At 62.1% G+C, this 225301-nt stretch carries 219 protein-coding genes, 5 tRNA genes, 1 pseudogene and 1 riboswitch (2 of these 226 cut by a window edge); of the genes and pseudogenes, 88 read left to right on the forward strand and 137 right to left on the reverse strand.

Translation table 11 applies throughout. From position 1 onward, the window contains the following. Together C4K27_RS23055 and C4K27_RS31310 are read right to left on the reverse strand one after the other, a co-directional pair. Positions 1 to 65: the start of a winged helix-turn-helix domain-containing protein gene (locus C4K27_RS23055; protein ID WP_053262275.1), read on the reverse strand. 661 nt of this gene lie to the left of the window's left edge; 65 of the gene's 726 nt are visible here — the first part of the coding sequence; its start codon is at positions 63 to 65; its stop codon lies off the left edge, out of view. A gap of 364 nt (positions 66 to 429) precedes the next feature. After that, complete coding sequence (locus tag C4K27_RS31310; RefSeq protein ID WP_155274260.1) at positions 430 to 597, reverse strand: hypothetical protein; 168 nt, start codon at positions 595 to 597, stop codon at positions 430 to 432. 199 nt (positions 598 to 796) lie between these two features. On the opposite strand from C4K27_RS31310, the gene C4K27_RS23060 reads away from it, so the two are divergent. Beyond that, a complete protein-coding gene (locus C4K27_RS23060) occupies positions 797 to 3688 on the forward strand; it encodes a ribonucleoside-diphosphate reductase subunit alpha (protein ID WP_007921632.1) in 2892 nt (963 codons plus the stop codon). A 256-nt stretch (positions 3689 to 3944) separates the two neighbouring features. Here the strand turns inward: C4K27_RS23060 and flgE are convergent, their stop codons facing one another. From flgE to C4K27_RS23095, 7 genes are read right to left on the reverse strand one after another with little or no spacing between them, the layout of a single operon-like run. Then, positions 3945 to 5270: a flagellar hook protein FlgE gene (gene flgE / locus C4K27_RS23065; protein WP_053262276.1), complete on the reverse strand. Its 1326-nt coding sequence runs from the start codon at positions 5268 to 5270 to the stop codon at positions 3945 to 3947. A 30-nt stretch (positions 5271 to 5300) separates the two neighbouring features. Continuing rightward, on the reverse strand, positions 5301 to 6029 hold the full coding sequence (gene flgD, locus C4K27_RS23070; protein WP_053262277.1) for a flagellar hook assembly protein FlgD: 729 nt from the start codon (positions 6027 to 6029) through the stop codon (positions 5301 to 5303). 15 nt (positions 6030 to 6044) lie between these two features. Then, positions 6045 to 6488 (reverse strand): flagellar basal body rod protein FlgC, encoded by a 444-nt coding sequence (flgC, locus tag C4K27_RS23075; RefSeq protein ID WP_007921629.1) that lies wholly within the window; start codon positions 6486 to 6488, stop codon positions 6045 to 6047. A 3-nt stretch (positions 6489 to 6491) separates the two neighbouring features. Continuing rightward, complete coding sequence (flgB, locus tag C4K27_RS23080; protein WP_007921628.1) at positions 6492 to 6899, reverse strand: flagellar basal body rod protein FlgB; 408 nt, start codon at positions 6897 to 6899, stop codon at positions 6492 to 6494. After that, on the reverse strand, positions 6880 to 7140 hold the full coding sequence (locus C4K27_RS23085; RefSeq protein ID WP_125738103.1) for a hypothetical protein: 261 nt from the start codon (positions 7138 to 7140) through the stop codon (positions 6880 to 6882). The genes flgB and C4K27_RS23085 overlap by 20 nt, the downstream gene beginning before the upstream one ends. 2 nt (positions 7141 to 7142) lie before the next feature. Then, complete coding sequence (gene cheR, locus C4K27_RS23090) at positions 7143 to 7970, reverse strand: protein-glutamate O-methyltransferase CheR (protein WP_007921627.1); 828 nt, start codon at positions 7968 to 7970, stop codon at positions 7143 to 7145. 44 nt (positions 7971 to 8014) lie between these two features. After that, a complete protein-coding gene (locus C4K27_RS23095; protein ID WP_007921626.1) occupies positions 8015 to 8947 on the reverse strand; it encodes a chemotaxis protein CheV in 933 nt (310 codons plus the stop codon). A 74-nt stretch (positions 8948 to 9021) separates the two neighbouring features. On the opposite strand from C4K27_RS23095, the gene flgA reads away from it, so the two are divergent. From flgA to C4K27_RS23115, 4 genes are all read left to right on the forward strand, one after another. Further along, positions 9022 to 9783, forward strand: coding sequence for a flagellar basal body P-ring formation chaperone FlgA (flgA, locus tag C4K27_RS23100; RefSeq protein WP_009050304.1), 762 nt, complete (start codon positions 9022 to 9024; stop codon positions 9781 to 9783). Positions 9784 to 9933: 150 nt separating this feature from the next. Continuing rightward, complete coding sequence (gene flgM / locus C4K27_RS23105; RefSeq protein ID WP_053262278.1) at positions 9934 to 10254, forward strand: flagellar biosynthesis anti-sigma factor FlgM; 321 nt, start codon at positions 9934 to 9936, stop codon at positions 10252 to 10254. Between the two features lie 50 nt (positions 10255 to 10304). Next, entirely contained in the window at positions 10305 to 10772 is a 468-nt protein-coding gene (locus tag C4K27_RS23110) for a flagella synthesis protein FlgN (RefSeq protein ID WP_007921623.1), read from the forward strand. A gap of 95 nt (positions 10773 to 10867) precedes the next feature. Next, complete coding sequence (locus C4K27_RS23115) at positions 10868 to 11614, forward strand: flagellar brake protein (protein WP_053262279.1); 747 nt, start codon at positions 10868 to 10870, stop codon at positions 11612 to 11614. A gap of 56 nt (positions 11615 to 11670) precedes the next feature. On the opposite strand, the gene C4K27_RS23120 is transcribed toward C4K27_RS23115, so the two are convergent. After that, positions 11671 to 13053 carry an MFS transporter gene (locus C4K27_RS23120; protein WP_053262280.1) on the reverse strand — a complete coding sequence of 461 codons (1383 nt, stop codon included), beginning with the start codon at positions 13051 to 13053 and terminating at the stop codon, positions 11671 to 11673. A 70-nt stretch (positions 13054 to 13123) separates the two neighbouring features. Beyond that, positions 13124 to 14365 (reverse strand): glutamine synthetase family protein, encoded by a 1242-nt coding sequence (locus C4K27_RS23125; RefSeq protein ID WP_173613360.1) that lies wholly within the window; start codon positions 14363 to 14365, stop codon positions 13124 to 13126. A gap of 479 nt (positions 14366 to 14844) precedes the next feature. Here C4K27_RS23125 and speB point away from each other — a divergent pair, with 479 nt between their 5' ends. After that, positions 14845 to 15801, forward strand: a complete 957-nt coding sequence (gene speB / locus C4K27_RS23130; RefSeq protein WP_007921619.1) for an agmatinase — start codon at positions 14845 to 14847, stop codon at positions 15799 to 15801. 50 nt (positions 15802 to 15851) lie between these two features. Further along, positions 15852 to 16781, forward strand: a complete 930-nt coding sequence (locus tag C4K27_RS23135) for a LysR family transcriptional regulator (RefSeq protein WP_219735409.1) — start codon at positions 15852 to 15854, stop codon at positions 16779 to 16781. Here the strand turns inward: C4K27_RS23135 and C4K27_RS23140 are convergent. Further along, positions 16769 to 17461 carry a sensor histidine kinase gene (locus C4K27_RS23140; RefSeq protein WP_053262282.1) on the reverse strand — a complete coding sequence of 231 codons (693 nt, stop codon included), beginning with the start codon at positions 17459 to 17461 and terminating at the stop codon, positions 16769 to 16771. The genes C4K27_RS23135 and C4K27_RS23140 overlap by 13 nt on opposite strands. Then, positions 17458 to 19062, reverse strand: coding sequence for a tetratricopeptide repeat-containing response regulator (locus C4K27_RS23145; protein ID WP_053262283.1), 1605 nt, complete (start codon positions 19060 to 19062; stop codon positions 17458 to 17460). The genes C4K27_RS23140 and C4K27_RS23145 overlap by 4 nt, the downstream gene beginning before the upstream one ends. A 387-nt stretch (positions 19063 to 19449) precedes the next feature. Between C4K27_RS23145 and C4K27_RS23150 the strand changes: the two genes are divergently transcribed. The 4 genes from C4K27_RS23150 to C4K27_RS23165 all read left to right on the forward strand — a co-directional run bounded on the left by C4K27_RS23150 (position 19450) and on the right by C4K27_RS23165 (position 23541). Then, positions 19450 to 20382: a phytanoyl-CoA dioxygenase family protein gene (locus tag C4K27_RS23150; RefSeq protein WP_053262284.1), complete on the forward strand. Its 933-nt coding sequence runs from the start codon at positions 19450 to 19452 to the stop codon at positions 20380 to 20382. 77 nt (positions 20383 to 20459) lie between these two features. Then, complete coding sequence (locus tag C4K27_RS23155) at positions 20460 to 22028, forward strand: glycosyltransferase family 61 protein (RefSeq protein ID WP_053262670.1); 1569 nt, start codon at positions 20460 to 20462, stop codon at positions 22026 to 22028. Next, positions 22025 to 22423, forward strand: coding sequence for a sugar 3,4-ketoisomerase (locus C4K27_RS23160; protein WP_007921600.1), 399 nt, complete (start codon positions 22025 to 22027; stop codon positions 22421 to 22423). Before C4K27_RS23155 ends, C4K27_RS23160 begins: the two co-directional genes overlap by 4 nt. Further along, the gene (locus C4K27_RS23165; RefSeq protein ID WP_053262285.1) at positions 22420 to 23541 is read left to right on the forward strand and encodes a DegT/DnrJ/EryC1/StrS family aminotransferase; all 1122 of its coding nucleotides are present in this window, start codon (positions 22420 to 22422) and stop codon (positions 23539 to 23541) included. Before C4K27_RS23160 ends, C4K27_RS23165 begins: the two co-directional genes overlap by 4 nt. 19 nt (positions 23542 to 23560) lie before the next feature. Here C4K27_RS23165 and C4K27_RS23170 read toward each other — a convergent pair whose 3' ends face one another. Continuing rightward, entirely contained in the window at positions 23561 to 24739 is a 1179-nt protein-coding gene (locus C4K27_RS23170) for an ankyrin repeat domain-containing protein (protein ID WP_053262286.1), read from the reverse strand. 98 nt (positions 24740 to 24837) lie between these two features. Next, positions 24838 to 24914 (reverse strand) — tRNA-Arg (locus C4K27_RS23175). A 297-nt stretch (positions 24915 to 25211) separates the two neighbouring features. On the opposite strand from C4K27_RS23175, the gene C4K27_RS23180 reads away from it, so the two are divergent. Beyond that, entirely contained in the window at positions 25212 to 25454 is a 243-nt protein-coding gene (locus C4K27_RS23180) for a hypothetical protein (RefSeq protein ID WP_053262287.1), read from the forward strand. 25 nt (positions 25455 to 25479) lie between these two features. Next, a complete protein-coding gene (locus C4K27_RS23185) occupies positions 25480 to 25659 on the forward strand; it encodes a PA3371 family protein (protein ID WP_081002337.1) in 180 nt (59 codons plus the stop codon). On the opposite strand, the gene phnN is transcribed toward C4K27_RS23185, so the two are convergent. After that, the gene (gene phnN, locus C4K27_RS23190; RefSeq protein ID WP_053262288.1) at positions 25634 to 26218 is read right to left on the reverse strand and encodes a phosphonate metabolism protein/1,5-bisphosphokinase (PRPP-forming) PhnN; all 585 of its coding nucleotides are present in this window, start codon (positions 26216 to 26218) and stop codon (positions 25634 to 25636) included. The two genes, C4K27_RS23185 and phnN, sit on opposite strands and share 26 nt — an antisense overlap. A gap of 381 nt (positions 26219 to 26599) precedes the next feature. Between phnN and C4K27_RS23195 the strand changes: the two genes are divergently transcribed. Next, positions 26600 to 26926 (forward strand): Arc family DNA-binding protein, encoded by a 327-nt coding sequence (locus tag C4K27_RS23195; RefSeq protein ID WP_003178899.1) that lies wholly within the window; start codon positions 26600 to 26602, stop codon positions 26924 to 26926. Between the two features lie 142 nt (positions 26927 to 27068). On the opposite strand, the gene mgtE is transcribed toward C4K27_RS23195, so the two are convergent. From mgtE to ltaE, 8 genes are all read right to left on the reverse strand, one after another. Continuing rightward, positions 27069 to 28511: a magnesium transporter gene (gene mgtE, locus C4K27_RS23200; protein ID WP_007921578.1), complete on the reverse strand. Its 1443-nt coding sequence runs from the start codon at positions 28509 to 28511 to the stop codon at positions 27069 to 27071. Positions 28512 to 28985: 474 nt separating this feature from the next. Next, positions 28986 to 29062 (reverse strand) — tRNA-Arg (locus tag C4K27_RS23205). A 72-nt stretch (positions 29063 to 29134) separates the two neighbouring features. Then, positions 29135 to 29211: transfer RNA gene (locus C4K27_RS23210), tRNA-Arg, on the reverse strand. 107 nt (positions 29212 to 29318) lie between these two features. After that, positions 29319 to 29409: transfer RNA gene (locus C4K27_RS23215), tRNA-Ser, on the reverse strand. A gap of 62 nt (positions 29410 to 29471) precedes the next feature. Next, positions 29472 to 29660, reverse strand: a complete 189-nt coding sequence (gene csrA, locus C4K27_RS23220; RefSeq protein ID WP_002554426.1) for a carbon storage regulator CsrA — start codon at positions 29658 to 29660, stop codon at positions 29472 to 29474. A 185-nt stretch (positions 29661 to 29845) separates the two neighbouring features. Next, positions 29846 to 31087 (reverse strand): aspartate kinase, encoded by a 1242-nt coding sequence (locus C4K27_RS23225; protein ID WP_007921569.1) that lies wholly within the window; start codon positions 31085 to 31087, stop codon positions 29846 to 29848. A gap of 96 nt (positions 31088 to 31183) precedes the next feature. Further along, positions 31184 to 33808: an alanine--tRNA ligase gene (gene alaS / locus C4K27_RS23230; protein ID WP_053262290.1), complete on the reverse strand. Its 2625-nt coding sequence runs from the start codon at positions 33806 to 33808 to the stop codon at positions 31184 to 31186. A gap of 146 nt (positions 33809 to 33954) precedes the next feature. After that, entirely contained in the window at positions 33955 to 34959 is a 1005-nt protein-coding gene (ltaE, locus tag C4K27_RS23235) for a low-specificity L-threonine aldolase (protein WP_053262291.1), read from the reverse strand. 211 nt (positions 34960 to 35170) lie between these two features. Beyond that, a riboswitch (FMN riboswitch) is annotated at positions 35171 to 35342 on the forward strand. A gap of 122 nt (positions 35343 to 35464) precedes the next feature. Here ltaE and C4K27_RS23240 point away from each other — a divergent pair. Then, on the forward strand, positions 35465 to 35971 hold the full coding sequence (locus C4K27_RS23240; RefSeq protein ID WP_053262292.1) for a 6,7-dimethyl-8-ribityllumazine synthase: 507 nt from the start codon (positions 35465 to 35467) through the stop codon (positions 35969 to 35971). Between the two features lie 186 nt (positions 35972 to 36157). On the opposite strand, the gene astE is transcribed toward C4K27_RS23240, so the two are convergent. From astE to acs, 14 genes are all read right to left on the reverse strand, one after another. Further along, a complete protein-coding gene (astE, locus tag C4K27_RS23245; protein WP_053262293.1) occupies positions 36158 to 37168 on the reverse strand; it encodes a succinylglutamate desuccinylase in 1011 nt (336 codons plus the stop codon). Positions 37169 to 37181: 13 nt separating this feature from the next. Beyond that, the gene (locus tag C4K27_RS23250; RefSeq protein WP_007921560.1) at positions 37182 to 37469 is read right to left on the reverse strand and encodes a hypothetical protein; all 288 of its coding nucleotides are present in this window, start codon (positions 37467 to 37469) and stop codon (positions 37182 to 37184) included. A gap of 63 nt (positions 37470 to 37532) precedes the next feature. Further along, positions 37533 to 38879: an N-succinylarginine dihydrolase gene (gene astB / locus C4K27_RS23255; RefSeq protein ID WP_053262294.1), complete on the reverse strand. Its 1347-nt coding sequence runs from the start codon at positions 38877 to 38879 to the stop codon at positions 37533 to 37535. 207 nt (positions 38880 to 39086) lie between these two features. Then, on the reverse strand, positions 39087 to 40556 hold the full coding sequence (astD, locus tag C4K27_RS23260) for a succinylglutamate-semialdehyde dehydrogenase (protein WP_164523782.1): 1470 nt from the start codon (positions 40554 to 40556) through the stop codon (positions 39087 to 39089). After that, complete coding sequence (gene astA, locus C4K27_RS23265; protein WP_007921553.1) at positions 40553 to 41578, reverse strand: arginine N-succinyltransferase; 1026 nt, start codon at positions 41576 to 41578, stop codon at positions 40553 to 40555. The genes astD and astA overlap by 4 nt, the downstream gene beginning before the upstream one ends. Before the next feature lie 82 nt (positions 41579 to 41660). Beyond that, positions 41661 to 42680, reverse strand: coding sequence for an arginine/ornithine succinyltransferase subunit alpha (gene aruF, locus C4K27_RS23270; RefSeq protein WP_007921551.1), 1020 nt, complete (start codon positions 42678 to 42680; stop codon positions 41661 to 41663). Between the two features lie 133 nt (positions 42681 to 42813). Further along, positions 42814 to 44034 (reverse strand): aspartate aminotransferase family protein, encoded by a 1221-nt coding sequence (locus C4K27_RS23275; RefSeq protein WP_053262296.1) that lies wholly within the window; start codon positions 44032 to 44034, stop codon positions 42814 to 42816. Positions 44035 to 44360: 326 nt separating this feature from the next. Continuing rightward, on the reverse strand, positions 44361 to 45341 hold the full coding sequence (argR, locus tag C4K27_RS23280; RefSeq protein ID WP_009045160.1) for a transcriptional regulator ArgR: 981 nt from the start codon (positions 45339 to 45341) through the stop codon (positions 44361 to 44363). A gap of 114 nt (positions 45342 to 45455) precedes the next feature. Next, the gene (locus tag C4K27_RS23285) at positions 45456 to 46220 is read right to left on the reverse strand and encodes an ABC transporter ATP-binding protein (protein WP_007921545.1); all 765 of its coding nucleotides are present in this window, start codon (positions 46218 to 46220) and stop codon (positions 45456 to 45458) included. A gap of 23 nt (positions 46221 to 46243) precedes the next feature. Next, complete coding sequence (locus tag C4K27_RS23290; protein WP_053262297.1) at positions 46244 to 47356, reverse strand: succinylglutamate desuccinylase/aspartoacylase family protein; 1113 nt, start codon at positions 47354 to 47356, stop codon at positions 46244 to 46246. Between the two features lies 1 nt (position 47357). Next, entirely contained in the window at positions 47358 to 48056 is a 699-nt protein-coding gene (locus C4K27_RS23295) for an ABC transporter permease (RefSeq protein WP_007921542.1), read from the reverse strand. Continuing rightward, entirely contained in the window at positions 48053 to 48742 is a 690-nt protein-coding gene (locus C4K27_RS23300; RefSeq protein ID WP_007921541.1) for an ABC transporter permease, read from the reverse strand. Before C4K27_RS23300 ends, C4K27_RS23295 begins: the two co-directional genes overlap by 4 nt. Before the next feature lie 91 nt (positions 48743 to 48833). Beyond that, complete coding sequence (locus C4K27_RS23305) at positions 48834 to 49610, reverse strand: ABC transporter substrate-binding protein (protein ID WP_007921537.1); 777 nt, start codon at positions 49608 to 49610, stop codon at positions 48834 to 48836. Positions 49611 to 50293: 683 nt separating this feature from the next. Continuing rightward, a complete protein-coding gene (gene acs, locus C4K27_RS23310) occupies positions 50294 to 52249 on the reverse strand; it encodes an acetate--CoA ligase (protein ID WP_053262298.1) in 1956 nt (651 codons plus the stop codon). A gap of 412 nt (positions 52250 to 52661) precedes the next feature. Between acs and C4K27_RS23315 the strand changes: the two genes are divergently transcribed. Both C4K27_RS23315 and C4K27_RS23320 read left to right on the forward strand, forming a co-directional pair. Next, positions 52662 to 52925 (forward strand): DUF2790 domain-containing protein, encoded by a 264-nt coding sequence (locus C4K27_RS23315; RefSeq protein WP_081002338.1) that lies wholly within the window; start codon positions 52662 to 52664, stop codon positions 52923 to 52925. Positions 52926 to 53797: 872 nt separating this feature from the next. Further along, positions 53798 to 55045, forward strand: a complete 1248-nt coding sequence (locus C4K27_RS23320) for a ribonucleotide-diphosphate reductase subunit beta (RefSeq protein ID WP_007925192.1) — start codon at positions 53798 to 53800, stop codon at positions 55043 to 55045. A 125-nt stretch (positions 55046 to 55170) separates the two neighbouring features. Here the strand turns inward: C4K27_RS23320 and C4K27_RS23325 are convergent, their stop codons facing one another. Together C4K27_RS23325 and C4K27_RS23330 are read right to left on the reverse strand one after the other, a co-directional pair. Then, on the reverse strand, positions 55171 to 55884 hold the full coding sequence (locus C4K27_RS23325) for an acid phosphatase (protein WP_053262299.1): 714 nt from the start codon (positions 55882 to 55884) through the stop codon (positions 55171 to 55173). A 384-nt stretch (positions 55885 to 56268) separates the two neighbouring features. Beyond that, positions 56269 to 56880, reverse strand: a complete 612-nt coding sequence (locus C4K27_RS23330) for a phage holin family protein (RefSeq protein WP_053262300.1) — start codon at positions 56878 to 56880, stop codon at positions 56269 to 56271. 144 nt (positions 56881 to 57024) lie between these two features. Between C4K27_RS23330 and C4K27_RS23335 the strand changes: the two genes are divergently transcribed. After that, the gene (locus C4K27_RS23335) at positions 57025 to 58008 is read left to right on the forward strand and encodes a hypothetical protein (protein WP_053262301.1); all 984 of its coding nucleotides are present in this window, start codon (positions 57025 to 57027) and stop codon (positions 58006 to 58008) included. 3 nt (positions 58009 to 58011) lie between these two features. On the opposite strand, the gene C4K27_RS23340 is transcribed toward C4K27_RS23335, so the two are convergent. Continuing rightward, a complete protein-coding gene (locus tag C4K27_RS23340) occupies positions 58012 to 58824 on the reverse strand; it encodes a sulfite exporter TauE/SafE family protein (RefSeq protein WP_053262302.1) in 813 nt (270 codons plus the stop codon). Positions 58825 to 58937: 113 nt separating this feature from the next. Here C4K27_RS23340 and C4K27_RS23345 point away from each other — a divergent pair, with 113 nt between their 5' ends. Further along, positions 58938 to 59708, forward strand: coding sequence for an AraC family transcriptional regulator (locus C4K27_RS23345; protein ID WP_053262303.1), 771 nt, complete (start codon positions 58938 to 58940; stop codon positions 59706 to 59708). A gap of 128 nt (positions 59709 to 59836) precedes the next feature. Continuing rightward, a complete protein-coding gene (locus tag C4K27_RS23350; RefSeq protein WP_007925185.1) occupies positions 59837 to 60154 on the forward strand; it encodes a helix-turn-helix transcriptional regulator in 318 nt (105 codons plus the stop codon). On the opposite strand, the gene C4K27_RS23355 is transcribed toward C4K27_RS23350, so the two are convergent. Together C4K27_RS23355 and C4K27_RS23360 are read right to left on the reverse strand one after the other, a co-directional pair. Further along, positions 60136 to 60693 (reverse strand): AAA family ATPase, encoded by a 558-nt coding sequence (locus C4K27_RS23355; protein WP_053262304.1) that lies wholly within the window; start codon positions 60691 to 60693, stop codon positions 60136 to 60138. The two genes, C4K27_RS23350 and C4K27_RS23355, sit on opposite strands and share 19 nt — an antisense overlap. 102 nt (positions 60694 to 60795) lie before the next feature. Then, on the reverse strand, positions 60796 to 61854 hold the full coding sequence (locus tag C4K27_RS23360; RefSeq protein WP_053262305.1) for an MBL fold metallo-hydrolase: 1059 nt from the start codon (positions 61852 to 61854) through the stop codon (positions 60796 to 60798). Between the two features lie 203 nt (positions 61855 to 62057). Here C4K27_RS23360 and C4K27_RS23365 point away from each other — a divergent pair, with 203 nt between their 5' ends. The 4 genes from C4K27_RS23365 to C4K27_RS23380 all read left to right on the forward strand — a co-directional run bounded on the left by C4K27_RS23365 (position 62058) and on the right by C4K27_RS23380 (position 66263). Beyond that, a complete protein-coding gene (locus C4K27_RS23365) occupies positions 62058 to 62666 on the forward strand; it encodes a TetR/AcrR family transcriptional regulator (protein ID WP_053262306.1) in 609 nt (202 codons plus the stop codon). A gap of 227 nt (positions 62667 to 62893) precedes the next feature. Continuing rightward, positions 62894 to 63970: a diguanylate cyclase gene (locus tag C4K27_RS23370; protein ID WP_053262307.1), complete on the forward strand. Its 1077-nt coding sequence runs from the start codon at positions 62894 to 62896 to the stop codon at positions 63968 to 63970. 342 nt (positions 63971 to 64312) lie between these two features. Beyond that, the gene (locus tag C4K27_RS23375) at positions 64313 to 65632 is read left to right on the forward strand and encodes a methyl-accepting chemotaxis protein (RefSeq protein WP_053262308.1); all 1320 of its coding nucleotides are present in this window, start codon (positions 64313 to 64315) and stop codon (positions 65630 to 65632) included. Between the two features lie 91 nt (positions 65633 to 65723). Beyond that, entirely contained in the window at positions 65724 to 66263 is a 540-nt protein-coding gene (locus C4K27_RS23380) for a DUF1003 domain-containing protein (RefSeq protein ID WP_007925179.1), read from the forward strand. A 1-nt stretch (position 66264) separates the two neighbouring features. Here C4K27_RS23380 and C4K27_RS23385 read toward each other — a convergent pair whose 3' ends face one another. Then, positions 66265 to 67179, reverse strand: a complete 915-nt coding sequence (locus tag C4K27_RS23385) for a LysR family transcriptional regulator (RefSeq protein ID WP_238437393.1) — start codon at positions 67177 to 67179, stop codon at positions 66265 to 66267. Between the two features lie 61 nt (positions 67180 to 67240). On the opposite strand from C4K27_RS23385, the gene C4K27_RS23390 reads away from it, so the two are divergent. Continuing rightward, on the forward strand, positions 67241 to 67960 hold the full coding sequence (locus C4K27_RS23390) for a CTP synthase C-terminal region-related (seleno)protein (RefSeq protein WP_053262309.1): 720 nt from the start codon (positions 67241 to 67243) through the stop codon (positions 67958 to 67960). After that, entirely contained in the window at positions 67957 to 68286 is a 330-nt protein-coding gene (locus C4K27_RS23395; protein ID WP_053262310.1) for an antibiotic biosynthesis monooxygenase family protein, read from the forward strand. Before C4K27_RS23390 ends, C4K27_RS23395 begins: the two co-directional genes overlap by 4 nt. A gap of 27 nt (positions 68287 to 68313) precedes the next feature. On the opposite strand, the gene C4K27_RS23400 is transcribed toward C4K27_RS23395, so the two are convergent. Next, on the reverse strand, positions 68314 to 68646 hold the full coding sequence (locus tag C4K27_RS23400) for a DUF2025 family protein (RefSeq protein WP_007925175.1): 333 nt from the start codon (positions 68644 to 68646) through the stop codon (positions 68314 to 68316). Between the two features lie 250 nt (positions 68647 to 68896). On the opposite strand from C4K27_RS23400, the gene C4K27_RS23405 reads away from it, so the two are divergent. Beyond that, a complete protein-coding gene (locus C4K27_RS23405) occupies positions 68897 to 70021 on the forward strand; it encodes a glycerophosphodiester phosphodiesterase (protein ID WP_053262311.1) in 1125 nt (374 codons plus the stop codon). 10 nt (positions 70022 to 70031) lie between these two features. Then, on the forward strand, positions 70032 to 70712 hold the full coding sequence (locus C4K27_RS23410) for a helix-turn-helix domain-containing protein (protein ID WP_053262312.1): 681 nt from the start codon (positions 70032 to 70034) through the stop codon (positions 70710 to 70712). A gap of 1 nt (position 70713) precedes the next feature. Here C4K27_RS23410 and C4K27_RS23415 read toward each other — a convergent pair whose 3' ends face one another. Then, positions 70714 to 71601 (reverse strand): sterol desaturase family protein, encoded by an 888-nt coding sequence (locus C4K27_RS23415; RefSeq protein WP_053262313.1) that lies wholly within the window; start codon positions 71599 to 71601, stop codon positions 70714 to 70716. Between the two features lie 152 nt (positions 71602 to 71753). Here C4K27_RS23415 and C4K27_RS23420 point away from each other — a divergent pair, with 152 nt between their 5' ends. Beyond that, positions 71754 to 72071 carry a PepSY domain-containing protein gene (locus C4K27_RS23420; RefSeq protein ID WP_053262314.1) on the forward strand — a complete coding sequence of 106 codons (318 nt, stop codon included), beginning with the start codon at positions 71754 to 71756 and terminating at the stop codon, positions 72069 to 72071. Between the two features lie 63 nt (positions 72072 to 72134). Here C4K27_RS23420 and C4K27_RS23425 read toward each other — a convergent pair whose 3' ends face one another. Beyond that, positions 72135 to 73760 (reverse strand): methyl-accepting chemotaxis protein, encoded by a 1626-nt coding sequence (locus C4K27_RS23425; protein WP_053262315.1) that lies wholly within the window; start codon positions 73758 to 73760, stop codon positions 72135 to 72137. A 274-nt stretch (positions 73761 to 74034) separates the two neighbouring features. Between C4K27_RS23425 and C4K27_RS23430 the strand changes: the two genes are divergently transcribed. Beyond that, positions 74035 to 75057, forward strand: a complete 1023-nt coding sequence (locus C4K27_RS23430) for a transporter (protein ID WP_009045186.1) — start codon at positions 74035 to 74037, stop codon at positions 75055 to 75057. A 149-nt stretch (positions 75058 to 75206) separates the two neighbouring features. Next, positions 75207 to 76823 (forward strand): inorganic phosphate transporter, encoded by a 1617-nt coding sequence (locus tag C4K27_RS23435; protein ID WP_053262316.1) that lies wholly within the window; start codon positions 75207 to 75209, stop codon positions 76821 to 76823. 144 nt (positions 76824 to 76967) lie between these two features. Here C4K27_RS23435 and C4K27_RS23440 read toward each other — a convergent pair whose 3' ends face one another. From C4K27_RS23440 to C4K27_RS23465, 6 genes are all read right to left on the reverse strand, one after another. Next, entirely contained in the window at positions 76968 to 78290 is a 1323-nt protein-coding gene (locus tag C4K27_RS23440) for a purine-cytosine permease family protein (protein WP_053262317.1), read from the reverse strand. A gap of 112 nt (positions 78291 to 78402) precedes the next feature. Beyond that, the gene (locus C4K27_RS23445) at positions 78403 to 79377 is read right to left on the reverse strand and encodes a 5-oxoprolinase subunit C family protein (RefSeq protein ID WP_053262318.1); all 975 of its coding nucleotides are present in this window, start codon (positions 79375 to 79377) and stop codon (positions 78403 to 78405) included. After that, entirely contained in the window at positions 79374 to 80246 is an 873-nt protein-coding gene (locus tag C4K27_RS23450) for a 5-oxoprolinase subunit B family protein (RefSeq protein WP_053262319.1), read from the reverse strand. Before C4K27_RS23450 ends, C4K27_RS23445 begins: the two co-directional genes overlap by 4 nt. Further along, a complete protein-coding gene (locus C4K27_RS23455; protein WP_053262320.1) occupies positions 80243 to 81631 on the reverse strand; it encodes an acetyl-CoA carboxylase biotin carboxylase subunit in 1389 nt (462 codons plus the stop codon). The genes C4K27_RS23450 and C4K27_RS23455 overlap by 4 nt, the downstream gene beginning before the upstream one ends. 10 nt (positions 81632 to 81641) lie before the next feature. Next, positions 81642 to 81887: an acetyl-CoA carboxylase gene (locus C4K27_RS23460; protein ID WP_053262321.1), complete on the reverse strand. Its 246-nt coding sequence runs from the start codon at positions 81885 to 81887 to the stop codon at positions 81642 to 81644. Between the two features lie 102 nt (positions 81888 to 81989). After that, on the reverse strand, positions 81990 to 82748 hold the full coding sequence (locus C4K27_RS23465; RefSeq protein ID WP_053262322.1) for a 5-oxoprolinase subunit PxpA: 759 nt from the start codon (positions 82746 to 82748) through the stop codon (positions 81990 to 81992). A gap of 140 nt (positions 82749 to 82888) precedes the next feature. On the opposite strand from C4K27_RS23465, the gene C4K27_RS23470 reads away from it, so the two are divergent. Beyond that, a complete protein-coding gene (locus C4K27_RS23470; RefSeq protein ID WP_053262323.1) occupies positions 82889 to 83806 on the forward strand; it encodes a LysR family transcriptional regulator in 918 nt (305 codons plus the stop codon). A 103-nt stretch (positions 83807 to 83909) separates the two neighbouring features. On the opposite strand, the gene C4K27_RS23475 is transcribed toward C4K27_RS23470, so the two are convergent. From C4K27_RS23475 to C4K27_RS23490, 4 genes are read right to left on the reverse strand one after another with little or no spacing between them, the layout of a single operon-like run. Continuing rightward, positions 83910 to 84515 (reverse strand): PqiC family protein, encoded by a 606-nt coding sequence (locus C4K27_RS23475; protein ID WP_053262324.1) that lies wholly within the window; start codon positions 84513 to 84515, stop codon positions 83910 to 83912. Beyond that, positions 84512 to 86200: a PqiB family protein gene (locus C4K27_RS23480; protein ID WP_053262325.1), complete on the reverse strand. Its 1689-nt coding sequence runs from the start codon at positions 86198 to 86200 to the stop codon at positions 84512 to 84514. The genes C4K27_RS23475 and C4K27_RS23480 overlap by 4 nt, the downstream gene beginning before the upstream one ends. Beyond that, entirely contained in the window at positions 86193 to 86807 is a 615-nt protein-coding gene (locus C4K27_RS23485; protein ID WP_053262326.1) for a paraquat-inducible protein A, read from the reverse strand. The genes C4K27_RS23480 and C4K27_RS23485 overlap by 8 nt, the downstream gene beginning before the upstream one ends. After that, entirely contained in the window at positions 86807 to 87415 is a 609-nt protein-coding gene (locus C4K27_RS23490; protein ID WP_007925154.1) for a paraquat-inducible protein A, read from the reverse strand. Before C4K27_RS23490 ends, C4K27_RS23485 begins: the two co-directional genes overlap by 1 nt. A 144-nt stretch (positions 87416 to 87559) precedes the next feature. Between C4K27_RS23490 and C4K27_RS23495 the strand changes: the two genes are divergently transcribed. Continuing rightward, a complete protein-coding gene (locus C4K27_RS23495) occupies positions 87560 to 88276 on the forward strand; it encodes a TetR/AcrR family transcriptional regulator (protein WP_307668567.1) in 717 nt (238 codons plus the stop codon). Here C4K27_RS23495 and C4K27_RS23500 read toward each other — a convergent pair. Next, the gene (locus tag C4K27_RS23500; protein ID WP_007925152.1) at positions 88219 to 88662 is read right to left on the reverse strand and encodes a multidrug/biocide efflux PACE transporter; all 444 of its coding nucleotides are present in this window, start codon (positions 88660 to 88662) and stop codon (positions 88219 to 88221) included. The genes C4K27_RS23495 and C4K27_RS23500 overlap by 58 nt on opposite strands. 90 nt (positions 88663 to 88752) lie before the next feature. Between C4K27_RS23500 and C4K27_RS23505 the strand changes: the two genes are divergently transcribed. Further along, the gene (locus C4K27_RS23505; RefSeq protein WP_053262327.1) at positions 88753 to 89607 is read left to right on the forward strand and encodes a LysR family transcriptional regulator; all 855 of its coding nucleotides are present in this window, start codon (positions 88753 to 88755) and stop codon (positions 89605 to 89607) included. A 252-nt stretch (positions 89608 to 89859) separates the two neighbouring features. On the opposite strand, the gene C4K27_RS23510 is transcribed toward C4K27_RS23505, so the two are convergent. The 4 genes from C4K27_RS23510 to C4K27_RS23525 form a co-directional block, all read right to left on the reverse strand. Next, positions 89860 to 91110 (reverse strand): RNA polymerase sigma factor, encoded by a 1251-nt coding sequence (locus C4K27_RS23510; protein WP_053262328.1) that lies wholly within the window; start codon positions 91108 to 91110, stop codon positions 89860 to 89862. Beyond that, positions 91110 to 91601, reverse strand: coding sequence for an SRPBCC family protein (locus C4K27_RS23515; protein ID WP_053262329.1), 492 nt, complete (start codon positions 91599 to 91601; stop codon positions 91110 to 91112). Before C4K27_RS23515 ends, C4K27_RS23510 begins: the two co-directional genes overlap by 1 nt. A gap of 55 nt (positions 91602 to 91656) precedes the next feature. After that, a complete protein-coding gene (locus C4K27_RS23520; protein ID WP_053262330.1) occupies positions 91657 to 92001 on the reverse strand; it encodes a YciI family protein in 345 nt (114 codons plus the stop codon). A gap of 67 nt (positions 92002 to 92068) precedes the next feature. After that, entirely contained in the window at positions 92069 to 92503 is a 435-nt protein-coding gene (locus tag C4K27_RS23525; protein ID WP_007925144.1) for a YybH family protein, read from the reverse strand. A 196-nt stretch (positions 92504 to 92699) separates the two neighbouring features. Between C4K27_RS23525 and C4K27_RS23530 the strand changes: the two genes are divergently transcribed. Further along, positions 92700 to 93185 carry a GNAT family N-acetyltransferase gene (locus C4K27_RS23530; protein WP_173613357.1) on the forward strand — a complete coding sequence of 162 codons (486 nt, stop codon included), beginning with the start codon at positions 92700 to 92702 and terminating at the stop codon, positions 93183 to 93185. Between the two features lie 20 nt (positions 93186 to 93205). Continuing rightward, entirely contained in the window at positions 93206 to 93811 is a 606-nt protein-coding gene (locus C4K27_RS23535; protein ID WP_053262332.1) for a pyridoxamine 5'-phosphate oxidase family protein, read from the forward strand. Positions 93812 to 93936: 125 nt separating this feature from the next. Here C4K27_RS23535 and C4K27_RS23540 read toward each other — a convergent pair whose 3' ends face one another. From C4K27_RS23540 to C4K27_RS23550, 3 genes are all read right to left on the reverse strand, one after another. Further along, positions 93937 to 94434 carry a GNAT family N-acetyltransferase gene (locus C4K27_RS23540; protein ID WP_053262333.1) on the reverse strand — a complete coding sequence of 166 codons (498 nt, stop codon included), beginning with the start codon at positions 94432 to 94434 and terminating at the stop codon, positions 93937 to 93939. 320 nt (positions 94435 to 94754) lie between these two features. Continuing rightward, complete coding sequence (locus C4K27_RS23545) at positions 94755 to 95243, reverse strand: GyrI-like domain-containing protein (protein ID WP_053262334.1); 489 nt, start codon at positions 95241 to 95243, stop codon at positions 94755 to 94757. Positions 95244 to 95308: 65 nt separating this feature from the next. Beyond that, the gene (locus tag C4K27_RS23550; protein ID WP_007925134.1) at positions 95309 to 95971 is read right to left on the reverse strand and encodes a LysE family translocator; all 663 of its coding nucleotides are present in this window, start codon (positions 95969 to 95971) and stop codon (positions 95309 to 95311) included. A gap of 254 nt (positions 95972 to 96225) precedes the next feature. Between C4K27_RS23550 and alaC the strand changes: the two genes are divergently transcribed. Beyond that, positions 96226 to 97437: an alanine transaminase gene (gene alaC / locus C4K27_RS23555; protein ID WP_007925133.1), complete on the forward strand. Its 1212-nt coding sequence runs from the start codon at positions 96226 to 96228 to the stop codon at positions 97435 to 97437. A gap of 182 nt (positions 97438 to 97619) precedes the next feature. Here alaC and C4K27_RS23560 read toward each other — a convergent pair whose 3' ends face one another. Then, on the reverse strand, positions 97620 to 98972 hold the full coding sequence (locus C4K27_RS23560; protein ID WP_007925132.1) for a GntP family permease: 1353 nt from the start codon (positions 98970 to 98972) through the stop codon (positions 97620 to 97622). Between the two features lie 83 nt (positions 98973 to 99055). Beyond that, complete coding sequence (locus tag C4K27_RS23565; protein WP_009045204.1) at positions 99056 to 99589, reverse strand: gluconokinase; 534 nt, start codon at positions 99587 to 99589, stop codon at positions 99056 to 99058. Between the two features lie 215 nt (positions 99590 to 99804). Here C4K27_RS23565 and gntR point away from each other — a divergent pair, with 215 nt between their 5' ends. Further along, complete coding sequence (gene gntR, locus C4K27_RS23570; RefSeq protein ID WP_007925129.1) at positions 99805 to 100836, forward strand: HTH-type transcriptional regulator GntR; 1032 nt, start codon at positions 99805 to 99807, stop codon at positions 100834 to 100836. Between the two features lie 7 nt (positions 100837 to 100843). Here the strand turns inward: gntR and C4K27_RS23575 are convergent, their stop codons facing one another. Further along, positions 100844 to 101461: a LysE family transporter gene (locus tag C4K27_RS23575; protein WP_053262335.1), complete on the reverse strand. Its 618-nt coding sequence runs from the start codon at positions 101459 to 101461 to the stop codon at positions 100844 to 100846. 66 nt (positions 101462 to 101527) lie between these two features. Between C4K27_RS23575 and C4K27_RS23580 the strand changes: the two genes are divergently transcribed. Beyond that, positions 101528 to 102487 (forward strand): LysR family transcriptional regulator, encoded by a 960-nt coding sequence (locus C4K27_RS23580; protein WP_053262336.1) that lies wholly within the window; start codon positions 101528 to 101530, stop codon positions 102485 to 102487. Between the two features lie 10 nt (positions 102488 to 102497). Here C4K27_RS23580 and C4K27_RS23585 read toward each other — a convergent pair whose 3' ends face one another. Next, on the reverse strand, positions 102498 to 103421 hold the full coding sequence (locus tag C4K27_RS23585) for a LysR family transcriptional regulator (RefSeq protein ID WP_053262337.1): 924 nt from the start codon (positions 103419 to 103421) through the stop codon (positions 102498 to 102500). 150 nt (positions 103422 to 103571) lie between these two features. Between C4K27_RS23585 and C4K27_RS23590 the strand changes: the two genes are divergently transcribed. From C4K27_RS23590 to C4K27_RS23605, 4 genes are all read left to right on the forward strand, one after another. Then, the gene (locus C4K27_RS23590) at positions 103572 to 104003 is read left to right on the forward strand and encodes a PACE efflux transporter (protein ID WP_053262338.1); all 432 of its coding nucleotides are present in this window, start codon (positions 103572 to 103574) and stop codon (positions 104001 to 104003) included. Between the two features lie 82 nt (positions 104004 to 104085). Continuing rightward, the gene (locus tag C4K27_RS23595) at positions 104086 to 104715 is read left to right on the forward strand and encodes a glutathione S-transferase family protein (RefSeq protein WP_053262339.1); all 630 of its coding nucleotides are present in this window, start codon (positions 104086 to 104088) and stop codon (positions 104713 to 104715) included. Positions 104716 to 104898: 183 nt separating this feature from the next. Continuing rightward, entirely contained in the window at positions 104899 to 106320 is a 1422-nt protein-coding gene (locus C4K27_RS23600) for an MFS transporter (protein WP_053262340.1), read from the forward strand. A gap of 169 nt (positions 106321 to 106489) precedes the next feature. Further along, positions 106490 to 106999: a hypothetical protein gene (locus C4K27_RS23605; RefSeq protein ID WP_053262341.1), complete on the forward strand. Its 510-nt coding sequence runs from the start codon at positions 106490 to 106492 to the stop codon at positions 106997 to 106999. Positions 107000 to 107066: 67 nt separating this feature from the next. Here the strand turns inward: C4K27_RS23605 and C4K27_RS23610 are convergent, their stop codons facing one another. Continuing rightward, entirely contained in the window at positions 107067 to 107939 is an 873-nt protein-coding gene (locus C4K27_RS23610; protein WP_053262342.1) for a LysR family transcriptional regulator, read from the reverse strand. Between the two features lie 96 nt (positions 107940 to 108035). On the opposite strand from C4K27_RS23610, the gene gstA reads away from it, so the two are divergent. Then, on the forward strand, positions 108036 to 108638 hold the full coding sequence (gstA, locus tag C4K27_RS23615) for a glutathione transferase GstA (protein WP_053262343.1): 603 nt from the start codon (positions 108036 to 108038) through the stop codon (positions 108636 to 108638). Positions 108639 to 108944: 306 nt separating this feature from the next. After that, positions 108945 to 109382: a GNAT family N-acetyltransferase gene (locus C4K27_RS23620; RefSeq protein ID WP_053262344.1), complete on the forward strand. Its 438-nt coding sequence runs from the start codon at positions 108945 to 108947 to the stop codon at positions 109380 to 109382. A gap of 84 nt (positions 109383 to 109466) precedes the next feature. Here the strand turns inward: C4K27_RS23620 and def are convergent, their stop codons facing one another. The 3 genes from def to C4K27_RS23635 all read right to left on the reverse strand — a co-directional run bounded on the left by def (position 109467) and on the right by C4K27_RS23635 (position 111321). Next, on the reverse strand, positions 109467 to 110006 hold the full coding sequence (gene def / locus C4K27_RS23625; RefSeq protein WP_053262345.1) for a peptide deformylase: 540 nt from the start codon (positions 110004 to 110006) through the stop codon (positions 109467 to 109469). 2 nt (positions 110007 to 110008) lie between these two features. Then, positions 110009 to 110956, reverse strand: coding sequence for a YihY/virulence factor BrkB family protein (locus C4K27_RS23630; protein ID WP_053262346.1), 948 nt, complete (start codon positions 110954 to 110956; stop codon positions 110009 to 110011). A gap of 173 nt (positions 110957 to 111129) precedes the next feature. Continuing rightward, positions 111130 to 111321: a CsbD family protein gene (locus tag C4K27_RS23635; protein ID WP_053262347.1), complete on the reverse strand. Its 192-nt coding sequence runs from the start codon at positions 111319 to 111321 to the stop codon at positions 111130 to 111132. Between the two features lie 227 nt (positions 111322 to 111548). On the opposite strand from C4K27_RS23635, the gene C4K27_RS23640 reads away from it, so the two are divergent. Then, positions 111549 to 111926: a hypothetical protein gene (locus C4K27_RS23640; RefSeq protein ID WP_007925090.1), complete on the forward strand. Its 378-nt coding sequence runs from the start codon at positions 111549 to 111551 to the stop codon at positions 111924 to 111926. Positions 111927 to 112087: 161 nt separating this feature from the next. Here the strand turns inward: C4K27_RS23640 and fadD1 are convergent, their stop codons facing one another. Beyond that, entirely contained in the window at positions 112088 to 113776 is a 1689-nt protein-coding gene (gene fadD1 / locus C4K27_RS23645; RefSeq protein ID WP_009045218.1) for a long-chain-fatty-acid--CoA ligase FadD1, read from the reverse strand. Positions 113777 to 114165: 389 nt separating this feature from the next. Next, positions 114166 to 115854, reverse strand: a complete 1689-nt coding sequence (gene fadD2, locus C4K27_RS23650; RefSeq protein WP_053262348.1) for a long-chain-fatty-acid--CoA ligase FadD2 — start codon at positions 115852 to 115854, stop codon at positions 114166 to 114168. A gap of 224 nt (positions 115855 to 116078) precedes the next feature. Here fadD2 and C4K27_RS23655 point away from each other — a divergent pair, with 224 nt between their 5' ends. Together C4K27_RS23655 and C4K27_RS23660 are read left to right on the forward strand one after the other, a co-directional pair. After that, the gene (locus C4K27_RS23655; RefSeq protein WP_053262349.1) at positions 116079 to 117023 is read left to right on the forward strand and encodes an alpha/beta hydrolase; all 945 of its coding nucleotides are present in this window, start codon (positions 116079 to 116081) and stop codon (positions 117021 to 117023) included. A gap of 52 nt (positions 117024 to 117075) precedes the next feature. Further along, positions 117076 to 117546, forward strand: coding sequence for a MaoC family dehydratase (locus C4K27_RS23660; RefSeq protein WP_007925083.1), 471 nt, complete (start codon positions 117076 to 117078; stop codon positions 117544 to 117546). A 56-nt stretch (positions 117547 to 117602) separates the two neighbouring features. Here C4K27_RS23660 and C4K27_RS23665 read toward each other — a convergent pair whose 3' ends face one another. The 4 genes from C4K27_RS23665 to C4K27_RS23680 form a co-directional block, all read right to left on the reverse strand. Further along, positions 117603 to 118466 (reverse strand): efflux RND transporter periplasmic adaptor subunit, encoded by an 864-nt coding sequence (locus tag C4K27_RS23665; RefSeq protein WP_053262350.1) that lies wholly within the window; start codon positions 118464 to 118466, stop codon positions 117603 to 117605. Between the two features lie 10 nt (positions 118467 to 118476). Then, entirely contained in the window at positions 118477 to 118683 is a 207-nt protein-coding gene (locus tag C4K27_RS23670; RefSeq protein WP_007925079.1) for a DUF1656 domain-containing protein, read from the reverse strand. Continuing rightward, the gene (locus C4K27_RS23675; protein WP_053262351.1) at positions 118670 to 120658 is read right to left on the reverse strand and encodes an FUSC family protein; all 1989 of its coding nucleotides are present in this window, start codon (positions 120656 to 120658) and stop codon (positions 118670 to 118672) included. The genes C4K27_RS23670 and C4K27_RS23675 overlap by 14 nt, the downstream gene beginning before the upstream one ends. A 156-nt stretch (positions 120659 to 120814) precedes the next feature. Further along, positions 120815 to 121282: a ferritin-like domain-containing protein gene (locus C4K27_RS23680; RefSeq protein ID WP_053262352.1), complete on the reverse strand. Its 468-nt coding sequence runs from the start codon at positions 121280 to 121282 to the stop codon at positions 120815 to 120817. A 204-nt stretch (positions 121283 to 121486) separates the two neighbouring features. Between C4K27_RS23680 and C4K27_RS23685 the strand changes: the two genes are divergently transcribed. Beyond that, the gene (locus C4K27_RS23685) at positions 121487 to 121723 is read left to right on the forward strand and encodes a DUF3820 family protein (protein ID WP_007925076.1); all 237 of its coding nucleotides are present in this window, start codon (positions 121487 to 121489) and stop codon (positions 121721 to 121723) included. A 10-nt stretch (positions 121724 to 121733) separates the two neighbouring features. Beyond that, positions 121734 to 122921 carry an aminotransferase class V-fold PLP-dependent enzyme gene (locus tag C4K27_RS23690; protein WP_053262353.1) on the forward strand — a complete coding sequence of 396 codons (1188 nt, stop codon included), beginning with the start codon at positions 121734 to 121736 and terminating at the stop codon, positions 122919 to 122921. Positions 122922 to 123207: 286 nt separating this feature from the next. On the opposite strand, the gene C4K27_RS23695 is transcribed toward C4K27_RS23690, so the two are convergent. The 3 genes from C4K27_RS23695 to zwf are packed head-to-tail and all read right to left on the reverse strand — an operon-like array spanning position 123208 to position 126060. Then, the gene (locus tag C4K27_RS23695; RefSeq protein WP_007921959.1) at positions 123208 to 123873 is read right to left on the reverse strand and encodes a bifunctional 4-hydroxy-2-oxoglutarate aldolase/2-dehydro-3-deoxy-phosphogluconate aldolase; all 666 of its coding nucleotides are present in this window, start codon (positions 123871 to 123873) and stop codon (positions 123208 to 123210) included. 17 nt (positions 123874 to 123890) lie between these two features. Then, a complete protein-coding gene (gene pgl, locus C4K27_RS23700; protein ID WP_053262354.1) occupies positions 123891 to 124604 on the reverse strand; it encodes a 6-phosphogluconolactonase in 714 nt (237 codons plus the stop codon). Next, positions 124591 to 126060, reverse strand: a complete 1470-nt coding sequence (gene zwf, locus C4K27_RS23705) for a glucose-6-phosphate dehydrogenase (RefSeq protein ID WP_007921955.1) — start codon at positions 126058 to 126060, stop codon at positions 124591 to 124593. The genes pgl and zwf overlap by 14 nt, the downstream gene beginning before the upstream one ends. A gap of 209 nt (positions 126061 to 126269) precedes the next feature. On the opposite strand from zwf, the gene C4K27_RS23710 reads away from it, so the two are divergent. Further along, the gene (locus C4K27_RS23710; protein ID WP_173613361.1) at positions 126270 to 127130 is read left to right on the forward strand and encodes a MurR/RpiR family transcriptional regulator; all 861 of its coding nucleotides are present in this window, start codon (positions 126270 to 126272) and stop codon (positions 127128 to 127130) included. Positions 127131 to 127271: 141 nt separating this feature from the next. On the opposite strand, the gene C4K27_RS23715 is transcribed toward C4K27_RS23710, so the two are convergent. The 11 genes from C4K27_RS23715 to edd all read right to left on the reverse strand — a co-directional run bounded on the left by C4K27_RS23715 (position 127272) and on the right by edd (position 141034). After that, positions 127272 to 128126 carry a D-hexose-6-phosphate mutarotase gene (locus tag C4K27_RS23715; protein WP_007921951.1) on the reverse strand — a complete coding sequence of 285 codons (855 nt, stop codon included), beginning with the start codon at positions 128124 to 128126 and terminating at the stop codon, positions 127272 to 127274. 244 nt (positions 128127 to 128370) lie between these two features. Beyond that, the gene (locus C4K27_RS23720; protein WP_053262356.1) at positions 128371 to 129720 is read right to left on the reverse strand and encodes a carbohydrate porin; all 1350 of its coding nucleotides are present in this window, start codon (positions 129718 to 129720) and stop codon (positions 128371 to 128373) included. A 121-nt stretch (positions 129721 to 129841) separates the two neighbouring features. After that, positions 129842 to 131002 carry an ABC transporter ATP-binding protein gene (locus tag C4K27_RS23725; protein ID WP_053262357.1) on the reverse strand — a complete coding sequence of 387 codons (1161 nt, stop codon included), beginning with the start codon at positions 131000 to 131002 and terminating at the stop codon, positions 129842 to 129844. Between the two features lie 3 nt (positions 131003 to 131005). Next, the gene (locus C4K27_RS23730) at positions 131006 to 131851 is read right to left on the reverse strand and encodes a carbohydrate ABC transporter permease (protein WP_007926331.1); all 846 of its coding nucleotides are present in this window, start codon (positions 131849 to 131851) and stop codon (positions 131006 to 131008) included. After that, positions 131844 to 132752 (reverse strand): carbohydrate ABC transporter permease, encoded by a 909-nt coding sequence (locus tag C4K27_RS23735; RefSeq protein WP_007926330.1) that lies wholly within the window; start codon positions 132750 to 132752, stop codon positions 131844 to 131846. Before C4K27_RS23735 ends, C4K27_RS23730 begins: the two co-directional genes overlap by 8 nt. Before the next feature lie 163 nt (positions 132753 to 132915). Further along, positions 132916 to 134223 carry an ABC transporter substrate-binding protein gene (locus tag C4K27_RS23740; protein WP_007926323.1) on the reverse strand — a complete coding sequence of 436 codons (1308 nt, stop codon included), beginning with the start codon at positions 134221 to 134223 and terminating at the stop codon, positions 132916 to 132918. 118 nt (positions 134224 to 134341) lie between these two features. Beyond that, a complete protein-coding gene (locus C4K27_RS23745; RefSeq protein WP_053262358.1) occupies positions 134342 to 135601 on the reverse strand; it encodes a D-mannose isomerase in 1260 nt (419 codons plus the stop codon). A 243-nt stretch (positions 135602 to 135844) separates the two neighbouring features. Further along, positions 135845 to 137272 carry an ATP-binding protein gene (locus C4K27_RS23750; RefSeq protein ID WP_202949040.1) on the reverse strand — a complete coding sequence of 476 codons (1428 nt, stop codon included), beginning with the start codon at positions 137270 to 137272 and terminating at the stop codon, positions 135845 to 135847. Positions 137273 to 137303: 31 nt separating this feature from the next. After that, positions 137304 to 138035 carry a response regulator gene (locus C4K27_RS23755; RefSeq protein WP_053262360.1) on the reverse strand — a complete coding sequence of 244 codons (732 nt, stop codon included), beginning with the start codon at positions 138033 to 138035 and terminating at the stop codon, positions 137304 to 137306. Positions 138036 to 138254: 219 nt separating this feature from the next. Beyond that, positions 138255 to 139211 carry a glucokinase gene (locus tag C4K27_RS23760; protein WP_053262361.1) on the reverse strand — a complete coding sequence of 319 codons (957 nt, stop codon included), beginning with the start codon at positions 139209 to 139211 and terminating at the stop codon, positions 138255 to 138257. Next, positions 139208 to 141034 (reverse strand): phosphogluconate dehydratase, encoded by a 1827-nt coding sequence (gene edd, locus C4K27_RS23765; RefSeq protein WP_053262362.1) that lies wholly within the window; start codon positions 141032 to 141034, stop codon positions 139208 to 139210. The genes C4K27_RS23760 and edd overlap by 4 nt, the downstream gene beginning before the upstream one ends. Before the next feature lie 222 nt (positions 141035 to 141256). Here edd and gap point away from each other — a divergent pair, with 222 nt between their 5' ends. From gap to C4K27_RS23810, 9 genes are all read left to right on the forward strand, one after another. Continuing rightward, on the forward strand, positions 141257 to 142261 hold the full coding sequence (gene gap / locus C4K27_RS23770) for a type I glyceraldehyde-3-phosphate dehydrogenase (RefSeq protein WP_007926310.1): 1005 nt from the start codon (positions 141257 to 141259) through the stop codon (positions 142259 to 142261). A 129-nt stretch (positions 142262 to 142390) separates the two neighbouring features. Beyond that, on the forward strand, positions 142391 to 142855 hold the full coding sequence (locus C4K27_RS23775) for a methylglyoxal synthase (protein WP_053262363.1): 465 nt from the start codon (positions 142391 to 142393) through the stop codon (positions 142853 to 142855). A 73-nt stretch (positions 142856 to 142928) separates the two neighbouring features. After that, complete coding sequence (locus C4K27_RS23780; RefSeq protein ID WP_053262364.1) at positions 142929 to 143447, forward strand: RNA polymerase sigma factor; 519 nt, start codon at positions 142929 to 142931, stop codon at positions 143445 to 143447. Between the two features lie 103 nt (positions 143448 to 143550). Then, entirely contained in the window at positions 143551 to 144534 is a 984-nt protein-coding gene (locus tag C4K27_RS23785) for a FecR family protein (protein ID WP_053262365.1), read from the forward strand. Positions 144535 to 144656: 122 nt separating this feature from the next. Continuing rightward, entirely contained in the window at positions 144657 to 147254 is a 2598-nt protein-coding gene (locus C4K27_RS23790; protein ID WP_053262366.1) for a TonB-dependent receptor, read from the forward strand. Between the two features lie 151 nt (positions 147255 to 147405). Next, positions 147406 to 148014: a biliverdin-producing heme oxygenase gene (locus C4K27_RS23795; RefSeq protein WP_053262367.1), complete on the forward strand. Its 609-nt coding sequence runs from the start codon at positions 147406 to 147408 to the stop codon at positions 148012 to 148014. A 136-nt stretch (positions 148015 to 148150) separates the two neighbouring features. Next, a complete protein-coding gene (locus tag C4K27_RS23800) occupies positions 148151 to 148552 on the forward strand; it encodes a YbaN family protein (RefSeq protein ID WP_007926296.1) in 402 nt (133 codons plus the stop codon). Between the two features lie 218 nt (positions 148553 to 148770). Next, entirely contained in the window at positions 148771 to 150909 is a 2139-nt protein-coding gene (locus tag C4K27_RS23805) for a methyl-accepting chemotaxis protein (RefSeq protein WP_053262368.1), read from the forward strand. Positions 150910 to 151081: 172 nt separating this feature from the next. Further along, positions 151082 to 152431, forward strand: coding sequence for a CoA transferase (locus C4K27_RS23810; RefSeq protein ID WP_053262369.1), 1350 nt, complete (start codon positions 151082 to 151084; stop codon positions 152429 to 152431). A gap of 172 nt (positions 152432 to 152603) precedes the next feature. On the opposite strand, the gene C4K27_RS23815 is transcribed toward C4K27_RS23810, so the two are convergent. Both C4K27_RS23815 and arcD (C4K27_RS23820) read right to left on the reverse strand, forming a co-directional pair. Beyond that, positions 152604 to 153461 carry a DNA-3-methyladenine glycosylase family protein gene (locus tag C4K27_RS23815; protein ID WP_053262370.1) on the reverse strand — a complete coding sequence of 286 codons (858 nt, stop codon included), beginning with the start codon at positions 153459 to 153461 and terminating at the stop codon, positions 152604 to 152606. Then, positions 153458 to 154885: an arginine-ornithine antiporter gene (gene arcD / locus C4K27_RS23820; RefSeq protein ID WP_053262371.1), complete on the reverse strand. Its 1428-nt coding sequence runs from the start codon at positions 154883 to 154885 to the stop codon at positions 153458 to 153460. Before arcD (C4K27_RS23820) ends, C4K27_RS23815 begins: the two co-directional genes overlap by 4 nt. Positions 154886 to 155333: 448 nt before the next feature. On the opposite strand from arcD (C4K27_RS23820), the gene arcD (C4K27_RS23825) reads away from it, so the two are divergent. From arcD (C4K27_RS23825) to C4K27_RS23880, 12 genes are all read left to right on the forward strand, one after another. Then, entirely contained in the window at positions 155334 to 156761 is a 1428-nt protein-coding gene (gene arcD / locus C4K27_RS23825; RefSeq protein WP_007926272.1) for an arginine-ornithine antiporter, read from the forward strand. Positions 156762 to 156797: 36 nt separating this feature from the next. Next, positions 156798 to 158054 carry an arginine deiminase gene (gene arcA, locus C4K27_RS23830; RefSeq protein ID WP_007926270.1) on the forward strand — a complete coding sequence of 419 codons (1257 nt, stop codon included), beginning with the start codon at positions 156798 to 156800 and terminating at the stop codon, positions 158052 to 158054. Positions 158055 to 158120: 66 nt separating this feature from the next. Continuing rightward, on the forward strand, positions 158121 to 159131 hold the full coding sequence (locus C4K27_RS23835) for an ornithine carbamoyltransferase (RefSeq protein ID WP_007926269.1): 1011 nt from the start codon (positions 158121 to 158123) through the stop codon (positions 159129 to 159131). A 145-nt stretch (positions 159132 to 159276) separates the two neighbouring features. Further along, a complete protein-coding gene (gene arcC / locus C4K27_RS23840; RefSeq protein WP_053262372.1) occupies positions 159277 to 160206 on the forward strand; it encodes a carbamate kinase in 930 nt (309 codons plus the stop codon). Positions 160207 to 160269: 63 nt separating this feature from the next. After that, a complete protein-coding gene (locus C4K27_RS23845; RefSeq protein WP_053262373.1) occupies positions 160270 to 160632 on the forward strand; it encodes a DUF5064 family protein in 363 nt (120 codons plus the stop codon). A gap of 235 nt (positions 160633 to 160867) precedes the next feature. Beyond that, positions 160868 to 162376 carry a transcriptional regulator GcsR gene (locus C4K27_RS23850; protein ID WP_009045250.1) on the forward strand — a complete coding sequence of 503 codons (1509 nt, stop codon included), beginning with the start codon at positions 160868 to 160870 and terminating at the stop codon, positions 162374 to 162376. A gap of 435 nt (positions 162377 to 162811) precedes the next feature. Beyond that, positions 162812 to 163195 (forward strand): glycine cleavage system protein GcvH, encoded by a 384-nt coding sequence (gene gcvH, locus C4K27_RS23855; protein ID WP_007931060.1) that lies wholly within the window; start codon positions 162812 to 162814, stop codon positions 163193 to 163195. Positions 163196 to 163204: 9 nt separating this feature from the next. After that, positions 163205 to 166063 carry an aminomethyl-transferring glycine dehydrogenase gene (gene gcvP, locus C4K27_RS23860; protein ID WP_053262374.1) on the forward strand — a complete coding sequence of 953 codons (2859 nt, stop codon included), beginning with the start codon at positions 163205 to 163207 and terminating at the stop codon, positions 166061 to 166063. A 159-nt stretch (positions 166064 to 166222) separates the two neighbouring features. Continuing rightward, the gene (locus tag C4K27_RS23865; RefSeq protein ID WP_007931066.1) at positions 166223 to 167599 is read left to right on the forward strand and encodes an L-serine ammonia-lyase; all 1377 of its coding nucleotides are present in this window, start codon (positions 166223 to 166225) and stop codon (positions 167597 to 167599) included. 41 nt (positions 167600 to 167640) lie between these two features. Next, a complete protein-coding gene (gene gcvT, locus C4K27_RS23870; RefSeq protein ID WP_053262375.1) occupies positions 167641 to 168765 on the forward strand; it encodes a glycine cleavage system aminomethyltransferase GcvT in 1125 nt (374 codons plus the stop codon). A 393-nt stretch (positions 168766 to 169158) separates the two neighbouring features. Beyond that, positions 169159 to 169371: a cold-shock protein gene (locus C4K27_RS23875; protein ID WP_007931076.1), complete on the forward strand. Its 213-nt coding sequence runs from the start codon at positions 169159 to 169161 to the stop codon at positions 169369 to 169371. Between the two features lie 98 nt (positions 169372 to 169469). Further along, positions 169470 to 169958 (forward strand): RDD family protein, encoded by a 489-nt coding sequence (locus tag C4K27_RS23880; protein WP_007931077.1) that lies wholly within the window; start codon positions 169470 to 169472, stop codon positions 169956 to 169958. Positions 169959 to 170020: 62 nt separating this feature from the next. On the opposite strand, the gene nadA is transcribed toward C4K27_RS23880, so the two are convergent. Further along, positions 170021 to 171079 carry a quinolinate synthase NadA gene (gene nadA, locus C4K27_RS23885; protein ID WP_053262376.1) on the reverse strand — a complete coding sequence of 353 codons (1059 nt, stop codon included), beginning with the start codon at positions 171077 to 171079 and terminating at the stop codon, positions 170021 to 170023. Between the two features lie 514 nt (positions 171080 to 171593). Here nadA and C4K27_RS23890 point away from each other — a divergent pair. From C4K27_RS23890 to C4K27_RS23900, 3 genes are all read left to right on the forward strand, one after another. Beyond that, entirely contained in the window at positions 171594 to 172838 is a 1245-nt protein-coding gene (locus C4K27_RS23890; protein WP_053262377.1) for a type II and III secretion system protein family protein, read from the forward strand. 107 nt (positions 172839 to 172945) lie between these two features. Continuing rightward, complete coding sequence (locus tag C4K27_RS23895) at positions 172946 to 173668, forward strand: tetratricopeptide repeat protein (RefSeq protein WP_053262378.1); 723 nt, start codon at positions 172946 to 172948, stop codon at positions 173666 to 173668. A 2-nt stretch (positions 173669 to 173670) separates the two neighbouring features. Beyond that, on the forward strand, positions 173671 to 173943 hold the full coding sequence (locus C4K27_RS23900) for a DUF3613 domain-containing protein (protein ID WP_053262379.1): 273 nt from the start codon (positions 173671 to 173673) through the stop codon (positions 173941 to 173943). A 74-nt stretch (positions 173944 to 174017) separates the two neighbouring features. On the opposite strand, the gene C4K27_RS23905 is transcribed toward C4K27_RS23900, so the two are convergent. From C4K27_RS23905 to C4K27_RS23960, 12 genes are all read right to left on the reverse strand, one after another. Then, positions 174018 to 174989: a type II secretion system F family protein gene (locus C4K27_RS23905; RefSeq protein ID WP_053262380.1), complete on the reverse strand. Its 972-nt coding sequence runs from the start codon at positions 174987 to 174989 to the stop codon at positions 174018 to 174020. A 27-nt stretch (positions 174990 to 175016) separates the two neighbouring features. Further along, complete coding sequence (locus C4K27_RS23910) at positions 175017 to 176003, reverse strand: type II secretion system F family protein (RefSeq protein WP_053262381.1); 987 nt, start codon at positions 176001 to 176003, stop codon at positions 175017 to 175019. Between the two features lie 2 nt (positions 176004 to 176005). After that, entirely contained in the window at positions 176006 to 177439 is a 1434-nt protein-coding gene (locus C4K27_RS23915) for a TadA family conjugal transfer-associated ATPase (RefSeq protein WP_053262382.1), read from the reverse strand. 3 nt (positions 177440 to 177442) lie between these two features. Further along, positions 177443 to 178660 carry an AAA family ATPase gene (locus C4K27_RS23920; RefSeq protein WP_053262383.1) on the reverse strand — a complete coding sequence of 406 codons (1218 nt, stop codon included), beginning with the start codon at positions 178658 to 178660 and terminating at the stop codon, positions 177443 to 177445. Further along, entirely contained in the window at positions 178654 to 179157 is a 504-nt protein-coding gene (locus tag C4K27_RS23925) for a TadE/TadG family type IV pilus assembly protein (protein WP_053262384.1), read from the reverse strand. The genes C4K27_RS23920 and C4K27_RS23925 overlap by 7 nt, the downstream gene beginning before the upstream one ends. Beyond that, the gene (locus C4K27_RS23930; protein ID WP_009045264.1) at positions 179157 to 179627 is read right to left on the reverse strand and encodes a TadE/TadG family type IV pilus assembly protein; all 471 of its coding nucleotides are present in this window, start codon (positions 179625 to 179627) and stop codon (positions 179157 to 179159) included. Before C4K27_RS23930 ends, C4K27_RS23925 begins: the two co-directional genes overlap by 1 nt. Positions 179628 to 179635: 8 nt before the next feature. After that, positions 179636 to 180973: a TadE/TadG family type IV pilus assembly protein gene (locus tag C4K27_RS23935; protein ID WP_053262385.1), complete on the reverse strand. Its 1338-nt coding sequence runs from the start codon at positions 180971 to 180973 to the stop codon at positions 179636 to 179638. A gap of 37 nt (positions 180974 to 181010) precedes the next feature. Further along, the gene (gene cpaB, locus C4K27_RS23940) at positions 181011 to 181817 is read right to left on the reverse strand and encodes a Flp pilus assembly protein CpaB (RefSeq protein ID WP_053262386.1); all 807 of its coding nucleotides are present in this window, start codon (positions 181815 to 181817) and stop codon (positions 181011 to 181013) included. A 16-nt stretch (positions 181818 to 181833) separates the two neighbouring features. Further along, positions 181834 to 183153 carry a DUF8689 domain-containing protein gene (locus tag C4K27_RS23945; RefSeq protein ID WP_053262387.1) on the reverse strand — a complete coding sequence of 440 codons (1320 nt, stop codon included), beginning with the start codon at positions 183151 to 183153 and terminating at the stop codon, positions 181834 to 181836. Positions 183154 to 183167: 14 nt separating this feature from the next. After that, complete coding sequence (locus C4K27_RS23950) at positions 183168 to 183686, reverse strand: A24 family peptidase (RefSeq protein WP_053262388.1); 519 nt, start codon at positions 183684 to 183686, stop codon at positions 183168 to 183170. A 27-nt stretch (positions 183687 to 183713) separates the two neighbouring features. Further along, positions 183714 to 183905, reverse strand: coding sequence for a Flp family type IVb pilin (locus tag C4K27_RS23955; protein ID WP_053262389.1), 192 nt, complete (start codon positions 183903 to 183905; stop codon positions 183714 to 183716). 693 nt (positions 183906 to 184598) lie between these two features. Further along, on the reverse strand, positions 184599 to 184790 hold the full coding sequence (locus C4K27_RS23960; protein ID WP_053262390.1) for a Flp family type IVb pilin: 192 nt from the start codon (positions 184788 to 184790) through the stop codon (positions 184599 to 184601). Positions 184791 to 185211: 421 nt separating this feature from the next. Between C4K27_RS23960 and C4K27_RS23965 the strand changes: the two genes are divergently transcribed. Continuing rightward, positions 185212 to 186096 (forward strand): helix-turn-helix domain-containing protein, encoded by an 885-nt coding sequence (locus C4K27_RS23965; RefSeq protein ID WP_053262391.1) that lies wholly within the window; start codon positions 185212 to 185214, stop codon positions 186094 to 186096. Between the two features lie 100 nt (positions 186097 to 186196). Here C4K27_RS23965 and C4K27_RS23970 read toward each other — a convergent pair. The 17 genes from C4K27_RS23970 to C4K27_RS24050 all read right to left on the reverse strand — a co-directional run bounded on the left by C4K27_RS23970 (position 186197) and on the right by C4K27_RS24050 (position 199514). Further along, a tRNA-Lys gene (locus C4K27_RS23970) sits at positions 186197 to 186272 on the reverse strand. A gap of 63 nt (positions 186273 to 186335) precedes the next feature. Further along, positions 186336 to 187025 carry a 7-cyano-7-deazaguanine synthase QueC gene (gene queC / locus C4K27_RS23975; RefSeq protein WP_053262392.1) on the reverse strand — a complete coding sequence of 230 codons (690 nt, stop codon included), beginning with the start codon at positions 187023 to 187025 and terminating at the stop codon, positions 186336 to 186338. A 1-nt stretch (position 187026) separates the two neighbouring features. Further along, complete coding sequence (queE, locus tag C4K27_RS23980; protein WP_007931105.1) at positions 187027 to 187674, reverse strand: 7-carboxy-7-deazaguanine synthase QueE; 648 nt, start codon at positions 187672 to 187674, stop codon at positions 187027 to 187029. 166 nt (positions 187675 to 187840) lie between these two features. Next, positions 187841 to 188665, reverse strand: a complete 825-nt coding sequence (gene ybgF / locus C4K27_RS23985) for a tol-pal system protein YbgF (RefSeq protein ID WP_007931106.1) — start codon at positions 188663 to 188665, stop codon at positions 187841 to 187843. A gap of 6 nt (positions 188666 to 188671) precedes the next feature. Further along, entirely contained in the window at positions 188672 to 189169 is a 498-nt protein-coding gene (pal, locus tag C4K27_RS23990; protein WP_003178634.1) for a peptidoglycan-associated lipoprotein Pal, read from the reverse strand. 52 nt (positions 189170 to 189221) lie between these two features. Then, on the reverse strand, positions 189222 to 190481 hold the full coding sequence (gene tolB, locus C4K27_RS23995; RefSeq protein WP_007931107.1) for a Tol-Pal system beta propeller repeat protein TolB: 1260 nt from the start codon (positions 190479 to 190481) through the stop codon (positions 189222 to 189224). A gap of 38 nt (positions 190482 to 190519) precedes the next feature. Then, the gene (gene tolA / locus C4K27_RS24000) at positions 190520 to 191599 is read right to left on the reverse strand and encodes a cell envelope integrity protein TolA (RefSeq protein ID WP_007931108.1); all 1080 of its coding nucleotides are present in this window, start codon (positions 191597 to 191599) and stop codon (positions 190520 to 190522) included. Continuing rightward, positions 191599 to 192051 (reverse strand): protein TolR, encoded by a 453-nt coding sequence (gene tolR, locus C4K27_RS24005; RefSeq protein WP_007931110.1) that lies wholly within the window; start codon positions 192049 to 192051, stop codon positions 191599 to 191601. Before tolR ends, tolA begins: the two co-directional genes overlap by 1 nt. 14 nt (positions 192052 to 192065) lie before the next feature. Next, entirely contained in the window at positions 192066 to 192761 is a 696-nt protein-coding gene (tolQ, locus tag C4K27_RS24010; RefSeq protein WP_007931111.1) for a protein TolQ, read from the reverse strand. After that, positions 192751 to 193218 (reverse strand): tol-pal system-associated acyl-CoA thioesterase, encoded by a 468-nt coding sequence (gene ybgC, locus C4K27_RS24015; protein ID WP_025805902.1) that lies wholly within the window; start codon positions 193216 to 193218, stop codon positions 192751 to 192753. The genes tolQ and ybgC overlap by 11 nt, the downstream gene beginning before the upstream one ends. Positions 193219 to 193357: 139 nt before the next feature. Beyond that, complete coding sequence (gene ruvB, locus C4K27_RS24020; RefSeq protein ID WP_009045286.1) at positions 193358 to 194416, reverse strand: Holliday junction branch migration DNA helicase RuvB; 1059 nt, start codon at positions 194414 to 194416, stop codon at positions 193358 to 193360. Next, positions 194417 to 195025, reverse strand: coding sequence for a Holliday junction branch migration protein RuvA (gene ruvA, locus C4K27_RS24025; RefSeq protein WP_007931117.1), 609 nt, complete (start codon positions 195023 to 195025; stop codon positions 194417 to 194419). A gap of 114 nt (positions 195026 to 195139) precedes the next feature. After that, a complete protein-coding gene (gene ruvC / locus C4K27_RS24030) occupies positions 195140 to 195664 on the reverse strand; it encodes a crossover junction endodeoxyribonuclease RuvC (protein WP_007931118.1) in 525 nt (174 codons plus the stop codon). Between the two features lie 156 nt (positions 195665 to 195820). Then, positions 195821 to 196567 carry a YebC/PmpR family DNA-binding transcriptional regulator gene (locus C4K27_RS24035; RefSeq protein ID WP_007931120.1) on the reverse strand — a complete coding sequence of 249 codons (747 nt, stop codon included), beginning with the start codon at positions 196565 to 196567 and terminating at the stop codon, positions 195821 to 195823. 117 nt (positions 196568 to 196684) lie between these two features. Beyond that, positions 196685 to 198460, reverse strand: a complete 1776-nt coding sequence (gene aspS, locus C4K27_RS24040) for an aspartate--tRNA ligase (RefSeq protein ID WP_007931129.1) — start codon at positions 198458 to 198460, stop codon at positions 196685 to 196687. Positions 198461 to 198556: 96 nt separating this feature from the next. Further along, positions 198557 to 198778 carry an FmdB family zinc ribbon protein gene (locus C4K27_RS24045; protein ID WP_007931131.1) on the reverse strand — a complete coding sequence of 74 codons (222 nt, stop codon included), beginning with the start codon at positions 198776 to 198778 and terminating at the stop codon, positions 198557 to 198559. A gap of 262 nt (positions 198779 to 199040) precedes the next feature. Next, on the reverse strand, positions 199041 to 199514 hold the full coding sequence (locus tag C4K27_RS24050) for a Dps family protein (protein ID WP_053262393.1): 474 nt from the start codon (positions 199512 to 199514) through the stop codon (positions 199041 to 199043). A 457-nt stretch (positions 199515 to 199971) separates the two neighbouring features. Between C4K27_RS24050 and C4K27_RS31630 the strand changes: the two genes are divergently transcribed. After that, entirely contained in the window at positions 199972 to 200577 is a 606-nt protein-coding gene (locus C4K27_RS31630; protein ID WP_007931134.1) for a cold-shock protein, read from the forward strand. Positions 200578 to 200655: 78 nt separating this feature from the next. Here the strand turns inward: C4K27_RS31630 and C4K27_RS24060 are convergent, their stop codons facing one another. Together C4K27_RS24060 and C4K27_RS24065 are read right to left on the reverse strand one after the other, a co-directional pair. Beyond that, entirely contained in the window at positions 200656 to 200862 is a 207-nt protein-coding gene (locus tag C4K27_RS24060) for a SlyX family protein (protein WP_009050472.1), read from the reverse strand. A 3-nt stretch (positions 200863 to 200865) separates the two neighbouring features. Beyond that, positions 200866 to 201291, reverse strand: coding sequence for an HIT family protein (locus C4K27_RS24065; protein ID WP_009045292.1), 426 nt, complete (start codon positions 201289 to 201291; stop codon positions 200866 to 200868). A gap of 924 nt (positions 201292 to 202215) precedes the next feature. Here C4K27_RS24065 and C4K27_RS24075 point away from each other — a divergent pair. After that, positions 202216 to 203580 carry an OprD family porin gene (locus C4K27_RS24075; RefSeq protein WP_053262394.1) on the forward strand — a complete coding sequence of 455 codons (1365 nt, stop codon included), beginning with the start codon at positions 202216 to 202218 and terminating at the stop codon, positions 203578 to 203580. A 191-nt stretch (positions 203581 to 203771) separates the two neighbouring features. Here C4K27_RS24075 and C4K27_RS24080 read toward each other — a convergent pair whose 3' ends face one another. Continuing rightward, complete coding sequence (locus tag C4K27_RS24080) at positions 203772 to 204611, reverse strand: mechanosensitive ion channel family protein (protein WP_053262395.1); 840 nt, start codon at positions 204609 to 204611, stop codon at positions 203772 to 203774. 137 nt (positions 204612 to 204748) lie between these two features. Further along, positions 204749 to 205234, reverse strand: coding sequence for a YajQ family cyclic di-GMP-binding protein (locus C4K27_RS24085; protein ID WP_007931144.1), 486 nt, complete (start codon positions 205232 to 205234; stop codon positions 204749 to 204751). Between the two features lie 146 nt (positions 205235 to 205380). Here C4K27_RS24085 and C4K27_RS24090 point away from each other — a divergent pair, with 146 nt between their 5' ends. From C4K27_RS24090 to C4K27_RS24100, 3 genes are read left to right on the forward strand one after another with little or no spacing between them, the layout of a single operon-like run. Continuing rightward, on the forward strand, positions 205381 to 206298 hold the full coding sequence (locus tag C4K27_RS24090; RefSeq protein ID WP_053262396.1) for a putative 2-dehydropantoate 2-reductase: 918 nt from the start codon (positions 205381 to 205383) through the stop codon (positions 206296 to 206298). Between the two features lie 45 nt (positions 206299 to 206343). Continuing rightward, positions 206344 to 208380 carry a sensor histidine kinase gene (locus tag C4K27_RS24095; protein ID WP_053262397.1) on the forward strand — a complete coding sequence of 679 codons (2037 nt, stop codon included), beginning with the start codon at positions 206344 to 206346 and terminating at the stop codon, positions 208378 to 208380. A 2-nt stretch (positions 208381 to 208382) separates the two neighbouring features. Continuing rightward, complete coding sequence (locus C4K27_RS24100; protein ID WP_053262398.1) at positions 208383 to 208961, forward strand: cob(I)yrinic acid a,c-diamide adenosyltransferase; 579 nt, start codon at positions 208383 to 208385, stop codon at positions 208959 to 208961. A gap of 77 nt (positions 208962 to 209038) precedes the next feature. Here C4K27_RS24100 and C4K27_RS24105 read toward each other — a convergent pair whose 3' ends face one another. From C4K27_RS24105 to secA, 4 genes are all read right to left on the reverse strand, one after another. Then, the gene (locus tag C4K27_RS24105; protein WP_053262399.1) at positions 209039 to 209977 is read right to left on the reverse strand and encodes a Nudix family hydrolase; all 939 of its coding nucleotides are present in this window, start codon (positions 209975 to 209977) and stop codon (positions 209039 to 209041) included. After that, on the reverse strand, positions 209974 to 210606 hold the full coding sequence (locus C4K27_RS24110; RefSeq protein ID WP_053262400.1) for a glutathione S-transferase: 633 nt from the start codon (positions 210604 to 210606) through the stop codon (positions 209974 to 209976). The genes C4K27_RS24105 and C4K27_RS24110 overlap by 4 nt, the downstream gene beginning before the upstream one ends. Positions 210607 to 210710: 104 nt before the next feature. Continuing rightward, complete coding sequence (gene argJ / locus C4K27_RS24115) at positions 210711 to 211928, reverse strand: bifunctional glutamate N-acetyltransferase/amino-acid acetyltransferase ArgJ (protein ID WP_053262401.1); 1218 nt, start codon at positions 211926 to 211928, stop codon at positions 210711 to 210713. A gap of 123 nt (positions 211929 to 212051) precedes the next feature. Continuing rightward, a complete protein-coding gene (secA, locus tag C4K27_RS24120) occupies positions 212052 to 214793 on the reverse strand; it encodes a preprotein translocase subunit SecA (protein WP_053262402.1) in 2742 nt (913 codons plus the stop codon). A 306-nt stretch (positions 214794 to 215099) separates the two neighbouring features. Between secA and C4K27_RS24125 the strand changes: the two genes are divergently transcribed. After that, a complete protein-coding gene (locus C4K27_RS24125) occupies positions 215100 to 215555 on the forward strand; it encodes a DUF721 domain-containing protein (protein WP_007931160.1) in 456 nt (151 codons plus the stop codon). A gap of 15 nt (positions 215556 to 215570) precedes the next feature. Here C4K27_RS24125 and C4K27_RS24130 read toward each other — a convergent pair whose 3' ends face one another. Continuing rightward, the gene (locus tag C4K27_RS24130) at positions 215571 to 217058 is read right to left on the reverse strand and encodes a helicase HerA-like domain-containing protein (RefSeq protein ID WP_053262672.1); all 1488 of its coding nucleotides are present in this window, start codon (positions 217056 to 217058) and stop codon (positions 215571 to 215573) included. Between the two features lie 180 nt (positions 217059 to 217238). On the opposite strand from C4K27_RS24130, the pseudogene C4K27_RS31790 reads away from it, so the two are divergent. From C4K27_RS31790 to C4K27_RS24150, 5 genes and pseudogenes are all read left to right on the forward strand, one after another. Further along, positions 217239 to 218270: pseudogene (locus tag C4K27_RS31790) on the forward strand (HAMP domain-containing protein); the annotation flags it as partial. Between the two features lie 93 nt (positions 218271 to 218363). Continuing rightward, the gene (locus tag C4K27_RS31795; RefSeq protein ID WP_370686811.1) at positions 218364 to 219128 is read left to right on the forward strand and encodes a methyl-accepting chemotaxis protein; all 765 of its coding nucleotides are present in this window, start codon (positions 218364 to 218366) and stop codon (positions 219126 to 219128) included. Between the two features lie 171 nt (positions 219129 to 219299). After that, entirely contained in the window at positions 219300 to 220421 is a 1122-nt protein-coding gene (locus tag C4K27_RS24140; RefSeq protein ID WP_053262404.1) for an N-acetylglucosaminyl phosphatidylglycerol synthase, read from the forward strand. A gap of 10 nt (positions 220422 to 220431) precedes the next feature. Next, the gene (locus C4K27_RS24145) at positions 220432 to 221190 is read left to right on the forward strand and encodes an N-acetylglucosaminyl phosphatidylglycerol deacetylase (protein WP_053262405.1); all 759 of its coding nucleotides are present in this window, start codon (positions 220432 to 220434) and stop codon (positions 221188 to 221190) included. Beyond that, entirely contained in the window at positions 221187 to 222182 is a 996-nt protein-coding gene (locus C4K27_RS24150) for a glucosaminyl phosphatidylglycerol flippase (RefSeq protein WP_053262406.1), read from the forward strand. The genes C4K27_RS24145 and C4K27_RS24150 overlap by 4 nt, the downstream gene beginning before the upstream one ends. Here C4K27_RS24150 and C4K27_RS24155 read toward each other — a convergent pair. Together C4K27_RS24155 and purU are read right to left on the reverse strand one after the other, a co-directional pair. Continuing rightward, the gene (locus C4K27_RS24155; RefSeq protein ID WP_053262407.1) at positions 222169 to 222351 is read right to left on the reverse strand and encodes a hypothetical protein; all 183 of its coding nucleotides are present in this window, start codon (positions 222349 to 222351) and stop codon (positions 222169 to 222171) included. The genes C4K27_RS24150 and C4K27_RS24155 overlap by 14 nt on opposite strands. Positions 222352 to 222429: 78 nt before the next feature. Further along, entirely contained in the window at positions 222430 to 223278 is an 849-nt protein-coding gene (gene purU, locus C4K27_RS24160) for a formyltetrahydrofolate deformylase (protein WP_007931173.1), read from the reverse strand. A 338-nt stretch (positions 223279 to 223616) separates the two neighbouring features. Between purU and mvaT the strand changes: the two genes are divergently transcribed. Then, a complete protein-coding gene (mvaT, locus tag C4K27_RS24165; RefSeq protein WP_007931174.1) occupies positions 223617 to 223991 on the forward strand; it encodes a histone-like nucleoid-structuring protein MvaT in 375 nt (124 codons plus the stop codon). Between the two features lie 104 nt (positions 223992 to 224095). Here mvaT and sbcB read toward each other — a convergent pair whose 3' ends face one another. After that, a protein-coding gene (gene sbcB / locus C4K27_RS24170) for an exodeoxyribonuclease I (protein ID WP_053262408.1) crosses the window boundary here: on the reverse strand, positions 224096 to 225301 show its 3' portion. Its footprint extends 225 nt past the window's final position; the window shows 1206 of its 1431 coding nt (coding positions 226-1431); its start codon lies beyond the right edge, outside the window — the gene reads right to left on this strand; its stop codon occupies positions 224096 to 224098.

The following is a 225301-nucleotide window of genomic DNA, read 5'->3' on the forward strand; positions in this document are numbered from 1 at the left end:
CAGGTCAACTCGGCCAGTCGCTGATCGTCCTCGACGATCAATATCTGCCACGCTTCTTGCTCCACGGTGACCTCTGCTTGCCAGATACGGGCTCAGGAAGAATCCGCCCGTCTTTTTGTAATGTGAGATGGATAAAACAATGTCTGGAAGGCCCGATTGTAGCAACGGCAAAGGCCGTGAACACAAGGCGCTGAATGCGCTCGGTAAAGGCGTTTTTTTGTGATAGGGTTCGCGCCCGCAAAAATCCGCCCCGGGCAGTTTTACAGGGTAAAAAACAGTGACAAACGGTAGGATCCAGCCCTGCTGCGGCCTGCGTGAGGCTTACCTGCTTCATACACAATTTACGCACAACCTTATCCACAGGCTGTACGTTGCAATCACCCCCAAAAACGCATTATCTTGTAGCTCGGCCGCAAAAAAACCCTACATCTAGGGTTTCAGGCCAAAAACCAAACACAAATCAGACAAGAAACTCAAGCGCTTTTCTTGCACTCGTTTGGTGGAACCAATCGGATTTTCAGAAGCCAAACCGCGCGTGCGGATGGCTGCGGTTTTCCAGCCCACGGCGAGGAAAACGGTACGGGTGTTGCAGTACATGACTGTCACCCACCAGGAATACGGTCACGAGCCACTGGCTCGCGACCTATGACTTCGGCATGGAAGCGGCGCCAACAGCCCCCCTTCCTGAACTGTCCCGAAGTCGTTATGCCCGGCGTGCGCCGGTTGTAGTGCTTCAGGACGGAACGGTGGGCACCCAAAGGGTGCCCAAACAAACATAGAGAACGTGGAGACACCCATGCAAACCGACACAACTCGCGAGAACCCGCAGGCCAAAGCGCCGCAGGCTGCCGATTCCAACCTGGATCTGTCTGCCACCGCGCCTGGCCAACTGCGAGTGATCAAGCGTAACGGCACTGTCGTTCCTTACACCGATGACAAAATCACCGTCGCCATCACCAAAGCGTTTCTCGCAGTTGAAGGCGGCACCGCTGCCGCTTCGTCGCGAATCCACGACACCGTCGCTCGCCTGACCGAGCAGGTCACCGCCACCTTCAAGCGTCGCATGCCTTCGGGCGGCACCATCCATATCGAAGAGATCCAGGACCAGGTCGAACTGGCCCTGATGCGCGCCGGCGAGCAGAAAGTTGCCCGCGACTACGTGATCTACCGTGACTCGCGCGCCAAAGAGCGCGCCACCCGCACCCCAGGCGAAGAGCCGGTGCAGGCTCACCCGTCGATCCGCATCACCCGTACCGACGGCAGCTTCGCGCCTCTGGACATGGGCCGCCTGAACACCATCGTCACCGAAGCCTGCGAAGGCCTGGAAGAAGTCGACGGCGACCTGATCCAGCGCGAAACCCTGAAGAACCTCTACGACGGCGTAGCGCTCAAGGACGTCAACACCGCCCTGGTGATGACCGCGCGCACCCTGGTTGAGCGCGAGCCGAACTACTCGTTCGTGACCGCCCGCCTGCTGATGGACACCCTGCGCGCCGAAGGCCTGAGCTTCCTGGAAGTGGCCGAGAGCGCCACTCACCACGAAATGGCCGACCTGTACGCCAAGGCACTGCCGGCCTATGTCGCCAAAGGTATCGAGTTCGAACTGCTGAACCCTGTGCTGGCCGAATTCGACCTGGAGAAACTCGGCAAGGCGATCAACCACGAGCGCGACCAGCAGTTCACCTACCTGGGCCTGCAGACCCTGTACGACCGTTACTTTATCCACAAGGATGGCGTGCGCTTCGAACTGCCACAGGTCTTCTTCATGCGCGTGGCCATGGGCCTGGCAATCGAAGAAAAACAACGCGAAGACCGTGCCATCGAGTTCTACAACCTGTTGTCGTCCTTCGACTACATGGCTTCGACTCCGACCCTGTTCAACGCCGGCACCCTACGTCCACAGCTGTCGAGCTGCTACCTGACCACCGTGCCGGACGACCTGTCGGGCATCTACGGCGCCATCCACGACAACGCCATGCTGTCGAAATTCGCCGGCGGCCTGGGCAACGACTGGACTCCGGTGCGTGCGCTGGGCTCCTACATCAAGGGCACCAACGGCAAGTCCCAGGGCGTCGTGCCGTTCCTGAAAGTGGTGAACGACACCGCGGTAGCCGTGAACCAGGGTGGCAAGCGCAAAGGCGCTGTGTGTGCCTACCTGGAAACCTGGCACATGGACATCGAAGAGTTCATCGAGCTGCGCAAGAACACCGGTGACGATCGTCGTCGTACCCACGACATGAACACCGCCAACTGGATTCCCGACCTGTTCATGAAGCGCGTCTTCGACGACGGCAAGTGGACCCTGTTCTCGCCATCGGAAGTGCCGGACCTGCACGACCTGACCGGCAAGGCCTTCGAAGAGCGCTACGAGTACTACGAAGCCCTGTGCGAATACGGCAAGATCAAGCTGTTCAAGACCATCCAGGCCAAAGACCTGTGGCGCAAGATGCTGTCCATGCTGTTCGAAACCGGCCACCCTTGGCTGACCTTCAAGGACCCGTGCAACCTGCGCAGCCCGCAGCAGCACGTGGGCGTGGTCCACAGCTCGAACCTGTGCACCGAGATCACCTTGAACACCAACAAGGACGAGATCGCCGTTTGCAACCTCGGCTCGATCAACCTGCCGAACCACATCGTCGACGGCAAGCTGGACACCGCCAAGCTGCAACGCACCGTGAACACCGCTGTACGCATGCTCGATAACGTGATCGACATCAACTACTACTCGGTACCGCAGGCGAAGAACTCCAACTTCAAGCACCGTCCGGTCGGCCTGGGGATCATGGGCTTCCAGGACGCGCTGTACCTGCAGCACATCCCTTACGGTTCCGATGCCGCTGTCGACTTCGCCGACAAGTCCATGGAAGCGGTGAGTTTCTACGCGATCCAGGCTTCCTGCGACCTGGCCGACGAGCGTGGCGCCTACGAGACGTTCCAGGGTTCGCTGTGGTCCAAAGGCATCCTGCCGCTGGATTCGCAACAGATCCTGATCGAGTCCCGTGGCCAGAAGTACATCGATGTCGACCTGAACGAAACCCTGGACTGGGCACCAGTGCGCGCCCGTGTACAGAAAGGTATTCGCAACTCCAACATCATGGCCATCGCACCGACCGCAACCATCGCCAACATCACCGGCGTGTCGCAGTCGATCGAACCGACCTACCAGAACCTGTATGTGAAATCGAACCTGTCGGGCGAATTCACTGTGATCAACCCGTACCTAGTTCGCGACCTCAAGGCTCGTGGCCTGTGGGACTCGGTCATGATCAACGACCTGAAGTACTACGACGGTTCCGTGCAGCAGATCGAGCGCATCCCGCAAGAACTCAAGGAGCTCTACGCGACTGCCTTCGAAGTGGAAACCAAGTGGATCGTCGACGCCGCCAGCCGTCGCCAGAAGTGGATCGACCAGGCTCAGTCGCTGAACCTGTACATCGCCGGCGCTTCGGGCAAGAAGCTCGACGTGACCTACCGCATGGCTTGGTACCGTGGTCTGAAAACCACTTACTACCTCCGTGCCCTGGCCGCGACCAGCACCGAGAAGTCGACCATCAACACCGGCAAGCTGAACGCTGTTTCCAGCGGCGGCAACCACGGTGACGACTCGGTCCTGGCGGCTCCAGCCGGTCCTGCTCCAGTGCCGAAGGCTTGCGCCATCGACGAGCCGGATTGCGAAGCTTGCCAATAAGCTGAGCCGATAGGCGCCTCCCGGCGCTTATCCGAACCCCCGACAGGCCCTGCCTGCCGGGGGTTTTCTTTGGCCTGGGGAAAAGCCGCCCTATCCGTCCTCCGCAGCCGCTACCGGCTGCCCCCACCTGAGCGTCATGACTCATCGCGAGCAAGCTTCGCCCCTACAGAAGCAGATTGCGGTGAATGAATCTTGCGGGTACAAAAAAGCCCCTGCAGTGAGGGGCTTTTTTTCGAGCGCTGTCAGCCAGCCATTATCAGGTCATCTGAATAATGGTCTGCATGATGGTGCTCTGGGTGGAGATGGTCTTGGCGTTCGCCTGGTAGTTGCTCTGGGCCTTGATCAGGTCCACCAGCTCGTTGGTCAGGTTGACGTTCGACTCTTCCAGGGAGTTGGACACGATCGAACCCAGGGTGCCGGTTTGTGGAGCATCGTAACCCGGTACGCCCGAAGCGTAGGTTTCTCTCCAGCTGGTGCCGCCTACCGGCTGCAAACCTTGTTCATTGGTGAAGCTGGCCAGGGAGATCTGGCCGATGGCCTTGTTCTGGCTGTTGCTGAAGTTGGCGAACAGGGTACCGGTGCCGTCGATGGTCAGGTTGGTGATCTGGCCAGTGGCGTAGCCGTCCTGCACCGGCAGCGAACGCGCGGTATCGGCGTTGAACTGCGTGGTGCTGGTCATGGAGATGGTTACGCCGCCAGCATTGGCGCTGGCACCGTTGGCCTTCCACGTACCGTTGGTCACAGTGCCAGGCACCCAACCCGCCAGGGTCAGGTTGTTGCCCGGATTAGGTGTAGTAGCAGGCGGAGTGATGACCGAAACCAGTTTGCCGGCGGAGTCGAAATTCATGGTCGATGCGACTGGAGCCGTAGCGCCGGTGGTGGTCGGAGCGGAGCCATCGAGGTTACGACCATCGACCAGGGTGTAGGTCTTCCAGGTGTTGGCACCGGTTTTCACCATGTACTGGTCCAGCTTGTGCTCGTTGCCCTGGCTGTCATAGATCGGTGTGCTGAACTGCTTGGTGTAGGTTTCCACCTTGGTCGGATCGAAGGCAAAACCTGTCACACTCTGGTCAATGACCGGCGCGGTGGAGTTCAGGTTGATGGTCGAGGACACCGAACTGGTGGCCTTCGGCGACAGGTTCGAGGTGTCGATACGCAGGTCGGTCAGCACGCCGTTGACGATCTTGCCATTGGCATCGACCGCATAGCCTTGCAGGCGGGCAGTGCCATCGGTGTTGGTGATGTAGCCGTCCTTGTCAGTCTTGAAGGTACCGGCGCGGGTGTAGGTCAGCGAGCCGTTGTCGCTCAGCACGAAGAAACCCGAACCCTGGATACCCATGTCCAGTACGTTGCCGGTGTTGTTCACGTCGCCCTGGCCGAACTGCTGGGAAACGTTGGCCAGGCGCACGCCATTACCTATGGTCTTGCTACCGGTGCCCAATTTGGTGGCCGAGTAGACGTCGGCGAACTCGGCACGGGACGATTTGAAGCCGGTGGTTGCCACGTTGGCGATGTTGTTGCCGGTCACGTCCAGTTGCTTGTTGGCAGCATAGAGACCGCTAAGGCCGATATTAAAAGACATATTCCACTCCTTGTGCCGCGTTAGTCGGCTCTAGATACCAATGGTTTGAACTTTGGAGAGCGCCACGGGGCTGCTCAGTCCCGCGAGGTTCAACATCAGCTCACCGCCGGTCTGGCTGATGGTGACGCTGTTGACCGTCGCCGGCAGGTAGGTGACCAGGTCGGTCGCCTTGCCATCGATCTTTGTGCTGGCCTTGAAGGTGTAATTGCCCGGATCGGCCTTGGTGCCGTCGGTCTTGGTACCGTCCCAGACAAAGCTGGTACTGCCGGCCTTCTGGCTTCCCAGGTCGAGGGTCTTGACCGTCTTGCCATCCTTGTCGGTGATGGTCACGGTGACGCCGCTGACTCCGGTAGGCACTGTCACCGAACCGGTCATGCTCTTGGTGGTGTCGACCTGAGTGGTACCGGTCTGGACGATCACCGAACGACCCACCAGGGACGAAGCCTGCAGGGCCTGGGACGACTTGTAGTTGCCAGTGATGGAGTTCACCGAGGTATTGAGGGTGGTGATCCCTTCCAGGGTGGAGAACTGCGCCAACTGGGCAACGAACGCGCTGTTGTCCTGTGGGTCCAGCGGGTTCTGGTTTTTCAGCTGGGTCACCAGCAACTTCAGGAACGCGTCCTTGCCCAGCTCATTTTTGCCCTTGACGCTATTGGTGGCCGCGGCCAAGCCGTCATTGCTGGTGGTCGGGGTTTTCTTCGAGGAGTTCGCAAGGATCTCCTTGAGCGTCAGGCCACTGGTGGTATCGGTAACACTCATCTGAGTCGCCCCTTATCACTGACCGAGGGTCAGGACCTTCTGCATCATGGTTTTGGCGGTGTTCATCATTTCCGCGTTGGTCTGGAACGAGCGGCTGGCGGAAATCATGTCGGCCATTTCTTCCACCACGTTGACGTTGGGGTAGTAGACATACCCCTTGGCGTCGGCGGCCGGATGGTTAGGCTCGTAACGCGCCTCGAGGTTGCTCTGGTCCTCGACCACACCCAGCACCTGAACGCCCTGACCGGCCGCGTCCTGATTCTGGAACAGCGACTCGCTGCCGCCGCTTTGCGCGCCCTGGAACATGGTGGCGAACACCGGGTGGCGCGCACGGTAGGTCTGGTCGATGCTCGAGGAGACTGTCTCGGCGTTGGCGATGTTACTGGCGACGGTGTTCAAGCGAGTGGTCTGGGCACTCATGCCACTACCGGCAATATTGAAAACACTGGCGAGGGACATGGATTACTCTCCGCGCAGGGCTGACACCAGCCCTTTGAATTTGCTGTTGAGCAGCGTGAAGCTGGCCTGGAAGTTCACCGAGTTCTCGGCGTAGTTCGACTGTTCCAGTTGGGCATCCACGGTGTTCTGGTCGATCGACGGCTGCATCGGTGTGCGGTACAGCAGCGATTCGTCGCCGCTGCCCAGGCCTTCAGCTTCGATATGCCGGCTGTTGGTCATGTTCAGGGCAAAGGTGCCATTCTTGGCTTTCTCGTTCTGCTCGGCGAGCACGGCAGAGAAGTCCAGATCCCGAGCCTTGTAGTTCGGGGTGTCGGCGTTGGCGATGTTGTTGGCCAGCACCTCGGCACGCTTGGCGCGAAAACCAAGAGCCTGCTCATGAATGCCGAGCGCTTTATCGAAGCTGATGCTCATGTCGGGAAACCTTCGACCAGATTTTTCGTAAACGGGATAAAGCAAGCCGCGTGCCAAGTGCTAAAAGCCCGTAAATCAAGGCTTTGCCGGCAGCGGCAAAGCGGCAATGCCAGAAAAGCGGCAAGGCATTTCCGCGAAACGTCAGCAAAGCGGCAATGCAGCGGTTGCCGCCTCTTCTGCGCTGGCAAAATCGCAGGCACAAAAAAAGAGGCCCGAAGGCCTCTTTTTTCAACAACGACAATCTTACTTCGCCTGGTAAATGATCCCAGGGCTGCACTGGACCATCTGGTAGTGGTCGGGCAATCCATTGAGCGCCTCGGAAGCCCCGAGAAACAGGTAACCACCCGGCTTCAGGGTGCTGTGAATGCGCATCAGGATGTCCTTCTTCACCTCGGCGGAGAAGTAGATCAGCACATTGCGGCAGAACACGACATCGAATTTGCCCAGGCTGGCATAGCTGTCCAGCAGGTTGAACGAGCGGAACTCGACCCGGCTCTTGATCGGCGCCTTGACCACCCAGCGCCCCGGCCCCTTGGGATCGAAATAGCGCTGCAGGCGATCGGCCGACAAACCGCGACCGATCGCCAGGCTGTCGTACTCGCCGGTCTTGCAGTTGTTCAGCATGGTCCCGGACAGGTCGGTGGCAACGATCTGCACCCCCATCTTCAGTTGCCCCATGTTGGTCTTCTCGAACTCGTCGATCGACATGGACAACGAATAGGGTTCCTGCCCCGAGGAACAGGCCGCCGACCAGATGCGCAAGCGCTGGTTGGGGCTGGCCTTGATCGCCTCCGGCAAGACCTTGTTCTTCAACACCTCGAATGGATAGGTATCGCGAAACCACAGGGTTTCGTTGGTGGTCATGGCGTCGACCACCATCTCTCGCAAACCGCTGCGCGGCTGGGACTGAATGCGCTGAACCAGCTCCCCGAGGGACTTGATGCCTTGCTGTTCCATCAGTTTGTTGAGACGGCTCGACACCAGATATTGCTTGTTCTCACCCAGCAAGATCCCACAGGCTTTTTCCAGGAACACCCGGAACTGTTCGAAATCCAAATTACCCGTAGACAATGATGCCGCCTCTTAAATCGTGTGACCGCCAGGGATGGATATCCCTAGCTGTTATCTGCTGCTTTGATCCGGTCGACAACCCGGGATGCCAGGTCATCAGGACGAAACTTGGCAAGGAAGTCATCGGCACCGACCTTCTTCACCATCGCCTGATTGAATACACCTGACAACGAAGTATGCAGGATGATATGCAGCTTTTGCATGCGTGGATCGTTGCGTATTTCGGCCGTGAGGGTGTAGCCGTCCATCTCCGGCATCTCGATGTCGGAGATCATCATCAGAAACTCTTCTTCAGGTTTCTTGCCCTCGTCGACCAGCTTGCGCAGGTAATCCAGCGCCTGTCGGCCGTCGTTCAAGGCCACCACCTCGACCCCCACGGTCTGCAAGCAACGCGTGACCTGCTTGCGCGCCACCGACGAGTCATCGACCGTCAGTACCCGCAGTGAAACAGCCTTGTGCTGAGTCTCGACATCCACCACACCGACCGAAATGGTCTCGGGCGTCGGCGCGACCTCGGCCAGCACCTTCTCGACGTCGATGATTTCCACCAACTGATTGTCGACCCGCGTCACCGCCGTCAGGTAGTGATCGCGCCCCGTCCCCTTGGGTGGCGGATGGATCTCCTCCCAGTTCATGTTGACGATGCGCTCGACCGACCGCACCAGAAACCCCTGGGTCTTGGTGTTGTACTCAGTGATGATGACAAAGGGGTTGCTCAGATCCTGCAACCCGCCTGAACCGGTGGCCATCGCCAGGTCCAGGATCGGAATGGTCGCCCCACGAATATTCGCGACACCGCACACCACAGGACTGGATTTGGGCATCAACGTCAGTTTGGGGCATTGCAGCACCTCCCGAACCTTGAACACGTTGATCCCATAGAGCTGCTGCCCGTCGAGACGGAACAACAACAGCTCAAGGCGATTCTGCCCTACCAGTTGCGTGCGCTGGTTCACCGAATCCATTACACCAGCCATGCCCAGACTCCCCAAAGCTTAAGTTCCGACGCGCGCTCATCGCTAAACGGCACGGCGCTTGCTTTTTAACTGTTATGAACGCCAAAACGACATTTTCCCGACGCCTGACATCAAACTACCGCAGATTGCTGTACGGGCTGTCGGCTTTGTTTTTTTTAAACCCTGGCCATCCTGCCGTTGCTGACTCGGTAACCCTGCCTGATCTACTTATCGGCGTCACTCAGGGGTTTCTTGAATTCACCGTAGAAGACTATTTAGCCACCAGTCAAACGCCTGGGCGCTACGAGATCCAAGTCAATCAACTCGACCCGCGGCTGCGCATGCCGCACTGCGACAAGGAATTGACAGCGACCCTGGAAAGCCCGGCGCAACCGCTGGGACGCGTGACCGTTCGCGTCCGTTGCGACGGCGCCTCGCCCTGGACCGTATTCGTGCCCGCCCAGGTCAAGCTGTTCCGCGAGGTGGTGACCACCACGCGGCCACTCAAGCGCGCCGGCATCATCAGCCCCGAAGACGTGATGCTGCGCGAGCGCGATATCGGCCAGATCAACCAGGGCTATCTGACTTCAGTGGACCAGGCCATTGGGCAGAAGCTTGTCCGACCAATGGTCGCCGACCAGCTCGTCACCCTGGTTCACCTGGAACAGGCGGAAGTGGTACGCAAGGGCGATCAGGTGGTGATCTCTGCTCGTAGCGGCACGCTGAACGTGAAAATGCCCGGCGAAGCCTTGTCCAATGGCGGCATGAGCGAGCAGATACGGGTCAAGAACCTCAATTCACAACGGGTCATCAAAGCGCGGATCACCGCGCCGGGACAGGTGGAAGTCGCCATGTAGACGACTGGCGCTGTGCACTGTTGCCCCCTAAACTGTGGCCCATGCAGGGCAACAGCGGCGCGTGCGGGCTTATCGATATTTGAGCCTAAAGTTTTCCGGCGTATTGCCGAAAACAAGTCAAGCGTCCAAATACCCAGAGGTTTTTTTACCATGGTCATCGATTTCAGCCGTTTAAACAGCTCTCCCTCACTCACCGGCAGCACGCGCACCAGCGCCAGCAAGGAAACCGGCGACGCCGACAAATCCGCGCCGCTGAACACTCCGGCCGAACAGGCCAGCACCAGCGGGGAGTCGGTACACCTCAGTAATGAGGCTCAACAGTTGCAGAAGATCACTGACAAGCTGCGCGACCAGCCTGCCGTCGACAACGCCCGCGTGGCCGAGTTGAAGCAAGCGATTGCCGATGGCAGCTATAAAGTCGACAGCAACCGTGTAGCCAGCAAACTGCTTAATTTCGAAGCCCAGCGCTAGCCAATAAGGCCTGCGCCAGTTTTTTGGACGCTTAAAACCCAAGGCCATACATGCACGACACTAATTTGCTGCAACTGATCACCGACGACTTTGCTCCAGCTCAACAATTGCTGGAATTGCTGCGCACCGAATCCCTAGCCCTGCACGGTCGCGACATGCCGCTGCTGGAAGAGATTCTCGCGCAGAAGCAAGCCCTGATCATTTTGCTCGAGCAGCATGGCCGCAAACGCAGCGAACTCCTCGCCAGCCTGAACCTTCCTGCCAGCCGCGCCGGCCTGGAACAGTTGGCCAGCCACTCCTCGATCGGCGACCAGTTACTGGCCCAGAGTGACGTGCTGACCCAAATGCTTGCCGATTGCCAGGCGGCGAACGAACTCAACGGTCGCTCGATCCAGGTTCAACAGGCCACCACCGCCAATCAATTGAAAATCCTCACCGGTGGCGAGCCTCCAGCCCTCTATGATGCCCGTGGCTCAACCGCCAAGCTTGCCAAGCCTCGCCCGCTTAGCCAGGCTTGACCCCAGAGATGAGCGCGCCCTATCAAGTCGCGGAACATGCTGGCAAAATGCTGGCTCTTGCGTGTAGTCGTATTTTGTCTGGAGATTGATGAACCGTGTTCAATGCCGTAAACGCAGAAGATGCGCCGCAGCCACCCAAGGTGCTGACCACCCCCTTGGAAATCAACTCCACGCTGCGCTTGCTGCAAGACAGCCATGACCCGCTGATCATCACTTTCCATGAACGCAGCCAGCGCTTTCAAAGCTATCTGGTCGAGATCGATCGTGACAGCAACATGATTGCCCTGGACGAAATGATCCCCCGCGATGGCGAACGCTTCATGCTCGCCGGCGAACCGTTTCGCGTCGAAGGCTTTCACGAAGGCGTGCGCATCGCCTGGGAAAGCAATGGTATCCCGACTATCGACGAATCCAATGGTGGGCGATGCTACCGCGGCACCCTGCCAGACGAAGTGGTCTATCACCAGCGCCGCAATGCCTTTCGCGCAGCCCTGAAGCTGGCCCAGCTGGTCAACATCGAACTGGGCGGCGAAAAACTCAAGGCGCCGATCGCCGGCAAGCTGCTGGATATCTCCGCCACCGGCTGCAAGCTGCGCTTCGAGGGCGACATCTCCAGCCGCCTGCAACTGGGCCAGGTCTACGAGCGCTTTATCGCCGCCCTGCCCTTCGGCAGCATGACTGCGCCAGTGGAACTGCGTTACCTGCACCACGAAGAGAAGATCGACACAACTTTCGCCGGTGTGCGCTTTCACAACATGAGCGGCCTGGTTCAACGCCAGGTCGAGCGCTTTGTCTATCAGCTGCAACGCGAAGCCCGGCGCTTCGACAAAGACGACCTCTGAGATTCGAGCGTCGATAAAAACGGGCAGTCCCTTGCGGGGCTGCCCGTTTTGCGTTTCTAGGGCCTGGCCCCACTGAACTGATCCGGCCCTGGTTCATCCGGCTTCACTAGCGGCTCCTCAGCCTCAACCTCATCCGTGGCCGGCGTCTCGACCGGAGGCTCGGCTTCCGGTGCGCTGGTCTGTTGCATCTGATCTTGCACCACTTGCTCATCGACCCGCGGATCGAGCGCGGCCACCAATGGCGAACTGGACATGCTGTCCGGCATCGCCACGTGGTGCAGCGGCGCATCATCGACCTGATGCAGGTTAGTCACAGCTTTCGGCCGGATACGCCAGACCAGTACCAGGGCAAAGAAACTGAAGAACGCATAGAGCATCTGGCTGCCGAACAACTTCATCAGCACCCCCGCCACCAAAGGCCCGACACTGGCCCCGACGCCATAGGTCACCAACAGCATCGCGGTCAGCGAGACCCGCCGATCGCCTTCGACATGGTCGTTGGAGAACGCCACCGCCAGCGGATACAGACAGAACTGCACCAGCGAACAAAGGAACCCCAGGGCGAACAGCACCTCCAGTGGTACCTGGGGCAGAATCGCCAACGGCAAGGCCACGACCGCCAGGAAGCAGGCAAAGCAGCGAATCAGCAGGGCCCGGTCATAACGGTCGGACAGCCATCCCAATGGCCACTGCACCACCAGCCCGGCAAAAATGCAGCTCCCCATGAACAGGCCGACCTGTTCGGTACTCAAGCCCTGCTGGGAGGCATACAGCGGTGCCAGGCCATAGAACGAACCGACAATCAGCCCCGACCCGAGCACCGTGCTCAACGACTGCGGAACGCGCTTGATAAAAAATCGCGGTTCCATGGGCGCCGGATGCAAAGGCGCCGGGTGAATACGCCGGGTCATGGCCACCGGTACCAGGCACAGGGCAAAACACAGGGCCACCAGCATCAGCAACTCAAGCCCGAGGGCCGGATGCATGACCAGAATCAACTGCCCCAGGACCAGCCCCAGATACGAGGCGATCATGTAGCCGCTGAACACCAGCCCGCGCTGCTTGGCATCGGCCTGCTCGTTGAGCCAGCTTTCGATGACCATGTACTGGCACATCATGCCCAGCCCGACGATCATCCGCAGCACCAGCCAGGCCGGCAACCAGTCCACCAGGCCATGCCCCAGCACCGCCGCACCGACGATCCCGGCACAGGTGGCGTAGGCACGGATATGGCCGACCCGGGCAATCAGGCGGTGACCGATTTTCCCGCCCAGCACCAGGCCGAAATAGTTGGCCGCCATCAAGGCCCCCACCCATAACCCGTCGACATGATCGGCGGCCAGGCGCAACGCCAGGTAGGTACTGAGTAAGCCCGAGCCGATCAACATCATCAGCGAGGCGAAATAAAGCGCTCGAAAGGATTTCCAGATTTGGCGCATCGGCGTTCCGAGCGGCTCCTTGAATTGAGTGTCGGGCCATCTGGACGATAGCCCGACTGCGACGGTTCGGTTAAGCCTGGGCCGCTAAGACGCGCCGCTCCCAGGGAGTTATTTCATCAAAGAAACTGGTCAACTCCATGGTCTTCGAAGCGACGTAACCTTCGACGAACTCATTGCCGAACAATTCCTTGGCCAACTGGCTACGTTTCAGACGCTCAAGAGCGGCATGCAAGGTACAAGGCAGAGATAAACTGTCCGGCACGGCAAACTCACCCTGAATCGCCGACGTCGGTTCCAGCTCGTTTTCGATACCGTGCAAACCTGCCGCCAGGCTCGCGGCGATCGCCAGATACGGGTTGGCATCGGCGCCCGGCAAGCGGTTCTCGACCCGCCGCGCCACCGGCGAACTGGCCGGAATGCGCAGGCCTGCCGCCCGATTGTCATGGGACCAGCAGGCATTGTTCGGCGACGCGTAAGGATGGCACAGGCGCTGGTAGGAATTGACGTTCGGTGCGAACAGCGCAGTGAAATCCGCCATCCCCGCCTGCAGCCCGCCAATGAAGTGGCGGAACATCGCGGTCGGCTCTCCGGCCTCATCACTGAACACGTTACGCCCGCTGGCCGAGTCCACCAGGCTCTGGTGAATATGCATCGAACTGCCCGGCGTGCGCGCCAGCGGCTTGGCCATGCACACCACGGTCAGGCCATGCTTGAGCGCCACTTCCTTGAGCAGGTGCTTGAACAGGAATGTCTGGTCGGCCAGCAACAGCGGATCACCGTGCAGCAGATTGATCTCGAACTGGCTGACGCCCATTTCATGCATGAAGGTATCGCGCGGCAAGCCCAATGCCGCCATGCAGGCATAGACCTCACTGAAGAACGGCCGCAAACCGTTGTTGGAACTGACGCTGAACGCCGAATGCCCATCCTCGCGACGACCGTCCAGGCCAAGGGGCGGCTGGAAGGGTTGGGTCGGGTCGGTATTGGGAGCAAACACGAAAAATTCCAGCTCGGTCGCCACCACCGGCGCCAGGCCGCGAGCGGCGTACCGCGCGATGACCTCTTTGAGCTGGCCCCGGGTGGAAAGACGCGAGCTTTCACCGCTCAACTCGTCCGCATCGCAAATCGCCAGCGCACGTGGCTGCGAACTCCAGGGCAGGCGATGAATCTGTTGCGGGTCGGCAGTGAGCGCCAGGTCGCCGTCGTCACTGCCGTAAAAACGCGCGGGAGGATACCCCCCCATGATGCATTGCAACAGCACCCCACGGGCCATCTGCAGACGCCGCCCTTCGAGGAAACCCTCGGCGGTCATCACCTTGCCCCGTGGCACGCCGTTCAGATCCGGAGTGACACATTCAATCTCGTCAATGCCCGTCAATCGCTGAGCGAGTGAACTGCGGCCATCGGTTGTCATGACTCAATCCTTGTTGTTGTACGAGCCGAGAACGGCGACCCGTACAAAATAGGCTCCGGCTGTTCGGAATATCAAGCTGGGACACTCGAAATACCCGGATAAACAACCATCATCCGGCATGCCTTCGCAAGGAGCGTTCTCAAGGAACTTGTCACAAAACACAAGCCAGCTTGCCGAGCTGATGATTTATCGGCCTGCCACGCCCGCCCTATGATTTTTTCGCCCCCGCCAACTCGCTTGGCTGGGCTCGGCTGGTGAGCCATGCGTAAGGCCCCCTGCTGACCAGCCCGGCCGCCGTGCCGTCCATCGAAACCCATTGACAGCGCTTACCCAGGGAGCAGCCACATGCCGCTCCCATTCGCCACAGGAGCTCCACCATGCCCAATGATTTTCCCCAACCCGTGGACGCAGCGCTGGTGCCACGCTTCGCCGGGATTCCGAGCTTCATGCGCCTGCCGGTCTTTGATGACCCGGCCCAGGTGCAGATCGCCCTGGTCGGAGTGCCCTGGGACGGCGGCACCACCAACCGCGCCGGCGCCAGGCATGGCCCGCGAGAAGTGCGCAACCTCTCCAGCCTGATGCGCAAGGTGCACCATGTCAGCCGTATCGCCCCCTATGACCTGGTGCGCATCGGCGATCTCGGCGACGCTCCCGTCAACCCCATCGACCTGCTGGACTCGCTGTCGCGCATAGAAGCCTTTTTCCGCGACTTGCACGAGGCCGGTGCCGTGCCGCTGGCCGTTGGCGGCGACCACCTGGTGACCTTGCCGATCTTTCGCGCCCTGGCCCGCCAGCGGCCAATCGGCATGGTGCATTTCGACGCTCATTCCGATACCAACGACCGCTATTTCGGCAACAATCCCTACACCCACGGCACACCGTTCCGTCGTGCCGTGGAGGAAGGCCTGCTGGACCCGCGACGCACCGTGCAGATCGGTATCCGTGGCTCGGTCTATTCGGCCGATGACGAGGCCTTCGCTGCCGAGACCGGCATCCGCGTGATCCATATGGAAGAGTTTGCCGAGATCGGCGTCGCCGCCACCCTGGCCGAGGTCCGACGCGTGGTCGGTGACGGCCCGACCTATGTCAGCTTCGATGTCGACGTGCTGGATCCGGCCTTCGCCCCCGGCACCGGTACCCCGGAAATCGGCGGCATGACCACCCTGGAGGCCCAGCAGTTGATCCGTGGCCTGCGCGGCCTGAACCTGATCGGAGCCGATGTGGTGGAAGTGTCGCCGCCCTTCGACGTCGGCGGCGCCACGGCGCTGGTGGGGGCGACCATGATGTTCGAGCTGATGTGCCTGCTGGCCGAATCCATCGCCTCTCGCCGCTGACTCGCAGATCCGCACCGGTGTAGGCTTTGCCCATCCCCTTGCCGCGCCTGATGGAGGCCAATGTGCTGGGCAGCCTATCCGATATCGACCTGCGCATGCTGCGGGTCTTTTGCACCATAGTCGACGCCGGTGGTTTCACCGCGGCCCAGGCCAGGCTCAATACCAGCCTGTCGCGCCTGAGCGTGGTGGTACGCGATCTCGAGGAACGCCTGGGCTGCTCACTGTGCCGACGCGGTAGCAGTGGCTTCCAATTGACCGAGGAAGGCCTGGAACTGTTCGATGCTGCGCAGTTGCTGTTTCGCGACATCGAGCGCTTTCGGCAGCAGGCCAACCAACTCGGCGGGCCGGCACGCGACCATCTGCAGATCGGCAATGTCGACAGCATGCTCAGCCTGTCCTATGCGCCATTGCCCCTGGCCATCAACCTGTTCCGCCAGCGGCTGCCGGAAGTCCGCCTGGGCCTGCACATACTGCGTCCCGACGAGCTTGAACAGGCCGTGCTCGACGAGCGCCTGCACCTGGCCATCGGAGCCTTCCACCACCAGCTCTCCGGGCTGCGCTACCAGCCGCTGTTCGAGGAGGAACAAAACCTCTATTGCGCTGCTGGGCACCCGCTGTTTCAACGCAGCGACACTGACCTGACCCTGGAAGAAATATGCAACACACCCTATGTCGGCCGTGGCTACATGGCTGAGAACCAACGCCCCCATGGCCTGTATTTTTTGCAGAGCGCCACCGTCTACACCATGGAAGCGATTGCCACCCTGGTGTTTTCCGACAGCTATCTGGGTTACCTGCCCAGCCACTATGCCGCCAACTGGGTGGCCAGGGGCCAAATGCGCGCCCTGTTACCGCAGCGCCTGGCCTATCGTTCGACCTTTCACTGCATCACCCGTCAGGGCCAGGAGCCGAAAGCCGCCCTGACCTGCTTTCTACAGGCCCTGGAGCAAGCGCAACAGCAGCTGGCTCAGGGCAGGTAGAGGCTGAACACACCGCCGCCCAAAGGCCCGCCGTTGCGAATCTCGGTACGTCCGCAGACACCGTTGCGCTGATGCAGCGCGGCAATGCGCCCGGCGAAGTACAACCCCAGGCCGGTGCTGCCGCTGCTGTGATTGATGCCTTGCACGTAGTCGGCCTGGTTATCGATCATCGGCTGCGGATAACCCTCGCCATCGTCATTGATCGTCAGCACCGTCTGCCCGCCTTCATCGTGCACGCTGACCAGCAACGCATGGCGCGCATAACGAATGGCGTTGTTGATGCAGTTGTCCAGCACCGAGGCGATCAATTCCCGATCGAAGAACCCCAGGGGGGTCAAGGGATCGACTTCATAGGTCGCGGCAATGCCACGACTGGCGAACACATCCTGATGGCTGACCAGTTGCGCCTCGATGAAGTCATCCAGTTCGTGGTAACCCGGCTGCACCGGCAACTGGTTGACCCCCAGTTTGTAGAGCCCCAGCAGTTGCACCAGCATGCCGTTGAGATGGGCAAACTCGAACTCCATCACGCCCTGCTCCGGCGTGCCCTGGTGCGCCTGCGGCAGTGCCGCCAGCCACTGGGCATGGGCCTGCATGAGCAGGGTCAGGGAGTTCTTCATGTCGTGCACGGTAGAGGCGATCACCGTGGAAAAGTCGAGAGCCTGTTCGTGGGTATTCATTCGCCAAACGCCTTGCTTCGCAGCTTCTGATAACGCGGATAACGCGCGTCGGTATCGGGCATCAGGCCGACCATTTTCAGGCAGGTCCGGCACTCATCCAGCAGTGCCGTGTCCTGGGTGATGTCGGTGCCGTGCAATAGCGACTGCGCCATGTTCAGGGCAATACTGATGTTCTTCGGTTGCATGGCCAGGGCCCGACGGAACAGATCCCGGGCTTCACCCAACGCGCCGGCCTTGTAGCTGCGCACGCCTTGACGGTTCATGTCCGCCGCCGCGTTGGCAGAGTTGAGAATCGCCGGGTCATCGGTGAGCTTGGCAATGCCTTCCATCACCTTCGGGTCGTCGCCGTAGATTTCCGCACAGTTTTTCAGCATCGATGCACCGGCATCGGCCTGTCCCAGCATCTGCAGTTGCTTGGCCACCAGCAACGCCGCTTCCGGGCTCATGAACTGCTCCATCCCGTCCAGACGCAGCATCGCCTGCTCGGTGAGTTTTTCCGCCGTTTCAGCATCGTTGAGCAACAGGCTGGTGGCCTTCATCAGGCGCGCGCGAATCTGCAGCCCCGGATCGCTGGGGTTTTCCTTGGCCACCGCACTCAGGGTGCTGTTGATTTCCAGGCGCGTGCGGGTATCCAGGCCCCTCTCGCTGCCCTTGCTGATCAACGCATGGGCCAGGCCAAGGTTGCTTTCCGGATCCTTGAAACGCGATTGCGCGCCTTGCGATACCGCCTGGCGATAGGCCTTGGATGCGGTCTCGAAGTCTTCGTTGGTCATCGCCAGCTTGCCCAGCAGCGCTTGCCGGCGCACGGCCAGTGGCGACAGGCGCACCGCCTCCTCCAGCACACTCTGGGCGCGCTTGGAATCACCCTCGGCGAGCAACACATCGGCCATGCCATCGTAGAGCGCCGGCATCATCGGAAACGCCTTCAAGGCCTTTTCATAGATGGCCTTGGCCTGGGTCACCTGGCCACGCTTGAACAGCAGACGCCCCAGGCCGACATAGGCCCACGGCAACGGGCGATCCGCCAGGATGCTCTCGTACAACCGCTCCAGCGCCTCGTTCTGATTCATGTCACGCAAGGCATCGGCCCGGTAACGCAGGCACAACGGCGCATAACGCGGATCCTGCTTGCACAGGGCGATGCAGGCATTGAGCACCTCGAGCGGCTTGCCGCGATCGAGCGCCTGCAGGATCGGCTTGAGCAACGACTTGCGCTGCTGCAGCCGCTCCAGTCGCTGAGCCAGGCTGGAGCGGTTGAAAGGCTTGGTCAGATAGGCGTCCGGCTCGTGCTCGAGGGCGCTGAGCACCATCGACTGGCTGGTCTCGGCGGTGACCATGAGAAACACGCTTTCATGGCTGATCAGCTTGTCGGTCATCAGGTCTTCGAGCACCTGCTGACCATTCTTCTTGCCGTCGCCCAGGTGGTAATCCTGCAGGATGAAGTCATAACGCTTTTGCGCGCACATGCGCAGCGCCTGCTCGCCTGTATCGGCAGTGTCTACGTCCTTGACGCCCAGCTCACGCAGCATGGACCGGATAGAACTGCGGAAATCCGAGAAATCATCGACGATCAAAAAGCTTTTTTGGTGGTACGCCAGCATCGAAGATTCCAGACCCGTAAAAAAGATGAAGTCCGAGGCAACAGCAGGACACGCTCAAGGTCGTCACCCTTGTTGCCCCCGGACAACGATAATGGCCACAGGCCATCAATGCATTCTACATCAACCCACAATGGCGCCCGCCCGCTCTCGCCGGACACTCGGTCCATGGCCCCGCCATTTGACCTGCAACAACATCCATGGGGTTATCGGCCGATTCTGGCGTTCCCTTATAGATAGTTGCCAAAAGCATTCGATATCCTTGCTCGCGCCGCCCGCCAGCTCCGGTTGCGGCAAACTCCATCGGGAATATCAGCCGCGCGGCATCAACTTTAAGCCAGCCACGCCGATACCTTGCAGACAGACAGCAACAGTCAAAACGAGCGCAACATGCAAACCTGTATCCAAAACCTCATCGACCAGGGCGCCCATATCTTCGGCGAGATCCTGGACGCTGACCGCACGCAGGCGCTGTACCGCGAAATGATCGCCGCACGGGCCTTCGGGGCCGGGCTGTTCATGGACGAGGCTGAATACCTGGCCCAGGAAAACCACCTCAACGCCAACCCGAACAAGACCTTCAACTTCCTCAATGGCTTCGAGTCGCAGTTGCAGTTCATCGAGCAGGACCCGCGCCTCACTGCGGTCCTCGATGAAGTGCTCGGCGCCGACTATGAGGTGGTGATCAAGAAAGCGGTGTGCGGCGTACCGGATTCGTGGCTGCCGGACTGGGTGCGGGAAAAGATCCGCGATGTGAATGTGGCGAACCTGGGGCCCTATATCAAAAAACCCTTTCGCGACATCACCTACTTTCGCGGGATCGACTTCCACCAGGACATCATCGATTGGCCCCAGGGCCGGGTGGAACTCGACCCCTCGACCTTTCTGACCCTATATGTTTACCTGCACGACGTCACCGAAAACGACTCGCCCCTGCACCTGATGCCCGGCACTCACCGCTTTGGCGCCACGCTGTTCCCGCATCGACTGGAACATCAGGAGCACGACCAGTGGACCTACGCCGACGATCATGGACAGCAGATGCCCTGCCAGGATTACCGGCTGACCGGCGGGCCGGGTTACGTTGGGCTCTGGCATAACTGCACCTTGCATGGCACACGGCCGGTGGCCAACGAGTCGGAGCAGTTCCGCCTGTCGCTGCGTTATCTGCTGGGCAAGTCCCGAGGCAATACCGGCAAGACCGCGATCGACACCATCAACGGTGCGATCCAGGGTGAGTTGCAACCGGTAAGGACCCGACGCGACCTGAACGCCAAGGGTATCGCCCAGATCAAGGGCAACATCATCAATAACAATGGCTAGCGTCACCGCCTTTACCGAGCGGGCGAACCGCTCGGGTGACGATCTACCACCGGCAGCACCAGCAAGACGAGGTCAATGTGTCGACAGGGTTTGGACAAAAAGCGCGGGTGCTGATATTCGGCACCGGCGCCGGCGGCATCAATTTCTACAAGTACAACCGCCGCCGCTACCGGGTGATCGGCTTCGTCGATAACAACCAGCAGAAGCAGGGCCAGCATCTGTTCGGCAAGTTGATCCACGCCCCTCAGCAACTGAGCGCGCTGGTTTTCGACAAGATCATCATCGCCAGCGATTACTATAGCGAGATCTACCCGCAGCTCACCGACATGCTGGCGATCGATGAACAACGGATCGAAGTGTTCCATGGCGCACAGATCAGCTCGCAACTCCCATGGTTCCAGCGCATAGGCAAACGCCTGGAGCAACTGGGCTATGAACGCATGTGCAAGCAGCCGGGACTGATCAGCGACCTGCTGTATCGCCTGCTTTTTCGACGCCAGGATACCCGGCGCCTGGCCTTGCGCTGGCTGGATGAAAGCGCCGAGCACAAGGTCCATGTGTTTCGCCCGAGCCAACCGGGAAGCAGCCAGCCGCCACGGTTCGTCCATCAATCGACACCGGCGATCACCCTGGAATTACCCGAGGTCGCCCTCTACCACTTGCGCCAGGGGCAGGTCTGTTCGGTGTCCCGTTCGGTGATACTGCCAAATGGGCAATTGGTGGTGGAGCGAGTGCCCACGACAAAATCCTCGCAGGCCGACTATAGTGCTGCGCACCTGCTCTACCACGGCCAGCGCCTGGCCCTGGTTAGGACCGGCAAACCCATCGAGCTGGAAAAAGGCCTGCTGATCAGCGGCTGTAACGAGCAGAACTATTACCACTGGACGGTAGAAGTCTTGTCTCAACTGCAATTCGTGGCCGAACTGCCGCCGCAATATGCGGACTATCCACTGCTGATCTCCAAGAGCAGCCAGAACATTCCCTCGATCAAGGCCCTGATCGAGGCGATTGGCGTTGACCGCCCGCTGGTACTCTTGGACAACATCACCAGCTATCAGGTGGCCGACCTGCTGCTGATCAGCGCGCCCAACAACATGATCCCGAACTTCAAAGGCGTGGCACAGAACAGTGCCAGCAGCGGCTTCGCACGCCCGGAATCGATCCACTTCCTGCGGGAAAAAGCCCTGCGTCTGGCCCATGACATCCCCACCGGCGAACTCCCCAAGCGAGTATTCCTGGCCCGCAAAGGTTTTCTCCGGCACTACAACCAGGCCGAAATCCTCAAGCTGCTGGAACCCTATGGGTTTACCTGCGTGTACATGGAGGAACAGGACATCAGCCATCAGGTGGCGATCATGGCCAATGCCGAAGTCATAGTCGGCCCCACCGGCGCGGCCTGGACCAATCTGATTTTCGCCTCGAAAAACACCCGCGCGCTGTGCTGGATGGCCGAGGAATATGGGCAGCTGTCGTGTTTTTCCAACCTGGCGGCGATCGTCGGCGTGGAAATGGACTACATCGCTTACCGGGTAGGCTCGACCGACTCCCGAGAACTGTATTACCGGAATTATCGGGTCGACGCCAAGAGCGTTGAAAACTGGCTGCAACAGCATTTGTCGAAACGGCTCGAAGGGGAGACGCGATGAAGATTCACATTCTGCCGCTGCAGACCCACGGCGATGACCGTGGTTCGCTGATCGCCCTGGAAGAAGGGAAAAACATCCCCTTCCCGGTGAAGCGGGTGTACTACATGTTCAATACCGGTGAAGGGGTTCGCCGCGGCTACCACGCCCATAAGACCCTCAAGCAGGTGGCCATCGCCGTACGCGGCTCGTGCCGTTTCCTGCTGGACGACGGTCGGGAAAAAATCGACATCACCCTGGACAATCCTTGCCAGGGCCTGCTGATCGAATCCTTTATCTGGCGTGAAATGTATGACTTCTCCCCAGACTGTGTGCTGATGGTCCTGGCCGATCAACTCTACGAAGAAGGCGACTATGTTCGAGACTATGCCCAGTTCATGGACATGCTCGGACAATGACTCAAATGATGAATATTCCGTTTCTGGATTTGAAAGGCATCAATCACGAATATGCCGATCAGCTCAAAGCCGCTTGCAGCCGTGTTATCGACTCCGGCTGGTACCTGATGGGGCGTGAGCTTGAGCAATTCGAGGCCGCGTTCGCCGATTACTGCGGCAGCCGGCATGCCATCGGCGTCGCTAACGGCCTGGATGCCCTGACCCTGATCCTGCGCGCCTGGAAAGAGCAAGGCCGGCTGCAGGCCGGTGATGAAGTGATAGTGCAGAGCAACACCTTTATCGCCACCATCTCGGCCATTCTGGAAAACGATCTGGCGCCGATCCTGGTGGATGTGGACCCGACTACCCACAATCTGGAGATCGAAGCCGTCGAACGGGCCATCTCGGAAAAAACCCGGGTGATCCTGCCGGTGCATCTTTATGGGCAGCTGTCGCCGATGCCGCAGATCATGGCGCTGGCCCACAAGCATGGCCTGCTGGTGCTCGAAGATGCCGCCCAGGCCCATGGCGCCGAGCTGGCCGGGCGCAAGGCCGGCAACTGGGGCAATGCCGCAGCGTTCAGCTTCTACCCCGGCAAGAACCTCGGAGCCCTGGGCGACGGCGGAGCCATCACTACCAACGATGCAGAGCTGGCAACCCTGGTCCGGGCGCTGGGCAACTACGGTTCGCGCGTCAAATACCAGCACGATCATCAGGGGGTGAACAGCCGCCTCGATGAAATCCAGGCCGCGATGCTGGGAGTGAAGCTGGCGCACCTGGACAGCGATACTGCCCGTCGACGCAGCATCGCCCGCTACTACAGCGAACACATCCGGCACCCGGGAATCACCCTGCCCTCGGTGACGACTGCGAGCGCCCATGTCTGGCACCTGTATGTCATTACCTGCCCATGGCGCGATCAATTGAAAGCGCATCTGGCCGAGCGAGGCATCCAATGCCTGGTTCACTACCCACTGGCGATCACCGAGCAGCGGGCCTACCGCGATCTGGCCAGGACCTCCCAGGCATCCCGGGCGCCGCTGCATGACTCGATCCTGTCATTGCCGATCTATCCGACATTGGGCCAGGAACAGCAGCAACGCATTGTCACCGTCATCAACCAGTTCACCGCCCACTGATGCGCCTGTTGCGAGGTGCCTAGAAAGCACCTCGCAACTGAGCGAACTGCTCGTCAGTCACATAGTCGGCGAGTGCCCGACCGCAATGGTCGGCAGCCTCCAGCCTCGCCCCCTTGCGCAGCAACAACTGAAAGGTTTTACGACAACGCCCGGCGAGGTAAGCATCCTTGGCATACATCAAGGGCGTCGTGCCTTTGTTGTTGGGCCGCTCCGGGTCGGCACCTTGCTGCAACAGCCAGTCAACCACCTCATAGGCACCCGCATAACTGGCGACGATCAGCGGCGTCCAGCCTTGCGGGTTGGCATCGTTGTAACCGGCAATATTGGCCTGCAGTGCCACCACCGCCTCCAGATCGCCTCGTTCACAAGCCTTGAGCATCTCCGGCAACCGATCAAAATTCAGCCGGACGTCATAATCGATGGTGCAGAGCTCGACATAATCGTCAGTTGTGCTGATCAGGGTCCCGGCCTTGAATTGCGAACGCCCAGGCAGAATCGTCGCCGAGACCACCGGTTTCCCATCCCAGCACAAGAATTGATATTCACGAAAGGCGAACGCCCTGATCTGGTTGCGTAGCGCCCAGGCCGTCGACAGCGGATCGATCTTCAACGCCCCATAGTCGATGGCGTCCTTTGAAAAGTAGCTGGAGCCCACCGCACTCTGTGGCTGCGCTCTGACGCCATCATCGACCAACCTGGCAAACCACTGCTCCAGCAACTGGCCGGCATGCTGGTTAAAGGCGAAATAGAGATCGCGGCAGGTCCACCAGGACGGGATCGGGAATACCTGTTGCGCGACGATGTCCCCGGTATCGATACCCCGGTCAATGAAATGCAGGGTCACGCCCGCCTCGGCCCTGGACTCCAGCAACGGCCAGACCGAGGTAAACATACCCTTGTATTCGGGCAGCCTTGAGAAGTGAATGTTGAACACACGACTGATGGAGAAGCGCCCAGGCACGACGATCCGGTCGAACTCCAGGGAAATGAACGCGATGGACGCCACTTCATAAGCCGCCTCCAGGCTGATCTCACGCACACCATACTTTTGCGCGGCCGCCCGCAACGAACGTTGCCAACCATCGACGCCCGTATCGTTACGGTTGCAGACCACGGCAATTTCGTCGGACGAAAATTGTCGCAGAGCCCGTTCCAGGCCAAATACCGAAATATTGTTTTTTCCAGCAATGACAATCATGGGTGACTCCACAGCATCGAGAACTGCGTGTACCAAACGTAGCCGTTACCAGGAAATAAAGACGAAAACCACGTTTGGCCTGAAAGCCCGGAAATAGATGGTGTCCCAGGGCAGGTTCGAACTGCCAACCTTCCCCTTAGGAGGGGGATGCTCTATCCAATTGAGCTACTGGGACAAATTGACCACCGCGTGTACTGCCGCGGCGCAAAGGACGGCGTGCATGTTAACGGTCAGCCCTGCTTTTGTCATGTTGTGAGTAGGGCTTTTTAACCGGTGGCGGCCTCTGATCATCAGGCAACTTGCCAGAGCCGCCGTGCAAATTGCATCACTGCAAAAAGCCATCATTGCAGAATGCAATCCGTCTTCGTCTAAAAACCCTATTAAATCATTGTTTTTAAAGGGTTTATTAGAGGTTAGACTCTTGGCATGAGCGCTGCTTCCTCTCTATGAAAGAACAGTGGAGATCAAGCCTATGAACAGCGCCCTTCTTCTATCGAATGCCATTGCCATCGCCGTACTGGTGGTCTTCCACTTTCAGCCTGATGGCAGCGCGGATCAGAGCCCCCAGTACAGGGCCCACTACGTGCAACACCAGGCCCCGCAATTGGCTGTGATGAGCAGCGCATCGGAGAATCCTGGCATGGCACAGGTCGCCGATGCCCCAGAAGCCGTTGTTCTACCTGCCAATCCAAGACCCGAAAGCTGGGTATTTTGAATATCACCCCATCAGGAGCCTGTTAATGTCCCGACTTGCCAAAGGCCTTCTCATCCTGGCAATACTCAGTGCCACACTGGGTTGCTTCACCACTGAAAATACTCTGGGTGATGCGCCCCGGGTTGCCTGTGGTGTTTTTTCCGGCCTGTTCCTGCTGGCGCTAGTGTTGGGACGTAAAATCAAGTTCGACCCTGTATTGCGCTGATCCCCTGCGACCTCAATAGCTTCAGAAAACGCTCAAGCGTCACGGACAGCTCGCTCGAGTTATCCAGAAAAAACACGGACTCTCCCAGCACAGGCCCGCCCTCAGCGGAAAAAAGAGCGCTTCTCTTGAGTCTCGCCTCGATCTGCGCCGCACTTTCGCGACCGCGGTTCATCAGCCTTTGCCGCAGCACGTCGATGTCCACCGTTAACAGAATCGCCAAAAGATCCGGATAACGCTGGCGAGCCTGATCCAGGTGAGCCCTGGAGCCATTGATCAGGACATGACGCCCACTGACCAGCCATTCGTCGATCTGCACGGGAATTCCGTAGGCCAGGCCATTGGCCCGCCAGCACAAGGCAAAGGCGCCCTGCCGCTCAAGACGCTCGAACTCGTCAGCACTTACCCCATGAGCCGCCTCCCCCACGGATTCCGCAGAACGGGTGATCACCCGCCGCACCACATCACAGCCGAGTTGCGCCAGAGGACGGCGCGCAGCCTCGATCAGGCTGTCCTTTCCCGATCCGGAAGGCCCCATCAAATAAATCAATCTGCCTGGCATTCGAAGACTCCATGGCACTCGCAGCCTAGTAAATCGGCAATTTGCCACTATCCTGTACAAGGTAGGAAACAATGATCGGATCCGCATGCATGCCCGTCTGGCGACGCACAAGCGCACCACCATCGGACATCAGGACGCGGGCAGATAGGCGGACCAGGCAATCTTTTCAAACCAGTCCGCATTTCTGATAATTGGTGCTGGCATAACGCCTTTACCCAGTTCAATATTTGTCACAGAATTGACGCCAAGGATCTGGCTATTTTGAGGCATGATGCGGGCCTCTTAACAATTCAGGTTGAACATTTGGCAGCAACGCTTGTCCTAACTGACATCCCGCGGCCAATTCCGAGAACCGCTCCCCTGAACTAACCGGTTAAATATATGCGCCCATTGAAACAGGCAATTTATTCCAGCCGTACGGCTGACAAGTTCGTCGTACGTCTACCCGACGGGATGCGTGAACGCATTGCCGAGGTGGCTCGCAATCATCACCGCAGCATGAACTCCGAAATCATCGCGCGCCTGGAACAGAGTCTTATTCAGGAAGGAGCCTTGGGTGAAGAGTTGAGCATGCGCCTGGACAGCCCAGAACTCTCCTTGCATGAACGCGAACTGCTTCAACGTTTCCGTCAACTTTCCCACCGCCAGCAGAACGCTCTTGTTTCGCTGATCGCCCATGACGCCGAAATGGCCGCAGACGCTTCCTGATTCGACCTCGAAAGCTAGAGCCAGCCTTGTGCTGGCTTTTTTTTGCGCGAAATTTGCTGCTCGAACGCTACAAACACAGAAGCCTGGATGGCAAGGGGATGGAGAAAACGATACAGCCCCATTAGAGGGGCTGCATGCGGGATCAAAGCAGGAAGATGGTGGCCAGCCCAAGGAAGATAAAGAAGCCGCCACTGTCGGTCATGGCCGTGATCATGACGCTGGCCCCCATGGCCGGGTCGCGCCCCAGGCGCGCCAGCGTCATCGGAATCAGAACCCCCATCAGCGCCGCCAGCAACAGGTTGAGCGTCATGGCCGCCGTCATCACCACACCCAACGACCAGCTGCCGTAGAGCAGATAAGCCACCACGCCGATGACTCCGCCCCAGACCAGGCCGTTGATCAACGCCACCGCCAGCTCCTTGCGCATCAGACGCGAGGTATTGCCGGTGCTGACCTGGTCCAGCGCCATGGCGCGAACGATCATGGTGATGGTCTGGTTACCCGAGTTGCCGCCAATACCCGCCACGATCGGCATCAGGGCCGCCAGGGCCACCAGCTTTTCGATGGAGCCCTCAAACAGACCGATCACTCGCGAAGCGACAAATGCGGTGATCAGGTTGATTGCCAGCCAGGCCCAGCGGTTGCGCAGGGAACGCCAGACCGAGGCAAAAATATCTTCTTCTTCACGCAGACCAGCCATGTTGAGGACTTCGGTCTCGCTCTCCTCACGAATCAGGTCGACCATTTCATCGATGGTCAGACGGCCGATCAATTTGCCGTTCTTGTCGACCACCGGTGCCGAAATCAAGTCGTAGCGCTCGAATGCCTGCGCAGCGTCGTAGGCATCTTCGTCCGGATGGAAACTTACCGGGTCGCTGGCCATGACTTCCGAAACCTGTTTCTCCGGATCATTCACCAGCAACCGCTTGATGGGCAGCACACCTTTGAGCACGCCGTCATAGTCGACGACGAACAGCTTGTCAGTATGGCCTGGCAACTCTTTGAGGCGACGCAGATAACGCAGAACCACTTCAAGGCTGACATCCTCACGGATGGTCACCATCTCGAAGTCCATCAACGCACCGACCTGCTCCTCGTCATACGACAATGCGGAGCGAACGCGCTCGCGCTGCTGGCCGTCCAACGCTTCCATCAGCTCATGGACAACGTCTCGCGGCAGCTCGGGGGCCAGGTCAGCAAGTTCGTCGGCGTCCATCTCCTTGGCAGCAGCCAGGAGCTCATGATCGTCCATGTCGGCGATCAGGGTTTCACGTACGGAATCGGATACTTCGAGCAGGATGTCGCCGTCACGCTCGGCCTTGACCAACTGCCAGACAGTCAGACGCTCGTCGAGCGGCAAGGCTTCAAGGATATAGGCAACGTCGGCAGAGTGCAGATCGTCGAGCTTGCGTTGCAGCTCGACAAGGTTTTGCCGGTGGACCAAGTTCTCGACCCGATCCTGATGATGACCTTCCTGACGATGAGTCAGGTCTTCGACCACCCGCTGGCGCTGCAGCAGCTCAACGACTTGAGCGAGGCGATCCTGCAGGCTGTCTTGTGTTTTCTTTACTTCTACTTCGGTCATAGGCGAACTCCACTCCCAGCAGAGGAGCACGCCGGAAGGATCAATCAGTCAATTCATGATTGTAAAAACGGGATACTGAGTAACTACTGGGTAAGTCCATGGAGGTATTCCACAAGCCCCGGCGGGGCTGACGGGCGCAATCATACACCGCTTGACGGCTTTAAACGTTAAAAAATCATGGCAAGAACAAGCGCTTGCGGCGCAAAGCTGAAGAAGCGCTGAATCTATAAAGCTGCGACGCACCATCCGAAAAAGAAAACACACCCCAGACGAAAAAACTGCGCCCGGAACTCACTCTCGCTATCGATTCACAGTTGCCGGGAGCTTTCGAAAGGCCACATCAAAAGGACAGGCACACGCAGAATACGACGCGAGAATGATCGCGACGTTCAAACAGAGGAACCAATAAAGAAGGGAGAAAACCCAAACGGCAGAAAGCAAAAAGCCCGCAATAAATGCGGGCTTCTTGGTATATGGTGCACTCGACAGGATTCGAACCTGTGACCGCTCGGTTCGTAGCCGAGTACTCTATCCAGCTGAGCTACGAGTGCAATTTGTGTTTTTAGACCAGACCACAACTGGCTGAAGCCAAGTTATTCACATTACTGCAAACAACTCTTAAATGGTGCACTCGACAGGATTCGAACCTGTGACCGCTCGGTTCGTAGCCGAGTACTCTATCCAGCTGAGCTACGAGTGCATTTGTTGCCGCGCATTATAGGCCGTTAAATCTTTTTGTAAAGCACTTTTTCTAGTAATTTCAACAACTTACAGAAGAAGCCAGATTACAACGAACTAAGCAAATAATGGCGGAGAACGGGGGATTCGAACCCCCGACACCCTTTTGAGGTGTACTCCCTTAGCAGGGGAGCGCCTTCGGCCACTCGGCCAGCTCTCCGCAACACGGGGCGTATATTAACCAGCTTTCTCCCCGTTTGCAAACAAAAAAAACGATAAAAATTAATGGCTTGGTTCTTCGTCCTTCTCTTTCTTTATCCGCAGGTAAATTTCTTCCCGGTGCACCGCTACCTCTTTAGGGGCGTTGACACCGATACGCACTTGATTTCCTTTGACGCCAAGCACGGTCACGGTGATTTCGCCATCACCAATAATCAGGCTTTCTGCGCACCGACGAGTCAGAATCAGCATACCTTTCTCCTCACGCATTTCATTTCAGGGACAACAGTCTGCAAAAAAAAGGGTATCGACCTACAACCAGGACGGCCGTAGCCCTACACGCCTAAGTATTGACTAGCGCGAGCAAAAGAACAGTTTTCTGTCACGCCGATCAAAAAAACAAAGGGCGCGGTAAACCGCGCCCTTCGGGCAACGCATCACTCGCCCTGTCGGGCCGGAGCGTCCAGTTCGAAAGCCGTGTGCAGAGCGCGCACAGCCAGTTCCAGGTACTTCTCTTCGATCACCACGGAAACCTTGATTTCCGAGGTCGAGATCATCTGGATGTTGATGCTTTCCTTGGCCAGTGCTTCGAACATGCGGCTGGCAACACCCGCGTGGGAACGCATGCCGACGCCAACGATCGAGACCTTGGCGATCTTGGTATCGCCTACCACTTCCCGGGCGCCGATTTCACGGGCAGTGTTTTCCAGCACTTGCTGGGCTGCCAGGTAATCGTTGCGGTGCACAGTGAAGGTGAAGTCGGTGGTGTTATCGTGCGAAACGTTCTGCACGATCATGTCGACTTCAATATTCGCGGCACTGATCGGGCCGAGAATCTTGAAGGCCACGCCGGGAGTGTCTGGCACGCCACGGATGGTCAGCTTGGCTTCATCGCGGTTAAAAGCGATGCCGGAAATGATCGGCTGTTCCATGGATTCCTCTTCATCAATAGTAATGAGGGTACCCGGACCCTCCTTGAAGCTGTGCAGTACGCGCAGCGGAACGTTGTACTTGCCGGCGAACTCGACCGCGCGGATCTGCAGCACCTTGGAACCCAGGCTGGCCATTTCCAGCATTTCTTCGAAGGTGATCTTGTCCAGGCGCTGGGCCACGGACACCACGCGCGGATCGGTGGTGTAGACGCCGTCGACATCGGTGTAGATCTGGCATTCGTCAGCCTTCAGGGCTGCCGCCAGTGCCACGCCGGTGGTGTCGGAACCGCCACGACCGAGGGTAGTGATGTTGCCGTGCTCGTCGACGCCCTGGAAACCTGCGACCACAACCACGCGACCAGCCTTCAGGTCACCGCGAATTTTCTGATCGTCGATCTGCAAAATGCGTGCTTTATTGTGCGCGCTATCGGTCAGAATCCGCACCTGGTTGCCGGTATAGGAGACTGCCGGCACGCCGCGCTTGATCAGCGCCATGGCCAGCAGTGCGATCGTCACCTGCTCACCGGTGGAAACGATCACGTCCAGCTCGCGAGGAACCGGCTGACCGTCGCCGCTGATTTGCTTGGCAAGGTCGATCAGACGGTTGGTTTCGCCGCTCATGGCCGACAGCACAACCACCAGGTCGTCACCGGCTTCGCGGAATTTTTTCACCTTGTCGGCGACCTGCTCGATTCTTTCGACGGAACCGACCGAGGTACCTCCAAATTTCTGTACGATCAAAGCCATTTCTAAGCCGCCTCAGCCCGTAAAGGGGCGCCCATTAATCAATCAAACTGCGCAGCTCCAAAGCCCGCCACTAGACGACGGGCTCGGCTTGGAACCTTAAATCCCCTGCTCGACAAACGGAACGGTCAGGGCCAGCGCGGCATCCAGCGCAGCGGCATCGACACCGCCGCCCTGCGCCATGTCCGGACGACCACCGCCCTTCCCGCCCACTGCCGCAGCGGCTTGCTTCATCAAATCACCGGCTTTGAGTTGGCCAGTCAGGTCCTTGGTTACGCCCGCAACCAGTACGACCTTTTCCTCATGGACACTGCCGAGCAGGATCACTGCGCGACCGAGTTTGTTTTTCAACTGATCGACCAGCGCCAACAGCGCCTTGCCGTCCTGACCGTCCAGGCGCGCCGCCAGCACTTTCGCGCCTTTGACATCCAGCGCCTGCGCCGACAGGTCGTCGCCAGCGGCACTGGCGGCCTTGGCCTGCAGCTGCTCGAGCTGTTTTTCCAGCAGACGGTTGCGCTCCAGCACGGCCGACAGCTTGTCGATCAGGTTGTCACGGCTGCCCTTGACCAGGGTCGCCGCTTCCTTGAGTTGCTCTTCCGCAGCGTTCAGGTACGCCAGTGCCGCGGCACCAGTGACGGCTTCGATACGGCGTACACCCGAAGCGACGCCACCTTCGCTGATGATTTTCAAAAGGCCGATATCACCGGTGCGGTTGGCGTGGATACCGCCACACAGTTCAACGGAGAAATCGCCGCCCATGCTCAGGACACGCACGCTGTCGCCGTACTTCTCGCCGAACAGCGCCATGGCGCCTTTCTGCTTGGCGGTGTCGATATCGGTTTCTTCGGTTTCCACCGCGGTGTTCTTGCGAATCTCGGCGTTGACGATATCTTCCAGGGCCTTGATCTGCTCAGGCTTGATCGCTTCGAAATGGCTGAAGTCGAAACGCAGGCGCTGACTGTCGACCAGCGAACCCTTCTGCTGTACATGCTCGCCCAGCACCTGGCGCAGAGCGGCGTGCAGCAAATGGGTGGCCGAGTGGTTCAACGAAGTGGCGTGACGCACCTCGGCATCCACCTGGGTTTGCACCGGTGCACCAACGGTCAGGCTGCCGCTGGCCAAGACGCCGTGGTGCAGGAAAGCACCGCCGGTCTTGGTGGTATCGCGCACGTCGAAACGCGCGTTACCCGCTTGCAGGTAACCGCAGTCGCCGATCTGGCCGCCCGACTCGGCGTAGAAAGGCGTCTGGTCGAGAACAACCACGCCCTCTTCGCCTTCACTCAGCACGTCGACCGATTGCCCTTCCTTATAAAGAGCAACCACCTTGGCCGAACCACTGGTGGCGTGATAACCGGTGAATTCGGTGGCCACATCGACCTTGACCAGGCTGTTGTAGTCCATGCCGAAGGAGCTGGCGGAACGGGCACGTACGCGCTGGGCTTCCATCTCGCGCTCGAAACCTTCCTCGTCGAGGGTCAGTTCGCGCTCACGGGCGATGTCGCCAGTCAGGTCCATAGGGAAACCGTAGGTGTCATACAGCTTGAACACCACGTCGCCCGGTACCACCGTGCCTTTGAGTTCGGCCAGGTCCTGCTCGAGGATCTTCAGGCCCTGCTCCAGGGTCTTGGCGAACTGCTCTTCTTCGGCTTTCAGCACGCGCTCGATGTGCGCCTGCTGGGATTTCAGTTCCGGGAAGGCTTCGCCCATCTCGGCGACCAGCGCGGCCACGATCTGATAGAAGAAGCTGCCCTTGGCGCCCAGCTTGTTGCCGTGACGGCAAGCGCGGCGAATGATGCGACGCAGGACATAACCGCGGCCTTCGTTGGAAGGCAGCACGCCGTCGGCGATCAGGAAGCCGCAGGAACGGATGTGGTCGGCCACGACTTTCAAAGACGCCTGGGCATCGTTGGTGCAACCGATGGCCTTGGCCGCCGCGTTCAGCAGGCTCTGGAACAGGTCGATTTCATAGTTCGAGTGAACGTGCTGCAGGACCGCACTGATCCGTTCCAGGCCCATGCCGGTGTCCACCGACGGCGCTGGCAACGGATGCAACACACCATCGGCGGTGCGGTTGAACTGCATGAATACGTTGTTCCAGATCTCGATATAACGGTCGCCGTCCTCTTCCGGCGAGCCCGGTGGGCCACCCCAGATGTCGGCGCCGTGATCGTAGAAAATCTCGGTGCAAGGACCGCACGGGCCGGTATCGCCCATGGTCCAGAAGTTGTCGGAGGCGTATGGCGCGCCCTTGTTGTCGCCGATACGGACCATGCGCTCGGCCGGAACCCCGACTTCCTTGGTCCAGATGTCATAGGCCTCGTCATCGCTGGCGTAGACGGTGACCCAGAGCTTTTCTTTCGGCAGGTTCAGCCACTTGTCGGAGGTCAGGAACGTCCAGGCGAAAGTGATGGCGTCACGCTTGAAGTAATCGCCGAAACTGAAGTTGCCCAGCATTTCGAAGAACGTGTGGTGACGGGCGGTGTAACCGACGTTTTCCAGGTCGTTGTGCTTGCCGCCGGCGCGTACGCATTTCTGGCTGCTTACGGCGCGGGTATAGGCGCGCTTTTCCTGGCCCAGGAAGCAGTCCTTGAACTGGTTCATCCCCGCGTTGGTGAACAGCAGGGTTGGGTCGTTGCCCGGAATCAAAGAGCTGGAGGCTACACGGGTGTGGCCTTGCTCTTCGAAGAAGCGAAGGAAGGCTTCACGGATTTCTGCGCTTTTCATTAGGTTCTTCCACGGAGACTGCGGCCAAAGGCCTGTGCGAAACGTCATCAGACGAAACGACGGCAAAGGGCCGCATTATATCGGCCCTGAGCTTGGGGTACAGCGTGTTTATACGATAGAGACGGTCAATTGGACGGCTAACACTGTCAGTTGCGGGAAAAATCGATAAAAGTCCCGACGACCTGCTCGATTTGTGCACGACTGACGTCCATATGGGTGACCATCCGCAGCCGCGACGCGGCGCTCAGCCTGATCCCGCGTTCGCCGGCGAAGGCCTTGAGCGCTTCTGCCCTGTCCCCCATCGCGACATAGACCATGTTGGTCTGCACCGGCTCGACGTCATAGCCCGCCTCACGCAGCCCCTCCGCCAGCAACTGGGCATTGGCGTGGTCATCGGCCAGGCGCGCTACGTGATGATCGAGCGCATACAGGCCCGCCGCAGCCAGGATTCCGGCCTGGCGCATGCCACCGCCGACCATCTTGCGCAGGCGCCTGGCCTTGCCGATCAGCTGCGCCGAACCGCACAGCACCGAGCCCACCGGCGCACCCAGGCCCTTGGACAGGCACACCGAAACCGAATCGAAGTGCTGGGTGATCTGCCGCGCATCGACACCCAGCTTGACCGCCGCGTTGTACAGCCGCGCGCCGTCCAGGTGCAGGGCCAGGCCATGCTCACGGGTGAAGGCCCGGGCCTGCGCCAGATAGCTCAATGGCAGCACCTTGCCCTGCATGGTGTTTTCCAGCGCCAGCAGGCGGGTACGGGCAAAGTGGAAATCATCCGGCTTGATCGCCGCGGCCACTTGGGCCAGATCCAGCGAGCCGTCGGCCTGGACTTCCAGCGGCTGTGGCTGGATCGAACCCAGCACCGCCGCGCCGCCACCCTCGTACTTATAGGTATGCGCCTGCTGGCCGACGATGTATTCGTCGCCACGCTCACAATGGGCCATCAAGCCCAGCAGGTTGCTCATGGTGCCGGTCGGCACGAACAGCGCTTCGGCGAACCCCAGGCGCTGCGCCAGTTCAGCTTCCAGGCGGTTGACCGTTGGATCTTCGCCGTAGACATCATCGCCCGTGGCCGCCGTGGCCATAGCTTCCAGCATGCCTGCCGTGGGTTGGGTAACGGTGTCACTACGAAGATCGATAACGCTCATGAATCAGGCCTCGGCAAGGGGACGCGAACGTCGCTGCGGATAGGGAAATTCTTTCGAACTGAATTACTACGGGCACAACCGAGATTTATCAAGGCCCGCCCGGGAAAAGCCCAGCGTTGGACATGAAAAACCGATGTTTATCATCCAAACGCCGCAATGCACCGCCGAAAAATATGTGTTACAAACTCACCGCCGCCGCAAAGCCCGGTGGCAACGTTCTCAGGGCGGGGTGCAATTCCCCACCGGCGGTAATTGCGCGCAATGCGCATAGCCCGCGAGCGCTTGGCGACAGGCACCGCTTCGGCGGCCAATGACGGCAAGGTCAGCAGACCCGGTGTGATCCCGGGGCCGACGGTCATAGTCCGGATGAAGAGAGAACGGGATTGGTGCCAAAGGGCCGTCCACAGACCTGCGCATGGCTGCTTGTGCGCCAGGCCTGTACGTACCCTTAAATCCCTTTCGATTCATAACGCCCTGTTTTTCATACAAACAGGAGTCAGAACAGATGCAACCCACCGCAATCGATAGCAAAAGCAAACAGCATCACGGCGAACGCGTGGCGTTTATCCAGGCCTGCTGGCACAAGGAAATCGTCGACCAGAGCCGCAAAGGGTTCGTCAGCGAAATGCTCGCCCAGGGTTATCAGGAAAGTGATATCGACTTCTTCGAAGTCGGCGGCGCCTTTGAAATTCCACTGCACGCCAAGCTGCTGGCCAAGTCCGGTCGTTATGCCGGCATCGTCGCCGCGGGCCTGGTGGTGGACGGCGGTATCTACCGCCACGAATTCGTCGCCCAGTCGGTGATCAGCGGCCTGATGCAGGTCCAGCTGGAAACCGAAGTGCCGGTGTTCTCGGTGGTCTTGACCCCGCACCACTTCCACGCTGGTGAAGAACATCAGAAGTTCTTCTTCGAGCATTTCGTGCACAAGGGCCAGGAAGCCGCGAAGACCTGCGCCGACACCCTGCACAAGACTCGCGCCCTGCGTCGTCACGAGCAGCGGGTAGCGGTGTAAGCGCCAGACGCTGAAAGCAAAATCGCGAGCCAGCTCGCTCCTACAGGGATCGAGCTGGCTCGCGATGCTTTTTGTGGCCGCTACTGCAGGCTGCGATAAGGCCCGCAGGGCCTTCTAATCAACCTCAAAAGCGGCGCCCGCTACGCGGTCGATCGCAGCCTTCGGCAGCGGCTACAGATTGCCGTATCAGGCCAGGCCGTCAGCCGTGGTCGGCACGATCAGGATCCCGGCACGCAGGCCGTTCTTCACCTTGGGGTTGGGGAAAATGATCCGCGCACCCTCCTCCTCGACTATCCAGCGGGTCTGGGCGATGTCGTCGGCCAGCAGGTAACCCACTTCCAATTCGGAGAAGTTCTCGATGTCCGCCGGCAGATGCAGGTGGAAGGTATCGCTGTGCTTGATGATTTCCCGAGCGACGCTGAACAGCTGCAAGCCATCCAGCTTCTCCTCCGTCATGGGCGGTTCGCGGCCTTCGATGATCTGCTTGAGACGGGTTTCCAGACGCTCGACATTCACCCCCTGGTTCTGCCCGAACGGCCGGGCCTTGCCCAGCTCCAGGGTGAAAGACTCGGCGTCCAGCTTGTCGTAGGTATAGGAGCTGAACACGATGGACGGTTTGTTCTGCAGCAGCACCGCCTGCATGCCCGCGGCCCGCAGGCGCGCCAGTTCCCGGCGCGAGTGCTGGCGACCTTCCTTCCACGGATACAGGGCGAACTGTTCGATCTTCGAACCGCGGATCGCCGTGTGCAGGTCGTAGTGCAGGCGGGTACGCTCCGGCAGGCTGAAGAAACTCGCCGCCAGGCGCTCCAGCTCGCAGGCGCGCAAGGCTTCGTTGCCGCTGCTTTGTTCATGACGGCCATTGAACAGCCGGTTGATGTCCTGCTCGATAAAACGCTCGCCGCGGCGCATGGCCTCGGGGTTGCCGAACAGGAACAGAATGCGTGCGCACGGCTTGAGGTCGCCGCGGGCGATGTCGTGCAACAGACGGTCGAGCAACTCGATCGGTGCCGTCTCGTTGCCGTGGATGCCGGCCGACAACAGCACATCCATGCCATTGTCCCGCGCCTGGGGTGGCCGGACTTCCAGCGCACCTTCGCTCAGCCAGCGCATCCGCACGCCGTCGACAGTCAGTTGAGTCTTCTCCGCCGGTTCACGACCGGCGAGGGTCAGTTCAAGCAGTTTGCCGAGGGCGAGCATAGAACGTTATTCCTTAATGGTCGTGCTGGCAGTCAGGGCCGTGCACGTGATCGTCGTCACCAGCGTCGGCCGGTTCCATTTCCAGTTGCAGACTTACCAGATTAGTCGCCAATGGGCGCAGCAGCAGGTTGGCGTATTCTTCGTCGCCTTCCTCGACGTCCACGCCGATCAGCAGCTGGCCACGGCCGTCCTGCTGGATCCACAGTTCCTTGCCTTGCCACATCACGGCAACGCGGGTGCAGGAAGTTTCCAGTTGAGTGCCGTCGGTGTCTTCAAGGATCAGCTGCAGGGTATCGCTCATTTATTACGCTCTCATCTGGAGGTAAAGCGGCGCGCCTGGATCAGCAGAAGCAGGCGCGGGCTTTTAATTGATCTGGAATGGATAAACCGCGCCCAGTTTAAGGATTTGCGTCAGTTCATCCAGTGCCGTCCGGCACTCAAGCAGCAATTGCGGGTCCGCCAGATCGTTTTCGCTCAGGCGGTCGCGGTAGTGCCTGTCGACCCATTGGGTCAGCGTGCCGTACAACGGCGCAGTCATGATAACCCCTGGGTTGACCGCCGCCAGCTCGGTTTGATTGAGCGCGACCCGTAGCCGCAGGCACGCCGGGCCACCGCCGTTCTGCATGCTCTGCTTGAGGTCGAAGACTTTCACTTCGCGGATCAGGCCGCCGGAGCTGGTCAGGCTTTGCAGGTACTGCCAGACACGCTCGTTGCCGCGGCACTCTTCCGGCACGATCAGCAGCATCGAGCCATCGGCGCGGGACAGCAACTGGCTGTTGAACAGGTAGGAACGCACCGCGTCTTCCACCGTGACCTGCGAGCGCGGCACACAGATCGACTGGAAGTTGCCGCCACACTTGCCCAGCTTGGCCTGCAGCTCGGCGAGCATCTTGTCGGTCTCGAGGAATGCGTCCTCGTGATAGAACAGCACTTCGCCGTTACCCACCGCGATCACATCGTTGTGGAACACACCCTGGTCGATCACCGACGGGTTCTGCTGGGCATACACCACACCGTCGTTGCTCAGGCCGTGCAGCCGGGCGACGGCCAGCGAGGCTTCCAGGGTCTGGCGCGCCGGGTACTTCTGCGGTGCCGGGTAGCGGGTATCGAAGGCGCTGCGCCCGAAGACGAAGAACTCGACACCGGCCTGGCCATAGTCGCGGCAGAAACGGGTATGGTTGGCCGCGCCTTCATCGCCGAACTGCGCCACCGCCGGCAACGCCGCGTGATGGGCGAAGTGTTTCTGGTCGGCGAACATCGCCCCCAGCACGCGACTGGTGGTCGGGTGCTCGATGCTGCGGTGATATTTGCAGTTCAGGTTGGCGGCGGTGAAATGCACGCGACCGTCAGCGGTGTCGGCGCTCGGGCTGACCGTGGCGGCGTTGGCCACCCACATGCTCGACGCCGAGCAACTGGCGACCAGCAGCGGCATCGCATCCTTGGCGGCGCGCTCGATGACCTGCGCATCGCTGCCGGCAAAACCCAGCCGACGCAGGGCGGCCACGTCCGGGCGTTCCTGGGGTGCCAGCACGCCTTGTTGGAAACCCATTTCCATCAGCGCTTTCATTTTCGCCAGGCCCTGCAGCGCGGCCTCCCTGGGGTTGGAAGACTGCTGGCTGTTGCTCTGGGACGCGACGTTGCCGTAGGACAGGCCGCCGTAGTTATGGGTAGGCCCCACTAGACCGTCGAAATTGACTTCATAGGATTTCATCAGCGAGGCTCCACGAGAATCTGTTGTTATAGGCATCGGTATCAGTACATGTCTTGAGGCCGTCGGCGCCCGCTTCGCGGGACGATCGCAGCCTGCGGCAGCGGCTACAGGGTTACCACAACCACCGACGCCCCGCCGCTCTCTGTAGCCGCTTCGCAGGCTGCGATAAGGTCCACAAGACCTTCCAGCAATCTGCGGCGCAACCCATCACCCCAGGCGTACACCCGGCGTCAGCGCGCTCGGCAAGGTCAGGCTCGAGGCTTCCAGCGACGCCACCGGGTACGCGCAGTAATCCGCCGCGTAATAGGCACTGGCGCGATGGTTGCCCGAGGCACCCACACCGCCGAACGGCGCGCTGCTCGCGGCACCGGTCAGCTGCTTGTTCCAGTTGACGATACCGGCCCGGCTTTCCAGCCAGAACTGCTGGTAACGCACCTCGGAATCCGACAGCAGACCCGCCGCCAGACCGTATTGGGTGTCGTTGGCCTCGGCGATCGCCGCTGCGAAATCGGCGTAGCGAATCACTTGCAGCAAGGGGCCGAACAGTTCTTCGTCCGGGCGCTCGGCCACGGCGGTCACGTCGAGAATGCCCGGGGTCAACAGCGCGGCCTGGGCCTGCGGCTGGGTCATTTCCAGCAGCGCCACGGCGCCATTGGCCAACAGGTTTTCCTGGGCCTGCATCAGCGCGCGGGCCGCGCCAAGGGAAATCACCGAGCCCATGAACGGTGCCGGCTGCTGGTCAAACGCACCGACCTCGATGGTCGAGCTGACCGCCACCAGGCGCTCCAGCAACTGATCGCCCCAGGCGCCTTGCGGCACCAGCAGGCGGCGTGCGCAGGTGCAACGCTGGCCGGCGGAAATGAAGGCCGACTGGATGATGGTGTAGACCGCCGCGTCCAGGTCCGCGACCTGGTCCACCACCAGCGGATTGTTACCGCCCATCTCCAGCGCGAGGATCTTGTCCGGGCGGCCGGCGAACTGCTGGTGCAGGTGATTGCCGGTACGACTGGAACCGGTGAAGAACAGACCGTCGATCCCCGGGTTGGCAGCCAGGGCGATGCCGGTTTCCCGCGCACCTTGCAGCAGGTTCAGAACGCCCACCGGCAGGCCGGCTTCGATCCAGCACTTGACGGTCAGCTCGGCGACTTTCGGGGTCAGCTCGCTGGGCTTGAACAGCACGCTGTTACCCGCCAGCAGCGCAGGAACGATATGCCCGTTAGGCAGATGGCCTGGAAAGTTGTAAGGGCCGAACACCGCCACCACGCCATGGGGCTTGTGGCGCAATACCGCGGTGGCGTCGCCCAGCGGGCCGCTCTTCTCACCGGTGCGTTCACGGTAGCTCTGCACCGAAATCGCGATCTTGTTGACCATGCTGGTCACTTCGGTGGCGGCTTCCCACAGCGGCTTGCCGGTTTCCTCGCCGATGCAGCGGGCCAGTTCGTCGGCATGGCTTTTCAGGCTGGCGGCAAAGGCTTCCAGCACCGCGATCCGCTCGTCCAGCGACCGCTTGGCCCAGGCCGGGAATGCCTGGCGCGCGGCCTGCACCGCACTTTCAACCTGGGCGACGGTGGCGCCGTTGCCCGACCACAGCACCTGCTGGGTCACCGGATTCAAGGATTCAAAGGCTTCGCCCTGGCCTGGCAGCCATTGGCCTGCGATGTACAGCGTGTTCATTATTTCGACTCCCGGGAAGCAGACAGCGCAACGGCACGGACCTGATCGCCCGCATTGAGTTGCAGGCGTTTGGCGGTCAGTGCATCAACCACCAGGGTGCCCGACGCGAAGCGCGCGGGTGCGGCGGTGATCCGGCAATCCTCGCGCTTGCGGTTATGAATCAGGAAAGGCGTGGCGTCGTCGCCCGGCGTGCCGATGGCCAACACCAGCGCCTGGCTGTCGCGCACCGCGCGGATCTTGGCGGTTTCGCACTCCACCGCCGGGCCGGCGTCGAAGATGTCGACGTAACCCTGGTAGCTGAAGCCCTCGCTCTTGAGCATGGCCAGCGCCGGCTCGGTATCGGTGTGCACCTTGCCGATCACGTTGCGCGCGCCTTCGGAGAGGAAGCAGGTGTACAGAGGGAACTTCGGCATCAGTTCGGCGATGAACGCCTTGTTGCCCACGCCAGTCAGGTAGTCGGCCTGGCTGAATTCCATCTTGAAGAAGTGCCGGCCCAGGCTTTCCCAGAATGGCGAGCGCCCGGCTTCATCGGACATGCCGCGCATCTCGGCGATGATCTTGTTGCCGAACAACTGCGGGAATTCGGCGATGAACAGCATGCGTGCCTTGGCCAGCATGCGGCCGTTGAGGCCGGTGCGGTAATCGGCATGCAGGAACAGCGAGCACAGCTCGGAATTGCCGGTCAGGTCGTTGGCCAGGAACAGCGTCGGAATCTCGCGGTAGATGTTCAGCTCCTGGGAGGCGCTGACGGTCAGGCCGACCCGGAAGTTGTACCAGGGCTCGCGCAGGCCAACGGCGCCGGCGATCGCGGAAATCCCCACCACGCGGCCGTTGTCGTCCTCGAGCACGAACAGGTAATCCGCATCGCCCCGCTCGGCTTCGCCACGGAAGGTCTTTTCCGCCCAGCCCACGCGGTGTTTCAGGCGTTCTTCGTTGGCCGGCAAGGTGGTAAGGCCAGTGCCGGTGCTGCGGGCCAGGTCGATCAGAGCGGGTAAGTCGCTGCTGCGTACGGGACGAACGATCATGCTATCTCCTCAGACGGGCGCCGCTGACGGCCCCCGCGAAACTCGCTGCTTTCCAGGATTCTTCCGGCATTTGCCGCAGCCGTTAAACCGCCACCAGGCGCACGCTGGCACCTTCGCCGACGCCCAGGGCTTCGGCCGCTTGCAGATCCAGGGTCACCGGTTTGCCCGGCGCGTAATCCAGCTCCAGCATCACCGCGCGGTAATCCTGCAACTGCGCATTGGCGACCAGGTACTGGCGTCCGCCGCCCTTGGCGACCTCGCCGATCTTCACCGGCACCACGCGGCTCTGGGCGATCGAGCGGATCCCCGAGACCCGGGCGTGCAGGGTCGGGCCACCGTCGAAGATGTCGATGTAATGGTCGGTCTCGAAGCCTTCGCGCATCAGGATGTCGAAGGTGATCTGCGCCCGCGGGTGCACCTGGCCCATGGCTTCCTGCGCGGCATCCGGCAGCAGCGGCACATAGATCGGGTAATGCGGCATCAGCTCGGCGAGGAAGGTGCGGCTTTTCAGCCCGCACAGACGCTCGGCGGCGGCGTAGTTGAGGTCGAAGAAGTTGCGACCGATGGCATCCCAGAACGGCGAGTCGCCATTCTCATCGCTGTAGCCAACGATCTCGGTCACCACCGAATCGGCGAAACGCTCCGGGTGGCTGGCGACGAACAGCAGGCGACCGCGAGAATTGAGTTCCGACCACGGCGAACCCACCAGTTCCGGGACCACATAGAAGCTGGTCAGCAGGCTGTTGCCAGTCAGGTCGTGGCACTGGGAGAGCACGTGGATCTTGTTGTGGATCTTCAGCTCGCGGGAGGCGTGCACGAAAGTCTCGTTACGGAAGCTGTAGAACGGCTCGGAATAACCGGCCGAGGCGACGATGGCCGAGCAACCGACCAGCTTGCCGGTTTCGGTGTCCTCAAGGACGAAGAAATAGCTCTCCTCGCCATTGAAGCTCACCTCGGCGGCGAACGAAGCCTCGCTTGCGGCGATCTTGTCGCTCAGGCGTTCCACGTCATCCGGCAAGGAAGTGACACCAATCGGGCTGTCCGCAGCCAGACGCTGTACCTCGCCCAGATCAGCCATTTGCGCGGGGCGCATCACCAGCATGGTGTCACTCCTTACTCGAAACAGGCCGGCCAGGAGGCCGACTCAGGGAAAAAAATGCCGGGACAGCCCGGCACCGAAAATGAGGCTCGACGCTTGCCCTGCAGACAAGCGCCGAGAAGTACCGCGGCCCGAATCAGGCCTGGGTCAGCTTGGCGACCGCGCGCTCGAAGCGCTGCAGGCCTTCTTCGATGTCCGCTTCCTCAACCACCAGGCTCGGGGCGAAACGCACCACGTCCGGGCCGGCCTGGAGGATCATCAGGTTTTCTTTTTCAGCGGCGTTGAACACGTCCTTGGCCTTGCCTTTCCAGACATCGCTGAGCACGCAACCGAGCAGCAGGCCCAGGCCACGCACTTCGGTGAACAGGCCGTACTTCTCGCCGATCTGCAGCAGGCGGGTCTTGAAGCGATCGTGCTTGGCCTTCACACCGTTCAGCACTTCGGGCGTGTTGATCACGTCGATCACCGCGCCGGCCACCGCGCATGCCAGCGGGTTGCCGCCGTAGGTGGTGCCGTGGGTACCGACCACCAGGTGCTTGGCCAGCGCCTCGGTGGTCAGCATCGCAGCAATCGGGAAACCGCCGCCCAGGCTCTTGGCGCTGGTCAGGATGTCCGGGGTCACGCCGTAGTGCATATAGGCGAACAGCTCGCCGCTGCGGCCCATGCCGGTCTGCACTTCGTCGAACACCAGCAGCGCGTTGTGCGCGTCGCACAGCTCGCGGGCGCCTTGCAGGTAAGCCTGCTCGGCCGGCAACACGCCGCCTTCGCCCTGGATCGGCTCCAGTACCACCGCGCAGGTCTTGTCCGAAATCGCCGCTTTCAATGCCGCCAGATCGTTGTAAGGAACGTGGGTGATACCGGTGATTTTAGGACCGAAGCCATCGGAGTATTTCGACTGGCCGCCGACGTTCACGGTGAACAGGGTGCGACCGTGGAAGCTGTTGAGGGCCGCGATGATTTCGTATTTTTCCGCGCCGAAACGGTCGAAAGCGACACGACGGGCCAGCTTGAAGGCGGCCTCGTTGGCCTCGGCCCCGGAGTTGCAGAAGAACGCGCGCTCGGCAAAGGTGGCATCGACCAGCTTGTGGGCCAGGCGCAGGGCCGGCTCGTTGGTAAAGACGTTGGATACATGCCACAGCTTGTTGGCCTGCTCGGTCAGCGCCGCGACCAGCGCCGGATGGGCGTGGCCCAGTACGTTGACCGCGATCCCGCCGGCAAAGTCGATCAGCTCTCGGCCCGACTGATCCCAGACTCGGGAGCCCGCGCCACGCACAGGAATGAAAGCCGCAGGTGCATAGTTGGGAACCATGACCTGATCGAAATCGGCGCGTTGCACCGGAGCTTGCTCAACGGACATCGGAGTCTCCTGAAGAGGAACGCCTGCCTGAAACTGGCGAGCGATGGGGGGATTGTAAGGACAGTTTTCTGCCCGGCCTTGTCGCCAAGCGACAACTTCTTATAGCGCCAACCCCGGTTTTACGCGGGTTTACGGCAATGCGACAAATAGCGTCGCAAAGGCGCAGTTTAAACTGCTGGAGGCTTTAACGGCAGGATTGTCCAACGATTTGCGCCACACAATACGGCGCCATCGCGAGCAAGCTTCGCTCCTACAGAAGAATGCATTCCGTGTAGGAGCGAAGCTTGCTCGCGATAGCAATTTGACAGGTAAAACGAAGAGGTGGATCAACCGCGCTCGGAAGGCACCGAAGACAGTTCGAACGGGCTGCTACTACGCCGCTGGTTGCGGTCCTCCCGCGGCGTGGCGCCGAAGAAGTTGCGGTAGGCGCTGGAGAAATGCGGCCCCGAGGAGAAACCGCAGGACAGGCCGATCTGGATGATCGATTTGCTGGTCTGCATCAACATCTGCCGCGCCTTGTTCAGGCGCAATTCCAGGTAGTACTGGCTCGGCACACGATTGAGGTATTGCTTGAAAATCCGCTCCAACTGCCGACGCGAGACGCACACATGCTGGGCGATTTCGTCGGTGGTCAGCGGCTCCTCGATATTGGCCTCCATCAGCAGCACCGCCTGGGTCAGCTTCGGGTGACTGGAACCCAGGCGGTTCTGCAACGGAATGCGTTGGCGCTCGCCGCCTTCGCGGATCCGCTCGACCACCAGTTCTTCCGAGACCGCGCCGGCCAGTTCCGCGCCGTGGTCACGGGCCAGCACCGCCAGCAACAGATCCAGCACCGACATCCCGCCGCAGGCCGTCAAGCGATCGCGATCCCAATCGAACAGATGGCTGGTGGCGATGACCTTGGGGAAGCGCTCGGCGAAATCATCCTGCCAGCGCCAATGCACCGCCGCCCGATAACCGTCGAGGAGCCCCAGTTGCGCCAGGGGATACACACCGGCGGACAAGCCGCCGATCACACACCCGGCACGCACCAGTTGCTTGAGCGCGCTGCTCAGGGCGGGCGCCAGGGTGGCAGGCGGCTCATCGGCCAGCAGGAACAGTTTCTGACAGCCTTCGAGCTTGCCCGACCAGGGTTCACCGGGCAGTTGCCAGGCGCCGTCGGCCGGCGCTTCGGCCTGCAGGAAGGCCAGTTCGTAGACCACTTCCGGATGCACGCGCTGAGCGACACGCAAGGCCTCCTCGGCCAGCGCCAGCGTCAAGGCTTTAGTGCTGGGCCAAATCAGGAAACCAATTCGATGGGCAGTCATGGCGGGCAATCCGAAACGAAAACAGTGTTAGAGGCCAAAGGCGGCTGCAACCAAATTAGACCATCTGGCGCGCGGTGCGCAGCATGACCTAATTTGGTGCATTACGGGAGCGATTTACTTCAGGCTGCCCGAGAGGAATTGTTGCAAACGTTCCGATTGCGGATTGACCAGCACTTCGCGCGGGTTGCCACTCTCTTCCACCAAACCCTTGTGCAGAAATATCAGCTGGTTCGAGACTTCACGGGCAAAGCCCATTTCGTGGGTCACCACCACCATGGTCCGGCCTTCCTGGGCCAGGGCCTGCATCACTTTCAGCACGTCGCCCACCAGCTCGGGGTCGAGCGCCGAAGTCGGCTCGTCGAACAGCATGACCTCAGGCTCCATCGCCAGCGCCCGGGCGATCGCCACGCGCTGCTGCTCACCGCCGGACATGTGGCCCGGGTAGGCATCCTTGCGATGCGCCACACCAACCTTGGCCAGGTAGTGCTCGGCCTTTTCACGGGCTTCGGCCTTGGGTACGCCGAGCACATGCACCGGCGCTTCCATGATGTTTTCGATGGCGGTCATGTGCGACCACAGGTTGAAGTGCTGGAAAACCATCGACAGGCGCGAACGCATGCGCTGCAACTGTTTTGGATCGGCCGCCTTCAGGGCGCCGTCCTTGTTCGCCACCAGCTTCAACTCTTCGTTGTTCAGCAGGATCTTGCCGGCGTGCGGCTGCTCCAGCAGGTTGATGCAACGCAGGAAGGTGGATTTGCCGGAGCCACTGGAGCCGATGATGCTGATCACATCGCCAGCCGCCGCTTTCAGGGACACGCCCTTGAGCACTTCGTGACTGCCATAGCGTTTATGCAGGTCTTGGACTTCAAGTTTGTACATGCTGTCGGTTCTCACAAAAGCAGTCAGTCGTTGAGCAAGCGCCCGTGCCGCAGCGCTTCGCGCCCCGCCACCTTGGCCAGCCAGAAACCGGGTTGGGCGTAACGCAGCCGCTCAACGGCGAACAACACGCCGCTGGTGCCAGCACACAGGGTGCTGACCCGATCGGATAAGGGATCAATCACTTCAAAAATCGGCTCGCCCTTCTCCACCCAGCTACCGGCCGGACGCAGAAAACTCACCACGCCGGGATGCGGCGCAAACAACAATTCGGTGCCTTCGAAAGGCATGGCCTCACACGCTTCATGCTGCGGCGCCGGCCATTCGCCCGCGATCAGCCCCTGCTCGGCGAGAAACGCCAGGATGCCCTCGGCGTGCGCCTCGGCTTGCGGGCGACCGGTGTCGGCCTGACCGCCCAGCTCGAGGGTGGTCGCCAGGCAGGCCAGCGGAATCTGCGCCTGCGGGAACTGGCGCGACAGGCGCAGCCAGGGCAGCGAACAGGCCTCGTCAAACGAACTGCCGCCAGAGTCTTCCGCCAGCAAGCCGACACGCACGTTCAGATGGGCCGCCAGCGAACGCCACTGCGGCCAATGCTGCGGCAAGGCGTACATATGCAGCGCCGCTTCCGCATCACAGTGCAGGTCCAGCACCACATCCGCGGTGCAGGCATGACTCAGGAGAATACGCTGCATGCCTTGCAGCTGGCTCGATGGCGCCGGCAGTTCGGCCAGCACATCACTCATGGCCTGGCGAATCATCTGGATATTGGCGTGCGGGTCATCCCCCAGGCACCCTTCCAGGCGAGCCGCGACCGGCACACTCAGCTCGACGAAATCGCGATTGAAGTTCTTGCCGCTGCCAGCCTCGAACCGCCCCTGGTGATTGCCCTGCAACAGCTGCCCCAGGCCCATCGGGTTGGCCACCGGCACCAGTTCGATCACGCCGTTCAGCGCGCCCTGGGCTTCCAGTTCGGCCAGGCGCTTTTTCAGCTCCCAGGCGGTGCGCATCCCGGGCAGTTCGTCCGCATGCAGGCTGGCCTGGATATAGGCCTTGCGCTCGCCGCGGCCGAAACGGAACACCGAGATCTGCCGCTCGCTGCCCAGGTGGTTCCATGGCAATGCGTGGTCAATGCGTTCCATATCAGTGCTTCCGCGGCGCCAGGTAGCGCAGCCAGCGGCCTTCGGCCAGCTTGAACAGGCGCACCAGGATAAAGGTCAGGCACAGGTAGAACACGCCGGCGGTGATGTAGGCCTCGAACGGCAGGTAGTACTGCGCGTTGACCGTACGGGCCGCACCGGTGATGTCGATCAGGGTCACGATGGAGGCCAGGCTGGTGGTCTGCAGCATCATGATCACTTCATTACTGTACTGCGGCAGTGCCCGGCGCAAAGCCGACGGCAGCAGGATGCGGGCATACATTTTGTAGCGCGACATGCCCATGGCCTTGGCCGCTTCAATCTCGCCGTTCGGCGTGGCCTTGAGGCTGCCGGCGATGATTTCGGCGGTGTAGGCGCTGGTGTTGATGGCAAATGCCAGGCACGCACAGAAGGTCGCACTGGACAGCCAAGGCCAGAGAAAGCTCTGACGCACCACGTCGAACTGCGCCAGGCCGTAGTAGATCAGGAACAATTGAACCAGCATCGGCGTGCCGCGGATCACATAGGTGTAGAGCCAGGCGCTGAGGTTGACGATCGGCTGCTTGGACACCCGCATCAGCCCCAGGGGCAGCGCCGCCAGCAGGCCGAAGAACAGCGACAGGGCCAAGAGTTTCAGGGTGGTCAGCAGGCCGCTGAAATACAGCGGCAAGGCCTCATAGATGACGTTGTAGTCGAAGATCATAGATCAGCCGCCCTTACGCCTACCGAGTAGCGCTTCTCAAGGTGACGCAATGCCAGCAACGAGACACTGGTAATAACCAGGTACATCGCCGCCACCGCGAGGAAGAAGGTGAAAGGCTCGCGAGTGGCATCAGCCGCCTGCTTGGCCTTGAACATCATGTCTTGCAGGCCTACCACCGAAATCAGCGCGGTGGCCTTGGTCAGTACCAACCAGTTGTTGGTAAAGCCCGGAATCGCCAAACGGATCATCTGCGGCACCAGCACCCGGAAGAACACCTGGAAGCTGTTCATGCCATAGGCCATGCCCGCTTCCGCCTGCCCCTTGGGAATCGCCATGAAGGCACCGCGGAAGGTTTCCGACAGGTAGGCACCGAAGATGAAGCCCAGGGTGCCGATACCGGCAGCCAGCGGGTTCAGGTCGATGTAGTCGTCGTAACCCAGCATTGGCGCGACACGGTTGAGCAGGTCCTGGCCGCCGTAGAAGATCAGCAGGATCAGCACCAGGTCGGGAATCCCGCGGATCACCGTGGAATACAGGTCGCCCAGCCACGCCAGCCAGCGCACCGGCGAGAGACGCAGTGCGACCCCGATCAGACCCAGAACGATGGCCAGGGCCATGGACGACAAGGCAAGCTGAAGCGTCAGCCAAGCGCCATCGAGGATGACAGCCCCGTAGCCTTTCAACATGATTCAGGTCCTCGAAAATTAGGATGAAAAAATGGCGCAAACTTCAGAGATTCTGCTGCTTGCGCCATCTCGGACTTGCTGATTCGACGATTTACTGGCCGTAAATGTCGAAGTCGAAGTACTTGTCCTGGATTTGCTTGTACTTGCCGTTCTCGCGAATGGCGGCGATCGCACCGGTGATCTTGTCTTTCAGCGCATCGCCTTTGCGTACGGCGATACCCACGCCGTCGCCGAAGTATTTGCTGTCGGTGAACGCCGGGCCGACGAACGCGAAGCCTTTGCCGGCGTCGGTTTTCAGGAAGCCGTCATTCAGCAGGGTAGCGTCTGCCACGGTGCCGTCGAGGCGACCGGCCGCCACGTCCAGGTAGATCTCGTTCTGCGAGCCATATGGCTTGATCTCGGCACCCAGCGGAGCCAGCACTTCACGGGCGAAACGCTCGTGGATCGAACCACGCTGCACGCCGATGTTCTTGCCCTTGAGCTCGGTCAGGCCATCGCTGACCTGGGTACCGGCCTTCATGACCAGGCGCGCAGGGGTGTTGTAGTACTTGCCGGTGAAGTCCACGGACTTCTTGCGGTCGTCGGTGATCGACATGGACGACAGGATCGCATCGATCTTGCGTACCTTGAGCGCAGGGATCAGGCCGTCGAACTCCTGCTCGACCCACACGCACTTGACCTTCATTTCTTCGCACAGGGCGTTGCCGATGTCGTAGTCAAAACCGACGATGCTGCCGTCCGGAGCCTTGGAGGCGAATGGAGGGTAAGCCGCTTCGATACCAATTTTCAGAGGCTTTTCATCGGCGAACGTCGGCAGGGAAAGCACGGAGGACAGTGCCAGGGCGCCAAGAAGCACGAGTTTCTTCATCTTAGGACTCCATCGGTAAAGGGCGAAAACGGCAGAGTGAGCGACAGCCCAATATGCGAATGGGTGGAACCTGATAGCGGTGCTGCGTCCTTGAGGACCTGGCCACGAACCCCATGCGGGTTCCCAGGCAGGCAACGACGAGCGAGTGATCGGCATTCTAACGACAGGCCCGAAGCCGATATTTCCTCAATGCGACAACAAATTACAGAAGCACCGAGAAACCAGGCCGAGCACATTGACAGCTCTTCAGATTTATGCAAGAGCAAAAGACGGTAAACCAATCTGTGTTGCAAATTGCGGGCCTATTATTCGCAAAGCCTTCTATTCCGGCAAGCGCAGCGTTATGACTTATTTTTTACCGACCCGCAAAGGCCCTGAAACAGGGCTTGGCGTTTCTCATTGCCCCGAATCCGGGCAGCGGGTTACACATTCCCTCCCGCCGGTAACATTCAGATACGCCTGATGGACATACCGATATTTATTCGATCGAAAAGCCGCTGTCTGTAACCGCTGCTTCAGGCTGCGATAAGGCCCGAAGGGCCTTTCAGGGCCTTCAAGAGCGCGTCTCCTGCGGAGCCGATCGCAGCCTTCGGCAGCGGCTACAGAAGCCCCCCCGATAGCGCTCACAAAAAAGCCCCGCCCGGCACAAGGCCGGGCGGGGCTTTCGCTGACACAGGTCCGTCTCAGGCGACGTTCATGGTCTTGTGGGTATCGACCAGATGCTGCACCACACCCGGGTCCGCCAGGGTGGAGATATCCCCCAGGCTGTCGTACTCCGCCGTGGCGATCTTGCGCAGGATACGGCGCATGATCTTCCCGGAACGGGTCTTCGGCAGGCCTGGCGCCCACTGGATGACATCCGGCGAGGCGATCGGACCGATCTCCTTGCGCACCCAGTTCTTCAGCTCCAGGCGCAATGCTTCGCTCGGTTCTTCGCCACCGTTGAGGGTGACGTAGACATAGATGCCCTGCCCCTTGATGTCGTGGGGCACACCGACCACCGCCGCTTCGGCGACTTTCGGGTGAGCGACCATCGCGCTTTCGATCTCGGCGGTCCCCATGCGGTGGCCGGATACGTTGAGCACATCGTCCACACGCCCGGTGATCCACCAGTAGCCGTCTTCATCGCGACGGGCACCGTCACCGGTGAAGTACATGCCACGGAACGTCTTGAAGTAGGTATCGACGAAACGATCGTGGTCGCCATACAGGGTGCGCGCCTGGCCTGGCCACGAATCGAGGATCACCAGGTTGCCTTCGGCGGCGCCCTCGATAATGTTGCCCAGGTTGTCCACCAGCGCCGGCACCACGCCAAAGAACGGACGTGCCGCCGAACCCGGTTTGAGGGCATGGGCGCCCGGCAGCGGGCTCATCAGGGTCGCGCCGGTCTCGGTCTGCCACCAGGTATCGACGATCGGGCAACGGGATTGACCGACATTCTTGTAGTACCACTCCCAGGCTTCCGGGTTGATCGGTTCACCCACCGAGCCCAGCAGGCGCAGGCTGCTGCCATCGGCGCCTGCGCAGGCGGCGTTACCCGAGGCCATCATGGCGCGGATCGCGGTCGGCGCGGTGTAGAGGATATTGACCTTGTGCTTGTCGACGATCTTCGCCACGCGGGTCACGTCCGGGTAGTTCGGTACGCCCTCGAACAGCACGGTGGTCGCGCCATTGGCCAGCGGGCCATAGACGATATAGGTGTGGCCGGTGACCCAGCCGACGTCGGCGGTGCACCAGTAGATTTCCCCCGGACGGTAATCGAATACGCGCTCGTGGGTCAGGGACGCGTACAGCAGGTAGCCGCCAGTGGTGTGTTGCACGCCTTTGGGCTTACCGGTGGAGCCGGAGGTATAAAGGATGAACAGCGCTTCCTCGGCGCCCATTTCTTTTGGCGCACAGACGGTACCGGCCACTTTCATCAAGTCTTCGTACCAGATGTCGCGATGCTGGTTCCACTTGATCTGGCCATTAGTGCGCTTGCACACGATGACCTTCTGGATGCTGCTGGTTTCCGGGTTGGTCAGCGCATCGTCGACATTGGCCTTGAGCGGAATCTTCTTGCCCGCGCGAATGCCTTCGTCGGCGGTGATCACCACCTTGGATTTGCAGTCGATGATCCGCCCGGCCAGCGCTTCCGGCGAAAAGCCGCCGAACACCACCGAATGAATCGCGCCGATCCGGGTACAGGCCAGCATGGCGACCACGGCTTCGGGAATCATCGGCATATAGATAGTCACCACGTCGCCGCGGTGCACGTCCTGGCCACGCAGGGCGTTGGCGAACTTGCAGACTTGTTCGTGCAGCTCGCGGTAGGTGATGTTGCGGCTTTCGGAAGGATCGTCGCCTTCCCAGATGATCGCGATCTGATCGCCGCGCTCGGCCAGATGGCGATCCAGGCAGTTGTAGGAAACGTTGAGGGTGCCGTCGGCAAACCATTTGATATCGACATGGTGATCGTCGAAGGAGGTCTGCTTCACCGTGGTGAAAGGCTTGATCCAGTCGAGGCGCTTGGCTTGCTCGCGCCAGAAGCCGTCCGGGTTGACGACCGACTGCTGGTACATGGCCTTGTAGGTCGCCTCGTCAGTCAGCGTGTTGGCCGCAACCTCGGGACGAACGGGATACAGAGAAGCCGCACTCATCTTTCTTACCTCGGTGACATAGTTGTTGTTGTATGGCCCCGTTGTAGCCGGGGCGGGCCTATAGAACCATTCGACGATGGTAGTAACAACCCCCAGCCGATCCCCCTGAAAAGTGCTTTACCCCCTCTATTACGAGACTTGCGGTAGTTTCTGCGGTAAGTAGAAGACCGCTGCCAGGCCGCTGGGGGTCGTTTTTACCGGGATTGTTACAAAAACCGTCAATAGTGTTTATCAAAAGCACGCCTGTATAGCGCCTACTCAGGCGCCTAAAATCAACCTCGCCAACAAGGCAATGTGATTAACCAAGTTACAGCCCCCACGAAGGCAGTTAATCCAGACTTCTACTCAAGTTCCACACGCAGCCCCACAAAGGCTGCGTGACCCCACACGACCTTAGAAAGGTGAAATCAAAATGAAAGCTTTATTAGTTCTGGCCCTCAGCAGTCTTTGCGTTACAGCAATGGCCGACGAGATCCCTACTGATGTCGCAAGCCAGCAACCAGCAGTAGAGGAATACTCTTACTCGTCCGACCTGGATATCGCCAAAGTTATATCCATGAGCGAAGTTCCAAATGTATGCGAGGTTGTACCTGCGCGTATGGAATATGAAGACTCGAAAGGTCTGCGGCACATTCTGCAATACCGTGTCATGGGTAACGGCTGCTCTAACGGCTGATACTCAAGTTGCTCTTCAAGTTCCAACAATTGCCGGCCGCAGAGATCTTTCTTGCGGCAAAGATGGCCAGATGCACAACTGAATCCAGACTGGTTGCAAGCCATCGCCCAATGCAGTGCGACCACGGCTTTCGCACTCCCCTTTTTCATCTGTCGAGCCACCTTGCAGGGAGCGTTTCCGTATCGCCCCAAGGGGCTTGATGATGGTCCGAAAATGCCTTCTCGAGCATCAAGAACGACTTCGGGTGGCAACCCGGGACAGTAGTGTTTCAAAGGTCAAAAATTGATCATCCAACACAAGATGTAGTGGCAAAAGCGTTTTTTTGCTTATTTTTTGAGCAAAATATACGACTGACAATTTGCACCATGAATTGAACACAATCCTGTCTACCAAAGCCCACGACCTTCCCTGTAAGCCATGTACTACGGGGCTTGCAGAGCATTGCGCGAAAAAGCCAAGGTCTCGGATCGCTTCCAGGCGGCAAAAAACCGCAAAACCGGGTGAAAAAAAATCTTTGCCGGCCAAAGCCTTGTAAACCCTCGCTCCGCCGCGATCACGCCCCTCGCCAACCGAATCGTGAGCCACTTCGTCGCACCACAGCGGCAAAAAAATCCCTATAATGCGGCCTTAAAACGGGCCTGCAATATTCCCTTACAGGGATAAACAGCCAATCCGAAGCCAGCGCAGGAGTCGACTCGGTCCTCTGTGCCCATAACCGCCTCGGAACTCCCGTACATATTTTTGTTTATTGCCTGCGTTAGCTGCCGCAACAAACGATTCCTTAAGATCCAACGCGGCCAGTTCGGCCGTGTGAAAAGCCAACCATCAGTTTTCACACGGGCATCTGGCCCTCACGCAGGAGACGACACGTCATGCTGAGCTGGGACGAATTCGACAAAGAAGAAGGCGAAGTCGCCGTTAAAGGCGCCAACGCCGGCCACGCTGCCGAAGCTGCCATGGACAAACTCGACAGCGCCGGTGGTGCCGCCGCTCTCGAAGCCCGCGCCGTAACCGCCAGTGACTCCGCTGCCGTTGCTCGTGCCAAGGCATCCCTGGACCAGCTCGACATCGCCGAAGGCCTGGCTGAGTTGGAAGGTGCTTCCGCCCGTGTCGCCGTCGATGAAAAGCGCATGATCAACTGCCGCGCCGACCTCAACCAGCTCGTGCCATTCAAATACGACTGGGCCTGGCAGAAGTACCTGGACGGTTGCGCAAACCACTGGATGCCGCAAGAAGTCAACATGACCGCCGACATCGCCCTCTGGAAAAACCCGGAAGGCCTGACCGACGACGAGCGCCGCATCGTGATGCGCAACCTGGGCTTCTTCTCCACCGCCGACTCCCTGGTTGCCAACAACCTGGTACTGGCCGTGTACCGCCTGATCACCAACCCGGAATGCCGCCAGTACATCCTGCGCCAAGCGTTCGAAGAGGCGATCCACACCCACGCCTACCAGTACTGCATCGAATCGTTGGCCATGGATGAAGGCGAGATCTTCAACATGTACCACGAGATTCCATCGGTCGCCAAGAAAGCGGCCTGGGGCCTGAAGTACACCCGTTCGATCTCCGATCCGAAGTTCGAAACCGGCACCGTCGACACCGACAAGGAGCTGCTGCGCAACCTGATCGCCTACTACTGCGTTCTGGAAGGCATCTTCTTCTACTGCGGCTTCACCCAGATCCTGTCCATGGGTCGCCGCAACAAAATGACCGGTGTCGCCGAGCAGTTCCAGTACATCCTGCGCGACGAATCCATGCACCTGAACTTCGGTATCGACGTGATCAACCAGATCAAGATCGAAAACCCGCACCTGTGGGATGCCGAGATGAAGGAAGAAGCCACCCAGATGATCCTCCAGGGTACCCAACTGGAAATCGAATACGCTCGCGACACCATGCCGCGCGGCGTACTGGGCATGAACGCGGCGATGATGGAGGACTACCTCAAGTTCATCGCCAACCGTCGCCTGTCGCAGATCGGCCTGAAAGAAGAATACCCGGGCACCACCAACCCGTTCCCATGGATGAGCGAAATCATGGACTTGAAGAAAGAGAAGAACTTCTTCGAGACTCGCGTGATCGAGTATCAGACTGGCGGCGCGCTGAGCTGGGATTGATTCCAGTCCTGTGCCGATCTCGATCTGAATCGGCACAACGAAAGATCAAAAAAGCCCTGACTTGCTCAGGGCTTTTTATTGGGACCTGGTATCCCCGACTCCAGGCAAATCATCCAACCCGGAACTCAATCGGCGGAGGCCAGGGCACCACGAATCTCCTGTTTCACCGCCTCGAAATCCGCCGCCGCGCGGGGATCGTCCAGCAGCCGGGCCGCCAACACCGCGGCACTTATCTTTCCGCCCTCCAGGTCGCTGGGGAAATGCACGCCGGCGATGACCCGGCTGTCGGCATTGATCTGTGCGCGGCTGAACAACTCGCTGCGTTTCTCCGGCAGCGCCATGCTCAGCAAGGTGGCATTGAGATAACCATTCATCGAGTGACCGCTGGGGTAGGAATCGCCCTCCGGTGGCGGCAATACCGGCTTCACCAGTGCCGAGGTTTCGTAAGGGCGCGGCCGACCATAGCTGTGCTTGGCCGGCATCAGGAATTGCACCAGGTCTTCCTGGGCCCGCCGGAAGAAGGCCCGGGTCAGGGGCAGGCGCTCAATGCTGAAACCGGCGCCGAGGGATTCCCTGGCGAAGTGGAACACGCTGTCTTCCCATTCATCATCCTGCTGGACCCGGCTCACCTGAGCGCTACTGCGTGCTGCCTGGGCCGCCAGCACGGCTGTCAAATCGCTTTGTTGCAACGATGAATCAACAGTTGGAGGCGGTGGCAGGTAGTCAGCCAGCCGGAACTGATTGGCCGGCAGATAAGGCAAGGCTGCCTGCTCCGCCAGGACGGCCCCGGTGCCGGACAGGGCCAGACAAAACAACAATGAACGCGCAAGAACAGGCATATGGAGGTCCTCGTTATTGTGAGGGGAAAAGCCGTCTGGCTGGTTCCCACCGGGCCTTCATTCATGAGGCCGGCGCCTTCTTATCGGCCATTTGTTCGAGGCTTACTTGTCCCTCCTTGCCAAAGGTGTGACATTCTCTGCCAGGACTATTAAAGACACCTAAGCTTTTGTTTTTACAAGCTTTAACGCGTAGGACTCGTCTCTATATGGTGAGAGTTTTGTTAATTAGAACTGTAGGAAATTTCGTGGCCCCGCCCCGCCAAAAACGTTGAAATGCAGCCGCGATGACCTGGCAAGACTCAGGAAGGCTGTCAGTTTGATTGGTCCCGACGGGGGATTTTTCGTGAGCACGCCCACCCTACCAAGGGCGTGGTTGGAACGGGGTCATGGCTTGTTCTGTTCCTGCGGACGCCAGTCGAAATGCTGCCGTTCGCCGACGCCATTGAAGTCGACGCGATAGGTGTGTTGCTTGCCGCCGATATCGCAGACGCCGATCAGATCGTGGTTATGCTGTTCGCGCGGCGGTGGCGTCTGGATACGCACGGTACCGTGGCAGTTTTCGTAATTGCAGGGCGCGGTATTGCGATACAGCAGGTAATCGCCACTTTCATCACGCTCGACCCAACGCCCATCGATGAATCGGGCCTGGTCGGGCGCAATGCTGGCGGTGGCCATCTTGCGCTTGCCGTTGCACAGCATCACCCCGCCCATGGCGGCGGCCATGATGAGGTAGGCCAGGATCCGCGACTCCACATTGAAGTAGGAAAGGATGCCCAACGCGTCGGCCAGGATCGACATGACCGAAAGCGCCAGCGCCGGCAGCGATAGAAAAAACGCCACCGCGCCTTTGATGACGCTGCCCCGGCTAACCCGCTCGACACTCCTGGGATCGATGACGAACTGAATGCTGGTGCGTTCAGGCGCCTGATTCTGGGCAATGTTGATGTGGTTGGCATCACCAATGGAGCCGATATTGATGCGATTACCGTCAGACATGAACCTGAGCCTTTTCCGGTGATGAGTGGAACGTGCTACCTACAAGGTTATGCCGAGATCAGCGCCCATGCTTGAAAAGATCAGTGCACTGCCCTGCGCCACCCGCTATTAATAGCCTTCTTCACTCAAGGACCCGAGCCCCCCATGAAATTCGACACCGCCTACTGCATCAGCCTCGACGACAAGCTGTCGATCTATGACGTGCGCGATCTGAATTTCGACGAGACCATGGCCTTCGACTCGGCCAAGGAACAATTCCAGTGCCCCAACGATGCCTGTCGCGCCACCTTTGCCGCTGACAATCATTTGGGGACCTTCAATGCCAAGAACGTCAATTACATCCGCACCCCGCATTTCAAGAACCTGCCTGGCACCCGGCATATCGAAGGCTGCCCGTATGGCACCAGCAGGACGCTGGCAGCCGGGGTAGAGGGTACGCCGGACGAGGATGATCGGGAGGAGCACTTCCCATCGGAATTGCTGCTGGCCCGCCGCGAATATGTGCGCAAGCCCGCCAGCCCGGCAGCGGATGGCGATACGCCAGGAACTGCCACGCCAGCCCCCTCCTCCAGCCTGCGCACGCCGGCCCCGGCTCAGGCCGGCACCCCAGACAAGACCAGTGTCTTCGCTCATCCGGTGGAGTGTTTTGTGTCGAATATCGACGACAAGGAACTGCTCAAGCGCATGCCGCTGAAGATCGGCGAACACACGGCGTCCTATGCCTCGTTCTTCAAGAAGATCGAATACCTGCTGGACAACAAGGGGTTGATCTACTGGGGCAAGATCAAGGAGATCAAGGACTACACCCAGAGCTTTCGCATCGACTTCGAACAGAAGGTCTGGTTCAAACAGGCGGACGAGACGAAAAAGAAGCCCTACTCGGTCAACGTCTACCTGAGCAAAAAACTGATCGAGAGCTACCGCAAGCGCAAAGCCTTCCTCGAAGAGATCAAGCATGCGATCGACAGCGAACAAGAGCTGTATTGCTTCTTTTATGGCGTGACCCCGGAGCTGAAACAGGTGCCAAGCAAAAAACACCCCGAACAGACGTTCGGGGTATTCAGCGCCAACATCGAGAACCTCGACCACTTCATCATTCGTGAAGCGCCGGGGTTGGCACTGGGCTAACCCTTAGCGGACCAGCATGCCGAGCATTACCAGCACCAGCAGGCCGATATACACCCGCGCATGCAGCCGGTCGGGAATGCGCCCGATCCACGGTGAGGCCAGGCGCATGCCCAGCAATGAGCCGAGGGTCAGCACGGCAAACGCCAGCAGGTCGATATAGCCGATAAACCAGGGGCCCAGATCGAAGCGACTGAAGCCGGCCATGGCCATATAGGTCAAGGTCCCGGCCAGGGCTACCGGCACGCTCAGCGGGTTGGCCATGGAGGTGGCCTGGGTCATGCTCAAGCCACAACGGCGCAGCAGGGGCACGGTCATCACACTGCCGCCGACACCCAGGAAGGTAGCAATGGCCCCGATACCCAGGCCTCCGGTGTTTTCCAGTCGCCCCAGGCAGCGCGGCGCAAGGGTGTCGCCCTGTTCAAGAAAGCTACGACGCATCAGGCAATCGGCAATGGTCAGCGCCAGGTAGGCGATAAAGGCGTAGCGCATCGCCTCACCACTCACCGCCATTGCCAGGACCGCCCCCGCTATCGCTCCCAGCCCGATGTAGCCACCCAGCGGCCACAGATAATGTCGAATCAGGTTGCCCGCGCGGCGGTGTTTGCCGGTGGCCATCAGCGCGTTGACGATCATCACGCAGGTCGAGGTGGCGACCGCTATATGCATGGCCGACTGAGCGACGGCATCGTCAGCGCCATGGCTGCTCAGCAACATGCGATACAGCAGCGGCACCACCACAAAGCCGCCGCCAAAACCGAACAGCACCGCGCTGATCCCGCTCATGCAGCCGAACACCGCCAGCCATAGATAAAACATCGAAGGGTTCTCCGTTAGCAGAAGACCTCGACGATAGAGCGCCAGGGCTTGGCCGGCTTTAGCAAGTCAGCCAATACTGTTTGCATTCACGCCACCCCGCGGACGCCGACGCCATGCGTAACACTTCGATCGACCTGCTGGATCACACCCCACGCGCCGTGGTGGCGATCGGCACCGATTACCCCCTGGGCCACCTGTTGCCGAGCCACAGCCATCGTCGCGCGCAACTGTTGTATGGCGCCACCGGGGCGATGCAGGTCAGCACCACGAATGGCCGCTGGGTGGTGCCGCCACAGCGTGCGGTATGGATTCCGCCCCGGGTGGCCCATGAGGTGCTGATGCTCGGGGTCAGTACCCGCAGCCTGTACATCGAACCGGCGGCCATGCCGGCCTTGGGCGATGAGTGCCAGGTGATCAGCGTGTCGCCACTGATGCGCCAGTTGCTAATGGAGGCGGTGGATCTGCCGCTGGCGTACGACGAGAACGGACGCGACGGTGTGCTGGTCAGCCTGTTGTTGCATGAACTGAGCCGTACCACCCGCCTGCCCCTGCACATTCCCCTGCCCGAAATGCCACGCCTGCTCACCCTGTGCCAGGCCTTCCTGCAACAACCCGATGCCCACCAGTCTCCCGAGCAATGGGCGCAACAGCTGCACATCAGCCTGCGCACCTTCAACCGCCTGTTCCGCGAGCAGACCGGCATGAGCTTCGTCCAGTGGCGCCAGCGCGCCTGCGTGGTCAGGGCCTTGCCCCGACTGGCCGCAGGCGAGTCGGTGACGCGAATCGCCCTCGATTTCGGTTATGACAGCCCCGCCGCCTTTTCCACCATGTTTCGCCGGGTAGCGGGGCAACCGCCCAGCGCCTACCTGGAAACCGGGGCGTAGCGCCGAGACAAGACTTGTCACGAAGACGTTGAGGCGATCAGCAGAATGAGTTTGATCCGGGAGCAAAACAACTGTACAAATAAACAGTACTTTATTGACTCATTTTCACCCGCTTCCGGAGAAATCCCATGGCCTCACTCGCGATGAAAGTCACCCTGGAACGTATCGCCCTCTTCCAGTTCACCCCAGAACACTGCATTCAGGCCCGCGCCATGCTGGGGTGGAGCCAGGAACAGCTGTCACAGGAATCCGGCGTCTCGATAGCCGCCATTCACCGCTTCGAGGCGGGCGGCGAATTGCTCGACGTGACCCGACTGGCCCTGGCCTTTCGCCTGGAAGCAGAAGGCCTGGTGTTCTTCCCCGGTTTCGCTCCGGGGCGTGGCATGAACATCAAGGGTGCGACGCCCAACCCGATGGAACGGCCCGACTACGCCATGATCGAGTGATCCAGGGCGCTCAATACCTCTTCCTGTAATGCCTGCACCGAGCGGTGAGTGACATCGAGGCGGATTACCGGGCAGCTCAGCCCGGTGATCCAGCTCTCATGCCGGCGCAGGCTGCGCGTACCTTGGCCACCCGTGTCGTAGCCAGCCGCCCAGGCAAGGAAGGTTTGAGTCGCGAGATGGCGTTCGCCGCCCTCATGGATCTGCTCGCCGTAACGCTGAAACTCGCGCACCCGCAAACGCTGCAGGCGGACCTCGGGGTCCAGGCGGAGGAAAATGGCATGGGTGAAAGCCTCAATCATCGGGTCACCCCAACCGCACAAGGAGCCGGACAACACCCAGCTGTCCAACCCGGCCACCTGCTGCTGCAACAGCTGGATGCGCTCGTCCCGGGGGCGGCGCAGGCTGAAAGGCTGTGCACTGGAGCGCCAGAAGAAGTTATCGGAATCGAAGTGTGCGATCCCCAAACGCTGGGCCAGCGCCTGGCCCAAGGTCGTGGTACCGGAACCGGACGCGCCAAACAGATGAAGCCGATAAGCCATTACCAGGTCCGTCGGGGCATTGGGGGAGTTCTCTAGATACTCCCCAGGCCCGGACACGGCAACCTGGCGATAGCCGGGCTCGGGGAGTCGCCGATGAAGGGTCTACAGATCGCTTGCCGTTACCTGCTCGGCCACGGGGTCGACCTCCATCCACCAGGCGTGCCCCCGCTGCGGGTGCGACAGATTGAAGGCCTCGCCCATCTGCGGCGTGGTAATAGCGATACTGCGTTCCCAGGCCAACGAGAGGATGCGGTCGAACGGTTCGTACCAGGCATGCATCGACAGGTCGAACGTGCCGTTGTGGATGGGTAACAACCAGCGGCCCTTCAAGTCGATGTGCGCCTGCAGGGTCTGCTCCGGCTGCATGTGCACGCCCGGCCACTCGACGTTGTAGGCGCCGGTTTCCATCAGGGTCAGGTCGAAAGGGCCGTAACGCTCGCCAATCCGCTTGAAGCCGTCGAAGTAACCGGTGTCACCGCTGAAGAAGATCCGGCTGTCGCCATCGATCATCACCCAGGAGGCCCACAGCGTGCTGTTGCCATCGAACAGGCCACGGCCGGAGAAATGCTGGGACGGCGTGGCGATAAAACGAATGCCATCGACTTCCGTGCCTTCCCACCAGTCCAGCTGACGCACTTTGTCGGCCGGCACGCCCCACTTCACCAGGGTATCGCCCACGCCTAGGGGGGTGAGGAAATGGCGGGTCTTGTCCGCCAGCTTGAGCACGGTCTGGTGGTCCAGGTGATCGTAGTGATCATGGGACAGGATCACCGCTTCGATCGGTGGCAATTGCTCCAGGCTGATAGGCGGCTGGTGGAAACGTTTGGGACCGGCCCATTGCACCGGCGATGCGCGTTCGGCGAATACCGGATCCGTGATCCAGAACTTGTCGTGCAGCTTCAACAGCACCGTCGAATGCCCCAGGCGGTAGACGCTCTGGTTCGGCGCCGCCAGCAGCTGTTCGTGGGTCAATGGCTGCACCGGAATGGCCCCGGTGGGGCGAGTGTTGCGCGGTTTGTGGAACAGCATGCGCCAGAAAATGCCCAGCGTCTTGCCCAGCCCCGCACGCCGGACCGGCGTGTGATTACGGAACGCACCTTGTTCCTGCAGGGACGTTTCGGGACGTGAGGCGCTGTCTGCACGGGAAGAGAGAGTGGCCATGAATCAGTGACTCCAAGGAACCCGAAAAGGCTCCGGTGATTCTCTGCGGAACGACAAAGGCCAATGCACGCAAGCGTCAGCCGACCATCATTTTTTCTGCCATGAACTACACTGCACAGTGTAGTTTTTCTAGATTGCAACAAACCCGGGACTAAGTAAACTGCCCCCGGATAACTGCCAACGACCGCCATCGAACCCAACTTATGACAGCTCCGAAGCGCCTGACCGACCTCAAACGCGAAGCCATCATCCAGGCGGCGATCACCGAATTCCATGCCAGCGGGTTCGATATCACCAGCATGGACAAGATCGCGGCAACCGCCGGAGTGTCCAAGCGCACGGTGTACAACCACTTCCCCAGCAAGGAGGAGTTGTTCACCGAGATCATGCATAAGTTATGGGCAAGCATCAGGGCGCGGGCGGACATTCTTTACCACCCCGGATTAACCCTGCGTGAACAGTTGCGGGACTTGTTGATGGCCAAGCTGCAACTGCTGGCCGATGACAACTTCCTCAACCTGGCGCGGGTCGCCATTGCCGCGACCCTGCATTCCCCCGAGCGCGCCCAGTACATGGTGGCGCGCATGGGCGAGCGTGAAGAAAGCCTGATGGTGTGGATTCGCTCGGCCCGGGCGGACGGCCGACTCAAGCCCCTGGACCCGGACTTCGCCGCCCAGCAGCTCCACGGCATGCTCAAGGCGTTTGCTTTCTGGCCACAGATCACCATGAACCGGCCGCCCCTCAAGGAAGACGAACAGCAGCGCGTCGTCGAGTCCACGCTGGACATGTTCCTGGCCTGCTATCAAGCCTGATTCCCTTCTCCCTCGATTTGCTCCGACAGCGGATCTGCCGACCGCAATGACTTGCACCGAGTGCTCTGCAATGGGCATTTGCGTACGCTCGTTCCACTAAATGGCCTGCAAGGACACTGATTATTCTTGTTGGAATAAATGACAATATTCTCCGCCTTGCCCAATGAAGGGTGACGGCCAATAAAAACACCACAAAGTGTTTCAAACCCGGGCTCGCGCAGAACTTTATGGATAACCAACAAGGCAAAGGGCTGTCGTTTGCCAAACGTATTTACCTGCCCAGGATCGTCGGGCTGGGGATTGGCAGCCTCAGCGTATTCGCCGGCTTGTACCCGGTGCCGCAACCGACCTGGGTTTGGCTGTTCCTGCTGTTTAACGGTTTTATCTGGCCGCACCTGGCGTACCTGATCTCGAGCCGCGCGGCCTTCCCCTACCAGGCCGAACGCCGCAACCTGCTGTGCGACTCGCTCTTCGGTGGTTTCTGGGCGGCGGCGATGCAGTTCAATCCGCTGCCCACGGTGACCATTCTGGCCATGATGGCGATGAACAACGTCGCGGCCGGTGGCCTGCGCCTGTTCATCCATGGCTCCATGGCACAACTGAGCGGGATACTGCTGTCGTGGTTGCTGCTCGGTCCTGCCTTCACCGGGGATGCCACCCAACTGCAGATCTACGCCTGCTTGCCGATGCTGACCCTCTACCCGATGGCGGTGGGTATGGTCTGCTACCGGCTGGCGATCAAGCTCTCCGAGCACAAACGCACCCTCAGCGCGCTGAGCCGCACCGACAGCCTTACCGGCCTGCTCAACCACGGCGCGTGGAAAGACCTGCTGCACCTCAAGTTCACCAAGTGCCAGCAGCAACGCTGTCACGGCACCATTGCCTTGATCGACATCGATCACTTCAAACACATCAACGACAGCTACGGCCATATCCTCGGCGATGCCGTGCTGCATCAATTGAGCCGGGACCTCAAGCTCAACCTGCGCCAGGACGACCTGGCCGGGCGCTATGGCGGCGACGAGTTCTGCGTGATCCTGCCGACAACCTCGATCCAGCAGGCCCACGAAGTGATGGAACGACTGCGGCAAGTCTTCAGCAACTATCGCCATCCGGGCGTGCCGCCACTCCGGGTCAGCCTGAGTATCGGCCTGGCCGCCTGGCACCCGGGGCTGCGCGATGCCGCAATGTGGCTCATGGAGGCCGACAAGGCCCTGTATGCCGCGAAAAACACCGGGCGCAACAAAGTCACTGCCGCCACCCCGATCAACGACGCGCTCCTCGCGGTGTCCAGCGACTCCTGAAAAGTTGTACAGAAATGTAAAAAACTGCAGTTTTGTACAATTTTCACCCGCATCGCTCCACACCAAGCCGGCATAATGCCGCCATGCGGTTACCCAAAAAGCCGAACGGCACATTCGCCGCCGTGCAACATAACTTCCCTAAATTGACTCGCAGGCCCAGCGTCTCACCTCAGGCGTTGAGCAAGGGTACGCGCCGGACAGGGGCGTGCCCTTCCAAGGGGTATCTGTCAGTCATGGAATGCTGGCATTGAGCAGACAAGGCCGAGGCCCAGGGGGCTTTCGGCATGCAGGCGCACACCAAAGGGACTGACTCCAGGTTTTTCCCACTGAGCACCAGCCATCATGTTATTCAACCGCCATAACAAAACCATCGACGCCTTGCACCACACCATCGCCCAGCAAGCCAGCCTGCTCGAGGCCATCGACCGTTCGATGGCGGTGATCGAGTTCGACCTGGAGGGCACGGTCCTGCAGGCCAACGACAACTTCCTCAAGACCATGGGCTATCGCGCGGAGCAGGTCATCGGCCACCCCCATCGGCAGTTCTGCAGTGCCGAATTCGCCCGCGGCAATCAATACCGCGAGCTCTGGACGCGCCTGAAAAACGGCCAGTTCCAATCGGGGACCTTCGAGCGCGTCAATGCCCAAGGCCAGCCGGTATGGCTGGAAGCCAGCTATAACCCGATCAGGGATGCCGACGGCAAGGTCTTCAAGGTGGTCAAGTACGCTCTCGACGTCACCGAAAAGGTCCAACAGGAAAGCGAGTCCAGGGGCAAGCTGCACGCCATCGATCGCGCCATGGCGGTGATCGAGTTCAACCTCGACGGCAGCGTCATCACGGCCAACCAGAACTTCCTCGATCGCCTCGGCTACAGCCTCGCCGAACTCAAGGGCAAGCATCACCGGATCTTCTGCAAGCCCGAGCTGGCCAACAGCAGCGCCTACCAGGACTTCTGGCAGCGTCTCAACCAGGGCGAGTTCTTCAGCGGGCAGTTCGAGCGTGTCGACAAACGCGGGCAATCGCTGTGGCTGGAGGCCAATTACAACCCGGTGTACGACGCCGCCGGGCGCCTGTGCAAGGTGGTGAAGTTCGCCTCCGACGTGACCGCGAGGGTGGAGAAACACGCCCAGGACGCCCAGAGCGCGACCCAGGCCTATCACATCTCGGTGGAAACCCGGCAAGTCGCCGAACAGGGCACCGCGGTGATCCAGCAGGCGGCCAGCGAGATGCGCCAGATCGCCGCCAACATCGAAGACTCCTCGACCCTGATCGCCAAGCTCGGCGAGCGCTCCGAGCAGATCACCGCCATCGTCAACACCATCCGCGCGATCGCCGAGCAGACCAACCTGCTGGCGCTCAATGCCGCGATCGAAGCCGCGCGTGCCGGCGAGCAGGGCCGGGGTTTTGCCGTGGTCGCCGACGAAGTCCGGCAACTGGCCGCCCGTACCAGCGGCTCGACCGCGGAAATCTCGGGGATGATCGACATGATCCAGCAAGAAACCCAGCAGGCCATCAAAAGCATGGACGGGACCCGGGACCGGGCGGCCAAGGGCGTGGACCTGGCGGATCAGGCCGGCACGGTGATCCTGCAGATTCGCGACGGTGCCGGCGAGGCGGTACAGGCGGTGAGCATGTTCGCCAACGAGCGTACCGCGCTCTGAACCGGCGCCTCTGACTCAACGGTGGCGACGCCAGGGAAGGCGTCGGGCAACGGGCTATAGTGAGCGACAGTCCCATCGCCCCGAGCCCGCCATGAACCCGACTCCATCCGAAACCGCCTCAGCCGCCCCTGTCGACCACCTGCGTTTCCACCGTCCCCACGCCCATCTGGCCCCGACCTTCGGCACCGACCGCTTTGCCCTGAAGGCCGAAGCCTTCGCCCGCTTTTTCGGCACCCCGACCTTTCTCGGCGCGCAAACCCTGATCGTACTGATCTGGATCGGGCTCAACCTGAGCGGGGTGACGCACTTCGACGTCTACCCCTTCATCCTTCTCAACCTGGCTTTCAGCCTGCAAGCGGCCTATGCCGCGCCACTGATCCTGCTGGCCCAGACTCGCCAGGCCGCGCGCGACAAAGCCCAGACCGACGCCGATGCCCAGCACCGCGAAGCCATCGCTATCGCCAACAGCGAACGCCAGGCGCAAGCCGCGCAACACAGCGCGCAACTGCTCGAACTGCTGGAGCAGAACACCCGCCTGACCGAGATGACCAAACAGCTGAGCGAACGCATCGAGGGCCTGACCTCGGAAATGCACCGGCACGTCCTGCACAAGGACCCGCCCCAGGCATGACTCACTGCGGCGCGCGCAGACGCTGGCTCAATTCGTCGAACAGCGTCACCACCGCGCGCAACGCCCGGCAGTCGGCCCGGGTCAGCAACCAGAGCGCGGTGTCGCACCCCGGCAGCGGATCGCTCAGGGGTTGCAGGGCGGAGGTGTCGTCGAGCAGGAAATCCGGCAACACCGCCACCCCCAGCCCGGCCTTCACCAGCTCGCTGACCGCCAGCATGCTGTTGCAGCGATAGCCCGGCACCACACCGGGCAACGCCTGCCGGCGCCAGGCGACCGTGGCGTGGTCCGGGAGAAAATCGTCCGGGGCGATCCAGGTCAGCCCGGCCAGATCCGTCGAGGCGACCGACTGCCTGTAGGCCGGGCTGGCACAGACCCGGTAAGACACCGCCCGCAACTGCCGGCCCACCAGGTGCTCGGGCGGTGTGCGTGTCAGGCGCAGGGCCAGGTCGGCGTCGCGCCGGCTGAGGTTGGCGAAATCATTGGAGGTACTGAGCTCCAGGGCCAGTGCCGGATAGCGCGGCATGAAGTGCGCCAGCGCTGGTAACAACAGGCCCTGCAGCACCGAGTCGGTACAGGTCAGGCGCACCGTGCCGCTGACCACCGCGCCGCCCTGCTCCACCCCGACCCGTGCCGCGTCCAGTGCCTGTTCCGCGCGTTCGGCCTGCTCGGCCAGGGTGCGGGCCAGGCCGGTGGGCAGGTAGCCAGCGCGGCTCTTGTCGAACAGCTGCTGGCCCAGCGCGGCCTCGAGGCGGCGCACCGCACGAAACACCGTGGACACATCGACTTTCAACAACGCCGCCGCGCGGGCCAGGGAGCCGCCGCGCACCAGGGCGAGGATCAGCGACAGGTCGGGGTAGTCGAGCCGATAGTGCGTGGATGCATTGATCACTTGGATAAACGCCAATATTGAGTGCATGAGCGCCAATCTATAGTGGCGTCCAGCAACCGACAAGCGTTGGCCCTACCAGGAGAAGTCCATGCCGCACATCGCACATCCGCCGACCCTGCACATCGCCCTGGTGGGCGACTACGACCCTCAGGTCACAGCGCACCAGGCCATTCCCCTGGCCCTGGAAATGGCCGCCGAGGAAACCAGCCTCAAGGTGCACTACCGCTGGCTGGCCACCGACAGCCTCACCAGCGACGCGCTACTGCAAGCGGCCGACGGCATCTGGTGTGTGCCCGCCAGCCCCTACCGCTCGATGGACGGTGCCCTGCGGGCGATCCGCTTTGCCCGCGAACAGCACCGCCCCTTCCTCGGCACCTGCGGCGGTTTTCAGCACGCGGTGCTGGAGTACGCGCGCAACGTGCTGGGCTGGACCGATGCCGAACACGGCGAAACCCATCCCGAGGCCGAGCGCGCCTTGCTCACGCCGCTGACCTGCGCCCTGGTGGAAGCCACCGACAGCATTCACCTGTGCGCAGGCAGCCGCATCGCCGAAGCCTATGGCGAGCACCAGATCAGTGAAGGTTATCGCTGTCGCTACGGGGTCAATCCGCAGTTCGCGGCGCAACTGCTCAAGCACGACCTGCGCCCCAGCGGCTACGACTCGGCCGGCGACCTGCGGGCGCTGGAACTGCGCGACCAGCGGTTTTTCATCGCCACCCTGTTCCAGCCGGAACGGGCAGCGCTCAAAGGCGTCGTGCCGCCCCTGGTCAGCGCCCTGCTCGCCGCTTGCCTGGAGCGTCACGCATGATCGCCCGCACACCCGAGGCGCCCTATTACGCGGTGATTTTCAGCGCCCAGCGCCGCGAACCAGACCCGGCCTACGAGCAGACCGCCGAACGCATGGTCGAACTGGCGCGGCAGCAACCGGGGTTTCTCGGCCTGGAGTTCGCGCGTAACGAGGAGGGCTTCGGCATCACGGTCTCCTATTGGCGGGACCAGGCCTCGATCCTCGCCTGGAAGCAGCAGGCCGAACACCGCATCGCCCGCGAACGCGGGCGCAGCGACTGGTACGCGGCCTGTCACACCCGGGTGTGCAAGGTCGAACGCGCCTACCTGTTCGAACGCTCGCGATAGCACCAGCCCGGCCACCGCGCATCCCGGTTATTGCGCCGCCGGCAGCAGATTGCGCACCGCCGAAATCTCCGGCAGGTCGGTGCGGCGCATGTACACGCGCAAGGGTTCGCTGATGTTGATGCGGTCGTCGATGTTCTGTTCCAGCAGCAGCTGGATCAGCTCGCGCTTGAGCACCATGACCTGGCCCTCGGCGCTGGCCCAGACGAATTCGCTGGCGGGGGTGATGGCGTCGTCGGCGACGTCCATGCCGAAGGAGTCTTCGCTGAAGCGCACGATGTGCTGGCCGCTCTTGCGGTTGAAACCGACAAACCCCTTGAGCTGGTCGGCGGCCTGGCAGATGAGTTCGGATGTGATGCGCATGGTAAACCTCACTGAGTGCCCCGAAGGACAGGTGATCGATGGTTTACACGCCAGGCAAGAGTGGAAATGTTTTCGCGCTTCCCTCTGACGGGGAAACTTCAGGGCGCAAGCGTACTGCAAAGCACCCCACAAAAGCGTTGGAAAATTTGCCGCAGGTGCAGATTTATGTCGGTTTCGCGATAGCACAACGGCCATTCAATTGTTAAAAGGTAGTCCTTTGAAAATCGCCCTCCACGAAAGGACCTCGACCATGCCTGCCACCTTCACCAAAAGCGCCCTGATGCTGAGCCTGATGCTTGGCCTGGGCCAGGCACAGGCCGCCAGCCCAAGCCCCACCGCACTGGCTGTCAGCCAAGGCATTCCACATCCCGCGGTGATCGCTCACCGGGGCGCGTCCTTCGATGCACCGGAGTCCACCGCCGCCGCCTACAAACTGGCCCGCGACCTGGGCGCCGACTACCTGGAAATGGACCTGCAACGCAGCAAGGACGGCGTGCTGTTCGCCCTGCACGACAACAACCTGCAACGCACCACCGACGTTGCCAGCAAGTTTCCCGAGCGCAAGGACAGCCCGGCCAACGCCTTCACCATGGCCGAGCTGAAAACCCTCGACGCCGGCAGCTGGTTCAACCAGGCCTATCCCGACCGTGCCCGTGCGAGCTACGTCGGCCTGAAGATCCTGACCCTCGACGAAATCATCGACATCGCCCAGAGCAACCCGCATCACAAACCCGGCCTGTACATCGAGACCAAGGAGCCCAAGCAGTTCCCCGGCATCGAGCACGACCTCAAGGAAAAACTCCAGGACCGCGGCTGGCTCAGCCCGGCCGGCTCCAAGCTGGCGAAAAGCGACCTGGCGGTAGGCCAGGGCAAAGGCAAGGTGGTGTTGCAGACCTTCGAGAAGAGCAGCCTGGAACTGCTGCAGAAAGAAATGCCGAAAGTGCCGAAGATCCTCCTGCTGTGGATCGGTGAAGGCGGCATGCAGCCCAAGTCCGACGTGTCCTTCGCCAACAGCGGCGAGAAGGACAAGGCGGCCTACTACGCCAAGCAGGAGCCCAAGGACAAGGCCGAGTTCGAGCAGTGGGTCAGCTACGCCAAGGCCCAGGGCGCCATCGGCACCGGCCCGTCGGCGGCACTGGCCAACGGTGGCGACCAGAGCTATTTCGACCTGGTGCAACCCTGGATGAACCAGTTCACCCACGACCAGGGCCTGCTGGTGCACGTCTACACCATCGACGAGCCGGTGGACTTCAAGAAGGTCCTGGACTCCGGTGTCGACGGCATCTTCACCAACCGCGCCGCGGAACTGCTCAAGTACGCCAAGCGTCCGGCCAGCGGCAGCGTCAGCCAGTTGCTCGAGGCCAACGGCTACTGAGCCGGTCGCCGTGCGCACGCCCGAGTGGACAGGCCAGCTGTGGCTCGGGCGTGACTACGGACTGATCCAGGGCGAGCTGGGGCGTACCGCGCCCCACGCCCACTACGCCCATCAACTGATCCTCGCCCCCGCCGCACCGGTCACCGTCAGCCTCGACGACCAACCCTGCCCCGCAAAGCATGTGTTCATCCCGGCCATGCAACGGCATGCGATCCTCGACGCGCCCGGGACCCTGTTCACCCTCTACGCCGAACCGCTGACGATTGACGCCCAGGCCCTGCAAGACAGCCTGCTGGGTGTCGAACTGACGCTGCCGGCGCTGGCCGAGGCGCTGCGGCGTTGCCCGCGCCGAATCTTGCAGGACCGGCGGATCGAAAAGGCCCTGACCGCTCTCGACCGACAATTGGCCGGCAAGGTCTCGGCCAGCGCCCTGGCGGCCCATGCGCACCTGTCCCTGAGCCAGCTCGAGCGGCTGTTCAGCGGCCAGCTCGGGTTGCCGGTGCGGCGCCTGGTGCTGTGGCGGCGCCTGCGCCTGGCGATGGGCCTGGTGCTGGCGGGCCAGGCCATCACCGAGGCGGCTCATGGCGCCGGGTTTGCCGATTCCGCGCACTTCTCCCGCACCCTGAAAACCCTGTTCGGCGTCACCGCGCGCCAAGCCCTGCAACACATCGAGCTGCGCCTGCTGGACTGACTCAACGGCGCAACGGCAAGGGCACCGGCGGTTCCTCATACACGGCTTGCCTGCTGAAGGGTGCGAGCAACTGTCGCCAATACGCCTGCGGATAATCCGGCTGGCTGCCGATGCCCAGGTCGCCCTGGCGGATCGGGTAGGCCGAGGAATAAAACGCCGTGCCCAGCAGCCAGTCCCAGACATTCAGGAACAGGCCGAAATTCACATTGCCGGCGGTGCCGTACTTCATGTGGTGAAAGCGGTGCATCGGCGCCCAGGCAAACACCCAGCCCAGGGGACCGGGGCGCATGTCGACATTGGAGTGCTGCAACAGCAGCTGGATGGCAATGGCAAACGCCAGCAGTTGCGCCACCGGCAAGGGGACTCCCAAAAACAGCAGCGGCAACAGCCCGGCGCTGGCTTCAACGGCTTGATGCAGCGGATGCTTCATCAAGCCGTTGAAGCCATACAAACGCTGCACGCTGTGATGCACCGCGTGCAGACGCCACAGCCAGGGCAACCGATGGCTGAAGTAATGCGCCAGGGTCAGGCCGCAGTCGGCGACGACCATCGCCAGCGCCAACTGCGCCCACAGCGACCAGCCGCGCGGCCACAGGCCATCGAACGCCAGCAGGCTCACCAGCCCCGGCAACAGCAGCAACCCCAGGGCATTCAGGCTTTCATTGACCAGTGCGTGCAACACGTCACGCAAGCGATCCTGTTGCGGGCGGTTCCAGTCCACCTCATAGGGCAACCACCACTCCGCCAGAAAGGACACCCCCAGCGCCCCGGCGAACACCAGCAGCAACCAGCCCGGGGCCAGCCCCGGTGTGCCCATCACCCACACGCCAGCGCCGATGAAGCCGGCGAAAAACGCGGGACCGTACAAGCCTTTGATCATTGCTTTCATCACTGCCTCTCCTGTTCGAGAGCACAGCTTGAAAGACCCGAGGGCCACGGCGATTGAACAAACGGCGCAAAGCTTGCGCTGAATTAAGGGTGAATTAAGTTGTACCGGCTAACCTGAACCCACTTAAACGAATCACCCCAAGGAAAGACCCTATGAAAACGTTGACTGCCCTGTTCGCCGCTACCGCCCTGACCCTGACCGCCGGCCTGGCCCAGGCCGACGTGCGCCCGGACCTGATCTCGGGCCTGCTCAAGGCCGGCACCATCATGGACCTGGAAAAACTCAACCAGGCAGCACTGGCCGAACACCCTGGCACCACCGCCGCCAACATCACCGACACCGAGCTTGAGCAAACAGCGGCCGGCGCCTACGTCTACCAGGTGGAACTGCGTGACGCCAAGGGCGTCGAGTGGGACGTCGACCTGGATGCCAAGACCGGCAAGGTCCTGAGCAACAAGCAAGACAAGTAATTCTTCAGGACAAAAAAAGCCGCGCGGCCGAAAGGCCACGCGGCTTTTTCATGCGCTGGCGCATCAGGCACTCAGGCGTGCCGTCACCTCGTTCAACTGCCCCGACAGCTCGTGCAGGTTCTGGCTGGCGCGCTCGGTGCGCTGCACGTTATCCAGGTTGGTGCTGGCGATCGTGGTGATCTCGGTCAGGTTGCGCGAGATGTCCTCGGCCACCGAGGTCTGCTCTTCCGCCGCCGTGGCGATCTGCCGGTTCATGTCGCGGATCGCCTCGACCGCCTCGGTGATCCGCTCCAGCATGGCGCCGGCCTGGGTCACCTGCTCGACGCTGGCATCGCTGCGCGCCTGGCCACTCTCGATCGCATGGGCAGCGTCCAGCGCGCCGGTCTGCACGCTCTGGATAATCTGGTTGATCTCGATGATCGACGCCGCGGTGCGCTGCGCCAGGCTGCGTACCTCGTCGGCGACCACGGCGAAGCCACGCCCGGCCTCGCCGGCCCGGGCCGCCTCGATGGCCGCGTTGAGCGCCAGCAGGTTGGTCTGCTCGGCGATGCCACGGATCACCTCCAGCACCTTGCCGATACGCCCGCTGTCGGCCTCCAGGCGGCGGATCACCTCGGCGGTGTTGGCGATTTCGCCACGCATCAGGGTGATGGTGTGGATGGTGCCCTGCATCACCTGCTCGCCCTGCTGGGCCGACTGATCGGCGTCATCGGCGGCGCGCGCCGCATCCGCCGCATGGCGCGCCACTTCCTGGGCGGTGGCGGACATTTCATTCATCGCCGTGGCGACCTGGTCGGTGCGATTGAACTGATCGTTGGTGCCCTGGGACATCAGGGTGGCAATCGCATTCAGTTCGCCGCTGGAGCTGTCCAGGTCGGTGGCGCTGCGCTGCAGGCGGCTGAAGGTGTCAGCGAGGAAATCCCGCAAGGTATTGGCGGCCACCGCCAGCTTGCCCAACTCGTCCTGGCGGCTGCTGGCCACGCGTTCGGCAATCCGCCCACGGCTGAGTTGCGCCACGTAGTCGATCAACTGACGGATCGGTTCCACCAGGCTGCGGTTGACCAGCCACAGGCTCAGCAGGCCGATCAGCAAGCCCGAGGCCAGCATCACCAGCAGGCCGATCCACACCGTGCGCTGGGCGGCGGCGCTGATGTCGCGCGACCGCTCGCTGCCCTGCTTGCGCAGCTCGCTCACCAGTGCGCTCATCTGCTCGCTGGCGGCGCGGTCCACGCCCTTGACCGCGGCATCGCCGGCGGCCGGGTCGGCACCGGCGGCGACAAAGGCATCGCGGCCTTTCTGGTACGCCGTGCCCAGCACCCGATGTTCTTCACGCAAGCGCTCGATACGGCCCTTGAGCGCCGCATCGATGCCGGGCTCGGCCGCCAGCTGGCCAAGAATGCCCTGCACATCGCGCTGGCGATCCTCGAACTGCTGCCAGTATTTGCTCAGGTCGGCGCTCTGCTTGCCACGCAGCAACACGTTTTTCCATTCCTGCACCTGGACCTTGAATTGCAGGTTGGCTTCATCGATCAACTGCGAGGTGCGCAACGGCCCCTCGATCAGCTCGCGATAACCTTGCACGCCGTTGGACAGGAAGTGAAAACACGCCAGCGCGATCAACAGCACCGCCAGCAGGCTGCCGCTCAACAAAGCCAGAACTTGCGCTCTCAGGGATTTTTGCAAGGACATCGAATGAGATCTCTCAACAGGGATAGAGCACGCCCGAGGCGGGCATGGGTAGCGTGCGAACATCCCTGTCAGGCAAACCGGGGCAAGCCGATCGTGCAGTCGTCGTAGGCGTGATCGGCCTGAAACAGGCTTTCTTGAGCGCCTCCGACAGCCGGTTATAACCGCCGAATGTCGCACTTCGAATCGTCACAAAATAGTCATGAAGCCTTGCGATGATCGGGCTCAAGTGAACCTGTAAAACCGCCTACAGGTGCCTTCCCTCCTGCGAGCCTCCATGAACCACAGCATCGACCATGCCCATCGCGATTCGGATCTGTTCGGCCTGCTCTACGGCTTTGCGTTCCGCCCCGGCGAGCGGGGTCGCGAACTGGATTCGGCCAAGGCCCTGCAAGCCCTGCAACAGCCGGACGATGGCGAGGCGTTTCTCTGGCTGCACCTGAACCTGGCCCATGCCGCCTGCGAACGCTGGATGCAAACGCACCTGGCCCTGCCCGAGGAATTCTTCGAGGCCTTGCACGAAGGCTCGCGCTCGACCCGTATCGAGCATGTGGATTCGGCCCTGCTGGCGGTGGTCAACGACGTGGTGTTCAACTTCGGCAGCATGGTTTCCTCGGACATCTCCACCCTGTGGGTCTGTGTGCGCAGCCGGCTGATCGTCAGCGCACGCCTGCAACCCTTGCACTCGGTGGACAAGCTGCGCTCCTCGGTCAAGGCCGGCGAACGTTTTCGCTCGCCCCTGGAACTGCTGGTGCACCTGCTGCGCGACCAGGGCGAAGTACTGACCCAGATCGTGCGCAAGACCAGCCTCAACGTCGACCAGATCGAAGACCAGTTGCTGGCCGCGCGGATCTCCACCAACCGTGCCGAGCTGGGGGCCATGCGCCGGGTGCTGGTGCGCCTGCAACGCCTGCTGGCGCTGGAGCCGGGCTCGCTGCTGCGGCTGCTCAACCGTCCGCCGCAGTGGCTGCAGAAGGAGGACGTCAAGGAGCTGCGCAAGTCCACCGAGGAGTTCGCCCTGATCATCAACGACCTCACCGCCCTCGGCGAACGGATCAAGCTGCTGCAGGAAGAAATCGCCGCCAATATCAACGAACAGACCAACCGCACCCTGTTCACCCTGACCGTGGTCACGGTGCTGGCGCTGCCGATCAACATCATCGCCGGCTTCTTCGGCATGAACGTCGGCGGCATCCCCTTCTCCGAGGACCCGGAGGGCTTCTGGATCCTCGTCGCGCTGGTCGCCACCTTCACCGTCATCGCCGGCCGCTGGGCGTTTCGCAAGCGCCAGGATATGTAGGCCGCCGCCCGCTCGCTCCTACATAAAATGGCGCGGCTTCTTGATCAGTGGTTAAAGGATTCACCCAAACACTGACCTGAGGCAGCCTCTCTGTAATATTTGGCAACGATCATGGGCGACACTCCTCCCTGCCACAGGATTGTCCGGCAATGGCCACCCCTTCCCTGACCGCCACCTCCCCTTCCCCCGCCCTCGAAGCCAGACCGCAGCTGGACAAAAAAGCCAGCCCCTTCACCCTGGTGGTGTTCTTCGCGGTCCTCGCCATGGGCCTGTTGTTCACCGCCTACAGCCTGATGCACGACGTGCACGAGCTGGGCACCACGGTCACCACCTGGACCCCGTTCCTGCTGCTCGGCGTGGCGCTGCTGATCGCCCTGGGCTTCGAGTTCGTCAATGGCTTCCACGACACCGCCAACGCCGTGGCCACGGTGATCTATACCCACTCGCTGCCGCCGCATTTCGCGGTGGTCTGGTCGGGTTTCTTCAATTTCCTCGGCGTGCTGCTGTCCAGCGGCGCGGTGGCCTTCGGCATCATCGCCCTGCTGCCGGTGGAGCTGATCCTGCAGGTCGGTTCGTCGGCCGGCTTCGCCATGATCTTCGCCCTGCTGATCGCCGCCATCCTATGGAACCTCGGCACCTGGTGGCTGGGCCTGCCAGCCTCGTCGTCCCACACCCTGATCGGCTCGATCATCGGCGTCGGCGTGGCCAACGCCCTGATGCACGGCCGCGACGGCACCAGCGGTGTGGACTGGAGCCAGGCCACCAAGGTCGGCTACGCCCTGCTGTTCTCGCCGCTGATCGGCTTCGCCTTCGCCGCCCTGCTGCTCCTGGCCCTGCGCCTGTTCGTGAAGAACCGCGCGCTGTACAAGGCGCCCAAGGGCAATACCCCGCCGCCGTGGTGGATTCGCGGCATGCTGATCGTCACCTGCACCGGCGTGTCCTTCGCCCATGGTTCCAACGACGGCCAGAAAGGCATGGGCCTGATCATGCTGATCCTGGTCGGCACCCTGCCCATGGCCTACGCGCTGAACCGCACCATGCCGGCCGACCAGGCCCTGCAATTCGCCGCGGTGGCCGAGGTCACCCAGCAAGCCCTGGTGAAAAACGCCCCGCAACCGGCCCCGGCCGACCCGCGCGCGGTGCTTTCCGACTACGTGCGCAGCAAGGAAGCCACGCCGCAGCTGGTCCCGGCCCTGGCCGCCCTGACCGGTCATATCGGTGACGAAGTGAAGGGCTACGGCTCGTTGGCCAAGGTGCCGGCCGAAGCCATGGGCAACGTGCGCAACGACATGTACCTGAGCAGCGAAACCATCCGCCTGATGGACAAGTACCAGGTCGGCGATTTCGATGCCGACACCCAGGGCAAGCTGCAACTGTTCAAGCAGCAGATCGACAACGCCACGCGCTTCATTCCGCTGTGGGTGAAGATCGCCGTGGCCATCGCCCTCGGCCTGGGCACCATGGTCGGCTGGAAACGCATCGTGGTCACCGTCGGCGAGAAGATCGGCAAGACCCACCTGACCTACGCCCAGGGTGCCTCGGCGGAAACCGTGGCGATGCTGACCATCGGCGCCGCCGATCTGTTCGGCCTGCCGGTGTCCACCACCCACGTGCTGTCCTCGGGCGTGGCCGGGACCATGGTCGCCAACGGCGGCGGCCTGCAGATGCAGACCATCCGCAACCTGCTGATGGCCTGGGTACTGACCCTGCCGGCGGCGATCCTGCTGTCCGGCAGCCTGTACTGGCTGTTCACCCAATTGTTCTGAACACCGCCTTTTCTGTAGGAGCGGCCGGTCGACGCTCGATTGCCCGCGATAGCATCAGTGGTCACACCACCGGTTCAGAGACCTGACCCTGTGGTGCTTGCCATGGCCTCTTCGCGGGCAAGCCTCGCTCCTACAGATCGGATCTCAACTGATGGCAGGCAATCTGCCGCGGCTGCGGCTGGACAGCCCCACTTGCAAGACAAACGCCAGCCCCCCGGTCAGCGGTGCGGAAAAACTCGCCAGCCCACCGCCGGCCCACATCAGCAACAGCCCCAGGGCGGTCCCGCCGAACCAGGCGCTCAGCCCCGCACCGTTGAACGCTGCGACACGCTCGATGGCCGCCACCTCGGTGCGCCCGAACAGGATCTGCGCCAGCGCCACGCCAACCCAGGCGACGACGAAGATACCCTGGTAGGCCAGCGCCTTGAGCAGATAGGCGAACACGTCCGCCAGCATCAGGACGTAGACGATCCCCCCTACCGCCAGCGCCCACATCAGGTATGAACCGCGCACGCCGAAGCGGCCGAAGAACGCCTGCATGTTCAGGGTCGCCAGGTAGTAATTGGCAGTGTTGATCCGGGTTTGCGTGGCCCAGACGAACAGCAGCCCCCACAGCCCCATGAGTTGCAGGATCGCCATCACCACCGAGACTTCGTTGAGCGCGCCTTCGTGGGGAATGCTGCTGACCAGGTAGATGCCCGCCGCGCCGTTGAGCAGGAAAGTCACCGCGTAGAACGGCATGCCGAAGTTCCAGCGCCCGTGGTAGCCGGCGTCTTCAGGCTTGCCGAAGCGCGCGTAGTCGAAGGTGAACAGCATCAGGATCCACACCCCCATGTACGCCACGAAACAGTCCCACCAGGCAAAGGCGCCGGGGCTGGCCGGGCCGAAATCCAGCCACTGCGGTTGGTAGCCATAACGCGCGATTGACAGCCCCACCGCCACCAGCAGCCCGCCCAGGTACACCGGCAGCAGCACGCCGTTGAGCTTGTCCAGCCAGTGCTGCACGCTGCCCAGAATCAGCGGCACGCTGTACAGCACCACCAGCAGGGCCGCCAGCGGATACACCAACTGCGGGTACAGATAATTGAGCGCCACCGCGATCACCGAGCCTTCGAACACTGCGTAGTAGATCGCCGTGGAGAAGAAAATCAGCGTCGCCAGGCAGGCCCCGCTGCTGCCGAACAGCAGCCGGGAAAACAGCGCCACCGACAACCCGCTGCGCATGGCAAAACGGCTGAGCACGCTGTTGACCAGGCCATAGCAAAGCACCGACAGCAGCATGCCGATCAGCGCATTGCGGGAGCCGTGGGCCAACGCCAGGGACGCACCGACCACGATGTAGAACATGGCGCTGCACACGGCCCACCAGGCCATGGTCAGCGACAGCTTGCCCATGCGCGCATCCGCGGCGACAGGGAGATTGGCCGGGTCCTGCCCGGTTTGATTCGCTTGCGATAAAGCAGCCATATGCGTGAACTCCAGGACCAGTCAAAGGTTGAAGCGCGGGCAGCCGCCACCGCACCGAAGCGCAGTGGCGACCAACCTTTTGGCATTTACCCGCGCCAGGCGGCGGGCAGAATCAGGAAGGGAACAGCTTGCTCAGACAGGCGAGCTTTTTCTTGTAGGAGCGCCGGGCCTCCAGCGCTTCGTCCAGGGTCACCGCGACGAAACGGGCCTTCTGGTTGGGTTGCATCTGGCCGATCAGGTCGAGGTCGGCGCTGATCACCGTGCCGATCATGGCGTAGCCGCCACCGGACACCGCATCGCGGTGCAGCACTATGGGTTCGAGCCCGGCGGGGACCTGGATCGAACCTATGGGGTAACAGCTGTCGACGATATTCGACGGATCGGAACCGGCGCCGAACGGCTGCTCTCGTGGCTGGAAGCCCAGGGCGCTGCCGCCCTTGAAGCGATAGCCGATGCGGTCGGCTTCCGAACCCACGGTCCAGGGCTCGGCAAAGAAGCTGGCCTTGGCCGCGTCGGTCAGGCGCTCGTAGTACAGACCAGGCACCACCCGCAGGCTGATCTCGCCGCCCAGCGCCTGGCGCAGGGCCATGGGCAGGCTGGCGCCCGGCCGGCTCTTGGCGCTGTCGACACCCACCGGCAACTCGTCCCCCGCCACCAGCCGCCGCCCCTGGAAACCACCGAGGCCGCCCAGGGCATAGGTCGAGCGACTGCCCAGCACCAGCGGCACATCGATGCCACCGGCGACCGCCAGGTAGGCCCGGGCGCCGGCCTTGGGAAAATCGAAGCGCAACACTTGCCCGGCCTTGACCGCAAAGGCAGTGTCCAGGTGCATGTCCACGCCATCGACCTTGGGTGTCATGTGGGCGCCACAGACCGCCACCAGCGCATCGCGGGTGAATGCCAGTTCCGGGCCGAGCAATGTGCACTCCAGCCCCGCCGCGCCAGCCGGGTTGCCCACCAACTGGTTGGCCGCGCTCAGGGCGTACTGGTCCAGGGCTCCGGATGGTGGAATGCCCAGGTGGTAATAACCTTCGCGGCCCAGGTCCTGCACCGAGGTGGCCAGGCCGGGTTTGATGACCTTGATCATGCCAGCACCTCCTGCAACGACTTGGGATAACCGACCGGGTCGGCGAGGAACGCATCCAGGGAGAACTCCACCGGACGGATGCACAGGTCGAACCGCCCGGCCTCGACCTCGGCCACCGCCCGGTCATAGGCCTCGCGGTCCATGGGCTTGAACTGCACGATGTCGCCCGGGCGGAAGAACACCATGTGTTCCTTGAGGTACGCCAGGTTCTGCTGCGGGTCGTAGATCGGCGCCGGGGTGACGCCAAACATCTGGTAGCCGCCGGCGCCGCGCACCGAGTAGATGCAGCCGAAACAGCCACCGTGGCCGAGGGTCAGCTTTGGCGTGTCGGTGCGCGGCCGCAGGTACTTGGGCACCTGCAACTGGCGCTCGCGCTCGACCATCTGGAACATGAACGGCAGGCCGGCGACGAAACCCACCATCGACACGAACCAGGGCGCGCCACTGTGGGCGGCGATAAACGCCTCGACGTCCGCCAAGCCATTGATCCGCGCCGCGTACTCCAGGTCGGTGGCGCTCGGGTCCTGGTGCCGGTCGCGAAAACGCATCAGGGTTTCATGGGTCCAGGGGTCGTTGTACAGCACCGGGATCTCGATGATCCGGGTGTGCAGGGTGCGCTCGGCCACCGCCTCGGCCTCGGCCCCTTGCACGGCTTCGAGCAGCGCACGGGGGGCAATGCGGTCGGGGTCGAAACGGATCTGGAACGAGGCATTGGCCAGGCACACATCGAGTACGCCATCGAGTTCCAGGCGCTCCACGGCGCGGGTCACCGCCATGCCCTTGAAGAAGGCTTCCAGGGACATGCTGTCGCTGACCTCGGCGAACAGGTGCTCGTCGGCGCCGAAGCTGTAGCGGATCGAGGTGTTCATGCGGCACCTCCCATACGGCGCGCGGCCAGCCAGGTTTCCAGGGTGCCGGTATGGAAGTCGGCGTGGTGCAGCCAGGGCTCGGCGAGCAATTCCCGGTGCAGGTCCAGGGTGCTGGCCATGCCGCTCAATGTGCAGTGTTCCAGGGCGATCCGCGCCCGGGCCAAGGCCTCGCCACGGTCGCGACCATGGACAATCAGCTTGGCCAGCAGCGAGTCATAGTACGGCGGCACACGGTATCCCGGGTACAGATGGCTGTCGACCCGTACACCCGCCTCCTGCGGCCAGATCAACTCTTGCACCACACCGGGGCTGGGGAAGAAGTCCCGGGCCGGGTCTTCGGCGTTGATGCGCATCTGCAAGGCCGCGCCATTGAGTCGGATATCGCTTTGCCGCAACCCCAGCGGTTCGCCGCCGGCAATGCGCAACTGGGCCTGGACCAGGTCGATGCCGGTCACCAGCTCGCTGACCGGATGCTCGACCTGGATCCGCGTGTTCATCTCGATGAAAAAGAACTCGCCGCTGGTCTCGTCATACAGGTATTCCAGGGTACCCGCGCCCCTGTAGCCGAGGGCTTCGCTGAGGCGCACGGCGCTGGCGCACAGGGTTTCCCGCTGCAGGTTGTTGAGGACCGGCGATGGCGCTTCCTCGAAGATTTTCTGCCGCCGCCGTTGCAGCGAACACTCACGCTCGAACAGGTGCACCGCGTGCTTGCCATCGCCCAGCACCTGCACTTCGATATGCCGGGCCTTGCCGATAAAACGCTCCAGATACAGCGCGCCATTACCGAAGGCGGTCTGCGCCTCGCGCTGGGCACGGGGGAATTCTTCCGCCAGTTGGCTGGCGTTTTCCGCCAGGCGAATACCCCGTCCGCCGCCACCGGCCGAGGCCTTGATCAGCAGCGGAAAACCCACGGCCTCGGCGGCTTGCAGGGCCATGTCGAGTTCGAACAGTTCCCCGGGCGAACCCGGCACCACCGGCACCCCGGCGGCCTGGGCAGTGCGCCGGGCTTCAGCCTTGTCGCCCATGCGGCGAATGGTGTCCGGGCTGGGCCCGACGAAGATCGCCCCCGTCGCTTCCACAGCTGCGGCGAACTCGGCGTTCTCCGAGAGAAACCCGTAGCCGGGGTGCACCGCATTGGCGCCGCTGGCCTGCAAGGCGCCCAGCAACGCCTGCACGTTCAGGTAGCTCTGGTCGGCGCGGGCGGGGCCCAGCACCTGCACCTCATCGGCCAGGCGCGCGGCCATGGAGTCGACGTCCGCTTCGCTGCACGCGGCCACGGTGGGGATACCCAGGGCCTTGGCCGCGCGAATGATGCGCACGGCGATTTCGCCACGGTTGGCCACCAGCAGTTTGCTGATGGCTTGAGTACTGATGGTTCGAGTCATGGGCCTGCCCTCACTGGTCATCGAGCGTGGCAACGACCTGACCCGGTTCCACCGGATCGCCGTCCTCTACCGCGAAGGCCTTGAGGCGACCGGCCGTCCCGGCGGTCAGTTCGGAAAACTGCTTCATGACTTCGATCAGGCCGATCACGGTGGCGGCGTCGACGCGCTCGCCAACCTCGACGAAGGGCGCCGACTCGGGCGTGGCCTTGCGATAGAAGGTGCCCGGCAAGGGGGTGATAACGGAATGTTCGGCCATGTCTGTTCCTCTTGGAATAGTTGTAGAAAGGCAGGCAAAAAATCTTCGGCGAACCCCGGCGTCTTCGCGCCTGGTGTTGTGGCTGGGGGGTTGCGGATCGGCTCAGCGCGGCGCACGCACCTCGATTCCGGCCTGGTCCAGGGCGGCGCGGGTGGCCTCCACCAGACACAGGGCGCCAGGGGTGTCGCTGTGCAGGCAGATGGAGTCGAACTCGATCTCCAGGTCCTCACCCTCCACGGTGCGCACCAGGCCTTGCTGGCAAGCGCGCACCACACGGGCGGCGACCGTGGTCGGATCGAGGGCGCGAACATTGCGGGTGAAGACGATGGAGCCGCTGAGGTCGTACTCGCGGTCGGCGTAGAACTCGCGGATCACTGGCTGGCCCAGCTCCCTGGCCACCCGCCAGATCACCGAACCGGGCATGCAATACAACAGCAGCCCGGGCTCCAGGACTTGCAGGTGTTCAACCAACAAGCGGGCGGCTTCTTCATTCCGCGCCAGGTGCATGTAGAGCGCGCCATGGGGCTTGATGTGTTGCAGCGCCGCGCCCTGGACCCGCGCCAGTTCGCGCAGGGCGCCGAGCTGATAGAGCATGTCGTCCACCAGTTCCTGGGCCGGGGCATTGATGTGCCGGCGGCCGAACCCCACCAGGTCGCGGAACCCCGGATGGGCACCGATGGCCACGCCCAGGTGCTTGGCCTGCTCGACGGTACGCCGCATGGTACCGGGGTCGCCGGCATGAAAGCCGGTGGCGATGTTGGCTGAGCTGATGAAGCCCATCAGCTCGTTATCGACGCCATCGCCGATGGTCCAGGGGCCAAAGCTCTCGCCCATGTCCGAATTGAAATCCACTGCCTGCATCACTGTTGCTCCAACTTCTCGTGACTTCGTGCAGTGGAAATTACGGCCGCCCTTGACCCCTTGGGAAGATCTATTATCAGATACGGCATCTTCTGAAAAACAGATATCTATTCCCCTGTAGAAGCCTTGAGGAGTTCGTGATGTCCCTCACCTTGCGCCAGGTCCGCTACTTCGTCGCCACCGCCGAGATCGGACAGATTTCCCAGGCGGCGATCCACCTGAACATCTCCCAGTCGGCGGTGACCACGGCGATCAAGGAACTGGAAGCCATGCTCGGCGTGCAGCTGTTCTTGCGTTCGGCCCAGGGCATGAACCTGACCGACGCCGGACGGCACTTTCTCAACCGCGCCTATGTGATCCTGCGCAGCGTCGATGACGCGCTGAACAGCCCGCTGCCGGACTACCGCGCCAGCGGCGTGCTACACCTGGCGGCCAGCTACACGGTGATCGGCTACTTCCTGCCGCACCACCTGCAACGCCTGGAACACTGGCATCCGGACGTGACCATCGAGGTCCACGAACAGGAACGCCAGGCCATCGAACAGGGCCTGCTGGAAGGTCGCTTCGACATGGCCGTGGTGCTGACCGCCAACCTCACCCACCCGGACATCGTCTCCGAAACCCTGTTCAACTCCGAACGCCGCCTGTGGCTACCCAGCCATCACCCGCTGTGCGAGCGCGCCACCGTCAGCCTCGCCGACGTGGCGCAGGAACCCTACATCCTGCTGACCGTCGACGAAGCCGAACAGAGCGCCATGCGCTATTGGGAAAACGCCCGGCAGAAACCCCGGGTGCGGGTGCGCACCAGTTCGGTGGAGGCGGTGCGCAGCATGGTGGCCAACGGTAGCGGCGTGGCGATCCTTTCGGACCTGGTGCACCGCCCCTGGTCGCTGGAAGGTAAACGCATCGAAACCCTGACCGTGAGCGACCCGGTGACGCCCATGAGCGTCGGCCTGGCCTGGCATCGCGAACGGGTGTTCACCCCGGCGATGCAGGCGTTTCGCGACTACTTCCACGACGCGTTCCTCGCGCCGCAGCAGCTGTCGGCACGGCGTTAAGTCTCGCCAGAACGCCAGGAGCGAGCTGGCTCGCGATGAGGTACGCGGTGCATCCGATCGACCGCGTTACGTGCATCGCGAACCCGCTCGCTCCTACAGGGTGTCAGGAACAGCGCGTGGCGGGGTTTTGCACCCAGCGTTTGGCGGTGTCGGCAATGCGCTTGGCCAGCTCGTCGATGGCCCGCTGATGGGCCTGGACCAGGCTCGACAGCTCGATGCTGGCCGGCTGGCTGATGCGGCTGCTGCAGGTCAGGCTGCGGCGCTCGACGCCATCACCGCGCAGGCGCAGGTTCCACACCACGTCGATCAACGCATAACGTCCCGGCACCGATTCGAAGCGGCGCACATCGGTCTGCAACGACAGGATCGGCTGCCCCGCGGACTTGGGCAGGCCTTCCAGGTTGCGCGTACCCAATTGCTGCTCCATCTGGCTGGCCAGGGCATCGTGGAACTCGTCCACCAGCGGCGCGCTCCAGCGCGCGGTTTCCAGGATCGCCAGGGTGCCGCCGTCCTGGCGTACCACGACTTGCGGCTGGTCGACCTGCATCGGAATGCGCACCCCGGCCATCTCGAACTGCAGGCCCGACGCTGCGCCGCCAGCAGCCGCCGGCTCGGGCGCCGGCGGCATCAGGGTGTAGTAATGGGTCGGCGCCGAGCTGCAGGCCGCCAGGCCCAGGGACGCGATCAGCAACGCTAGAGTTTTTTTCATGGCTGGACTTCCGATTCAGGCTCACGAGAAGACGAGGTCGAGGATTTGTAGGCGTCCGGCTGATTGTCCTTGAGCCGCCCACGGATCAGTGCTTCGGGATGACGACTGAGGAAGTCGGTGAGCACCCGCACCGAACGGGCGGTGCGCTGCACTTCGTCCATCGCCTGGCCCAGTTGCAGACGCTGCGGCGAGTCCTCGGCGAAGCTGTCGTTGGCCGTGGTCAGGGTTTTCTTGGTCTGCTCCAGGGTGTCGCGCATCTCCGGCAATACCTTGCCGTTGACGTTCTGCAAGGTCTTCTGCATCTCGGTCAGGCTGCCATTGAGGTTGTTGGCGATAGCATCGATCGGCAACTTGCTGATCTTCTCCACCACTCGCTGCAACTGCTCCTGCAACTTGTCGAGGCCGCCCGGCACGGTGGGAATTTCCAGCGGCCGCGCGGTCGCATCGAAAGCCACCGGCTTGGCGTTGGGGATGAAGTCCATGGAGATATACAGCTGGCCGGTCAGCAGGTTGCCGCTGCGCGCCTGGGCCCGCAGGCCGTGCTGGACGAAGGCACCGATCAGGTAGCCCGCGCGACTTTCGTCGGCGCCGCTGAGCTTCTCCAGTTGCTGATGGACCTTGCCCAGGCGTGCCGGGTAGATCACCACGCCGACCACGGTGGAGAAGGTCTTTTTCTGCTCGTCGTAATCCAGGTCCATCGACACCACCCGGCCGATGTTCACCCCCAGGAACTCCACCGGCGCATTGAGCGCCAGCCCGCGCAGGGTCTGGTCGAAACGCATGCGCATGTAGTACGGGTCGCCATCGGGCGGCGCCAGCGCGGTGTCCTGGTCGGCGAACAGTTGGTAGCTGGCGTTTTCCTCGGCCGGCTTGGCGTTGGGGCTGTACTTGGGTTCGACGAAGGCGATGCCGCCGGCGAGGATCGACGACATGGATTCGGTGTTGACCTTCAGGCCGTTGGCGCCCAGGGTCACGTCCACGCCGCTGGCGTTCCAGAAACGCGAGTCGGTGGTGACGAACTGGTCGTTGGGCGCGTTGACGAAGATCCGCACGTCCACGCCCTTGCCGTTTTCCGACAGTTTGTAGGAAATCACCTGGCCCACCTCGATGCGCCGGTAATAGACCGGCGAACCGACGTCCAGCGAGCCCAGGTCATCGGTGCGCAGGGTGAAGCGCTTGCCCTTTTGCCCGTAAGTCACCGGGGGCGGCGTTTCCAGGCCGACGAAGCTCTTCTTGCGTTTTTCTTCCTGGCCGGCGTCGGCGCCGATAAAGGCCCCCGACAGCAGGGTGTCGACCCCGGACACACCGCCCGCGCCAATGCGCGGGCGCACCACCCAGAACATCGAGTCGGCGGCGGTGAAGGACTCCGCCGACTGGTCCAGCTCGACCTTGGCGATCACCTTGCTGCGGTTCTTGCTCAAGGCGATGGAGGTGACCTTGCCGATCACCACGTTCTTGTATTTGACCTGGGTCTTGTTGGCTTCCAGGCCTTCGGCGGTCTGGAAGCTGATGGAGATCTCGGGCCCGGCCGACAGCGACTTGTGCACCAGCATCGACAGGCCGACCAGGGCCGCGACTATGGGCACGATCCACACCAGCGAGATATTGAACCGGCGCGTCCTGACCGCGGGGGTACCCGGCCTCGCTGGCGCGCTTGAAGCGTTGGAACCTGGATGATCAGACATCTTCAACCTCTACATCCCAGATAAGCCGGGGATCGAAACTCATGGCCGCGAACATCGTCAGGACCACGACCAAACCAAAAAACAGGATGCCCATGCGCGGCTCGATCGAGCTCAGGGCGTGGAATTGCACCAGCGCCGCCACCAGGGCGACCACCAGCACGTCGAGCATCGACCAGTAGCCGATCACCTCGATAAAGCGGTACAGCTTGGCGCGCTCGCGCATCGCCCAATGGCTGCGGCGCTGGCAGGTGATCAGCAGCATCCCCAGGACCAGGAACTTGCTGCACGGCACCACCACGCTGGCGATGAAGATCAACAGGGCAATGTCCCAGGAGCCGTGCTGCCAGAACTCCAGCACGCCGCTGAGAATGGTGTTTTCGCTGCCGCTGCCGAAGATCTGGGTATACATCACCGGCAGCACGTTGGCCGGAATGTAGAGAATCAGGCTGGCCACGAGAAAGGCCCAGGTACGGCTCAGGCTGTTGGGTTTGCGCGCATGCACCACAGCCTCGCAGCGCGGGCAGTAGTGAACGTCCTGGGGGCAGGTCTGGCCGCAGGTGTGGCACAGCATCAGGCCCAGGTCGCGGGCGTAGGGAGGCTGGTTCATCAGTAGCGGCCCTCCAAGTCGTCCCAGAGGCGGCGGATGCCCTTGCCGGAAATCAGGATGATCAGCACCGTCAGCATCGCCAGCGACCACAGCCCCAGGCCCGGGTGCACGTCGAGCATGCCGGCCAGCTTGACAATGGCCACCAGGATGCCCAGCAGGCACACCTCCAGCATGCTCCACGGCCGCAGGTGTTCCAGGGCCCGCATGCAGGCCTTGAAGCCCGGCGCCGCGCGCCCGATGTTGGCAAAGCCCAGCACCCAGCACAGCAGGGCAATCTGCAGGCCGGGGGCAAGGATGATGGCCAGGCCGGTGACGGCGGCGATCAGGCTGATGCGGCCCTGGGCCAGGGCTTCGACCGACTGCCAGAGGGTGGCTTCGTTGCTCAGGCCTTCGAGGCTGATGCCGATCACCGGAAAGGCGTTGGCGAACACGAACAGCAGCGCCGCGGTGATCGACAGGGCAAGCAGCTGCTGCACGTTCAGGTGCCGGGCGCGCTCCAGCACCGCCCCGCAGCGCGAGCACTGGGAGGTCTGGCCTTTTGCAAGCGGCACGGACTCGTACAACGAATCGCAATGCTCGCAGATGATCCAGTTGGGAGAGAGTGTCATGGTCTTCGAGTCAGGTGGGACAGCGGAGGGCGCTGATCCATGGCGCGTATTCTCTGCAAAAGTAGAGGGTGGTGTCTAGTTTTACCTGAGGACTGCAAACGCCCTGGTGCGCCATAATGTATGCCCCTTGCTGCCTCTCAGACCATGAACGATTCAAAAATGCTCCCGGCCAAAAACCCGCGCTCGCCGAAACAGACTCGTGGCCATGAACGGGTCACGGCGATTCTCGATGCCTGCGCCCACCTGCTGGTCAGCCAGGGAGTGGCCAGCCTGACCATGCATGGCCTCGCGCGCGAAGCCGGCACCTCCATCGGTTCGCTGTACCACTTCTTCAGCGACAAGCAGAGCGTGCTCGACGCCCTGGGCCAGCGCCATATCGACGCCTTCGAACAGATCACCGCCAACCTCCTGGCCATCGACCCGGCCACCTGGGTCGAGTCGAGCAGCCAGGAGGTGATCGACCGGATGATCATGCCGATCATGGAATACCTCGAGACCCATCCCGACCTGCTGCAGATGATCAGCCCCACCTTCACGCCCTGCCAGCTCCAGGCCCCGACCATCCAGGCGCGAATCCAGGAAACCTACGACCGCATGCTCGCCCTGCGCCTGCCCACCGCCAGCGCCGCGGAGCGCGACGCCTACGTGACGGCCATGCGCGGATTGCCCATCGGCCTGTTCCAGGTTGCTCTGGAGAATAGTCAGCTCAAGAGCATTCTGCTGTTGCAGGAAGTCCCCCGGGCGATGAAGGCCTACCTCGAAGCCATCGAGCGGCACCACGCCGCCGCTGACCCCTGCGGTGTTCAACTGGCGCGATCGAGCGGGCGACGCAGCATCAAGCGTTCCCGCACCAGGTCGTAACCCCAGTGATAGACATAGGTGTACGGCAGGAAGAACAGCAGCACGCCGATGTCGAGAATCAACGCTTGCATCAGGCTGACCTGCAGCCACCAGGCGATCAGCGGCACGCTTACCGCCACCAGGCCACCTTCGAACAGCAGCGCATGGGCGACCCGGGTCCAGCCGCTGGGCGCCAGGGCCAGGCGCTTGAGCAGACGGTCGAACAGGCCATTGAAGACCACGTTCCAGGCCAGGGCGATCAGGCCGATGGCGATAGTCGCCACGCCCATGTCGACAAAGGGCTTGTCCATGATCCAGGCCAGCAGCGGCGTACACAGCGCGAACGCCAGCAGCTCGAAGCCCACGGCCTGGAAAACCCGTTCGGTCAAGGATTTAGTGTTGCTCATGGTCCGGCTCCCGCCAGTGAATGTGGTTGCCATGATCACCTTACCTGTCGATACTTCATAATCATTAACCATCGAGCAAGACGATACTTTATGGCCTCACACGAAGTACTGCTGGCCTTTGTCCAGGCGGCCACCCAAGGCTCGTTTTCCGCGGCCGCGCGCAAGCTCGGCAAGAGCCAGTCGACCATCAGCGCGGCGGTGGCAAGCCTGGAGATCGACCTCGACCTGCAGCTGTTCGACCGCAGCAGCCGCAAGCCCGCCCTCACCCCGCAAGGCCACGTCATGCTGCAACGGGCCGAAGACATCCTGGCCGCCACCAGCCGCCTGGAAATGGCCGCCAGCCAGCTGGCCCAGGGCGTGGAAGCCAAGCTCACGGTGGCCCTGTCCGACACCTATCAGTCGGATCGTTTCGAGACCTCGCTGAGCGCCTTCGAACAACGCTACCCGGACCTGGAGCTGGAATGCCTGATCGCCGAATGCGACGACCTGATCGAGCTGGTCCAGCGCGGTCGGGCGCAGATCGCCTTTGCCGAGATGCAGCCCGAATACCCGGCGGACCTCGACCATTCGACGGTGGACGAGCGCACCGAAATCGCCCTGTTCGTGTCGCGCAACCACCCCTTGGCGGCGCTGAAAAATATCGATCAGGCACGCCTGCAACAGCACCGCGAGCTGCGCCTGGCAACCATCGTCAACCCCTACGACAGCCGGGCCCGGGGCCGGGTGTGGTCGGCGCCGAGCTACCTGATGCTGCTGGAAATGGCCCAGGGCGGCTTTGGCTGGGCGCCCCTGCCGCGCTGGCTGGTGGAACGTTTCGGCGCCGACAGCCTGGTGGAACTCGATGCCCGTGGCTGGCCGCGCAACGTGGCGGTCGATGCCCTGTGGTCGCGCCTGCATCCGCCAGGCCCGGCGGGCAGCTGGTTGCTGGGGCGGATGCTGGAATAAGCGCTTTTTTGCAGAGGCTCGCCCCGCTGGCGGCCGCTCCGCGCCCGATCGCAGCCTGCGGCAGCGGCTACAGGGTTCGGCTGATCTGGAGCAAAGCACATCCTTGCGACGTTTCCGAGCTCGCTCCCGGCCCCTGCTCGCGCCACCCTCCCTGTAGCCGCTGCCGTAGGCTGCGATAAGGCCGCAGGCCTTCAACGATCGTCAATAGACCACGACCGCTCGGCCGACCACAGTCTTCGGATCGGCAGGAGTTCAGAGGGTTTTCAGGGCCTCGAGCTTGTTCTCGATAAAACGCCGCTCCGGTTCCTGGCGGGTCAGTTCCAGGGCGCGCAGATAGGCTTCCCGCGCCGGCTCGATCCGGCCCAATTGCCGACAGAACTCGGCCCGCGCCGAATGGGCCAGATGGTAATCCTGCAATTCGCCCCGGGCGAGGATCGCCTCGACCCGCTCCAGGCCGGCCAGCGGCCCGTCCCGCTGGGCGATGGCGACCGCACGGTTCAGTTCGATCACCGGCGAGGGCATGGCGCGCAACAGCACGTCATACAGGCCGACGATCTGCTGCCAGTCGGTTTCCCCGGCCGTCGCCGCCTCGGCATGCACCGCGGCGATCGCCGCCTGCAGGCAGTACGGGCCGAAACGGCGGGTGCCCAGGGCGTGCTCCACCAGGGCGCAACCTTCGGTGATCAGTTCGCGGTCCCACAGCGAGCGGTCCTGCTCGTCCAGCAGCACCAGCTCCCCGGTGGCCGAGGTTCGCGCCAGGCGCCGCGACTCATGCAGCAGCATCAAGGCCAGCAGGCCCATCACTTCGGGTTCCGGCAGCAGTTCCAGCAACAGACGGCCGAGGCGGATCGCCTCATGGGTCAGGTCTTCGCGAGTCAGCTCGGTGCCCATCGACGCCGAATAGCCTTCGTTGAATACCAGGTAAATCACCCGCAACACGCTGTCCAGGCGCTCGGGCAGTTCACTCAGGGACGGTACCTGATAAGGGATGTGCGCATCGCGGATCTTGGCCTTGGCGCGCACGATGCGCTGGGCGATGGTGGCCGGCGTCGAGAGAAAGGCCCGGGCGATTTCCTCGGTGGTCAGGTCGCAGATCTCCCGCAACGTCAGCGGCACCTGGGCGTCCGCCGCCAGCGCCGGGTGGCAGCAGGTGAAGATCAGGCGCAGGCGGTCGTCTTCCAGGTCCTCCTCGCTCCAGTCAGCCTGCTCCAGCTCTTCGAGCTGGCTGACCAGCGCCGCCTGGGACGCGGCGAAACGCGCCCGCCGACGCAAACCGTCGATGGCCTTGAAACGCCCGGCCGACACCAGCCAGGCCCGCGGGTTGTCCGGTACGCCGTCGCGCTGCCAGCGCTCGACCGCGACGAAGAACGCCTCGTGCAAGGCCTCTTCGGCAAGGTCGAAATCCCCCAGCAGGCGAATCAGGGTCGCCAGGATCCGCCGCGACTCGTTGCGATAGACCGTCTCCACCAGCGCCTTGACGCTGTCTTGCGTTGCCGTCGGCATCAGTCCGGCATGCCTCGGGTCACCAGGCTTTCCAGGCGATCCAGGCTCTGCCCCCAGCCCTCGTGAAAGCCCATGGCTTCGTGGGCCTGGCGATCCTCTTCGCTCCAGTGCATGGCGCGGGCGGTGTAGAGGGTCTTGCCGTCCAGGTCGTCGAAGGTCACCTCGGCGCTCATGAAGGCCTTGCCCGAAGGAATCCAGCCCGGCAGGAAGGCATCGGTGAACACCAGCCGCCGCGGCGCGACGATCTCCAGGAACACGCCCATGGTCGGGTATTCGTTGCCGTCCGGGGCGCGCATCAGGGTGCGAAACTGGCCGCCGACCCACAGGTCCATTTCGCACTCCGGGGTGGTCATGCCGTGGGGGCCCCACCATTGCACCAACAACTGCGGTTCGGTCCAGGCACGGAACAGCTTGCCGGGCGGCGCATCGATCAGGCGGCTGATGGACAACTCATATTGGGCGGGCGCACGGCCCACGCTGTGCTCGGTCATGGCGAAACTCCTGCTTATGCTTGTTTTTTCAGGGCTCGTTTTTCCAGGGTGGCGATCAGAGATTCAACTCGCGCACCGGGCGTACCTCGACGCTGCCGACCCGGGCCGCCGGAATGTTGCCGGCGACCTGGATGGCTTCGTTGAGGTCCTTGGCATCGATCAGGTAGAACCCGGCCAACTGTTCCTTGGTTTCGGCGAACGGGCCGTCGGTGATCGACAGCCGGCCGCCGCGCATACGCACCGTGGTCGCGGTCTGCACCGACTCCAGGGCCTCGGCGGCGAGCATCCGGCCGCTGCCTTGCACCGACTCGGCGTACGCCATGCACTCGGCGTCCTTCGGGCTCTCCGGCAGGCTGTGCAACAGCTGTTCGTCGCTGTAGACCAGGCATAGGTATTTCATGGGGCTCTCCTCGATCGGGCTGATCAACTATGGCTGCAGTTTCAGGCTTTGGCGAAAAACCCGACGATCAGGGTTGCAGGTCAAACAAGGCGGTGCCGCTCTGCATGTCGAAGGGCGCCGACCAGTGTTCGTGCACCACTTTCCACTGGCCGCCCAGGCGCTGGTAACCGGCGGTCACGCGCATCCAGCAAGCCTTGGTCTCGCCCTTGTCGTCGGTGCCGCCGCAGTGGGCCAGCCAGTGGGCGAAGGCGCTGTCGCTGGCGCCGACTATGTGCAGTTGTTCGAAGTCGAAGATGCCAGGGCCGGGGCAGAACTCCATGCAGGCCTTCCAGTGCTCGCGGTAGGCTTGCTTGCCCTTGAATTGCAACGCGGCCACGGCGTCGAACGCGGTGATGTCGTCGGCGTAATAGCTGACGATGCGCTCGATGTCCTTGGCCATCACGGCCTGGCGCCAGGCGTCGATCAGGCTGCGGATTTCGCTTTCGGTGGTTTGGGCGTTCATGGCGATTCTCCCTGCGATTGAGTGATATGGGCTCAAGGTGGCCGCCACAGGCGACCGTTAAATCGTGAAGACACCCTTAGTCGTCTGGCCGCCCGGTAAATCGACAGGGCCCGGAAAAAAAACCGGGACCCTGGGCAAAATCGCTAGAATCGCCACTCATGCAACCCACCCTCAGTGCCCGGATATGGACAGCCCAGTGACCACCCGACTCGTCCCCTACGAACAGCTCGACGCCAGGCAATTGCAGCAGCTCGACGCGCTCGAAGTGCACCCGCGGCAGAAGAATTATTCCGGCGATATCTACACCGCGCTGCATACCCTGCTCAAGGCGCCGGAGCCCGGGATCAAGGGCTTCGCCCTGCTGGCCGACGAGGTCCCGGTGGCGTTCCTGCTGCTCAAGCGCCCGCCGTTCCTGCCCTATTGGGCCGACCCCGACACCGCCACCCTGCATGCCTTGCAGGTCGATCAGCGGGTCCAGGGCCAGGGCTACGGCCGGGCCTGCCTGCAAGCCCTGCCCGCCGCCGCGCGCCAGGCGTGGCCAGAGATCAAGGGGCTGATGCTGTCGGTGGACGCGGACAACGCCGCGGCCTTCAGCCTCTATCTGAAGCAAGGCTGGGTCGACAGTGGCGAGGCCTACAGGGGCCGCATCGGCTATGAACGCCGTCTGGTCCTGATGTTCTGACATTACCCAGGAGAAGCATGATGCTGACCACCCTCGAGCAACTGGAAGCAATCTACGGCCAGCCCATTGAGCGGGCCGTGCGCAAGGAAATCCCCTTCCTCAACCCGGACTACCAGGCCATGGTGCGCGCCTCGCCGCTGGTGATCCTGAGCACCGTCGGCCCAGGCGGGATGGACGGCTCGCCTCGCGGCGATACCCCGGGTTTCGTACGGATCATCGACGAGCGCACCCTGGCCCTGCCCGACCGCCCGGGCAACAACCGCATCGACAGCCTGCGCAATATCGTCAGCGACCCGCGGGTGGCCCTGCTGTTCATCATTCCAGGCATCGGCGAGACCCTGCGGGTCAATGGCCGGGCGCGGATCTCGGCCGAGCCGGCGCTGCTGGACAGCTTCGCGGTGAATGGCAAGCCGGCGCGCACAGTGATCCTGGTGGACGTCGAGGCGGCCTACTTCCACTGCTCCAAGGCCATCGTGCGTTCCGACCTGTGGAACCCCGAGCACTACCTGGAACGCTCGGCCCTGCCCTCGGCCGGCGCCATCCTCAAGCACCTCTGCGACGGCCAGTTCGACGCCGACCGCTACGACCGGGAAATGCCGGAGCGGGTGCGCAACAGCCTGTATTGAATGCTTCTGCAGGAGCGAAGCTTGCTCGCGATGAAGGCTGACGCGGTACATCAGCCAGACCGCGGCGCCCTTTTCGCGGGCAAGCCTCGCTCCTACGCCGTGGCGTTACGACCTGCGTTACGACCTCACAACTCCAGAGCCATCTCGTGCCAGGCCATGCCGCCATGGTCCGACGCCGAAGCCTTGAGGTAGACGAAGCCGAAGCGCTCGTACAAGGGCACATGCCGCTCCTTGCACATCAGGTTGATGCTGGCCTTGCCCAGGCCGCGCATGCGCTCGATGAAGGCCTCCAGCAGACACCGGGAAACACCCTGGCCCTGATAGTCCGGATGCACCACCACCGACATGATCACCACATGGGGCCCGGCCGGGTCGTGGCCGATCAGTTCCTTGAAGGCCTCGTCGGCCATCTCGACCTCGAAGGCCGCCCCGGAATTGATGAAGCCGGCCACTACGCCCTCCACTTCGGCGACGATGAAGCCCTCGGGCCAGGTGGCGATACGGGTGGCGATCTTTTCCCGGGTGGCGGCTTCGTCGCCCTCGTAGGCCAGGGTTTCGATGGCAAAGCAACGGTCCAGGTCAGCGGCGGCGACCTGACGGATCAACAGGCTGGATAAGGTCATGGGGAACAGATCGGCTATGGGAAATGCCGCCGATCATAAAGTAATAAGGCTTGCATATCGAATGACGGCAAGCCCGTAAAAGCTGCGTAGAGTCGCTGTCATCCGCGCGCCGACCGGGTTATTTATCAGGGCTCAATCAATCCCATCCTGGTCGAGTACGGAAGTCGCCATGAGCAATGTTCAGATCGGTTTGCTGGTGCTGTTCGGTATCAGTGCGTTCGGTTTTGTCACCCTGTCCATCGACCTGTGGCGCGCCCGCCGGCCGAACAAAGGCAAATGACCGGGCCCACCGCGGGCCCGGCCGGTGCTCGCGGCGCGGCTCACTGCTCCTTGAGCGGCAGCCAGATTTCCAGCACGCCCTGGCCGGTGTCAGGGTTGAAGTCGGCGCTGTAGCGTTCGAATTCCGGCGCATCGGCGGCTTCGCGCCCGGACTGTGGCAGCCAGGTTTTCCAGATGTACTGGAAGGTCTGCGGCAGGCTCGCAAGCGGCCCCTGGTGCTCGAACACCGCGTAGTGCTGCGGCGGCACCTCGACCCAGCGGTACAGCTCGGGCAAATCGTCGAGTTTGCTGATTTCGACCCCGGCGATGTATTCGAACCCGCCCTTGCCGTCGGGGTTGCAGCAGAGGCCGTAGGTCTGCTCCCCGACCTGGCCGGGAACCTTGCCGATATGGGGAATGAAGTGTTCCCAGAGCTCAGGAATGCCCTGCGTCGTCTCGGGAGTGAAACGCCCGCCCAGACCGGCGATCAGCAGAAAGCGCCCCTTCTCGAAACGCGGTACCGGCCCGCCGACCTGTTTTTGCTCATCCATGATGCGACTCCTGCCTGAAAAATGGGTTCGGCAGGGAGTATAGAGGCCAAACCCGAATCGCTGGGTCAGAGCGCGGGAAGCTCCGCGACCGCCGCGCCGACGATGAACTCCTGGTAACCGGACAGGATCACGTAGACCGCGAAATAGCAGAAGATCGCCGCAGATGCCAGGTAGGAGTAGCGCAACAATTTGTCGCCCAGCAGCTTGCCGCCCTGGGTCGCGGCAAAGCATAGGCCCACGACCCAGGCCAGCCCGGCGCAGAAGAAGCCGCTGAGGAACAGCCCGGAACTGAGCAGGTCACCGCCGCCGGAACGGGCAATCAGGGTACCGCCCACCGCGGCGAACCAGAGGATCGCGCTGGGAGACGACATGGCCAGGAAAATGCCGCGGAAAAACTCCTTGCGCGGCGAACCGTTGTCCACCTCCCCGGCCTCGGCCAGCACCGCGCTGTGGTGGATCGCCGAATAGATCATCTTCGCCGCGAAGTACACCAGCAGCGCCGATCCGCCGATCCACAGCACCCAGCGCACCGCTTCGTACTGCAGCAGCACGGTCATGCCGGCCAGCGCCAGCACGGCGTAGACCAGGTCACCGACACAGGTGCCCAGGCCCAGGCAGAAACCCTGGAAATAACCACGCTGCATGGCCAGGGTAATCATCGCGATATTGGCCACGCCTATGTCCAGGCACAGCGAAAGGCTCAGCAGAAAGCCGCTGGTAAACTCCATCATTCATCCTGTTCGATGCGGTTGTTCGAGTGGGGGGTATTTAACGCGGGAGGGCCCGGCAAACACAATGCGCGGGCTGCGAATCCAGCCTGCATGATGCAAATCCCTGTCCAGGCAACGCCGCTGCCGGCAAAAAATAGTTGCCGCGCCCCTCTGGACAGCCTGGCGCCACAGCCCTTATCGTCTGCCCCCAGGCCACCGCAGTGGCCGACGTCGCTCGGACGGTTCCGGGCGCTCACGTACTCGAGGCAACAATGGCCGAACAAGGTTCGCCGCGCCGCTTTGCGCGCATAGATCGACTCCCCCCCTACGTATTCAATATCACTGCCGAGCTGAAGATGGCTGCGCGTCGGCGCGGCGAAGACATCATCGACTTGAGCATGGGTAACCCCGACGGTGCGACTCCGCCGCACATCGTCGAGAAACTGGTCACCGTCGCCCAGCGCGAAGACACCCACGGCTACTCCACCTCCAAGGGTATTCCGCGTCTGCGCCGGGCCATTTCGCGCTGGTACAAGGATCGCTACGAGGTCGATATCGACCCGGAAAGCGAAGCCATCGTCACCATCGGTTCCAAGGAAGGCCTGGCGCACCTGATGCTCGCCACCCTGGACCAGGGCGACACCGTGCTGGTGCCCAACCCGAGCTACCCGATTCACATTTACGGCGCGGTGATCGCCGGCGCCCAGGTGCGTTCGGTGCCGCTGGTGCCGGGCGTGGACTTCTTCGACGAGCTGGAGCGGGCCATCCGCGGCTCGATCCCGAAACCGAAGATGATGATCCTCGGCTTCCCGTCCAACCCTACCGCGCAGTGCGTCGAGCTGGACTTCTTCGAACGGGTGATCGCCCTGGCCAAGCAGTACGACGTGCTGGTGATCCACGACCTGGCCTACGCCGACATCGTCTACGACGGCTGGAAAGCCCCGTCGATCATGCAGGTGCCGGGCGCCAAGGACATCGCGGTGGAGTTTTTCACCCTGTCCAAGAGCTACAACATGGCCGGCTGGCGCATCGGCTTCATGGTCGGCAACCCGGAGTTGGTCAGCGCCCTGGCGCGGATCAAGAGCTACCACGACTACGGCACTTTCACCCCGCTGCAGGTGGCGGCCATCGCTGCGCTGGAAGGCGACCAGCAGTGCGTGAAAGACATCGCCGAGCAGTACCGCCAGCGCCGCAATGTGTTGGTCAAGGGCCTGCATGAGCTGGGCTGGATGGTCGAGAACCCTAAGGCCTCGATGTACGTCTGGGCGAAGATTCCCGAGGCCTACGCGCACCTGGGCTCGCTGGAGTTCGCCAAGAAGCTGCTGGCCGAGGCCAAGGTCTGCGTTTCGCCAGGGGTGGGTTTCGGTGAGTACGGCGACGACCATGTGCGCTTCGCCCTGATCGAAAACCAGGACCGCATCCGCCAGGCCGTGCGCGGCATCCGCGGCATGTTCCGTGCCGATGGCCTGGTGCAGAAAGGCTGATCCGCGTCGCCCTATAAGCAGGCACAAAAAAACCGCAGCGATGCGGTTTTTTTGTGCCTGTCTGTCGCCCCTGTAGCCGCTGCCGCAGGCTGCGATCGGCCGGCACGGCCGTAGCGATCTTGCAATCGCTGAAGGCTCTTCGAGCCTTATCGCAGCCTTCGGCAGCGGCTACAGGGTTCGGGTCACACCACCAGCGACAGCAGCAGGATGAAGATCAGGCCCACCACCGAGAGGATGGTTTCCATCGCGGTCCAGGTCTTGAAGGTTTCCGCCACGGTCATGTTGAAGTACTGCTTCACCAGCCAGAAACCGGCGTCGTTGACGTGGGACAGGATCAGCGAGCCGGCGCCGGTGGCCAGCACCAGCAACTCGCGGTTGACCCCAGGGATCATGCCGACCACCGGTACCACGATGCCCGCGCCGGTGATGGTCGCCACGGTCGCCGAACCGGTGGCGATCCGGATCACCGCCGCCACCAGCCACGCCAACAGGATCGGCGAGATCTGCGCGTTGACCGCCATGTGGCCGATCACGTCACCCACGCCGCTGGTCACCAGCATCTGCTTGAAGCCACCGCCGGCACCGATAATCAGGATGATCGCCGCGGTCGGCGCCAGGCTGGCGTCGAGCAGCTTGAGGATCTGCTTGGAGCCGATGCCCTGGCGCGAACCGAAGGTATAGAGCGACAGCAGCAAGGCCAGCAGCAGCGCGCTGATCGGGTGACCGATCATGTCCATCCAGATGCGGAAGAAATGCCCGTCCGGGAAGGCCACGTCGGCGAAGGTCTTGAGCAGCATCAGGAACACCGGCAGCAGCACGGTCAGCAGGGTCACGCTGAAGCTCGGCAGGTTGGCCGAGGTGTTTTCGCGCGCCAGCTGGTCCACCAGTTCCTGGTTCGGATGACCCGGGATGTGCTTGGCGATGAAGGTGCCGTAGATCGGACCGGCGATGATCGCGGTCGGCAGGGCCACGATCAGGCCGTAGAGAATGGTCTTGCCGATGTCGGCGCCGAACACGCCGATGGCCAGCAGCGGGCCCGGATGCGGCGGCACCAGGCCGTGCACCGCGGACAGGCCGGCCAGCAGCGGGATACCGATCTTGATGATCGACACGCCGGTGCGCCGGGCGACGATGAACACCAGCGGGATCAGCAGCACGAAGCCGATCTCGAAGAACAGCGGGATGCCCACCAGGAAGGCGGCGAACATCATCGCCCACTGCACCCGCTCCTTGCCGAACGAGCGGATCAGGGTCTGGGCGATCTGATCCGCGCCGCCGGATTCGGCCATCATTTTGCCGAGCATGGTGCCCAGCGCGAGGATGATCCCGACGAAACCGAGTACCCCACCGAAGCCGTCCTGGAACGCCTTGATGATCTTGTCCACCGGCATGCCCGACGTCAGGCCGAGGAAACCCGCGGCGATGGTCAGGGCGATGAAGGGATGCAGCTTGAATCGAGTGATCAGCACGATCAGCCCGATAATGGTGACCACTGCGTCTACCAGCAGATAGGTCTCTTGGGACATGCCAAACATGGGGTTGCCTCCGGTTTGTTGTTTTTATTCAAGCGTTAAAAACGTGAGCCGAGTGGGATAGCGCTATCTAGGTGAACCGAAGCTTATCGGGGTGAGTCCAGCCCGTGCTCCAGCCACCAGCCATGGGCCTGTTCGGCCAGCCGGTCAACGCTGTGGATGGTGGCGTCCAATGCCAGGGTCAGGGGTTCGCCCACGGGAGATTCGAGGGTGGCGAACTGACTGTCGATCAGGGTCGAAGGCATGAAATGCCCCGGACGGTGGGCCACGCGATCGGCGGCCACTTGTGGTGTCAATTGCAGGAAAACGAAGCCTAGGCCGGGCGTGGCGCTGCGCAGGCGGTCGCGGTACTTGCGCTTGAGCGCCGAGCAGGTCAGCACCGGACGTTGTCCGGCGGCCAGAGCGCGACGCAACTCGTCGCACAGGCTGTCGAGCCAGCCGGCACGGTCGTCGTCGTTCAGGGGAATACCGGCACTCATCTTGGCGATATTGGCGGCAGGGTGGAACGTATCGCCTTCAATGGCCGTGGCGCCGCTGCGCTGGCACAGCGCTTCACTGACGCTGGACTTGCCGCAGCCGGCAACGCCCATGATGACCAGGGCGGTGATGGGTTGACTCATGAAACACCTCAGCGCGCAGACAGCGCTACCTTCGCTCTTCGAAACTCTAGTGCAAAAATAGTTTCTGCCGACGCCTTCTTGTCATTTTTGTGGGTTGCCGCGTATATAGGCCGCGAAACCAAAGAGTGCGGGTCAGGCCGACCGCGCTCACGCATTGCAGCTGTTTCGAGACAGCGCTACCTTAGTGACTTGAATTTTGTTTGGCAAGCCGTCTGATGACCTCCTCCAAGAACGATAAAAATACCCGCACCACGGGGCGCCCGACCCTCAACGAAGTCGCGCGCCTGGCCGGCGTCAGCCCGATCACCGCCTCGCGAGCCCTGCGCGGCATCGACACGGTGGCCACCGAACTGGTGGAAAAGGTGCAGAAGGCCGCCCGCGAACTCAACTACGTGGTCAACCCGGCCGCCCGCGCCCTGGCCTCGGCCCAGAGCCATTCGGTGGTGGTGCTGGTGCCGTCGCTGTCCAACCTGCTGTTCATCGATACCCTGGAAGCCATTCATCAGGTTTTGCGGCCCAAGGGCTTCGAAGTGCTGATCGGCAACTTCCACTATTCCCCCGACGAAGAAGAAAACCTGCTGCGCAACTACATGGCCTACCAGCCCCGCGGCCTGCTGCTGACCGGCTTCGACCGGACCGAAAGCGCCCGACGGATGGTCGAAGCCAGCAACGTTCCCTGCGTCTACATGATGGACCTCAACCCCGAGGCCGGCCTGAACTGCGTGGGTTTCTCCCAGCACAACGCCGGGGAAACCGCCGCCGAGCACCTGATCTCCCGCGGCCGCAAGCGCCTGGCCTATATCGGTGCCCAGCTCGACCAGCGCACCCTGATGCGCGGCGAAGGTTTCCGCCGCGGCCTGGAGAAAGCCGGCCTCTACGACCCGAAACTGGAAGTCCTCACCCCGCGCCCCTCGTCGGTGGGCCTGGGCGGCGAACTCTTCCTGCAGTTGATGCACAGCCACCCGGACGTGGACGCGATCTTCTTCGGCAACGACGACCTGGCCCACGGCGCCCTGCTGGAAGCCATGCGTTGCGGCATCAGGATCCCCGAGCAAGTGGCGGTGATGGGCTTCAACGACCTGCCCGCCTCGGCGCACATGGTGCCGCGCCTGAGCAGCATCAGCACCCCGCGCGAAGCCATCGGCCGCCGCGCCGCGGAACAACTGCTGACCCTGATGGCCGGCAACAGCGTGGCCAAGCCGGTGGTGGACATGGGCTTCGAGCTGATGGTGCGCGAGAGCACCTGAGCCGCGTTCAGGAACGCAGGCTCAGGGCGCTGAGCAGCACGCCGAAGCCCACCAGCAGAACGCCGAACAACTGGTCGATACGCCGTTTGTAAGCCATGAGCCGGGCCCGGATGCCCGGCGCCGAAAAGAACAGCGCCACCGCCACGAACCACAGCACATGGGCCAGGACAATGATCGCGCCATAGCCGATCTGCACACCCGGCGCGGTACCTGGCTGCATCACCTGCATGAACAGGCTGACCACGAAAATCATAGTCTTGGGGTTCAGCGCATTGGTCAAAAACCCCGTACGCAATGCCACCCACGCCGAGACCCGCGGCGCATCGACCGCTATCTCTTCCTCGACCGCGCGGCTGCGCAGCATGCCGATACCGAGATAAACCAGGTACAGCGCCCCGGCGATTTTCAGCACGCTGAACAGCAGCAGCGATTCCTTGACCAGCAGGCCGACGCCCAACAGCGTGTAGCCGATATGCAGCATCACTCCGAGCCCGATCCCCAGCGCCGTGAACACCCCATGCCGACGCGACAGCACCAGGCTGTTGCGCGTGACCATGGCGAAATCCGGCCCCGGGCTGAGCACCGCCAGGATGGTAATGGTGATTACTACTAACAGTTCAGTCATTTTCAAGCGCCTTCACTATAGAATCCGGCCCATACTTTATGGGCACGAACCGTCACAGAGCGAACGATGAAAACTGACATTCCCGGTGATAAAAACTCACAGACAATTCATCGCCGCCTGCCGCCCCTGAGCGCCCTGCGCTGTTTCGAGGCCGCCGCTCGCCTGGAAAGCTTCACCCGCGCCGGCGAAGCCCTGCACCTGACCCACGGCGCCATCAGCCGTGCCGTCCGCACCCTGGAAGAAGACCTCGGCACACGGCTGTTCGAGCGTCGCAGCCATCGGGTCTTTCTCACCGAGGCTGGCCGCGAATTGCTGCACAGCGTGGAGCATGCCTTCGACCTGATCGAAGCCACCGCCCGCAAACTGCGAACGCCGGACAAGGCCGCGGCCCTGGTGCTGTCCTGCGAACCGACCCTGCTGATGCGCTGGCTGATTCCACGGATCCCGGCCTTCTTCGCCGCTCACCCGGATATCCCCCTGCAACTGGTGGCCGGCGGCGGGCCCTTCGCCTTTGCTCAAGGCATCGATCTGGCGATCCGCCGCAACGACTTTCCCTGGCCGCCCCACACCCATGCGCAGTGGCTGTTCGATGAAGCCATCGGCCCGGTGTGTCGCCCGGACCAGGCCGTCGGCTGGACCCGCGATGCAAGCGGCAGAGTACGGCTATCGGATACGGCGCCACGCCTGCACAGCGCGACCCGGGCAGCGGCCTGGGAGCAATGGTTGACCCTCAAGAGAATGCAACAGGCGCCGGGTACGGAGCAGGTCTTCGAGCATTTCTACTTCAGCCTGCAAGCGGCGGTGGCGGGGTTGGGGCTAGCCATCGCGCCCTGGCAACTGGTGCGCGACGACCTGGAGTCGGGCCTGCTGGTCGCGCCTTTCGGTTTTATCGCCGACGGCAGCGCCTACTACCTGTTGTCGCCCGAGGCCGTCGACCCGGACTCGCCCGTCGCCCGCTTGCTCGACTGGCTGCGTCACCAGGCGCTGGGCAGCGAGCAGCACGACGCCACCCGCCCAGCCCCATAAGCGGACAGGCTTACGGCCTCACCTCTGCGGCAACCTCCGAAGCCAGCGCCGGGTCCTGCCCACCCAGCAACTGCACGAACGCCTGGGCGGCCTTTTGCAGGGGCTGGTTCTTCAGCCATACCGCGTGCACCGGCAGCAGCAGGCCGTTGTCGATGTTCTTGAAGGTCAGGCGCTTGAGCCTTCCGGCCTGGAGCAAGGGCGCGATCACCGATAGCGGGAAATTGCCCCAGCCAATGCCGGACTCGACCATGTCCAGGGCCATGGCCAGGCTGTCGGTGCGCCAGTAGGACTCGGCGATCAGCGGCCGGGTGTCGCGGATCGGCAGGTCGCGGCTGGCAACCACCACCTGACGCACGTTGACCAGCTCTTCCAGATAGAGGGTGGCGTCCGGCGCCTCGGGCAAGGGATGGCGCGCGGAAATGCAGGCGATCATCCGCTCGCTGCCGACGTACTGGAAATACTCCAGCACGTTCAGGCTGAGCCCGGCGAAGGCCACGCCGACCGCGATCCGGCCAGTGTGCAGCAGTTGCAACAGATCGTCCTGGGGCGCGCTCAGCACCTCGATGTCGAGCAACGGATGACGCTCGGCGATCAGCTTGATCGCCGCCAGCACCCGGGACTTGTCGATGTCCTCGACCACGCCGATGGACAGCCGGCTTTCCAGCCCCAGGGACAACTCCACCGCATGCACCTGCAGGTGCTTGAGCTGCTCGGCGATCAGCCGCGCGTGGGGCGCCAGGGCATTGGCCATGGCGGTGGGCACCGGCTCGCGATGGCTGCGGTCGAACAGGGGGTAGCCCAGCTCCGCCTCAAGGTTGGCGATACCCATGCTCACCGCCGAAGGCACCTTGCCCAGGGCCCGGGCCGCCGCGGAAAACGAACCGCGCTCGAGCACGGCGAGAAACAACTGGATGCTGTCGCTGGAGAAATTCATGCAGACGCCTGTCTAGAATGTCGACCTATCAGTAAACCTGAAAGCTACTGACTTTTTCTGTCAGACACATTGAAGCTATCTTGCGCCGCATTCGCCAGCCCTTCCTGCAAAAGGAGCGGCCCGGGCCAACGAACGCGGAGGAAAAAAAGCATGCAAGGCATCAAGCGCAAACTGGTTTACGTGTCACTGTTCGAGGTGTTCGGCATGACCTTCTCGGCCCTGGGCCTGGCCTTGCTGTCCGGCACCTCGCCGAGCAACACCGGCCCGCTGGCGGTGGTGATCACCAGCATCGCGGTGACCTGGAACTTCATCTACACCAGCCTGTTCGAGCGTTGGGAAAGCCGCCAGGTCTCGCGGACCCGCACGGTCAAGCGGCGGATCGCCCATGCCGTGGGTTTCCAGCTGACGCTGATCCTGTTCCTGATTCCGTTGATCGCCTGGTGGATGCACATCAGCCTGGTGCAGGCCTTCCTGCTGGACCTGGCGCTGATCCTGTTCATCCCCTGCTACACCTTCGTCTTCAACTGGCTGTTCGACCGGGTCTTTGGCCTACCAGCGTCGGCACTGCCGGACCCGGTCTGAGACCAGAGTACAAATCGGTATCGCCCAAGAGCGACGCCGCTGTTAGATTTCCAGGGCTCTTCACCCGCCAAGGAAAGCGTGCATGGGAACCCTGAGAATTCTCGGTAAAGCCTCGTCGATCAACGTCCGAAAAGTGCTGTGGACCTGCGAGGAACTGGGCCTGCCCTACGAACGCGAGGATTGGGGCAGCGGCTTCCAATCGACCCACACACCGGAGTTTCTCCGGCTCAACCCCAACGCCCAGGTGCCGGTGCTGGTCGATGACGCTGGCGCGCTCTGGGAGTCCAACAGCATCTGCCGGTACCTGACCGGCAAGGTCGCCGGGCAACGGCTGCTGCCCGGCGCCCCCCGGGCCCGGGCGCTGGTGGAGCAGTGGATGGACTGGCAGGCCACGGAGCTCAATCCGGCATGGAGCTACGCCTTCGTCGCCCTGGTCCGGCAGAACCCGGACTTTCAGGATCCGCAGCGGATCGCCGCCGGCCTTCGCGGCTGGAACGCCAAGATGGCCCTGCTCGAGCAGCAACTGGCGAGCAGCGGCGACTATGTGCCCGGCGAGCAGTTCAGCCTGGCCGATATCGTCCTCGGGCTGTCGGTGCATCGCTGGATGATGACGCCCATGGAGCGCCCCGACTTCCCCGCCATCGCCGCCTATTACGCACGGCTCAGCGAACGCCCGGCCTTCCTGCTGCATGGACGCAATGGCATTCCCTGAGTCGTCTCTCTCTTCTGTAGGGGCTGGATGCCGTTTTGGTTGATGCTGCGGCATAAACCGCCAAAATGTAACGAAATACGACAATAAATCAGCGCACAGCCCGGCTTCCGACCCCGCATTCACAATCATTGATTTCCGTTAGCCAGCTAAGATTCCTCTTCACCGAAACCTGGAATCCCGCCCATGTCGTCCCTCGCCCCTACTGTCGCTATCGACGGCCTCGACCCGGTCCGCGCCGCCAATATCTCCGCCCGCATCGATCGCTTGCCCGCCGTCGCCACCGTCTGGCGCCTGGTGGCGCTGCTGTCGATTGGCGGTTTCTTCGAGCTGTATGACCTGTTCCAGACTGCCTATATCAGCCCCGGCCTGATCCGCGACGGGATCTTCGCCACCGGCAGCCAGGGCGTGTTCGGTTTTTCCGACCAGGCGGCCTTCGCCTCGGCGACCTTTCTCGGCCTGTTCCTCGGCGCCAGCCTGCTGAGCCCGATCGCCGACCGCTTCGGGCGCCGGGCGATCTTCACCTTCGCCCTGATCTGGTACACCGTGGCCACGGTGCTGATGGGCGTGCAGACCTCGGCCCTGGGGATCATCGGCATGCGTTTCCTGGTGGGCATCGGCCTGGGCATCGAACTGGTGACCATCGACGCCTACCTCTCCGAGCTGGTGCCCAAGCACATGCGCAGCTCAGCCTTCGCCTTTGCCTTTTTCGTGCAGTTTCTCTCGGTACCGGCGGTGGCGCTGATGTCCTGGTGGCTGGTGCCGCAGGACCCGTTCGGCATCGCCGGCTGGCGCTGGGTGGTGTTGGCCAGCGCGGTGTTCGCGCTGTTTATCTGGTGGTTGCGTTCACGCCTGCCCGAGTCGCCGCGCTGGCTGGCCCAGCATGGGCGCTTCGCCGAGGCCGAGCGGATCATGGACAACATCGAGGCGCGCTGCGCCAAGGACCACGGCAAGCCGCTGGACACTCCGCAGCCCGAGGCCCTCGGCGTCCAGGGCTCGGGGCGTTTCGCCGATATCTGGCAACCGCCCTATCGGCGCCGGGCACTGATGCTGATCGTGTTCCATGTGTTCCAGGCCATCGGTTTCTTCGGTTTCGGCAACTGGCTGCCGGCGCTGCTCTCGGGCCAGGGCGTGAGCGTCACCCACAGCCTGATGTACGCCTTTATCATCACCCTCGCCTATCCGCTGGGGCCGCTGCTGTTCGTCAAGTTCGCCAACCGCTTCGAGAACAAGTGGCAGATCGTCGGCTCGGCCCTCGGCGCCATGACCTTCGGCACCCTGTTCGCCTGGCAGAGCACGGCCCTGGGGCTGATCGTCTGCGGGGTGCTGATCACCTTCTGCAACGCCTGGCTGAGCTTTAGTTACCACTCCTACCAGAGCGAGTTGTTCCCCACCAATATCCGCGCCCGGGCGGTGGGTTTCTGCTACTCGTTCAGCCGCCTGTCGACGGTGTTCAGCAGCCTGCTGATCGGCTTTTTCCTCGACCGCTTCGGCACGCCCGGGGTCCTGGCGTTCATTGTCGGCAGCATGCTGATCGTGATGTTCACCATCGGCCGTTTCGGCCCGCGTACCCGCAACCTGGCCCTGGAGAACATCGCCCAGCGTTGACCGGTCGCCGCTGGCCGCAAGCGGCAAGGCTTGTCCGCCGCGTGCCGCCAGCCTTGCCGGGCAATCGGCGCAAAGCCCTGGCAAAGAGCCCCGTCCCAGGATCCTCCAGCGCGGCGGCATGCAAATTGCTGCGCAGCCTTCGACAGCCCTTACACACAGGTACCCAATCATGTTGGTCAGTGCCCAGAAAACCACGGCGATCCAGCCCACCCAGCGGTCCGACATGGACCCGAGCACCGCGGCCGCCAGCGCGCTGTACAGCGGTTTGATGCAGAACGTGCAGAACACCGCGACCCTGCAAGCGTCCCAGGCCGTGCAGCAGGCCAGCAACACGGTCAGCGACAATGTCGCCGCGGCCTTCGCCAAGACCCGCGTGCTGTTGCAGGCCACCCCGCCGACCGCCAGTACCGCGCAGGCCAACAGCGCCACCCAAAGCTCGGCCCTGGATGAGTTCAAGGACTACATGAGCAAGTCCCCTGAGCAGCGCATGCGCGACCGCATCCTCGAAGAGATGGGCATTACCGAGGAAGACCTGAAAAACATGCCGCCGGAGAAACAGCAGGCGGTGGCTCAGGAAATTGCCCAGCGGGTCCAGGACAAACTGAAACTGGCGCAAGTCGAGAAGGACGCCAGCGGCATCGAGAAGCAAGTCACCGACAAGTTCCTCGCGGCGCTTTAAAAGCGGCCAGCCGAAACAGGGTTCCCCACGGGAACCCTTTTTTATGAGTCGACTTGAGCGGCTGCGCTCAGCCCTGGGCCAGCATATCGAGCAAGGCCCGCAGCGCCGGCGACGGTTCGCTGCCCTCGGCCAGCACCAGGGCAAAGGTGCGCGGGATCGGCTCGCTCAATGGCAGTACGCACAAACCGTGGCGTTGCTCCGGCAAGGTCATCTGCGGCACCAGGGTCACCCCCACTTGCTCGCGAACCAGGGTGAAGGCGCTGCTCCACTCCCGCACCTCGACCCGCACGTCCGCCAGCTCCAGGCCGGCATCCGCCGCCAGGCTGCGGGCATTCACCGAACAGCCGCCGGTGGCCAGCACGAAGGGTTGGTTCACCAGTTCCTGCAAGGTCACCCCCTGCTCCTGACCGCGGCGCGCCAGGGCATGCCCTGCCGGCAGCACCGCCACCCAGGCATCGCGCCCCAGCAGGCCGACGCTACGCTCGGGCGCAGGGTTGAGCAGCACCCCGACATCGATCAAGCGCGCCTCGAGCAAGGCCTCGACCTCGTCGTCGCTGACCTCCAGCGCCACTACCTGGATGCCCGGATACAACTGCTTGAAACGGCGCAGCAGCGGCGGCAGGAAAGTCGCCAGCACCATGGGGAAACTCGCCAGGCGAATGGTGCCGCGCTGAATGTCCCGGCAGGCGTCCGCGGTGTCGCGGATGTTCTGCAACGCCGCGAGCATCAGCCGCGCCTGTTCGATCACCTGTTCGCCAATGGCGGTGGGCAGGGCCTGGCGGTTCTCCCGGGTGAACAGCTGCACGCCCAGGTTGTCTTCGAGCAGCGCCAGGGCCTGGCTGGCGCCGGACTGGGTCATGCCGACCCGCTCGGCGGCGCGGGTGATGTTGCCGGTATCCGCCACGGCCACCAGCATGCGCCAGTGCATCAGGTTCATCATGGCAGTAGCTGTCCTTATGGGCGTTTTCTGAAAGATTAATTTTACTGAGAGCAGCGCGGACTATGACACTGATCTCCCCCTTCTGGAGAGCCCTCGATGAACCTGTATTTCTCGCCCCACGCCTGCTCGCTGGCCCCGCACATCGTGCTGCGCGAACTGGCCCTGCCGTTCACCCTGGTCCGGGTCGACAACCGCAACAAGACCACGGCCGACGGTGGCGACTTCCTGGCGATCAACCCCAAGGGTTATGTGGCGGCGCTGGAACTGGACGACGGCCAGGTGCTGACCGAAGGCCCGGCGATCCTGCAATACCTGGCCGACCTCAAGCCGCAGGCGGGCCTGGCGCCGGCCAATGGCAGCTGGCAACGGGTGAGGTTGCAGGAGATGCTCAACTTCGTCTCCAGCGAGATCCATGGCGGCCTCGGCTGGCTGTTCAACCCTGAGTTTTCCGAAGCGACCCAGGCGCTGATCCGGCAGAAACTGTTCAAGCGCCTGGCGCTGCTGGACCGCACGCTGGAGCAGCAGAGTTACCTGCTGGGCGAATCCTTCGGTGTCGCCGACGCCTACCTGTTCACCGTGCTGCGCTGGACCGCCGACTTCGCCATCGACCTGGAACAGTGGCCGGCGCTGGCGCGCTTCCAGGCGCGAATCGCCCAGCGCGAAGCGGTGCAAGCGGCACTCGCAGCCGAAGCGGCATAAGGCTCGAGGCAGGATGCTGCAGCAGCTCCGCCGGTTATTTACTTACAAGCAAAAACAAGGAAGCCCGCGGGGCGGGCTTCGCAGGGGATCAATGACCGAAAATATTGTGCTCGATCTTCTTGGCTTTCTTGTCCGCGCGCTTTTCATCGGCGGTCCGGCTGGGTTTTTTCTTCGCCGTCTTTTTGGCATTCATACCTTTGGACATGATGCACACTCCACTCGCAGGGGATCGTTCATCTGGTATACACCTATCCCGCGCACTTCGTACTTTTATAATCACCGCCCCGGCCCACCCTGCGAAAACCCATGCCCGACACCCAATACCTGCTGCTTGCCAACACCTTGCGACCGCTGCTGAACAAGTTCTATCGCGCCCACAACTCGCCAATGCGCGCAGCCGGGGAAGGGCAATCATGGGTGGCGAAACGGGGAGCGATCATTGCCGGGCTGAACCTCACGCCCATCGCCCAGGGCCACTGGCTGACCGGGCTGTTCGTCGACCCGGCCCATCGCGGCCAGGGCATTGCCGCGATGCTGGTCGAACGGGCACGCGCGCAGCTGCCGGGGCCGCTGTGGCTGTTTTGTCATCCGGACCTGCAAGGCCTGTACGAACGCATGGGCTTTGCCACCGCCCCCGCCCTGCCCCAGGCCCTGGCGGATCGCCTGGAGCGTTATCGCAGGAGCAAGAGCCTGATCGCCATGGGCATCGATCCTTTAGTCAGTTCGACCCGCGACAAGGTGTGATCGCGGGCCCTGGAGCGCGTGCCCGCCTCGGCGGCAAACCGGCCTCCGGCAGGTCCATGAAACCGGCGCTTCTGGCTGTCTGTTTCAATCGTCGGCGTGGGGATCGAGGTCGGGGAACATCACCTCGGTAAAACCGAATTTGCTGAAGTCGCGGATCCGCGACGGGTACAGGCGGCCGATCAGGTGATCGCATTCATGCTGCACCACCCGCGCATGGAAACCCGAGGCTACCCGCACGATCGGCTCGCCCTTGGGGTCGACACCTTCGTAGCGAATGTGCTGATAACGCTCGACCGCGCCGCGCAGCCCCGGCACCGACAGGCAGCCTTCCCAGCCTTCTTCCAGCGCCGGGCTCAAGGGCGTGATCAGCGGATTGATCAGGATGGTCTGCGGCACGGCCTCGGCTTGCGGGTAACGCTCGCTGTGCTCGAAACCGAAGATCACCAGTTGCAGGTCGACGCCGATCTGCGGCGCGGCCAGGCCGACCCCGCCGACGCTTTCCATGGTCTGGAACATGTCGTCGATCAGTTGCCACAGCTCGGGGCTGTCGAACATCTCGGGCGGCACCAGTGGCGCGATGCGCAGCAGGCGCTCGTCGCCCATTTTGAGGATTTCACGGATCATGATCAGACTTCGTCAGTGGTCGGCTTGAGCGAGTGGTCCCGGCCCAGTCCCGATACGTGTTGTTTGGGTTCGTCGTGCTCGCCGGGCGCCCTTTCTCCAGGGTTCTTGCCGTCGGACGACATGTGCTCGATCGCCGCATTCATCTCGGCCCCCAGCAACAGCACTGCCGAGGAAATATAGAAGTACAGCAGCAGGACGATGATCGCTCCGATACTGCCATACATGGCGTTGTAGTTGGCAAAGGTCTTCACGTAGAAGGCGAAGCCCAACGAGGCGATGATCCACACCACCACCGCCAGCACCGAGCCCGGGGTGATGAAGCGGAACTCCTGCTTCACGTCGGGCATCACGTAGTAGATCAGCGCCACGGCGACCATCATCAGGATCACGATCACCGGCCAGCGCAGGATGGTCCAGACCGTGACGATGAAGTCTTCCAGGCCGACCTGCGCGGCGATCCAACCCATCACCTGCGGCCCGAGCACCATCAAGGCCGCGGCCACCAGGAGCATGCCGGCGATGCCGATGGTGTAGAAAATCGACAGCGGAAAACGTTTCCACAACGGGCGTTTTTCCACCACGTCATAAGCGGCGTTCATCGCGCTCATCATCAGCCGCACGCCGGCCGAGGCGGTATACAGGGCAATCACGATACCCACCGACAGCAGGCCGCCCTTGGATTGCTGCAACTGGTCGATCACCGGGTTGACCTGCTCCAGCGCCTGGGGCGGCAACACCAGTTCCGATTGCAGACGCAACCAGGAGAAGAAGTCCGGCAGGTGCAGGAAACCGATCAAGGCGATCAGGAACAGGATGAAGGGGAACAACGAAAACAGCATCTGATAGGCCAGTGCCGAGGCGTAGGTCGACATTTCATCGTCGATGAACTCAGTGACCGTGCGCACCAGCACACGATGCAAGGGCAGGCCTTTCAAATTCGGCAAGAACATAGCGTCTCCTTTCGCCGCAAGAATTCAGGGTCGCTGGCGACTCAGGGGCCGTTTTGTACAACAAACTAGCCTAGTTTGGCGATTTTGAACCGTTTCGTCCTGTTTTGATGCCATGGCCGATGTAAAAACGGCCATCCGCGGATGGCCGTCGTGTCGCAGTGCGAGCCAGTGAATCAGGCCTTGTCGATGGTCTTTTTCAACGCATCCTTGGCCTTGCCGAGGGCTTGCTGCGCTTCGCCTTTCTTTTCCTGAATCTTGCCTTCGGTTTCCAACCGATCGTTATCAGTCGCTTTGCCGACACCTTGCTTGATATGACCAACGGCCTCGTTGGCCAGGCCTTTTGCCTTGTCCGCTGTGCTGCCCATGGTGTTTCTCCGTAGATCCATAGATCCGTAGAACAATCGAGGGTTTGGGGTCCTGCCCTGAGGTTGACCCAAGGCCCTTGCGCGGAGTTTCAATTATTTTCAGCGGGGCATTTCATCGCCTTATTTGCCCGCCGCACGCAGGTTGCGCTTTATGTTTGGCGACCAACCCACGAGAATGCGCAACGTATTCAGGCACTGCGCTGAAGATCCAATCCCGTAGGAATGTTATGAAACTCGATAAAAAGCTGGCCATCGCCCGCCGGAACCAGGAACTGGGCGGTGCGGTGCTGGGCGTCAACAACTGCCACTTCGCGGAACTGAGCCGCAGCCGCAATATCTGGTGGTTCGATCTGCCGGTCGGCCGCCTGGCCATCGGGCAGTACGAATGGGTCCACCTGCTGCTGTACACCCCAAGCACCGACCAGTTGCTGCACCTGAAAGTGCCGACCCTGTTCCTGCGGGAGAAGCTCGAAGGCCTGGTGGTACGCAACGCCGGCAAGCGCAAGGCGGCCCTGAGCCTGGAACTGAGCGCCGACAAGGACTCGTTCCTCAAGGACGTACGCCCCGCCGGCACCGGCGTGAACTTCGCGCAGTTCCAGCAGTGATCCACCTGTAGCTGCTGCCGTAGGCTGCGCAAGGTCCGCAGGACCTCCTGCGCCGGCAAGAACAGCGCCCTCTGCGAGGTCGATTGCAGCCTTCGGCAGCGGCTACACAAACACCCAATAAAAAGCCCCGCGGATGCGGGGCTTTTTGTTTGCCTGGCGTGTTACTTCTTCACGCCCAGCTTCTTCAGCTCTTCGTCGCGCAATTCGCGACGCAGGATCTTGCCGACGTTGGTGGTCGGCAGCGCATCGCGGAACTCGACGGCCTTGGGCACCTTGTAGCCGGTGACGTTGGCGCGCATGTGCTCCATCACTTGCTCCTTGGTCAGGGTCACGCCCGGCTTGGCGACGATGAAGATCTTGATCGACTCGCCCGACTTCTCGTCCGGCACGCCGATCGCCGCGCACTGCAACACGCCCGGCAGGCCCGCCAGCACATCTTCCAGCTCGTTCGGATAAACGTTGAAACCGGACACCAGGATCATGTCTTTCTTGCGATCGACAATGCGGATGTAGCCATCAGGCTGGATCAGCGCGATATCGCCGGTCTTCAGCCAGCCGTCGCTCATCACCTCGTCGGTGGCGTCCTGGCGCTGCCAGTAGCCCTTCATGACCTGCGGGCCCTTGACGCACAGCTCGCCGATTTCGCCCAGGGGCAGCTCGGTGCCAGCGTCGTCGATGATCCGGCACAGGGTCGACGGCACCGGGATGCCGATGGTGCCGATCTGGATGTTCTGGATCGGGTTGACGGTGGCCACCGGGCTGGTTTCGGTCATGCCGTAACCTTCGCAGATCGGGCAACCGGTCACGTCTTTCCAACGCTCAGCCGCCGCCAGTTGCAGCGCCATGCCGCCGGACAGGGTGACTTTCAGCGCCGAGAAATCCAGCTTGCGGAAGGCTTCGTTGTTGCACAGGGCGACGAACAGGGTGTTGAGGCCGACAAAACCGCTGAACTTCCACTTCGACAGTTCCTTGACCATCGCCGGCAGGTCGCGCGGGTTGCTGATCAGGATGTTGTGGTTGCCGATCAGCATCATCGCCATGCAATGAAAGGTGAAGGCATAGATGTGGTACAGAGGCAGCGGGGTGATCAGGATCTCGCAACCCTCATTGAGGTTGGAGCCCATCAGCGCCTTGCACTGCAGCATGTTCGACACCAGGTTGCGATGGGTCAGCATCGCGCCCTTGGCCACGCCGGTGGTGCCGCCAGTGTATTGCAGCACGGCGACATCGCTGCTGGCCGGGTTGGCGTCCTTGACCGGCTGGCCGTGGCCCTGGCTCAGCACGTCGTTGAACTTGACGGCCTTGGGCAGGTGATAGGCCGGCACCATCTTCTTCACGTACTTGATGACGCTGTTGATCAGCAGGCGCTTGAGCGGTGGCAGCAGGTCCGCCACTTCAGTGACGATCACATGCTTGACGCCGGTCTTGGGCACCACGGCTTCGGCCAGGTGCGCCATGTTGGCCAGGCAGACCAGGGCCTTGGCGCCGGAGTCGTTGAACTGGTGTTCCATTTCCCGCGCGGTATACAGCGGGTTGGTGTTGACCACGATCAGGCCGGCGCGGATGGCGCCGAATACCGCGACCGGGTACTGCAGGACGTTGGGCAATTGCACGGCGATTCGATCGCCGGGTTGCAAATCGGTATGCTGTTGCAGGTACGCGGCAAAAGCACCGGACAGTTCGTACAGCTCACCGTAGGTGAGTGTCTTGCCGAGGTTGCTAAAGGCCGGTTTGTTGGCAAAACGTTGGCAGGACTGCTTCAACACCGCCTGAATATTCGGATACTCGTCTGGATTGATATCGGCAGCAATCCCAGCTGGGTACTTATCCTTCCAAAAGTCTTGGATCATGGAAGCCCACTCCTCAGCAACGCGAATTCGTCAGCGCATTTGATGCGATTATTATTTGTGTGTGTTTTTTATTGATGTCTATTGTTGGTGAGTCTGGCTGTCTACATAGGCCGAGAAGTCACAAAGCGCGCCGAGAGTAGCAGCTTTGCCAAAGGCCGCCTAGAGCCAAAATCGGCCTAAACAGTCACTTTGGTGACTCAAGAATATTTAATGGTCACTTTTAGAGTAAAAATTCTATCTGACCATGCAAGGCTCTGGAATGGGCTTTTCGTCTCTTCAAAAGCATCGCGAGCAAGCTTCGCTCCTACAGAAACCCTGGGTTCCTGTAAAAACGAGGCGTGCTCGCGATAGCTGCGCCACAGCGCGTCGTTGTCACATCGGTTTGAACATCAGGCGATGTCGCGCAACTCCCGGCGCAGGATCTTGCCTACCGGCGTCATCGGCAACGACTCACGCAACACAATGTGTTTCGGCACCTTGTAGCCAGTGAAGTTTTCCTTGCAGTAGGCCTTCAGTTCTTCGAGGCTGACCCCCGACTCGCGGGCCACCACGAACAGCTTCACCGCCTCCCCCGAACGTTCGTCCGGCACGCCGATCACCGCGCAGTTGGCGACTTTCGGGTGGGCCATCACCACGTCCTCGATTTCATTGGGGTACACGTTGAAACCCGAGACGATGATCATGTCCTTCTTGCGATCGACGATGCGCACGAAGCCATCCGGATCGATCACCGCGATATCGCCGGACTTGAACCAGCCCTCGGCATCCAGCACCTCCTCAGTGGCCTCCGGCTTCTGCCAGTAGCCTTTCATGATCTGCGGCCCCTTGATGCACAGTTCGCCGCGCTCGCCCAGCGGCTGCTCGACGCCCTCATCGTCGATGACCTTGAGGGTCGTGCCCGGCACCGGCAAGCCCACCGAGCCCAGGCGCGACTGGTCGCCGTAAGGGTTGGTGCAGGCCACGGGCGAGGTTTCGGTCAGGCCGTAGCCTTCGGTGATGCGGCAACCGGTCACCTGCGTCCAGCGCTCGGCGGTGGCCTTGACCAGCGCCGTGCCCCCGGAGTTGGTGAACTTGAGATTGGAGAAGTCGAGGGTCTTGAACTCGGGATGATCCATCAGCGCGGTGAACAGCGTGTTCAGCCCCAGCAGCGCCGAGAAGCGCCACTGCTTCAGCTCCTTGATGAAACCGCCGATGTCCCGCGGGTTGGTGATCAGCACGTTGTGGTTGCCGGTGACCATCATGCACATGCAGTTCGCGGTGAAGGCATAGATGTGGTACAGCGGCAACGGCGCGATCATCACCTCCTGGCCTTCGTGCAGCAGCGGATGGCCATCCGGGCCCCGTTGCTCGAGGCAGGCACGGACCTGCTGCATGTTGGCCACCAGGTTGCCGTGGGTCAGCATCGCACCCTTGGCCAGCCCGGTGGTGCCGCCGGTGTATTGCAGCACGGCGACGTCGTCCAGGCGGGCGTTCAAAGGCTTGATCGGCTGGCCACGGCCCAGGCGCAGCGCGCTCTTGAAGGAAACGGCCTGGGGCAAGCGATAGGCCGGCACCATCTTCTTGACCTTGTCGACCAGGGTATTGACCAGCCAGCCCTTGGCGGACGGCATCAGGTCGCCCATCTTCGCCTCGATCAGGAACTGGATATCGGTCTCGGGCAGCACTTGCTCAACCTTCTGCCCGAACAGGTTCATGTACACCAGGGCTCGCGCTCCGGAATCCTTGAACTGGTGGCGCATTTCCCGGGTGGTGTACAGCGGGTTGGTGTTGACCACGATCAGCCCGGCGCGCAAGGCGCCGAACACGGCGATCGGGTAATGCAGGACATTGGGCATCTGCACCGCGATACGATCGCCCGGCACCAGGTCGGTGCTGCTCTGCAGATAACCGGCAAAGGCCGCGCTGTAGCGCTCCAGCTCGGCGTAGGTCATGGTCACGCCCATGTTGCTGAAGGCCGGGCGGTCGGCGAATTTCTTGCAGGAACGCTCGAACACCTCGATCACCGACTTGTAGGCACCCAGATCGATATCGGTGGGCACTCCGGCCGGGCGTTTGTCATTCCAGAAATCAGGCTGCATTGTTCTTGTCCTCGTTACCTGAGTTGTCCGGGCCGCTTCTCTGACGCTACGAAAGGCGGGGCTCTGCGGACGTTAGCAGCTATGAGGGATAGGGCAAATAAGGCCGGGTGCGTCATTGATAACGTGAATCTTGCCGCCATGGCGCGCGCGGATCGGACGGGGCCGCGACGATGAGCTATACAATGCAACGACCCCGTGCAAAGACCCCGTGCAAAGGAATCGCCATGATCCACCACTCTTTCTGGCTGACCGCGAGCGACCACAGCCAGCTCTACGTCAACCAGTGGCTCCCGGCGGCCCCGCTCAAGGCCGTGATCCTGCTGGTCCACGGCATGGCCGAACACAGCGGGCGCTACGCCAGGCTGGCACAGGCGCTGTGCAATGAAGGCTACGGGATCTATGCGCTGGACCTGCGCGGCCACGGCAAGACCGCCGAGCACGGGGCACTCGGGCACTTCGCCGACGATGACGGCTGGTGCAAGGTGGTCGGCGACCTGGCCAGCCTCAACCAGCACATCGGCCAGCAGCACCCGGGAATCCCGATCGTGCTGCTGGGCCACAGCATGGGCAGCTACATCGCCCAGGCCTACTTGCTGCACCACAGCGCCAGCCTCGACGGGGCGATCCTCAGCGGCTCGAATTTCCAGCCGGTGGCGCTGTACCGCGCGGCCCGCCAGATCGCCCGCTTCGAACGCTGGCGCCAGGGGCCCCTGGGACGCAGCGCGTTGATCGAATGGCTGTCCTTCGGCTCGTTCAACAAGGCCTTCAAGCCCAACCGCACCGCCTTCGACTGGCTCAGCCGCGACCCCGACGAAGTCGACAAATATGCCCACGACCCGCTCTGCGGCTTTCGCTGCAGCAACCAGCTGTGGATCGACCTGCTGGGCGGCCTGCAGCAAATCAGCAAGGCCTCCAACCTGGCCCAGATCGATCCGGGCCTGCCATTGCTGGTGATCGGCGGAGAATGTGATCCGGTGAGCAATGGCATACGTCTCAAGGATCTGGCCGGTGCTCTGCGCGAGGCCGGCAGCCAGTGCCTGCAGCTCACTGTCTACCCGCAGGCGCGGCACGAATTGTTCAATGAAAGCAACCGCGACGAAGTGACGGCCGATGTACTGGCCTGGCTCGACCAGGCCCTGCGGCATCGCCGACCGCCGAAGACTGAATGACCCTGTTTCAAATCGATATACCAATCAACGCTCAGCACAGGACTTGAGAGAGATGACCCAGGTTACCAACACCCCATACGAAGCCCTCGAAGTCGGCCAGACCGCCAGCTACAGCAAGCATGTGGAAGAGCGTGACATCCAGCTGTTCGCCGCCATGTCCGGTGACCACAACCCGGTGCACCTGGACGCCGAATTCGCCGCCGCCAGCATGTTCAAGGAGCGTATCGCCCACGGCATGTTCAGCGGTGCGCTGATCAGCGCCGCGGTGGCCTGCGAGCTGCCTGGGCCGGGCACCATCTATATCGGCCAGCAGATGAGCTTCCAGAAGCCGGTGAAGATCGGCGACACCCTGACCGTGCGCCTGGAAATCCTCGAAAAACTGCCGAAGTTCCGCGTGCGTATCGCCACCCGCGTGTTCAACCAGCGCGATGAGCTGGTGGTGGACGGCGAAGCCGAAATCCTCGCCCCACGCAAACAGCAGACCGTCACCCTGCCGACCTTGCCGGCCATCAATATCGGCTGAACCGCCCTGTAGCCGCTGGCGCAGCCTCGCAGGCTCGGCAGCGGCTACAGGCGGGATTAGCGCCCCCCCTCCTCCACCTGCACGCTCGCCGTCATCCCGGCGCTCAGGTTGACGCCTTCGGGCACCTTGTCGAGCCTGATGCGCACCGGAATCCGCTGCGCCAGGCGCACCCAGTTGAAGGTCGGTTCCACCTCCGCCAGCAGTTGCCCGTCCGGCGTGGCGTTGCGGTCGGTGATGCCGCGGCTGATGCTTTCCACATGCCCCTGCAAGGCTTCTCCAGCACTCATCAGCCACACCTTGACCGGGTCGCCGACCTTGATCCGCGGCAGTTTGGTTTCCTCGAAATAGGCCTGCACGTAGAAAGTCGAATCGTCGATCAGGGCCATCACCGATTGCCCGGCGTTCACATAGTTGCCTTCGGCCAGGCGCAGGTTGGTGATGTGCCCACTGCGCGGCGCGCGGACCTGGCTGCGTGCCAGGTTGAGTTCGGCGACCTTGGCGTCGGCCTGGGCCTGGCGCAGTTCGCCACGGGCCACCCCGGCATTGATCTGCGCGTTTTCCCGCAGCTCGGCGCTGATCGCCTGTGGGCCTAAGCTGGCCCGGCGGCTGGCTTCGTGCTCTTTCAGGCTGAGTTGCTGCTGGCGGGTCTGCACCACCGCCTGGGCCTTTTCCAGCGCCGCCTCGAAGCGGTCGCGGTCGATGCTCAGCAACAGGTCGCCGGCCTTCACCGCCTGGTTGTCATAGGCCTTGAGTTCACGCACCCAGCCCGACACATCGGGGGCGACTATCACCACGTCGGCGCGAATCCGCGCATCCCGGGTCCAGGGCGTGAGCATGTAGTACTGCCACAGATGAAAGCCGGCAAACAGCGCCGCAGCCACCAGGCACAAAGTAAAAGCGATACGCACGGAGGCACGCATGAACAACTCCTTATAAAGGTCCGAGTACGACAGTGACCAACGTCAGGACGCAGACGTACAAGGCCACATCGAACAGTGCTTCGTGCCAGATCCAGCGCCCCAGTGGCGTTGCGCGCAACAGCATGCGCAACACCCCGGTCAGCACCAGCGCCAGCACCACATAAATCAGAAACGGGCTGAGCAACACTCCGCCCAGCGACCACTCACGCAGCCCCATGGTTTTCCTCCTGCTGCCGGCACCAGGTGCGCCAGCTCTTCTGCAACTGCACCACCGCGCCCTGGGCCAGCTTCAACGCATCGCTCGGCGGTTGGCTGCCCAGGGCCTCGAGCAAGACCGTGCTGGCGTCGGCCAGCGCATCGCCGCGACCGGCGGCCGGCCCTTGTTCCAGCACCTGTTCCAGATGCTCGAAATAACTTCGCTGCGAAGCATTCGCGGGCACCTGGGCTACCGCCAGGCTCAACCGCAAATGCATCAGTTCATCGCCGATATCCAGGCCCAGCAGGCCATCGTCCCAGCGGCTGCGCGCCTGTTCCGGCAATTGCGGGTAATGCCGCGCCAGTTGCAGCAGGCGATCGGCCATGCGCCCGCCGAACCAGCTTTCCGCGCCGCGCAGATTGCGCCGGGTCAAGCGCACCAGATCCTGCAGCGTCGCCGCCAGCAGGCGCCGCCCATGCCAGGCCGGATCGCGCAGGATCAGCAGGTGAAACGCCAACACCGCGGCGCCTACGCCGAGCACCATCGCCTGGGCGCTGTTGAAGAAATTCGCCACGTCGAACGTCATCTGGTTCTGCGGTGAAATCAGCACCACGAAGTGCAGGCAGAACGAGGTGGCCGTGGCGCCGATCTGCGGTTTGGCCATGCCCAGCGCGCCGAAAAACAACGGCACGCCCATGGCCATCGCCAGCAGGGCGAAACTGCTCCACTGCGGCAGCAGGATCTGCCCGATCATGAAGGCCGCCGGAATCGCCAGGAAGATGCCGCGCATGAAACTCATGCCAATCTGCGCGCCGTTTTCGCGACTGGCGAACAGGCCGCACACCACGCAGGTCAGCAGCATCGCCCCGGAGGCCGCCGGCCAGGCGGTGGCCAGCCAGAAGCAGGCCACGGTGAGGAAAGCCAGGGCGCTGCGCGCGCCAAACAGCAGCGCCAGCGACAAATCGCGATGGGGGCTCAGGGTGGCGGGCTGCTCCACCGGCGCCTTGCCCTCCTCCACTACCCGCAGCGCCTCGCCGGCGGCCAGGGCGGTATCCAGCAACAGGGTGAAACGGGCCAGGCAATAGCTTTGCGCCGAGCTGATCGCCGAGTCATGGGAAGCGTCCAGCAACTGCGGTCGCAACGCCTGCAAGGTCGGTTTGTCCATGGCCGCCAGGGCTTGCTGCACTTGCTCCATCCACGGCGCCAGCTGCTGCGCCTCGGCCTGGTCCAATTGTTTCCATTGCCGGCGTACCGAACGGGAGATCCGCAGCAGCATCAGCAGCTTCTGGCTCAGGCCGCTGATCGCCCGCGCCCGCTGCCGCCCCGACGGACCTTCGAACCAGGCATGTTCGCGCTGGGAGTCCACGGCGACGATGCGCCCGAGGATTTCCAGCAGGCCCTTGCGCGCCAGGGCATCGCCGGCCAGGGTCGCCCGCGCCGCCTGCATCCCGCTTTGCCAGGCGCTGCGCGCCTGGGCGGTCAACTGCCGCTCGACCCGCATCGGCCAGAGCAAGGCACTGCTGGCGGTGGCGCAGATAATGCCCAGGGAAATTTCCGTGCAGCGCGCCACGGCCTGGTCGAAGATCGACAACGGATGGGAGATCGCCGGCAAGGCGATGATCGCCACGGTGTAGCCGGCCAGCACGAAGGAATAGGACCAGGCGCTGCGCAGCAGGGTCGAACTGGCGGTGCACAGCCCCAGCCACAGCGCCAGGGCCAGCAGGAACAGCCACGGTGTCTGGGCGAACAGCCCCATGAACAGCACCGACATGCAAGTTCCCACCAAAGTCCCCACCAGCCGTGCCATGCCCTTTTGCAGGACCATCCCGGACAGCGGCTGGGCGACGATGATCGCCGTCATCAGGGCCCAGGACGGCTGCTGCAGGCCCCAACGCATGGCCAGCCACAACGCCAGCCCGGCACCGAACACGGTCTTGATCGCGAACTGCACGGCCGCAAGATTGGGGGCGAACAACGCCTGCAAAGTGATACGCACGGAAAGAACCCTGGGAAGGACAAAACAACGATAGATGCACTGGAGCGAGAGATGACGCCCGCAAATTATTAGCTAGCTAACTATCAGTCGTCCAGCATTAATTTCAAGCCACAAAAAAACGCCAGGCAGGCTGGCGTTTTTGACAGGTTTGACCCGTTATGAGCGGGCGCGGGCCTGGTTGCGCAAGGCTTTGACCTGATCGTGGTTGCGCTGTACGCCATGGTACTGACGCTCCACCAGGTCACGAATGCCGATCAGGTTGTGTTTGCTGATTTTCTCCAGCGCATCCTTGTAGGCCTTCAGGGCGTGGTCTTCGCCGCGCTCGGCTTCGTTGAGCACCGCTTCTTCGTCCTTGCCGGTCACCAGGGACTTGAGGTCGACCCAACGACGGTGCAGGTCGCCACTGACGCTGGTGGAGGTCTGCGGATCGCCGCCCATGGAACGCACGCTGGCCTGCAATTCGGCCGCGGCGGTGGCGCAATCGGCGGAGCGCTTCACGAACAGCGCTTTGAGCTCAGGCTGCTTGATGTCTTCTGCGCAGGTCTTGAACCCCTCCTGACCGTCCTTACTGGTTTCGATCAGGTCGTTGAGGATCGAAATCGCTTCTTTGTTGATGTCAGTCATTTTTCATTCCTTCCAGGTTGAGGGAGTTGTCATAGGTGTTGCACCCTGCATGCCAGCCCTGGAGTTAAAATTTTTAAATTATTTTCAAATAGTTAAGTTTTTTACCGCTTTCTGTATCCGCGTTATTTGCATGATCTGTCATTTGGCCTGCATGCAGAATGCCTGTATTTTCCAAGGTGTTCGTCACCTCAACAGACAGCCGCCATGAATCCCGAAAAACTTGAACTTCTGGTCACCCGCGAAATGCCCTACGGCAAATACAAGGGCCGCATCCTCGCCGACCTGCCCGGCCCCTACCTGAACTGGTTCGCCCGCGAAGGTTTCCCCCACGGCGAGCTGGGCGGCCTGTTGGCATTGATGCAGGAAATCGATCACAACGGCCTTTCCGATCTACTGGACCCGTTGCGCGCCAAACACGGCAAACCCAAACCCCGTCATTAAGAAGACCGCCATGCCATGTAATGCCCAACTCGCCCGCGACGAAGATTACTGGCTGGCGATTGCCCGTCGATATGACGTCGAACCCGGGCCGATCAACCTGGAAAACGGCTATTTCGGGCGCATGAGCCGCGCCGTGGTCGAGGAATACCAGCGCCAGATCGACTTCGTGAACCGCAGCAACTCGGTGCATGTGCGCCAGCATTTCGAACAGATCGGTAATTTGCAGATTCGACAGCAATTGGCCGAGCTGGTTGGCGTCGATCGCCAGGCCATCGCCCTCACCCGCAGCGCTTCGGAGGCGCTGCAATCGCTGATTCGCAACTACAACCGCCTCCAGCCGGGCGATCAGGTGCTGCTCAGCGACCTGGAATACGACAGCGTCAAGGGCGCCATGCGCTGGCTGGCGCGCCATCGCGGGGTCGAGGTCATCGAGATCGAGCATGCTCATCCGGCGAGTTTCGACAGCCTGCTGGCCAGCTACCGCGAGGCCTTCGAGCGCTACCCGCGACTGAAACTGATGGCCCTGACCCACGTCACCCACCGCACCGGGCTGGTGCTGCCGGTCCAGGCCATCGCCCTGGATGCCCGCGAACGGGGAATCGACGTCATCCTCGACGGCGCCCACGCCCTGGCCCAGGTCGATTTCGAGCTCAGTGAACTGGGCGTGGCGTTCGCCGGCTATAACCTGCAGAAATGGATTGGCGCGCCGCTGAGCCTGGGTTTTGTCTATATCGACCCGCAACGCCTGGCCGATATCGATCCGGACATGGGCGAGCAACGTTATGCCCTGGACGATATCCGCTCACGGGCACCTTATGGCACGCCAAACATTCCGGCCTGGCTGACCTTGCCCCGGGTGTTCGAGGAGCACCGCGGCATGGGCGGCTCGGCCCTCAAGGGCGCACGCCTGAATTACCTGCGCGACCTGTGGGTGAGCCAGGTGCGCGACCTGCCCGGCATTGAAGTCATGACCCCGGACGATCCACGGCTGTATTGCGGCATCACCTCGTTTCGCTTCACCCGCCAGCCGGACCAGCAGGCGATGGCCGAGCGGCTGCTCCAGGAATACAACCTGTTCACCGTGGCGCGCAGCGGTTCGCGTTGCGGGCCCTGTATCCGGGTGACTCCGGGCTTTACCACCCCGAGCGCGGATATCCAGATGCTGGTCGAGGCATTGACCGAACTGGCGGCCCAGTAACCTGTAGCCGCTGCCGCAGGCTGCGACAGGTCCGAAGGACCTTCTGCGATCCAGATGACGCTACGGCCTTTCGGCCGACCACAGCCTGCGGCAGCGGCTACAGACAGTAGCGACCATTCAGATCGCGTTGTCCGCCCCGGCGTCATCGCGCGCAAGCTGCGCTCCTACAGAAGACCCGGCGTCGCCAGGCAGCTTTTCTCCAGGCAAAAAAAAACGGTGCACCGACCAAGCGCACCGTAAAGCCGTAGAACACACCAACGAATCTTTGAAAAAAGCAGGAAAGCTGTCAGTCCAGCAGCGCCAGGGCCTCGGCCGTGCACTCCTGGATCCGCGCCCAGTCGCCGTTCTTGATCCACTCGGGATCGAGCATCCAGCTACCGCCGACGCACATCACGTTCTTCAACGCCATGTAGCTCTTGATATTGGCCGGGCCGACACCGCCGGTCGGGCAGAACTTCACCTCGCCGAACGGACCACCCAGGGCCTTGATCGCAGCCACGCCGCCGCTGACTTCCGCCGGGAACAGCTTGAAGCGGCGATAGCCCAGGCTGTAACCCTCCATGATCCCGGAGGCATTGCTGATCCCCGGCAACAGCGGGATCGGGCTGGCAACACTGGCTTCCAGCAGGTCGCGGGTAATGCCCGGGGTGACGATGAACTGCGAACCGGCGGCTTCGGCGGCGGCCAGCATCTGCCGATCGAGCACGGTACCGGCGCCGGTCACCAGCTCCGGACGCTGCTCGCGCAGGATCTGGATAGCCTTGAGGCCGAACTGCGAGCGCAGGGTCACTTCCAGCGCGGTCAGGCCACCGGCGGCCAGGGCGTCGGCCAGGGGCAACACGTCCTGTTCGCGGGCGATGGTGATCACCGGCAGAATCCGCGCCTTGGCGCAGAGGCTGTCGATCAGGGCAACTTTGTCCGCCATGGAAACGGTCGGTTGTGGGATTGTCATAGCGGCTGATCCTTGGCTCATGGGCACCAGTAAATCTCTAACGGAGGTTGCAGGAAGGCACTAATCGGCATCGCGGCGACATCGTCACCGGCCAGTGCGGCACTCAGGGTGGTCAATTTGGATTGACCGGAAATCGACAGCACGCTGTAGGTGGCCGAGGCCAGCAAGGCGCGGCTCATGCTCAGGCGCTGATGGGGCACGCTCGGCGCCAGCATCGGCCAGCAGCGTCGCTGGCCGTCGGCCCGCAGGGCTTCGGTCAGGTTCGGGCTGTTGGGGAACAGCGAGGCGGTGTGACCGTCGTCGCCCATGCCCAGGATCAGCACGTCGATGGCCGACAACTCGGCCAGCAGGCGATCGGCCTGCAGCGCGGCCTGTTCGAGGTTCGTCGCGGCGTTGTACAGGCTGAGGAACTTCGCCTTGGCCGCCGGCCCTTGCAGCAGGTAGCGCTTGAGCAGGCCGGCGTTGCTGTCGGCATGTTCGACCGGCACCCAGCGCTCGTCCGCCAGGGTGATCAACACCTTGGACCAGTCCAGGTGCTGCTTGGCCAGGTGCTGGAAAAACGCCACCGGGCTGCGCCCGCCGGACACCACCAGGGTGGCTTCGCCGCGCACCTGGATCGCCTGGCTCAGTTGCCCGGCCACCTTCAGCGCCAGGCCTTCGGCCAACAGCGCCGGGCTATGGAACTCGTGGGCGTGCACGCCCGCGGGCAGTTTCAATTTAGATATCGCCATACCACGACCTCCCGTCCCGCGTGATCAGTGCGATGGAGCTCATCGGCCCCCACGACCCGGCCGCATACGGCTTGGGCGCATCGCCGGATTTCTTCCAACCGGCGATCAACTGGTCGCACCACTTCCACGCGGCTTCGATTTCATCTTTGCGGACAAACAGGTTCTGGTTGCCGCGCATCACTTCCAGCAACAACCGCTCGTAGGCATCGGGAATCCGCGCGCTGCGATAGGTATCGGAAAAATTCAGCTGCAACGGGCCGCTGCGCAGTTGCATGCCCTTGTCCAGGCCTTGTTCCTTGGTCATCACTCGCAGGGAGATACCTTCGTCCGGCTGCAGGCGGATGATCAGCTTGTTGCTGATCTGCAGGCGCTGCTCAGGGGCGAAGATGTAGTGCGACGGCTCCTTGAAGTGAATGACGATCTGCGACAGCTTCTGCGGCATGCGCTTGCCGGTACGCAGGTAGAACGGCACCCCGGCCCAGCGCCAGTTGCGGATATCGGCCCGCAGGGCGACGAAGGTTTCAGTGTCGCTCTGGGTGTTGGAATTCTCTTCCTCCAGATACCCCGGCACGGCCTTGCCTTCGCTGTGCCCGGCGATGTACTGGCCACGCACCACCTGGGTGGTCAGGCCTTCCGGGCTGATCGGCGCCAGGGCCTTGAGCACCTTGACCTTCTCATCACGGATGCTGTCGGCCGAGAGGTCGGCGGGCGGGTCCATGGCGATCAGGCAGAGCAGTTGCAGCAGGTGGTTCTGGATCATGTCCCGCAGCTGGCCGGCCTTGTCGAAGTAACCCCAGCGGCCTTCGATGCCGACCTTCTCGGCCACGGTGATTTCCACGTGGGAGATGTAGTTCTGGTTCCACTGGGTCTCGAACAGGCTGTTGGCGAAACGCAGGGCGATCAGGTTCTGCACCGTCTCCTTGCCCAGGTAGTGGTCGATGCGATAGATGCGGTTCTCCGGGAAGAACTGCGCCACCGCGTCGTTGACCTTGCGCGACGACTCCAGGTCCGAACCGATGGGCTTTTCCAGCACCACGCGGGTGTTTTCCGCCAGGCCGGCCTTCGACAGGTTCTCGCAGATCGCCCCGTACACCGCCGCCGGTGTGGCGAAATAGGCGATCAGGCGTTGCTCGCGCCCGGCCAGCTCGGCCAGGGCCTGGTAATCCTCGGCCTTGAGGAAGTCCACGTGCAGGTAGGTCAGGCGCGCCAGGAAGCGCTCCAGCACCGCCGCGTCGATCTCCTTGGCACCTACATACTTGCGCAATTGCGCTTCAATGAAAGACAGGTGCTGCTGTTCGCTGCCCGGCTCGCGGGCCAGGGCCAGAATGCGCGTGTCGTCATGCAGCAGGCCGGCGCCATCGAGTTGGTAGAGGGCAGGAAACAATTTGCGAAGCGCCAGATCGCCCAGCGCGCCGAACAAGGCAAAGGTGCACGGTTCAACCGTTATCGAAGGCATGATGTTTGTTCTTTTATCAAGTTAAGCTACAAATACCTTTTTTCAAGGCATCACTCAAGGGAAAATGTAGTAATAACCACAACATTTTAGCAAAATATAGATTCGAAGTGGTGGTCCGTCGGAGCCATCAGTAGGATAGGCCACCGCCAAAGACCGGTTAAGACCGGCTTCCTTTGCATTGCCGAACCAGGAAAACCCTAATGGACCGCGTGCGAAATCTTCTGGAACAGATCCAGAATCGCCTTGAAGAATTGAACAAGGCGGAACGTAAAGTCGCCGAAGTCATCCTGCTCAACCCACAGCAGGCGACCCGCTTCAGTATTGCTGCCCTCGCCCAGGCCGCTTCGGTCAGCGAGCCGACGGTCAACCGTTTCTGCCGCTCGTTCGGCGTCAGCGGCTACCCCGAACTCAAGCTGCAACTGGCCCAGAGCCTGGCCAGCGGCGCGGCCTATGTCAGCCGCGCGGTGGAAGCCGACGACAACCCCGAAGCCTACACCCAGAAAATCTTCGGCAGCGCCATCGCCTCCCTGGACAGCGCCTGCCAGGCCCTGGACCCGAACCTGATCAGCCGCGCCGTCGACCTGCTGATCCAGGCCCGGCAGATCCACTTCTTCGGCCTCGGCGCCTCGGCCCCGGTGGCCCTCGATGCCCAGCACAAGTTCTTCCGCTTCAACCTGGCGGTGACCGCCCATGCCGATGTGCTGATGCAGCGGATGATCGCCTCGGTGGCGCACACCGGCGAGCTGTTCGTGATCATCTCCTACACCGGGCGCACCCGCGAGCTGGTGGAAGTGGCGCGCATTGCCCGGGAAAACGGCGCCTCGGTGCTCGGCCTGACCGCCGCCGACTCGCCACTGGCCAAGGCCAGCACCCTGAGCCTGAACATCCCGCTGCCGGAAGACACCGACATCTACATGCCGATGACCTCGCGGATCATCCAGCTCACCGTGCTCGACGTCCTCGCCACCGGCATGACCCTGCGCCGCGGCGTGGACTTCCAGCCGCACCTGCGCAAGATCAAGGAAAGCCTCAACGCCAGCCGCTATCCGGTGGGCGACGAGTACAACTGAGGCTCGCCCTCCCCCTGCGCCGGACCCTCCGGCCTTATCGCGGGCAATCGAGCGTCGACCGGCCGCTCCTACAGCTCAATGTGTTCTGTAGGAGCGAGGCTTGCCCGCGATGACGGCAGCAGCCATGCCGCCAACCCGCCACTACGCCCCCGCCCGCGCCTGCAGGCTCAGATGCGCCCGCTCCCCCGGCGCCAGGCACAGGCTGTCGGTGCCGCCCGCCGCCGCCTCGACGCAGACGAACCCGGACACCTCGTTCCAGCTCACCCCCAGCAGCGGCCGGCTGCCCGGATGCCAGACCACGGTGTCGGCGGTGTCGCCGGTGTCGATGCGCAATTCGCGCTGCCAGGCGTGATCCTTGAGCTGCAATTCGCCCTCGTGCTGGAACACCCGCTGGCAGCCGCCATCGACCCGTAGCTCGCCTGTTTGCCGGCACGCCTGGCGGCTCAACTGGTCGTAACCCTCGGCGCCATCAAGCCCAGACAGCGCTACCTCACCGACGTCACCAATACGCCAGTAGGCGTGCAAAGCCTGGCTCAGCTGGCACGGCAGGCTGTCCTGGTGCTCGGTGCTCAGGCGCAGGTCCAGGCTTTCGCCCAGGTGCGCGTGCAGGTCGACCTGCCAGTCGCACAGCTGCAACTGCCAGTGCAGGTACACGCCCTCGTCATCGCTGCGGCTGTCGAGCAGCTTCCAGTCGATCAGCCGGGCCCAGCCATGGGACGGCCAGGCGTTTTCGCTCGGATGACGGCCGTACCAGGGCCAGCACACCGGCACCCCGCCACGGATCGCCCCGACCTGCGGCCACTTCGCCGCGCACCACAGCCAGGGCTTCTGCCCGGTCGGCTGAAAGTGCAGGAGCTGCGCGCCCTGGCGACTGAACACCGCCTGGCACAGCGGATGGTCGATCACCAGCACATCGCGCATCTGATAGCGCTCCCAGGCGAAGGTCGGGCGCTCGCGCAAGGATTTGAAAAAGCGTTGTAGCGGATGCTCATGCATGGGCCACGGTCCTGAAGATCATTGCTGTCCTGATAGTCATCATGCTGCGCAAGCTCCTGTAGCCGCTGCCGCAGGCTGCGATCGGCCGGAACGGCCGTAGCGTCCTCAAGATCGCTGAAGGCCTGCGGCCTTATCGCAGCCTGCGGCAGCGGCTACAGGGGGCGAATTGTCCCGCAAAAAAAAGCGGATAGCCTGGGCCATCCGCAAAAATGCGCACATAGAGGAGGAGCTTATCGCAACAGCGTTAGAACACCGACTGAATTTTCAGGCCGGCCACCAGGGCGTTGTCGACTTCATCCACACCGCCTGGATGGGTGATGTACTGCAGGTTGGGACGCACGGTCAGCCAGTTGGTGACATGGAAGCCGTAGTTGATTTCGTAGTTGTACTCAGTCTCGCGGATCGGCGAGAACAGCGGATCGTCGTAGTTGCTGACGCCGTTGGTGTCATTGAGCAACTGGGCGTTTTTCTTCACGTCGTCGTTGACATGGATACGGGCGAAACCAATGCCGACGTCATCCTTCGGACGTGCATCGAACGGGCCCTTGTACACCAGCATCAGCGACTGGTAGTTGTCGATGAAGTTGGTGTCCTTGTCGTGGAACGTGGCGTTGGCCGCGATGTTCAGACCGCGGGTCGCATCGCCGTTGTGGGTGGTGAGTTGCTGCTGCCCGACGAACCAGTAGCCGTGCTTGCTGCTGTGCACGCGATAGCTGTCGCGGGTGACCGCGGCGTCCTGGCCATTGACGTCCTCGCGCACGTCGCTGGCATCGGCGGTGCTCTTGTAGTAACCGACGCGGTATTCGCCCGGCAGGTTGTTGACCTTCGGCGACCAGACCAGCTCGACCGGCAGGACGGTGCCCTTGGTACCGCTGCCGCTGAGCTTGAAGCCGTTGCCGTGCTCCAGTTGCGACGGGTTCTGGTTGTACGCGCCGATCTGCGCGTACAGCTCAGGGGTGATGTGGTACTTCACCCGCAGTGCCGCCTGGCTGACCGGCCAGTTGTACCAGATGTTGGTCGCCCAGTTGCCCACCTGGGAGCCGCAGAACGCCAGGTTCTGGAAGTCGCAGGGGAAGGTGTTGAAGTCTTCGCCTTCGCCGAAGTAACCGGCCTTGACGTCGAGCTTGCCGTCGAGGAACTGGTGCTGGATCCACAATTGGGTCAGACGCACCATGTGGCCACGGCCGTAGACTTCCTGGGAGGAACTCAGGGTGCCGGCACGCGGGTCGCCGATACGGTCGTTGGAGATGTTCTGGCCGTTACGGTTGGTCAACTGGATCTTCGCCTGGGTGTTGTCCCAGCCCCAGAGTTTTTCCAGGTCCAGCGCCACGCCCAGGCCGAACTGGTCGCTGTAGCGTCCGGTCTTGTCGTCGTTGTAGCCGCCGTGCAGGTTGGCGCCCATCTCGCCGACGTAATCGGCCTTGATGTCGATCCCTTTCTCGAGCAGCTTGGTCCGCTCGCCACCCCAGTCGCCGGTCATCCATTTCGAATCGGCGCTGAACGCTTCGTCAGCGTGCGCGCTACCGGCCAGGGTCATTGCCGCAATCGCTGACAACTGGCAGATCAAGCGTGCATTGGTGCTCTTGTTTTTCATCCCTACATCCTCGTCTTTATTGTTATTAACTGTTTTTCTCTAACGCGGTTTACACCTGATGCGACGGATGACAGGCCATCCGCCGCGCATTCGGTATGTCCTTGCTCCAATAACGCGGGCTTCAACGCCCCTTGAACTGCGCCACGTTGCTGGCATGGGCTTCGGCCTGCGCAGGGGCCGCAACACCCAGGCGCTCGCCACTCTTGGCATCGAACAGCAGAACCTTGGCCGGATCGAATTGCAGGGTCAGGGTTTCGCCGACCTGCGGCGCCACATCCGGCGCCAGGCGGCAGCAGACCTTGGTGCCGTTGAGGTTGACGAACACCAGGGTGTCGGGACCGGTCGGCTCGGTGACCTGGACCTCGGCGCGCAAGGTCGGCAGGCCGTTGCCCTCGCCGTTCGCCAGGCCGATCTGCTCCGGACGGATGCCGAGGATCACTTCCCGGTCTTCCAGGCCGGCGTCCTGCATGCCCAAAGGCAGCTCGCAGCGGGCCTGGCCGCTGTCCAGCAGGGCCAGCAGGCGGCCGTCCTTGCGCTGCAGGCGCAGGGGGATGAAGTTCATCGGCGGCGAGCCGATGAAGCTGGCCACGAACAGGTTGGCCGGGTCGTTGTAGATCTGTTTCGGAGTACCGAACTGCTGGATGATGCCGTCCTTCATCACCGCCACCTTGTCGCCCAGGGTCATGGCTTCGATCTGGTCGTGGGTGACGTAGACCGTGGTGGTTTTCAGGCGCTGGTGCATCAGTTTCATTTCGGTGCGCATCTCGACCCGCAGCTTGGCGTCGAGGTTGGACAGCGGTTCGTCGAACAGGTAGATCTTCGGCCGCCGCGCCAGGGCACGGCCCATGGCCACGCGCTGTTGCTGGCCGCCGGACAGCTGGCCGGGCTTGCGGCTGAGCAGGTGTTCGATCTGCAGCAGCTTGGCCACCCGAGCCACTTCCTCGTCGATCTCGGCGGCCGGCATCTTGCGGATCTTCAGGCCGAAGGCAATGTTGTCGCGCACGCTCATGGTCGGGTACAGCGCATAGGACTGGAACACCATGGCGATGTCACGGTCTTTCGGGCTCATGCCGCTGATGTCGGCGTCGTCCACCAGGATCGCCCCGCCGCTGATGTTTTCCAGGCCGGCGATGCAGTTCATCAGGGTGGATTTGCCGCAGCCCGAGGGCCCCACGAGAATCAGGAACTCACCGTCATCGATCTTCAGTTCGATGTTCTTCAGGGTGTCCGGCAAGCCGCTGCCGTAGGTCTTGTTGACGTTGCGTAATTCGAGAGTTGCCATCTTTTACCCCTTGACCGCGCCGGACGTCAGCCCACGCAGGAAATACTTGCCAGCGAATATGTAGACCAGCAGTGTCGGCAGCCCGGCGATCATCGCCGCCGCCATATCAACGTTGTATTCCTTGGTCCCGGTGCTGGTGTTGACCAGGTTGTTCAAGGCCACGGTGATCGGTTGCGCATCGCCGCTGGCGAACACCACGCCGAACAGGAAGTCGTTCCAGATCTGAGTGAACTGCCAGATCAGGCAGACCATGACGATTGGCACCGACATCGGCAGCAGGATCTTGCCGAAGATGGTGAAGAAGCCCGCGCCGTCCAGGCGCGCGGCCTTGACCAGGGCGTCCGGGATGCTCACGTAGTAGTTGCGGAAGAACAACGTGGTGAACGCCAGCCCGTAGACCACGTGCACCAGCACCAGGCCGCTGGTGGTGTTGGCCAGGCCGAACTTGCCGAGGGTGAAGGACGCCGGCAGCAGCACGGTCTGGAACGGCAGGAAGCAGCCGAACAGCAGCAGGCCGAAGAACAGCTGCGAACCACGGAAGCGCCACATCGACAGCACGTAGCCGTTCATGGCGCCGACGAAGGTCGAGATGATCACCGCCGGCACGGTGATCTTCACCGAGTTCCAGAAGTAGCCGCCCACGGTGTCCCAGGCCTTGATCCAGCCGATGCCGTCGATCACGGCCGGCCAGCTCAGCAGGTTGCCGGTGCGGATGTCTTCCGGGGTCTTGAAGCTGGTGAGCAGCATCACCACCAGCGGCACCAGGTACACCGCCGCGGCCAGCAGCAGGGTGGCGTAGATGGCGATGCGACTGAAGTTCAGCGCAGGTTTTCCGAGCTGGTTAGTCATGGCGTTTGCCTCGCAGTTCGGAGTACAGGTACGGCACCAGGATGGTCAGCACGGCGCCCAGCATCAGCATGGCGCTGGCCGAACCTATGCCCATCTGGCCACGGCTGAAGGTGAAGGAATACATGAACATCGCTGGCAGGTCGGACGAGTAGCCAGGGCCACCGGCGGTCATCGCCGCCACCAGGTCGAAGCTCTTGATCGCGATGTGCGCGAGGATCATGAAGGCGCTGAAGAACACCGGGCGCAGGCTCGGCAAGACGATCTTCAGGTAGATGGTCGGCAGGCTCGCGCCATCGACCTGGGCGGCGCGGATGATCGACTGGTCGACGCCGCGCAAGCCGGCGAGGAACATCGCCATGACAAAGCCGGAGGCCTGCCACACAGCGGCGATCACCAGGCAGTACACCACGCGATCCTGATCCACCAGCCAGTCCAGGCGAAAGCCTTCCCAGCCCCAGTCACGCAGCATCTTGTCCAGGCCCAGGCCAGGGTTGAGCAGCCATTTCCAGGCGGTGCCGGTGACGATCATCGACAGCGCCATCGGGTACAGGTAGACGGTGCGGATAAAGCCTTCCCTGCGGATGCGCTGGTCCAGCAGCACCGCCAGGAACACGCCGAGCACCAGGCTGATGCCGATGAACATGCCGCCGAACAGCGCCAGGTTCTTGCTCGCCACCCACCAGCGGTCGTTGTCCATCAGGCGCATGTATTGCTGCAGGCCGACCCACTTGTAGCTCGGCATGAAGCTGGAGTTGGTGAAGGACAGAATGAACGTCCAGATGATGTAACCGTAAAAACCGACCAGGACGATCAGCATGCTTGGCGCCAGGACCAACTTGGGGAGCCAGCGCTGCAGCGCGTCGAACGGTGAGGCTTTGCTGAAAACCGCCACAGAGCTCATCGGGATAATCCAGTTGAAGGAGTAAGTATCTGCAGGAGCGAAGCTTGCTCGCGATGAACGATCACACGTCGTGTCAGGTACGACGCTTTCGCGGGCGAGCCTCGCTCCTACAGGGGAAGAGCGCTCTCAGGAACAGCCGCAGGCTAGCCTGCGGCACCGGACCTTACTGGGCGGCCTTGACGGCTGATGCCAGCTGCGCACTGGCCTTGGCCGGGTCCGCGTCCTTGTCGTTCATGAAGTTGGTCACCACATCGAAGATCGCGCCCTGCACGGCCAGGGAGGTGGCCATGTTGTGCGCCATGCTCGGTTGCAGGCCGCCGGTCTTGTCGTCGGCCAGGAAGTCCTTGGCCGCCGCCTGGGCGCAGGAGTCGAAGCCTTGCGCGGCCATGTCGTTGAGCATGTCGGTGCGCACCGGGATCGAACCCTTGTTGATGCTGAAGACCTTCTGGAAGTCCTTGCCCAGGGCGACCTTGGCCAGGTCCTGCTGCGCGGCGATATCGCCCTTGCGATCGGCCTTGAGCTTGAACACCGCCAGGGAGTCGATGTTGTAGGTGAAGGCTTTGTCGGTGCCCGGGAAGGCCACGCACTGGTAGTCCTTGCCGGCAACTTTCTTCGCCGCGGTCCACTCGCTCTTGGCCCAGTCGCCCATCATCTGCATGCCGGCCTTGCCGTTGATGACGTCGGCGGCGGCGATGTTCCAGTCACGCCCGGCGCGGTTCGGGTCCATGTAGCCGGTGACTTTCTTCAGCTCGGTGAAGGCCTTGGTCATCTCCGGGCCGGCGAGTGTCTTCTGGTCCAGGTCGACCAGGGCTTTCTTGTAGCCATCGGCGCCCATGACCGAGAGCACCACGTCTTCGAACACGGTGCTGTCCTGCCATGGCTGGCCGCCATGGGCCAGGGCGATGAAGCCGGCGGCCTTGAGCTTGTCGCCGGCGGCGTAGAATTCTTCGAGGGTGGTCGGGGCCTTGTCGATCCCGGCCTTCTTGAAGACTTCCGGGTTGATCCACAGCCAGTTGACGCGGTGGATGTTCACCGGCACCGCGACATAGTCACCTTCGTACTTCACGGTGTCGGAGACTTTCTTGGAAAGCAGGCCGTCCCAGTTTTCCGACTTGGCCACGTCTTTCAGCGCGTCGGTGCTGAGCAGGCCGGTGCTGCCCCACTCCTGGATGTCCGGGCCCTTGATCTGGGCAACGCCCGGCGGGTTGCCGGAAACGGCGCGGCTTTTCAGCACGGTCATGGCCGTGGCACCGCCACCGCCGGCGACTGCGCCGTCTTTCCAGGTGAAACCGTCTTTTTCGACTTGGGCCTTGAGCACATCGACCGCCGCTTTTTCACCGCCGGAAGTCCACCAATGGACGACTTCCACGGAGCCTTTGGCATCGGCGGCAACGGAAACGAGAGGGAATGCACTGAGGGGAAACAACGAGGCAACGGAAATGACAGCAGCTAGACGAGAAATCGCATTCATCTGAGGTGTACCTTTCTTGTTGTTATGCATGCAAGTCTGGTGCTTGCGCTGCATAGGATTCTAAACAGGGGACCCACCCGCGCAGGTAACGAAGGGATGCGCGAATGTCACCACATGGTTACACAATGCCCAGTCTAGACACTTCGGCCAAGGCCGATGCCATGCTCGGTGCCAGGGGCAGACGCGGAATCAGCACCGCCTGCCAGGCGTGATACAGGTCCGGCTTGCCGGTCCAGATCTCGGCGCTGGGCCTGTTGTTGCTGTCCAGCTCGTGATGCCAGCTGCCGTGCAGCGGGTCGATGAAATGCTCGGCAGTGAACTCCCAGAAGCGCCGATACCAGGTTTCGTACTGCGCCTCCCCGGTGCGCTGCAGCAAGGCGCTGGCCGCCGTGCTGGCTTCGGCGTGGGTCCAGTGCAGGCGCTGGCGCACCACGGGGCGCTGCTGCCAGTCCAGGGTGTAGACGATGCCCGGCGCGCCATCGACGTCCCAGGCGTCACGGCAGGCGTTTTCGAAGAGTTTCTGGGCATCCAGCAGCAGCCAGCCAGGGCTGAGCATGCCCGCCTGGCAGCGTGCGGCTTCCAGGTGCAGCAGCAAGCGGGCCCACTCGAAGGCGTGCCCGGGGGTGGTGCCATAGGGGCGGAAACCGTCGGCCGGATGCTCCTGGTTGTAATCCGGCAGCGGCTGCCACTGCCGGTCGAAATGCTCGATGACCCGGTAATCGCCGGCGGCGGCATGCTCATGGATGACCCGCTCGACAATGTGCAGGGCACGGTTGAGCCAGCGCGGGTCCTGGGTGACATCGGCCAGGGCGAGGAACGCCTCGGTGGCGTGCATGTTGCTGTTGGCGCCGCGATAGGCCTCCTCGTCGCTCCAGTCGCGGTTGAAGGACTCGCGCATCGCGCCCTCCTCCTCGCTCCAGAAATGCGTTTCGATGACCCGGATCGCCTCCGCCAGCAAGGCCTCGGCGCCGGGGCGCGCGGCCACCACCGCGGAACTCGCCGCCAGGGCGACGAAGGCATGCAGGTAGGCGGCCTTGCCGCTGTTGCCGTCGCCCTGTCCGGGGCTGGCGAACCAGCCACCGTACTGGCCATCGCGCAGCGCACCGTTGAGCGCGGCGATGCCGTGGTCCACCAGCGCGGCGTAGCCGGGAATGCCCTGGATATGGGCCATGGCGAAACTGTGGGTCATGCGCGCGGTGTTCATGGTGCCGGCGCGGGCATCGCTCGGCAGGCGCCCGCGCTCGTCCAGGTCGCCGAAGCCTTCGGGCAGCCGTGCCGCGCGGGCGAACCCCAGCAGGCGCTGGCCTTCGGCGGCCAGCCATTGATGATGGGCAGGAGCGTTCAGCCAGCTGCTGAACGTCAGTGGAATAGTGTTCATGGCGAACCTGTTGTTGTTCTTATCAAGGCCTTGAGTCTAAACAACGGGTTCGCGCGGGCAGGTAACGAAGGTCACAGGAAATGTCACCAAGCCGTGACAAAACCCCTGTAGCCGCTGCCGCAGGCTGCGCTCGAGACCGCAGGGCTCGCAAAACCGGCGCCTCGGTCATACGACCAAGCGCGGCATAAAGTTTTACGACCGCTACGCGGCCGGGCGCAGGCTTCGCCAGCGGCTACAAAGGCATCAATCCATGGAGCGCGGCAGGTACAGGGTTACGCGCAAACCGCCTTCGCGCAGGTTCTGCAGGCTCACCTCGCCGCCATGGCTGTGGGCGATGTTGCGCGCGATGCCCAAGCCCAGGCCGTAGCCCTGCTGCTGGCCGGACAGGCGAAAATGCGGCTCGAACACCTGCTCCAGACGCTGCTCCGGCACGCCCGGGCCTTCGTCGTCGACATGCAGGATGAATGCATTGGCATCGTCGTCGATGTGCAGGTGGGCGTTCTGCCCGTACTTCAGCGCGTTGTCGATCAGGTTGCCCATGCAGCGCTTGAGCGCCAGGGGCTTGCCCGGATAAGGCGCAAGCGCCCGCCCCTGCTGGGTCACGCGGCCGTTGCCGTTGGGCGCCAGGTAAGGCTCCACCAGGCAGTCGAGCACCTGGTTGAGGTCCACCGGCTCGATGTTCTCGTGGATATCGGTGTCCTTGACGCATTGCAGCGCGCCCTTGACCAGCAACTCCAGCTCATCCAGGTCGCGGCCGAACTTGGTTTGCAACTGCTCGTCCTCCAGCAGTTCGACCCGCAGCCGCAGCCGGGTGATGGGCGTGCGCAGGTCGTGGGAAATCGCACTGAACAACTGGCTGCGTTCGGTCAGGTAACGGCTGATGCGCTCGCGCATGGCATTGAAGGCCCGGCCGACCTCCACCACTTCGCTGCCGCCGCCTTCGGCCACCGGCTGCACATCGGCGCCCAGGGACATGTCCCGCGCGGCCCGCGCCAGGCGCTTGAGCGGCCGGCTCTGCCAATGCACCAGCAGGCCGATGAACAGCAGCAGGAAACCGCTGGTGAGCACGATGAACCACACCTGCTGCGCCGGCAGCCCCTGCTCTTCGAGGCTGGTATAGGGCTCGGGCAACAGCGATGCGATGTACAGCCACTCGCCCGGCGCCATCTGGATCTGGGTGACCAGCACCGGCGGATTCACCGGTTCCAGGGTCAGGGCGTAATGGGCCCAGGAACGCGGCAACTCATCGAGTTTCAGGCCGCCGTTGAAAATCCGCAGGTCCTCGGGGCTGACGAAGGTCACCGAGATGTAGGCGTCGTTGCCCAGGGACTGGCGCAGCACTTCCTCCACCGCCTTGAGCACCGCCTGCTTGCGTGGCGTGATGGGCAACACTTCCATGCCCAGCGGCTTGTCGTTGAGGGTCACGACAAAACGGGTGCCGCCCATGCTGCGCAACTGGTCGAGCACCAGCGGCCGGTACGCCACCGGCAGCGAGCGAAAGTAGCTGACGCTGGCGGTCATCGAATGGGCCAGGCTGCGGGCGCTGGTGACCAGGCCTTCGAGCTGGGTGGCGCGCAATTGCGACACCCAGATCACGCTGGACAAGGTTTGCGCGAACAACACCGCCAGCAGCGTCAGCAGCAACATCCGGCCCAGCAGCGAACGCGGCACCGGCACCCGCGCCAGCAACTTGCGCGGCCACTCAATGAGCATTGCCGGCAACCACATTGGCTGCCAACTGGTAACCGCTGCCGCGCACGGTACGGATCAGCCGCGGCGGTTTCTCGGTGTCGCGCAGGCGCTGGCGCAGGCGGCTGACCGCCATGTCGACGATACGGTCCAGGGGCATCAGTTCTCGGCCGCGGGTGGCATTGCCGATGGTGTCGCGGTCGAGGATTTCCTGGGGGTGGTCGAGGAACAGCTTGAGCAGGGCGAAGTCGGCGCCGGAGAGGATCACTTCCTCGCCGTCGTTGTGGAACAGCCGGTGGCTGACCATGTCCAGGCGCCATTCGTCGAAGCACAGCACCTCGCCACCGCTGCGCTCCTGGCCGAACTGCGCACGGCGCAACAGGGCCTTGATCCGCGCCTGCAACTCGCGAGGGCTGAAGGGCTTGCCCAGGTAATCGTCGGCCCCCAGCTCCAGGCCGATCACCCGGTCGGCTTCGTCGGAGCTGGCGGTGAGCATGATGATCGGCACCTGGCCGACCCGCGGATGCTGGCGAATCCAGCGGCACAGGCTGAAGCCGTCTTCGTCCGGCAGCATCACGTCGAGAATCACCAGGTCGCTCGGCGCCTCGTTCAGCGCCTGGCGAAAACCGGCGCCGTTGGGCGTGCTGCGGACCTGGAAGCCGGCGCGACTGAGGTAGGTCTCCAGCAGCTCGCGGATTTCCTGATCGTCATCAACCAACAAGATCGACTTACTGACTGAACTCACGCGGGCCGTCCTTTGTTGTTATGAATGGGGCCGGATTATGCCTTACCGATCAACGAAACGTAGATACCAAGGCTCTGTAGCCGCTGCCGAGCCCGCGAGGCTGCGATCGACCTGGGCGGCATTCCGACGAAGCGGGCGCGGGGATTTAAAGATCGCTGAAGGCCTTCGGCCTTATCGCAGCCTCGCAGGCTCGGCAGCGGCTACAGAGGTAGAACTGGATCAGGCGAACGCCTGCTCCAGCGCCACTCCGGCACCGGTCAGGCCCGAGTACGGCGCCGTCACCAGCCATACCGGAATACCCTTGAAGTAATCGCTCATACAGCCCTTGTCGGCAAAACAACGGGCGAAACCGCTTTCGACGAAAAAGTCGGCGAACCGCGGGATCACCCCGCCGACGATGTACACGCCACCGCGCGCACCGGTGGTCAGCACGTTGTTGCCCGCCACCCGGCCCAGCCAGCAGCAGAACTGCTCGAGCACTTCCAGGGCGATGGGGTCGCCGGCCAGGCCCGCGGCGGTGATGGCTTCCGGGGTCTCGAGCAGCGGCTCATGCCCGTCCACCGCGCAGATCGCCCGATAGACCCGGGGCAAGCCGCCGCCGCTGAGCGCGGTCTCGGCGCTGACGTGGCCGATCTCGCTGTAGATGTGCTGCCACAACTGGGTTTCCCGCGGGCTGCTCAATGGCAGGTCGACATGCCCGCCCTCGCCCGGCAAGGCGGCCCAGCGGCCTTCGCCCAGATCCAGCAGGGTGCCGACGCCCAGGCCGGTGCCGGGCCCGATCACCACCGCCGGGCGCAACAGCTCGGCGGTGCCTTCGCAAACCACCCGGAACTCGCCGGGCTGCAGGCGGGTCATGCCCAGGGCCATGGCCGAGAAGTCATTGACCAGCAGCAGTTCGTCGACCTGCAAGGTCTGGCAGAAGGCCTTGCGGCTCAGGCGCCAGTGGTTGTTGGTAAAACGAAATTCGTCGCCGCCGACCGGGCCGGCCACCGACAGGCACACCGCGCCGATCGCACCCGGCGCCAGGCCGAGACCGCCCAGGTAGACGCCGATGGCTTCTTCCGGGCTGGCGTGGTCCGCCGTCGCCAGCACCTGGATCGACTCCAGGCGCTGGTCTTTCCACAACGCAAAACGCGCATTGGTTCCACCAATGTCACCGACCAGCGCTAGCTTCACTTAAGGTTCTCCAGGGCAGAGGTAAAGGCGCTGGCGCCCTGCTCCGCCGAGCTGAAGGCCATGCGCATGAAACCGAACAATTCGCGGCCGCTGCCGACGTTGTTGCCCAACAGGCCCTTGGCCGGCTCGCGGGCGGCGAATTCATCGGCGTCTACCTTAAGCTCCAGCGTGCCCTTTACGCCATCCACGCGAATGATGTCGCCGTCGCGTACTCGCGCCAGCGCGCCGCCGACCTGGGCTTCCGGGCTGACGTGGATCGCCGCCGGGATCTTGCCCGAGGCCCCGGACATGCGCCCGTCGGTGACCAGCGCGACCTTGAAGCCGCGGTCCTGCAACACGCCGAGGAACGGCGTCATCTTGTGCAGTTCCGGCATGCCGTTGGAGCGCGGGCCCTGGAAGCGCATCACCGCCACGAAGTCTTTTTCCAGCTCGCCGGCCTTGAACGCATCGGCCAGGTCCTGCTGGTCCTGGAACACCACCGCCGGCGCTTCGACGATCTGGTGCTGCAACGCCACGGCGGAAACTTTCATCACCCCGCGACCGAGGTTGCCTTCCATCACCCGCAGGCCGCCTTCCGGCGAGAACGCGCGGGCCACCGGGCGCAGGATGTTTTCGTCGAGGCTTTCGATCGGACCGTCGCGCCACACCAGCTTGCCGTTGTCCAGGAACGGCTCCTGGGTGTAGCGGCTCAGGCCACGGCCGGCCACGGTGTTGACGTCTTCGTGGAGCAGGCCGGCTTCCAGCAGTTCGCGGATCAGGAACGCCATGCCGCCCGCGGCCTGGAAGTGGTTGATGTCGGCCTTGCCGTTCGGATAGACGTGGGACAGGGTCGGCACCACCTCGGAGAGGTCGGCCATGTCCTGCCAGGTCAGCTGGATGCCCGCGGCCTGGGCAATCGCCGGCATGTGCAGGGTGTGGTTGGTCGAACCGCCAGTGGCATGCAGGGCTACGATGGAGTTGACCAGCGAACGCTCGTCGATGATCTCGCCGATCGGCGTGAAGTTGCCGCTCTGCGCGGTCAGGCGGGTGACCTGCTGCGCCGCCTCATGGGTCAGGGCATCGCGCAGTGGCGTGTAAGGGTTGACGAAGGACGCGCCCGGCAAGTGCAGGCCCATGACTTCCATCAGCAGCTGGTTGGTGTTGGCGGTGCCGTAGAAGGTGCAGGTGCCCGGGCTGTGGTAGGACTTCATCTCCGATTCCAGCAGCTCTTCGCGGGTCGCCTTGCCCTCGGCGTAACGCTGGCGCACGTCGGCCTTTTCCTTGTTGGAAATGCCCGACGGCATCGGCCCGCCCGGGACGAAGATGGTCGGCAGGTGGCCGAAGCGCAACGCGCCCATCATCAGGCCCGGGACGATCTTGTCGCAGATGCCGAGCATCAGCGCGGCGTCGAACATGTTGTGGGACAAGGCCACCGCGGTGGACAGCGCGATCACCTCGCGGCTCGGCAGGCTCAGCTCCATGCCGGCCTCGCCCTGGGTCACGCCATCGCACATGGCGGGGGTGCCGCCGGCGAACTGGCCGACCGAACCCATCTCGCGCAGGGCCTTCTTGATCTGTTCGGGAAAGTGCTCGTACGGCTGGTGCGCCGAGAGCATGTCGTTATATGACGAAACAATTGCCACGTTGGCGGCATTCATCATGCGCAGGCTGTGCTTGTCTTCCGAGCCGCAGCCGGCAACGCCGTGGGCGAAGTTCGCACACTGCAGCTTGCCCCGTTGCGGGCCATCGCTGGCGGCGCCGCGGATCAGGGCGAGGTAAGCCTCGCGAGTGGCGCGACTGCGGGCGACAAGCCGTTCGGTGACCTCAAGAACGCGGGGATGCATGTGTAGAACTCCAGGCTAACGGATGTGGCGACCTGTTTGTCTATGCTGGTCAAAACGCCCGCGGCACAGGGGATGGCAGAGGGTTTCTTGACCATTTGGACCAGTTGATTCAGGTCACTCGTTGTAGATAAAACAAAATATTGCCATCAAAAAGGCTTGTTTTCTATTTTTTTGCGAATAATCTTGTAATTCCAACAACAAAACTACGGCAGGCGCTTTTCTATGACTCTACGAATCGCAATCAATGGTTTTGGCCGCATCGGCCGCAACGTCCTGCGCGCACTTTATACCCAAGGCTATCGTCAGGATCTGCAGATCGTCGCCATCAACGATCTGGGTGATAGCTCGATCAATGCCCACCTGCTCAAATACGACACCGTCCACGGCACCTTCGATGCCGAGGTGCAGCACGATCAGGAAAGCCTGACCGTCAACGGCGACCGGATCGCCGTCAGCGCCATCCGCAATCCGGCCGAACTGCCCTGGGCCGCCGAGAAGATTGACGTAGTATTCGAATGCACCGGTCTGTTCACCGACCGTGCCAAGGCCGCCGCCCATCTCAGCGCCGGCGCCCGCAAAGTGATTATTTCCGCCCCGGCCAAAGGCGCCGACGCCACCGTGGTGTATGGCGTGAACCACGACATTCTGCGCCAGTCGCACCAGATCATTTCCAACGCTTCGTGCACCACCAACTGCCTGGCGCCGGTGGCTCAGGTGCTGAACCGCGAGCTGGGCATCGAAAGCGGGCTGATGACCACCATCCACGCCTACACCAACGACCAGAACCTGACCGACGTCTACCACAGCGATCCGTACCGCGCCCGCTCGGCCACCCAGAACATGATCCCGAGCAAGACCGGCGCGGCCGAAGCCGTGGGCCTGGTGCTGCCGGAGCTGGCGGGCAAGCTGACCGGCATGGCGGTGCGCGTCCCGGTGATCAACGTATCGCTGGTGGACCTGACCGTGCAGCTCAAGCGCAACACCACCGCCGAGGAGGTCAACGCCCTGCTCAAGAGCGCCAGCCAGCACTCGAAGATCCTCGGCTACAACAGCCTGCCGCTGGTTTCCAGCGACTTCAACCACAACCCGCTGTCGTCGATCTTCGACGCCAATCACACCAAGGTCAGCGGCGGCAAGCTGCTCAAGGTCCTGGCCTGGTACGACAACGAGTGGGGCTTCTCCAACCGCATGCTGGATAACTGCCTGGCCCTGTGCAGCGCCGAGTAAACCCACGGCCTGCGGCGCGGGAGCTGCCGCAGGCTGCGATCTTTTGATCTTCACATTCGAGGTTCAAGCGCGCAAAGATCGCAGCCTCGGCAGCTCCTGCAGACTCTCTCCCTCCCGGAGCCACCACCGATGATCGGTATCAGCTTCACCCAGGCCAGCATGGCGGCGCGCAAGCGCATCGCCCTGGTCGCCCACGACCATTGCAAGAGTTTCCTCCTCGACTGGGCCGAGCGACAGAAAGACCGGCTCGCCGAGCACGATCTGCTGGCCACCGGCACCACCGGCCAGTTGCTGCACCAGCGCCTCGGCCTGCCGGTGGAAAGCATGATCAGCGGCCCCCTGGGCGGCGACCAACAACTCGGCGCACGGATCGCCGAGCAGCGGGTGGACATGCTGGTGTTCTTCTGGGACCCCTTCGAACCCCAGCCCCACGATCCGGACATCAAGGCCCTGCTACGGGTCGCGGCGGTCTGGAACATTCCCGTGGCCTGCAACGAATGCAGCGCCGACTACCTGCTTAGCAGCCCGTTGATGGAGCAGGCGCACAGCTACCGGATTCCGGACTACCCGGCCTACCTCTCCGGGCGTCGATGATTCACTCAGGGCTTGACCTTCGACGCAGATGATAAGCATTATCATCTGCTGAAAAAATCAGCCAGGTCCTGTTGTGAGCCAATCCCGCTTCAATCACGTCTTTCTCACCCAGCGCGTTTCGCTGCTGCGCACGCTGGAGCGGATGGTCAACAACCACAGCACCGCCGAGGACCTGCTGCAGGAAACCTACCTGCGGGTGACCCGGGCCCTGAGCGAACGGGCCATCGAGCACCTCGAACCCTTCGTCTTCCAGACCGCCCGCAACCTGGCGCTCGACCATCTGCGCGCGCGACGCATCCAGGCCCGCACCCTGCTCGAAGACGTGCCGGTGGACGTGGTCGAAAGCGTGGCCGCGCCCCTGAGCAGCGCCGAGGATGCCGCCCATGCCGAACAGTTGCTGGAACGCCTGAACATGAGCCTTGCCCAACTCAGCCCGCGCCAACAGCAGATCTTCATCCTCAGCCGCCTGCACGGCCACAGCTACCTGGAAATCGCCGAGAAACTCGAAGTCTCCCAAAGCACGGTACAAAAGGAACTGAAGCTGATCATGGCCATCTGCATCGGCGTCGCCGAGCGCTTGAACGGTCATTGAGGCCCAGCCGGGCGGGCGTCAGCCGCAGCCCTTTGCTACCCTTGACCGCCCTGCGCTCTCCATCTAAAAAACAGCCGTGCACAGACACAGCCGAGGAACACCCGTGACGGACATCCACCGCACCCAGCCGACCGCCCAGGACGGGGAAACAGCCACTCGCCGTACTGCGGATCAGGCCATGGACCAGGCCCTGGACTGGCTGATCCTGCTGGAGAACCCGAGCCCCGAGCAGACCCGGCAATTCCACGACTGGCTGAACGCCTCGCCCCTGCACAGTGCAGCCTTCGACAAGGCCCAGGCGATCTGGAACGGCCCGCAAGTGGTGCGCTGCGCGCAAAACCTGGACACGCAAAAAACCAAGGTCAGCCTGCTGTCGCGCCTGCGTCCGCACTGGCGCCCCCTAGCGACCGCGGCGGTGCTGATCCTCGGCCTGTTCAGTTTCAGCAACCTGCCCCTGCGCCTGCAGGCCGATCACCTGACCGTGGTCGGCGAGCGCCAGCGCCTGCAACTGGAGGACGGCTCGAAAGTCCTGCTCAACACCAACTCGGCCTTCTCCAGCAGCATCGACGAGCGCCAGCGCGTGGCCCGCCTGTACCAGGGCGAAGCCTTCTTCGAGATCCCCGCCAGCCGCGGCCAGCCGCTGGAACTCGACGCCGGCCCGGTACGCGCCAGCGTGCGCGACACCGCCTTCGCCGTGCGTTACCTGGACGGCGTGGCCCAGGTGCGGGTGCAGCGCGGCGATGTCGACCTGCGCGCCACCCACGACGATGCCCGGGTGCGCCTGTCGGCCGGCGAAAGCATCCGCATCGGCCCCAACGGTTTCGACCGCCCGGCCAAGCTCGACCTCGACAAGGACCTGGCCTGGGTCCAGGGCCGGCTGGTGTTCGAGAACTGCCCGCTGAACCAGGTGCTGGCCGAATTGCGTCGGTATTACCCGGGTTGGATCGTCAACAACAACGAGCGCCTGGCCGATGTCGCGGTCACCGGCAATTACCGCCTCGACCAGCCGCTGGACGTGGTGCGCTCCCTGGCTCACATCACCTCGGCGCGCCTGCAGGAATTCCCGGCGCTGGTCATCCTCAACTAAAGCGCATTTATTTTTACGCGATCGCTGTCGGTCGTTCGTCTCGTTATAGCCAATGCAATTGATTCGCATTAAAAATGGCGAATCAGCACCTATAAAGATTCGTGCGACACGGAGCGCTATCGATGTCCTCTCGCCTCAACAGCCGGTCCTCTTCATCCTCCCGCCAGGCCCGCCTGCAGAACTGCACGCTGTCCCTGCTGACCGCCGCCATCCTGCTGGCCGGGGCCGCGCCAGTCATGGCCGCCACCGCCGGGGCCAAGACCCTGCCAGCACGCAACATGGGCGACTACAGCTTCGCCATCGACCAGCAACCGCTGGTGTCGGCGCTGAACGCCTTTACCGCTGTCACCGGCTGGCAGGTCGGCCTGCCGGCGGAACTGGGCGAAGGCATCGCTTCCCCGGGCGTGCGCGGTTCGCTGCCACCGGAAAAAGCCCTGGACCGCCTGCTGATGGGCACCAACCTGAGCTACCGCAAGCTGGGCGCCAACAACATCGTCCTGGAAAAACGCGCCAGCGGCGGCGCCCTGAACCTGCAACAGGTGACCATCAGCGCCACGCGCCAGGAACAGGACGTCAGCAGCGTGCCCAGCACCGTGACCGTGCATGACCGCCAGGACCTGGACCGCAACAACGTCAACACCATCAAGGATCTGGTGCGCTACGAGCCGGGCGTTTCGGTCGGCGGAGCCGGCCAGCGCGGCGGTGGCATCAGCGGCTACAACATCCGCGGCATCGACGGCGACCGTATCCTGACCCAGGTCGACGGCGTGGAGATTCCCAACGGCTTCTTCAACGGCCCCTATGCCAAGACCCAGCGCAATTACGTCGACCCGGAAATCATCAAGCGCGTGGAGATCCTCCGCGGCCCGGCCTCGGTGCTGTACGGCAGCAACGCCATCGGCGGCGCGGTCAGCTACTTCACCCTCGACCCGGACGACATCATCAAGCCCGGTAAAGACGTCGGCGCCCGCCTGAAGACCGGCTACAGCTCGGCCGACGACAGCTGGCTGAAGTCGGCCACCGTGGCCGGTCGCAGCGGTCAGTTCGACGGCCTGCTGCACTTCAGCCAGCGTGACGGCCACGAAACCGACTCCTACGGCAGCCACAACGGCACTGGCCTGGCGCGTACCGCCGCCAACCCGGAAGACGTGCGCACCAGCAACGTGCTGGCCAAGGCCGGCTGGAACTATGCCGACGACGCGCGCCTGGGCCTGACCTACGAGAAGTACAAGGACGACCGCGACACCAACCAGAAGAGCGCCGTGGGCGGCCCGTTCAACGCCGGCCAACCGCTGGGCATGTACCGCTCGCGCACCGGTAACGACACCATCACCCGCGAACGCTTCGGCCTGGACAACAACTTCGCCCTCGACAGCCTGCTGGCCGACCACGTGAAGTGGAGCCTGAACTACCAGATCGCCAAGACCGACCAGAGCACCCTGGAAAACTACTTCCCGTTCAGCCGCAACGTCATGCGCAGCCGCGAAACCCTCTACCAGGAAAAACAGTGGGTCTTCGACGCCCAGGCCGACAAGGCCTTCGCCATCGGTGAAACCGAGCACCTGCTGACCTACGGCACCACCATCAAGCAGGAAAAGGTCACCGGCTCGCGCAGTGGTAGCGGCACCTGCCTGGCGGTCGGTCGCGGTTGCACGGCGGTCGGCGCCATCAGCCCCTCCGACGTGCTGAAGAAGTCCAGCGACTTCCCGGACCCGACCATCAACACCTACAGCCTGTTCGCCCAGGACCAGATCAGCTGGAACCAGTGGACCTTCCTGCCGGGCCTGCGCTACGACTACACCCAGCTCAAGCCGCACATCACCCAGGAGTTCCTCAACACCGTGGCCGCCGATGGCAATGGTGAGGTGAGCGACCAGAACAAGACCTGGCACCGGGTATCGCCCAAGTTCGGCCTGACCTATGCCCTGAGCGACCAGTACACCTGGTACGGCCAGTACGCCGAAGGGTTCCGCACCCCGACCGCCAAGGCGCTGTACGGCCGCTTCGAGAACACCACCACCGGTTACCGCGTGGCGCCGAACTCGAACCTCAAGCCGGAGAAAAGCCAGAGCTATGAAACCGGCCTGCGCGGCAACTTCGAGTCCGGCAACTTCGACGTGGCGGTGTTCTATAACAAGTACCGCGACTTCATCAACGAAGACGCGGTGACCCCGGGCTACGACGAACTGACGTTCCAGAGCAACAACATCAAGCACGCCACCATCAAGGGCGTGGAAGTCAAGGGCCGGCTCAACCTCGACGCCCTGGGCGCGCCGCAGGGCCTGTACACCCAGGGTTCGGTGGCCTATGCCTACGGTCGCAACAACGACACCGGCGAACCCTTGAACGCGGTCAACCCGCTGACCGGCGTGTTCGGCCTGGGCTACGACCAGGACCACTACGGCGCCCTGCTCAGCTGGACCCTGGTGAAGAAGAAAGACCGCGTCGACAGCAGCAGCTTCAAGACCCCGGATGGCACCAGCAGCCAGTTCAAGACCCCGGGCTACGGCGTGCTCGACCTGACCGGCTTCTACAAGGTCAGCGACGACGTCACCGTCAGCGCCGGCGTCTACAACCTGGCCGACAAGAAGTACTGGCTGTGGGATGACGTGCGCGGCTACGACAGCGTCGGCGAAGCCGCCGTGCTGAGCCCGGCCAACCTCGACCGCCTGACCCAGCCGGGTCGCAACTTCGCGGTCAACCTGATCTGGGACATCTGACCCGGTCTGCCTCACTGCGCTTTTCGATGGGGCGCAGTGAGGATTTTTTACTGTGCCGCGTCTACTTGTTCGTCTAGTTAGCAAGTGCTTCTCATTTCAAGCCGCTCTTATTTTTAAGCAGCTCTCATTTCCATTGACCAAGGACATCGTCATGACCACCCAGGATTCCCCACAGCGCCCGAGCCTGCGCTCCCAGCGCCTGAACCAGATCACCCACGAACCCCATGCCAGGCTCGACGCCCTGGTCAAGGCTCACGCGCCATTCGAAAGCGCCAGCAGCTTTGCCCGTTTCGTCGTCGCCCAGTACCTGTTCCAGTCCGAATTGGTCGCCCTGTACAACGACCCGGCGCTGATCGCCATCGTCCCGGACCTGGCAGAACGTTGCCGCGCCGAAGCGGCCAAGGCCGACCTGGCGGACCTGGACACCGAAGTCCCGGCCCCGGTGGCGGGCGCGGTGCAGAACCCGAGCAAGGCCGAAGCCCTGGGCTGGCTGTTCGTCTCCGAGGGCTCCAAGCTCGGCGCGGCGTTCCTGATCAAGCGCGCGGTGGGCCTGGGCCTCAGCGAAACCTTCGGTGCCCGGCACCTGGGCGAGCCGGCCGGCGGTCGCGCCGAAGGCTGGAAAACCTTCACCCGCACCCTCGATGGCCTGGCGTTCAGTGCCGAAGAGGAAGCCGCGGCGGAAAAAGGCGCGCTGGATGCCTTCAACCGCTTTACCGTGCTGCTGGAAAAGGCCTACGACACGGCGCCTGAACTGGCCTGATTTTTTCGCCGGCACCCTCGTTCCTGTATTGAAGGCGTAGACTCACGCCCGCTGCAGGAACGAACCCGCTGGCGTCAGCCGTTATTCCCACCCCTTGTGGATTGAGCCCCATGCTCGTCACCTCATCATCGAACCCATGACCGGCACAACCCGATCCCCGTCCAAGGCCTCCCGCCTGTTCTTCGGCTGCCTGGCTTACATCAGCCTGGCCATCGGCCTGATCGCCATCGTCGTCCCCGGCCTGCCAACCACCGAGTTCGTGCTCCTCGCCGCCTGGGCCGCGACCAAGAGCTCGCCACGCCTGAGCGCCTGGATGGAAAACCATCGCCTGTTCGGCCCCATCCTGAGCAACTGGCGCAACGGCCGAATCGTCAGCCGCCGGGCCAAGGTCAGCGCCACCGTCAGCATGCTGCTGTGCGCCGGCCTGATGCTGAGCCTGCTCAACCATCACTGGACCCTGTACCTGGCACTGGCCGGCATGGGCCTCGGCAACCTGTGGATCTGGTCGCGCCCGGAGGCTCTGGCCCAGGCCTCTTGATTCCTCTGCAAGAGCAGCCGGTCGACGTTCGGCTGCTCGCGACATGCCCTCCAGCGAAATCGCCCTCCTCCTCGTTTATGTCAAACACATGACCGCTCGTCGGCTTTTTCTCAGACAAATGCCGCCCAAGCCGATGTTCCGGGCATGGCGCTGAATGGACTTGGCGACCGGAGTCATCCGACTCACCGCTCACCCTTATCCATTCGCGAGATCGCCCCATGTTCGACTCTCTGTCCATTCGCCTGAAAATCGTGCTGTTGTCCGGACTCTGCCTGCTCGGTGTGGTGGGCCTGATCGTCGGGATGAACATCTACCAGACCAACCAGAACGATCAGTTGGTCAGCAGCTCCAGTTCGCGAATGCTCACCGACAGTGTGCAGAACCTGCTGCAGGCCCGGGCCGCCGAGCAGGCGGTGCGGGTACAGAAAACCTTTGGCGAGAGCTTGTTGGTGATCACCACCCTGGCCGACCAGATCAACGACCTGCGGGCCATGGCCGGCAAGCGTTCGCTGGACGCCGCGGCGCTGCGTGAAGAGCTCAACCACAGCCTGAAAACCGCCTTCGAACGCAACACCAAGGTGCTGGGCATCTGGCTCGCCTATGAGCCCAACGCCCTCGACGGCAAGGACAGCGAGTTCGCCAACGACACCGGCCACGCCTCCAACGAAGCCGGGCGCTTCGCCAGTTACTGGAGCCGTGCCGGCGGCACCGGGCTGAACACGGTGATGGTCGAAGAGGACATGAACAAGACCACCCTGAGCGTCAGCGGCACCCCCTACAACAGCTGGTACACCTGCCCGCGCGACAGCAAGCGCACCTGCCTGCTCGACCCGTACGCCGATACCGTGGGTGGCAAGCTGATGCTGATGACCACCATTTCCCTGCCGCTGATCGTCGACGGCAAAGTCATAGGCGTAATCGGTGTGGACATCGCCCTGGATGCCCTGCAGGCCGCGGCCGCCGACTCCCAGCGCGGGTTGTTCGACGGTGCCGGGCACATGCTGATCGTCGCCGGCAGCGGCATCCTCGCCGCCTACAGCAACGATGCGGCCAAGGTCGGCAAAGGCATCGCCGACACCCTCGGCGCCGAAGGCAGGGATGTGCTGCAACTGCTGGCCGGCACTACCCCGAAAATCCTCAAGCAGGGCGACCTGATCCGCGCCGTGTATCCGGTCAGCCCGATCGCCGATGCCCATCCCTGGGGCGTGGTGATCGACCTGCCGGAGCAAGTGCTGCTGGCCGACACCGTGAAACTCCAGGGCGTGCTCGACGACGCCCAGGCCCAGGGCACCCTGGTGTCGCTGCTGGTGGCGGCGATCGCCGGCGTGATCGGCCTGCTGCTGATCTGGCTGACCGCCTCCGGCGTGACCCGACCGATCAACAGCGTGGCGCAGATGCTCAAGGAAATCGCCAGCGGCGACGGCGACCTGACCCAGCGCCTGAAGTACGGCAAGCAAGACGAACTGGGCGAGCTGGTGGGCTGGTTCAACCGCTTCCTCGACAAGCTGCAACCGACCATCGCGCAGATCAAGCAGAGCATCACCGACGCCCGCGGCACCGCCGACCAGTCCTCGGAGATCGCCCGCCAGACCAGCGAAGGCATGCAGGTGCAGTTCCGCGAAATTGACCAGGTGGCCACCGCCTCCAACGAAATGAGCGCCACCGCCCACGACGTCGCCAACAGTGCCTCGAACGCCGCCAACGCCGCCCGTGGCGCCGACCAGTCGGCCAAGGACGGCATGACTATCATCGAGCGCAGCACCCGCGACATCAGCACCCTGGCCGAGGAGGTCAGCAAGGCGGTGGTCGAGGTCGAGGCCCTGGCGGTCAACAGCGAACAGATCGGTTCGGTGCTGGAAGTGATCCGCAGCATTGCCGAGCAGACCAACCTGCTGGCCCTCAACGCCGCCATCGAAGCGGCGCGCGCCGGGGAAAGCGGCCGCGGCTTCGCCGTGGTCGCCGACGAGGTGCGCAACCTGGCCAAGCGCACCCAGGACTCGGTGGAAGAGATCCGCCTGGTGATCGAACGCATCCAGAGCGGCACCCGGGGGGTGGTGGCGACCATGCATTCGAGCCAGGCCCAGGCCCAGAGCAACGCCGGACAGATCCAGCAAGCGGTGCAGGCTCTGGGCAAGATCAGCGACGCAGTCACGGTGATCAGCGACATGAACCTGCAGATCGCCAGCGCCGCCGAACAGCAGAGCGCGGTGGCCGAAGAGGTCAACCGCAACGTTTCGGCGATCCGCAGCGTGACCGAATCCCTCACCGAGCAGGCCACCGAATCGGCCCAGGTCAGCAGCCAGCTCAACGCCCTGACCACCCAGCAGATGAAGCTGATGGACCAGTTCCGCGTTTGACCTTGCCCCTGTAGGAGCGAAGCTTGCTCGCGATGAACCAGAGAGCGCCGCGTTGAGCCAGTGATCAGGCATCATCGTTGACGACCATCGCGAGCAAGCTTCGCTCCTACGGGGGACTGCGGCGCTTCACGCTTTTGATCTATGCTGGCCCCTCTCTTGCGGAGGGCCTGCAATGACCGATGTGCTGTCGTCTGTTCAAGCCGCGCTGGGCTTGCCTCGTACCCCGATTGCCATGACCTCGAGCGGCGCCCTGCCCTCGGCCTTCGACGTGACCGAACTGGCCAGCGCCAGCATCGCCGCGGCCGGCCAGGCAGCGGCCGAGCTGCTGCTCAGCCAGACCGGGCGCCTGCCCACCCTGAGCGTCGACCGGCGCCTGGCCTCCTTCTGGTTCGCCACCTCCCTGCGCCCGCTGGGCTGGAGCGTGCCGCCGCTGTGGGACCCGGTCGCCGGCGACTACGCCACCCAGGACGGCTGGATTCGCCTGCACACCAACGCGCCGCATCATCGGCGGGCAGCCGAACAGGTGCTCGGCCGGGTCGCGGACCGTCCGGCCATGGCCGCCAAGGTTGCGCAGTGGAACAAGAGCGACCTGGAGCAGGCGGTGGTCGAGGCAGGCGGCTGTGCTGCGGAAATGCGCAACTGGGCCGAGTGGCAAGCCCATCCCCAGGGGCAGGCCGTGAATGCCGAGCCCCTGGTGCATTACCAGACCCGCAACATCAGCGCCGCCCAGCCCTGGCGCGGATCGCTGGCCCGGCCCCTGGCTGGGATCAAGGTGCTGGACCTGACTCGGGTGCTGGCCGGGCCCATCGCCAGCCGTTTTCTCGCCGGGCTGGGCGCCGAGGTACTGCGCATCGACCCGCCGGAGTGGAACGAGCCCGGCGTGGTCCCGGAAGTCACCCTGGGCAAACGCTGCGCCCGGCTGAACCTGCACGATGCCGCCGATCGCCTGGTCTTCGAAGGCCTGTTGGGGGAAGCCGATCTGCTGCTGCACGGCTACCGCGCCGATGCCCTGGAACGCCTCGGCTACGGGGCCGCCGAACGCCAGCGCTTCGCCCCGGGGCTGATCGATGTGTGCCTGAACGCCTATGGCTGGAGCGGCCCCTGGCAGAACCGCCGCGGCTTCGACAGCCTGGTGCAGATGAGCAGCGGCATTGCCGAGGCCGGCCAGCGCTGGCAGCAGGCCGATAAACCGGTACCGCTGCCGGTGCAGGCCCTGGACCATGCTACCGGCTACCTGATGGCCGCCGCCGCGATCCGCGCCCTGACCGAACGACTACAAACCGGGGCCGCCGGCAGCGCACGGCTGTCACTGGCGCGGACCGCCAAACTGTTGATCGAGCACTCCAATGGCAGCGCCGAGCCCGCCTTGCGCGGCGAAGACCAGGACGATCAGGGACTGCTGGTAGAGCAGACACCCTGGGGCCCGGCCCATCGCCTGCAAGTACCCTTGCAGATCAGCGGCACGCCCCTGCAATGGGCGCACCCCGCCAGCGACCTGGGCGCCCATCGGGCAAAATGGTGAGCCTGTAACGCGTAACCCTGTAGCCGCTGCCGAGCCTGCGAGGCTGCGATCGGCCGCAAAGCGGACGTAAAGCCGCGCATTACGTCATTCATACCGCGTGCGCAGGGTTGGCGAGGACTGCGTCCTCGATCGCAGCCTCGCAGGCTCGGCAGCGGCTACAGGTGCTGGGGGACTACAAAGCCGTCCACAAATGCTGCGCCGCGTAGCCGCGCCATGGCCGCCAGGCCTCGGCGCGGGCCAGCAACTGGCTGGCGCTGACCGGTCCGCCTTCGAGCGCCGCCAGGGCGTTGAGCAGGCCCACGTCCGCCGCGGGAAAGGCGTCCGCTTCACGGAACTGGCGCAGGGCCACGTAATGCGCGGTCCAGTCGCCGACACCCCACAGCGCCCGCAAGGCCGACAGGCTGTGTTCGAGGCTGGCCTTGGGGGCAAACAGCTGCGGATCGTCGAGCAGCGCCTGCGCCACGCCGGACAGGGTTCGGCCCCGACTGCGCGGCATGCCCAGGCTCGCCAGATCGGCGCCCGCCATCCGCCCCGGCTCGGGGAACACATGGCTCAACCCCGCTGGCGCCTCCCTGCAGCTCAATGGCTGGCCATACTGCGCCACCAGCTTGCCCGCCAGGCGGATGGCCGCCACCACCGTGATCTGCTGCCCCAGCACCGCGCGCACCGCCAGCTCGAAACCGTCCCAGGCACCGGGTACGCGCAGCCCCGGCCGCGAGGCGATCAAGCGGGCCATCAACGGGTCGGCGGACAGTTGCCGATGGATCGGCGCCAGGTCGGTGTCCAGGTCCAGCAGGCGGCGGATGCGCGCAACGATCCGCGCGTGGGCCTGCGGGTCGGGAAAGTGCAGGGTCAGCACCAGCGCATCGCTGTCGCCCGGGCTCACACTGAACCAGCCGTGTACGCCATCGAGGCTGATGCTGCGCGAGTAGCGCTCGCCACTGACAGTCTCCAGCCCCTCGATGGCCCGCGCCCGGAGAAAGGCCAGCATCGCCGGCCAGTCATAGGGCGGCTGGTAAACCAGCCTCACAGCGACAGCACACCGCTGTACAGGCCATAGGCGGCCAGGCTGGCCCCGGCGACCACGCAAGCGAAAATGCCCTTCTCGATACCGGTGAACAACGGCTCGCCCTGCTCGCGCTTGGCCTTGGCGAACAGGATCACCCCGGGGGCATACAGCAGGGCCGACAGCAGCAGGTACTTGACCCCACCGGCGTACAACAGCCAGACCGCGTAGCACAGGGCCACGCCACCGATGCACAGGTCTTTCATGCGCTCGGCCGAGGCCTGCTCGTAGGTTTCGCCGCGGCCGCTGAGCAACACCGCATAGGCCGCCGACCACAGGTAAGGCACCAGGATCATCGATGAGGCGAGGTAGATCAGGCTGGTGTAGGTCCCGGCGGAGAACAGGGTAATCAGCAGGAACACCTGGATCATGCTGTTGGTCAGCCACAGGGCGTTGACCGGCACATGGTTGGCGTTCTCCTTTTTCAGGAAGGCCGGCATGGTCCGGTCGCGGGCCGTGGCGAACAGGATCTCGGCACACAGCAGCGCCCACGACAGCAAGGCACCGAGCAGGGAAACCGCCAGGCCGACGCTGATCAGCAACGCGCCCCAGGGACCGACGATGCGCTCCAGCACCGCCGCCAGCGACGGGTTCTGCAAGGTCGCCAGTTCCGGCTGGCTCATGATCCCCAGGGACAGCACGTTGACCAGCACCAGCAGGGCCAGCACGCCGATAAAGCCGATCACCGTGGCCCGGCCGACGTCCGCACGCTTCTCGGCCCGGGCCGAATAGACGCTGGCGCCTTCGATGCCGATGAACACGAAGACCGTGACCAGCATCATGTTGCGCACCTGGTCCATCACCCCGCCAAAGTTCGGGTTGCCACGGCCCCAGATGTCGCGGGTGAAGATGTCCGCCTTGAACGCCACCGCGGCAATCACGATGAACATCACCAGCGGCACGATCTTGGCCACGGTGGTCAGCAGGTTGATGAACGCCGCTTCCTTGATCCCGCGCAGCACCAGAAAGTGCACCGCCCACAGCAGGACCGAGGCGCAGGCGATGGCCACCGGGGTGTTGCCCTGGCCAAACACCGGGAAGAAATAACCCAGGGTGCTGAACAGCAGCACGAAGTAGCCGACGTTGCCCAGCCAGGCACTGATCCAGTAGCCCCAGGCCGAAGAAAAGCCCATGTAGTCGCCAAACCCGGCCTTGGCGTAGGCGTACACCCCAGAGTCGAGTTCAGGCTTGCGGTTGGCCAGGGTTTGAAACACGAAGGCCAGGGTCAGCATGCCCACGGCGGTGATCGCCCAACCGATAAGGATCGCCCCGGCGTCGGCCCGGGCCGCCATGTTCTGCGGCAAGGAAAAGATCCCGCCGCCAACCATCGAACCCACCACCAGGGCGATCAGGGCACCGAGTCGCAGTTTTTGTGTGGTTTGTGGCATGCCTACCTCTGCGTACGGTCCAATTGTCCGACAACAAACTATATGAAATTAATTAATTTCCACAGATTGGAAACGGACTAAAAGAGTCAATTATTGATCTTCTGTGGATCAATCGACATGACGAGGATCAGAACATGTTGAATAGTTTGGCTTTTTATTATGCATAAAACCCAAATGCCATCAGCGCGCCGGGCAGCCTTATAACTTTTTAATGAGTTGCGCATTCTTGAAAGCGGGCTAGCTTCAATCTGGCGCCAATGAGAAGACCTTTCATCCGGAACCCGAGGCCTTATGGAATGGCGCTTTCAGGCTTCCCACCGGTTTCCGCAAAGACAGCTTAAGTCGTTCATTCACAATGGAATGTAGCAATGACCTGATCTAAATCAGCTGTTCGGATTTCTCGCAGATTTACTCTGACATCTCTCTTCTCCTGCAATGGAGTCACGCAATGTCTGACACTCCCGGAAAACTACGGCTTGGTGCGTTAGTCGCCTTGGTAGTCGGCTCGATGATTGGCGGCGGGATCTTTTCCTTGCCACAAAACATGGCGGCAAGTGCCGATGTAGGCGCTGTTCTTATTGGCTGGGCTATTACCGCTGTCGGTATGTTGACACTGGCTTTCGTGTTTCAAACCCTGGCCAACCGCAAGCCTGACCTGGACGGTGGTGTCTACGCCTATGCCAAGGCCGGTTTCGGCGATTACATGGGCTTTTCTTCGGCCTGGGGCTACTGGATCAGCGCCTGGCTGGGCAACGTGGGGTACTTCGTACTCTTGTTCAGCACCCTGGGCTACTTCTTCCCGCTATTTGGGGAGGGGAACACTCCGGCCGCGGTGATCGGCGCCTCGCTGCTGCTGTGGGCCGTGCACTTTCTGGTGCTGCGCGGGATCAAGGAAGCGGCGTTCATCAACCTGGTAACCACGGTCGCCAAGGTGGTGCCGCTGCTGCTGTTCGTACTGATCGCCCTGTTCGCCTTCAAGCTGGACATCTTCACCGCGGACATCTGGGGCGTGAAGAACCCTGACCTGGGCAGCGTGATGAACCAGGTGCGCAACATGATGCTGGTCACCGTGTGGGTGTTCATCGGCATCGAAGGCGCGAGCATCTTCTCCGCCCGCGCGGAAAAACGCTCGGACGTGGGCAAGGCCACCGTGATCGGCTTCATCACCGTGCTGCTGTTCCTGGTGCTGGTGAACGTGCTGTCGCTGGGCATCATGACCCAGCCGGAGCTGGCGAAGCTGCAGAACCCGTCGATGGCGGCGGTGCTCGAGCATGTGGTCGGCCACTGGGGCGCGGTGCTGATCAGCGTCGGCCTGATCATCTCGCTGCTGGGGGCACTGCTGTCGTGGGTGCTGCTGTGCGCGGAGATCATGTTCGCCGCGGCCAAGGACCACACCATGCCGGAGTTCCTGCGCAAGGAGAACGCCAACCACGTGCCGGTCAACGCCCTGTGGCTGACCAACGCCATGGTGCAGATTTTCCTGGTCATCACCCTGTTCTCGGCCAGTACTTACCTGTCGCTGATCTACCTCGCCACCTCGATGATCCTGGTGCCCTACCTGTGGTCGGCGGCCTATGCCGTGCTGCTGGCGGTGCGCAGCGAAACCTACGAAGCGGCCCTGGCCGAACGCAAGAAAGACCTGCTGATCGGCTCCATCGCCCTGTTCTACGCGATCTGGCTGCTGTACGCCGGCGGGGTCAAGTACCTGCTGCTCTCCGCCCTGCTCTACGCCCCCGGCGCGATCCTGTTCGCCAAGGCCAAGCGGGAGTTGGGCAAACCGATTTTCACCAACGTCGAGAAGCTGATTTTCGCCGCAGTGGTCATAGGCGCCCTGTTGGCCGCCTACGGGCTCTACGACGGCTTCCTGACCCTGTAACCGCACGATTGTTTCTACCTCTGGAGGATCACGGTAATGACCACGGAAAAAGTTAAGTACGGCGTCCATTCCGAAGCCGGCAAACTGCGCAAAGTCATGGTTTGCTCCCCAGGCCTGGCCCATCAGCGGCTGACCCCGAACAACTGCGATGAACTGCTGTTCGATGATGTGATCTGGGTCAACCAGGCCAAGCGCGACCATTTCGACTTCGTCACCAAAATGCGCGAGCGTGGGATCGAAGTCCTGGAAATGCACAACCTGCTGACCGATACGGTGCACAACCCCGAAGCCCTGAAGTGGATTCTGGATCGCAAGATCACCCCCGACACCGTCGGTGTCGGCCTGACCAACGAAGTGCGCAGCTGGCTCGAAAGCCTGGAGCCACGCAAGCTGGCCGAATTCCTGATCGGCGGCGTGGCCGGCGAGGACCTGCCGGAAAGCGAAGGCGCCAGCGTGATCAAGATGTACCGCGATTACCTGGGCCACTCCAGCTTCCTGCTGCCGCCACTGCCCAACACCCAGTTCACCCGCGACACCACCTGCTGGATCTACGGCGGCGTGACGCTCAACCCGATGTACTGGCCGGCCCGGCGCCAGGAAACCCTGCTGGCCAGCGCCATCTACAAATTCCACCCCGAGTTCGCCAACGCCGACTTCGAAGTCTGGTACGGCGACCCGGACAAGGATCACGGCCAGGCCACCCTCGAAGGCGGCGACGTCATGCCGATCGGCAATGGCGTGGTGCTGATCGGCATGGGCGAGCGAACCTCGCGCCAGGCCATCGGCCAGCTTGCGCAATCCTTGTTCGCCAAGGGCGCGGTGGAAAAAGTCGTGGTCGCCGGCCTGCCGAAATCCCGCGCGGCGATGCACCTGGACACCGTGTTCAGCTTCTGCGACCGCGACCTGGTCACGGTCTTCCCGGAAGTGGTCAAGGAAATCGTGCCGTTCGTCATCCGCCCCGACACCAGCAAGCCCTATGGCATGGACGTGCGACGGGAGAACAAATCGTTCATCGAGGTGGTGGCCGAGTCCCTGAACCTCAAGCAACTGCGCGTGGTGGAAACCGGCGGCAACAGCTTCGCCGCCGAACGCGAGCAGTGGGACGACGGCAACAACGTGGTGGCCCTGGAACCGGGCGTGGTCATCGGCTATGACCGCAACACCTACACCAACACCCTGCTGCGCAAGGCCGGCGTGGAAGTGATCACCATCAGCGCCAGCGAACTCGGCCGCGGCCGTGGCGGCGGCCACTGCATGACCTGCCCGATCGTGCGCGACCCGATCGATTACTAAACGACTTCCCCGGCCGCACCTCTGCGGTGCTGGCCGGGCCGAGTACAGAATCCCTGGAGAATCATCATGGCGTTCAATATCCACAACCGTAACCTGCTCAGCCTCGAACACCACACCGAGCGCGAGCTGCGCTACCTGCTCGACCTGTCCCGCGACCTCAAGCGCGCCAAGTACACCGGCACCGAGCAGCAGCACCTCAAGGGCAACAACATCGCCCTGATCTTCGAGAAAACCTCGACCCGTACCCGCTGCGCCTTCGAGGTCGCCGCCTATGACCAGGGCGCCAACGTCACCTACATCGACCCGAACTCGTCGCAGATCGGCCACAAGGAAAGCATGAAGGACACCGCCCGCGTGCTCGGGCGCATGTACGACGCCATCGAGTACCGCGGCTTCAAGCAGGAAATCGTCGAAGAACTGGCGAAGTTCGCCGGCGTGCCGGTGTTCAACGGCCTGACCGACGAATACCACCCGACCCAGATGATCGCCGACGTGCTGACCATGCGTGAGCACGCCGACAAGCCGATCCACGACATCAGCTACGCCTACCTGGGCGATGCCCGCAACAACATGGGCAACTCCCTGCTGCTGGTGGGCGCCAAGCTCGGCATGGACGTGCGCATCTGCGCGCCAAAGGCCCTGTGGCCCCATGACGACCTGGTCAGCCGCTGCAAGCAGTACGCGCAAGAAAGCGGTGCCCGCATCACCCTGACCGAAGACCCGAAAGCCGCGGTCAAGGGCGTCGACTTCATCCACACCGACGTCTGGGTATCGATGGGCGAGCCGGTGGAAGCCTGGGCCGAACGTATCCAGCAACTGCTGCCGTACCAGGTCAACGCCGAGCTGATGAAGGCCACCGGCAACCCACGGACCAAGTTCATGCACTGCCTGCCGGCGTTCCACAACAGCGATACCAAGGTCGGCAAGCAGATCGCCGAGCAGTATCCGCACTTGGCCAACGGCATCGAAGTGACTGACGACGTGTTCGAGTCGCCAGCCTGCATCGCCTTCGAGCAAGCGGAAAACCGCATGCACACCATCAAGGCGATCCTGGTCTCGACCCTGGCCGACCTGTAACCCCGACGTCCGTGGCCGACCGCCTGGCGGTCGGCCCTCGACCTGTAGGCGCGAGGCTCGCCCGCGAAGGCGTCCAACCTGACACCCCACCATCGCAGGCAAGCCACGCGCCCACGGGATCACCGAATTCTGGAAGGAATGCATTATGCGTATCGTCGTCGCACTGGGCGGCAACGCCCTGCTCCGCCGGGGCGAACCCATGACCGCGGACAATCAACGCGCCAATATCCGCATCGCCACCGAACAGATCGCCAAGATCCATCCCGGCAACCAGCTGGTGATCGCCCACGGCAATGGTCCGCAGGTCGGCCTGCTGTCGCTGCAGGCGGCGGCCTACACCTCGGTGTCGCCTTACCCGCTGGACGTGCTCGGCGCCGAAACCGAAGGCATGATCGGCTACATCATCGAACAGGAACTGGGCAACCTGCTGGATTTCGAAGTGCCCTTCGCCACCCTGCTGACCCAGGTCGAGGTCGATGCCAAGGACCCGGCGTTCCAGAACCCGAGCAAGCCCATCGGCCCGGTCTACAGCAAGGACGAAGCAGAAAAACTGGCCAAGGAAAAAGGCTGGGCCATCGCCCCCGATGGCGACAAATACCGCCGCGTGGTGGCCAGCCCGAAACCCAAGCGCATCTTTGAAATCCGCCCGATCAAATGGCTGCTGGAAAAGAGCAGCATCGTGATCTGCGCTGGCGGTGGCGGCATTCCAACCCTGTACGGTGAGGATGGCAAGCTCAAGGGCATCGAGGCGGTGATCGACAAGGACCTGTGCTCGGCACTGTTGGCCGAACAGCTGGAAGCCGATCTGCTGGTGATCGCCACCGACGTCAACGCGGCCTTTATCGACTGGGGCAAGCCGTCGCAGAAAGCCATTGCCCAGGCGCACCCGGACGAAATGGAAAAGCTCGGCTTCGCCGCCGGCTCCATGGGACCGAAGGTCCAGGCGGCCTGCGAGTTCGCCCGCCATACTGGAAAAGTCGCGGTGATCGGTTCACTCTCGGACATCGAAGCGATCGTCCAGGGCAAGGCCGGTACGCGCATCAGCACGGCCCAGCCGGGCATCACTTACCGATAAGAGCAACTCAGGGTGCAGGCCGCTGGCCTGCACCGCTCCCCATGCCTTGTAAAGGAGAGAGCCATGGCCCAGTTCGAACCCGGTCATTTACACATCGAACGACACGCACTGACCAAGGACGATGTCAGCTACAACATCTGTATCGACTATGAAGTCGCGCAGGATCCCAAGGAAGGCAAAGGGATGCAATTCAAGATGCATGGAACGATTCAGGGCAAGGAGCTCGATGAACCGTTCTTTCTGCCCAAGGATCAGGCTTACAACTTCGCCAGCAACGTGACGAAAATCGCCGAGAAGTATGGGATTCCCAAGGCACTGAGCAGCATCGGCTCGCTGCACAAATATTACGACGCGATGTTTGAGGATGTGCGGGTGCAGTTGAATATGAAATCCGGGGATCCAGTCAACCCCGAACACCTCGAGTAACCCCAGCCCGTGGGTCGCGGGCTTCCCCTGCCCGCTTAACCTGTAGGAGCGAGGCTTGCCCGCGATGAACTCAAGGACGCCGCGGCGTATCAGGCCAGGCTTCCCGTGTCATCGTTGAGGCTATCGCGAGCAAGCTTCGCTCCTACAGAAGCCCGTGGCCACGGCGAATTTCACCAAACAGCATCCGCCAAGGCATACTTGCCACCCTCCGTTTTCCAGAACCCTTGACCGCCCCATGCGCATCCACGTCAGCTTTATCGACCGCGTCGGTATCACCCAGGAAGTCCTGGCCCTGCTCGGTGGGCGCAACCTCAACCTGGATGCGGTGGAGATGGTGCCGCCCAACGTCTACATCGACGCCCCGACCCTCAGCCCGCAAGTGCTGGAAGAGCTGCGCGACGCGCTGTTCAGCGTGCGCGGCGTGCAGGCGGTGACGGTGGTCGACATCCTGCCCGGCCAGCGCCGCCATCTGCAGCTCGACGCCCTGCTGGCGGCGATGACCGACCCGGTGCTGGCCCTGGACAGCGCCGGCAAGGTGCTGCTGGCCAACCCGGCGCTGATTGCCCTCTATGGCCGTGAGCCGGCCGGGGAAAGCGTGGCCGAGCTGTTCGACGACCCGGCGCTGCTGGAAACCTTGCTGGAACAGGGCTTTCGCTTGCCCCTGCGGGAAATCACTCTCAATGGCCAGACCCTGCTGCTGGACGCCACGCCGATCACCGACGCCGGCGCGCTGCTGACCCTGTATCAGCCCAATCGCATCGGCGAACGCCTGTCGGCCCTGCACCACGACCATGCCGAAGGCTTCGATGCCCTGCTCGGCGACTCCCCGGCCATCCGCACCCTCAAGGCCCGCGCCCAGCGCGTCGCCGCGCTGGATGCGCCGCTGCTGATCCAGGGCGAAACCGGTACCGGCAAGGAGCTGGTGGCGCGGGCCTGCCACGCCATCAGTGCGCGGCACGGCGCGCCGTTTCTGGCGCTGAACTGCGCCGCCCTGCCGGAAAACCTCGCCGAGAGCGAGCTGTTCGGCTACGCCCCCGGCGCCTTCACCGGCGCCCAGCGCGGCGGCAAGCCGGGGCTGATGGAGCTGGCCAACCAGGGCACGGTGTTTCTCGACGAGATCGGCGAAATGTCGCCCTACTTGCAGGCCAAGCTGCTGCGTTTTCTCAACGACGGCAGCTTTCGCCGGGTGGGTGGCGACCGTGAGGTCAAGGTCAATGTGCGGATCCTCAGCGCCACCCATCGCGACCTGGAAAAGATGGTCGCCGAGGGCAGCTTTCGCGAAGACCTGTTCTATCGCCTCAACGTGCTGAATGTGGAAGTCCCGCCCCTGCGCGAGCGCGGCCAGGACATCCTGTTGCTGGCGCGCTACTTCATGCAGCAGGCCTGCGCGCAGATCCAGCGCCCGGTCTGCCGCCTGGCGCCCGGCACCTATCCGGCGCTGCTGGGCAACCGCTGGCCGGGCAACGTGCGCCAGTTGCAGAACGTGATCTTCCGCGCGGCGGCGATCTGCGAAAGCAGCCTGGTGGACATCGGCGACCTGGATATCGCCGGCACCTCGGTGGCGCGCCAGAACGACACCGAAGTCGAGAGCCTGGAACAGGCCGTCGAGGAGTTCGAGAAGGCATTGCTCGAAGGCCTCTACGTCAACTACCCCTCGACCCGCCAGTTGGCCAGCCGCCTGCAGACCTCCCACACCGCCATCGCCCATCGCCTGCGCAAATACGGCATCCCCAACAAGCCCTGAACCTGCCGCGGCTTTTGATGTTGTAGCCGCTGTCGCAGGCTGCGATCGCTCCCGCAGGGAGCGCAAGCTCTCAAGATCGCCGAAGGCCTTCGGCCTTATCGCAGCCTGCGGCAGCGGCTACAGGTGGCGTAGTCGCATCTGAAAGCGACCTCCACCTGTACTGAAAGCGCTACAGCGGAACGATATCGCTACAGCCGGTTGTAATCGGCGCTACGCAAGGCTTTGATCCCCATAGGCTTTTCCCTGGCCCTCCAGCTGTAGCGTTTTCGCTACAGCTGTTAGCTTCCGGTCACCATCAATAACTAATAACTCATTGATTAATAACAACTAAAAAATATTGGCCGCATTTTTGCTAAGGGCTTATCCATTCCGCTCGGCCCTGCACGAGCATTCAATCGCGTCCACCAGACGAATCTGGCCCCTTGAGGAGTTTCCATGAGCGAGTTGCGTTTTACTGAAGATCACGAATGGCTGCGTACCGAAGCCGATGGCAGCGTTACCGTCGGCATCACGGCTTTCGCGCAAAACGCCCTGGGCGATGTGGTGTTCGTGCAATTGCCGGAACTGCAGGCCTACGACAAGGGCGCCGAAGCCGCCACCGTGGAATCGGTAAAAGCCGCCAGCGGCGTATACATGCCTCTGGACGGGGAAGTGGTGGAAACCAACCCGGCCCTGGAAACCAGCCCCGAGTTGGTCAACGAAGACCCGCTGGGCGAAGGCTGGTTCTTCCGCTTCATTCCCGCGGACGCCGCCGCTGTCGGCCAACTGCTGGATCAGGACGCCTATGACCGCCTGATCAAAGCCAACGCCGACGCCTGAGGAACCGCCATGACTCAAGTCAACCTGAGCACCGCCAACGAATTCATCGCGCGCCACATCGGCCCGCGCCAAGGCGACGAGCAAGCCATGCTCAACAGCCTGGGCTTCGACTCCCTGGAAGCCCTGAGCGCCAGCGTGATCCCCGACAGCATCAAGGGCACCAGCGTCCTCGACCTGCCCGCTGGTCAGAGCGAAGCCGACGCACTGGCCTCGATCAAGGCCATCGCCGCCAAGAACCAGCTGTTCAAGACCTACATCGGCCAGGGCTACTACAACTGCCACACGCCGTCGCCGATCCTGCGCAACCTCCTGGAAAACCCGGCCTGGTACACCGCCTACACCCCGTACCAGCCGGAAATTTCCCAGGGCCGCCTGGAAGCGCTGCTGAACTTCCAGACCCTGATCAGCGACCTCACCGGTCTGCCGATCGCCAACGCCTCCCTGCTCGACGAAGCCACCGCCGCCGCCGAAGCCATGACCTTCTGCAAGCGCCTGAGCAAGAACAAGGGCAGCCACGCCTTCTTCGCCTCCAGCCATTGCCACCCGCAGACCCTCGACGTGCTACGCACCCGTGCCGAGCCGCTGGGCATCGACGTGGTGGTCGGCGACGAGCGCAAGCTGACCGACGTCAGCCCGTTCTTCGGCGCCCTGCTGCAATACCCGGCGAGCAACGGCGACCTGTTCGACTACCGCGAACTGACCGAACGCTTCCACGCCGCCAATGCCCTGGTGGCGGTCGCCGCCGACCTGCTGGCGCTGACCGTGCTGACCCCACCGGGTGAATTCGGCGCCGACGTGGCCATCGGCAGCGCCCAGCGCTTCGGTGTGCCGCTGGGCTTCGGTGGCCCGCATGCGGCCTACTTCTCCACCAAGGACGCGTTCAAGCGCGACATGCCGGGCCGTCTGGTCGGGGTGTCCGTGGACCGTTTCGGCAAGCCGGCGCTGCGCCTGGCCATGCAGACCCGCGAGCAACATATCCGTCGCGAGAAAGCCACCAGCAACATCTGCACCGCCCAGGTGCTGCTGGCCAACATCGCCAGCATGTACGCCGTGTACCACGGCCCCCAAGGCCTGAGCCGGATTGCCCGGCGCATCCACCAGCTGACCGCGATCCTGGCCCAGGGCCTGAGCAAGCTGGGGATCAAGGTCGAGCAGGAAAACTTCTTCGATACCCTGACCCTGCACACCGGCGCACGCACCGCGGCGCTGCACGACAAGGCCCGCGCCCAGCGCATCAACCTGCGGGTGATCGACGTCGAGCGCCTGGGTCTGTCGCTGGACGAAACCACTGGCCAGGCCGATGTAGAGGCCCTGTGGAGCCTGCTGGCCGACGGTCAGGCGCTGCCGGACTTCGCCGCGCTGGCCAGCACGGTACAGAGCCGTATCCCGGCGGCGCTGGTGCGTCAGTCGGCGATCCTCAGCCATCCGGTGTTCAACCGCTATCACTCGGAAACCGAGCTGATGCGCTACCTGCGCAAGCTGGCCGACAAGGACCTGGCCCTGGACCGCACCATGATCCCGCTGGGCTCGTGCACCATGAAGCTCAACGCCGCCAGCGAAATGATCCCGATCACCTGGGCCGAATTCGGCGCCCTGCACCCGTTCGCCCCGGCCGAGCAAAGCGCCGGCTACCAGCAACTGACCAGCGAACTGGAAGCCATGCTCTGCGCCGCCACCGGCTACGACGCGGTGTCCCTGCAGCCGAACGCCGGCTCCCAGGGCGAATACGCGGGCCTGCTGGCCATTCGTGCCTATCACCAGAGCCGTGGCGACGACCGTCGCGACATCTGCCTGATCCCTTCGTCCGCCCACGGTACCAACCCGGCCACCGCCAACATGGCCGGCATGCGCGTGGTGGTCACCGCCTGCGACGCCCGTGGCAACGTCGATATCGAAGACCTGCGGGCCAAGGCCATCGAGCACCGCGAGCACCTCGCCGCGCTGATGATCACCTACCCGTCGACCCACGGCGTGTTCGAGGAAGGCATCCGCGAAATCTGCGGCATCATTCATGACAACGGCGGCCAGGTGTACATCGACGGCGCCAACATGAACGCCATGGTCGGCCTCTGCGCCCCGGGCAAGTTCGGCGGCGACGTGTCGCACCTGAACCTGCACAAGACCTTCTGCATTCCCCACGGCGGTGGCGGCCCGGGCGTCGGCCCGATCGGCGTCAAGTCGCACCTGGCGCCGTTCCTGCCGGGCCACGCAGCCATGGAACGCAAGGAAGGCGCAGTCTGCGCCGCGCCGTTCGGCAGCGCGAGCATCCTGCCGATCACCTGGATGTACATCCGCATGATGGGCGGCGAAGGCCTCAAGCGTGCCTCGCAGCTGGCGATCCTCAATGCCAACTACATCTCCCGTCGCCTGGAAGAACACTACCCAGTGCTCTACACCGGCAGCAACGGCCTGGTGGCCCACGAGTGCATCCTCGACCTGCGCCCGCTCAAGGACAGCAGCGGCATCAGCGTCGACGACGTCGCCAAGCGCCTGATCGACTTCGGCTTCCACGCCCCGACCATGTCGTTCCCGGTGGCCGGCACCCTGATGATCGAGCCGACCGAAAGCGAATCCAGGGAAGAACTGGACCGCTTCTGCGACGCCATGATCCGCATCCGCGAAGAAATCCGCGCGGTGGAAAACGGCAGCCTGGACAAGGACGACAACCCGCTGAAAAACGCCCCGCACACCGCGGCGGAAATCGTTGGCGAGTGGTCGCACCCCTACAGCCGTGAACAGGCGGTGTACCCCGTGGCCTCGCTGATCGAAGGCAAGTACTGGCCTCCGGTCGGCCGCGTCGACAACGTGTTCGGCGACCGCAACCTGGTGTGCGCCTGCCCGTCGATCGAAAGCTATCAGGACGCCTAAGACGGCATCGCCGTCCATCGCGGGCAAGCCTCGCTCCTACGGTTTCTGCGTATACCTGTAGGAGCGAGGCGGCTGGCGACGAATACCGGCCAGACCGAACCGCAATACCCGCTTCCCCCGTGCGTGCCGATCAACACAATAAGAAACCGGAGAACCAACATGTCCTTGAGCGTGTTCGACCTGTTCAAGATTGGCATCGGCCCCTCCAGCTCCCACACCGTTGGCCCGATGCGCGCGGCCGCGCGCTTCGTCGAAGGCCTGCGGCGCGACGGACTGCTGGGCGCCACCACCTGCGTCAAGGTCGAGCTGTACGGCTCGCTCGGCGCCACCGGCAAGGGCCACGGCAGCGACAAGGCCGTACTCCTGGGCCTGGAAGGTGAACACCCGGATACCGTGAATACCGAAAACATCGCCGCTCGCCTGCAGGAAATACGCAGCAGCGGACGCTTGAACCTGCTCGGCGAACACCTCATCGCGTTCAACGAGAAAGAACACCTGGCCATGATCCGCAAGCCCCTGGCCTACCACCCCAACGGCATGATCTTCCGTGCCTTCGATGCCGCCGGATTGCAGATCCGCAGCCGCGAGTACTACTCGGTGGGCGGCGGCTTCGTGGTCGACGAGGACGCCGCCGGTGCCGACCGCATCGTCGAAGACACCACCAAACTAACCTTCCCCTTCAAGAGCGCCAAGGACTTGCTCGGTCACTGCACCACCTATGGGCTGTCCATCAGCCAGGTGATGCTGACCAACGAAAGCGCCTGGCGACCGGAAGCGGAAACCCGTGCCGGCCTGCTGAAGATCTGGCAAGTGATGCAGGACTGCGTGGATGCCGGCTGTCGCAACGAAGGGATCCTGCCGGGTGGCCTGAAGGTCAAGCGCCGTGCCGCCGCCCTCCACCGCCAGCTGTGCAAGCACCCCGAGGCGGCCCTGCGCGACGCCTTGTCGGTACTGGACTGGGTCAACCTGTATGCCCTGGCGGTCAACGAAGAAAACGCCAACGGCGGGCGCGTCGTCACCGCGCCCACCAATGGCGCCGCCGGCATCATCCCGGCAGTGCTGCACTACTACATGCGCTTCATCCCCGGCGCCAACGAAGACGGGGTGGTGCGTTTCCTGCTGACCGCCGCCGCCATCGGCATTCTCTACAAGGAAAACGCCTCCATCTCCGGCGCCGAAGTCGGCTGCCAGGGCGAGGTCGGCGTGGCCTGCTCGATGGCGGCCGGAGCCTTGTGCGAAGTGCTCGGCGGTACGGTGCAACAAGTGGAAAACGCCGCCGAAATCGGCATGGAACATAACCTCGGCCTGACCTGCGATCCGATCGGCGGCCTGGTGCAGGTGCCCTGCATCGAGCGCAACGCCATGGGCTCGGTCAAGGCGATCAACGCCGTGCGCATGGCCTTGCGTGGCGACGGGCAACACTTCGTCTCCCTCGACAAGGTGATCCGCACCATGCGCCAGACCGGCGCCGACATGAAAAGCAAATACAAGGAAACCGCCCGCGGCGGTTTGGCCGTCAACATCATCGAGTGCTGATGCACGCACATACGCATCTCACGTTTACCCAGGAGCTGAACATGTCCACCGAAACACTGTTGAAGACCCCGCTGCACTCGCTGCACCTCGAACTCGGCGCGCGCATGGTGCCGTTCGCCGGTTACGACATGCCCGTGCAATACCCGCTGGGCGTGATGAAAGAACACCAGCACACCCGCGAGCAGGCCGGCCTGTTCGATGTCTCGCACATGGGCCAGATCCGCCTGACCGGCGCCAATACCGCCCAGGCCCTGGAAACCCTGGTGCCGGTGGACATCATCGACCTGCCCGTGGGCATCCAGCGCTACGCCATGTTCACCAATGAAAACGGCGGCATCCTCGACGACCTGATGGTCGCCAACCTGGGCAACGACGAGCTGTTTCTGGTGGTCAACGCCGCCTGCAAGGACCAGGACCTGGCCCATCTGCGCCAGCACATCGGCCATTTGTGCAGCATCGAGCCGCTGTTCGAGGAGCGCGCCCTGCTCGCCCTGCAAGGCCCGGCGGCCGTCACCGTGCTGGCGCGCCTGGCGCCGGAAGTGGCGAAGATGACCTTCATGCAATTCACCCGCGTGAAGCTGCTGGGCGTGGACTGCTTTGTCAGCCGTTCGGGCTACACCGGCGAAGACGGTTTCGAAATCTCGGTACCGGCGGCCGACGCCGAAACCCTGGCCCGCGCCCTGCTGGCCGAACCGGAAGTGGCCGCCATCGGCCTCGGCGCCCGGGATTCGCTGCGCCTGGAAGCCGGCCTGTGCCTGTATGGCCATGACATGAACAGCCAGACCACGCCGATCGAAGCCAGCCTGCTGTGGGCCATCTCCAAGCCACGGCGCGCCGATGGCGCGCGGGCTGGCGGCTTCCCTGGCGCGGAACAGGTGTTCGCCCAACAGCTCAATGGCGTGAAGCGCAAACGCGTGGGCCTGCTGCCCCAGGAACGCACACCGGTGCGTGAAGGTGCGGAGATCGTCAACGCAGCGGGCGAGGTGATCGGCAGCGTCTGCAGCGGCGGTTTTGGCCCGACCCTGGGTGGTCCGTTGGCCATGGGTTACATCGATAGCGCTTATGTCGCACTCGATACGCCAGTTTGGGCAATTGTTCGTGGGAAAAAGGTGCCAATGCTTGTAAGCAAAATGCCATTCGTTGCACAACGCTACTATCGTGGTTGATCAACTGTTTCTATAAGTAACGCGGTTGCGTTAAAAGTGCACTAATCTGTAACGCAACCGCCATAAAATAGTGCATATCTTCGATATTGAACTTGCCTTATAACAGTTGAAAACAATTGAACGACCCTATCGAATAAGCCCAGATGCCTAGTTCCGGCAAACAGCCACCAAGCTGAGGAAAACCGGGGTTTCGCAGGGCTTGTTTTTTCTCCCATAGTTGGCGTAGAGTTTCCCCACTGTGTTTGCATGGGTCGCTTGGAATCGTGACCTGGGCAGTAGCTAACAAGTTTGCTACAACCCGTTCGACGTCTCTTACTTTCCTGCAACCCAGCCCAGTACTCCTTCATGAGAAAGAGACTGTCATTAATTTTTTAGCGTCAAAGGAAATAAGAAATGTCCCAACGTCAGAGCGGTACCGTCAAGTGGTTTAACGACGAGAAAGGTTTTGGTTTTATCACTCCAGAAAGCGGTCCGGATCTGTTCGTGCATTTCCGCGCTATTCAGGGCAACGGCTTCAAGAGCCTGAAAGAAGGCCAGAAAGTGACCTTCATCGCTGTGCAAGGCCAAAAAGGCATGCAGGCTGACGAAGTTCAAGCCGAAGGCTGATCGTCTGTAACGAAAAAGCCCCTGATGCTGACATCAGGGGCTTTTTTGTGCGCGCAATTCCGTAAAATGGCTTCTTTCTTTCGATCGAGAGGCCTGTGATGCCGAAGCACCTGCTAACCCCCCAGGGTGATTTCCCCGCCGCTGGCCTGGGCCGTCGTCTGGCAGCGATGTTCTACGATTTCCTGCTGTGCACCGCACTGCTGATCGTCACGGGCGGCGTCTACAAGTTCATCCAGTTGCAGATCCTCGGTGAAACCCGGATGCGCACCCTGACCGAATCCGGCGCGCTGGACGGCGATCCGCTCTACTCCACCGTCCTGCTGTTCGTGCTGTTCGCCTTCTTCGCCAAGTTCTGGACCCATTCCGGCCAGACCCTGGGCATGCAGGTCTGGGGCATTCGTGTGCAGAACGCCGACGGCAGCCGCATCAGCCTGTGGCAGGCCCTCCTGCGCTTCATGGTCTCGATCGCTTCCTGGCTGTGCGCCGGGCTGGGCTTCATCTGGATCCTGGTAGACAAGCAGAAGCGCAGCTGGCACGACATCTACTCTTCCAGCCAGATCGTGCGCATTCCCAAGCAGAAAAAATAATCCGCCGCACAGAAAAACGCCCCGAATCTCGGGGCGTTTTTCTGTGCGCTTGTCGAAGGCGATCAGGCATTGCCCGCCAGCTTCATCCGCGCCGCCTGAGTGAAATCCAGCATGCGCTTGAGCGGGCGAATGGCCTGGGGAATCAGCGCCGGGTCGACAAATATCTCGTTGCTGCCCTCACGCAGGCTCTGCAAGGTGCGCTCCAGGGTATTCATGGCCATCCACGGGCAGTGGGCGCAGCTGCGGCAAGCCGCACCGTTGCCGGCCGTTGGCGCCTCGATGAACACCTTGTCCGGGCACAGCTGCTGCATCTTGTAGAAGATGCCGCGGTCGGTCGCCACGATCAGCGTCTTGTTCGGCAAGCGTTGCGCGGCGGCAATCAGCTGGCTGGTGGAACCCACCGCATCGGCCAGCTCGATCACCGACGTCGGCGACTCAGGGTGGACCAGAATGGCCGCATCGGGATACAGCGCCTTCATGTCCTCCAGCTGCTTGGACTTGAACTCTTCGTGGACGATGCAGGCACCGTCCCACAGCAGCATATCGGCACCGGTCTGGCGCTGAATGTAGGTGCCCAGATGCTTGTCCGGCCCCCAGATGATGGTTTCGCCGTTATCCATCAGGCTTTCGACGATTTCCAGGGCGCAACTGGAGGTCACGACCCAGTCAGCACGGGCTTTGACCGCTGCCGATGTGTTGGCATAGACCACCACGGTGCGTTCCGGATGCTGGTCGCAGAACGCCGAGAACTCTTCCACCGGGCACCCCAGGTCGAGGGAGCAGGTGGCTTCCAGGGTGGGCATCAGCACGCGTTTTTCGGGGTTGAGGATCTTCGCCGTCTCGCCCATGAACCTGACACCGGCGACCACCACGGTCTTGGCCGGGTGAACGTTGCCGAAACGGGCCATTTCCAGGGAGTCGGACACACAGCCGCCGGTCTCTTCGGCCAGGGCCTGAATCACCGGGTCACAGTAGAAGTGAGCCACCAGCACGGCGTCCTGAGCCTTGAGCTCGGCAGCAATCGCGGCACGGTAATGGGCTTCCTCTGCGGCCGTCAGCGGCTTGGGCTGTTTGGCGTCAAGGTGGGCCTGAACCAGAAGGCGTTCGGAAATGTGCGTCATGATCGCAAGACCTGCGGGCGCTTATGCGCGAAAGTCGAGTATACACCCGGCTCCGGACCCGTTGAGGGCACCGCCGGGAGAGTGAGTATTCATCAGGTGGTGCAGCGTTGAAACTGCGCAAGGCTACAGAATATCCCCTTGATGTAAAAGATGATTCTGACCTGTGTCACACGGCTCGCCCCGGCACGGAGCAGGCATCGGTCAAGGGGCACGAAAGCCTGCCAATTGCAGCCCCGACAGCGCAAACGCTTCAGTGACGCGCAACGCGTACTTGCACCATTTATGCGCATTGCATGCAGGCGAGCCTCGGCCCGGCGGTGAATCCCCTCGATCGACCAAGCGTTTTTTTACACTTCATAGCAATTTTACCTTTCTGCGCTAACGTCAGTTACAGAAACAGCTAACTGCTGGTTGGTTGCAGCAACACTTGGCGGGCTCTGGTTCAGATTACGGAGAAATGATCCCTGCTGACCGGCCCTTGCGGTTTCCCCCAGCCCAAACAAGGATGCAGTGCATGAACAGTGATTGTGTACAGGTGCTCAGGAGAGTGGCGTGGACATTGATTGTCGCTGGTCTTCCCACCGGAATGGCCATGGCGGCATCAAATAACTGCGCTGGATTGCAGCCACTGCCGTCGACGGTGGAAGTGGGAGAGGGTCAGCAGACGATAATGCACTCCCCCGTCGCCATTACCCGGTTGGCCGTGGGCGACCCGAAAATTGCCGATGTGTATCTCAATGGACGGGATTCGTACCTGCTGACGGGGATTGCGCCCGGCGCCACCAGCCTGATGGTCTGGACAGCCTGCGACAAGGAACCTCGCCAGAGCATGGTGTTCGTTCAGGGCAAAGGCCCTCATTCAATGGTGAGTTCACTGTTGCCCCCCTCCGAAGATCCGGCGCTGGCCAGCCAGGTGCAGACCGATATCCGCTTTGTCGAAGTCAGCCGCACCAAGCTGAAAGAGGCCGGCACCTCGATCTTCGGCAAGAGCGGTAACTTCCTGTTCAGCTCCCCGGGCACAGTCCCGTTGGTGACGGTGACGCCCGGCAATATCGGTGGTGTCAGGCCGAACATACCGCTCAACAACGGCCAGTTCAATATCGGCTTTGGCGGCGGTAACGTCCTTGGGCTGATCAACGCTCTGGAAGGCAGTGGGTTTGCCTACACCCTGGCGCGTCCGAGCCTGGTGGCGCTGAGCGGGCAGAGCGCCAGCTTCCTGGCCGGTGGTGAAGTGCCGATTCCGGTCCCCAGCAGCGGAAGCGACAGTATTACCATCCAGTACAAGGAATTCGGCATTCGCCTGACCCTGACCCCCACGATCGTCGGAAATGACCGCATCGCCTTGAAGGTCGCCCCGGAAGTCAGCGAGCTGGACTTCAACAACGGGATTACCGTCAACGGCATCTCGGTGCCAGCCCTGGTTGTGCGTCGCACCGACACCAGCATCTCCCTGGCCGACGGTGAGAGCTTCGTGATCAGCGGCCTGATCAGCACCACCAATACCACAGCCGTGAGCAAGTTCCCCGGCCTGGGAGAGATTCCGATCCTGGGGGCATTTTTCCGTGATTCTTCGATCAGGCGCGAAGAGAAGGAACTGCTGATGATCGTCACCCCGCATCTGGTGCAACCGCTGGCGGTCAACGCCAAGCTGCCGGTACTGCCTGGCGAGCCACTGCGCAACTACGACCCGAACTGGTTCCGTCTGTACTTCCTGGAAAACGGCAATTATGACCAGGCCGCCAGCGGGCTTTCGCAATGAATCAGGGTTCTGGCTCGTCGCTCGCTACGCTCAGGCTCAACGACACCGGACTCGACAAGTCCGGTGTTGGCCATTCCTCGACAATCGGATTGTTCCAGGAGGGAAAAATGAAAGTAGTCATTGCTGCCTTAGGGCTGCTCATGCTCGGCGGCTGTGCCACGAATGGCGGCGGTGCCTGGTCGAAACAGGCATGCAGCAAGCTGGATTCGGATCAGGAACTGTCGCTGAGCCTGGCCGACGACATGATCGGCGAAGGCAAGCTGCATGCCGGTCTGGCCAATCTGCAACGCCTGCCGGATAACCTGGCACAGGTTCGCATGCGCAAGGCCAAGGTCTATCGCCAGCTCGGCCAAAGCGAGGCCGAGCCGCTGTACCGCAGCCTGCTCAGCACCTGCCTGGCCGCCGAAGGCGAGCATGGCCTGGGCCAACTGGCGGCGTCACGCAACGATAACGCTCTGGCCCTGGAACATCTGACGCGAGCGGCACGCCTGTCCCCCACCGACGAGAAAATCCGCAACGACCTGGGGGTGGTCTACCTCAACCAGGGAAATACCAGGCAAGCCCGCTTTGAGTTCCTCACGGCCATGGAGCTGAAACAGGACGATCAGCTGGCAACCCTGAACCTGGTGACCTTGCTGATTTATCAAGGCAACTGGAAACAGGCCTCGGACCTGGTCAATCGTGCCGGCCTGAAACCCGAACAAGTCTCCAGCGCCAAGGAGCGGGCCGAAAAACTCAGGAGCGCGACGAAGAAGGCAGTTAAGGATCAGGCAGTCACTGCAACGGATTCGTCGCCATCGAGTGTCAATCAACCAATAACGCAGAGGTAGTGATGAAATACCAAACGCTTAGCTGCCTGGGACTCTTGCTTCTTCCGCTGGTGACCCAGGCTATCGAACCCGGCCCGGCCTCCCTGTCACAACAGTCGACCGAAACCTGGCTGCTGCTGCAGAGTCGTAACCAGGTCAAGTCGCCCATCCCACAGAACGCCTCGCCCAGCGAACGGGAACTGACCCTGCAGCGCTGGCTGGACAACTACAAACACCCGATCCCCGAGTACTACAAGGAGTACGCAGGTTCGGGTGGGTCAGGTGGTTCGAAGTGACAGCAAGTCGCGATGGCGTTCAGTTCAGAGGGGGCAATGCCATCCATGCCGATGGCCCTTGCCCCTCCCCTCTTTCATAACTTCCCGAATACTTTGAAGACGCCGATGATTGCCGGCCCTATGGCTACCAGAAAGAAGCTTGGCCACAGGCAGAAGATCAGCGGAAACACCAGCTTGGTGCCGATTTTCGCGGCTTTCTCTTCGGCCTGCTGGGTGCGCCGGTCACGAAACTCCTCGGCATAGATACGCAGGGTCGTCCCCACACTGGTCCCGAAGCGAATGCTCTGCGCCAGCAAACTCACCAACCCGCGAATGTCCTCCAGCCCGGTACGCTCGGCCAGATGTTTGAGCGCTTCGGTACTGGGAATCCCGGCCCGGACCTCGGAGTTGACCAGTGCCAGCTCCATGGCCAGCTCAGGCTGGCTGACCGCTATCTCCTCCGATACCCGCTCGATCGCCTGGGGCAAGGCAAGGCCTGACTCCACGCAGACCACCATCAAGTCCAGCGCATCCGGAAAGGCGACGAGCAAACGGGTCATCCGCGCGTTCCTGCGGCTGTCGACATAGATGGCCGGTACCAGCCAGCCTACCCCCAACGCCAGGATCACCAGCCCCATCCCCAGAAGCAGCGATACCTTCGGTATCAGCGGCAGCGCCAGGACTGCCAGCGCCACCAATGCCAACGGTGTCAGCAGGCGCACCGCCCAGTACATCTGGACAGCGGCCGGGGAGCGAAAGCCCGCGTGGATCAGCAAGGTCCGGGTCGCCGAGGCCTGCTCCTGTTCACCGGAGGCAAAACGCTGGCCGACCTGCTCCAGCATCAATTGCAGGTTGCTCGGCGCGCCCTGCTGCCGGTGACCATCACCACCATGACCGCGCTTGATCAGCAGAAGACGGCGGTGCACCGGGTCCTGCAGCCCCTGCACCAGCAATACCAAGGTCGCCACGGCCAGCACCACGCTCAGGCCGATGGCCCCGGCGAACAGCAGGCGCGCCAGTTGCTCGCTACCGACCACACTTTGGATCAGACTCAGCAGATACTCCATGACCTCACCCCCTACGAGTGATTGTGCTCACACCTGGATCCGGATGATCTTGCGTATCCAGAAGATTCCCACCAGCATCGCCACAAACGCGCCAAGCACCATCTTCTGTCCCAGCGGCTCATTGATGAGCAGAGGCAGATAGGTCGGGCTCGAAAGCACAATCCCCGCTGCCAGTACAAAAGGCATCGCCACCAGGATCCAGCCCGACATGCGCCCTTCGGCCGAGAGCGTCTTGACCTTGCGCTGAAAGCGGAAGCGGCCGCGAATCAGGCTGCTCAAACGATCCAGTACCTCGGTCAGGTTGCCGCCCGTCTCGCGATGGATCAGCACAGTGGTCACCAGCATCATCACGGTCATGCTCGGCATGCGTTCCAGCAGGCCAAGCATGGCCCGACGCACATCGTTGCCGTAGTTGATGTCGGCAAAGGTCAGGCCGAATTCGTGGGCAACCGGCCCCTTGTGCTCGTCGGCCACCAACTGCAGGGTTTCGTTGAACGGATGTCCGGCACGCAGCGCCCGGCACATGGCATCCAGGGCATCCGGCAATTGCTCCTCGAACAGGGCAAAGCGTTTGTTGCGGTCTCGGGAGATTTTCAACACCGGCAGCCAGAAGGCCATAGCAGCAGCCGGGAGCGCCGCCCACCACAGCTGCGTGAACAGCCACGTCCCCATGCCAGCCACCATCATCAGGACCAGGCTGAGCATCAGCACCCGATAGGCGCGGTACTCATGCCCGGCCTGCTCGATCATCTGCGCCAGGGCCTCCATCGCTGGCAATTGCTCCAGACGCGCCTCCAGCGGGGACAGGCGACGCAGGTATTTCTGGCGCAGTACCGACTGCATGTTCTCCAGGTTACTGGCCCGTTCCAGCAGGTCGAGGCGACTGCGGATACGCTTGCGCACCTTGCCGGCCTCGCCGAACACCGGCACCGCCACGCTCTGGCTGAGCAGGAATATGGCGGTGAACACCATGCCGAGAAATGCCAGGATGAACTCGCTGGGGATCTGATGCATGACTAACCCTCCATCCAGTCTGGCCGGAACAGGCTGAGCGGCAGCTCGATGCCCCGTTTGGCCAGCACATCGCGAAACGCCGGAACCATGCCGGTGGGGCGGAATTCGCCCACAACCTCGCCTTTCTCGCCCAGACCACTGCGCACGAAAGAGAAGATCTCGGTCATGGTGATGATTTCCCCTTCCATGCCGTTGATTTCCTGCACGCTGACCAGCCGCCGCGTGCCGTCCTCCTGCCGCTCCAGCTGGATGACCACACCGATGGCCGAAGCGATCTGCTGACGCAAGGCCTTGATCGGAAAGGTCGCCCCCGTCATCGACACCATGTTCTCGATCCGCCCCAGGGCATCGCGGGCGGTGTTGGCGTGGATGGTGGTCAGCGAGCCGTCGTGGCCGGTATTCATCGCCGTCAACATGTCCAGCGCCTCGGCGCCACGCACCTCGCCGATGACGATGCGGTCCGGGCGCATACGCAGGCTGTTGCGCACCAGCTCCCGCTGGCCCACCTCGCCACGGCCCTCGATGTTCGACGGACGGGTTTCCAGGCGTACCACATGGGGCTGCTGCAGTTGCAGCTCGGCCGAGTCTTCGATGGTCACGATCCGTTCGTTGTGCGGAATGAAACTGGACAACACGTTGAGCATGGTGGTCTTGCCGCTGCCGGTCCCTCCGGAGATCAGGACATTCAGCCGGCCGCGGACGATGGCCTTGAGCATCAGGGCGATGCCCGGGGTCAGGGTGCCCATCTGCACCAGGCTCTCAGTGTTGAGCAAATCCACGGCGAAGCGGCGGATCGACATGCTCGGCCCGTCGATGGCCAGCGGTGGAATGATAGCGTTGACCCGCGAACCGTCCTTCAAGCGAGCGTCCACCAGCGGCGAGGACTCATCGATACGCCGCCCCAGGCTGGAAACGATGCGATCGATGATATTCAGCAGGTGCTGGTCGTCGCGAAAACGCACATCCGTTCTTTGCAGCTTGCCGAAGCGCTCGACGTACACCGAGGCATGACCGTTGACCAGGATGTCGGACACACTCGCATCGTTCAGCAGCGGCTCCAAAGGTCCGAGGCCGAGCACCTCGTCGGAGATCTGCTTGAGGATCAACTGACGGCTGCTGGAATTGACCGGCGCCGAATGCTCATCGAGCAGGCGCTGGCAGATGTCGCGGATCTGCCGCCCGGCCTCGGCCGGCTCCAGGGAATCGAGGAGCGACAGGTCCATGACCTTGAGCAATTGCTGGTAGATCTTTTCCCGCCACTCGGCCTCCATCGAGCCGAGTTTGGTCCTGGTTTCATAGAGCAGGTCCGGCACACTGGCCTCCCAGGCCATGAGCACACTGGCGCACTCTTTGCCATCGAGGGACGCGTCCTGGGTTTCTGCCGGTGCCTGTTTACCGGGTTGCTGACGCAGGCGATTACGAAAGTCGCTGAGCATGGCCTAGCCTCCGAACAGACGATTGAAGGTACGTTTGAACAAACTCTTCTCGGCGACCTCGATTCCGATCAGGTTCTGGGTCACCTCACGCAGGGCCAGGGTCACCCCCGAACGTGGCGCATGCAGCTCGAGCGGCACACCGGTGTTCTGACTCTCGCTGACCACCGCATAGTCATTGGGCACGGCTTGCAGGGTCGTGCAGCGCAGGGCATCGGCAACATCCTTGAGGCTCACCGGCGAGGCCTTGTTGTAGCGGTTGACCACCACCTGTATCCGGTTGCTCTGCACATTCAGGTCGTCGCGCAGGATGCGGGTCAGGCGGGTGCCATCCTTCAGGTGGCTCAGGCTCTGCTGCAGCACGACGTAGATGCGATCGGCCTGTTCGAGTGTGACGCCGGTGAGGTGATCGATCTGTCGTGGCAGATCCACCACGACCCAGTCGTAGGTCCCTCGGGCCAGGCGCAACAGTTTCTCCAGCTGGTCCAGGTGCACATCCTGCGTCAGGCACAGCTCCCCGGTACGCCCGCCCAGCACATGCAGGGTCGGGCTGAAGTGGTTGCAATAGCCACGCAAGGCAATGCTGTCCAGGGACTCGACCTGCTTCAGCACATCCACATGGCTGTGGGTAGGTACCACATCCAGGCAATGCGCCACGCTGCCGAACTGCAGGTCCAGGTCCAGCAGCAGGGTCCTGCCACCGCGGGTGGAAAGCTGATGCGCCAGGTTGCAAGCCAGCATCGAGGCTCCCGAACCGCCTTTGGCGTTCATCACCGCAATCAGCTTGCCACCGGTCCCCTGCTCCGCATTGGCCTCCATGAGCATACGGCCGATAGCCGCCTGCAACTCTTCTGCCGCTACCGGCTCGGGAAGAAAGTCCCGGGCGCCGGCCTGCATCGCCAGGCGCATGCCCTCGCGCTCATCCAGCGGGCCGCAGACCAACAGCGGTGGGCGTTCCTTGAGCGGGTGCTGCAACAAGGCCGCCAGCTCTTCGCGCCACAGATGGCTGACGCGCAACAGCAGGAAGTCGGGCATCTGCTCCAGCCCATACAGCGGATCGGTATGACCGTTGCTCACCAGGCGAGTGCTGACCTGAATGTTCGGCATTCCCTGGCTCAACGCTTTCAGATGATTCAAGGTGGTCGCGTCGCGCCCACTGATCAGTAGGCGTTTGCCCTGCTTTTCAGTAGCGGCAGCGACGGGCGCTTCTCGGGTACTCAACATGGTGTGATCTCCGGTGTGACTGCTGCCTGGGGCTGCCGACCGAGGCTTTCACGTGGCACGGTCGACCTGAATACCGGTAAGACAAACACCCCGTTGAACCCAGGAATCAGCAGATTGAAACTGAAATTGGATACCTGTAGCTGGACATAACGAATGGCGACAAAGCCACCGGTGCCGCTCAGATCGTTGGGGCTGGTGACGACCGCGCCGTTGGCGTCCAGATAAACCAGGTTCAGGTTGGCGGCCGTCAGGTTATTGAGCAGGCTGCTCGGACCGCCGTCGGTGGAAGCGTTGAACATCGCCCGACGCAGGATCACCGGATCTTGGATATCGCACACTGCCGCCAGACGCGCACCGCGGCGCACGGTTTCATTCAGGGCATTGACCGTGAAGTACAGCCGGCCCATTTCCAGCACACCGAACAGCACGGTGAACAGCACCAGGCTGGTGATCGCGAACTCGACGGTGTACAGCCCACGCATACCTTTGACGTTCATCACAAGGCCCTCATGACGACAGTGGAAGTCAAGGCCAGGCCCAGCGGTACGTTGCTGCCATACAAGACGGGCAAGGCACTGCCGATCACCGGCACATAGGTGTAGGTAATGCTGACCTGGACATGCTCGGCCCCCACCGCGCTGACCGTGACATTCGCCGGCGTCAGCCCCGACACCACCGCCGGGTAGCCATTGGGGTTGGCGGGCACGCCATAGACGGCGACGTTCTTGGCCTGGGTCTGCAGCGTGCCGCTCAGGTCGAGCTTGCCGAGGGTGGAGTTCCACGCCTTGTCAGCGACATAACGCCCGGCGTCGCGACTGGCCTGCATCAGGCTGTTGTACTGGAACAACATGCGGCCGAACTCGGCGAAGGTCAGCATCAGCAACAGCAGCAGCGGCAGCGTCAACACCAGCTCCACCATCGCCAAGCCGCCCTGGTTGCGCGGCGACCTGAATCCTCTGCGTCCCATAAAGCCTCCTAAGAGTCGGTACTTGGTGTCTGGCTGTTGTCGATATAGGTCTTGTACAGCTGGATGATCTGCGGCCCGGTGGTATTGGCCGGGTTGGGACCCGGCACGTTGTCGCCTTCGCAGACACTCTCGAACTGACCGAATATCTGCGCCTCATTACCCTTTTGCGAAGCGGGCTGCAGGACGAAGTAGCAGCCGAACCCCAGCACCGGTATCGAGGACGACCCATCGTTCTTGCCCGAGCAATCACCGATCACGATCTTGATGATCCGCCGCTCGAACGCCCCGCTGCTCTGGCAGCCACCACCGCTACCGGCAACGCAGTTGGCGGAGTCCTGCACCCAGTTGTTGTAGTCGTACAAGGCGCTGCCACCCGCGGACAAGTTGCCGCTGCTGGAGGTAACCGCCTGACTGTTGTACTGAATCTGCTTGAGCGTATCGTCGTAAGTGAACGACTTGGAGTTGGTTGTGATCACCAGGTCCGGTGGATAGTCCGCCGCGCTGAGACCGCCGGAATACTCATTGAAGCGTGTATTGAGGCCCTGCGAGGCAGGCCCCACGGTATTCCCCGGCTTGGTCTGGACATTCGAACCGACGCTGTTGCACTGGTTGATACCGCCTGCCAACCCCTGCCTGACCGTGCTGCCGCCCGAACCGAAATCGAGCAATTGGAAGTTGCCGGGGCCAATCGGCGAGCTGTTGCCTGCGGCGGTTTTCAGCACCTGCGGGTCGCCGAACTGGAACCCCCAGAACATCCCGGTGGACGGGTTGTTTTTTGTCGGGTCGCCGCACACCATCAGCGGCGTGAGGTCGCAAGGGCTGGCGGGGCTGGGCCCGGCGGTAGCGACCGCGCTCACGAACTTGTTACCGACCCCATTGCCCAGGGTCTGAAAGACGCCCCAGAAGAATCCGGCCAGGGAATAGTTGGTGACCGTCACCCGCACGTAGCTCGCATTGGCCGGCCCCGGGAAAGAGAAAGGCCCATAGACAGTGGACGCCAACTCCACCGTGGCAAAGCCGCCGACATTGTTGGCGATGGCGGTGGCCAGCTCCTGATTGCCGCTGGCGTTGGCATTCAGGGTCAGGGTATTGAGCGCAGCGCTCTGCGCCAGGCTCGCGGCTCCCGTGGTACCCATTACCGTACTGAGGGTCTTGGCACCGCTCAGCGCCGCGGCATCCACCGCATTTTGCAGGCGGGACTTGTTCACCAGCATATGGCCGCCATCCAACGCCAGGGCCCCCATTAGCAGCATCGCGGCCAGGGCAATCACCACCAGGACGAGCATTGCGCCGCGCTGCTGCCGTGGGAAAGCACTCAATGGCTGTTGGATACGCGCGCTCATCATCAAGCCCTCATCGTTGGTTTATGTCGTACCCGATCATTTACAGCTGGGACTTCACAACGTTGACCTCGATCCCGCGGATCACCGTGATCCCGCTGTCGCCGCTGGCACGACGCCGGACAATCGGCCGCACCACGGGAGGGGCAGGCACTTCCTGGATCATCGCGACCGGCTCGACCATCGCCGGTTGCTTCTGGTTGTCCAGCGGATTGCGCAGGGCCAGTTGCAGCTTGCCGGCCGCCATCCCCTTGACCAATTCCTCGGCCTGCTGGGGGGTCATTTCCAGGGTCACGGCGCGCACGACCACCGGTTGGGTCTTGTCAGTACTGGCCGTCTGGTCCACCGCCAGCACCCGCAGGTCTTCCAGGATGGTCTTGGATTCGGCATCGCCGGTATTGCCGGTCTGCCGGGTAGCCAGCACATCGACCCGGTTACCCGGCAACAGGAAGCCCCCCACGCCGACCACGTCGTCCACCCGGACCGAGATCGCACGCTTGGTGGGCTCGATCAGCGACGCCAGGGTACTGCCGCCCAGGTGTTCGGCCAGACGCGCACCGCGCAGGATGTCGCCGCGCAGCATGGAGAAGGTGGCGATCTTGCCCACCACCTTCTCGGTCGCGTCGAAAGCATCCTCGGGCACCGTCTCCTTGGGCATACGGACCAGCGCGACCTGCTGTGGCTCGACCATTTGCCCGAAAGCGATTTCCACGGTCGCCACCACCACGTTCTGCTGGTTATCGTCGGGGGTGGCGTTGAGCCGTGCATTGAGCCAGGTGTTGGCCATCCATGCCGCGCCCAGGCCCAGAACCACGGACAGGGTCACCAGAGTGAAAGTACGAGAACTCATGTCGAAATCTCCTTACTCAAAGAAAGTCGAGCTGGACGAAGTAGCTGTGCCATGCCCACTCCAGTTCCAGGGTTGACAGGGGTCCGCTGGCGCCCACATAACGCTGGCGATCGAGCGCCATGCTCAAGAGATCCCGCGGGTGGCAAGGCACCAGCGGCATGTTTTCAGCGCCATAGAGTTCATCCAGGACGTAGCGCAACAGTTGCGGGTCGTATTGGATGTTCAGGCGCTCTGTCTCTTGAATCCAGATACGTTCGTACTCCTCGGGCTTGAGGTAGCCGAACTGCAGCTTGTAGCCAATCCGCCGCAGGAACGCCTCGTCGGCCAGTTCCAACGGGTTCAGGTTGGTGGAAAACACCAGGATCAGGTCGAACGGCAGCTCACAGTGCCGCCCGCCGCCGAGGTTGAGGAAATCGCGTTTCTCCTCCATCGGTACGATCCAGCGATTGAGCAATTCCGCGGGCGCCATGCGCTGGCGTCCCATGTCGTCGATGACGAACAGGCCATTGCTGGCCTTGAGCTGCAACGGTGCCTGGTACTGGCGAGTGAAGGGGTCGTAGCGGATATCCAACTGTTCCATGGTCAACTCGCCGCCGGTGATGACGATCGGCCGTTCACAGCACAGGAGCCGGCGGTCGATCCCCTCATTGAGCATCAGGCTGTTCTGCGGATCACCGACATCCAGACGCCGGTGTACCTGGGGGTCGTAGATCTCGATCACTGCATCGTTGATCGCAATCGCATGGGGCACCCAGATGGACTCGGAAAACAGCCGGATCAAGCGACTGCTGACATAGGTCTTGCCCGTCCCCGCTGGCCCGTAAATCATGATGGCGCGCCCGGAATTCAGGGCCACGCCCAACTGATCGAGCATGTTCTGCGCCAGCACCATGGAGCCGAAGGAAGCCTGCATGTCCCGGGCGCTGATACGGCCATGGTGAATGGTCTGTACCTTGAGCAGCGAGCGGTAGGCGCTCACCGGAAATGGCGCCGCGCCGATATAACCACTGCGCGACAAGGCATCGCGGGCAGCATTGCGGCCGCGCTCGGTCAGCCCGTAGCGCAAGCCCTGGCCACCGGCTTGGCCAAGGATCTCGACCCGGTGATCCTGACGCAGGAAGGTCAGGACTTCTTCAATCACCGCCCCCGTCAGCGCCAGGCGCTCTACCAGTCGGGGCATGTCCAGTACACCCGCATCGTGCAAATGCTTGCAGACCAGGTCTCCCAGGAAATTGTCGGCCAGCCCGGTCTCAAGGATCGTGCGTGGCTGTGGAGCCAGTCGCTGCACTGCTTCCCGGTCATTGCCGGTCGGACGGCTGTTACTGATGGCGTACATAATGTTCTCCTGAGCTACTGGCCAAGGGGCAACCAGAAAAAGCTGGCCAATGTGCCGAGCAGGATCGCAACCGAATAGGGAAAGGGTTTGCCGGCCACTTCATCGTCCGCCGGCGAAAAATAGGCCCTGGCTCTCAAAATCTGCCAGTAGCGCCCCATGGTCTGTTGAACTTGACCACGTACCAACACAATCAGTACCCCGCACGCGCCGCCGGCGATCAGGCTGAAAAATGCAGCCCAGAGGGCGTGCTGCGGAGTGAGAAAAGTGCCAACCATGGCCATGAGCTTGACGTCGCCGGCTGCCATCCCGCCAAAGGTGTACAGGGGAAGAAAAACGACGAAACCGATCAACATGCCCAGCAGTCCATAACCAAACCCGATGACGCCTGAGGAGTAGACCTGGCCGGCAATCCCCAGTCCCAGCCCCAACAGCACCAAGAGGTTGGGAATACGGTGGCGACGAAGATCGCTCACCACCGCAATCCCCAGCAGTCCCAGCATCAATGCAACAACGAATAATTGCTCTTTGCCCATGACTGCAGCCCTCGGTGGAAGTTGGCGTTAGCAGACTTGCCCCTGGACGGCGCATCCCAGGCTGGTGATGGCAGTGGACACGTTGCCGCCCAGGGTGATAAATGCAGCAACAGCACCCAAAGTGATCAGGCCGCCGGCCACTGCATATTCCACAATGGTCAGGCCGTCTTCGTCTTTGGCGAACTTGATGATCGAAGTCTTGATCGATTGCAGATTCATTTTCCCACCTCACTCAAGTGTTTTTATGTAAGAGCAGCACTGTCGTACTGCCTGGTTGAACATTAGTCAGGGGAGCATTGGAAGGGTTAGGAGATTTTTGCTGATCGTTAGGACTTTATTGCTGTTGTTGAAAGATGCAAAAAAGCACCAGGAACAACACAAGGAACAGATGGTTTATCTAAGGAAGGAATAATTGAAGAGTCGCCTTGAAACAGTCTCGCCGTCGATGCAAGACCGACCTGAGCACTGGCCGACAAAGACAAAAGCCCCGGCCGCATTCGCTGCACCCAAACCATAGTGCGAAACGAAGTAACCCGGGGCTTCCATATCAGGATTTGATCTTCACGCGAGCAATACAGCGACGATACTCCAGAAGCTGCAAAGAGAATTTGCAGGCCGCGACAGAGCGATGGAGCCGTGCTCGGCCAAAGGTCACTTTAACGATTTGAACTCGCTCGAGAGCAAGACGGGAGCCATCCATCATCTACTGTGCGCTGACTGCACATACCGATTGAGGCGGCTCCATCTGTCCAGGCGAGAGTAGACAGAAAAAGGTGGGAAACACACATGGACCACAGGTACGGCCTCAGCCCGAGGGAAACCGCTCATCGCAGCCAGACCCGAGAAGTCTGGCTGCGTACGAGCGACAAGCAGCTCCAGCCCAGGGCCGAGGATTCGGCACAACGGCTGTCGTCAGCACACCTGGCCCTGAACGGCGCAACCCAGGCTGGTAATGGCGGTGCTCACGTTGCCCCCCAGAGTCACGAACGCGGCAACGGCGCCCAGGGTGATCAGGCCACCGGCCACGGCATATTCCACGATGGTCAGACCCTCTTCGTCCTTGATGAATGCCAGCACCGAGGTTTTGATTGTTTGCAGGTTCATCTTGTTCACCTCATATAAGAAAGTTGCTTTAAGGCGATCAGTATTTGTGCCGCCTGACTGAATCCTAGTCAGGGGCTAACACAAAGAGTTAGGAGTTTATTGTCGGTTTCTAGGACTTTTTTGCGCCACCTGGCAAGACAGCAAAGAACACCAATGAAACTAAACCTGGCAGATGGAGTTTTTTTCAGAAAAGGAACTGTTCTCATATAACACTAAATTGATTCAGCCGTGGCCGGTGATGCAAGAAAAGGCGATCGCAACAGCAAGGAGCTGCCTGTGACTCTTATCTCGCTGTCAGACATAGAAGGTAATCAAGAAAATTTATGAAGCGTTATCAGAACTTGATCCTTTGCCCGCAAAGCCCAGTGGCGATACTGACAGCCCAGGAAGTGACAGTGAGACACCAGGAAGGAATAAGGAAATGAGACCTGAGTCGGCCCAGAAACCCTCTCTTTTATGGTTCGACCTCACGCGCGACCGATCCTCTGAAGAACTGATCGCGCTGTTTCGCCCAACCTGCGATTGCCGGGTGTCGAAAGATGCGTCCCTGCCCGAAAAGGACACTCATCCTCTACCGGATATGATCTGCATGCACTATGACCGCCCGGACATGCCAGGGCTCAATCTGTTGCTGGAGATCAAACACAAGATTCCCTCCATTCCCATTGCCATGTTCACGGTGCAGCACTCCGAAGAACTCGCCGTCTGGGCCATGCGCTCGCGTGTCTGGGAATACATGGTGCTCCCTCTCTCGAGTGCCGAGATCCGGCGCTTCCTGCATGCGCTGAAGCAGCTCTGCGAGCTGCGCCACAGCAGCGGCCCCGGCAACAAGACGCTGCAGATCGAACACGGCCCGTCCTTGCCGGACAGCATCCGACTGACCGTAGAGCACCAGAAACATCAGGCACTCAGCGATGTGCTGCTGTACATCGAGCAGAATTTTCGTGAAAGCATCGACCAGAAAGAGCTGGCCAAGCGTTGCGGCATGACCACGTTTCGCTTCAGCCGGCTGTTCAAGGAGGTCCATGGCCTGGGATTCATGGACTACATCCTGAGCAAACGCATGGATTGCGCCAAGAATCTGCTCGACAACAGCCAGATGCCTATCACCAGCATCGGCTATGAAGTCGGCTTCAAGGACCCGTCCTACTTTGCCCGCGCCTTCAAGCAATTCGCCGGCGCCAGCCCCAGCGAATACCGACAACGCCGAAGAATCCCGGAACGGGTAAAAAAAGAAGAGGTGGAACTGGAGCAAACGCTGTCTCAGGTGATCGACAGCCTGCCGCTGCGTATCGAAGGTCGGTGAACAGGCCAATGCAGTGCGCCATTACATTTTCTGCTGGCAAAAAAAAACCCGAAAATCCTCACTTTCGTGGGCCTTTCGGATTTTAAATACTGCTAGAAAATGGTGGGTCGTGTGGGATTCGAACCTACGACCAATTGGTTAAAAGCCAACTGCTCTACCAACTGAGCTAACGACCCGCTGTGTGGTGGCGCGTATAATACTGATTTATAAAAAGAATTCAACACCCAATATGAAAAAAATCAAAAATAAGGTGTTGGGTCGCTAACACCGGCCGCGGCAAAACCTTCTGCACGCAGACGGCAGCTGTCGCATTTGCCGCAGGCACGCCCTTGATCATCGGCCTGGTAGCAGGACACGGTCAGGCCGTAATCAACCCCGAGCTTGACGCCCGCCTTGACGATATCGGCCTTGCTCAGGTTCTGCAGCGGCGCCTGGATACGGAACCCCTGCCCCTCTACCCCGGCCTTGGTCGCCAGGTTGGCCATGCGCTCGAAGGCCTCGACGAATTCTGGACGGCAATCCGGATACCCCGAATAGTCCACGGCGTTGACGCCAATAAAGATGTCCCGCGCGCCCAGCACTTCCGCCCAGCCCAGTGCCAGGGACAGGAACACGGTGTTACGTGCCGGTACGTAGGTGACAGGGATCCCTTCGCTCGGGGCCTCGGGCACATCGATGGAGTTGTCAGTCAGCGCGGAGCCGCCGATACCGTTGAGGTTGAGGCCGATCACCTTGTGCTCCACCACTCCCAGGTCGCGAGCGACACGTTCAGCCGCCTGCAACTCGGCGCGATGACGCTGGCCGTAATCGAAGCTCATGGTGTAGCAGCGATACCCTTCGGCGCGGGCCATGGCCACTACGGTGGCCGAGTCCAGACCGCCGGACAGCAGGATTACCGCCCGCTTTTCAGTGGCAACTTGTTCATTCATATCAGCGCCCCGGCTCGTCATTCCAAAGGTATTTATGCAGCTGCAATTGCAGGCGCACCGGCAGGTTGTCCGCAACGATCCAGTCCGCCAGATCGCGCGCATTGAGGTCGTGATGGCTCGGCGAGAACAGCACCTCGCCCGCCCGCCGTTCCAGACCATACTGGATCAGCTTGGAAACCGCCCAGTCATAGTCCTCTCGGGAACAGATGACAAACTTGACCTGGTCGTTCGGCGTCAGCAGTTCGATGTTTTCGTAACGATTGCGCTGCGCTTCCTGCGACCCCGGCGTCTTCAGGTCGAGCACTCGACTGACACGCGGATCGACCGCGGAAATATCCAGGGCTCCGCTGGTTTCCAGCGAGACTTCGTAACCGGCGTCACACAGCTGCTTGAGCAAGGGAATGGCATTAGGCTGCGCCAGAGGCTCGCCACCGGTCACACAGACGTAACGCGGGCGGAAACCGGCGACCTGCTCGAGAATGCTCTCGAGGGTGCGGATGCTGCCACCGCTGAAGGCGTAGGCACTGTCGCAGTATTGGCAACGCAGCGGACAACCGGTCAGGCGCACAAATACCGTGGGCAGGCCGGCAGTCCGAGTTTCACCCTGCAACGAGTAGAAAACTTCGGTAATTCTCAATGTGTCTTGCATAGTCGCCACGGGCGTAACAGCTAAACAGGCTGTCCGCCTCCGTCAGGCACCTCGAGGAATCCCGCAAACACGGTAATCCCAGGAAGCGTGTTTCATAAAAAGGGCATGGATTCTAACGAAAAAACCCGCGGCAAGCGCGGGTTTCTTCAAAACAGCTCAAACTCGATTACATGCGTTGCAGATCGCGCTGAGCCAGCTGGGCGGCGGAAGTACCCGGATATTGGGCCACCACCTGCTGCAGAATGCCCTTGACCTTGTCAGTGTGGCCCAGGCGGCGCTCTACGTCAGCCAGCTTGTACAGCGAGTCCGGCACCTTGGCATGCTTCGGATACAGCTGGGAGACCTTGGCAAATGCCTGGCCGGCACCTTGCAGGTCGCCTTTGGCCAGGTTCACTTCGCCCAACCAGTACTGGGCATTACCCGCGTATTGGCTGTTTGGGTATTTACGCAGGAACGCGGCGAAAGCCTGGCTGGCCTTGTCGAAATCCTTGGCCTTGATCAGGTCGAAGGCTGCTTCGTAATACAGCTTTTCCTTCGCCGGATCGCCCGGTTCACTGCTTGCCGCTGGAGCTTGCGAGGCAGCCCCGGCAGCTGCACCGGCGGCACTGGCATCGCCACCGGCAGAAGAATTATCAGGAGTCGCGGCAGGTGCACCGCCCGCTCCAATGCGTCGATCAAGATCCTGGTAACGCTCCAGGCTTTCCTGCTTCATACGCGCAATATCGTTTTGCAGTACTTCAATCACACCTTGTTGCCGAGCGATTTGATCCTGCATTTGCTGCAGTTGCTGGAACAGCTCGCCCTGTGCCGAGACAGGGGTCGAAACCCCTCCCCCGGCATAGGCGCCGTTCGTGCCATAACCCGCTGGCGGATAACTGCCTCCGCTATTGTTATAGCCCGAGTTGTTATCGACCACAGGAACCGCAGCCCACACCGAAAGCGGCGCGAGGCTGAGAGCCAAGACAGTTAGAGCACGACGGCACGTTCGCATGACGAATTACTTACGCAGTTCGACGCGACGGTTTTGAGCCCAGGACTGCTCGTCGTTGCCGGTAGCAACTGGACGCTCTTCGCCGTAGGAAACCAGTTCCAGCTGAGCTGGGGAAACGCCTTGCAGCACCAGGTAGCGCTGAACGGCTTTCGCACGACGCTCGCCCAGAGCCATGTTGTACTCACGAGTACCACGTTCGTCGGTGTTGCCTTCCAGAACAACGCGAGCGCCGTTTGCTTTCAGGTCTTTGGCGTGAACGTCCAGAGCGCGCATGGCTTCTGGCTTCAGGTCCGAGCTGTCGTATTCGAAGTAGAAGGTGGTGATTGCGCGCAGAGCAGCTTCTTCGCTCAGGGAGCCGTCAACTGCACCGGTGTTAGCGCCGTAACCAGCGTTTGGATCAACAGCGCCTTCACCAGCGTTGTCGCCGCCTTTGGAGGAGCAACCTACAGCTACAGCCATGGCCAGAGCCAGCGCAGCAAACTTACCAAACTTCAGCATTTCCATCGTGAAACTCCTAATGAACCCCAGTGTGTTAAGTAAAACGTAAAGCGCCGCGTCAGTTCAGGTAAGGGGACCAGGACGGTTCTCTGACTTCGCCTTGAGCGGTAGGAAGCGGGAGCCTCACGCGTCCATTAATGGACACGAGCATCAAGACTCCCCGGCCCTGCTGGCGGGTGGCGTAGATTACCATGGTGCCGTTGGGCGCAACAGTAGGCGACTCATCAAGTGTGCTGTCGGTAAGGATTTTTACGTTGCCACGCTGCAAATCCTGAGCAGCTACCTTGAAGTTTGTGAAGCCGTCCTGCCGGTGAATCATGACCAGGGTTTTTTCATCCGCGGACAGTTTCGGGTTGGCGTTGTAGTTGCCCACGAAAGTCACCCGTTCCGCACCGCCACCACCGGCACTGGTCTTGTAGATCTGTGGCTTGCCACCACGGTCCGAGGTGAAGTAGATGGTCGAACCATCCTTGCCCCAGAACGGTTCGGTGTTGATGCCAGGCCCCGCGGTCACACGCGAGATCTGACGCGAACCCAGGTTCATCACATAGATGTCCGGGTTGCCGTCCTTGGACAGCACGAACGCCAGGCGCTGGCCGTCCGGCGACCAGGCAGGCGCGCCGTTCAGGCCTTCGAAGTTGGTGATCTGCTCGCGACGGCCAGTGTCGATGTGCTGAACGAAGATGCGCGGGCGCTTCTGTTCGAACGACACATAGGCAATGCGCTTGCCGTCCGGCGCGAAGCGCGGCGACAGGATCGGCTCACGGGATTGCAGCAGGGTCACCGCGCGCGCGCCGTCATAGTCGGAGCGTTGCAGGGTGTAGCGCGTGTTCTTCTCGGAGAAACGCTCTGCCGTGACGTACAGCATGCGGGTCGAGAAGGCGCCCTTGATACCGGTGAGCTTTTCGAACGACTGGTCGGAGATGTAGTGAGCCATGTCACGCAACTGGTCGACGCTACCCGAGACGCTGCCGGTCAGCACTTGCTGTTCGGTGGCGACGTTGAACAGGGCGTATTGCACCTGCAGGCGACCGCCTGCCGGAACAATGCTGCCGACCATGATGTACTGGGCACCCAGGGCCTTCCAGTCACGGTAGATGACTTCGCTGGCCTGGGTCGGCAGGCTGATCATGTTCTGCTTTGGAATCGGCGAGTAGTAACCCGAATTGCGCAGGTCGTTGCCGATGATTTCCGCCATGTCGTCGGGCAGCACGCTGCCCCCTTGCCAACCGAATGGCACTACGGCGATGGGCGTGGCCCGGTCACTGCCACTGGTGACCAGAATGTTCTTTTCATCCGCTGTCGCTATCCCTGCCATACAGCAAATAACGACAAGCAATCCTCGAAGAAGGTTTCTCACAAGGCTAGATCCTCAGGTGTGAATGTCATCTTGAATGAACGATACGGAGCGAAATCGCTCGGCTTCATTCCCTGCATTTCTGTCAAACGTCCAATGTTCTTGACCGCAGCTACCGCCGAGGCATCGAACGGACCATCGCCGCTGGACTTGGCCACCGACACCGAAGTCACCGTACCATCCGGCAACATGCCGATTTGCAGCACGACAGTCATGTTGTTGCGCGCCGAAGGAGGACGAGCCCAGCCTTCCGCCGCACGAGCACGAATCAGATCGTCGAAACTGCCCGCGACTTCGTCGCCCTGCTCGTCCGCCAATGCCTGCTGACGCTGCGGCGTATCGGAAAGCAAATCAGCCAGGGCCTGGGCCTTTTTATCTTCGGCGGATTTACGCGCTGCTTCCTGAGCCTTTTTCTTGGCTGCGTCGGCGGCGGCTTTCTTCTTCGCGTCCTCGGCGACCTTCTTCTTCGCCTCGTCCGCTTCAGCTTTCTTCTTGGCGTCTTCCGCGGCTTTCTTCTTCGCGTCTTCGACTATCTTTTTCTTCGCCTCTTCAGCGGCCTTTTTCTTGGCCTCTTCTTCGGCGGCTTTCTTGGCTTCTTCTTCGGCTTTCTTCTTGGCTATATCAGCCAATTGTTTCTCTTCAGCCTTTTTCGCTTCCGCAGCCTTCTTCGCGTCGTCGGCTTTCTTGGCTTCATCAGCCTTCTTCGCCTCATCCGCTTTCTTGGCTTCGTCGGCCTTTTTCGCTTCCTCGGCTTTTTGAGCAGCCTCTTCTTTCTTTTGTTCCGCAGCCTTGACCGCTTCCTGCTCGACCTTTTTCTGCTCCATCTGCTCGACTTCGGTCTGGCGCGCGGCGGATTTCTTCGCCTCACCCGCAATCTTCTGATTGGTCTGGGTGGTCGCCTGACTTTTCGATTTCAGCTGATACAGGGTCGCCTGGACGATCGGCTTGGACGGCGGCAACTCCGGCGTCATGGCAAAACTGACGAACAGCATGCCGAACACCAGAACGTGCAGGGCAATTGCCCACACGCTAGGCCAGAAGTAGCTTTCCGAGGCGGACGGCTCTCGCTGTTGCTGCATCAGGGCGCCTCGGTAATCAAGCCAACGTTACCGACGCCGGCCTTCTGCAGTCCGCCCATGGCGCCCATGACGGCGCCGTAGTCGACGGACTTGTCGCCGCGAATGAACACCTGGGTATGCTTGCCGCCTTCATTGCCGGCGCGAATGATCTTGGTCACGGCGTCGGTCATCTGCGGCAAGGTCATGGCCTTGTCCATCTGCTTGTCGGTGTCGACTTCGCTGCCAAGGTTCCAGTAGTAGGTCTTGTCAGCCTTGATCGAAATGGTCAGGACCTGGGTGTTGTTGTCCTGCGGCAAGGCTTCGCTGGAAACCTTGGGCAGATCGACTTTCACGCCCTGATTGAGCATCGGCGCGGTCACCATGAAGATAACCAGCAGTACCAACATCACGTCGATGTAGGGCACCACGTTCATCTCGGCAACCGGCTTGCGTTTGTGGCGAACTCGGGCCATGGGGATTTACCTGCTCACTCTTCGCTGGTGTGCACTTTACGGTGCAGGATCGCCTGGAACTCGTCGGCGAAGGTGTAGTAACGGCTGATCAGGGTCTCGCCACGGGCCGCAAAGCGGTTGTAGGCGATAACGGCCGGGATCGCGGCAAACAGGCCGATCGCGGTGGCGATCAGGGCTTCGGCGATACCCGGCGCAACGGTCGCCAGGGTCGCCTGCTGGGCGCTGGCCAGGCCGCGGAAGGAGTTCATGATCCCCCAGACGGTACCGAACAGACCGATATACGGGCTGACCGAGCCGACAGTGGCGAGGAATGGCAGGCTCTGCTCAAGCTTCTCTTCTTCGCGGGAGATGGCGACACGCATGGCACGCGCAACACCTTCCATGACCGCCTCGGGATCAACGCCCGACTGCTGGCGCAGGCGCGAGAATTCCTTGAAGCCGGCACGGAAGATCTGCTCCACGCCCGAATCAGGGTCCGGGTTGCTGCCCGCCTGACGGTACAGCTTGGACAGGTCGATACCCGACCAGAAGCGCTCTTCGAAGCTCTCCAGGGCGCGTCGACCGGCACGCAGCAGGTTGCTGCGCTGAAAGATCATGATCCATGAGGTCACCGATGCGGCTACCAGGGTCAGCATTACCAACTGCACAACGATGCTGGCATTGCTGACCAGGCTCCACATGGAGGAATGGTCGACGACGTTAGCTTCCACGCTTTATCTCCTGCTCTGAGTGTGTACCCGCGCCGCTCACGTCGGCGAAGGCCGCACGTAGAGCTTCGGGAATGGCCCGGGGTTTCAAATTGTCGGTGCGCACACAGGCCACCAGAAACTGCCCTTCGCAGAGCAGTGCATTATCCGTGGCTCGCCTGACCTGCTGTTTGAAGCGCAGGCTGGCCCGGTTCAATTCGATGACTTCTGCACTTACCAGAAGCTCGTCGTCCAGTCGCGCCGGCGCGTGGTAGCGCGCTTCGCTGGAATGCACGACGAACAACAGGTTCTCCCCTGCCAACTGCGATTGGGCAAAGCCCAGATCTCGTAGCCGTTCGGTTCGAGCCCGTTCCATAAACTTAAGGTAATTAACGTAATACACGATGCCGCCGGCATCGGTGTCTTCGTAATAAACGCGACAACGATGTGCGAACGACTCAAGCCCGTTTTGCGCGCGCATACTCTAGTGCTTACTCCTCAGGTTGCCAATCCGGCCGGGCAACTGTTTTTCATTCTCGAACGGCTTTCTGGCAAAATAACGGCAATGCCAGCCCCCTAGGACCGCACAAGCTGCGAATAAATCGCTGCCGAAGCGGTTATTAATCGTCCACGGCATCGAGGAATTCGTCTACCACAGGCATCTCCCCCAATCGTGACGGGATGTTTAGACCGAAATGCAGATAGGCATGCCGGGTCACCACACGCCCGCGCGGCGTACGCATGATATAGCCTTGCTGGATCAGATAGGGCTCGAGCACGTCCTCAATGGTATGCCGCTCTTCGCTGATGGCGGCCGCCAGGCTGTCGACCCCCACCGGCCCGCCGTCGAACTTCTCGATCATGGTCAGCAGCAGGCGCCGGTCCTGGTGGTCGAAACCACGTTCGTCGACATCCAGCAGGTTCAGCGCCAGGTCGGCGATGGGCTTGGTGATGTGGCCCTTGGCGCGAACCTCGGCAAAGTCCCTTACTCGGCGCAACAAACGGTTGGCGATACGCGGCGTCCCGCGGGCGCGCCGGGCGATTTCAAAGGCGCCATCCGGGTCCAGCGGCAAGCCGAGAATGCCGGCGGAGCGCCCGACAATGGTCGCCAGGTCCGCGGTGCTGTAGAACTCCAGGCGCTGGACGATACCGAAGCGATCGCGCAGCGGGTTGGTCAGCATGCCCGCGCGGGTCGTCGCCCCCACCAGGGTGAACGGCGGCAAGTCGAGCTTGATCGAACGGGCCGCCGGCCCTTCGCCGATCATGATGTCCAGCTGGAAATCTTCCATGGCCGGGTACAGCACTTCCTCGACGATCGGCGATAAGCGATGGATTTCATCGATAAACAGCACGTCGTGCGGTTCGAGATTGGTCAGCAGCGCCGCCAGGTCCCCTGGGCGCTCCAGCACCGGCCCCGAGGTGCTCTTAATCGACACCCCCATTTCCTGGGCGATGATGTTGGCCAGCGTGGTCTTGCCCAGGCCCGGCGGGCCGAAGATCAGGGTGTGGTCCAGCGACTCGTTGCGCCCGCGGGCAGCCTGGATGAACAGCTCCATTTGCTCGCGCACCGTCGGCTGGCCGATGTATTCGGCCAGGCTGACGGGGCGAATCGCACGGTCCTGGACTTCCTCGCGCTCACGGGGGCCCGTGGCGGCGATCAGACGATCTGCTTCTATCACTTAAATCATTCCCTTCAGGGCGCGGCGAATCATGTCTTCACTGCTCAGGCCTTTTTCCTTGATCGCGGAAACGGCCTTGCTGGCTTCCTGCGGCTTGTAGCCCAGGGAGATCAGGGCGCTGACCGCATCGGTCTCGGCACTGGCCACCGGCATCGGCGCATCCGGCTGGTTCGGCACCAGGGCAAACATGCTCGGTACGGTTTCCCAGGCCTTGAAGCGGTCCTTGAGTTCGACTAGCAAGCGCTCCGCGGTCTTTTTACCGACCCCCGGCACCTTGGTCAGTGCCGAGGTGTCCTGCGCTTGCACGCAACGCACCAGCTCGTCGACCTCCAGGCTGGACATCAGTGCCAGCGCCAGTTTCGGCCCCACGCCATTGAGGCGAATCAGTTCGCGAAAGAAGTCCCGCTCGCGCTTGCTGGCAAAGCCATAGAGTAACTGGGCATCTTCACGCACGACCAAATGGGTGTGCAGGGTGAGCGGTTCACCGACCGACGGCAGGCGGTACAGGGTGGTCATGGGGACTTCCACCTCGTAACCCAGGCCGTTTACATCGAGAATCAGGTACGGCGGCTGTTTTTCAGCCAAGGTGCCGCGCAAGCGTCCAATCACGTTTCAGATCCTTAGCTCAGGCCAGATCAGCGGCCGGCGAGTCATAGAGCGAAGATCCGGGCCGGGCAGACAGGCGCGGGATGCTCCACTCATCAAATGTTTGCGCAGATGCTATCAGAGACGCAGGCGACCGCCACGACTGCGTGCGGTACCCAGGCCGTGGGGCAGCAGACTGGAACGGGTGTGGGCATGACAGATGGCAATCGCCAGGGCGTCCGAGGCGTCGATCTGCGGTTTGCTGGTCAACTTGAGCAAGTGCATGACCATCATTTGCACTTGCTCCTTGTTGGCTCCACCGGTGCCCGCCACCGCCTGCTTGACCTGAGTGGCGGTGTATTCGGCGATTTCCAGGCTCTCCTCGGCTCCCGCCACGATGGCCGCGCCACGGGCCTGGCCCAGTTTCAGGGCCGAATCGGCATTACGCGCCATGAACACCTTTTCAATGCCCATGGTCACCGGACCGTAGGTCTGAATGACCTCGCGAACCCCGCGATAGACGATTTGCAGCCGCTCATGCAGCTCTCCGGCGCCCGTGCGAATACAGCCCGAGGCCACGTACACGCAGCCACGCCCGGTATCACGTACCACGCCGTAACCGGTGATGCGTGAACCCGGGTCGATACCAAGAATAAGAGTCATAACGCCTGCAAAGAGAAAATTCGGTTGCCTAAGGTAACGCCGGGAGAAGCCGGAAAAACAAAAAATCGCAGCCTTCGACAGCTCCCCTACAGGTACAGCGTAACCCTGTGTGTAAAGGGGGGAAACCGCCGAAGGCTGCGATCTTTTATCGCGCTATCAGCCGAGTTGCTCGGCAACCGACTGGGGAATATCCGCGTTGGAGTAGACGTTCTGCACATCGTCCAGATCTTCGAGCATGTCGATCAGCTTGAGGATCTTCTCGGCGCCTTCCAGATCCAGCTCGGCACTGGTCGTCGGCTGCATGACGATTTCCGCGTCATCGCCCTTGAAACCGGCCTCTTCGAGCGCATTGCGTACCGCATAGAAGCCAGTGAACGAGGTAAACACATCGATCGAGCCGTCTTCGTGAACGACCACGTCATCGGCGTCGGCTTCCAGCGCCGCATCGGTCAGTGCGTCCTCATCGACGCCCGGCGCGAAGCTGATCTGCCCCTTGCGTTCGAACAGATACGCCACCGAACCATCGGTGCCAAGGTTGCCGCCACATTTGCTGAACGCATGGCGCACGGCCGCGGCGGTACGGTTGCGGTTGTCGGTCATGCATTCGACCATCACCGCCACGCCGCCCGGGCCGTAACCCTCATAGGTCAGCTCTTCGACATTGTCGGCCTCGGTCGCACCCGCGCCACGGGCGATGGCGCGATCGATGATGTCGCGGCTCATGTTGGCGCCCAGGGCCTTGTCCAGGGCCAGGCGCAGACGCGGGTTGGAACCCGGCTCGCCACCGCCCTGACGAGCGGCGACCGTCAGCTCACGGATCCACTTGGTGAAGATCTTGCCTCTCTTGGCATCCTGACGCTCTTTGCGGTGCTTGATGTTCGCCCACTTGGAATGACCTGCCATAACGCGCTCCAAATTCTATTTGAAACATTGCCCGCAACGCCTGTAACAGCGGGCGGGCAACAAATATCTCGACCCAATAGAAAAAGGCGCATCCGAAGATGCGCCTTCAGGTCGACCTTACTCAGCCTTTGGCTGTTCGCGCAAACGGATATGCAGTTCGCGCAGGGCCTTGGCGTCGACCAGGCCAGGAGCCTGGGTCATCACGCAAGCGGCGCTCTGGGTTTTCGGGAAGGCGATCACTTCACGGATCGACTGGGCGCCGGTCATCAGCATCACCAGGCGATCCAGGCCGAACGCCAGGCCACCGTGCGGCGGCGCGCCGTACTTCAGGGCGTCCAGCAGGAAGCCGAACTTCTCTTCCTGTTCCGCTTCATCGATGCCCAGCAGACGGAAGACCGCCTGTTGCATTTCCTTGCGGTGGATACGGATCGAACCGCCCCCCAGCTCGGTGCCGTTGAGCACCATGTCGTAGGCGCGCGACAGAGCGGTCGCCGGGTTGGCTTCCAGTTCTTCCGGCGAGCATTTTGGCGCGGTGAACGGGTGGTGCAAGGCGGTGAAGCTGCCGTCGTCGTTCTCTTCGAACATCGGGAAATCGACAACCCACATCGGCGCCCATTCGCAGGTCAGCAGGTTCAGGTCGTGACCGAGCTTGATCCGCAGCGCGCCCAGGGCCTCGCTGACGATCTTGGCCTTGTCGGCGCCGAAGAACACGATGTCGCCATCGACCGCACCCACGCGATCGAGGATCACATTCAGGTTGGCTTCCGGGATGTTCTTGACGATTGGCGACTGCAGACCGTCAACGCCATTGGCGCGTTCGTTGACCTTGATGTAGGCCAGGCCCTTGGCACCGTAGATGCCGACGAACTTGGTGTAATCGTCGATCTGCTTGCGCGGCATGCTCGCCCCGCCAGGAACGCGCAAGGCGGCGATACGGCATTTCGGATCGTTGGCCGGACCGCTGAACACCTTGAATTCCACGTCCTTGAGCTGATCGGCAACATCCACCAGTTCCAGCGGGTTACGCAGGTCCGGCTTGTCGGAACCGTAGCGACGCATGGCTTCTTCAAAGGTCATGTGGGGGAATTCGCCGAATTCCAGATCCAGCACTTCCTTGAACAGGTTGCGGATCATGCCTTCGGTCAGGCCCATGATGTCTTTTTCATCAAGGAAACTGGTTTCGATGTCGATCTGAGTGAACTCAGGCTGACGGTCGGCACGCAGGTCTTCGTCGCGGAAGCATTTGGCGATCTGGTAGTAGCGGTCGAAGCCAGCGACCATCAGCAGCTGCTTGAACAGCTGTGGCGACTGCGGCAGAGCGAAGAAGCTACCGGCGTGGGTACGGCTCGGCACCAGATAGTCACGCGCGCCTTCAGGGGTGGCACGGGTCAGGATCGGGGTTTCGACGTCGAGGAAACCGTTCTCGTCCAGGTAGCGACGGATGCTGGTGGTCATGCGCGAACGCAGACGCAGCTTCTCGGCCATTTCCGGACGGCGCAGGTCGATGAAGCGATAGCGCAGGCGGGTTTCTTCGCCCACATCGGAGTATTCGTTGAGTGGGAACGGCGGGGTTTCCGCTTCGTTCAGCACTTCCAACTGGTAGCCCAGGACTTCGATCATGCCCGAAGCCATGTTGGCGTTGCCGGCACCGGCCGGACGCAGGCGCACCTTGCCGGTGATCTTGACCACGTATTCGCTGCGCACGCGGTCGGCGGCGGCGAAGGTTTCAGCGCGGTCCGGGTCGAACACCACCTGGGCCAGACCTTCACGATCACGGATATCGAGGAAGATCACCCCGCCATGGTCGCGACGACGGTGGACCCATCCGCAAAGGGTAACTTCCTGACCTTCCAGGCTTTCGTTCAGTTGGCCGCAATAATGGCTGCGCATCATGGTAGTGGTTTCACTTCTCGTAATTCGAAATTCGATGGGAGGCCTTGCGCACCTCGGGGTACCGGATAATGCAAGAGCTCGCGCGTGTCGTTCAACTTAATCAGCTTTGTCGCCACCGGCCAGGTTCTTCTTGGCGCCGGTTTTGAAGTCGGTCTCATACCAGCCCGAACCGCTGAGGCGGAAACCTGGCATGGACAGCATTTTTTTCAGCTCGGGCGCCTGGCAGGCAGGGCAATCGACCAACGCAGGCGCGCTGATCTTTTGAATGGCTTCCAGCTGATGACCACAGGAAGCACATTGGTAGTCGTACATGGGCATGAGAGCGTCTCGGCGTACTTAACGTCTGGCTTAACCCGTGCCGAGGCCCGGGTTATATAGCAAAGGGCGGGATTATATCCATTAAATCGGCCCTGTGCAGCCGTATGACGGCGCCGATAGACCACCGCCCGCTGAAACAAAGCCAGCGTCCCGCAGCCATACCTCACTCATCGGGCCTGAGGACGAACAGCCATGATCGGACGACAAGTCGCGCCCCATAAAGACAAATGGCGCCGATAACGGCGCCATTCGGTCTGCGGGACTATTGCTCGCTCAACAGCGCGCGCAGCATCCACGCGGTTTTCTCATGCACCTGCATCCGCTGGGTCAGCAAGTCTGCGGTGGGTTCGTCGCTGACCTTGTCGATGATCGGGAAAATGCCACGGGCAGTGCGGGTCACAGCTTCCTGCCCCGCCACCAGTTGCTTGATCATCTCATCGGCGCTTGGCACACCCTCTTCTTCCTTGATCGAAGAAAGGCGCGCGTAGATGGAATAGGCACCTGGCGCCGGGAATCCCAGGGCACGGATACGCTCGGCAATCAGGTCCACCGCCAGCGCCAGTTCGTTGTACTGCTCCTCGAACATCAGATGCAGCGTGCGGAACTGCGGCCCCGTGACGTTCCAGTGGAAATTATGGGTCTTCAGATAAAGCACATAAGTATCTGAAAGCAGGCGAGAGAGCCCCTCCACGATGGATTTGCGATCTTCTGCACTGATACCGATATCGATTGCCATGTCTATCTCCGTTAGCACATTGAATTCAACAGGTCAGGTACCGGACCACTCTAGCAAGACTGCCCTGCACCCGCAGCCCGGGATTGCCCGAGGCACTGCGACAGATTGCCCACCAAGCGGGCGGCCAGTACCTGCAAGAAGGCCCACGCCGGTTGTGACCCGCCTGGAAAGCCGCCGTTCCACTTTTTTGGGTGCTGGCTCTCTAGAACAAGGCTTTGCCCGATAGTCCGGTATTCCCTCAGGACAACCAGGGCTTTCTCCCTCCTCCCGGCCACAGCGCCTGATTTGAGAAGGCCTGGGCTTTGCTGTTAAATAGAGGCCGTGTCGTTGTTGCCTATTTCTCGGCCTCAGCGCATAGGCTGATCCCGCGCACGTGCTCACCGCCTCCCATTGTTCAGAAGCGAACCGTGCACGCTCAGCTCTTCCTTGTGATCCGTCTTAACGTGAGTTCATTAAAATGTTGAAAATCGTCCACCTGCTAACGGGCGCAGCAGCCTTGCTGCTGTCCTTTATCCCTAGCCTGCGATCTGAAGCCGTTCCCTTCCTGCAACAACCCGATGCTCTTTATCTGGCCTTTTTCGGCCTGCTCAACCTGACACTGGCTCCGGTTATCCCCTACTGGAACAAAGGCCCGCGTCACCAACTGCAAAACCTGGTCAGCGCGCTCCTGGTGCTGGCGGTGGTCTTGCAGACCTTGACCCTGCTGGCACCAATGCCGGTTATCGCAGGTCAACCGGCTGTGCTGTTCAGCCTGCTGACCGCGGCGATTGCCGTTCTTCTGCACCTGGCCGTCAGCTTCTACAAATCGTCTCCCTCGGCCAATACCTCGCAAACCTACGACATGAGCAATCGCGATACCGGCACCGTCAAGTGGTTCAACACTTCGAAGGGGTTCGGCTTCATCTCTCGCGACTCCGGGGATGATATCTTCGTGCACTTCCGCGCCATCCGTGGCGAAGGTCACCGCGTCCTGGTGGAAGGCCAGCGCGTGGAGTTCTCCGTCATGAATCGCGACAAGGGCCTGCAAGCCGAAGACGTGATTGCGGCATTGCCGCGGCGCTGATTCACGCCCATAAAAAAACCGCGACGCAGCCATGCTGCTCGCGGTTTTTTATTGCCTGAACGGCCGGTCGCCCGATGCTCAGTAATGTGGCGGCGGAGCCTCTTCTTCGAATGACTCGAACTGCCCCACCATTTCCTCCTGGCGCTTGAGCAAGGCGGCCATCTGCAATTGCAGACGTTCGACCACCCGCTGCTGCCCTACCAGCACGTCGTTCAGGGCTTGAATGGTGTCATCCTGAAAAGCCAATCGGCTTTCCAGATCGGTTACCCGCTCTTCCAGGCTCATGACTCAGCCCTCCAGAAACTTGAAATCATCGGTCAGGACCAGTCGTAACCGCTCACGAATCGCAGCCACCTGTTCGGCGGCGTAGGGCTTGGCAGGCAGCTTGCCCCATACCGGAGCAGGCCAGGCCGCATCGTCGCGCTTGCGAACGATAACGTGCATGTGCAACTGGCTGACGACATTACCCAGAGTCGCCACATTCAACTTGTCCGCATCGAACGAGTCTTTAAGCAACTCCGCCAGCGCCGTGGTTTCTCGCCATAGTTGCTGCTGGTCCGCGTCATCCAATTGAAACAACTCACTGATATCTTCCCGGCGCGGTACCAGGATGAACCACGGGTAATTGGAATCGTTGGACAATAGCAGCCGGCAAAGGGGGAAGTCCCCAATGGGCAGTGTGTCTTGTTGAAGTCGTGGATCTAAAGCGAACACCGCGCGCACTCCCGCTCAGCTCATCAAGTTTCAGCTTAGCGAACGCCATGACCGGCTGCCCGCCAAGCGACAGAACGGCAGCATACCTGCGAAAGCTCTTCCGTTCATCGCTCTGCTGCGCAGATCCCGCCTCAACATTCATCCTCGATACCACACGTCAGAGCGCCCCGGCCTGGAACATTTTCCAGCGGGCTGCACCACGACAGAACGAAGCTCATAAAAAACAAGGAGAAAACCACGAAAGACCCCCTTCCCTGCGCATTCTTCCAGTGCCCGACGCCGAATGACGATTGAGCTGCATCAAGAAACTTTTGCACCAAAACCTCACAGTGCGTCTACGCTCAGTGCGTTAACCATCCGCCATCTACTCACTCAGCAGGGTGAACCGGTAACGTTTTGGAATGTCATGCGTTTTTTTTCAGGGATCAACACCAGGAGGACAAGGAACGTCAAGCCCAAACAAAACGACCTTAAAACCACTGTTTTATGCGGTTTTTACAGCCAGAAGGGCTATCACCGAAAAAAACTCGGTGCCTTTGCGTTTTGTGCACGCTTGTTGCATTCACACCCACATTGTCCCAGGAGGAGCCATCGGAAAAAGGCCTCTCCCGTGACTAATAACAATAGTGGCAAGGCTGCCCCATGGAGATTTGACTGCTTGACCAAAGTTCTTTTTGTTCCAGGTTCAAGCCTTCGAAAACAGCGCTGAAGTTGTCAGTCCGGGTACATGCGGACTGCGGATTTGCGACATTGATCGAGCATTTTGCGACAGGGTCGTAAAGAAGCTGAAAGGACTGATACGCAAGTATCGCCAACATTGTCGGCGTGATATAAGTTTGCGCCGACACAAAAAGAAAGAGCCGCCCAGATAATAAAACAGGTGGGACGGCAGTACTCTTCTAAAAACCAAAGGAGCAAATCACGATGCGCGTGATGAAGTGGAGCATGATCGCACTGGCAGTTGCAGCAGCCGCCAGTACTCAAGTGGCTACGGCCGCACCTTTTGTAAGTGACCAATCTGAAGCCAAGGGCTTTGTTGAAGACGCAAAATTCGACGTACTGCTGCGTAACTATTACTTCAACCGTGACAACAAAGACCACAGCAACGATCAGAAAGACTGGACCCAGGGTATCTGGGGTAACTTCAGTTCTGGTTACACCCAGGGCACCGTAGGCGTCGGCGTCGATGCGTTCGGTTATCTGGCGATCAAACTGGACGGCGGCGACGGCACTGGCGGCACCGGCAACATGAGCCGCGACTCCGATGGCGACGTCAACAACAGCCAGGGCAAAGCAGGCGCTGCGGTCAAATTCCGCATCTCCAAAACCGAGTTGAAAGCTGGCGATATGCAGCCAAGCACCTCCCCGGTCTTCGCGGTCGGCGGTTCCCGTATCCTTCCTCAAACTGCCAGCGGTTTCCAACTGCAGAGCAGCGAGATCAAAAACCTTGATCTGGAAGGTGGTCACTTCTATTCGGCCACCAGCCAGGACTCCAACGCTCGTAACGGCAACTTGTATGCTAACTACGCCGGCGTGGCATCCAACAGCATCGACTACTTCGGTGGCAAGTACGGCATCACCGACAACCTGAGTGCATCGCTCTACGGTGCCAAGCTGGAAGACATCTGGAACCAGTACTACGCCAACCTGAACTACACCATCCCGATGGGTGGCGATCAGTCGCTGAACCTGGACGGTAACATCTACCGCACCACCGATGCTGGTAGCGCCAAGGCTGGTGACATCAGCAACACCACGTTCTCCCTGGCAGCTGCTTTCTCGTTCCTGAAAGCACACACCATTACCGTCGCTTTCCAGAAGGTCAATGGTGATACTCCATTCGACTATATCGGTGTAGGTGGTCACGACTCCTCCCGGCGCGGTGCCAACCGTGGCGGCGACTCGATCTTCCTCGCCAACTCCATCCAGTACTCTGACTTCAACGGCCCGAACGAGAAGTCCGCACAGATCCGTTACGATCTGAAAATGGCCGAGTACGGCGTTCCTGGTCTGAGCTTCATGACCCGTTATGTTAAAGGCTGGGACATCGACGGCACCGGTCTGGCTGACAACAGCGTGTACCGTAAAAGCAACGGCGATCCGATTTACGGTGCCGATGGCAAACACAACGAGACCAACTTCGAAGCCAAGTACGTTGTTCAGTCTGGCCCGGCAAAAGATCTCTCCTTCCGCGTTCGTCAAGCTTGGCACTTCGCTAACAGCGACCAAGGTGAAGGCGATATCAAAGAGTTCCGCCTGATCGTCGACTACCCACTGTCGATCTTGTAATAGCGGTTACTTCGCGAGTAATAAAAAAGGCCCATCATTCGATGGGCCTTTTTATTGGGGCTGGCAGCTCGCTGAAGCTCCGGTTATCGACAGTTTATTGTTACAGCCAGGTTTCAAATACCCTCCAGCGAGTACCGTGTTAAAAGCCTGACCATTCGATCAGACTTTTAATCCCTATCCCCGTTACTTGCTCAAACAGCCGCTTCCTGAACCACACGAATCACGCGCTGTGGAAACGGAATATCAATACCCGCTGCCTTCAAGCGATCACGGGACAACTCGTTGAAGCGGAACATCACATCCCAGTAGTCCGCGGTCTTCACCCAGACACGCAGCGAAAGGGTAATGGCGCTGTCACCCAGCATGGAAACCACCGCGACCGGCTCCGGATCGGCCAGCACGCGCTCGTCCTTGGCCAGGTCCAGCAGGACCTCACGGGCCTTTTGCAGGTCAGCCTCGTAGTTCACGCCGACATCGAAGATCACTTTGCGGGTCAGCTGGCGGTTGTGGTTGGTGATGATGCCGTTGGACAGGTTGCCGTTAGGCACTATGACGGTCTTGTTGTCACCGGTACGCAGCACCGTGTGGAAGATCTGGATGCTGTCGACCGTGCCGCTGATACCCTGGGCTTCGATCACGTCACCGATGCGGAAAGGACGGAATAGCAGGATCAGCACGCCACCGGCGAAGTTGGCCAGGCTGCCTTGCAAGGCCAGGCCGATGGCCAGGCCCGCCGCACCGATCGCGGCAACGAACGAAGTGGTTTCGACACCGATCATCGAGGCCACGCTGACAATCAGCAGCACCTTGAGAATGATGTTCGCCAGGCTGCTGATAAAGCCCTGCAGGGCCTGGTCCGCATTACGCAGCGCCAGCAGCTTGCCGACCTTGTGCGTCAACCTGTTGATCAGCCACCAGCCGATGGCCAGCGTGATGACGGCCAGCAGTACCCGACTGCCGTATTCCATGATCATTGGAACCCAGGCTTGGGAAGCCTTGACCAGGTTGTCCACTTCAGCATTCAAATCCATCTATCTCTCCTGATTCCCGGCTGCCGGGCACACAAAAAACAAGGGCAGAACGAGTAGCCTTATAAAGGCTCAATCGTTTCTGCCCACTACTCGGGCCTCGGACGCCAATAAGCTCGCGAGGTTCCCGAAAAATCCCATCAGTCGCGGAAGTTGTTGAACTGCAGCGGCATGCCGAACTCTTTCGCCCGCAGGGCGGCGATGGCTTCCTGCAGATCGTCGCGCTTCTTGCCGGTCACCCGTACCTGCTCACCCTGGATCGCAGCCTGGACCTTCAGCTTGGCATCCTTGATGTGGGCAACGATCTTTTTCGCCAGCTCTTTGTCGATGCCTTCCTTGAGGGTGGCTTCCTGCTTCATCACCTTGCCCGAAGCGTAAGCGTCCTTGACCTCAAGGCACTGCACATCGATCTTGCGCTTGACCAGGGCCAGCTTGAGGATCTCGATCATCGCTTCCAGCTGGAATTCGGCTTCAGCGGTCAGGTTGACGGTGAGTTCCTTTTCCTTGAACTCGAAGCTGCCCTTGCCCTTCAAGTCATAGCGGCGGTCCAGCTCCTTGACGGCGTTTTCCACTGCGTTGGTGACTTCGTGTTTGTCCAGTTCGGATACCACGTCGAACGACGGCATGTAATTTCTCCAATAAAAAAAGGGGCGCAGCTCGATAAAGATGGAGCACGCCCGGTTTGCGGTTAAAATCCGGGCTCATTATAACGGGTCTTTCCCCTCCTTCACTGCGAGCCTCGCATGCGCCTGCCAAACCGAGCACCACGCTGATGTCGACGACCTGGCACATTCTGGGCGCGGGCAGCCTCGGCACCCTGTGGGCGACACGCCTGGCCCGGGCCGGCTTGCCGGTACGCCTGATCCTGCGCGATCAGGCCCGCCTGCAGGCCTACCAGGCCGCGGGTGGGCTGACGCTGGTGGAACAAGGGCAGGCCAGCTTTTACGCCATTCCCGGCGAGACGGTCGACAGCCCTGAGCCCATCACTCGGTTGCTGGTGGCCTGCAAGGCCTATGACGCGCAACAGGCCGTCAGCCAGCTAGTCTCGCGCCTGACGCCGGATGCCGAACTGGTCCTGCTGCAGAACGGCCTGGGCAGCCAGGACGCCGTGGCCGCCCAAGTGCCGCAGGCCCGCTGCATTTATGCCTCGAGCACCGAAGGCGCCTTTCGCGATGGCGACTGGCGCGTGGTGTTCGCCGGCCATGGCTACACCTGGCTGGGGGACGCCAGCCACCCCACCGCGCCCTTCTGGCTCGACGACCTGAGCGCCAGCGGCATCCCCCATGAATGGAGCGCGGATATCCTGACCCGCCTCTGGCGCAAGCTGGCGCTCAACTGCGCGATCAACCCCCTGACGGTCCTGCACGACTGCCGCAACGGCGGCCTGCTGCAGCACCATTGCGAAGTGGCGATGCTGTGCGTCGAGCTGAGCGAACTGCTGGAACGTTGCGGTCAGCCCGCCGCGGCCGAGAACCTGCAGCAGGAAGTGGAGCGGGTGATCCAGGCGACCGCCGCCAACTACTCCTCCATGTACCAGGACGTTGCCAGTCGGCGCAGAACCGAAATCAGCTATTTATTGGGGCATGCCTGCGACGTTGCCGCCAGGCACCAGTTGCACCTGCCCAACCTCGGCCGCCTGCGCCGGCTATTGGTGGAACACCTGCAACAGCGCGGATTGCCCAGCGACTGAGCAGCGGCTACGCTGCCCACGTGTTCCTCTCTAGCGACGTCCCCGATGCCATTGCGCCAGCGCCTTGAAAACCTGCCGGTCGGCCAAAAACTGCTGGCCGCCTTGCTCGTCCTGCTGATTACTGTACTGCTGGTCGCCAACCTGACCTTCATCAGCGCCGCCTACTGGATCTCTCAGGAAAGCATGGCGCCGCAAGCCTTGCAGACCATCGGCCGGCTGGTATCCAACCCGACCCTGGCCGCGCAGGCGCTGGACTCGCCACAAAACGCCGAGAAGCTGCTCAACGAACTCAACAGCTACTCTCCCCTGCGCGCCGCAGCGATCTATGACGGCAAGGGCACGCGCTTGGCCCAGTTGCAACATGGCGAACGCCTGAACCTGCCGGAGCGCTATCGGCATATCGAAGCCTGGCAACTGACCGAATTTCGCAGCAACCAGATCATCACCCTGCCCCGCGCCGGCCAGCCCCCCGGTCACCTGTTGCTGGTGGCCAGCAGTGAGCTGCCGATGGCCTTCTACACCGGCACCCTGACCGCGAGCCTGGGCATCCTGATCTTCAGCGTGCTGCTGTGGCTGATCATTGCCCGGCAGATCAAACGGCTGATCACCCAACCCATCCATCAGCTGGAAGAACTGTCCCGGCAGGTGACACGCGAGGAAAACTATTCCCTGCGCGCCGCCCGTGGCAACCACGATGAAATCGGCAGCCTGGCCGAGGCCTTCAACACCATGCTGTCGCGCATCGAAGCGCGAGAACAGCAACTCAAGCGCGCCCGCGACGACTCCCAGGCGGCCTATGACCAGGCCCAGGGGCTGGCCGAGGAAACCCGTCACACCAACCGCAAGCTGGAGCTGGAAGTCCAGGTACGCAGCAAGATCGAAAAGAAACTCACCGGCTTTCAGAACTACCTCAACAGCATCATCGACTCGATGCCCTCGGCGCTGATCGCCCTGGACGAGCAACTCTATGTCACCCAATGGAACCAGGAGGCCAGCGCCCTCTCCGGCACCCGCCTGGACGAAGCGCTGAATCAGCCGATCTTCCTCGCCTTCGAACCGCTCAAGCCGTTCCTGCCGCAACTCAAGGAAACCGTGGAGCAACATACGGTCACCAAGGTCGAGCGGGTCACCTGGGTCAAGGACGACGAAGCCCGGCATTACGCCCTGACCTTCTACCCGCTGATGGGCGGTGCCGGGCGCGGCGTGGTGATCCGGATCGACGACATCACCCAGCGCCTGTCCCTGGAAGAAATGATGGTGCAGTCGGAAAAAATGCTCTCCGTGGGTGGCCTGGCCGCCGGCATGGCTCACGAAATCAACAACCCGCTGGGGGCCATCCTGCACAACGTGCAGAACATTCGTCGGCGCTTGTCCCCCGAGTTGCCGAAGAACCAGGAACATGCCGAGCAGATCGGCATCGAGCTGGAAACCGTCAACCGTTACCTGCAGAGCCGCGAAGTACCGCAACTGCTCGATGGCATTCAGCAGGCTGGCGCCCGGGCGGCGAAGATCGTGACCCATATGCTCAGTTTCAGCCGGCGCAGCAACCGGCAGATGGCGCCCTGCGACCTGCCGGCATTGATCGACCAGGCCGTGGAGATTGCCGGCAACGACTTCGACCTGGCCATAGGCTTCGACTTCAAGGGCCAGGCCATCATCCGCCAGTTCGACCCGCAACTGGGGCCGGTGCCCGGCACCGCCAACGAACTGGAGCAGGTCCTGCTCAACCTGCTGAAAAACGCCGCCCAGGCCATTCACCAGCGCGTGGATGACAGCGAACCCGGGCGCATTATCCTGCGCACCCGGCTGAACCCGCCCTGGGCGGAAATCCAGGTCGAGGACAACGGCATCGGCATGAGCGAAAACGTGCGCAAGCGTACCTTCGAGCCGTTCTTCACCACCAAGGAAATCGGCCAGGGCACCGGCCTTGGGCTTTCGGTCTCTTACTTCATCATCACCAACAATCACAAAGGCCAGATGGAAGTGCAGTCGACGCAGGGCCAGGGCACTTGCTTCACCTTGCGTTTGCCATTGGCGGGCAGTCAGCCGCCACCACTGGAACATCCCCCACTGGAGAGGTAAGCATGGGCTTTCGCTTGTCGAAGATTTACACCCGCACCGGTGACAAAGGCGAAACCGGGCTGGGTGACGGGCGCCGGGTTCCCAAGGACCATCCGCGGGTCGAGGCCATCGGCGAAGTCGATACGCTGAACAGCCAGCTGGGGCTGCTCCTGGCCGGGCTGGCGGAACAGCGTCTAGAACATCCAGGCCTGCAGGAACTGATCGACGTCCTGGCGCCTTGCCAGCACCGCCTCTTCGACCTGGGCGGCGAGTTGGCCATGCCGGTGTATCAGGCACTGAATATCGCGGAAGTCAAACGCCTGGAAGCGGCCATCGATACCTGGAACGAAGAGTTGGGGCCGCTGGAGAACTTCATTTTGCCGGGCGGTTCGGCCTTGATTGCCCAGGCCCATGTCTGCCGCAGCCTGGCGCGCAGTGCCGAGCGACGCTGCCAGCATCTGAATGCCGTGGAACCGCTGGAGGGGGTCGGCCTGGCCTACATCAATCGCCTGTCCGACTTGCTGTTCGTGGCGGCGCGCCTGATTGCCAAGCGCCAGGGGATTGCCGAGATTCTCTGGCAAGCAGCAGCGAAACCCGAATAGCGGGTGTTTTTCTCCGCCGGTCGCGAGCGAGCCCGCTCCTGCAACTTATGCAGGAGCGAACTGGCGGGTGAATGGCCTCAGGGCCAGAACGCGCGAATCCCCGCCACCCCTTGCGCACCGGCCTGCCAAGCCTGCTCGCGCTGATCCGGACCGACGCCGCCCAGCAGGTACACCGGCTTGTTGAAACCGCTGATCAGTCGGGCGGCCTGCTCCCAACCCAGTGGCTGCGCCTCAGGGTGAGTCTGGGTTGGCTGGACCGGCGACAGCGTCACGAAGTCCACATCCATCTGCTGCGCCAGGGACAACTCTTCAGCATTATGGCAAGACGCCGCCAGCCAGCGCTCCTTGCCAAAGGGACGTCCGGCGCTGGCGTATTTGCGCAGCTGCGCCGAAGTGATATGCCAGCCCGCCGAGGGGAAATCCCCCAGCCATTCGAACGGCCCCTTGAGCATCAATTGCGCCTTGCCCGCACACAGGCCGACCGCATCCACCGCCAGGTCGCGGTATTGCGGGTCGTAGCCATTGGGCGCGCGTAGCTGGATCAACCTGCTGCCACCGGCAATGGCCTTTTGCATGCCCCGCAACAGCGCCGGTGTTTCCAGGCCTTCCGGGGTGATCAGGTAGTCGCTCGGCAAGCGCGCCGCCGCCACGATCGGCTGGTTGGCCGCCGGGAACTCGTAGTTCTCCAGCTCACGGGCCGTGACCCAGGCCAAAGGCTGGCCCTCGGCGCCATGGGGTTCGCCGGTAAAGGCGCACACTTCCCAGACATCCAGCAACACCTGCTTGTCCGGGTAATCGTGCTGCACCTTGATCAACGGCCGTGCCTGGGACACCAGAATGCCCAGTTCCTCCTGCAGCTCACGGGTCAACGCCGCTTCCACCGCCTCGTCCGCTTCGACCTTGCCGCCGGGAAACTCCCAGAGGCCGCCTTGATGCTGGGTATCGGCACGTCGGGCAATCAGGATCCTGCCGTCGGCATCACGGATAACGGCCGCCGCCACATGTACTCGTTTCACCGCACTGCTTCCTCTAAACCGGCTTTCTGCCAGGCCTTGAAGGCTGGCCATTGATAGATCGTTTCAACATAGGCGGCATCGACAGCCGGCAGCGCCACCCGATAGGTACGCAGGCGCACGGCGATTGGCGCAAAAAAGGCGTCCGCCAGGCTGACCCGACCAAACAGGAAAGGCCCTGGCTCGGTCGCGGCCGCGCGACATTCGGCCCATAACGCCAGCATCCGCTCAATATCGGCCTGGGCCTCGGGCGGCATGGGTGAAAGCGCGGCATCGCGGCTCAGGTCGAACGGCAGGTTACCGCGCAAGCCGAAAAAGCCACTGTGCATCTGCGCGCAGGCGGAGCGGGCCTGGGCACGGGCGGCCATATCCCGCGGCCAGAGCTCGGCTTCGGGAAAACGCTCGACCAGGTATTCGGCAATCGCCAGGGAGTCGGCAATGGTGCCGTGCTCGTTCTTCAGCAACGGGACTTTGCCGGTTGGCGAATGCTTGAGAATCAGCTCGCGGGTATCGGGCTGGTTCAGCTTGATCAGTTCTTCAGTGTAAGTCGCGCCGGCCAACTCAAGCGCCAGGGCGGCGCGCAGCGACCAGGAGGAATAGAGTTTGTCGCCGATGATCAGGTGAAGATTCATGTCGGGCACCTTTCAGAGGAGATGGAGGCCCGGGGCCTCCATCGCGAGCGGACTCGCTCCTACACGTGATGCGTCGCGTCCATGTAGAAGCGAGTAGCGGTGTATCAGGTACGGTATTCCGCGTTGATTTTCACGTACTCGTGGGACAGGTCGGTGGTCCAGATGGTTTCGCTGCAATCACCGCGTCCCAGCTCGATGCGGATGGTGATTTCTTCCTGCTGCATCACCGCCGCGCCCTGGGCTTCGGTGTAGCTGGCGGCACGCGCACCACGGCTGGCGATACACACTTCGCCGAGGAAAACGTCGATCTTGCTCACATCCAGGTCCGGCACGCCGGCACGACCGACAGCGGCCAGGATACGCCCCCAGTTCGGGTCGGACGCGAACAGCGCGGTCTTGATCAGTGGCGAGTGGGCCACGGTATAGCCGACATCCAGGCACTCCTGGTGATTGCCGCCGCCGTTGACTTCGACCGTCACGAACTTGGTCGCGCCTTCACCGTCACGCACGATGGCCTGGGCCACTTCCATGCACACGTCGAACACCGCCTGCTTCAGCGCGGCGAACAGTGGGCCGCTGGCTTCGGTGATTTCCGGCAGGGCCGCCTGGCCGGTGGCGATCAGCATGCAGCAGTCGTTGGTGGAGGTATCGCCGTCGATGGTGATGCGGTTGAACGACTTGTTGGCGCCGTCCAGCAGCAGGTTCTGCAGCACTTCACGGGAGACTTTGGCGTCGGTGGCAATGTAGCCGAGCATGGTCGCCATGTTCGGACGAATCATGCCTGCGCCCTTGCTGATACCGGTGACGGTGATGGTCACGCCGTCGTGCTGGAACTGGCGGCTGGCACCCTTGGGCAGGGTGTCGGTGGTCATGATGCCCGTGGCGGCGGCGGCCCAGTTGTCCACGGACAGGTCATCCAGTGCGGCCTGCAGCGCGCCTTCGATCTTCTCGACCGGCAGCGGCTCGCCGATGACCCCCGTGGAGTACGGCAGTACGGCGCTGGCATCGACGCCAGCCAGCTCGGCCAGCTTGGCGCAAGTGCGGGTCGCGGCGGCCAGGCCTGGCTCACCGGTGCCGGCGTTGGCGTTACCGGTGTTGGTCAGCAGGTAACGCACAGGGCCTTGCACGCGCTGCTTGGCCAGGATCACCGGAGCGGCGCAGAACGCGTTCAAGGTGAACACACCGGCCACCGTAGAGCCCTCGGCACAGCGCATGACCACAACATCCTTGCGCCCCGGGCGCTTGATGCCCGCCGAAGCGATACCAAGTTCAAAACCGGCAACCGGGTGCAACGTTGGCAAAGGACCAAGACCAACAGCCATGAATGCGCTCCTCTTTAACCTGATGTGTGCACCGCCATCGCAACAGGCAGTGCGGCGAATGGAAAAACGCCGCGACGGCTGATGCCGGTCGCGGCGCGGGTATTTCAGTGTCTGGCGAAAATCTTAGTTGATCTGGCCGTGACAGTGTTTGTACTTCTTGCCCGAACCGCAGTAGCACAGTTCGTTGCGGCCCAGTTTCTGCTCGTTGCGTACCGGAGCCGAAGCCAGGGCCACGTCGACATCGACGCCCTCTTCCAGCGCTTCCGGCTGTTCCAGGCCCGGGGCTTCGGCATGCTCGAACTGCATGCGCTGGGCCAGTGCCTCGGCTTCCTGGCGCAGGCGCGCCTCTTCCTCGACCGGGTCCTCGCGGCGAACCTGAACGTGCGACAGCACACGGATCGAGTCGCGCTTGATGGAATCCAGCAGCTCGGAGAACAGGGTGAAAGACTCGCGCTTGTATTCCTGTTTCGGGTTCTTCTGCGCATAACCGCGCAGGTGAATACCGTGACGCAGGTGATCCATGGTCGACAGGTGGTCTTTCCACAGGTCGTCCAGTACGCGCAGAACGATTTGTTTCTCGAAGGTGCGCAGTGCTTCGGCACCGGCCTGGTCTTCTTTCTCGTTGTACGCCGCCACCAGCTCGTTGAGCAGTTTCTCGCGCAGGGTTTCTTCGTACAGGTGATCGTCTTCGTCGAGCCATTGCTGGATCGGCAGGCTCACACCGAAGTCGCTTTGCAGCGCAGCCTCCAGACCGGCCACGTCCCACTGCTCAGGCAGCGATTGTGGAGGGATGTGCGCGCTGACGGTGGCGTTGAGCACGTCCTGGCGGAAGTCGGAGATGGTCTCGCCGATGTTGTCCGCGGCCAGCAACGTGTTACGCATGTGATAGATCACTTTACGCTGTTCGTTGTTGACGTCGTCGAACTCGAGCAGTTGCTTGCGAATGTCGAAGTTGCGGCCTTCTACCTTGCGCTGGGCCTTTTCGATCGCGTTGGTCACCATGCGGTGCTCGATCGCTTCGCCGGACTGCATGCCCAGAGCCTTCATGAAGTTCTTCACCCGGTCGGAGGCGAAGATGCGCATCAGGCTGTCTTCCAGGGACAGGTAGAAACGGCTGGAACCAGCGTCACCCTGACGACCGGCGCGACCACGCAGCTGGTTGTCGATACGACGCGATTCGTGACGCTCGGACGCGATCACCTGCAGGCCGCCGGACTCCAGCACTTGCTGGTGGCGCTTCTGCCAGTCGGCCTTGATCTGGGCAATCTGCTCAGGAGTCGGGTTTTCCAGGGAGGCGACTTCGACTTCCCAGTTACCGCCCAACAGGATGTCGGTACCACGACCGGCCATGTTGGTGGCGATGGTCAGGGCGCCCGGACGACCGGCCTGGGCAATGATTTCCGCTTCTTTTTCGTGGAACTTGGCGTTCAGGACCTTGTGCTCGATGCCTTCCTTCTGGAGCAGGTTGGACATGTGCTCGGAAGTTTCGATGGTCGCGGTACCCACCAGAACCGGACGGCCCTGGGTCATGCATTCCTTGATGTCGTTGATGATCGCGGCATACTTCTCGTCCGCGGTCAGGAACACCAGGTCGTTGTAGTCTTTACGAGCCAGCGGCTTGTTCGGTGGAATCACCATCACCTGCAGGCCGTAGATCTGATGGAACTCGAAGGCTTCGGTGTCCGCGGTACCGGTCATACCGGACAGCTTGGTGTACAGACGGAAATAGTTCTGGAAGGTGGTCGACGCCAGGGTCTGGCTTTCGGCCTGGATGTTGAGGTTTTCCTTGGCTTCGATGGCCTGATGCAGGCCTTCGGACAGACGGCGACCCGGCATGGTACGACCGGTGTGTTCGTCCACCAGGACCACCTGGCCATCCTGGACGATGTATTCGACGTTGCGGTTGAACAGCTTGTGCGCGCGCAGACCGGCATAGACGTGGGTCAGCAGGCCCAGGTTGTGCGCCGAGTACAGGCTCTCGCCTTCCGCCAGCAGGCCGACCTGGGTCAGCATCTCTTCGATGAACTGGTGACCGGCTTCGTTGAGTTCGACCTGACGGGTCTTCTCGTCGACGGTGAAGTGACCGGCCTTGGTGACCTCGCCTTCCACTTCCTCGACGTGCAACTCAAGGCGCGGGATCAGCTTGTTGATTTCGGTGTACAGGCGGGAACTGTCTTCAGCCTGGCCGGAGATGATCAGCGGGGTACGGGCCTCGTCGATCAGGATCGAGTCGACTTCGTCGATCACGGCAAAATTGAGCTCGCGCTGGAACTTGTCTTCCATGCTGAAAGCCATGTTGTCGCGCAGGTAGTCGAAACCGAATTCGTTGTTGGTGCCGTAGGTGATGTCGGCGGCGTAGGCGGCGCGCTTCTCTTCCGGCGGCTGGAACGGCGTGACCACGCCGACCGTCAGGCCGAGGAATTCATACAGCGGGCGCATCCAGTTGGCGTCGCGGCGGGCCAGATAGTCGTTCACCGTGACCACGTGCACGCCCTTGCCGGACAGCGCGTTGAGGTAAACGCCCAGTGTTGCCACCAGGGTCTTGCCTTCACCGGTACGCATTTCGGCGATCTTGCCTTCATGCAAGGTCATGCCGCCGATCAACTGTACGTCGAAGTGGCGCATACCCATGACCCGCTTGCCGGCTTCGCGGGCGACCGCAAAGGCTTCGGGAAGCAGTTTGTCGAGGGTTTCACCTTTGGCTATGCGGGCCTTGAACTCTTCGGTCTTGGCGCGCAACTGATCGTCCGAAAGGGCCACCATTTGCTCTTCGAAGGCATTGACGATCTGTACCGTCTTGAGCATGCGTTTGACTTCACGCTCGTTCTTGCTTCCAAAAAGTTTCTTTAACAAAGGCGCAAACATATCGGCAGGATCTTCCACACATAGGGATGGAGGGCGGCCCCGTGAGTCGCCCGTGCAGCCCTCATGGCCGCATGCGAACGAGCATTCTACCCGGAAACGATGGTGAGGAAAGTGGCGTTATTCCACGATGCTGGTACAGCGCTGTGACGGGGCTCACTTACAATAAGGCCTTTTGCGCCAGTTTCAACCCGGACGAGTACGAAGTTAACCATTGATTTAATAGATAAAGCGCAGCCGCAGCGATGAACGAGGTCCGGCCAGCGCTTTCTGCTACCATGGCGGCTCTGTAACTTCAGGTGCCTGATCATGGCATTTCGCCCTCTTACGGCCAGAGCACCCGCCGTACTCCTTCGCGAAGCCAAGCCTCTCAAAGCCATACTCGGCCACGCCCAGCGCCTGGCGCATCTACAGCGCCTGCTGGAAAGCCAGCTGCAACCGGCCGCGCGCGAGCACTGCCATGTCGCCTCCTGGCGCGAAGGCAGCCTGTTGCTGATCGTCACCGACGGCCACTGGGCGACGCGCCTGCGTTATCAGCAAAAACGCCTGCAACGTCAGCTTTTGGAGTTCAATGAGTTCAACAATCTGACGCGGATTCTGTTCAAAGTGCAGCCTCCCACCGTACAACGCGGCGCAGCCGGCCACACCATGGACCTGTCGAGCAACGCCGCCGAGACCATTCAGGCCACTGCCGACGGCATCACCGATCCCAACCTGCGCGCTGCCCTGGAGCGCCTGGCCAGCCACGCCAAACCACGGGCGTGACTGGCCAGCGGCCGATCAGCGGCGCTTGCTGCCACCCAGCAAAGACCCCATCAGCCCGCGCACCAGTTGCCGGCCCAACTGGTTGGCGGCCTGACGCATGGCGGACTTCAGGGCCTGACCGGCGGCAGTGCCGAGGAACTCTCCGGCCCGATCGGTAAAGCTCGGTTCCTCGGCGGCCGGTTTGCCCGGCACAGCCTCGGCCTCCGGTGCCAGGCCCTTGCGTCCCATCAGCACTTCATAGGCCGACTCGCGGTCGACCGGTTTGTCATAGCGGCCGACCAACGGCGAACTATTGATCAGCGCCGCACGCTCGGCCTCGGTCAGAGGCCCGATGCGCGATTGCGGCGGTGCCACCAGCACTCGCTGGACCATCTCCGGCGTGCCTTTTTCCTGCAGCGTACCAACCAGCGCCTCGCCGATCCCCAGCTCGGTCAACACCGACAGCGCATCGAACGCCGGGTTCGGCCGGAAGCCGTCCGCCACGGCGCGCAAGGACTTCTGTTCCTTGGCGGTGAAGGCCCGCAAGCCGTGCTGGACGCGCAGCCCCAGTTGCGCCAGCACGTCGTCCGGCAAGTCGCCTGGCGACTGGGTGACGAAGTACACGCCCACGCCTTTGGAGCGAATCAGCCGCACCACCTGTTCCAGCCGGTCCTGCAACGCCTTGGGCGTGCCGGCGAACAGCAGGTGGGCCTCGTCGAAAAACAGCGCCAGCAGCGGCTTTTCCGCATCGCCGCGCTCTGGCAGTTGCTCGAACAGCTCGGCCAGCAGCCACAACAGGAAGGTCGCATAGACCTTGGGCGCCTCGTGCACCAGGCGACTGGCGTCGAGCAGGTGGATCCGCCCGCGCCCGTCACTGGCCGGCTGCAGGATGTCTTCCAGTTGCAGGGCCGGCTCGCCGAACAGGGCCTCGGCGCCCTGCTGTTCCAGGGTCGCCAGGCGCCGCAACAAGGCCTGGCTGGAGCCGGTGGTCATCAGCGCCGCGTCATCCCCCAACAACTGCGGGTTGTCCTTGAGGTGGTTGAGCAACGCCTTGAGGTCTTTCAGGTCGAGCAGCAACAGCCCTTCGCGGTCAGCCACCTTGAATGCCGCGTACAACGCCGATTGCTGGCTGTCGGTCAGTTCCAGCAGGCTGCCCAGCAACAGCGGGCCCATTTCACTCAGGGTAGTGCGCAGCGGGTGCCCGGACTGCCCGTGAATGTCCCACAACGTGACCGGATAAGCCTGGGGCTTGTGGTTCAGCCACGGCATCCCGGCAATACGTTCGGCGACCTTGCCCTGGGGATTGCCCGCGGCGCCCAGGCCACACAGGTCACCCTTGATGTCCGCGGCGAACACCGCGACACCGGCATCGCTGAACGCTTCCGCCAGTCGCTGCAAGGTGACGGTTTTCCCTGTCCCGGTAGCGCCTGCCACCAGCCCGTGACGATTTGCCAGGCGCATGGCCTGGGCAATCGGTTGCCCCGCGAGATCGGCACCGATAACGAGTTGCGATGAATCCGGCATTTTGTCACCCATGGTTAATCTTTAGCCTTGACCGGCCGATAGATCAGAAAAGACTGAAAAATAGTTCAGATAATTCCCCAAGGAGAGGTGGAAATATCAACTTACTTTCAACCCCGCCCATTTTGCGCGCTTTTATAAGAGCACGCTCGTGACATTAAGACCTAGCGGACACCACAAGCCATGAACAAAAACCTGCGCTTCAGCCATAAAATCCTGCTTGCCGCCGCCCTCATCGTTATTGCCGCCTTCGCTTCCTTCACGCTGTACAACGACTACTTACAGCGCAACGCGATCCGCGAAGACCTGGACAATTACCTGCATGAAATGGGCGATGTGACCGCCAGCAACATCCAGACCTGGCTCACCGGGCGCATCCTGCTGATCGAGAACCTTGCACAAAACCTGGCGATCGACCCGCAATCGACCAAGGTGGCCAGCCTGCTCGAACAGAAGGCCCTGACCTCGACCTTCATGGCCTCCTACCTGGGTGATGCCAGCGGCAGCTTCACCATCCGCCCGGACGCGAAGATGCCCGACGGCTTCGACCCGCGCGTTCGCCCCTGGTACAAGGGCGCCGAAAGCAGCAGCGGCTCGACTCTCACCGAACCCTATATAGATGCAGCCACCGGCCAGTTGATCATTTCCGTCGCCACCGCCTCGCGTAACGGCGGGCAGAGCATCGGCGTGGTGGGCGGCGACCTGAGCCTGCAAACCCTGATCGAAACCCTCAACGCCCTGGATTTCGACGGCATGGGCTATGCCTTCCTGGTCAGCGCCGACGGCAAGATCCTGGTGCACCCGGACAAGGCGCTGGTGATGAAGAGCCTGAGCGAGGCCTACCCGCAGAACACGCCACGCATCAATGGCGATTTCAGCGAAATCGAAGTCGAGGGCAAGACCCGTATCGTCACCTTCACCCCGATCAAGGGCCTGCCGTCGGTGAACTGGTACATCGGCCTGTCCGTGGACAAGGACAAGGCGTTCTCGATGCTCAGCGAGTTCCGCGCTTCGGCCATCATTGCCACCGTTATCGCCGTGGCCATCATCATCGCCCTGCTCGGCATGCTGATCCGGGTGCTGATGCAGCCCCTGCATGTCATGACCCGCGCCATGCAGGACATCGCCGACGGCGAAGGAGACCTGACCCGCCGCCTGACCATCCAGAACCAGGATGAATTCGGCATCCTCGGCACCGCGTTCAACCGCTTCGTGGAGCGCATCCACGGTTCGATCCGCGAAGTGTCGTCGGCCACCGAGCACGTCAACGAAGTCGCCCTGCGCGTGGTCAGCGCCTCCAATTCGTCGATGCTCAATTCCGACGAGCAGGCCAGCCGCACCAACAGCGTGGCCGCGGCGATCAATCAGCTCGGCGCCGCCGCCCAGGAAATCGCCCGCAACGCCGCCCAGGCCTCGCAACAGGCCAGCGACGCGCGCAACCTGGCCGAGGACGGCCAGCAAGTGGTGGACCGCAGCATCCTGGCGATGAACCAGCTGTCGGACATGATCAGCGCCTCCAGCAGCAACATCGAAACCCTCAACAGCAAGACTGTGAACATCGGGCAGATCCTCGAAGTCATCACCAGCATCTCCCAGCAGACCAACCTGCTGGCCCTCAACGCGGCCATCGAGGCGGCGCGGGCGGGCGAGGCCGGGCGAGGCTTCGCCGTGGTTGCCGACGAGGTGCGCAACCTGGCCCACCGCACCCAGGAATCGGCGCAACAGGTGCAGACCATGATCGAGGAGCTGCAGGTCGGCGCCCGCGAGTCGGTCAGCACCATGAGCAACAGCCAGCGCCACAGCCAGGACAGCGTGGAGATCGCCAACCAGGCCGGCGAACGCCTGAACAGCGTGACCCAGCGCATCGGCGAGATCGACGGCATGAACCAGTCCGTGGCAACCGCCACCGAGGAACAGACCTCGGTGGTGGAGTCGATCAACATGGACATCACCGAGATCAATACCCTGAACCAGGAAGGAGTGGAAAACCTGCAGTCGACCCTGCGCGCCTGTTCCGATCTGGAGCAGCAGGCCGCACGCCTGAAGCAACTGGTCGGCAGTTTCCGTATCTGATCCCTTCAGCCATCCGGTGCCTGGGCAAAACCCAGGCACCGGACTGTCGACAATCCCTCCCGCATCCGCAGCAAACCGTTCATCCAGACACATCGCCAACCGCCACGGCATCCCGACCGAACATCTATCCTTGATAAGGGTCAACCCTAGGGAGAACACCGGATCGGAGGGATGATCATCGTGCATATCGCTGACATAACCATGTTCTACGCCCCTGCCAGCGGTGGCGTGCGCACTTATCTGGACGCCAAGCATCGTCGCCTGGGACGCCAACCAGGAATCCGCCACAGTTTGCTGATCCCCGGGGCCCACTTCAGCGAACGCGACGGCATCTATAAAGTCCCCGCTCCCGCCCTGCCCTTTGGCAAGGGCTACCGTTTTCCACTGCGCCTGGGGCCCTGGCGCAATATTCTCCATGACCTGCAACCGGACCTGATCGAAGTCGGCGACCCTTACCTCACCGCCTGGGCGGCCCTGGATGCGCGGCGCCAGCTGGACGTACCTGTGATCGGCTTTTATCACTCGGACCTGCCGCTGCTGGTCAGCAACCGCATGGGCCCCTGGTTCACCCCGAATGTCGAGGCCTACGTGCGCAAGCTGTACGGCAACTTCGACCGGGTCCTGGCCCCCAGCCAGGTCATGGCCGACAAACTGATCGGCCTGGGCGTGCGCAACGTCTATGTGCAGCCACTGGGCGTCGACCTGCAGACCTTCCACCCGAGTCATCGCGACCCTGCCCTGCGCACCGAACTGGGGATTGCCGAAGACAGCCGCCTGCTGATCTTTGCCGGTCGCGGTTCCAAGGAAAAGAACCTGCCGGTGTTGCTCAACTGCATGCAGCGCCTGGGCAAGCGCTACCACCTGCTGCTGGTGGGCTCGGCCATGCCGACCGCCGTGCCGGAGAATGTCACGGTGATCGACGAGTTCTGCCCGGCCCCTCAGGTCGCCCGCCTGATGGCCAGCGCCGATGCCCTGGTCCACGCCGGGGACCAGGAAACCTTTGGCCTGGTGATCCTCGAAGCCATGGCCAGCGGCATTCCCGTGGTGGCGGTGGCCGCCGGGGCCTTCCAGGAAATCGTCACCGCGGAAGGCGGCTTGCTCTGTGCGCCGAACAATCCGCTGGCGATGGCCCATGCCGTGCAGGAGCTGTTCGCCCAGGGCTGCGCCGAGCGGGGCCAACGGGCGCGCCGCCATGTCGAACGTTATTACGCCTGGGATACGGTGGTCGCCAGCCTGCTGGAGCACTATCGCGCCGTGCTCGGCACCCAGCAGCCGATGCTGGCCCATGGTTGAGTCCGCCGGGATGCCCAGCGTGCTGCTGGTATTGCACGATGTCGCGCCACAAACCTGGATCGACTACCAACCCTTCGTCGAAACCGTCGACGCCATGGGCAATGTGCCGATGACCTGGCTGGTGGTACCGGATTTTCACCGGCACAACCCGCTCGATGCTCATCCCGGCTTTCGCCGGCTGCTCAGCGCGCGCCTGGAGCGCGGCGACGAACTGGTGCTGCACGGTTACTTCCATTGCGACGAGGGCCCGCCACCGCGCACCCCGTATGACTGGTTCATGCGTCGCGTGTACACCCATGAGGGTGAGTTCTACAGCCTCTCGGAAAACGCCGCCCTGGCACGCCTGCATGCCGGCCTGGAACTGTTCCAGCGTTACAACTGGCCCTTGCAGGGGTTCGTCGCCCCCGCCTGGCTGATGAGCCCGGGTACGCGCCAGGCCCTGCGCCAACTGCCCCTGCGCTACACCAGCGGCCCGCAGCACCTGTACCGACTGCCGGACTTCTCGCCAATCGCCGCCCCCGGCCTGGTGTGGAGCGCCCGCAGCGCCTGGCGCCGAACAGCCTCCCGGCTGCTCAGCCTGCAACGCGAACGACACTGGCAGCAGGCAGCGGTGATTCGCCTCGGCCTGCACCCGGTGGACATGCGTCACCCCGACTCGCGCCAGTACTGGCTGGGCACCCTCGAACGCCTGCTGGAGCAAGGACGCCAGCCACTGACCAAGGCCGACTGGCTCGACACCCAGCCGCCAAGGGCACGCGGTACCCCATGAGCCGGGCGATCTGGCTGGCCATCGCCTTGTTGGCGGCGCTCCTGGTCCCGCTGCTGCTGGGCGGCGGCGAACTGTGGGGGCGGGTCCAGCGTTTTTCCCTGCCGTTGCTGCTGGGCATGCTGAGCATGATTCTGCTGTGCTGGGTCATCAATTCGCTGCGCCTGAGCCTGCTGCTGGGTCGACACCGCGGCCGGCTGGGACGCTGGAAGAGTCTCGCGGTAGTGATGTCCACCGAGTTCGCCATGTGCGCCACGCCCGGCGGCAGTGGCGGCCCCCTGACCTTGATGGCCCTGCTGGCGCGTAACGGCGTGCGCCCGGCTCGCGGCAGCGCGGTGTTTGCCATGGATCAATTGAGCGACCTGCTGTTCTTCCTCTGCGCGCTGCTGGGGATCCTGTTCTACGCGCTGTTCCAGAACCTCAGCCAGCGCCTGGAATGGCTGCTGGCCCTCAGCAGCCTTTCGCTGTTCGGCGGGTTATGCATCTGCCTGGCGATAGCCCGCTACCACCGTCGCCTGATCCTGCTCAGTGGCCATCTGCTTGCACCCTTCAAGATTCGCCCCGCGACCCGTCGGCGCCGGGCGCGCAAATGGCTGCATTTTCTCAAGGCCTTCGGCGATAGCCTGAAACTGCCCTGGCAGACCCTGACGGGGGTCTTTGCCCTGACCTGCATGCATTGGGCGCTGCGCTACAGCGTGCTGTACCTGGCGTTGCGCGGGCTGGGGGTGGACCTGCAATGGGCCTGGACCTTTCTGATCCAGATGCTCGCCCTGAGCGCAGGGCAATTCAGCTTGCTGCCCGGCGGCGCGGGAGCGGCGGAGCTGACATCGGCGGCGCTGCTGGCGCCCATGGTGGGAAAATCGACGGCGGCCGCGGCCATCCTGATCTGGCGGGCCGTCACCTACTATTTCTATCTGCTGGCCGGCGGCCCGGTATTCCTGATGATGCTCGGGCGCCCCTTGCTGCGCACCCTGATGAAGCTCAAGCAGGCTTAGGCGGCTCTGAATCCGGGGCATCCTGCTGCAACTGCTGCCACAGCTCGGCGGCGCCGGGAAACTCGGTGCCGTCCTCGGCGCTCATGTCGTCCGGGTCGTAACGGCTCAGGCAGCCCTCGCCGAGGGTGGCGGGTGCCTTGAATGTGGCTTTGTCCAGTGGATCACTCATCGGTCGATCCTCATGAAAAATCGCCGGACCCGGAGCTTGGATGCCCGGGCCCGGCGGATTCGATCAGAGCGCTTTTAATCAGAACACGACAGTCTTGTTGCCGTGCACCAGCACGCGGTCTTCCAGGTGGTAGCGCAGGCCGCGGGCCAGGACCATTTTCTCGACGTCACGACCGAAACGCACCATATCTTCGATGCTGTCGCTGTGGCTGACACGGACCACGTCCTGCTCGATGATCGGGCCGGCATCCAGCTCTTCGGTCACGTAGTGGCAGGTCGCGCCGATCAGCTTCACACCACGCAGGGAAGCCTGGTGATAAGGCTTGGCGCCGACGAACGACGGCAGGAAGCTGTGGTGAATGTTGATCACCTTGTGCGCGTATTCGCTGCACAGTTCCGGCGGCAGGATCTGCATGTAGCGCGCCAGCACCACCACTTCGGCGTCGTGCTGCTTGACCAGGCGCGAGACTTCGGCGAACGCCGGCTCCTTGTCCTGAGGGTTGACCGGCACATGGTAATAAGGAATGCCATGCCACTCGACCATGCTGCGCAAGTCGTCGTGGTTGGAAATCACACAGGAGATCTCGCAGTCGAGTTCGTCGCTGTGCCAGCGGTGCAACAGGTCCGCCAGGCAGTGAGACTCACGGCTGGCCATCAACACCACGCGCTTCTTCTGCGCGGTATCGGTGATGCGCCAGTCCATCGAGAACTCTTCGGCAATCGGCGCAAAGGCTTCACGAAAGGCTTCAAGGCCGAACGGCAAAGAGTCGGCACGTATTTCGTGACGCATGAAGAACCAGCCACTCAGGTCATCCGAGTGGTGACTGGCTTCGGTGATCCAGCCGTTGTGGGACGCCAGAAAGTTACTGACTTTGGCAACGATGCCAACGCGGTCCGGGCAGGAAATCACCAACCGAAAAGTGCGCATGAGGGGGAAACTCCAGAACTTCGCAAAGGCCGCCATTCTAGCGATTGCGCGACAAAACTGCAGTATTCGTGATGTCGGAATCCGATTCCTCTGAGCAGCCTGTAGGGCTCATGCCCGATGCGAGAGGGAAATCAGTCACACTTGGAAATAGTCCTATAACTTTGTGGGAAATAGTCGTGCGGACTCGTTCACAATATTTAACTCATCAATCAGGATCTTTGCTAAACACTCTAATCAAATTAAATAAAAGCCGGCTTTATTGTTTACTTGAGGAAACTGCCTGACTATTATTACGCCACTGTCACCTGCCACTCAGCACTCAACATAAGGCAATTCTCATGTCCCTGATCAACGAATACCGCGCCACAGAAGAAGCTATCAAAGAGCTGCAAGCCCGTTTGAAGAACCTGTCGCAAGACGACAAACTGCAAGCCGAGCTGGAATTCGAAGGCAAACTGCGCGCCCTGATGGGTGAATACTCCAAGTCCCTGCGCGACATCATCGCGCTGCTGGATCCGGACTCGAAAGTTAAGGCGCCACGTGTTGCCGCCAAAACTACCGGCACCAAGCGCGCACGCAAGGTCAAACAATACAAGAACCCGCACAACGGCGAAGTCATCGAAACCAAGGGCGGCAACCACAAAACCCTGAAAGAGTGGAAAGCCAAGTGGGGCGGCGACGTGGTCGAAGGCTGGGCAACCCTGCTGGGTTAAGCCGTATACCCGTCACAGAGGGATTTGCGACCTTATGAAAAAACGCCAGCTTGCTGGCGTTTTTTTATTTCCGGCAAATGCCCGGAATGTACTAAGCCGAACAATCAAAGCCCGAAACGCAGGGCCAGCGACCGGCTGTAATCCTGCCATTCATCCAGCACCTGACGCTGAATCGTTGTAGCACTCACCCGTAGTTCGGCAGCCGCCTGATTGAAACTTTCCAGGGTATTGGGCGCTCCCCACTGCGGGTCGCACAGGCGCTGCTGACAGAATGACTTCCAGCGCTCTTGCTCCTCCCCGTTCAAGGTTTCAGGAAAGTTACGGGCGCGATAACGAAATAATAATTCAGGCAAACGTTCATCATCGAACGGCCATTGCTCTTGCCCTAAATGAAGCGGTTCGGCATTGCGCACTTGTTCGCATAAGCGTCGGTCGCGATCGCCGATAAAACCGTCGTACAACTGCTGCTCGGGATCGATGCTGGGGGCAAAATCCTCGCTGGCATAAATTGCCGCAAGTTTATCCCGCCAAACTTCTTGTGCGTCACTTAGCCGCAGCGCCCGGGCCTTATATTCCGCCATGTCCAGTTGCAAACGCTGCTGGTCCTCGCCACGCAATACATTCAGCGGTGCGACGACCGGGCAGCGGTTGATATGGATCAGCTTCAACGGCACCGGCAACTCGCCTTCGGCCAGGTCTTCGCGGCGGGTATACAAACGCTGGCGCAGCGTCTCGGCGTCCAACTCGAGCAATCCCTGTGGGTCCAGGTGCAGGTCACAGACAATCAGGGCGTTGCGGTTGCGCGGATGCCAGGCCAGCGGCAGGACCACGCCGACATAACTGCGCGCCGCGGAAAAGCGTCCGGAAATATGCACCAGCGGTTGCAACAGACGAACCTGGTCCATGACTTTCTGCTTGCTGCGCAACTGGAACAGCCATTCATACAACTTCGGCTGCTTGTCCCGAATCAGCCTGGCCAAGGCAATAGTGGCGCGCACATCGGACAGCGCTTCGTGGGCATGTCCGTGATCGATGCCATTGGCGGCGGTCAGGCGCTCCAGCTTCAGGGTCACCCGCCCCTCCTCGTCCCGCGGCCAGACAATCCCTTCCGGGCGCAAGGCATAGGCGGTGCGCACCACATCGATCAGGTCCCAGCGGCTGTTGCCGCCTTGCCACTCGCGGGCATAAGGGTCGAAGAAATTCCGGTACAGGCTGTAGCGGGTCATCTCGTCGTCGAAGCGCAGGGTGTTGTAGCCGGCGCCACAAGTGCCCGGTGCCGCCAGCTGGGCGTGCACCCGGGTCATGAAATC

It is taken from the genome of Pseudomonas chlororaphis subsp. chlororaphis, from assembly GCF_003945765.1.
In the GTDB taxonomy this organism is placed as follows: Bacteria; Pseudomonadota; Gammaproteobacteria; order Pseudomonadales; family Pseudomonadaceae; genus Aquipseudomonas; species Aquipseudomonas chlororaphis.

Bases quoted from the DNA above. Each gene is read 5' to 3' on its own strand.
- C4K27_RS31310 (WP_155274260.1), bottom strand. From the start codon at position 597: ATGTACTGCAACACCCGTACCGTTTTCCTCGCCGTGGGCTGGAAAACC.
- C4K27_RS23060 (WP_007921632.1), top strand. From the start codon at position 797: ATGCAAACCGACACAACTCGCGAGAACCCGCAGGCCAAAGCGCCGCAG.
- flgE (WP_053262276.1), bottom strand. From the start codon at position 5,270: ATGTCTTTTAATATCGGCCTTAGCGGTCTCTATGCTGCCAACAAGCAA.
- flgD (WP_053262277.1), bottom strand. From the start codon at position 6,029: ATGAGTGTTACCGATACCACCAGTGGCCTGACGCTCAAGGAGATCCTT.
- flgC (WP_007921629.1), bottom strand. From the start codon at position 6,488: ATGTCCCTCGCCAGTGTTTTCAATATTGCCGGTAGTGGCATGAGTGCC.
- flgB (WP_007921628.1), bottom strand. From the start codon at position 6,899: ATGAGCATCAGCTTCGATAAAGCGCTCGGCATTCATGAGCAGGCTCTT.
- C4K27_RS23095 (WP_007921626.1), bottom strand. From the start codon at position 8,947: ATGGCTGGTGTAATGGATTCGGTGAACCAGCGCACGCAACTGGTAGGG.
- flgA (WP_009050304.1), top strand. From the start codon at position 9,022: ATGAACGCCAAAACGACATTTTCCCGACGCCTGACATCAAACTACCGC.
- flgM (WP_053262278.1), top strand. From the start codon at position 9,934: ATGGTCATCGATTTCAGCCGTTTAAACAGCTCTCCCTCACTCACCGGC.
- C4K27_RS23110 (WP_007921623.1), top strand. From the start codon at position 10,305: ATGCACGACACTAATTTGCTGCAACTGATCACCGACGACTTTGCTCCA.
- C4K27_RS23120 (WP_053262280.1), bottom strand. From the start codon at position 13,053: ATGCGCCAAATCTGGAAATCCTTTCGAGCGCTTTATTTCGCCTCGCTG.
- C4K27_RS23125 (WP_173613360.1), bottom strand. From the start codon at position 14,365: ATGACCGCCGAGGGTTTCCTCGAAGGGCGGCGTCTGCAGATGGCCCGT.
- speB (WP_007921619.1), top strand. From the start codon at position 14,845: ATGCCCAATGATTTTCCCCAACCCGTGGACGCAGCGCTGGTGCCACGC.
- C4K27_RS23135 (WP_219735409.1), top strand. From the start codon at position 15,852: ATGGAGGCCAATGTGCTGGGCAGCCTATCCGATATCGACCTGCGCATG.
- C4K27_RS23140 (WP_053262282.1), bottom strand. From the start codon at position 17,461: ATGAATACCCACGAACAGGCTCTCGACTTTTCCACGGTGATCGCCTCT.
- C4K27_RS23145 (WP_053262283.1), bottom strand. From the start codon at position 19,062: ATGCTGGCGTACCACCAAAAAAGCTTTTTGATCGTCGATGATTTCTCG.
- C4K27_RS23150 (WP_053262284.1), top strand. From the start codon at position 19,450: ATGCAAACCTGTATCCAAAACCTCATCGACCAGGGCGCCCATATCTTC.
- C4K27_RS23160 (WP_007921600.1), top strand. From the start codon at position 22,025: ATGAAGATTCACATTCTGCCGCTGCAGACCCACGGCGATGACCGTGGT.
- C4K27_RS23165 (WP_053262285.1), top strand. From the start codon at position 22,420: ATGACTCAAATGATGAATATTCCGTTTCTGGATTTGAAAGGCATCAAT.
- C4K27_RS23170 (WP_053262286.1), bottom strand. From the start codon at position 24,739: ATGATTGTCATTGCTGGAAAAAACAATATTTCGGTATTTGGCCTGGAA.
- C4K27_RS23180 (WP_053262287.1), top strand. From the start codon at position 25,212: ATGAACAGCGCCCTTCTTCTATCGAATGCCATTGCCATCGCCGTACTG.
- C4K27_RS23185 (WP_081002337.1), top strand. From the start codon at position 25,480: ATGTCCCGACTTGCCAAAGGCCTTCTCATCCTGGCAATACTCAGTGCC.
- phnN (WP_053262288.1), bottom strand. From the start codon at position 26,218: ATGCCAGGCAGATTGATTTATTTGATGGGGCCTTCCGGATCGGGAAAG.
- C4K27_RS23195 (WP_003178899.1), top strand. From the start codon at position 26,600: ATGCGCCCATTGAAACAGGCAATTTATTCCAGCCGTACGGCTGACAAG.
- mgtE (WP_007921578.1), bottom strand. From the start codon at position 28,511: ATGACCGAAGTAGAAGTAAAGAAAACACAAGACAGCCTGCAGGATCGC.
- csrA (WP_002554426.1), bottom strand. From the start codon at position 29,660: ATGCTGATTCTGACTCGTCGGTGCGCAGAAAGCCTGATTATTGGTGAT.
- C4K27_RS23225 (WP_007921569.1), bottom strand. From the start codon at position 31,087: ATGGCTTTGATCGTACAGAAATTTGGAGGTACCTCGGTCGGTTCCGTC.
- alaS (WP_053262290.1), bottom strand. From the start codon at position 33,808: ATGAAAAGCGCAGAAATCCGTGAAGCCTTCCTTCGCTTCTTCGAAGAG.
- ltaE (WP_053262291.1), bottom strand. From the start codon at position 34,959: ATGAGCGTTATCGATCTTCGTAGTGACACCGTTACCCAACCCACGGCA.
- C4K27_RS23240 (WP_053262292.1), top strand. From the start codon at position 35,465: ATGCAACCCACCGCAATCGATAGCAAAAGCAAACAGCATCACGGCGAA.
- astE (WP_053262293.1), bottom strand. From the start codon at position 37,168: ATGCTCGCCCTCGGCAAACTGCTTGAACTGACCCTCGCCGGTCGTGAA.
- C4K27_RS23250 (WP_007921560.1), bottom strand. From the start codon at position 37,469: ATGAGCGATACCCTGCAGCTGATCCTTGAAGACACCGACGGCACTCAA.
- astB (WP_053262294.1), bottom strand. From the start codon at position 38,879: ATGAAATCCTATGAAGTCAATTTCGACGGTCTAGTGGGGCCTACCCAT.
- astA (WP_007921553.1), bottom strand. From the start codon at position 41,578: ATGATCGTTCGTCCCGTACGCAGCAGCGACTTACCCGCTCTGATCGAC.
- aruF (WP_007921551.1), bottom strand. From the start codon at position 42,680: ATGCTGGTGATGCGCCCCGCGCAAATGGCTGATCTGGGCGAGGTACAG.
- C4K27_RS23275 (WP_053262296.1), bottom strand. From the start codon at position 44,034: ATGTCCGTTGAGCAAGCTCCGGTGCAACGCGCCGATTTCGATCAGGTC.
- argR (WP_009045160.1), bottom strand. From the start codon at position 45,341: ATGACTGCCCATCGAATTGGTTTCCTGATTTGGCCCAGCACTAAAGCC.
- C4K27_RS23285 (WP_007921545.1), bottom strand. From the start codon at position 46,220: ATGTACAAACTTGAAGTCCAAGACCTGCATAAACGCTATGGCAGTCAC.
- C4K27_RS23290 (WP_053262297.1), bottom strand. From the start codon at position 47,356: ATGGAACGCATTGACCACGCATTGCCATGGAACCACCTGGGCAGCGAG.
- C4K27_RS23295 (WP_007921542.1), bottom strand. From the start codon at position 48,056: ATGATCTTCGACTACAACGTCATCTATGAGGCCTTGCCGCTGTATTTC.
- C4K27_RS23300 (WP_007921541.1), bottom strand. From the start codon at position 48,742: ATGTTGAAAGGCTACGGGGCTGTCATCCTCGATGGCGCTTGGCTGACG.
- C4K27_RS23305 (WP_007921537.1), bottom strand. From the start codon at position 49,610: ATGAAGAAACTCGTGCTTCTTGGCGCCCTGGCACTGTCCTCCGTGCTT.
- acs (WP_053262298.1), bottom strand. From the start codon at position 52,249: ATGAGTGCGGCTTCTCTGTATCCCGTTCGTCCCGAGGTTGCGGCCAAC.
- C4K27_RS23315 (WP_081002338.1), top strand. From the start codon at position 52,662: ATGAAAGCTTTATTAGTTCTGGCCCTCAGCAGTCTTTGCGTTACAGCA.
- C4K27_RS23320 (WP_007925192.1), top strand. From the start codon at position 53,798: ATGCTGAGCTGGGACGAATTCGACAAAGAAGAAGGCGAAGTCGCCGTT.
- C4K27_RS23325 (WP_053262299.1), bottom strand. From the start codon at position 55,884: ATGCCTGTTCTTGCGCGTTCATTGTTGTTTTGTCTGGCCCTGTCCGGC.
- C4K27_RS23330 (WP_053262300.1), bottom strand. From the start codon at position 56,880: ATGTCTGACGGTAATCGCATCAATATCGGCTCCATTGGTGATGCCAAC.
- C4K27_RS23335 (WP_053262301.1), top strand. From the start codon at position 57,025: ATGAAATTCGACACCGCCTACTGCATCAGCCTCGACGACAAGCTGTCG.
- C4K27_RS23340 (WP_053262302.1), bottom strand. From the start codon at position 58,824: ATGTTTTATCTATGGCTGGCGGTGTTCGGCTGCATGAGCGGGATCAGC.
- C4K27_RS23345 (WP_053262303.1), top strand. From the start codon at position 58,938: ATGCGTAACACTTCGATCGACCTGCTGGATCACACCCCACGCGCCGTG.
- C4K27_RS23350 (WP_007925185.1), top strand. From the start codon at position 59,837: ATGGCCTCACTCGCGATGAAAGTCACCCTGGAACGTATCGCCCTCTTC.
- C4K27_RS23355 (WP_053262304.1), bottom strand. From the start codon at position 60,693: ATGGCTTATCGGCTTCATCTGTTTGGCGCGTCCGGTTCCGGTACCACG.
- C4K27_RS23360 (WP_053262305.1), bottom strand. From the start codon at position 61,854: ATGGCCACTCTCTCTTCCCGTGCAGACAGCGCCTCACGTCCCGAAACG.
- C4K27_RS23365 (WP_053262306.1), top strand. From the start codon at position 62,058: ATGACAGCTCCGAAGCGCCTGACCGACCTCAAACGCGAAGCCATCATC.
- C4K27_RS23370 (WP_053262307.1), top strand. From the start codon at position 62,894: ATGGATAACCAACAAGGCAAAGGGCTGTCGTTTGCCAAACGTATTTAC.
- C4K27_RS23375 (WP_053262308.1), top strand. From the start codon at position 64,313: ATGTTATTCAACCGCCATAACAAAACCATCGACGCCTTGCACCACACC.
- C4K27_RS23380 (WP_007925179.1), top strand. From the start codon at position 65,724: ATGAACCCGACTCCATCCGAAACCGCCTCAGCCGCCCCTGTCGACCAC.
- C4K27_RS23385 (WP_238437393.1), bottom strand. From the start codon at position 67,179: ATGCACTCAATATTGGCGTTTATCCAAGTGATCAATGCATCCACGCAC.
- C4K27_RS23390 (WP_053262309.1), top strand. From the start codon at position 67,241: ATGCCGCACATCGCACATCCGCCGACCCTGCACATCGCCCTGGTGGGC.
- C4K27_RS23395 (WP_053262310.1), top strand. From the start codon at position 67,957: ATGATCGCCCGCACACCCGAGGCGCCCTATTACGCGGTGATTTTCAGC.
- C4K27_RS23400 (WP_007925175.1), bottom strand. From the start codon at position 68,646: ATGCGCATCACATCCGAACTCATCTGCCAGGCCGCCGACCAGCTCAAG.
- C4K27_RS23405 (WP_053262311.1), top strand. From the start codon at position 68,897: ATGCCTGCCACCTTCACCAAAAGCGCCCTGATGCTGAGCCTGATGCTT.
- C4K27_RS23415 (WP_053262313.1), bottom strand. From the start codon at position 71,601: ATGAAAGCAATGATCAAAGGCTTGTACGGTCCCGCGTTTTTCGCCGGC.
- C4K27_RS23420 (WP_053262314.1), top strand. From the start codon at position 71,754: ATGAAAACGTTGACTGCCCTGTTCGCCGCTACCGCCCTGACCCTGACC.
- C4K27_RS23425 (WP_053262315.1), bottom strand. From the start codon at position 73,760: ATGTCCTTGCAAAAATCCCTGAGAGCGCAAGTTCTGGCTTTGTTGAGC.
- C4K27_RS23430 (WP_009045186.1), top strand. From the start codon at position 74,035: ATGAACCACAGCATCGACCATGCCCATCGCGATTCGGATCTGTTCGGC.
- C4K27_RS23435 (WP_053262316.1), top strand. From the start codon at position 75,207: ATGGCCACCCCTTCCCTGACCGCCACCTCCCCTTCCCCCGCCCTCGAA.
- C4K27_RS23440 (WP_053262317.1), bottom strand. From the start codon at position 78,290: ATGGCTGCTTTATCGCAAGCGAATCAAACCGGGCAGGACCCGGCCAAT.
- C4K27_RS23445 (WP_053262318.1), bottom strand. From the start codon at position 79,377: ATGATCAAGGTCATCAAACCCGGCCTGGCCACCTCGGTGCAGGACCTG.
- C4K27_RS23450 (WP_053262319.1), bottom strand. From the start codon at position 80,246: ATGAACACCTCGATCCGCTACAGCTTCGGCGCCGACGAGCACCTGTTC.
- C4K27_RS23455 (WP_053262320.1), bottom strand. From the start codon at position 81,631: ATGACTCGAACCATCAGTACTCAAGCCATCAGCAAACTGCTGGTGGCC.
- C4K27_RS23460 (WP_053262321.1), bottom strand. From the start codon at position 81,887: ATGGCCGAACATTCCGTTATCACCCCCTTGCCGGGCACCTTCTATCGC.
- C4K27_RS23465 (WP_053262322.1), bottom strand. From the start codon at position 82,748: ATGCAGGCAGTGGATTTCAATTCGGACATGGGCGAGAGCTTTGGCCCC.
- C4K27_RS23470 (WP_053262323.1), top strand. From the start codon at position 82,889: ATGTCCCTCACCTTGCGCCAGGTCCGCTACTTCGTCGCCACCGCCGAG.
- C4K27_RS23475 (WP_053262324.1), bottom strand. From the start codon at position 84,515: ATGAAAAAAACTCTAGCGTTGCTGATCGCGTCCCTGGGCCTGGCGGCC.
- C4K27_RS23480 (WP_053262325.1), bottom strand. From the start codon at position 86,200: ATGTCTGATCATCCAGGTTCCAACGCTTCAAGCGCGCCAGCGAGGCCG.
- C4K27_RS23485 (WP_053262326.1), bottom strand. From the start codon at position 86,807: ATGAACCAGCCTCCCTACGCCCGCGACCTGGGCCTGATGCTGTGCCAC.
- C4K27_RS23490 (WP_007925154.1), bottom strand. From the start codon at position 87,415: ATGACACTCTCTCCCAACTGGATCATCTGCGAGCATTGCGATTCGTTG.
- C4K27_RS23495 (WP_307668567.1), top strand. From the start codon at position 87,560: ATGAACGATTCAAAAATGCTCCCGGCCAAAAACCCGCGCTCGCCGAAA.
- C4K27_RS23500 (WP_007925152.1), bottom strand. From the start codon at position 88,662: ATGAGCAACACTAAATCCTTGACCGAACGGGTTTTCCAGGCCGTGGGC.
- C4K27_RS23505 (WP_053262327.1), top strand. From the start codon at position 88,753: ATGGCCTCACACGAAGTACTGCTGGCCTTTGTCCAGGCGGCCACCCAA.
- C4K27_RS23510 (WP_053262328.1), bottom strand. From the start codon at position 91,110: ATGCCGACGGCAACGCAAGACAGCGTCAAGGCGCTGGTGGAGACGGTC.
- C4K27_RS23515 (WP_053262329.1), bottom strand. From the start codon at position 91,601: ATGACCGAGCACAGCGTGGGCCGTGCGCCCGCCCAATATGAGTTGTCC.
- C4K27_RS23520 (WP_053262330.1), bottom strand. From the start codon at position 92,001: ATGAAATACCTATGCCTGGTCTACAGCGACGAACAGCTGTTGCACAGC.
- C4K27_RS23525 (WP_007925144.1), bottom strand. From the start codon at position 92,503: ATGAACGCCCAAACCACCGAAAGCGAAATCCGCAGCCTGATCGACGCC.
- C4K27_RS23535 (WP_053262332.1), top strand. From the start codon at position 93,206: ATGCTGACCACCCTCGAGCAACTGGAAGCAATCTACGGCCAGCCCATT.
- C4K27_RS23540 (WP_053262333.1), bottom strand. From the start codon at position 94,434: ATGACCTTATCCAGCCTGTTGATCCGTCAGGTCGCCGCCGCTGACCTG.
- C4K27_RS23545 (WP_053262334.1), bottom strand. From the start codon at position 95,243: ATGGATGAGCAAAAACAGGTCGGCGGGCCGGTACCGCGTTTCGAGAAG.
- C4K27_RS23550 (WP_007925134.1), bottom strand. From the start codon at position 95,971: ATGGAGTTTACCAGCGGCTTTCTGCTGAGCCTTTCGCTGTGCCTGGAC.
- alaC (WP_007925133.1), top strand. From the start codon at position 96,226: ATGGCCGAACAAGGTTCGCCGCGCCGCTTTGCGCGCATAGATCGACTC.
- C4K27_RS23560 (WP_007925132.1), bottom strand. From the start codon at position 98,972: ATGTTTGGCATGTCCCAAGAGACCTATCTGCTGGTAGACGCAGTGGTC.
- C4K27_RS23565 (WP_009045204.1), bottom strand. From the start codon at position 99,589: ATGAGTCAACCCATCACCGCCCTGGTCATCATGGGCGTTGCCGGCTGC.
- gntR (WP_007925129.1), top strand. From the start codon at position 99,805: ATGACCTCCTCCAAGAACGATAAAAATACCCGCACCACGGGGCGCCCG.
- C4K27_RS23575 (WP_053262335.1), bottom strand. From the start codon at position 101,461: ATGACTGAACTGTTAGTAGTAATCACCATTACCATCCTGGCGGTGCTC.
- C4K27_RS23580 (WP_053262336.1), top strand. From the start codon at position 101,528: ATGAAAACTGACATTCCCGGTGATAAAAACTCACAGACAATTCATCGC.
- C4K27_RS23585 (WP_053262337.1), bottom strand. From the start codon at position 103,421: ATGAATTTCTCCAGCGACAGCATCCAGTTGTTTCTCGCCGTGCTCGAG.
- C4K27_RS23590 (WP_053262338.1), top strand. From the start codon at position 103,572: ATGCAAGGCATCAAGCGCAAACTGGTTTACGTGTCACTGTTCGAGGTG.
- C4K27_RS23595 (WP_053262339.1), top strand. From the start codon at position 104,086: ATGGGAACCCTGAGAATTCTCGGTAAAGCCTCGTCGATCAACGTCCGA.
- C4K27_RS23600 (WP_053262340.1), top strand. From the start codon at position 104,899: ATGTCGTCCCTCGCCCCTACTGTCGCTATCGACGGCCTCGACCCGGTC.
- C4K27_RS23605 (WP_053262341.1), top strand. From the start codon at position 106,490: ATGTTGGTCAGTGCCCAGAAAACCACGGCGATCCAGCCCACCCAGCGG.
- C4K27_RS23610 (WP_053262342.1), bottom strand. From the start codon at position 107,939: ATGATGAACCTGATGCACTGGCGCATGCTGGTGGCCGTGGCGGATACC.
- gstA (WP_053262343.1), top strand. From the start codon at position 108,036: ATGAACCTGTATTTCTCGCCCCACGCCTGCTCGCTGGCCCCGCACATC.
- C4K27_RS23620 (WP_053262344.1), top strand. From the start codon at position 108,945: ATGCCCGACACCCAATACCTGCTGCTTGCCAACACCTTGCGACCGCTG.
- def (WP_053262345.1), bottom strand. From the start codon at position 110,006: ATGATCCGTGAAATCCTCAAAATGGGCGACGAGCGCCTGCTGCGCATC.
- C4K27_RS23630 (WP_053262346.1), bottom strand. From the start codon at position 110,956: ATGTTCTTGCCGAATTTGAAAGGCCTGCCCTTGCATCGTGTGCTGGTG.
- C4K27_RS23635 (WP_053262347.1), bottom strand. From the start codon at position 111,321: ATGGGCAGCACAGCGGACAAGGCAAAAGGCCTGGCCAACGAGGCCGTT.
- C4K27_RS23640 (WP_007925090.1), top strand. From the start codon at position 111,549: ATGAAACTCGATAAAAAGCTGGCCATCGCCCGCCGGAACCAGGAACTG.
- fadD1 (WP_009045218.1), bottom strand. From the start codon at position 113,776: ATGATCCAAGACTTTTGGAAGGATAAGTACCCAGCTGGGATTGCTGCC.
- fadD2 (WP_053262348.1), bottom strand. From the start codon at position 115,854: ATGCAGCCTGATTTCTGGAATGACAAACGCCCGGCCGGAGTGCCCACC.
- C4K27_RS23655 (WP_053262349.1), top strand. From the start codon at position 116,079: ATGATCCACCACTCTTTCTGGCTGACCGCGAGCGACCACAGCCAGCTC.
- C4K27_RS23660 (WP_007925083.1), top strand. From the start codon at position 117,076: ATGACCCAGGTTACCAACACCCCATACGAAGCCCTCGAAGTCGGCCAG.
- C4K27_RS23665 (WP_053262350.1), bottom strand. From the start codon at position 118,466: ATGCGTGCCTCCGTGCGTATCGCTTTTACTTTGTGCCTGGTGGCTGCG.
- C4K27_RS23670 (WP_007925079.1), bottom strand. From the start codon at position 118,683: ATGGGGCTGCGTGAGTGGTCGCTGGGCGGAGTGTTGCTCAGCCCGTTT.
- C4K27_RS23680 (WP_053262352.1), bottom strand. From the start codon at position 121,282: ATGACTGACATCAACAAAGAAGCGATTTCGATCCTCAACGACCTGATC.
- C4K27_RS23685 (WP_007925076.1), top strand. From the start codon at position 121,487: ATGAATCCCGAAAAACTTGAACTTCTGGTCACCCGCGAAATGCCCTAC.
- C4K27_RS23690 (WP_053262353.1), top strand. From the start codon at position 121,734: ATGCCATGTAATGCCCAACTCGCCCGCGACGAAGATTACTGGCTGGCG.
- C4K27_RS23695 (WP_007921959.1), bottom strand. From the start codon at position 123,873: ATGACAATCCCACAACCGACCGTTTCCATGGCGGACAAAGTTGCCCTG.
- pgl (WP_053262354.1), bottom strand. From the start codon at position 124,604: ATGGCGATATCTAAATTGAAACTGCCCGCGGGCGTGCACGCCCACGAG.
- zwf (WP_007921955.1), bottom strand. From the start codon at position 126,060: ATGCCTTCGATAACGGTTGAACCGTGCACCTTTGCCTTGTTCGGCGCG.
- C4K27_RS23715 (WP_007921951.1), bottom strand. From the start codon at position 128,126: ATGCATGAGCATCCGCTACAACGCTTTTTCAAATCCTTGCGCGAGCGC.
- C4K27_RS23720 (WP_053262356.1), bottom strand. From the start codon at position 129,720: ATGAAAAACAAGAGCACCAATGCACGCTTGATCTGCCAGTTGTCAGCG.
- C4K27_RS23725 (WP_053262357.1), bottom strand. From the start codon at position 131,002: ATGGCAACTCTCGAATTACGCAACGTCAACAAGACCTACGGCAGCGGC.
- C4K27_RS23730 (WP_007926331.1), bottom strand. From the start codon at position 131,851: ATGACTAACCAGCTCGGAAAACCTGCGCTGAACTTCAGTCGCATCGCC.
- C4K27_RS23735 (WP_007926330.1), bottom strand. From the start codon at position 132,752: ATGAGCTCTGTGGCGGTTTTCAGCAAAGCCTCACCGTTCGACGCGCTG.
- C4K27_RS23740 (WP_007926323.1), bottom strand. From the start codon at position 134,223: ATGAATGCGATTTCTCGTCTAGCTGCTGTCATTTCCGTTGCCTCGTTG.
- C4K27_RS23745 (WP_053262358.1), bottom strand. From the start codon at position 135,601: ATGAACACTATTCCACTGACGTTCAGCAGCTGGCTGAACGCTCCTGCC.
- edd (WP_053262362.1), bottom strand. From the start codon at position 141,034: ATGCATCCCCGCGTTCTTGAGGTCACCGAACGGCTTGTCGCCCGCAGT.
- gap (WP_007926310.1), top strand. From the start codon at position 141,257: ATGACTCTACGAATCGCAATCAATGGTTTTGGCCGCATCGGCCGCAAC.
- C4K27_RS23775 (WP_053262363.1), top strand. From the start codon at position 142,391: ATGATCGGTATCAGCTTCACCCAGGCCAGCATGGCGGCGCGCAAGCGC.
- C4K27_RS23790 (WP_053262366.1), top strand. From the start codon at position 144,657: ATGTCCTCTCGCCTCAACAGCCGGTCCTCTTCATCCTCCCGCCAGGCC.
- C4K27_RS23795 (WP_053262367.1), top strand. From the start codon at position 147,406: ATGACCACCCAGGATTCCCCACAGCGCCCGAGCCTGCGCTCCCAGCGC.
- C4K27_RS23800 (WP_007926296.1), top strand. From the start codon at position 148,151: ATGACCGGCACAACCCGATCCCCGTCCAAGGCCTCCCGCCTGTTCTTC.
- C4K27_RS23805 (WP_053262368.1), top strand. From the start codon at position 148,771: ATGTTCGACTCTCTGTCCATTCGCCTGAAAATCGTGCTGTTGTCCGGA.
- C4K27_RS23810 (WP_053262369.1), top strand. From the start codon at position 151,082: ATGACCGATGTGCTGTCGTCTGTTCAAGCCGCGCTGGGCTTGCCTCGT.
- arcD (WP_053262371.1), bottom strand. From the start codon at position 154,885: ATGCCACAAACCACACAAAAACTGCGACTCGGTGCCCTGATCGCCCTG.
- arcD (WP_007926272.1), top strand. From the start codon at position 155,334: ATGTCTGACACTCCCGGAAAACTACGGCTTGGTGCGTTAGTCGCCTTG.
- arcA (WP_007926270.1), top strand. From the start codon at position 156,798: ATGACCACGGAAAAAGTTAAGTACGGCGTCCATTCCGAAGCCGGCAAA.
- C4K27_RS23835 (WP_007926269.1), top strand. From the start codon at position 158,121: ATGGCGTTCAATATCCACAACCGTAACCTGCTCAGCCTCGAACACCAC.
- arcC (WP_053262372.1), top strand. From the start codon at position 159,277: ATGCGTATCGTCGTCGCACTGGGCGGCAACGCCCTGCTCCGCCGGGGC.
- C4K27_RS23845 (WP_053262373.1), top strand. From the start codon at position 160,270: ATGGCCCAGTTCGAACCCGGTCATTTACACATCGAACGACACGCACTG.
- C4K27_RS23850 (WP_009045250.1), top strand. From the start codon at position 160,868: ATGCGCATCCACGTCAGCTTTATCGACCGCGTCGGTATCACCCAGGAA.
- gcvH (WP_007931060.1), top strand. From the start codon at position 162,812: ATGAGCGAGTTGCGTTTTACTGAAGATCACGAATGGCTGCGTACCGAA.
- gcvP (WP_053262374.1), top strand. From the start codon at position 163,205: ATGACTCAAGTCAACCTGAGCACCGCCAACGAATTCATCGCGCGCCAC.
- C4K27_RS23865 (WP_007931066.1), top strand. From the start codon at position 166,223: ATGTCCTTGAGCGTGTTCGACCTGTTCAAGATTGGCATCGGCCCCTCC.
- gcvT (WP_053262375.1), top strand. From the start codon at position 167,641: ATGTCCACCGAAACACTGTTGAAGACCCCGCTGCACTCGCTGCACCTC.
- C4K27_RS23875 (WP_007931076.1), top strand. From the start codon at position 169,159: ATGTCCCAACGTCAGAGCGGTACCGTCAAGTGGTTTAACGACGAGAAA.
- C4K27_RS23880 (WP_007931077.1), top strand. From the start codon at position 169,470: ATGCCGAAGCACCTGCTAACCCCCCAGGGTGATTTCCCCGCCGCTGGC.
- nadA (WP_053262376.1), bottom strand. From the start codon at position 171,079: ATGACGCACATTTCCGAACGCCTTCTGGTTCAGGCCCACCTTGACGCC.
- C4K27_RS23890 (WP_053262377.1), top strand. From the start codon at position 171,594: ATGAACAGTGATTGTGTACAGGTGCTCAGGAGAGTGGCGTGGACATTG.
- C4K27_RS23895 (WP_053262378.1), top strand. From the start codon at position 172,946: ATGAAAGTAGTCATTGCTGCCTTAGGGCTGCTCATGCTCGGCGGCTGT.
- C4K27_RS23900 (WP_053262379.1), top strand. From the start codon at position 173,671: ATGAAATACCAAACGCTTAGCTGCCTGGGACTCTTGCTTCTTCCGCTG.
- C4K27_RS23905 (WP_053262380.1), bottom strand. From the start codon at position 174,989: ATGGAGTATCTGCTGAGTCTGATCCAAAGTGTGGTCGGTAGCGAGCAA.
- C4K27_RS23910 (WP_053262381.1), bottom strand. From the start codon at position 176,003: ATGCATCAGATCCCCAGCGAGTTCATCCTGGCATTTCTCGGCATGGTG.
- C4K27_RS23915 (WP_053262382.1), bottom strand. From the start codon at position 177,439: ATGCTCAGCGACTTTCGTAATCGCCTGCGTCAGCAACCCGGTAAACAG.
- C4K27_RS23920 (WP_053262383.1), bottom strand. From the start codon at position 178,660: ATGTTGAGTACCCGAGAAGCGCCCGTCGCTGCCGCTACTGAAAAGCAG.
- C4K27_RS23925 (WP_053262384.1), bottom strand. From the start codon at position 179,157: ATGAACGTCAAAGGTATGCGTGGGCTGTACACCGTCGAGTTCGCGATC.
- C4K27_RS23930 (WP_009045264.1), bottom strand. From the start codon at position 179,627: ATGGGACGCAGAGGATTCAGGTCGCCGCGCAACCAGGGCGGCTTGGCG.
- C4K27_RS23935 (WP_053262385.1), bottom strand. From the start codon at position 180,973: ATGATGAGCGCGCGTATCCAACAGCCATTGAGTGCTTTCCCACGGCAG.
- cpaB (WP_053262386.1), bottom strand. From the start codon at position 181,817: ATGAGTTCTCGTACTTTCACTCTGGTGACCCTGTCCGTGGTTCTGGGC.
- C4K27_RS23945 (WP_053262387.1), bottom strand. From the start codon at position 183,153: ATGTACGCCATCAGTAACAGCCGTCCGACCGGCAATGACCGGGAAGCA.
- C4K27_RS23950 (WP_053262388.1), bottom strand. From the start codon at position 183,686: ATGGGCAAAGAGCAATTATTCGTTGTTGCATTGATGCTGGGACTGCTG.
- C4K27_RS23955 (WP_053262389.1), bottom strand. From the start codon at position 183,905: ATGAATCTGCAATCGATCAAGACTTCGATCATCAAGTTCGCCAAAGAC.
- C4K27_RS23960 (WP_053262390.1), bottom strand. From the start codon at position 184,790: ATGAACCTGCAAACAATCAAAACCTCGGTGCTGGCATTCATCAAGGAC.
- C4K27_RS23965 (WP_053262391.1), top strand. From the start codon at position 185,212: ATGAGACCTGAGTCGGCCCAGAAACCCTCTCTTTTATGGTTCGACCTC.
- queC (WP_053262392.1), bottom strand. From the start codon at position 187,025: ATGAATGAACAAGTTGCCACTGAAAAGCGGGCGGTAATCCTGCTGTCC.
- queE (WP_007931105.1), bottom strand. From the start codon at position 187,674: ATGCAAGACACATTGAGAATTACCGAAGTTTTCTACTCGTTGCAGGGT.
- ybgF (WP_007931106.1), bottom strand. From the start codon at position 188,665: ATGCGAACGTGCCGTCGTGCTCTAACTGTCTTGGCTCTCAGCCTCGCG.
- pal (WP_003178634.1), bottom strand. From the start codon at position 189,169: ATGGAAATGCTGAAGTTTGGTAAGTTTGCTGCGCTGGCTCTGGCCATG.
- tolB (WP_007931107.1), bottom strand. From the start codon at position 190,481: ATGGCAGGGATAGCGACAGCGGATGAAAAGAACATTCTGGTCACCAGT.
- tolA (WP_007931108.1), bottom strand. From the start codon at position 191,599: ATGCAGCAACAGCGAGAGCCGTCCGCCTCGGAAAGCTACTTCTGGCCT.
- tolR (WP_007931110.1), bottom strand. From the start codon at position 192,051: ATGGCCCGAGTTCGCCACAAACGCAAGCCGGTTGCCGAGATGAACGTG.
- ybgC (WP_025805902.1), bottom strand. From the start codon at position 193,218: ATGCGCGCGCAAAACGGGCTTGAGTCGTTCGCACATCGTTGTCGCGTT.
- ruvC (WP_007931118.1), bottom strand. From the start codon at position 195,664: ATGACTCTTATTCTTGGTATCGACCCGGGTTCACGCATCACCGGTTAC.
- C4K27_RS24035 (WP_007931120.1), bottom strand. From the start codon at position 196,567: ATGGCAGGTCATTCCAAGTGGGCGAACATCAAGCACCGCAAAGAGCGT.
- aspS (WP_007931129.1), bottom strand. From the start codon at position 198,460: ATGATGCGCAGCCATTATTGCGGCCAACTGAACGAAAGCCTGGAAGGT.
- C4K27_RS24045 (WP_007931131.1), bottom strand. From the start codon at position 198,778: ATGCCCATGTACGACTACCAATGTGCTTCCTGTGGTCATCAGCTGGAA.
- C4K27_RS24050 (WP_053262393.1), bottom strand. From the start codon at position 199,514: ATGGCAATCGATATCGGTATCAGTGCAGAAGATCGCAAATCCATCGTG.
- C4K27_RS31630 (WP_007931134.1), top strand. From the start codon at position 199,972: ATGTTGAAAATCGTCCACCTGCTAACGGGCGCAGCAGCCTTGCTGCTG.
- C4K27_RS24060 (WP_009050472.1), bottom strand. From the start codon at position 200,862: ATGAGCCTGGAAGAGCGGGTAACCGATCTGGAAAGCCGATTGGCTTTT.
- C4K27_RS24075 (WP_053262394.1), top strand. From the start codon at position 202,216: ATGCGCGTGATGAAGTGGAGCATGATCGCACTGGCAGTTGCAGCAGCC.
- C4K27_RS24080 (WP_053262395.1), bottom strand. From the start codon at position 204,611: ATGGATTTGAATGCTGAAGTGGACAACCTGGTCAAGGCTTCCCAAGCC.
- C4K27_RS24085 (WP_007931144.1), bottom strand. From the start codon at position 205,234: ATGCCGTCGTTCGACGTGGTATCCGAACTGGACAAACACGAAGTCACC.
- C4K27_RS24090 (WP_053262396.1), top strand. From the start codon at position 205,381: ATGTCGACGACCTGGCACATTCTGGGCGCGGGCAGCCTCGGCACCCTG.
- C4K27_RS24095 (WP_053262397.1), top strand. From the start codon at position 206,344: ATGCCATTGCGCCAGCGCCTTGAAAACCTGCCGGTCGGCCAAAAACTG.
- C4K27_RS24100 (WP_053262398.1), top strand. From the start codon at position 208,383: ATGGGCTTTCGCTTGTCGAAGATTTACACCCGCACCGGTGACAAAGGC.
- C4K27_RS24110 (WP_053262400.1), bottom strand. From the start codon at position 210,606: ATGAATCTTCACCTGATCATCGGCGACAAACTCTATTCCTCCTGGTCG.
- argJ (WP_053262401.1), bottom strand. From the start codon at position 211,928: ATGGCTGTTGGTCTTGGTCCTTTGCCAACGTTGCACCCGGTTGCCGGT.
- secA (WP_053262402.1), bottom strand. From the start codon at position 214,793: ATGTTTGCGCCTTTGTTAAAGAAACTTTTTGGAAGCAAGAACGAGCGT.
- C4K27_RS24125 (WP_007931160.1), top strand. From the start codon at position 215,100: ATGGCATTTCGCCCTCTTACGGCCAGAGCACCCGCCGTACTCCTTCGC.
- C4K27_RS24130 (WP_053262672.1), bottom strand. From the start codon at position 217,058: ATGCCGGATTCATCGCAACTCGTTATCGGTGCCGATCTCGCGGGGCAA.
- C4K27_RS31795 (WP_370686811.1), top strand. From the start codon at position 218,364: ATGCTCAATTCCGACGAGCAGGCCAGCCGCACCAACAGCGTGGCCGCG.
- C4K27_RS24140 (WP_053262404.1), top strand. From the start codon at position 219,300: ATGATCATCGTGCATATCGCTGACATAACCATGTTCTACGCCCCTGCC.
- C4K27_RS24145 (WP_053262405.1), top strand. From the start codon at position 220,432: ATGCCCAGCGTGCTGCTGGTATTGCACGATGTCGCGCCACAAACCTGG.
- C4K27_RS24150 (WP_053262406.1), top strand. From the start codon at position 221,187: ATGAGCCGGGCGATCTGGCTGGCCATCGCCTTGTTGGCGGCGCTCCTG.
- C4K27_RS24155 (WP_053262407.1), bottom strand. From the start codon at position 222,351: ATGAGTGATCCACTGGACAAAGCCACATTCAAGGCACCCGCCACCCTC.
- purU (WP_007931173.1), bottom strand. From the start codon at position 223,278: ATGCGCACTTTTCGGTTGGTGATTTCCTGCCCGGACCGCGTTGGCATC.
- mvaT (WP_007931174.1), top strand. From the start codon at position 223,617: ATGTCCCTGATCAACGAATACCGCGCCACAGAAGAAGCTATCAAAGAG.